General features: G+C 38.9%; 217 protein-coding genes and 2 pseudogenes (2 of these 219 cut by a window edge). 98 read left to right on the top strand and 121 right to left on the bottom strand.

Annotation, left to right across the window (positions count from 1 at the left end; genetic code table 11):
- Both pdhA and tatC read right to left on the bottom strand, forming a co-directional pair.
- Nucleotides 1-892, bottom strand: the 5' portion of a protein-coding gene (gene pdhA, locus NG743_RS04650) for a pyruvate dehydrogenase (acetyl-transferring) E1 component subunit alpha (RefSeq protein WP_193964707.1). The gene continues 146 nt to the left of window position 1, outside the view; 892 of the gene's 1,038 nt are visible here — the first part of the coding sequence; its start codon is at nucleotides 890-892; the stop codon falls past the left edge of the window.
- Nucleotides 893-1,166: 274 nt separating this feature from the next.
- Nucleotides 1,167-1,949 carry a twin-arginine translocase subunit TatC gene (gene tatC / locus NG743_RS04645; RefSeq protein ID WP_027404648.1) on the bottom strand — a complete coding sequence of 261 codons (783 nt, stop codon included), beginning with the start codon at nucleotides 1,947-1,949 and terminating at the stop codon, nucleotides 1,167-1,169.
- A gap of 1,147 nt (nucleotides 1,950-3,096) precedes the next feature.
- Between tatC and NG743_RS04640 the strand changes: the two genes are divergently transcribed.
- The 6 genes from NG743_RS04640 (at nucleotide 3,097) to NG743_RS04615 (ending at nucleotide 11,877) form a co-directional block, all read left to right on the top strand.
- Nucleotides 3,097-3,300 carry a hypothetical protein gene (locus NG743_RS04640; protein ID WP_193964486.1) on the top strand — a complete coding sequence of 68 codons (204 nt, stop codon included), beginning with the start codon at nucleotides 3,097-3,099 and terminating at the stop codon, nucleotides 3,298-3,300.
- Between the two features lie 476 nt (nucleotides 3,301-3,776).
- Nucleotides 3,777-5,114: a P-loop NTPase fold protein gene (locus NG743_RS04635; RefSeq protein ID WP_027404650.1), complete on the top strand. Its 1,338-nt coding sequence runs from the start codon at nucleotides 3,777-3,779 to the stop codon at nucleotides 5,112-5,114.
- Nucleotides 5,084-10,171: a WD40 repeat domain-containing protein gene (locus NG743_RS04630; RefSeq protein ID WP_257121597.1), complete on the top strand. Its 5,088-nt coding sequence runs from the start codon at nucleotides 5,084-5,086 to the stop codon at nucleotides 10,169-10,171. Before NG743_RS04635 ends, NG743_RS04630 begins: the two co-directional genes overlap by 31 nt.
- A 62-nt stretch (nucleotides 10,172-10,233) precedes the next feature.
- Complete coding sequence (locus NG743_RS04625) at nucleotides 10,234-10,467, top strand: 2Fe-2S iron-sulfur cluster-binding protein (RefSeq protein ID WP_096668521.1); 234 nt, start codon at nucleotides 10,234-10,236, stop codon at nucleotides 10,465-10,467.
- 668 nt (nucleotides 10,468-11,135) lie between these two features.
- Nucleotides 11,136-11,483: a Tse2 family ADP-ribosyltransferase toxin gene (locus tag NG743_RS04620; protein WP_193962048.1), complete on the top strand. Its 348-nt coding sequence runs from the start codon at nucleotides 11,136-11,138 to the stop codon at nucleotides 11,481-11,483.
- Between the two features lie 34 nt (nucleotides 11,484-11,517).
- Nucleotides 11,518-11,877, top strand: coding sequence for a hypothetical protein (locus NG743_RS04615; protein WP_035083338.1), 360 nt, complete (start codon nucleotides 11,518-11,520; stop codon nucleotides 11,875-11,877).
- Nucleotides 11,878-12,059: 182 nt separating this feature from the next.
- On the opposite strand, the gene NG743_RS04610 is transcribed toward NG743_RS04615, so the two are convergent.
- Both NG743_RS04610 and NG743_RS04605 read right to left on the bottom strand, forming a co-directional pair.
- Nucleotides 12,060-14,129 carry a serine/threonine-protein kinase gene (locus NG743_RS04610; RefSeq protein ID WP_193962049.1) on the bottom strand — a complete coding sequence of 690 codons (2,070 nt, stop codon included), beginning with the start codon at nucleotides 14,127-14,129 and terminating at the stop codon, nucleotides 12,060-12,062.
- 115 nt (nucleotides 14,130-14,244) lie between these two features.
- Nucleotides 14,245-15,954: a serine/threonine-protein kinase gene (locus NG743_RS04605; RefSeq protein WP_027404653.1), complete on the bottom strand. Its 1,710-nt coding sequence runs from the start codon at nucleotides 15,952-15,954 to the stop codon at nucleotides 14,245-14,247.
- Nucleotides 15,955-16,527: 573 nt separating this feature from the next.
- Here NG743_RS04605 and NG743_RS04600 point away from each other — a divergent pair.
- Nucleotides 16,528-18,030: a phenylacetate--CoA ligase family protein gene (locus NG743_RS04600; protein WP_257121596.1), complete on the top strand. Its 1,503-nt coding sequence runs from the start codon at nucleotides 16,528-16,530 to the stop codon at nucleotides 18,028-18,030.
- A 332-nt stretch (nucleotides 18,031-18,362) separates the two neighbouring features.
- Here the strand turns inward: NG743_RS04600 and NG743_RS04595 are convergent, their stop codons facing one another.
- The 7 genes from NG743_RS04595 to hisIE form a co-directional block, all read right to left on the bottom strand.
- Nucleotides 18,363-19,295: a cobalamin-binding protein gene (locus tag NG743_RS04595; RefSeq protein WP_027404655.1), complete on the bottom strand. Its 933-nt coding sequence runs from the start codon at nucleotides 19,293-19,295 to the stop codon at nucleotides 18,363-18,365.
- A 252-nt stretch (nucleotides 19,296-19,547) separates the two neighbouring features.
- The gene (locus NG743_RS04590) at nucleotides 19,548-20,066 is read right to left on the bottom strand and encodes a hypothetical protein (RefSeq protein ID WP_257121595.1); all 519 of its coding nucleotides are present in this window, start codon (nucleotides 20,064-20,066) and stop codon (nucleotides 19,548-19,550) included.
- Complete coding sequence (locus tag NG743_RS04585) at nucleotides 20,056-20,265, bottom strand: hypothetical protein (protein WP_257121594.1); 210 nt, start codon at nucleotides 20,263-20,265, stop codon at nucleotides 20,056-20,058. Before NG743_RS04585 ends, NG743_RS04590 begins: the two co-directional genes overlap by 11 nt.
- A 135-nt stretch (nucleotides 20,266-20,400) precedes the next feature.
- A complete protein-coding gene (gene pruA, locus NG743_RS04580; protein WP_257121593.1) occupies nucleotides 20,401-23,379 on the bottom strand; it encodes an L-glutamate gamma-semialdehyde dehydrogenase in 2,979 nt (992 codons plus the stop codon).
- Between the two features lie 768 nt (nucleotides 23,380-24,147).
- Complete coding sequence (locus NG743_RS04575) at nucleotides 24,148-24,405, bottom strand: hypothetical protein (protein ID WP_257121592.1); 258 nt, start codon at nucleotides 24,403-24,405, stop codon at nucleotides 24,148-24,150.
- A gap of 90 nt (nucleotides 24,406-24,495) precedes the next feature.
- A complete protein-coding gene (locus tag NG743_RS04570; RefSeq protein WP_027404660.1) occupies nucleotides 24,496-24,798 on the bottom strand; it encodes a hypothetical protein in 303 nt (100 codons plus the stop codon).
- Between the two features lie 225 nt (nucleotides 24,799-25,023).
- The gene (gene hisIE, locus NG743_RS04565) at nucleotides 25,024-25,674 is read right to left on the bottom strand and encodes a bifunctional phosphoribosyl-AMP cyclohydrolase/phosphoribosyl-ATP diphosphatase HisIE (RefSeq protein WP_257121591.1); all 651 of its coding nucleotides are present in this window, start codon (nucleotides 25,672-25,674) and stop codon (nucleotides 25,024-25,026) included.
- Nucleotides 25,675-25,811: 137 nt separating this feature from the next.
- On the opposite strand from hisIE, the gene hemL reads away from it, so the two are divergent.
- The 5 genes from hemL (at nucleotide 25,812) to tilS (ending at nucleotide 33,524) form a co-directional block, all read left to right on the top strand.
- Nucleotides 25,812-27,110: a glutamate-1-semialdehyde 2,1-aminomutase gene (hemL, locus tag NG743_RS04560; protein ID WP_027404662.1), complete on the top strand. Its 1,299-nt coding sequence runs from the start codon at nucleotides 25,812-25,814 to the stop codon at nucleotides 27,108-27,110.
- Between the two features lie 504 nt (nucleotides 27,111-27,614).
- Nucleotides 27,615-29,222: a serine/threonine-protein kinase gene (locus NG743_RS04555; protein WP_027404663.1), complete on the top strand. Its 1,608-nt coding sequence runs from the start codon at nucleotides 27,615-27,617 to the stop codon at nucleotides 29,220-29,222.
- 648 nt (nucleotides 29,223-29,870) lie between these two features.
- A complete protein-coding gene (locus tag NG743_RS04550) occupies nucleotides 29,871-31,088 on the top strand; it encodes an ABC exporter membrane fusion protein (RefSeq protein WP_257121590.1) in 1,218 nt (405 codons plus the stop codon).
- A gap of 105 nt (nucleotides 31,089-31,193) precedes the next feature.
- Nucleotides 31,194-32,369, top strand: coding sequence for an ABC transporter permease DevC (gene devC, locus NG743_RS04545; RefSeq protein WP_257121589.1), 1,176 nt, complete (start codon nucleotides 31,194-31,196; stop codon nucleotides 32,367-32,369).
- Between the two features lie 180 nt (nucleotides 32,370-32,549).
- Nucleotides 32,550-33,524 carry a tRNA lysidine(34) synthetase TilS gene (gene tilS / locus NG743_RS04540; protein ID WP_027404666.1) on the top strand — a complete coding sequence of 325 codons (975 nt, stop codon included), beginning with the start codon at nucleotides 32,550-32,552 and terminating at the stop codon, nucleotides 33,522-33,524.
- Nucleotides 33,525-33,816: 292 nt separating this feature from the next.
- Here the strand turns inward: tilS and hmpF are convergent, their stop codons facing one another.
- Nucleotides 33,817-35,571, bottom strand: a complete 1,755-nt coding sequence (hmpF, locus tag NG743_RS04535) for a pilus motility taxis protein HmpF (protein ID WP_027404667.1) — start codon at nucleotides 35,569-35,571, stop codon at nucleotides 33,817-33,819.
- A gap of 902 nt (nucleotides 35,572-36,473) precedes the next feature.
- Here hmpF and NG743_RS04530 point away from each other — a divergent pair.
- The 5 genes from NG743_RS04530 (at nucleotide 36,474) to NG743_RS04510 (ending at nucleotide 46,636) form a co-directional block, all read left to right on the top strand.
- Nucleotides 36,474-37,697, top strand: a complete 1,224-nt coding sequence (locus NG743_RS04530; protein ID WP_027404668.1) for a response regulator — start codon at nucleotides 36,474-36,476, stop codon at nucleotides 37,695-37,697.
- Between the two features lie 178 nt (nucleotides 37,698-37,875).
- On the top strand, nucleotides 37,876-38,247 hold the full coding sequence (locus tag NG743_RS04525) for a response regulator transcription factor (RefSeq protein ID WP_027404669.1): 372 nt from the start codon (nucleotides 37,876-37,878) through the stop codon (nucleotides 38,245-38,247).
- Nucleotides 38,248-38,254: 7 nt separating this feature from the next.
- Nucleotides 38,255-38,788 (top strand): chemotaxis protein CheW, encoded by a 534-nt coding sequence (locus NG743_RS04520; RefSeq protein ID WP_027404670.1) that lies wholly within the window; start codon nucleotides 38,255-38,257, stop codon nucleotides 38,786-38,788.
- 31 nt (nucleotides 38,789-38,819) lie between these two features.
- Nucleotides 38,820-41,717 carry a methyl-accepting chemotaxis protein gene (locus tag NG743_RS04515; protein WP_027404671.1) on the top strand — a complete coding sequence of 966 codons (2,898 nt, stop codon included), beginning with the start codon at nucleotides 38,820-38,822 and terminating at the stop codon, nucleotides 41,715-41,717.
- 218 nt (nucleotides 41,718-41,935) lie between these two features.
- Nucleotides 41,936-46,636, top strand: a complete 4,701-nt coding sequence (locus NG743_RS04510; protein ID WP_193962973.1) for a hybrid sensor histidine kinase/response regulator — start codon at nucleotides 41,936-41,938, stop codon at nucleotides 46,634-46,636.
- Between the two features lie 371 nt (nucleotides 46,637-47,007).
- On the opposite strand, the gene hrmK is transcribed toward NG743_RS04510, so the two are convergent.
- Nucleotides 47,008-48,774 carry a hybrid histidine kinase/response regulator HrmK gene (gene hrmK / locus NG743_RS04505; protein ID WP_257122120.1) on the bottom strand — a complete coding sequence of 589 codons (1,767 nt, stop codon included), beginning with the start codon at nucleotides 48,772-48,774 and terminating at the stop codon, nucleotides 47,008-47,010.
- A gap of 534 nt (nucleotides 48,775-49,308) precedes the next feature.
- Here hrmK and NG743_RS04500 point away from each other — a divergent pair.
- Nucleotides 49,309-50,178 (top strand): branched-chain amino acid ABC transporter permease, encoded by an 870-nt coding sequence (locus tag NG743_RS04500; RefSeq protein WP_257121588.1) that lies wholly within the window; start codon nucleotides 49,309-49,311, stop codon nucleotides 50,176-50,178.
- Between the two features lie 21 nt (nucleotides 50,179-50,199).
- Here the strand turns inward: NG743_RS04500 and psaX are convergent, their stop codons facing one another.
- Together psaX and lipA are read right to left on the bottom strand one after the other, a co-directional pair.
- Nucleotides 50,200-50,319, bottom strand: coding sequence for a photosystem I protein PsaX (gene psaX / locus NG743_RS04495; protein WP_027404674.1), 120 nt, complete (start codon nucleotides 50,317-50,319; stop codon nucleotides 50,200-50,202).
- Between the two features lie 209 nt (nucleotides 50,320-50,528).
- A complete protein-coding gene (lipA, locus tag NG743_RS04490) occupies nucleotides 50,529-51,425 on the bottom strand; it encodes a lipoyl synthase (RefSeq protein WP_027404675.1) in 897 nt (298 codons plus the stop codon).
- Nucleotides 51,426-51,753: 328 nt separating this feature from the next.
- Between lipA and NG743_RS04485 the strand changes: the two genes are divergently transcribed.
- Nucleotides 51,754-52,326, top strand: a complete 573-nt coding sequence (locus NG743_RS04485; RefSeq protein WP_027404676.1) for a response regulator — start codon at nucleotides 51,754-51,756, stop codon at nucleotides 52,324-52,326.
- 339 nt (nucleotides 52,327-52,665) lie between these two features.
- On the opposite strand, the gene NG743_RS04480 is transcribed toward NG743_RS04485, so the two are convergent.
- From NG743_RS04480 to NG743_RS04450, 7 genes are all read right to left on the bottom strand, one after another.
- Nucleotides 52,666-54,228, bottom strand: coding sequence for an NAD(P)H-quinone oxidoreductase subunit N (locus NG743_RS04480; RefSeq protein WP_027404677.1), 1,563 nt, complete (start codon nucleotides 54,226-54,228; stop codon nucleotides 52,666-52,668).
- Between the two features lie 249 nt (nucleotides 54,229-54,477).
- Entirely contained in the window at nucleotides 54,478-55,104 is a 627-nt protein-coding gene (locus NG743_RS04475) for a Uma2 family endonuclease (RefSeq protein ID WP_027404678.1), read from the bottom strand.
- A 74-nt stretch (nucleotides 55,105-55,178) separates the two neighbouring features.
- On the bottom strand, nucleotides 55,179-55,532 hold the full coding sequence (locus NG743_RS04470) for an HVO_A0114 family putative DNA-binding protein (protein ID WP_027404679.1): 354 nt from the start codon (nucleotides 55,530-55,532) through the stop codon (nucleotides 55,179-55,181).
- A complete protein-coding gene (locus NG743_RS04465; RefSeq protein WP_257122119.1) occupies nucleotides 55,529-55,663 on the bottom strand; it encodes a toxin-antitoxin system TumE family protein in 135 nt (44 codons plus the stop codon). The genes NG743_RS04470 and NG743_RS04465 overlap by 4 nt, the downstream gene beginning before the upstream one ends.
- 120 nt (nucleotides 55,664-55,783) lie before the next feature.
- Nucleotides 55,784-57,358: a group II intron reverse transcriptase/maturase gene (locus NG743_RS04460; RefSeq protein ID WP_257120704.1), complete on the bottom strand. Its 1,575-nt coding sequence runs from the start codon at nucleotides 57,356-57,358 to the stop codon at nucleotides 55,784-55,786.
- Nucleotides 57,359-58,233: 875 nt separating this feature from the next.
- Nucleotides 58,234-58,659: a type II toxin-antitoxin system VapC family toxin gene (locus NG743_RS04455; protein ID WP_027404681.1), complete on the bottom strand. Its 426-nt coding sequence runs from the start codon at nucleotides 58,657-58,659 to the stop codon at nucleotides 58,234-58,236.
- A complete protein-coding gene (locus tag NG743_RS04450; RefSeq protein ID WP_027404682.1) occupies nucleotides 58,659-58,895 on the bottom strand; it encodes a hypothetical protein in 237 nt (78 codons plus the stop codon). Before NG743_RS04450 ends, NG743_RS04455 begins: the two co-directional genes overlap by 1 nt.
- 222 nt (nucleotides 58,896-59,117) lie before the next feature.
- Here NG743_RS04450 and NG743_RS04445 point away from each other — a divergent pair, with 222 nt between their 5' ends.
- Nucleotides 59,118-59,441, top strand: a complete 324-nt coding sequence (locus tag NG743_RS04445) for a hypothetical protein (RefSeq protein WP_027404683.1) — start codon at nucleotides 59,118-59,120, stop codon at nucleotides 59,439-59,441.
- On the top strand, nucleotides 59,419-59,844 hold the full coding sequence (locus NG743_RS04440) for a PIN domain-containing protein (protein WP_257121587.1): 426 nt from the start codon (nucleotides 59,419-59,421) through the stop codon (nucleotides 59,842-59,844). The genes NG743_RS04445 and NG743_RS04440 overlap by 23 nt, the downstream gene beginning before the upstream one ends.
- 222 nt (nucleotides 59,845-60,066) lie before the next feature.
- Here NG743_RS04440 and NG743_RS04435 read toward each other — a convergent pair whose 3' ends face one another.
- Nucleotides 60,067-60,486 carry a type II toxin-antitoxin system VapC family toxin gene (locus NG743_RS04435; RefSeq protein WP_257121586.1) on the bottom strand — a complete coding sequence of 140 codons (420 nt, stop codon included), beginning with the start codon at nucleotides 60,484-60,486 and terminating at the stop codon, nucleotides 60,067-60,069.
- Nucleotides 60,473-60,751, bottom strand: coding sequence for a ribbon-helix-helix domain-containing protein (locus NG743_RS04430; protein WP_228043994.1), 279 nt, complete (start codon nucleotides 60,749-60,751; stop codon nucleotides 60,473-60,475). Before NG743_RS04430 ends, NG743_RS04435 begins: the two co-directional genes overlap by 14 nt.
- Before the next feature lie 246 nt (nucleotides 60,752-60,997).
- Between NG743_RS04430 and NG743_RS04425 the strand changes: the two genes are divergently transcribed.
- The 4 genes from NG743_RS04425 (at nucleotide 60,998) to aroQ (ending at nucleotide 65,736) form a co-directional block, all read left to right on the top strand.
- On the top strand, nucleotides 60,998-61,639 hold the full coding sequence (locus NG743_RS04425) for a hypothetical protein (protein WP_027404687.1): 642 nt from the start codon (nucleotides 60,998-61,000) through the stop codon (nucleotides 61,637-61,639).
- Between the two features lie 468 nt (nucleotides 61,640-62,107).
- Nucleotides 62,108-64,738: a type I DNA topoisomerase gene (gene topA / locus NG743_RS04420; RefSeq protein WP_027404688.1), complete on the top strand. Its 2,631-nt coding sequence runs from the start codon at nucleotides 62,108-62,110 to the stop codon at nucleotides 64,736-64,738.
- A 388-nt stretch (nucleotides 64,739-65,126) separates the two neighbouring features.
- Nucleotides 65,127-65,267 carry a hypothetical protein gene (locus tag NG743_RS04415; RefSeq protein WP_027404689.1) on the top strand — a complete coding sequence of 47 codons (141 nt, stop codon included), beginning with the start codon at nucleotides 65,127-65,129 and terminating at the stop codon, nucleotides 65,265-65,267.
- A complete protein-coding gene (gene aroQ / locus NG743_RS04410; RefSeq protein WP_257121585.1) occupies nucleotides 65,242-65,736 on the top strand; it encodes a type II 3-dehydroquinate dehydratase in 495 nt (164 codons plus the stop codon). The genes NG743_RS04415 and aroQ overlap by 26 nt, the downstream gene beginning before the upstream one ends.
- Here the strand turns inward: aroQ and NG743_RS04405 are convergent.
- The gene (locus NG743_RS04405) at nucleotides 65,730-66,032 is read right to left on the bottom strand and encodes a hypothetical protein (RefSeq protein ID WP_257121584.1); all 303 of its coding nucleotides are present in this window, start codon (nucleotides 66,030-66,032) and stop codon (nucleotides 65,730-65,732) included. The genes aroQ and NG743_RS04405 overlap by 7 nt on opposite strands.
- Nucleotides 66,033-66,076: 44 nt before the next feature.
- Between NG743_RS04405 and NG743_RS04400 the strand changes: the two genes are divergently transcribed.
- From NG743_RS04400 to NG743_RS04380, 5 genes and pseudogenes are all read left to right on the top strand, one after another.
- The gene (locus tag NG743_RS04400; RefSeq protein ID WP_027404691.1) at nucleotides 66,077-66,973 is read left to right on the top strand and encodes an ADP-ribosylglycohydrolase family protein; all 897 of its coding nucleotides are present in this window, start codon (nucleotides 66,077-66,079) and stop codon (nucleotides 66,971-66,973) included.
- 168 nt (nucleotides 66,974-67,141) lie between these two features.
- Nucleotides 67,142-69,744, top strand: a pseudogene (locus NG743_RS04395) (HD family phosphohydrolase).
- A gap of 249 nt (nucleotides 69,745-69,993) precedes the next feature.
- The gene (locus NG743_RS04390; protein WP_027404693.1) at nucleotides 69,994-70,599 is read left to right on the top strand and encodes a vWA domain-containing protein; all 606 of its coding nucleotides are present in this window, start codon (nucleotides 69,994-69,996) and stop codon (nucleotides 70,597-70,599) included.
- Nucleotides 70,600-70,633: 34 nt separating this feature from the next.
- Nucleotides 70,634-71,239 carry a vWA domain-containing protein gene (locus NG743_RS04385; protein WP_027404694.1) on the top strand — a complete coding sequence of 202 codons (606 nt, stop codon included), beginning with the start codon at nucleotides 70,634-70,636 and terminating at the stop codon, nucleotides 71,237-71,239.
- Between the two features lie 252 nt (nucleotides 71,240-71,491).
- Complete coding sequence (locus NG743_RS04380) at nucleotides 71,492-72,025, top strand: salt stress protein, Slr1339 family (protein ID WP_306459826.1); 534 nt, start codon at nucleotides 71,492-71,494, stop codon at nucleotides 72,023-72,025.
- A gap of 281 nt (nucleotides 72,026-72,306) precedes the next feature.
- Here the strand turns inward: NG743_RS04380 and NG743_RS04375 are convergent, their stop codons facing one another.
- The 3 genes from NG743_RS04375 to NG743_RS04365 form a co-directional block, all read right to left on the bottom strand.
- Nucleotides 72,307-73,578, bottom strand: a complete 1,272-nt coding sequence (locus tag NG743_RS04375) for a glycoside hydrolase family 10-like protein (protein WP_027404696.1) — start codon at nucleotides 73,576-73,578, stop codon at nucleotides 72,307-72,309.
- Nucleotides 73,579-73,696: 118 nt separating this feature from the next.
- Nucleotides 73,697-76,114, bottom strand: coding sequence for an ATP-binding protein (locus tag NG743_RS04370; protein WP_257121583.1), 2,418 nt, complete (start codon nucleotides 76,112-76,114; stop codon nucleotides 73,697-73,699).
- A 403-nt stretch (nucleotides 76,115-76,517) separates the two neighbouring features.
- Nucleotides 76,518-77,012 (bottom strand): bifunctional nuclease family protein, encoded by a 495-nt coding sequence (locus tag NG743_RS04365; RefSeq protein WP_027404697.1) that lies wholly within the window; start codon nucleotides 77,010-77,012, stop codon nucleotides 76,518-76,520.
- Nucleotides 77,013-77,412: 400 nt separating this feature from the next.
- Between NG743_RS04365 and NG743_RS04360 the strand changes: the two genes are divergently transcribed.
- Entirely contained in the window at nucleotides 77,413-78,072 is a 660-nt protein-coding gene (locus tag NG743_RS04360) for a riboflavin synthase (RefSeq protein WP_193965036.1), read from the top strand.
- 246 nt (nucleotides 78,073-78,318) lie between these two features.
- Here NG743_RS04360 and NG743_RS04355 read toward each other — a convergent pair whose 3' ends face one another.
- Nucleotides 78,319-79,929: a M23 family metallopeptidase gene (locus tag NG743_RS04355; protein WP_257121582.1), complete on the bottom strand. Its 1,611-nt coding sequence runs from the start codon at nucleotides 79,927-79,929 to the stop codon at nucleotides 78,319-78,321.
- A 202-nt stretch (nucleotides 79,930-80,131) separates the two neighbouring features.
- Nucleotides 80,132-80,938, bottom strand: coding sequence for a biotin--[acetyl-CoA-carboxylase] ligase (locus NG743_RS04350; protein WP_257122118.1), 807 nt, complete (start codon nucleotides 80,936-80,938; stop codon nucleotides 80,132-80,134).
- A gap of 380 nt (nucleotides 80,939-81,318) precedes the next feature.
- On the opposite strand from NG743_RS04350, the gene pgeF reads away from it, so the two are divergent.
- Nucleotides 81,319-82,098, top strand: coding sequence for a peptidoglycan editing factor PgeF (pgeF, locus tag NG743_RS04345; protein WP_193964956.1), 780 nt, complete (start codon nucleotides 81,319-81,321; stop codon nucleotides 82,096-82,098).
- A gap of 55 nt (nucleotides 82,099-82,153) precedes the next feature.
- Here the strand turns inward: pgeF and NG743_RS04340 are convergent, their stop codons facing one another.
- Entirely contained in the window at nucleotides 82,154-82,732 is a 579-nt protein-coding gene (locus tag NG743_RS04340) for a Uma2 family endonuclease (protein ID WP_027404702.1), read from the bottom strand.
- Nucleotides 82,733-83,191: 459 nt separating this feature from the next.
- Here NG743_RS04340 and NG743_RS04335 point away from each other — a divergent pair, with 459 nt between their 5' ends.
- The 7 genes from NG743_RS04335 (at nucleotide 83,192) to gshB (ending at nucleotide 89,580) form a co-directional block, all read left to right on the top strand.
- The gene (locus tag NG743_RS04335) at nucleotides 83,192-83,437 is read left to right on the top strand and encodes a Calvin cycle protein CP12 (protein ID WP_027404703.1); all 246 of its coding nucleotides are present in this window, start codon (nucleotides 83,192-83,194) and stop codon (nucleotides 83,435-83,437) included.
- 467 nt (nucleotides 83,438-83,904) lie between these two features.
- Nucleotides 83,905-84,495: a DUF3177 family protein gene (locus NG743_RS04330; RefSeq protein ID WP_027404704.1), complete on the top strand. Its 591-nt coding sequence runs from the start codon at nucleotides 83,905-83,907 to the stop codon at nucleotides 84,493-84,495.
- Nucleotides 84,496-84,647: 152 nt separating this feature from the next.
- Nucleotides 84,648-84,947 (top strand): DUF7734 family protein, encoded by a 300-nt coding sequence (locus NG743_RS04325; RefSeq protein WP_027404705.1) that lies wholly within the window; start codon nucleotides 84,648-84,650, stop codon nucleotides 84,945-84,947.
- Nucleotides 84,948-85,003: 56 nt separating this feature from the next.
- On the top strand, nucleotides 85,004-86,119 hold the full coding sequence (gene cbiD, locus NG743_RS04320; protein WP_027404706.1) for a cobalt-precorrin-5B (C(1))-methyltransferase CbiD: 1,116 nt from the start codon (nucleotides 85,004-85,006) through the stop codon (nucleotides 86,117-86,119).
- Between the two features lie 292 nt (nucleotides 86,120-86,411).
- Nucleotides 86,412-88,034 carry a glutamine-hydrolyzing GMP synthase gene (gene guaA, locus NG743_RS04315; RefSeq protein WP_027404707.1) on the top strand — a complete coding sequence of 541 codons (1,623 nt, stop codon included), beginning with the start codon at nucleotides 86,412-86,414 and terminating at the stop codon, nucleotides 88,032-88,034.
- Nucleotides 88,035-88,156: 122 nt separating this feature from the next.
- On the top strand, nucleotides 88,157-88,417 hold the full coding sequence (gene grxC / locus NG743_RS04310) for a glutaredoxin 3 (protein ID WP_027404708.1): 261 nt from the start codon (nucleotides 88,157-88,159) through the stop codon (nucleotides 88,415-88,417).
- Between the two features lie 200 nt (nucleotides 88,418-88,617).
- Nucleotides 88,618-89,580, top strand: coding sequence for a glutathione synthase (gene gshB / locus NG743_RS04305; protein WP_027404709.1), 963 nt, complete (start codon nucleotides 88,618-88,620; stop codon nucleotides 89,578-89,580).
- A 306-nt stretch (nucleotides 89,581-89,886) separates the two neighbouring features.
- Here the strand turns inward: gshB and ftsZ are convergent, their stop codons facing one another.
- The 3 genes from ftsZ to NG743_RS04290 form a co-directional block, all read right to left on the bottom strand.
- Entirely contained in the window at nucleotides 89,887-91,185 is a 1,299-nt protein-coding gene (ftsZ, locus tag NG743_RS04300; RefSeq protein ID WP_027404710.1) for a cell division protein FtsZ, read from the bottom strand.
- Nucleotides 91,186-92,080: 895 nt separating this feature from the next.
- Entirely contained in the window at nucleotides 92,081-93,022 is a 942-nt protein-coding gene (locus NG743_RS04295; protein WP_027404711.1) for a cell division protein FtsQ/DivIB, read from the bottom strand.
- Nucleotides 93,023-93,067: 45 nt separating this feature from the next.
- On the bottom strand, nucleotides 93,068-93,430 hold the full coding sequence (locus tag NG743_RS04290) for a hypothetical protein (RefSeq protein WP_027404712.1): 363 nt from the start codon (nucleotides 93,428-93,430) through the stop codon (nucleotides 93,068-93,070).
- A gap of 714 nt (nucleotides 93,431-94,144) precedes the next feature.
- On the opposite strand from NG743_RS04290, the gene NG743_RS04285 reads away from it, so the two are divergent.
- From NG743_RS04285 to psaI, 6 genes are all read left to right on the top strand, one after another.
- On the top strand, nucleotides 94,145-94,975 hold the full coding sequence (locus tag NG743_RS04285) for a photosystem II manganese-stabilizing polypeptide (RefSeq protein WP_257121581.1): 831 nt from the start codon (nucleotides 94,145-94,147) through the stop codon (nucleotides 94,973-94,975).
- Nucleotides 94,976-96,576: 1,601 nt separating this feature from the next.
- Nucleotides 96,577-97,371 carry an RNA polymerase sigma factor SigF gene (locus tag NG743_RS04280; RefSeq protein WP_027404714.1) on the top strand — a complete coding sequence of 265 codons (795 nt, stop codon included), beginning with the start codon at nucleotides 96,577-96,579 and terminating at the stop codon, nucleotides 97,369-97,371.
- A gap of 136 nt (nucleotides 97,372-97,507) precedes the next feature.
- Nucleotides 97,508-98,380 carry a hypothetical protein gene (locus NG743_RS04275; RefSeq protein WP_027404715.1) on the top strand — a complete coding sequence of 291 codons (873 nt, stop codon included), beginning with the start codon at nucleotides 97,508-97,510 and terminating at the stop codon, nucleotides 98,378-98,380.
- 2 nt (nucleotides 98,381-98,382) lie between these two features.
- Nucleotides 98,383-98,625 (top strand): hypothetical protein, encoded by a 243-nt coding sequence (locus NG743_RS04270; RefSeq protein ID WP_027404716.1) that lies wholly within the window; start codon nucleotides 98,383-98,385, stop codon nucleotides 98,623-98,625.
- Nucleotides 98,626-98,711: 86 nt separating this feature from the next.
- On the top strand, nucleotides 98,712-101,045 hold the full coding sequence (locus NG743_RS04265; protein ID WP_257121580.1) for a hypothetical protein: 2,334 nt from the start codon (nucleotides 98,712-98,714) through the stop codon (nucleotides 101,043-101,045).
- Nucleotides 101,046-101,143: 98 nt separating this feature from the next.
- On the top strand, nucleotides 101,144-101,284 hold the full coding sequence (gene psaI / locus NG743_RS04260; RefSeq protein ID WP_071992853.1) for a photosystem I reaction center subunit VIII: 141 nt from the start codon (nucleotides 101,144-101,146) through the stop codon (nucleotides 101,282-101,284).
- Between the two features lie 338 nt (nucleotides 101,285-101,622).
- On the opposite strand, the gene NG743_RS04255 is transcribed toward psaI, so the two are convergent.
- Nucleotides 101,623-101,742: a photosystem II reaction center protein J gene (locus NG743_RS04255; RefSeq protein ID WP_015081481.1), complete on the bottom strand. Its 120-nt coding sequence runs from the start codon at nucleotides 101,740-101,742 to the stop codon at nucleotides 101,623-101,625.
- Nucleotides 101,743-101,765: 23 nt separating this feature from the next.
- Between NG743_RS04255 and NG743_RS04250 the strand changes: the two genes are divergently transcribed.
- Nucleotides 101,766-102,029, top strand: a complete 264-nt coding sequence (locus tag NG743_RS04250; protein WP_257121579.1) for a hypothetical protein — start codon at nucleotides 101,766-101,768, stop codon at nucleotides 102,027-102,029.
- A 26-nt stretch (nucleotides 102,030-102,055) separates the two neighbouring features.
- On the opposite strand, the gene psbL is transcribed toward NG743_RS04250, so the two are convergent.
- From psbL to NG743_RS04225, 5 genes are all read right to left on the bottom strand, one after another.
- Nucleotides 102,056-102,175 (bottom strand): photosystem II reaction center protein PsbL, encoded by a 120-nt coding sequence (gene psbL, locus NG743_RS04245; protein WP_015081482.1) that lies wholly within the window; start codon nucleotides 102,173-102,175, stop codon nucleotides 102,056-102,058.
- Between the two features lie 9 nt (nucleotides 102,176-102,184).
- The gene (gene psbF, locus NG743_RS04240) at nucleotides 102,185-102,322 is read right to left on the bottom strand and encodes a cytochrome b559 subunit beta (RefSeq protein WP_010997987.1); all 138 of its coding nucleotides are present in this window, start codon (nucleotides 102,320-102,322) and stop codon (nucleotides 102,185-102,187) included.
- 9 nt (nucleotides 102,323-102,331) lie between these two features.
- The gene (gene psbE / locus NG743_RS04235) at nucleotides 102,332-102,580 is read right to left on the bottom strand and encodes a cytochrome b559 subunit alpha (RefSeq protein WP_027404718.1); all 249 of its coding nucleotides are present in this window, start codon (nucleotides 102,578-102,580) and stop codon (nucleotides 102,332-102,334) included.
- Between the two features lie 111 nt (nucleotides 102,581-102,691).
- Complete coding sequence (locus NG743_RS04230; protein ID WP_027404719.1) at nucleotides 102,692-103,711, bottom strand: photosynthesis system II assembly factor Ycf48; 1,020 nt, start codon at nucleotides 103,709-103,711, stop codon at nucleotides 102,692-102,694.
- A gap of 124 nt (nucleotides 103,712-103,835) precedes the next feature.
- Nucleotides 103,836-104,180 carry a rubredoxin gene (locus tag NG743_RS04225; RefSeq protein WP_027404720.1) on the bottom strand — a complete coding sequence of 115 codons (345 nt, stop codon included), beginning with the start codon at nucleotides 104,178-104,180 and terminating at the stop codon, nucleotides 103,836-103,838.
- 262 nt (nucleotides 104,181-104,442) lie between these two features.
- Between NG743_RS04225 and NG743_RS04220 the strand changes: the two genes are divergently transcribed.
- From NG743_RS04220 to NG743_RS04210, 3 genes are read left to right on the top strand one after another with little or no spacing between them, the layout of a single operon-like run.
- Nucleotides 104,443-104,805, top strand: a complete 363-nt coding sequence (locus NG743_RS04220; RefSeq protein WP_027404721.1) for an NAD(P)H-quinone oxidoreductase subunit 3 — start codon at nucleotides 104,443-104,445, stop codon at nucleotides 104,803-104,805.
- Nucleotides 104,796-105,533: an NADH dehydrogenase subunit K gene (locus tag NG743_RS04215; protein ID WP_193962103.1), complete on the top strand. Its 738-nt coding sequence runs from the start codon at nucleotides 104,796-104,798 to the stop codon at nucleotides 105,531-105,533. Before NG743_RS04220 ends, NG743_RS04215 begins: the two co-directional genes overlap by 10 nt.
- Nucleotides 105,526-106,053, top strand: a complete 528-nt coding sequence (locus NG743_RS04210) for an NAD(P)H-quinone oxidoreductase subunit J (RefSeq protein WP_027404723.1) — start codon at nucleotides 105,526-105,528, stop codon at nucleotides 106,051-106,053. The genes NG743_RS04215 and NG743_RS04210 overlap by 8 nt, the downstream gene beginning before the upstream one ends.
- A gap of 378 nt (nucleotides 106,054-106,431) precedes the next feature.
- Here the strand turns inward: NG743_RS04210 and dxs are convergent, their stop codons facing one another.
- Entirely contained in the window at nucleotides 106,432-108,339 is a 1,908-nt protein-coding gene (gene dxs, locus NG743_RS04205) for a 1-deoxy-D-xylulose-5-phosphate synthase (RefSeq protein WP_027404724.1), read from the bottom strand.
- 800 nt (nucleotides 108,340-109,139) lie between these two features.
- Between dxs and NG743_RS04200 the strand changes: the two genes are divergently transcribed.
- The 8 genes from NG743_RS04200 (at nucleotide 109,140) to NG743_RS04165 (ending at nucleotide 115,144) form a co-directional block, all read left to right on the top strand.
- Nucleotides 109,140-109,913 carry a Tic22 family protein gene (locus NG743_RS04200; protein WP_027404725.1) on the top strand — a complete coding sequence of 258 codons (774 nt, stop codon included), beginning with the start codon at nucleotides 109,140-109,142 and terminating at the stop codon, nucleotides 109,911-109,913.
- A gap of 22 nt (nucleotides 109,914-109,935) precedes the next feature.
- A complete protein-coding gene (gene prmC, locus NG743_RS04195) occupies nucleotides 109,936-110,841 on the top strand; it encodes a peptide chain release factor N(5)-glutamine methyltransferase (RefSeq protein ID WP_257121578.1) in 906 nt (301 codons plus the stop codon).
- 947 nt (nucleotides 110,842-111,788) lie between these two features.
- A complete protein-coding gene (locus tag NG743_RS04190) occupies nucleotides 111,789-112,259 on the top strand; it encodes a protein kinase domain-containing protein (RefSeq protein WP_257121577.1) in 471 nt (156 codons plus the stop codon).
- 243 nt (nucleotides 112,260-112,502) lie between these two features.
- Entirely contained in the window at nucleotides 112,503-112,640 is a 138-nt protein-coding gene (locus NG743_RS04185; protein ID WP_257121575.1) for a hypothetical protein, read from the top strand.
- 50 nt (nucleotides 112,641-112,690) lie between these two features.
- Nucleotides 112,691-113,044, top strand: a complete 354-nt coding sequence (gene avd / locus NG743_RS04180; RefSeq protein ID WP_257121576.1) for a diversity-generating retroelement protein Avd — start codon at nucleotides 112,691-112,693, stop codon at nucleotides 113,042-113,044.
- 236 nt (nucleotides 113,045-113,280) lie between these two features.
- Entirely contained in the window at nucleotides 113,281-113,418 is a 138-nt protein-coding gene (locus NG743_RS04175) for a hypothetical protein (RefSeq protein WP_257121575.1), read from the top strand.
- Between the two features lie 50 nt (nucleotides 113,419-113,468).
- A complete protein-coding gene (avd, locus tag NG743_RS04170) occupies nucleotides 113,469-113,822 on the top strand; it encodes a diversity-generating retroelement protein Avd (RefSeq protein WP_257121574.1) in 354 nt (117 codons plus the stop codon).
- 236 nt (nucleotides 113,823-114,058) lie between these two features.
- On the top strand, nucleotides 114,059-115,144 hold the full coding sequence (locus NG743_RS04165) for a reverse transcriptase domain-containing protein (protein ID WP_257121573.1): 1,086 nt from the start codon (nucleotides 114,059-114,061) through the stop codon (nucleotides 115,142-115,144).
- 165 nt (nucleotides 115,145-115,309) lie between these two features.
- Here the strand turns inward: NG743_RS04165 and glyA are convergent, their stop codons facing one another.
- Nucleotides 115,310-116,593 carry a serine hydroxymethyltransferase gene (gene glyA / locus NG743_RS04160; protein ID WP_027404727.1) on the bottom strand — a complete coding sequence of 428 codons (1,284 nt, stop codon included), beginning with the start codon at nucleotides 116,591-116,593 and terminating at the stop codon, nucleotides 115,310-115,312.
- 886 nt (nucleotides 116,594-117,479) lie between these two features.
- Here glyA and NG743_RS04155 point away from each other — a divergent pair.
- Together NG743_RS04155 and NG743_RS04150 are read left to right on the top strand one after the other, a co-directional pair.
- Nucleotides 117,480-117,677, top strand: a complete 198-nt coding sequence (locus NG743_RS04155) for a hypothetical protein (protein ID WP_027404728.1) — start codon at nucleotides 117,480-117,482, stop codon at nucleotides 117,675-117,677.
- A 76-nt stretch (nucleotides 117,678-117,753) separates the two neighbouring features.
- Nucleotides 117,754-118,230 carry a Tic20 family protein gene (locus NG743_RS04150; RefSeq protein WP_027404729.1) on the top strand — a complete coding sequence of 159 codons (477 nt, stop codon included), beginning with the start codon at nucleotides 117,754-117,756 and terminating at the stop codon, nucleotides 118,228-118,230.
- Here the strand turns inward: NG743_RS04150 and NG743_RS04145 are convergent.
- Nucleotides 118,227-119,000 carry a fumarylacetoacetate hydrolase family protein gene (locus tag NG743_RS04145; protein WP_257121572.1) on the bottom strand — a complete coding sequence of 258 codons (774 nt, stop codon included), beginning with the start codon at nucleotides 118,998-119,000 and terminating at the stop codon, nucleotides 118,227-118,229. The two genes, NG743_RS04150 and NG743_RS04145, sit on opposite strands and share 4 nt — an antisense overlap.
- A 301-nt stretch (nucleotides 119,001-119,301) precedes the next feature.
- Here NG743_RS04145 and rpsF point away from each other — a divergent pair, with 301 nt between their 5' ends.
- Nucleotides 119,302-119,628 carry a 30S ribosomal protein S6 gene (gene rpsF / locus NG743_RS04140; RefSeq protein ID WP_027404731.1) on the top strand — a complete coding sequence of 109 codons (327 nt, stop codon included), beginning with the start codon at nucleotides 119,302-119,304 and terminating at the stop codon, nucleotides 119,626-119,628.
- Between the two features lie 590 nt (nucleotides 119,629-120,218).
- Nucleotides 120,219-120,779 (top strand): Npun_F5560 family protein, encoded by a 561-nt coding sequence (locus tag NG743_RS04135; RefSeq protein WP_257121571.1) that lies wholly within the window; start codon nucleotides 120,219-120,221, stop codon nucleotides 120,777-120,779.
- Nucleotides 120,780-121,304: 525 nt separating this feature from the next.
- Here NG743_RS04135 and NG743_RS04130 read toward each other — a convergent pair.
- Nucleotides 121,305-123,917, bottom strand: a pseudogene (locus tag NG743_RS04130) (DNA polymerase III subunit alpha); the annotation flags it as partial.
- A 1-nt stretch (nucleotide 123,918) separates the two neighbouring features.
- Nucleotides 123,919-124,086: a hypothetical protein gene (locus NG743_RS04125; RefSeq protein WP_160170660.1), complete on the bottom strand. Its 168-nt coding sequence runs from the start codon at nucleotides 124,084-124,086 to the stop codon at nucleotides 123,919-123,921.
- A 53-nt stretch (nucleotides 124,087-124,139) separates the two neighbouring features.
- Here NG743_RS04125 and NG743_RS04120 point away from each other — a divergent pair, with 53 nt between their 5' ends.
- Together NG743_RS04120 and psbA (NG743_RS04115) are read left to right on the top strand one after the other, a co-directional pair.
- Nucleotides 124,140-124,910, top strand: a complete 771-nt coding sequence (locus NG743_RS04120) for a TspO/MBR family protein (RefSeq protein WP_257121569.1) — start codon at nucleotides 124,140-124,142, stop codon at nucleotides 124,908-124,910.
- Between the two features lie 686 nt (nucleotides 124,911-125,596).
- Nucleotides 125,597-126,679 (top strand): photosystem II q(b) protein, encoded by a 1,083-nt coding sequence (gene psbA, locus NG743_RS04115; protein ID WP_027404089.1) that lies wholly within the window; start codon nucleotides 125,597-125,599, stop codon nucleotides 126,677-126,679.
- Between the two features lie 9 nt (nucleotides 126,680-126,688).
- Here psbA (NG743_RS04115) and NG743_RS04110 read toward each other — a convergent pair whose 3' ends face one another.
- On the bottom strand, nucleotides 126,689-126,946 hold the full coding sequence (locus tag NG743_RS04110; protein WP_035083346.1) for a DUF1308 domain-containing protein: 258 nt from the start codon (nucleotides 126,944-126,946) through the stop codon (nucleotides 126,689-126,691).
- Nucleotides 126,947-127,003: 57 nt separating this feature from the next.
- Here NG743_RS04110 and NG743_RS04105 point away from each other — a divergent pair, with 57 nt between their 5' ends.
- Complete coding sequence (locus NG743_RS04105) at nucleotides 127,004-127,234, top strand: hypothetical protein (RefSeq protein WP_257121568.1); 231 nt, start codon at nucleotides 127,004-127,006, stop codon at nucleotides 127,232-127,234.
- Nucleotides 127,235-127,340: 106 nt separating this feature from the next.
- Nucleotides 127,341-127,757 carry a type II toxin-antitoxin system VapC family toxin gene (locus NG743_RS04100; protein WP_257121567.1) on the top strand — a complete coding sequence of 139 codons (417 nt, stop codon included), beginning with the start codon at nucleotides 127,341-127,343 and terminating at the stop codon, nucleotides 127,755-127,757.
- Nucleotides 127,758-127,845: 88 nt separating this feature from the next.
- On the opposite strand, the gene NG743_RS04095 is transcribed toward NG743_RS04100, so the two are convergent.
- The 13 genes from NG743_RS04095 to NG743_RS26800 form a co-directional block, all read right to left on the bottom strand.
- Nucleotides 127,846-128,211, bottom strand: a complete 366-nt coding sequence (locus NG743_RS04095; RefSeq protein WP_257121566.1) for a clan AA aspartic protease — start codon at nucleotides 128,209-128,211, stop codon at nucleotides 127,846-127,848.
- Nucleotides 128,208-128,480: a hypothetical protein gene (locus tag NG743_RS04090; protein ID WP_015083190.1), complete on the bottom strand. Its 273-nt coding sequence runs from the start codon at nucleotides 128,478-128,480 to the stop codon at nucleotides 128,208-128,210. Before NG743_RS04090 ends, NG743_RS04095 begins: the two co-directional genes overlap by 4 nt.
- Nucleotides 128,481-128,533: 53 nt before the next feature.
- Nucleotides 128,534-128,827, bottom strand: coding sequence for a DUF3349 domain-containing protein (locus NG743_RS04085; protein WP_027404735.1), 294 nt, complete (start codon nucleotides 128,825-128,827; stop codon nucleotides 128,534-128,536).
- Between the two features lie 2 nt (nucleotides 128,828-128,829).
- Entirely contained in the window at nucleotides 128,830-129,186 is a 357-nt protein-coding gene (locus NG743_RS04080) for a hypothetical protein (protein ID WP_236630654.1), read from the bottom strand.
- A 5-nt stretch (nucleotides 129,187-129,191) separates the two neighbouring features.
- Nucleotides 129,192-129,416, bottom strand: a complete 225-nt coding sequence (locus NG743_RS04075; protein ID WP_027404736.1) for a DUF6887 family protein — start codon at nucleotides 129,414-129,416, stop codon at nucleotides 129,192-129,194.
- Nucleotides 129,413-129,553 carry a DUF6888 family protein gene (locus tag NG743_RS26810; protein ID WP_371316489.1) on the bottom strand — a complete coding sequence of 47 codons (141 nt, stop codon included), beginning with the start codon at nucleotides 129,551-129,553 and terminating at the stop codon, nucleotides 129,413-129,415. Before NG743_RS26810 ends, NG743_RS04075 begins: the two co-directional genes overlap by 4 nt.
- 141 nt (nucleotides 129,554-129,694) lie before the next feature.
- Nucleotides 129,695-129,964 carry a hypothetical protein gene (locus NG743_RS04070; RefSeq protein WP_027404737.1) on the bottom strand — a complete coding sequence of 90 codons (270 nt, stop codon included), beginning with the start codon at nucleotides 129,962-129,964 and terminating at the stop codon, nucleotides 129,695-129,697.
- Nucleotides 129,912-130,028 (bottom strand): DUF6972 family protein, encoded by a 117-nt coding sequence (locus NG743_RS26805; RefSeq protein WP_371316526.1) that lies wholly within the window; start codon nucleotides 130,026-130,028, stop codon nucleotides 129,912-129,914. The genes NG743_RS04070 and NG743_RS26805 overlap by 53 nt, the downstream gene beginning before the upstream one ends.
- A 214-nt stretch (nucleotides 130,029-130,242) precedes the next feature.
- Complete coding sequence (locus NG743_RS04065; protein ID WP_257121565.1) at nucleotides 130,243-131,850, bottom strand: ArnT family glycosyltransferase; 1,608 nt, start codon at nucleotides 131,848-131,850, stop codon at nucleotides 130,243-130,245.
- Between the two features lie 233 nt (nucleotides 131,851-132,083).
- Complete coding sequence (locus NG743_RS04060; RefSeq protein WP_257121564.1) at nucleotides 132,084-132,305, bottom strand: hypothetical protein; 222 nt, start codon at nucleotides 132,303-132,305, stop codon at nucleotides 132,084-132,086.
- Nucleotides 132,306-132,381: 76 nt separating this feature from the next.
- A complete protein-coding gene (locus NG743_RS04055; protein WP_257121563.1) occupies nucleotides 132,382-132,774 on the bottom strand; it encodes a hypothetical protein in 393 nt (130 codons plus the stop codon).
- Nucleotides 132,767-133,324, bottom strand: a complete 558-nt coding sequence (locus NG743_RS04050; protein WP_027404741.1) for a Panacea domain-containing protein — start codon at nucleotides 133,322-133,324, stop codon at nucleotides 132,767-132,769. Before NG743_RS04050 ends, NG743_RS04055 begins: the two co-directional genes overlap by 8 nt.
- Nucleotides 133,325-133,490: 166 nt before the next feature.
- The gene (locus tag NG743_RS26800) at nucleotides 133,491-133,607 is read right to left on the bottom strand and encodes a DUF6972 family protein (protein ID WP_420885123.1); all 117 of its coding nucleotides are present in this window, start codon (nucleotides 133,605-133,607) and stop codon (nucleotides 133,491-133,493) included.
- A 64-nt stretch (nucleotides 133,608-133,671) separates the two neighbouring features.
- Here NG743_RS26800 and NG743_RS04045 point away from each other — a divergent pair, with 64 nt between their 5' ends.
- Nucleotides 133,672-133,839 (top strand): hypothetical protein, encoded by a 168-nt coding sequence (locus tag NG743_RS04045; RefSeq protein ID WP_160170661.1) that lies wholly within the window; start codon nucleotides 133,672-133,674, stop codon nucleotides 133,837-133,839.
- Here NG743_RS04045 and NG743_RS04040 read toward each other — a convergent pair whose 3' ends face one another.
- From NG743_RS04040 to NG743_RS04010, 7 genes are all read right to left on the bottom strand, one after another.
- Nucleotides 133,840-134,022, bottom strand: coding sequence for a hypothetical protein (locus NG743_RS04040; RefSeq protein WP_027404742.1), 183 nt, complete (start codon nucleotides 134,020-134,022; stop codon nucleotides 133,840-133,842).
- 162 nt (nucleotides 134,023-134,184) lie between these two features.
- The gene (locus tag NG743_RS04035; RefSeq protein WP_096670769.1) at nucleotides 134,185-134,502 is read right to left on the bottom strand and encodes a hypothetical protein; all 318 of its coding nucleotides are present in this window, start codon (nucleotides 134,500-134,502) and stop codon (nucleotides 134,185-134,187) included.
- 84 nt (nucleotides 134,503-134,586) lie between these two features.
- Nucleotides 134,587-134,793 (bottom strand): DUF6887 family protein, encoded by a 207-nt coding sequence (locus NG743_RS04030; RefSeq protein ID WP_027404744.1) that lies wholly within the window; start codon nucleotides 134,791-134,793, stop codon nucleotides 134,587-134,589.
- Nucleotides 134,790-135,002, bottom strand: coding sequence for a DUF6888 family protein (locus NG743_RS26795; RefSeq protein ID WP_027404745.1), 213 nt, complete (start codon nucleotides 135,000-135,002; stop codon nucleotides 134,790-134,792). Before NG743_RS26795 ends, NG743_RS04030 begins: the two co-directional genes overlap by 4 nt.
- Nucleotides 135,003-135,186: 184 nt before the next feature.
- On the bottom strand, nucleotides 135,187-137,658 hold the full coding sequence (locus tag NG743_RS04020; RefSeq protein WP_257122117.1) for an ATP-dependent Clp protease ATP-binding subunit: 2,472 nt from the start codon (nucleotides 137,656-137,658) through the stop codon (nucleotides 135,187-135,189).
- A gap of 527 nt (nucleotides 137,659-138,185) precedes the next feature.
- On the bottom strand, nucleotides 138,186-139,136 hold the full coding sequence (locus NG743_RS04015; protein WP_257121562.1) for a heme o synthase: 951 nt from the start codon (nucleotides 139,134-139,136) through the stop codon (nucleotides 138,186-138,188).
- A 150-nt stretch (nucleotides 139,137-139,286) separates the two neighbouring features.
- Nucleotides 139,287-140,255: a COX15/CtaA family protein gene (locus NG743_RS04010; RefSeq protein WP_257121561.1), complete on the bottom strand. Its 969-nt coding sequence runs from the start codon at nucleotides 140,253-140,255 to the stop codon at nucleotides 139,287-139,289.
- Between the two features lie 493 nt (nucleotides 140,256-140,748).
- On the opposite strand from NG743_RS04010, the gene NG743_RS04005 reads away from it, so the two are divergent.
- The 3 genes from NG743_RS04005 (at nucleotide 140,749) to NG743_RS03995 (ending at nucleotide 144,292) form a co-directional block, all read left to right on the top strand.
- Complete coding sequence (locus tag NG743_RS04005; RefSeq protein WP_257121560.1) at nucleotides 140,749-141,693, top strand: cytochrome c oxidase subunit II; 945 nt, start codon at nucleotides 140,749-140,751, stop codon at nucleotides 141,691-141,693.
- A 213-nt stretch (nucleotides 141,694-141,906) separates the two neighbouring features.
- Nucleotides 141,907-143,580 carry a cytochrome c oxidase subunit I gene (gene ctaD / locus NG743_RS04000; protein ID WP_027404750.1) on the top strand — a complete coding sequence of 558 codons (1,674 nt, stop codon included), beginning with the start codon at nucleotides 141,907-141,909 and terminating at the stop codon, nucleotides 143,578-143,580.
- Between the two features lie 97 nt (nucleotides 143,581-143,677).
- Nucleotides 143,678-144,292: a cytochrome c oxidase subunit 3 gene (locus tag NG743_RS03995; protein ID WP_027404751.1), complete on the top strand. Its 615-nt coding sequence runs from the start codon at nucleotides 143,678-143,680 to the stop codon at nucleotides 144,290-144,292.
- A gap of 208 nt (nucleotides 144,293-144,500) precedes the next feature.
- Here NG743_RS03995 and NG743_RS03990 read toward each other — a convergent pair whose 3' ends face one another.
- The 8 genes from NG743_RS03990 to NG743_RS03955 form a co-directional block, all read right to left on the bottom strand.
- Entirely contained in the window at nucleotides 144,501-146,027 is a 1,527-nt protein-coding gene (locus tag NG743_RS03990) for a polysaccharide biosynthesis C-terminal domain-containing protein (protein ID WP_257121559.1), read from the bottom strand.
- Between the two features lie 576 nt (nucleotides 146,028-146,603).
- Nucleotides 146,604-147,455: an FkbM family methyltransferase gene (locus tag NG743_RS03985; protein ID WP_257121558.1), complete on the bottom strand. Its 852-nt coding sequence runs from the start codon at nucleotides 147,453-147,455 to the stop codon at nucleotides 146,604-146,606.
- Between the two features lie 106 nt (nucleotides 147,456-147,561).
- Nucleotides 147,562-148,695 (bottom strand): glycosyltransferase family 4 protein, encoded by a 1,134-nt coding sequence (locus NG743_RS03980; protein ID WP_257121557.1) that lies wholly within the window; start codon nucleotides 148,693-148,695, stop codon nucleotides 147,562-147,564.
- A 231-nt stretch (nucleotides 148,696-148,926) separates the two neighbouring features.
- Complete coding sequence (locus NG743_RS03975) at nucleotides 148,927-150,009, bottom strand: glycosyltransferase family protein (RefSeq protein WP_257121556.1); 1,083 nt, start codon at nucleotides 150,007-150,009, stop codon at nucleotides 148,927-148,929.
- Between the two features lie 389 nt (nucleotides 150,010-150,398).
- Nucleotides 150,399-151,568: a glycosyltransferase family 4 protein gene (locus NG743_RS03970; protein WP_027404755.1), complete on the bottom strand. Its 1,170-nt coding sequence runs from the start codon at nucleotides 151,566-151,568 to the stop codon at nucleotides 150,399-150,401.
- Nucleotides 151,569-151,581: 13 nt separating this feature from the next.
- On the bottom strand, nucleotides 151,582-151,755 hold the full coding sequence (locus NG743_RS03965; protein ID WP_257121555.1) for a hypothetical protein: 174 nt from the start codon (nucleotides 151,753-151,755) through the stop codon (nucleotides 151,582-151,584).
- Nucleotides 151,756-151,936: 181 nt separating this feature from the next.
- Nucleotides 151,937-152,089 carry a hypothetical protein gene (locus tag NG743_RS03960; protein ID WP_228043801.1) on the bottom strand — a complete coding sequence of 51 codons (153 nt, stop codon included), beginning with the start codon at nucleotides 152,087-152,089 and terminating at the stop codon, nucleotides 151,937-151,939.
- Complete coding sequence (locus tag NG743_RS03955) at nucleotides 152,071-152,241, bottom strand: glycosyltransferase family protein (RefSeq protein ID WP_228043800.1); 171 nt, start codon at nucleotides 152,239-152,241, stop codon at nucleotides 152,071-152,073. Before NG743_RS03955 ends, NG743_RS03960 begins: the two co-directional genes overlap by 19 nt.
- Before the next feature lie 101 nt (nucleotides 152,242-152,342).
- On the opposite strand from NG743_RS03955, the gene NG743_RS03950 reads away from it, so the two are divergent.
- Nucleotides 152,343-152,981, top strand: a complete 639-nt coding sequence (locus NG743_RS03950; RefSeq protein WP_027404757.1) for an acyltransferase — start codon at nucleotides 152,343-152,345, stop codon at nucleotides 152,979-152,981.
- A gap of 67 nt (nucleotides 152,982-153,048) precedes the next feature.
- Here the strand turns inward: NG743_RS03950 and NG743_RS03945 are convergent, their stop codons facing one another.
- The 7 genes from NG743_RS03945 to NG743_RS03915 all read right to left on the bottom strand — a co-directional run bounded on the left by NG743_RS03945 (nucleotide 153,049) and on the right by NG743_RS03915 (nucleotide 160,185).
- A complete protein-coding gene (locus tag NG743_RS03945; RefSeq protein ID WP_257121554.1) occupies nucleotides 153,049-153,669 on the bottom strand; it encodes a hypothetical protein in 621 nt (206 codons plus the stop codon).
- A gap of 74 nt (nucleotides 153,670-153,743) precedes the next feature.
- Nucleotides 153,744-154,868, bottom strand: coding sequence for a glycosyltransferase family 4 protein (locus tag NG743_RS03940; protein WP_257121553.1), 1,125 nt, complete (start codon nucleotides 154,866-154,868; stop codon nucleotides 153,744-153,746).
- Nucleotides 154,869-154,873: 5 nt separating this feature from the next.
- Entirely contained in the window at nucleotides 154,874-156,232 is a 1,359-nt protein-coding gene (locus NG743_RS03935; protein ID WP_035083362.1) for a hypothetical protein, read from the bottom strand.
- Between the two features lie 26 nt (nucleotides 156,233-156,258).
- On the bottom strand, nucleotides 156,259-157,167 hold the full coding sequence (locus NG743_RS03930; protein WP_193962855.1) for an FkbM family methyltransferase: 909 nt from the start codon (nucleotides 157,165-157,167) through the stop codon (nucleotides 156,259-156,261).
- Between the two features lie 11 nt (nucleotides 157,168-157,178).
- The gene (locus NG743_RS03925; RefSeq protein ID WP_027404761.1) at nucleotides 157,179-157,856 is read right to left on the bottom strand and encodes a class I SAM-dependent methyltransferase; all 678 of its coding nucleotides are present in this window, start codon (nucleotides 157,854-157,856) and stop codon (nucleotides 157,179-157,181) included.
- Nucleotides 157,853-158,977, bottom strand: a complete 1,125-nt coding sequence (locus NG743_RS03920) for a glycosyltransferase (RefSeq protein ID WP_257121552.1) — start codon at nucleotides 158,975-158,977, stop codon at nucleotides 157,853-157,855. The genes NG743_RS03925 and NG743_RS03920 overlap by 4 nt, the downstream gene beginning before the upstream one ends.
- The gene (locus tag NG743_RS03915; RefSeq protein WP_257121551.1) at nucleotides 158,974-160,185 is read right to left on the bottom strand and encodes a glycosyltransferase; all 1,212 of its coding nucleotides are present in this window, start codon (nucleotides 160,183-160,185) and stop codon (nucleotides 158,974-158,976) included. Before NG743_RS03915 ends, NG743_RS03920 begins: the two co-directional genes overlap by 4 nt.
- A gap of 513 nt (nucleotides 160,186-160,698) precedes the next feature.
- Here NG743_RS03915 and NG743_RS03910 point away from each other — a divergent pair.
- Nucleotides 160,699-162,789, top strand: a complete 2,091-nt coding sequence (locus tag NG743_RS03910; protein WP_027404764.1) for a GumC family protein — start codon at nucleotides 160,699-160,701, stop codon at nucleotides 162,787-162,789.
- 106 nt (nucleotides 162,790-162,895) lie between these two features.
- Here NG743_RS03910 and NG743_RS03905 read toward each other — a convergent pair whose 3' ends face one another.
- From NG743_RS03905 to NG743_RS03890, 4 genes are all read right to left on the bottom strand, one after another.
- Complete coding sequence (locus NG743_RS03905) at nucleotides 162,896-163,282, bottom strand: four helix bundle protein (RefSeq protein WP_257121550.1); 387 nt, start codon at nucleotides 163,280-163,282, stop codon at nucleotides 162,896-162,898.
- Nucleotides 163,283-163,350: 68 nt separating this feature from the next.
- Entirely contained in the window at nucleotides 163,351-164,559 is a 1,209-nt protein-coding gene (locus tag NG743_RS03900) for a glycosyltransferase family 4 protein (protein ID WP_257121549.1), read from the bottom strand.
- On the bottom strand, nucleotides 164,556-165,695 hold the full coding sequence (locus tag NG743_RS03895) for a glycosyltransferase (RefSeq protein ID WP_027404767.1): 1,140 nt from the start codon (nucleotides 165,693-165,695) through the stop codon (nucleotides 164,556-164,558). The genes NG743_RS03900 and NG743_RS03895 overlap by 4 nt, the downstream gene beginning before the upstream one ends.
- A 550-nt stretch (nucleotides 165,696-166,245) precedes the next feature.
- The gene (locus tag NG743_RS03890) at nucleotides 166,246-167,385 is read right to left on the bottom strand and encodes a glycosyltransferase family 4 protein (protein ID WP_027404768.1); all 1,140 of its coding nucleotides are present in this window, start codon (nucleotides 167,383-167,385) and stop codon (nucleotides 166,246-166,248) included.
- A gap of 151 nt (nucleotides 167,386-167,536) precedes the next feature.
- Between NG743_RS03890 and NG743_RS03885 the strand changes: the two genes are divergently transcribed.
- The 3 genes from NG743_RS03885 (at nucleotide 167,537) to NG743_RS03875 (ending at nucleotide 171,490) form a co-directional block, all read left to right on the top strand.
- Nucleotides 167,537-168,019: a hypothetical protein gene (locus tag NG743_RS03885; RefSeq protein ID WP_257121548.1), complete on the top strand. Its 483-nt coding sequence runs from the start codon at nucleotides 167,537-167,539 to the stop codon at nucleotides 168,017-168,019.
- Nucleotides 168,020-168,071: 52 nt separating this feature from the next.
- Nucleotides 168,072-168,635, top strand: coding sequence for a hypothetical protein (locus NG743_RS03880; RefSeq protein ID WP_257121547.1), 564 nt, complete (start codon nucleotides 168,072-168,074; stop codon nucleotides 168,633-168,635).
- 503 nt (nucleotides 168,636-169,138) lie between these two features.
- Entirely contained in the window at nucleotides 169,139-171,490 is a 2,352-nt protein-coding gene (locus tag NG743_RS03875; protein WP_257121546.1) for a hypothetical protein, read from the top strand.
- A 17-nt stretch (nucleotides 171,491-171,507) separates the two neighbouring features.
- On the opposite strand, the gene NG743_RS03870 is transcribed toward NG743_RS03875, so the two are convergent.
- A complete protein-coding gene (locus tag NG743_RS03870) occupies nucleotides 171,508-171,711 on the bottom strand; it encodes a hypothetical protein (protein ID WP_080683959.1) in 204 nt (67 codons plus the stop codon).
- A 325-nt stretch (nucleotides 171,712-172,036) separates the two neighbouring features.
- On the opposite strand from NG743_RS03870, the gene thrC reads away from it, so the two are divergent.
- Nucleotides 172,037-173,131, top strand: a complete 1,095-nt coding sequence (gene thrC / locus NG743_RS03865; protein ID WP_027404772.1) for a threonine synthase — start codon at nucleotides 172,037-172,039, stop codon at nucleotides 173,129-173,131.
- Nucleotides 173,132-173,388: 257 nt separating this feature from the next.
- On the opposite strand, the gene NG743_RS03860 is transcribed toward thrC, so the two are convergent.
- Together NG743_RS03860 and pedR are read right to left on the bottom strand one after the other, a co-directional pair.
- The gene (locus NG743_RS03860) at nucleotides 173,389-173,835 is read right to left on the bottom strand and encodes a DUF6636 domain-containing protein (RefSeq protein WP_027404773.1); all 447 of its coding nucleotides are present in this window, start codon (nucleotides 173,833-173,835) and stop codon (nucleotides 173,389-173,391) included.
- Between the two features lie 177 nt (nucleotides 173,836-174,012).
- Nucleotides 174,013-174,300: a photosynthetic electron transport-dependent transcriptional regulator PedR gene (gene pedR / locus NG743_RS03855; RefSeq protein ID WP_027404774.1), complete on the bottom strand. Its 288-nt coding sequence runs from the start codon at nucleotides 174,298-174,300 to the stop codon at nucleotides 174,013-174,015.
- Nucleotides 174,301-174,559: 259 nt separating this feature from the next.
- Here pedR and NG743_RS03850 point away from each other — a divergent pair, with 259 nt between their 5' ends.
- On the top strand, nucleotides 174,560-175,537 hold the full coding sequence (locus NG743_RS03850; protein WP_027404775.1) for a carbohydrate kinase family protein: 978 nt from the start codon (nucleotides 174,560-174,562) through the stop codon (nucleotides 175,535-175,537).
- Nucleotides 175,538-175,722: 185 nt separating this feature from the next.
- Here the strand turns inward: NG743_RS03850 and NG743_RS03845 are convergent, their stop codons facing one another.
- Nucleotides 175,723-176,076 carry a type II toxin-antitoxin system HicB family antitoxin gene (locus NG743_RS03845; protein WP_027404776.1) on the bottom strand — a complete coding sequence of 118 codons (354 nt, stop codon included), beginning with the start codon at nucleotides 176,074-176,076 and terminating at the stop codon, nucleotides 175,723-175,725.
- A gap of 225 nt (nucleotides 176,077-176,301) precedes the next feature.
- Nucleotides 176,302-177,027 (bottom strand): DNA/RNA nuclease SfsA, encoded by a 726-nt coding sequence (gene sfsA, locus NG743_RS03840; protein WP_027404777.1) that lies wholly within the window; start codon nucleotides 177,025-177,027, stop codon nucleotides 176,302-176,304.
- Nucleotides 177,028-177,426: 399 nt separating this feature from the next.
- Here sfsA and NG743_RS03835 point away from each other — a divergent pair, with 399 nt between their 5' ends.
- The 4 genes from NG743_RS03835 (at nucleotide 177,427) to miaB (ending at nucleotide 184,511) form a co-directional block, all read left to right on the top strand.
- Nucleotides 177,427-178,098, top strand: a complete 672-nt coding sequence (locus tag NG743_RS03835) for a 2OG-Fe dioxygenase family protein (RefSeq protein WP_193962519.1) — start codon at nucleotides 177,427-177,429, stop codon at nucleotides 178,096-178,098.
- A 472-nt stretch (nucleotides 178,099-178,570) separates the two neighbouring features.
- Nucleotides 178,571-179,836 (top strand): tetratricopeptide repeat protein, encoded by a 1,266-nt coding sequence (locus tag NG743_RS03830; protein WP_193962518.1) that lies wholly within the window; start codon nucleotides 178,571-178,573, stop codon nucleotides 179,834-179,836.
- Between the two features lie 291 nt (nucleotides 179,837-180,127).
- Nucleotides 180,128-182,854 carry an AMP-binding protein gene (locus NG743_RS03825; RefSeq protein ID WP_257121545.1) on the top strand — a complete coding sequence of 909 codons (2,727 nt, stop codon included), beginning with the start codon at nucleotides 180,128-180,130 and terminating at the stop codon, nucleotides 182,852-182,854.
- 295 nt (nucleotides 182,855-183,149) lie between these two features.
- Nucleotides 183,150-184,511, top strand: a complete 1,362-nt coding sequence (gene miaB / locus NG743_RS03820; RefSeq protein ID WP_027404781.1) for a tRNA (N6-isopentenyl adenosine(37)-C2)-methylthiotransferase MiaB — start codon at nucleotides 183,150-183,152, stop codon at nucleotides 184,509-184,511.
- 396 nt (nucleotides 184,512-184,907) lie between these two features.
- Here miaB and hemJ read toward each other — a convergent pair whose 3' ends face one another.
- From hemJ to rph, 6 genes are all read right to left on the bottom strand, one after another.
- Complete coding sequence (hemJ, locus tag NG743_RS03815) at nucleotides 184,908-185,495, bottom strand: protoporphyrinogen oxidase HemJ (RefSeq protein ID WP_027404782.1); 588 nt, start codon at nucleotides 185,493-185,495, stop codon at nucleotides 184,908-184,910.
- Nucleotides 185,496-185,616: 121 nt separating this feature from the next.
- Entirely contained in the window at nucleotides 185,617-186,750 is a 1,134-nt protein-coding gene (locus NG743_RS03810; protein WP_027404783.1) for a hypothetical protein, read from the bottom strand.
- Nucleotides 186,731-187,627, bottom strand: coding sequence for an adenine-specific DNA-methyltransferase (gene yhdJ / locus NG743_RS03805; RefSeq protein WP_236630656.1), 897 nt, complete (start codon nucleotides 187,625-187,627; stop codon nucleotides 186,731-186,733). The genes NG743_RS03810 and yhdJ overlap by 20 nt, the downstream gene beginning before the upstream one ends.
- Before the next feature lie 303 nt (nucleotides 187,628-187,930).
- Nucleotides 187,931-188,782 (bottom strand): alpha/beta fold hydrolase, encoded by an 852-nt coding sequence (locus tag NG743_RS03800; RefSeq protein ID WP_257121544.1) that lies wholly within the window; start codon nucleotides 188,780-188,782, stop codon nucleotides 187,931-187,933.
- A gap of 116 nt (nucleotides 188,783-188,898) precedes the next feature.
- Nucleotides 188,899-189,684: an MlaE family lipid ABC transporter permease subunit gene (locus tag NG743_RS03795; RefSeq protein WP_234413243.1), complete on the bottom strand. Its 786-nt coding sequence runs from the start codon at nucleotides 189,682-189,684 to the stop codon at nucleotides 188,899-188,901.
- A gap of 34 nt (nucleotides 189,685-189,718) precedes the next feature.
- Entirely contained in the window at nucleotides 189,719-190,462 is a 744-nt protein-coding gene (gene rph, locus NG743_RS03790; protein ID WP_027404787.1) for a ribonuclease PH, read from the bottom strand.
- A gap of 292 nt (nucleotides 190,463-190,754) precedes the next feature.
- Here rph and NG743_RS03785 point away from each other — a divergent pair, with 292 nt between their 5' ends.
- Nucleotides 190,755-191,291, top strand: coding sequence for a P-loop NTPase family protein (locus NG743_RS03785; protein WP_027404788.1), 537 nt, complete (start codon nucleotides 190,755-190,757; stop codon nucleotides 191,289-191,291).
- A gap of 74 nt (nucleotides 191,292-191,365) precedes the next feature.
- Complete coding sequence (gene dcd, locus NG743_RS03780) at nucleotides 191,366-191,935, top strand: dCTP deaminase (RefSeq protein WP_035083368.1); 570 nt, start codon at nucleotides 191,366-191,368, stop codon at nucleotides 191,933-191,935.
- Between the two features lie 494 nt (nucleotides 191,936-192,429).
- On the opposite strand, the gene NG743_RS03775 is transcribed toward dcd, so the two are convergent.
- From NG743_RS03775 to NG743_RS03765, 3 genes are all read right to left on the bottom strand, one after another.
- Nucleotides 192,430-192,768, bottom strand: coding sequence for a hypothetical protein (locus NG743_RS03775; protein WP_257121543.1), 339 nt, complete (start codon nucleotides 192,766-192,768; stop codon nucleotides 192,430-192,432).
- Nucleotides 192,769-192,843: 75 nt separating this feature from the next.
- On the bottom strand, nucleotides 192,844-193,164 hold the full coding sequence (locus tag NG743_RS03770) for a DUF5615 family PIN-like protein (RefSeq protein ID WP_193963503.1): 321 nt from the start codon (nucleotides 193,162-193,164) through the stop codon (nucleotides 192,844-192,846).
- Nucleotides 193,165-193,166: 2 nt separating this feature from the next.
- Nucleotides 193,167-193,382: a DUF433 domain-containing protein gene (locus tag NG743_RS03765; protein WP_027404792.1), complete on the bottom strand. Its 216-nt coding sequence runs from the start codon at nucleotides 193,380-193,382 to the stop codon at nucleotides 193,167-193,169.
- Between the two features lie 422 nt (nucleotides 193,383-193,804).
- On the opposite strand from NG743_RS03765, the gene NG743_RS03760 reads away from it, so the two are divergent.
- On the top strand, nucleotides 193,805-194,131 hold the full coding sequence (locus tag NG743_RS03760; RefSeq protein WP_257121542.1) for a DUF29 domain-containing protein: 327 nt from the start codon (nucleotides 193,805-193,807) through the stop codon (nucleotides 194,129-194,131).
- Here NG743_RS03760 and NG743_RS03755 read toward each other — a convergent pair.
- Complete coding sequence (locus tag NG743_RS03755; RefSeq protein ID WP_257121318.1) at nucleotides 194,070-195,545, bottom strand: RNA-guided endonuclease InsQ/TnpB family protein; 1,476 nt, start codon at nucleotides 195,543-195,545, stop codon at nucleotides 194,070-194,072. The genes NG743_RS03760 and NG743_RS03755 overlap by 62 nt on opposite strands.
- Nucleotides 195,546-195,676: 131 nt before the next feature.
- On the opposite strand from NG743_RS03755, the gene NG743_RS03750 reads away from it, so the two are divergent.
- From NG743_RS03750 to NG743_RS03735, 4 genes are all read left to right on the top strand, one after another.
- The gene (locus tag NG743_RS03750; protein WP_027400631.1) at nucleotides 195,677-195,799 is read left to right on the top strand and encodes a histone H1; all 123 of its coding nucleotides are present in this window, start codon (nucleotides 195,677-195,679) and stop codon (nucleotides 195,797-195,799) included.
- A gap of 42 nt (nucleotides 195,800-195,841) precedes the next feature.
- Entirely contained in the window at nucleotides 195,842-196,141 is a 300-nt protein-coding gene (locus NG743_RS03745) for a DUF29 domain-containing protein (protein ID WP_257121541.1), read from the top strand.
- 163 nt (nucleotides 196,142-196,304) lie between these two features.
- Nucleotides 196,305-198,995: a tetratricopeptide repeat protein gene (locus NG743_RS03740; protein ID WP_257121540.1), complete on the top strand. Its 2,691-nt coding sequence runs from the start codon at nucleotides 196,305-196,307 to the stop codon at nucleotides 198,993-198,995.
- Between the two features lie 98 nt (nucleotides 198,996-199,093).
- Nucleotides 199,094-200,191, top strand: a complete 1,098-nt coding sequence (locus tag NG743_RS03735) for an RNA-binding domain-containing protein (RefSeq protein ID WP_257121539.1) — start codon at nucleotides 199,094-199,096, stop codon at nucleotides 200,189-200,191.
- A 617-nt stretch (nucleotides 200,192-200,808) separates the two neighbouring features.
- Here the strand turns inward: NG743_RS03735 and NG743_RS03730 are convergent.
- Nucleotides 200,809-202,404, bottom strand: a complete 1,596-nt coding sequence (locus NG743_RS03730; protein ID WP_257122116.1) for an IS1634 family transposase — start codon at nucleotides 202,402-202,404, stop codon at nucleotides 200,809-200,811.
- A 411-nt stretch (nucleotides 202,405-202,815) separates the two neighbouring features.
- On the opposite strand from NG743_RS03730, the gene NG743_RS03725 reads away from it, so the two are divergent.
- Complete coding sequence (locus NG743_RS03725; RefSeq protein WP_027404798.1) at nucleotides 202,816-203,103, top strand: type II toxin-antitoxin system HigB family toxin; 288 nt, start codon at nucleotides 202,816-202,818, stop codon at nucleotides 203,101-203,103.
- Nucleotides 203,091-203,501 (top strand): helix-turn-helix domain-containing protein, encoded by a 411-nt coding sequence (locus NG743_RS03720; RefSeq protein ID WP_257121538.1) that lies wholly within the window; start codon nucleotides 203,091-203,093, stop codon nucleotides 203,499-203,501. The genes NG743_RS03725 and NG743_RS03720 overlap by 13 nt, the downstream gene beginning before the upstream one ends.
- Before the next feature lie 48 nt (nucleotides 203,502-203,549).
- Here the strand turns inward: NG743_RS03720 and NG743_RS03715 are convergent, their stop codons facing one another.
- From NG743_RS03715 to psbA (NG743_RS03675), 9 genes are all read right to left on the bottom strand, one after another.
- A complete protein-coding gene (locus tag NG743_RS03715; RefSeq protein WP_039202187.1) occupies nucleotides 203,550-203,825 on the bottom strand; it encodes a hypothetical protein in 276 nt (91 codons plus the stop codon).
- A complete protein-coding gene (locus NG743_RS03710) occupies nucleotides 203,803-203,946 on the bottom strand; it encodes a BrnT family toxin (protein ID WP_257121537.1) in 144 nt (47 codons plus the stop codon). Before NG743_RS03710 ends, NG743_RS03715 begins: the two co-directional genes overlap by 23 nt.
- Nucleotides 203,947-203,993: 47 nt before the next feature.
- A complete protein-coding gene (locus tag NG743_RS03705; RefSeq protein ID WP_257121536.1) occupies nucleotides 203,994-204,212 on the bottom strand; it encodes a BrnT family toxin in 219 nt (72 codons plus the stop codon).
- Between the two features lie 123 nt (nucleotides 204,213-204,335).
- Complete coding sequence (locus NG743_RS03700) at nucleotides 204,336-204,749, bottom strand: type II toxin-antitoxin system VapC family toxin (RefSeq protein ID WP_039202185.1); 414 nt, start codon at nucleotides 204,747-204,749, stop codon at nucleotides 204,336-204,338.
- Complete coding sequence (locus tag NG743_RS03695) at nucleotides 204,746-205,003, bottom strand: hypothetical protein (RefSeq protein ID WP_168465924.1); 258 nt, start codon at nucleotides 205,001-205,003, stop codon at nucleotides 204,746-204,748. The genes NG743_RS03700 and NG743_RS03695 overlap by 4 nt, the downstream gene beginning before the upstream one ends.
- Nucleotides 205,004-205,042: 39 nt before the next feature.
- Complete coding sequence (locus NG743_RS03690) at nucleotides 205,043-206,248, bottom strand: aspartate aminotransferase (protein WP_193964074.1); 1,206 nt, start codon at nucleotides 206,246-206,248, stop codon at nucleotides 205,043-205,045.
- Nucleotides 206,245-207,423 (bottom strand): iron-containing alcohol dehydrogenase family protein, encoded by a 1,179-nt coding sequence (locus NG743_RS03685; protein WP_193964076.1) that lies wholly within the window; start codon nucleotides 207,421-207,423, stop codon nucleotides 206,245-206,247. The genes NG743_RS03690 and NG743_RS03685 overlap by 4 nt, the downstream gene beginning before the upstream one ends.
- 303 nt (nucleotides 207,424-207,726) lie before the next feature.
- The gene (locus NG743_RS03680) at nucleotides 207,727-208,251 is read right to left on the bottom strand and encodes a Ycf51 family protein (protein WP_257121535.1); all 525 of its coding nucleotides are present in this window, start codon (nucleotides 208,249-208,251) and stop codon (nucleotides 207,727-207,729) included.
- Nucleotides 208,252-208,375: 124 nt separating this feature from the next.
- On the bottom strand, nucleotides 208,376-209,458 hold the full coding sequence (psbA, locus tag NG743_RS03675) for a photosystem II q(b) protein (protein ID WP_027404089.1): 1,083 nt from the start codon (nucleotides 209,456-209,458) through the stop codon (nucleotides 208,376-208,378).
- Between the two features lie 276 nt (nucleotides 209,459-209,734).
- Here psbA (NG743_RS03675) and cofG point away from each other — a divergent pair, with 276 nt between their 5' ends.
- The 5 genes from cofG (at nucleotide 209,735) to NG743_RS03650 (ending at nucleotide 213,629) form a co-directional block, all read left to right on the top strand.
- The gene (gene cofG, locus NG743_RS03670) at nucleotides 209,735-210,703 is read left to right on the top strand and encodes a 7,8-didemethyl-8-hydroxy-5-deazariboflavin synthase subunit CofG (RefSeq protein WP_257121534.1); all 969 of its coding nucleotides are present in this window, start codon (nucleotides 209,735-209,737) and stop codon (nucleotides 210,701-210,703) included.
- Nucleotides 210,704-210,791: 88 nt separating this feature from the next.
- Nucleotides 210,792-211,640: a hormogonium polysaccharide biosynthesis protein HpsJ gene (hpsJ-B, locus tag NG743_RS03665; protein WP_027404808.1), complete on the top strand. Its 849-nt coding sequence runs from the start codon at nucleotides 210,792-210,794 to the stop codon at nucleotides 211,638-211,640.
- 359 nt (nucleotides 211,641-211,999) lie between these two features.
- Complete coding sequence (locus NG743_RS03660; RefSeq protein ID WP_027404809.1) at nucleotides 212,000-212,503, top strand: hypothetical protein; 504 nt, start codon at nucleotides 212,000-212,002, stop codon at nucleotides 212,501-212,503.
- A gap of 137 nt (nucleotides 212,504-212,640) precedes the next feature.
- Nucleotides 212,641-213,057: an MAPEG family protein gene (locus NG743_RS03655; protein WP_027404810.1), complete on the top strand. Its 417-nt coding sequence runs from the start codon at nucleotides 212,641-212,643 to the stop codon at nucleotides 213,055-213,057.
- A gap of 80 nt (nucleotides 213,058-213,137) precedes the next feature.
- Nucleotides 213,138-213,629: a YajQ family cyclic di-GMP-binding protein gene (locus tag NG743_RS03650; RefSeq protein ID WP_027404811.1), complete on the top strand. Its 492-nt coding sequence runs from the start codon at nucleotides 213,138-213,140 to the stop codon at nucleotides 213,627-213,629.
- A gap of 53 nt (nucleotides 213,630-213,682) precedes the next feature.
- On the opposite strand, the gene NG743_RS03645 is transcribed toward NG743_RS03650, so the two are convergent.
- Entirely contained in the window at nucleotides 213,683-214,240 is a 558-nt protein-coding gene (locus tag NG743_RS03645; protein ID WP_027404812.1) for a glutathione S-transferase family protein, read from the bottom strand.
- 19 nt (nucleotides 214,241-214,259) lie between these two features.
- A complete protein-coding gene (locus tag NG743_RS03640; protein ID WP_027404813.1) occupies nucleotides 214,260-214,724 on the bottom strand; it encodes a hypothetical protein in 465 nt (154 codons plus the stop codon).
- Between the two features lie 277 nt (nucleotides 214,725-215,001).
- Here NG743_RS03640 and NG743_RS03635 point away from each other — a divergent pair, with 277 nt between their 5' ends.
- Nucleotides 215,002-215,712 (top strand): tetratricopeptide repeat protein, encoded by a 711-nt coding sequence (locus NG743_RS03635; RefSeq protein ID WP_027404814.1) that lies wholly within the window; start codon nucleotides 215,002-215,004, stop codon nucleotides 215,710-215,712.
- A gap of 43 nt (nucleotides 215,713-215,755) precedes the next feature.
- Here the strand turns inward: NG743_RS03635 and NG743_RS03630 are convergent, their stop codons facing one another.
- Nucleotides 215,756-216,166, bottom strand: coding sequence for a slr1601 family putative cell division protein (locus NG743_RS03630; RefSeq protein WP_027404815.1), 411 nt, complete (start codon nucleotides 216,164-216,166; stop codon nucleotides 215,756-215,758).
- Between the two features lie 249 nt (nucleotides 216,167-216,415).
- Nucleotides 216,416-216,511: a photosystem I reaction center subunit XII gene (gene psaM, locus NG743_RS03625; RefSeq protein WP_027404816.1), complete on the bottom strand. Its 96-nt coding sequence runs from the start codon at nucleotides 216,509-216,511 to the stop codon at nucleotides 216,416-216,418.
- Nucleotides 216,512-216,776: 265 nt separating this feature from the next.
- On the opposite strand from psaM, the gene NG743_RS03620 reads away from it, so the two are divergent.
- The gene (locus tag NG743_RS03620; RefSeq protein WP_257121533.1) at nucleotides 216,777-218,048 is read left to right on the top strand and encodes an FGGY-family carbohydrate kinase; all 1,272 of its coding nucleotides are present in this window, start codon (nucleotides 216,777-216,779) and stop codon (nucleotides 218,046-218,048) included.
- A 130-nt stretch (nucleotides 218,049-218,178) separates the two neighbouring features.
- Here NG743_RS03620 and NG743_RS03615 read toward each other — a convergent pair whose 3' ends face one another.
- Nucleotides 218,179-219,546, bottom strand: a complete 1,368-nt coding sequence (locus tag NG743_RS03615; RefSeq protein ID WP_257121532.1) for a hypothetical protein — start codon at nucleotides 219,544-219,546, stop codon at nucleotides 218,179-218,181.
- 177 nt (nucleotides 219,547-219,723) lie between these two features.
- On the opposite strand from NG743_RS03615, the gene NG743_RS03610 reads away from it, so the two are divergent.
- Nucleotides 219,724-221,232, top strand: coding sequence for a UbiD family decarboxylase (locus NG743_RS03610; RefSeq protein WP_027404819.1), 1,509 nt, complete (start codon nucleotides 219,724-219,726; stop codon nucleotides 221,230-221,232).
- Nucleotides 221,233-221,366: 134 nt separating this feature from the next.
- Nucleotides 221,367-221,843, top strand: coding sequence for a DUF1499 domain-containing protein (locus tag NG743_RS03605; RefSeq protein WP_027404820.1), 477 nt, complete (start codon nucleotides 221,367-221,369; stop codon nucleotides 221,841-221,843).
- Nucleotides 221,844-223,712: 1,869 nt separating this feature from the next.
- Here the strand turns inward: NG743_RS03605 and NG743_RS03600 are convergent.
- The 6 genes from NG743_RS03600 to NG743_RS03575 all read right to left on the bottom strand — a co-directional run.
- Nucleotides 223,713-224,093: a GIY-YIG nuclease family protein gene (locus NG743_RS03600; protein WP_257121531.1), complete on the bottom strand. Its 381-nt coding sequence runs from the start codon at nucleotides 224,091-224,093 to the stop codon at nucleotides 223,713-223,715.
- A 35-nt stretch (nucleotides 224,094-224,128) separates the two neighbouring features.
- Nucleotides 224,129-224,287, bottom strand: coding sequence for a hypothetical protein (locus NG743_RS03595; protein WP_160170665.1), 159 nt, complete (start codon nucleotides 224,285-224,287; stop codon nucleotides 224,129-224,131).
- A gap of 1,964 nt (nucleotides 224,288-226,251) precedes the next feature.
- Nucleotides 226,252-226,911, bottom strand: coding sequence for a rhomboid family intramembrane serine protease (locus NG743_RS03590; RefSeq protein ID WP_193962056.1), 660 nt, complete (start codon nucleotides 226,909-226,911; stop codon nucleotides 226,252-226,254).
- Nucleotides 226,912-227,104: 193 nt separating this feature from the next.
- A complete protein-coding gene (gene tftA, locus NG743_RS03585; protein WP_027404823.1) occupies nucleotides 227,105-228,451 on the bottom strand; it encodes a hormogonium tapered terminus morphoprotein TftA in 1,347 nt (448 codons plus the stop codon).
- 40 nt (nucleotides 228,452-228,491) lie between these two features.
- A complete protein-coding gene (locus tag NG743_RS03580) occupies nucleotides 228,492-229,430 on the bottom strand; it encodes a serine hydrolase (RefSeq protein WP_193962057.1) in 939 nt (312 codons plus the stop codon).
- 597 nt (nucleotides 229,431-230,027) lie between these two features.
- Nucleotides 230,028-230,686 carry the 3' portion of a DNA cytosine methyltransferase gene (locus tag NG743_RS03575; protein WP_257121530.1) on the bottom strand. It continues 643 nt past the right edge of the window, so only the last 659 of its 1,302 coding nucleotides appear in the window; its start codon lies off the right edge, out of view; it ends in the stop codon at nucleotides 230,028-230,030.

The raw sequence follows: 230,686 nt of genomic DNA, 5'->3' as shown, positions 1-230,686 counted from the left end.
CTAGCAAATAACCAGCTAACTTTTTAATGGGGTCACGAGCAAACCAAAATTCTTTTTCTTCCTTGCTGCGGAGTTCGTCTGGGTCAGCGAGAGAGTGACCCCGGAAGCGATAGGTCATGGCTTCGATTAAAGTTGGACCTTCACCAGCGCGGGCGCGAGCTACGGCTTCTTGAGCCACTTGACGCACGGCTAAAGCATCCATGCCGTCTACTTCCACACCCACCATGTTAAACACACTGGCTTTTTTGTAAATTTCTGGTTGGGAAGTTGCCCGTTCGTGAGCCATACCGATCGCCCACTTATTATTTTCTACCACAAAAAGAATCGGCAATTTCCATAAAGCTGCCATATTCAATGTTTCAAAAAATTGACCATTGTTAGCAGCACCGTCACCAAAGAAGCAAGCGGTTACTTGGTCGGCGGCTTTGTCTCCCAGGACTTCCCGACGGTATTTAGATTGGAAAGCTGCCCCAGCAGCCACAGGAATACCTTCGGCTACGAAAGCATAACCACCTAGTAAACGATGTTCCGCAGAAAACATATGCATTGAACCACCGCGCCCTTTACTGCAACCTGTGGCTTTACCAAATAATTCTGCCATGACTTCGCGGGCGGGGACTCCGGCGCTTAAAGCATGAACGTGGTCACGGTAGGTGCTGGAAACGAAGTCTTCTCCGGGGCGCATAGCACCTTTAATAATGCCGCTACAAACTGCTTCTTGTCCGTTGTACAGGTGGACAAATCCAAACATTTTTCCTCTGTAGTACATTTCGGCGCATTTATCTTCAAATAAACGACCTAATGTCATGTCTTCATATAAGCCCAATCCTTCTTCTTTGGTGATTTGGACTGTGGCAGTATTAAATGTGGGTAATGTGCGCTCTTGAGCCATGCTGGTGAAGTATTCCTATTGTAAAAGTTAAAGTTAAGTTTGTCTTTGTTTACGTTAGCTATAAATTAGCCGGCGTTGACAAAATTAATTTATCAAAACCTATTTTATATGGTAACAATCAGGATAACTGGCTTTCTGCATAGCGATTAACAATTAATGTAATTTCATCAAGTAAATGAAGCCGCATGAAATAAGATTTTAAGAATAATTAAACGCAGATAAACGCAGATAAACACAGATATGATAATTCTGTGCAGTAACTGACAACTGACAACTACTTACCTGTGAGTTTGACTAGTCCAATTCCACCAAAGTATAGTCCCAAAACTGCACCTGCTAAAAGACTTTGGGTGAGAGGGTCGGTGGAAGGTGTGAGTATTGCTCCTAAAACTACTGCTGCCATAATTACATAACGCCAGCCTTTTAACATGATTTTTGAGGAGACAATTCCCAAGGTAGCCAGCAAGACTTGAATGACGGGAACTTGAAATGCTAGTCCTGTGGTAAATAACAATAACAGCACAAAGTCAAAATATTTGTCAATTGACCACAATTGCTCTACAACATCAGCACCATAGTTAATAAAGAATTGCAATGCGGCTGGGATGAGTGCAATATAGGCAAAGACTAAGCCGCATACAAATAATATGCTTGAACCTAGCACTACGGGAATGACTAACCGCCGTTCGCGTACGGTGAGGCCAGGAAGTACAAATTGAATGATTTGATAAAGAATGAAGGGTGTGGTCAGGATTAAACCACCATAGGCGGCAACTTTCATGGAGACAAAGAAAAATTCTCCGGGGGCTAATTGCAGAAATTTTACGCCGTGAGCGGGAATTTCTAGTAGCTGGACTAGGGGTTTAACTACGATAAAACAACCGATAATACCCACTGCCACTACTATGAGGGAATAGAAAATTCTTTGTCGCAACTCTTCCAGATGGTCGAAAATGGACATTTCCACTTCACCTGGTAATTCATCTAGGGGGCTGATAGATGGTTCTGGGTCTGAGTTAGGGGATTTGATTGTATCTACGTCTTGTGAAGAGGTCATGAGTAAGAGGAGTGGGAATCGTTTGTTAGGCAATCTTTGTTCACTATTCTATAAGGAATAGGTCTGAAAACTCTTGAAGTTGTCAATAGACATCTCCAAAAAAGATGGTAGAGACGTTCCATGTAACGTCTCTACAAGGGTTTCAGGTCACGCATATTTAATTTCTGGAGATGTCTAATGAGTCAGGAAAATTAACTTTAAGCAAAAGCTCAATTTATTCCCTTGCGGAGTATAACTTTTTCTAAATTCTCCTGATAGCGCAGCCTGGCGTTAGCCATACTCCTGAATGGGCGCAGTCCCTGCGCCCCTACCTCCTGATAGCGTGGCGTTAGCCATACTCCTAGTAGTTCGTCAAATTTATTTTGACGGGTAATGATCGGAAAAAACTTCTGTTCTTCCCCGCTCCCCCTGCTTGCCTTCACAGACAACTTATTCAGCAAACTTATTTATTTTTGGTAATATTTATATCTTTGATTTTATTTTTATATTTGTAATTATTTTTACTTAAAAGTATTAATTAATACAATACTTCTTTTTTGACACTGTTAATTTACTAATACTTAATTTGTTAAGTATTAATTTAAAACTCAGTATGAGTTGGTGAATATTAATTAGCTATATCCCCTGTGATGAGTCATTTTTTCATGATTACGAAAAAATAATCTCTGGTGGTGATTAGATGCAATTGTGTTTTAGATTACGTCGTTTATTTGATGACGCATAATATCTATTTTTGTTTCTGGTCAAAAAAAGATTTTTTTCTCCGGGTTTTTCTCAGAGAATTTGTACAGATAGAAAGAACGTTATCTTGTGGTTAAATTAACTCTGCCAGGGGGTAAGAGTTAATTTAGCAGTCATAAATCTAAATTTGGATTTGTGAATCAATGAAAACAATAACTTGTTTGTTCATTCTGAGATAAATCAAGGATGTAATTGGGTAATGTCCAATATTAGTCTAGATTAGTCTTTGCAATAAATAAATGAGATAAGTTAATGCGCTTTGAGTTGGCATTGTTTGTAGTGTCTTGTTTGATGCTATGGGCAGATTTTTTATGGCAATTTTGAAAACCATTAACTAATTCACAAGTTTTCATTCACGAAGATGATGTTGCTGATTACGCAATAGCATTCTGAGTTGAGTTTTGATATGAAAAAAACAATTGGTTTAGGACTAATGGTGTTGTCTGTCTATCTGTACAATTCCAGTGCTTGTTTTGCAGGGAATAAGCTGTCCATTGACAATGCAGGGGTAAGAATCGGAAATTATTCTCAATCACAGTTAGTGGTAGGTATGTCTGCTAGGGATGAAGAATCAGGTGACTGTATTCGTAGGGGTAGATGCAGAGATTAATATGCTTTGGTAATAATTACAGTTGAAGCTACGTAATTAGTGTTTGACTAGATTTGTCAGAACATCAAGTTTTTTATCAACTTTCAATATTTTGCCTATTTTGGGTTGCTTCAGTAGAGGGAGTGATTCAATCGTTGTGGCGGTTATCAATTGGATGCAATACAATTAAGTAATTCAGGGCGGGGGTTCCCTTTTTGCTTATTTTCATTCCGGCACTTGCTTGTCTTATGAGGTACGGATGACGGGTATCTTTTCCGCTATCTATACCTTATAACACTGAAAACTTCTGCACGTAATTAATGTAAATTTTAATGCAAGTAAATTGCTTTGGGGACTGGGTAGGGTGAGGCTGTGAAGAAAAAGATCAAATTAGTTGTATTTACATACTAAGTTGTTGCGGATATGTCTAGTTTTCCGCTGTAAAAGAGATTGTGACAGATGATGTTGTGACAATTACAGCGTGAATTGGATTTTTTATGATTTTTAATTTAGAAAGATTTTATCAGGCTTGTAATCCTTCCCGTCCCTTGATGATTGAGAATGTAGACGACCGGATGTATTATATTGATTTTACTTCAGTCCGGGGTGGGAAGATCATTGAAGCTCTGCTGCGGACTATTACTAAGATATCTCCAAATACGCCAACCTGTCAGTTATTTACAGGACATTTGGGCTGTGGAAAATCTACGGAATTATTAAAACTCAAGGCTGAGTTGGAAGCGCAGGATTTTCATGTGGTCTATTTTGAGTCTACTCATGTTTTAGAAATGGTAGATATAGATATTACAGATATTCTGTTAGCGATCGCTGGTTTGGTGAGTAAAAACTTGGAAGCGATGAAGCTGCGTGTCCAACCTAGTTACTTTACTAAGTTGTTTGGGGAGTTGGTAGATTTTCTGCAAACTCCTTTAGACTTGGGAGTAGAAGCCGAATTATCGGTAGGAATTGCCAAAATTACGGCAAAAACCAAAGAAAGTCCCCAGTTACGCAGACGCTTAAGAGACTATCTAGAACCACGCACAGAGAATATCTTACAATCAATTAATGAAGAACTGTTAGACCGAGCTAATTTGGAGCTAAAAGCCAGGGGGAAGAAGGGATTGGTGGTGATTGTGGATAACTTGGATAGGGTGGCGGTTCGTCCTCTACCTTCTGGGCGATCGCTCCCCGAATACTTATTCATTGATCGAGGAGAACAGTTAAGAAGATTACATTGTCACATGGTCTATACAATTCCCTTAGCCCTGACATTTTCCAATGAAAGCGCCCAACTACAACACCGTTTAGGAGGTGGAGTCGCACCGAAAGTATTACCGATGATTCCCGTGCGTCAACGTTGTGGAGAAATTAATACCGAAGGACTGGGATTGATGCGCCAAATGGTCTTAGCCAGAGCCTTTCCTGATATGTTACCAGGCGATCGCTTAAATTTAGTTACTCAATTATTTGATAACTTAGAAACTCTGGATCGTTTATGTCTGATTAGTGGTGGTCATGTCCGCGACTTATTAGGATTACTATTTGATTGTTTGCGAGAACAAGATCCGCCTTTTGATCGCCAATGTGTAGAATTAGTAATTCAAAGACAACGAGATTACCGGGCTAATGCCATTGATATGGAAGAAAGTGAATTAATCTTGCAGGTACTTCAAGATCAACGAGTTAGAGGCAATGTAGAGTACGATATTTTATTACGCAGTTTATTCATATTTGAATATCGTGATCACCAAGGAGTTTGGTTTGCAGTTAACCCAGTTTTAGCAGAAATGGAAAAGTTTAGATTATGGTTAAAAGACAGCAAGCAGAGAATATAATCGCCGCTAACCAAAAGTCTTTACGTAGTTTGGAAAGAGCAATTACCTTTTCTAAAAATCAGTTTTCAGTTATTTTACTGTGCTGTAACTACGAATTCCTGCGAGATATGATCCAGCAGCAACTAGCAATTAATGGTTGGGGAAATGAGCGCATTCAAAGTATTACTTTAGACAAAAAAACTACAAGTTTATATACAGCAATTCAATCACAACTTACCATTGATCAACCTGCTGGATTAATGATTATGGGGTTTGAATCAATCTATGAAATAGATGATCTCTTGCGTTCCATTAATCAAGTCCGAGACGAATTTCGTAAGTGTTATCAAACCCCCATAATTTTTTGGGTAAATGATCAAGTTTTACAAAAAATCATGCGGTTAGCTCCCGATTTTGCGAGTTGGGCAGCTACACCAATTAGATTTGAAATGACTTCTATTGGATTACTAGAATTTCTCCACGAAGAAACTGACGATTTATTTACAAGAGTCTTACAAAGTAATTATGCTCAAGTTCATCCTGTCACCTTAGAACAAGTATGGATTAGTAGTGACCAACTCCATTATGCAATTAAAGAATTGTATGATAGGGGGATTGGAATCGAGGCAGAATTAAATGCTAGGTTAGAATTTATTTTTGGCATAGATGATTATGTCAATAATCGGATTGATTCTGCCTTAAATAACTTTCAGAAAAGTTTGTGTTTTTGGCATCATCAAGAAGATTTAGAACCGACAGAATATGCAACTGATATAATAGCAGGATTATCTAATTCATCTTGTGCCGATCTTTTAAAACAGTCAATTCTATTATTTTATATTGGATTATGTTACTGTCGTCTTGCCGAACAAAACCCCAAATCAAGAGAAACATATTGGCAATCAGCCAAAACATATTTTCAGCAATCCTTACAAATATTTGAAATTGCTGGACGGATAGATTTAGTTTCAGAATCTATTGAACAATTATTAGAAGTCCTATATAGTTTAAAATCATGGACAGCATTAGAATTTGTCGCTAAAAAATCCCTAGAACTACATCAAATATATGGAAGGAAAATTCAATTAGCTTATGATTATGGTTTTTTAGCGCAGGTAGCCGTACATAATTCAAACTGGACACAAGCTAGTATTTTAGCGCATATATCACTACTACAATTAGAAACAGAAAAAAATCGCCCAGAATCAAATAATTATTTATTTCCTCTGATATTAGAGCAAATTTATTTATTAACTTTAGCCAAAGCCCTCAATCATCTAGGAAAAATAACGGTAGCAGAAGAATATATAAATACAGCATCTCAACAACTACCATCAGCTTTAGAGAACAGTGAACATCAATATGATCCCCATCGTTACATTCGCTTATTACATAATTTAAGATTATTATACTTTCAAATAGGACACTATCTTCAAGCCTATATTATTAAACAAAAACTCCATTCTGTAGAACAACAATATGGTTTTGTCTCCTTTATTGGGGCTGGAAGGTTACAACCTCAAAGACAAGTCACCAACCCCAGTTTAGTATCTACATTTGGTAGTAATAGTATAGCCTTAGAAATTGCCGCTTCTGGTAGAAACTCTGATGTTAATCGCTTAATTGGTAAAATTAGTCGTGCAGACCAAAAATTAATAGTTATTCATGGACAGTCAGGTGTTGGTAAAAGTTCTATCGTTACGGCTGGCTTAGTTCCCGCACTACAAAACCGCGCTATTGGTGATCAAATTGCTGTACCAGTTGTCCTCCAAGTTTATAGAGATTGGTTAGGAGAATTAGGAAAATCCTTTACCAAAGCTATGTTAGAAATGGGGAAACAATCAGCCATTGAAACAGAATCTCGATCTAAGTTTTGTCCTCTGATAACTGCTAATGACATTTTACAACAATTACGAAAAAATGCAGATAATCACTTAATTACAGTTTTAATTTTTGATCAATTTGAAGAATTTTTCTTTGGTTATACAGATTTTCACGAAAAACAAGCATTTGATCAATTTATTAGTAATTGTTTAGGTATATCTTTTGTGAAAGTTATTTTAACTTTGCGCGAAGATTATTTACATCGCCTTCTAGATTTTAGATGTCTCTCATCAATTGATGTAATTAACAATAATATTCTTGATAAAAATATTCGTTATCAACTGAATAATTTTTCTCCTGAAAATACCAGAAAAATCATTCAAAAATTAACTGAACGTTCACATTATTACTCCCAACTCAAATTAGAACCAGATTTGATTGATGCTTTAGTTGCGGATTTATCTTCAGAAATGGGTGAAGTTCGTCCGATAGAATTGCAATTGGTAGGCGCACAATTACAAGATAAATATATTACTACGCTTGCACAGTATGAACCCTATCGTCCCAATAAGTTAATTCAAACATATATTCAAGAATTAATTAAAGAATGTGGGAAAGAAAACGAACGAGCTGCTCTTCTAGTTTTATACTTATTAACCGATGATAATAACAAAAGACCCTTTAAAACCCGTGCAGAATTAACATTAGAACTTTCAGAGTTGGAAGACCCTAGTAAATTAGAGTTAATTTTAGATATTTTAATTCGCTCTGGGTTAGTTGTGATATTTCCTAATGTTCCTGAACGCTATCAATTAATTCATGATTATTTAGTTAGCTTAATCCGTCATTTACAACGCCAAGAATCTGGATTACAAATACAAATTAATACATTACGGGATAAAGTTAGAAATAGTTATCAAGAAATTGAACGTCTGAAAAATGAATTAAGAAAAAATCAAACCGATTTTAATTTAGAACATATCCACAATCACCAAGGAGATAATTTACTGTCAGAATTACGAGAATTACGCAAGCGAGAAGAAGAAAGTCAAACAGAAATTCAACATCTGCGAACAGAATTAAAAGAAAAAGAGTTGATTACAAAATTAGCCGATAGCCAGGAAAAACAACGTTTAAGTGCAATTAGATTAAATATCGCCCTAAAAGTAGCCTTAACAGCTTCTATTATTGCTATATTTGGCTTAACTACTTCTGTGATTACGTCCACAGATAGTGAAATGAAAACTCTAAGTGCGTCCAGTGAGGCTTTATTTGCTTCTGAAAAAGGTATTGATGCTCTTAAAGAAAGTTTAAAAGCAGGAAGAAAATTAAAAAAGACTCTATGGAGAAATACTTCTACTCAAGAAAGGGTATTAACTGCACTATATCAAGCGGTTTACGGAGTCAAAGAACGTAACCGCCTAGAAGGTCATTTATCGGGGGTGAGAATGGTGGCCTTTAGTACTGATAAATCTTTAATAGCTTCAGCTAGTGCAGATACCACAATTAATCTTTGGAGTCCTCATGGAATTTTAGTGAGGACTTTATCAGGACATGATGATGTGGTAAATAGTCTATCTTGGTCCCCTGATAGTCAAATATTAGCTTCTGCTAGTCAAGACAAAACAATTAAACTGTGGAATCGAACAGGTAAACTCCTAAAAACCTTACTCGATCATACATCTGTAGTGAATAGTGTGAGTTTTCATCCTTATGAAAAAATTATCGCATCTGCTAGTACAGATCAGACTATCAAACTTTGGAGTCAAGAAGGTAAGCTACTCAAAACTTTAGTAGGTCATAAAGATGCTGTTTTAGCTGTAGCTTGGTCTGGTGATGGTAAAATCCTGGCTTCTAGTAGTGCTGATAAAACAATAAAATTGTGGAGTCGAGAAGGTCGGTTACTCAAAACTTTGTCGGGGTATAAAGATGCTGTTGTCGCTATAGATTGGTCTCCTAATAGTGAAATTCTTGCTTCTGCTAGTATGGATAAAAAAATTAAATTATGGAGTCGAGAAGGTCAATTACTCAAAACTTTTTCTGGACACAGCAGCGGTGTTATTAGTGTTGATTTTAGTAAGGATGGACATACTCTGGCATCTGCGAGTATGGATGAAACAATTAAAATTTGGAGTCTTGATGGTAATTTACTCGGAACTCTGCGAGGACATAATAGTTGGGTAAATAGTGTCAGTTTTAGCCCTGACGGACTAACTCTAGCATCTGCTGGTAGGGATAAAACTATTATTTTATGGCGTTGGGATAGTCTGACCTTGCATCATCCCCAAACTAATGATGATTGGGTGACAAGTATTAGTTTTAGTCCTGATAGTAATGCTATTGTTGGTGGTTGTCTGGATAAAACAATAAAAATCTGGAATCAAAATGGTAAATTACTAAAAATATTCACGGGTCACGATGATCAAGTTTGGGGTGTAGCGTGGTCGCCTGATGGTAAAATTATCGCCTCTGCTAGTAAGGATCAAACAATTAAATTATGGAGTCGAGATGGGACTTTACTCAAAACTTTAAATGGTCATAATGATACTGTTTTAGCTGTGGCGTGGTCGCCTGATAGTAAAATCATCGCCTCTGCTAGTAAGGATCAAACAATTAGATTATGGGGTCGAGATGGGACTTTACTCAAAACTTTAAATGGTCATACTGATGCTGTTAATTGGGTGAGTTTTAGTCCTAATGGTAAATTTTTAGCTTCTGCTAGTGATGATAAATCAGTAAAAATATGGGCAAGGAATGGGGAAGTTATCAAAAATTTAACTGGTCATACTCGCAGGGTAAATGGTGTAGCCTGGTCGCCTGATGGTAAATTATTAGCTTCAGTTAGCCTTGATAGTACGGTGAAAATTTGGGGTGAGAACGGTATTTTACAAAAAACTCTGATGGGGTATGGTGATGCTTTTATTGGTGTTAAGTTTAGTCCAGATAGTCAAACTCTAGCAGTAAGCAGTGATAATAAACTCAGGTTGTGGAACCGAGAAGGTGTTTTATTGATGATATTACAAGGTGATTCTGAAGAGTTGAGTAGTGTTAGTTTTAGTCCAGATGGTCAAATATTGGCTGCTGGTAGTGATAAAGATAATGTAATTTTACGCAAGTTGTCAGATATTAAATTAGAAAGTTTATTGAAACGCAATTGCCATATTTTAAAAGATTATTTACTGTATAATCCAAATATGACTAGAAAAGATGGCTATAAAGAGCAAAGTTACCGCAGTTTGTGTGAAGATGATTAGAAAAATAATTCTTAATTACTCTTTTTTAGCTGTTATTTAAGCAATAAAAACCTGTTATAACTATGCAAATTAATTTTTTACCAGATGATATTACTGTCAATGCTGAAGTAGGAGAACCGTTGTTAGATGTAGCGGAACGGGCTGGGGTGTCAATTCCTACGGGTTGTCTGATGGGGACTTGTCACGCTTGTACTGTAGAGTTAGATGATGGGGAAGTTATTCGGGCTTGTATTACCGCAGTTCCACCGGGAAAGGAGAAGTTGACGGTGCATCTTTTTAGTGATCCAACTTGGTAATTATGTTTTGTTTCGCGCAAAGATGCTAAGAAGCAAAGGCGCAAGGAAGAAACAAGCCTGTATATAAGCAGAATAGGTATATAGTATGTCTAGCAATGGTTTCTTGTCAAGGATTATGCTATTTATACTAAACACGGGTGAGATTTAAACTTTTGCCAAATGACAAAGAACCCAGATGTGTAGGGGTTTAGCAAGAGCTTCATTGGTTTCAACTTAGGCTACAGATGGCTTATTTGTTGGCTTCCACACCCACCCAGAAATGAATTTCCGGGCTAATAGCGAAAGTAAACTAAAGTTTACTCAAAAATTTCTGGGTTATTTAGTCATCAAAAGACAACTTCTGCTATTAGACTGGGAATTCATTCCCAGGCGGGCTATGGGTTTTACGTTAATGCTATTAGGGACTTCCAAGAAATAAATTATCCTGATTAACGAACCACAGAGGCGCAGAGGACACAGAGGAATAAGGGTTTGAGAGATTTTTGCGTTAGGTGGTTGAGTATTTTTTTATTTGGAAGTCCCTTAAACTGGGAATTCATTCCCAGGCGGGCTATGGGTTTTACGTTAAGTTGACACCAATGAAGCTCTTGCTTTACCCCTACGTTTAGAATCAAACAATCAAGCCGTTTTGAGTATAATACACAAATTAAAGACTGAAATCCTACTTAATGAACAACACACCAATTATTCTTTATAGACAAGGAAATGCCAATTCCCCCAGAATGGATAATGTTCGCCCTGATAAAGATATTGCTTGCTATGATCAGGATGGGGGAGTATGGGTTATGACTACTTTAGCAGATGGGGAATCAACAGGGGGAATATCAACATTTGCTAATCCAGGTTATGGTAAAAATTGGTGGCAATTACAAGCAGGAACAAAAATACCAGAACAGCTAGAATTAGTTAATGACTATGATAATCACTGGCTGTGGAAACCCATTCAAGATATGCCATTGGAGGATTATAAAAAAGAATTACAACAGATAGGTACGTATTTCTCTAAAGTTAATTAATAATAGTTACAGTCATCATTGGAAGGAATTAGCTATGGATTTATCATTTAAAGATATCAAGTTCATGATCGAAGCTGTTGATAATTTGATGGTAAAATACCAAGAAAGAATCAATCAAATTGAAGACTTGGATGAATATGAAGATGAAGTTTCTGATCTAGGAAATGATATAATGTTTTTATCATCTCTTCGCAAAAAAATAGATGATAGTTTAAACGATAGTGTTAGTCCGCAAGTAAATACTTCTATTTTCAGACCACTTTCTATTGGGGGGAGAAAATACAGTAAAGAGGAAATCCTAAAAGCCGACTCAAAGCAGTTAGAAGCAATAATAAAGGCATCAACTAATCACCCCACCGCACATATAAAGTCTGGGTTTGATGAGGATAAATAGCTTCACTCTTTCTTGGTAAGCCATACTCTTAGACCTCACAGATACAGCACTTCCCCATGTTATGAGGTACAAGAACCCCACCCCCAACCCCCTCCCCGCAAGCGATGAGGGGGTTATGATATACGTCATATAATTGGAAACGGCTGTAATTTTTATGGCTTACGCCACTCTATCCTTAAGTCCTAATTACTTTCAGGTGTGGGTGTTTCTGTGGGAGTTGGTTCTTCTGTTGGTTCTTCTGTTGGTTCGGGTTCTGGGGGGTTTTCTGCGGTTAGGGTGAGTTGATAATCTACGGATTCTGAGGCTGTGGAAACAACAACAAATTCATAAAATCCTTTTTCTGGTAATGTTGCAGATATCGTCCGTGTTTGAGAGTCTTGTAGTAATGGGGTTTTCCCAGAGGGGGAATAAATTGAGAGTAAAACTTTGGAATTTGCTTCTAGTTTCACTTCCATATTTTGATCTTTGGCTAGTCCAACAATAAAAACTTTACCTTTTCCTGGTTGGAGAGTTCCACTCACTGTTTTACCTGTAGTGCCTTCAGGAAAGACTATTGTTTCCAATATGCTTTTGTCAAGAATGGTGTTAAGTTGATCATTGACAAATGCGTACCAAACTTGTCCAATGGGTTGGTTAATAAAACTTTTACTCTTTTGTTCGGGAAATTCACTGAAAAAAGCGGCATCACCTAAATCATATAAAGACCGACTACCAACGTTGATTTGATTAACTTGGGCTTTCCAGATTGCGCGTTCATCCCCAGTATAATTTCCCAGTTGACGGCGGGAGTCAGAAGTGATTTCTGTTAGCTTTTCTAGGACTTCGGCGGCGGTTTGATCCCATTCGGCTCGTAAATTTTCATCTTCTGGATTATCACTCAGAATACGCCCCTTTAAATTGGGGTATTTTTCGCGGAAAAGTTGGTTTACTAGCTTAACATAAAATTTATAATTTATATCTAATTCTTCACGGCGATCGCTCAATTTTTGTTTGCGTTGTCTTTCTTCCGGTGAAAAAGTTACTTCTGTTTTTGCTGTTTCGGTGGAATGGGGACTGGGTAAAATTATCGGGTTATTTCCCTGTAAATTGTTGGTAGGGGTTTTAAGTTTTTGCCAATATAAATAACTCCCAATAGTCAGGAAAAAAACGAGAATCAAAACATTTTTTCCTGTCCAAATACCTGGTTGGGGAGGAGTGGGAATCATCACTGGTTCAGGAACGGGGATTTTCGGGGGAGAAATAGCAACTGTAGCAGATGTGGGGGGTTGAGTTTGGGGATAGCTAACAGATTGAGGGTTGAGGACTTGGAGAAGTTGACGGGCTGTTTGATAGCGATCGCTGGCAATTGGTGATAACATTTTGTCTATGATTTGTCCAAGTGCGGAACTGAGGCTGATTTCCCGTCGCCATTGCCAACTAAAATTATAAGTATCAATTAATTCTTGGGGTTGTTTACCTGTCAGTAAAACTAACGTTGTGACGGCTAAAGCATATAAGTCACTATGGGTAGACACCATACCAGTTTGCATTTGTTCTGGGGGTGCAAATCCTATTTTTCCTAACAAAGTGCCATTTGTGGGAGATGCTATTCCCCCTGTTTGGTAATATTGAGAGGCGACGGTAGCGGCTACTTGTTTAACACCTCCAAAATCAATTAATACTGGTAATTTATCACTACTCCGAAGCATTAAATTATCAGGAGAAATATCACGATGAATAACCCCCAGGGCGTGAATATATTCTAATACTGGTAAAATTTGCTGTAATAATTGGCGGATTTCTATTTCTCTAAATTTTAAACCCTGTTTTTGCCGACTATTTAATAAGGAATTATAAGTTTCACCATCTATATAATCTTGGACTAGAAAAAGACTTTCTTTCCCTTGGAAGTTGATGCGTAATAGTTCCCGAAATCGGGGAATTTGAGGATGTTGTAATTTGTAAAGTACACTTGCTTCTCGCTGAAAAAGTTCTTCGGCTTTTTGGACAATGTAGGGAGTTTGTACCTGGGGAGAAAATTCTTTTAAAACACAAGCTTCTCGAAAGCGGTTAAGGTCTTCTGCTAAGTAGGTTTTGCCAAATCCTCCTTGACCAATTTGCCGAATAATAACATAGCGATCGCCTAAAGTTTGTCCCGCTTGAATACCTTGATTTCTAGATGTCGGTACGCTGCCAATTCTGTCTCCACATTGGAGACAAAACCTACTACCCGACGGATTTTTATGCCCTTGAGAACAGTATATATTAGTCATTGGTCATTGGTCATTAGTCAGTTGTCAGTTGTCAGTTGTCAGTTGTCAGTTGTCAGTTGTCAGTTCTGACAAATTACCCATTACCCATTACCCATTACCCATTACCCATTACCCATTACTTATTTTCTACTTTATCAGATGCGATCGCATACCAGATTTGCAGAAAAGTTTTTTGATTTAGTTTCCCGCGTTCCTGACCAGGAAACAACGGGTCAAAGGTCTGATATGTATCTGCGCGTAAATCCTGAAAAGATTTATAATTACCTAATTTTCCGGCTTTGGCTAACTGTTCCCAGCGTTGGGAATCCTGTTGACTATAACTACCTATTTTCTTTCTAGCAGGTTCACTTAAATTAGCCTTTTCTAGATTATTTAATAACTTATTAGCGATCGCATTCCATTGTAATCTCAAAGCTGCGTCTTCGGGGTTTTGAGTTAACTTGCGGTTGTTTAATTCTGGTTTTTCGGCATAAAAAACTTCATTAACGGTGTTAGTAAAAAATGCCGGAGAAATTTCTAACTGTTGTAGACGAATAAACACCTGTTGAATAGTGCGATTAGTTTGATTTTTTTCATCCTCAGGATTATTCTTAGATGGGATTTTGGGAAGTTCAACTTGCGGAACTTTAATTGAGGTTATTCCCTTAACTGCAAAATTTCCTAAAGCAAACATACCCGCACCTGTTGACAACATTACCGTAGTCATAATAAAGCTGACCATAAAAGGACGCAACCATTTTGGCATGGGTATTTTCTGAACAAACAAACTTGTCTGATTGTGGACACCACCATGAATACTGCGAACCTGCTTTATTCCTGGTGCTACCACCTGTGTTTTCAACTTAGTAATATAGGGATTGGGATTATTGTTAGAAGTTTGCATAATCTGTGGTGTAGATGAGGTAGATGGTAAAGGTAAATCTTTAATAACTTGTTCGGCTTTTTGATAGCGATCGCTCGGCTTATATGCCAACATCTTTTTTAAGACAGTCTCTAATTTGGGACTAACCTTAATTTCCTTACCCCAAAGCCAAACCCCATTAAAGCTATCATAAAGTAAATGTGGTTCTTTCCCCGTCATTAATACCAAAGCCGTCACCGCTAACGCATAAAAGTCACTGTTCTTATAAACTTTTCCCTGAAGTAACTGTTCCTCTGGTGCGTATCCCTTCTTACCTAACAAAGTCGCATTTACAGCCAATTGTGTCCGCCAAAAACCCTGAGAAGCTGGTAACTGTTTAACCCCTCCAAAATCAATCAATACGGGCAAATTATCACTTTGGCGCAAAATCAAATTATCCGGGGAAATATCGCGGTGAACTATATCTAAAGAATGAATATAAGTTAGCACAGGCAGAACATTATGTAGTAAATTAATTACCTCCTCCTCACTAAAAGACTGTCCTTGACCCCGACGCTGTTCAAATAATTGGTCATAATTATCACCCTCAATATAATCTTGCACCAAAAAGAAAAAATCCTTAGTCCCAATTTTGGCGGAAAAAGAAGCATGAAACCGGGGAATTTGGGGATGTTGGATTTTTTTGAGGACACTTGCTTCCCGTTCAAACAGTTCCTTAGCCTTTTGTAACTCCTGGGGTTTAACAACATTGGGGGCAAATTCCTTTAAAACGCAAGTTTTTCGAGATTTTTGCCGATCAATCGCTAAATAACTGCGGCCAAAACCACCTTGTCCCAATATCCGCGCAATTTCATAACGATTATCAATAACTTGTCCCACCGTCAAAGGTAATGCTTCACCGCATTGAGTACAAAAACGATGACCGCCATTATTTATGTGTTGTTGACTGCAATATATTTGCATGATCCGGGAAGATAAATGGAGAGTTATCAATGGCTACAAAAGCAACGAGGTAATTTACGTTCCCGTAGTATCTGACAGCCAAAATTTTTATTTTATCTCTTGTAGGGTGCGTCAGACCCGATAATTTGGTAAGTAGCGAGACAGAATTAATTACACAATGTCATTGCGTTAGCGTTGCGTGGCGTTAGCCATATGGAACGAAGTGAAATGAAGCAATCGCAAGGGTTGTGATTGCTTCCCTTCCCTCGCAATGACTGTAAATATTTTTGTCCAATTACTTAAAAAACAGATTTCCTCTATCTGACGCACCCTACTCAATCAGTTATTCCCAAAGCCGAAAACGACGCAATTTCGTTTGTTGATATGGACGTTGCTGATTAAGAGTATGATTTTGTTTCACGCAGAGGCGCTCCAGTCGCAGAGAGTAAGAGGTTGAAATAATTGATTTTTCAATTTCATACCCTAATTCAGCAACGCCTTGACATGATGGTAAGTTTGTACAGTAGGTAAATCCCATAGGTTACTAAAAAGTTGCATTTATAGATAGAATTTTGAGAAAGAACAACCAGCTTTATGAAACCACAAATATCAACACCAAGGGCAATCTTAGGATTAGAAGATTTTATCTCAACTCCCTTAACAGACAAACTAAAACAGCACCTGAATATTGATAGCCAAGAAATAGCTTTGAGATTATTTCAAGATGTAGCTGCTAGTGTACCCGCTTATCAGGCATTTTTAGCAGAACGAGGCATAAATCCTCAAAATATTCAAACATTAGCAGATTTCCAAAACTTACCAAAAATTAATAAAGAAAATTATATTTCCCGTTATTCTTTGCCCCAATTGTGTAATAATGGAAAAGTAGGAAGCTGTGATATGATAGCCGCTTCCTCTGGCTCAACGGGTAAACCTACATTTTGGCCACGTTTCATCACCGACGAACTACAAATAGCCACCCGCTTTGAACAAATTTTTCACGATAGTTTTCACGCTGATACTAAACCCAGTTTAGCAGTAATTTGTTTTACCTTGGGAACTTGGGTGGGTGGAATGTTTACCACTAATTGCTGTCGTCATTTAGCCGCTAAAGGTTATCCAATTACCGTTATTACCCCAGGGAATAATAAAACAGAAATTTTGCGAATTGTCCAAGAATTAGGTAGTATTTTCGAGCAAGTTGTCTTATTAGGATATCCACCATTTCTCAAAGATGTGATTGATACGGGTATTGCCAATGGAATGCAGTGGGGACAATATCACATTAAATTAGTCATGGCAGGGGAAGTATTCAGTGAAGAATGGCGCAATTTAGTCGGAGAAAGAATAGGTTCGGAAAATCTCTATGATGATTTTGCTTCCATGTATGGAACAGCAGACGCGGGAGTTTTAGGGAATGAAACCCCTTTAAGTATTTGTATTCGGCGGTTTTTAGCAGCCACACCTGCCGCAGCTAAAGCATTATTTGGAGAATCCCGATTACCTACTTTAGTTCAATATGATCCTTGCAGTCGTTTTTTTGAAGTAGAAGATGGAAATTTATTATTTTCTGGGAATAATGGTGTGCCTTTAATTAGATATAGCATTTTTGATCAAGGTGGCTTAATTACCTACACAGAAATGCTAGAATTCTTAGCAGAATGGGGTTTTAATCCTATTACAGAATTAGAAAATCATCGCGGAATTCATCAATTACCTTTTGTCTATGTTTTTGGACGTTCTAACTTTACAGTTTCCTATTTTGGCGCAAATATTTATCCAGAAAATGTCACAGTCGGACTAGAACAACCAATCATTAGAGAATGGGTAACGGGTAAGTTTGTTATCCAGGTAAAAGAAGATGCCGATAAAAATCGCTTTTTATCTGTAGTAGTAGAATTAGCACCAGGAATTGAAAATCAAGAGGAAAAAAGATTATCTATTACTGCGGCTATTCTTGCCCAATTATTGCGTTTAAATAGTGAATTTGCGAATTATGTCCCTCTACAATATCAAACTCCTGTAGTAGAATTAAAACCCATTGGTGATACTGAATATTTTCCTATAGGTGTCAAACACAGATACAGCAGAAGTTAGTGTCAACTTAATGCTTGGCGAATGGAAAGATGCCTCCGGCTCCCGTCAGGGATACACTGCTAAGTAGTGAGACAGAATTAATTACACAATGTCATTGCCTTAGCACAGCGTGGCGTTAGCCATATAGAACGAAGTGAAATGAAGCAATTCCAAGGGTTGTGATTGCTTCCCTTCGCTCGCAATGACTGTAAATATTTTTGTCCAATTACTTATACAAACAAAGTCCGCCTGCGCGGACTAACGAAAAAATCAAGGATTTGAAACCCATGTAGGTTTTGCTTGTGTAGGCGCGGTTTCTAACCGCCCGTTTAACTTACCCCTGATGGCAATAATTACAAAATTTGCCAAGCACTACCCTTATAACCATAGTCAAAAATATCTGGGTGCAATATTTCTGCTAAAATTTCCACAGAATCTACTAATCGCGGACCAGGACGGTTAAAGTAAGCGTTACCGTCGGTAATAAATACTCTTCCTGTTTGAGCAGCGTGGAGTTTTTTCCATTCTGGACGTTGAGTTAATAATTCTGCTTCTTGCTGAGTTCGTTGCAAATCAAAGCCACAGGGCATGAAAATAATCACATCTGGATTACTATCTACTAATGTTTCCCATTTGACATGAGCAGCAGGTTTACCAGTGATGCTAAATAATGGTCTTCCTCCTGCTAAGTTAATTAATTCAGGAACCCAATTTGCAGCAGCCATCAAAGGATCAGTCCATTCAATGCACACGACTTTAGGCAGTTCGGCGGTGGAAAGTCCTTGTAGTCTACGCTTGCAAATTCTAACACGGGCTTCTAGATTCTCCAGTATTTCTACTGAATCTACACCAAATGCGTGGCTAACCCGTTCAATATCACCCCAAATATCCTGTAATGTGTTGGGTTGTAGAGAAATAATTTGTGGTGAACTGTGGGTAAGTTGGGCAACTGCCTTTTCTACCTCTGGTAAACTGACGGCGCAGACATCACATTGATCTTGAGTGATAATATGGGTAGGGTGCAGTTTCTCTAAAACATCCACTTTGATTTTGTAAATACCCAAAGCAGATTGTAATAGATTGTCGGCTTCTTTGTGAATAGAATGGCTATTAGCGTCACCATTCAAACGGGCTTGGGTACAAACTGGAAGATTGACGATTTCGGGAGGATAGTCACACTCATGCGATCGCCCTACCATAGCATCAAACAAGCCCAGTTTGGCCACAATTTCCGTAGCACTAGGAACTAAAGAAATAATTCTTATATCGTTACTTGTATCAATCATAGTCTCACCCCCCTGGGAATAGGAGTCAGGAGTCAAAAATAGAGAATGGTGTTAAGTTGTTTTTAACAGATATTTCTATCTTCATTTTTGCATATTTTTAGAGAGATGGTATCTATCTTAAGGATGTTACTATTTGGATTTTGCGCTAATACGAAAACAAAAGTGTTTGTTCTAAGCAGGATACGCAGTTATACATATTAATTAGTAGTTATAATTTGAAACGGAAATTGTATCTGAATCTAAATATCCAGACTAATAAGGTTCATGAATTGATTTACATTCCCAAAACATTCCCGGACCAACGGTTAAAATTTGCTCATTTGGCATCATTAATTCCCAATAAGCAAGTCCAGAATCATCTTCTAAATCTGGTTTTAAAATTAGTTCGTAACCACCCTCAAATGATAAAGTGAGTTTCATATCATGACTATTAGCAGGAATAATAAAATTAGTCAGTTTTTTGTTTTCCAAATACTGTAAAAACGTTTTAGCATATTTGGCAGCATCTTTATTATTTACGAACATAGATGAATGACCGAAAAGATTATCTCCTAGCATTAAATACCAAGGTGTTGCCCTAGTGCTAAGTTGCCAGCTTCCTTTACGTAAATGTGTTAATTTAGGATGATCATAGGCAGTCATTTTACCAAAATCTAACAGTAACTCATCACCATAACTAAATGTAATTTGATGGCAAGTTTCGCCAATAATTGGTTGAATAATTTGATTCAGATTTAGTATTGAATTAGCAAGAGATGTTTTAGGAGTCATAATTAATATCCTCTAAAAATTCTTTAGCTTTCTGACGAAGTTCTGGATAAGTAAAATCACCTCTATCGTTTAAAGTTCCTCCGTAACCATTTCTTTTTTCTTCCTCCAGAAATAAACCAAAAGTTTTCCTTAATGTCGGTGACATACGAAATTCTCTCGCAATTGCATCAATTTGTTTAATATCATCTTTTTTACCCATAAATATAGAGAAACCCTGATCTTACATTTTAACATCAAAATATCATAATTTGTCAGAATCAGGATTTCCAGGATTAACAGGATAAAAAGATCCCCGACTTCTTTGAGAAGTCGGGGATCTTTGTGTGTTATCAAGTTAGTCTGCACCCTCAATTGGGGCAAAACCTTGACGCTGGATGTTTTCTGTGATGTGGCGCGGTTCTAGGAATTGCAAGAGGTAGTCTGGTCCTCCTGCTTTTGAACCAACTCCAGAAAGTTTGAAACCGCCGAAAGGTTGACGGGAAACGATCGCTCCAGTAATATTTCGGTTAATGTATAAATTCCCCACTTCAAATTCCGCTTGTGCTTGTTCAATGTGGGAAGGTGTGCGAGAATAAAGACCACCGGTTAAAGCGTAGTTTGTGCCGTTAGCAACATCTATTGCTTCTTGAAAATCTTTCACCCGAATTACTGCTAAGACAGGTCCAAATATTTCCTGCTGGGCGATAACTCCATCTGCGGGTACTTCCGAAAAAATCACCGGACCGATAAAATAACCTTGGCTGGGTGCGGGTAATTCTAAGGCGACTTTTGCTTCTTGTTTACCTTTTTGAATATAATCCAAAATGCGATCGCGCGAAATAGCATCAATCACCGGACCAACTTGGGTACTGGGTAATTCCGTTTCTCCAATATTCAAAGATTTAGTTGCTTCTACCAACCTTTCCACAAAAGCATCATAAATAGGTTCAAGCACAATCACCCGTGAACAAGCAGAACATTTTTGTCCACTATAACCAAAAGCCGATTGGACAACGCCGACAACAGCCTGGTCTAAATCAGCACTTTCATCTACAATAATGCCATTCTTGCCACCCATCTCCGCAATTACTTTCTTGAGGTGCTTTTGACCAGGTTTGAGAATTGCAGCTTCTGCGTAAATTCTACAACCTACTTCCTGAGAACCAGTAAAAGCAATCACATGAGTATCAGGATGATTAACCAAATAAGCGCCTACCTGCGAACCCTTACCAGGAACGTATTGAAAAACACCTTTAGGGATTCCAGCTTCTATGAGTATTTCCGTCAACTTTGCAGTAATCACAGAAGAAGTTTCTGCCGGTTTGAGTAAAGTACAATTTCCTGAAACCAAAGCCGCAACAGTCATACCGCAAGCAATAGCCAAAGGAAAATTCCAGGGAGAAATCACAACAGCGATACCTTTCGGCTGGTAAATATAACGATTGGTTTCCCCAACCACATCATAAATTACACCCTTATCCAACCGTTCCATTTCCGCAGCATAATAAAGACAAAAATCAATAGCTTCCGAAACCTCCGCGTCAGCTTCCTTAACAGGTTTTCCCACCTCCAAAACTATCCAAGCCGAAAGTTCAGCGCGTCGTTCCTCCATTAACTCCCCAGCCTTCCGCAAAATATCCGCGCGTTGCTTAACCGGAGTTTTCTTCCAAGCCGGAAAAGCAGCCTTAGCAAACTTCATTGCTTCCTCAGCCTGTTCAACACTCAGCAAACCCACCTTACCAACAACCTGACTAAAATTAGAAGGATTAAGAGAATCAACAAAAGTTGCAGTATTCACATATTCCCCATTTAGCAAAGGTAAATAAGTTTTTCCCAACTGCTGACGCACATTTGCAAAAGCCAAACTCGACCTCCGCCTTCTCTCCTCCCCCGCAAAATCAGTATCCGCAACACCAAAAAAACCTCCTTCCTCCTCTTGGCGACTCTGCGCCTCTGCGTGAGACATAATTGGGGCTGCTAACAACTCCTCAACCGGACGATTTTCCAGATTTTGCCGTAAAAACGAACTATTCGCCGTATTTTCCAACAACCGCCGAATCAAATAAGCCATTCCTGGTAACAAGTCACCGTAGGGACAATAAACCCGCACGCGATAACCTTTATCTACCAAAGCCTTAGCGATTTTATCACCCATGCCGTACAGAACTTGCATTTCAAAACGACGACGGGGAACATTGAGATTTTCCGCAATTGCTATGGCGCGAGATTGCGATCGCACATTATGACTACCTATGGCAGAATAGACATACTGATGATTTTCTAGCAATAGCTGAGTTATCGCCTCAAAATTGGCATCGGTAGCGACTTTATCATTATAAACCGGTTGTGGCCAGTGTTTTTGAGCCGATTTGATGGTTTCTTGATCCCAATACGCACCTTTAACTAGACGAATGGTGAGAGGATAACCCCGTTGTTTTAACCAAGCAATAATATCTCTAGCGTCTTGTTCACTATCCCGCAGATATGCTTGTATTGTCATCCCAATATCGGTACGTTGACGAAATTCCTCTTCTAGTAATAGCTTTTTGAGAATATTGAACGTGATATCTTTATAGGCGTATTGTTCCATATCAAAATGGACTGCTGCACCTAGCTCTTGAGCGCGACGAAGTAAAGTCCGAATATGATTGCTGACTCGTGCTTCACTACCTTGGGCATCCAAAGGATCAAATTGGGAATAAAACGCCGTTAATTTCACAGAAACCTGGACTTTGGGGATATTTTCGCCGTCAGCTTCATCAATAGCCGGAATTTTCCCCCAATTTTTGGATGCTTCCACCAAATGCTGCATCAATTCTAGGTATCTTTCTAAATAAGATTGCGCTTCTAATTCAGTAATTACCGCTTCACCGAGGAGGTCAATGGTGAAAGCCATTTTGTCTTTTCGCAGTCTCTCAACGGTTTTGATGACTTGCTTGATATTTTCCCCGGAAATATATTTATGTGCTAAAGTTTCTACCGCAGTTCCCACTGTTGTCGCGGCTACCTGTGCGGGCATAGAATCAGGGTTAGCAAAGTTTAAGATTCCTTTCAAAGCTGCGGGTAATTCTACGGAATCATCTCCCAAATATTCTTGCAAATGGGAGGCAATTTCTGATTTACTATGTAAAGCGGGCAAGGTATCTATGAACCGAAATAATTGTACTCGTAAACCTGGATTACTCATAGCCCAATCGAGCAATTTATCATCCCAACGCATTTGATCCCGTAAAGCAGCCAAAAATGAGCGATTTTCCTGGGTAGCAGCTAGAACCTGTTTAGCGATTTCTTGGGTTTTCGCTTCGTAAGTGTTGTTTTCTACTTGTAATACCATAAATTTTTTAGTTGTCAGTTGTTTCCAAACGAAATTTTTCTGGAGTAATGTTGAATGATTGCGTAATAACAAACTATGGTGTTACTTGTAACTTAGTAAACACCATTTTGTAAACCTTCCTAGTAATTTTGAATGTGATTTTATTGAATATTTGGAAAAATTGGACTTTAGCAACTTTGGGGATAGGGATAGTTTGTTTGACAGGTGGTACAAAAAAGCCGACAAATGCACAATAAGAAAGATGGCGGAAAGAAGTAAGCGCTGCTGCAAGCAATTCGCAATGCGGAAATTCTAGCAGATAAAACTAAGAAAAACCCACAGCAGCAATGGAATTTAGTTATTCATTGTGAAACAGCAGATCATAAATCAGATACCTTGAGTTGGTCGGAGTTGCTTAAATTAGCTACAACTAATGTTAATACAATTATATTTAGGGCTTGCTGAATAAGTTGTCTGCGAGGGTAGGGAACTCTTAACTTTTAACTGGGAACAGTTTTAACTGTCTGGATATCCTCATGACTAAACAGCTTGTTTCATAGGGGATAGAGCGTGAAAGCCACGTTGAAAAAAGAGGTGCTTATTGCCATCATTGAGGTGACAGGTTTAACTGGTACTTTAGGACTCAATAACTTTACAACTACCTTGGTGTAGCTTCTGGTATCCTTTAGGCAAACCACGTTGTAGAGACGTTTCATGAAAAATCTCTACATCAGCATTAAACCATCCTGTAATTGATGAGATATGTAAGGGTAAAGCAGTGCTAAACCCCTAGTATATATCTAAGTTCAGGAGTATGGCTAACGCCACGCTATCAGGGGGTATGGGCGCAGGCCATTCAGGAGTATGGCTAACGCCACGCAACAACCGCACCATAAAAGTACCTGTACCTGTAAAGGGGTCTAAAATATGAACACCTTCATCAGTTAAACCCACACCAAACTCTTGTTTTAAAGCAAAATCAGCACTTTTAATAATAAAATCTACCACTTCCACAGGAGTATAAACAATACCCAATCTTTCTACCAACCTGGGAAAAGCCGCACGGAAAAATTTATCATATAATTCAATAATTATCCGCTGTTTTCCTTCCGCATTATCAATACCACTAGCACGTTCTCACACACTGTGATAAAACTTTTCTAAAGTCTTCACTTCCCTCTGCAAAGATTGACTTTCTAACACATCTAACATTCTTTGCATCGTGTGAGAAACAGGATTATATTTAGTAAATTCGTAACCTTCAAACAAAGCATCAAAAACAGGTTTAGTAATTAAATGTTGGGATAACATTTCAATAGCTTCATCTTGAGTTACATTAGGATTAATATTTTGATGTAATCCTGTGATAAACTCATCAAATACTTTTTTCGCTTCCGATTGTAAGGGTGAATGGCCATTCGCCCCTACCGCTAAATTCATCTAAGATTGTATTAATGGTTATTTTTAGGTTTTCTATTTTGTCTGAATCAGGATTAAAGGATTTTTAGGATTGTGATTTGTGGATTGTTGGTGAATTTTGTAATTCATTTTTTGTCTGAATCAGGATTTTCAGATTTCATTCTATCCAACCTACAATTTTAATTATCATCCTGTACATCCTGTAATCCTGGTTATCCTGATTCTGACAGTTATTAATAAATGAGCCTATTTCCTTCTTTCTTGTAACTTGCGATAAACTGCTTTTAAATCAACCTGATGATGAGCCAAAGCTACAAGAGTATGATAGAATAAATCAGCAACTTCGCCAGCGATCGCATCAGCATCATCATCTTTACAAGCCATAACTACCTCGGCGCTTTCCTCACCAATCTTTTTCAAAATCTTATTATCACCACCAGCCAATAACTTACAGGTATAAGAATCTTCATTGGGGCGATCGCGGCGATCGCAGATTACTGCAAACAACTGTGATAAACTATCCCCAGGTGGTGCTGTCACCGTGCCATCAACTTGATGAAAACAACTGCGTTCCCCCGTATGACAAGCAATATCACCCAATTGCTCTACCCCTATCAAAAGAGCATCACTATCACAGTCATAACGAATAGTTTGTACCTTTTGAATATGTCCAGAAGTCGCGCCCTTATGCCAAAATTCCTGTCGAGAACGACTCCAAAACCAAGTTTCCCCAGTATCCAAAGTCTTTTGTAACGATTCCTGATTCATCCAAGCCATCATCAGCACCGTACCATCTAAATAATCTTGGACAATTGTCGGCACTAAACCCTTGTCATCGTAGCGAATTTTATCCACAGGGATAGCAGATTGGAAAGATAGCAGTTGGGAAGAAGACATACCAGTTAATTTACAATAATTATTTGACTCAAGATACCATTTTCAGCTAATCCCATACCAGAGAAATTCACAAGTAACTTTTCACCCTATTCTAAGATAGAAGCTCAATTTTAATCACCACCTCATAGGAGATACCCTTGGTCAATACCTCAATTAAAACCACAAAATCACAAGAAATCTTTGCTGCTGCTCAAAACCTTATGCCCGGAGGAGTCAGTTCTCCTGTTCGCGCTTTTAAATCCGTCGGGGGACAACCCATCGTATTTGATCATGTCAATGGCGCTTATATTTGGGACGTAGACGGCAACAAATACATTGACTATGTTGGCACTTGGGGACCAGCCATTTGTGGTCATGCTCATCCAGAAGTAATATCCGCACTACACACAGCCCTAGATAAAGGCACAAGTTTTGGCGCTCCCTGCGTCCTCGAAAACGTTTTAGCCGAAATGGTCATTGATGCTGTTCCTAGCGTCGAAATGGTCAGATTCGTCAACTCTGGAACAGAAGCTTGTATGGCGGTATTACGCCTAATGCGAGCCTTTACAAATCGAGAAAAAGTTATCAAATTTGAAGGCTGCTATCACGGACACGCAGATATGTTCCTGGTTAAAGCCGGTTCTGGTGTCGCTACCCTGGGTTTACCCGACTCACCAGGAGTACCCAAATCCGTCACCGCCAGCACCTTAACCGCGCCTTTCAATGATTTGGAAGCCGTAAAAGCTCTATTTGAACAAAACCCCCAGGAAATCGCCGGTGTGATTCTTGAACCCGTAGTTGGTAACGCGGGCTTTATTACCCCTGATGCTGGTTTTCTGGAAGGACTACGGGAACTTACCCAAGAGCATGGTGCATTACTGGTATTTGATGAAGTGATGACAGGCTTCCGCATTGCCTACGGTGGCGCACAAGCCAAATTTGGTGTTATCCCCGACTTAACCACAATGGGTAAAGTCATTGGTGGTGGTTTACCAGTCGGTGCTTACGGTGGTCGTCGTGAGATTATGTCTATGATTGCCCCCGCAGGACCAGTTTATCAAGCTGGGACTCTTTCTGGTAATCCTTTAGCCATGACAGCGGGAATTAAAACCCTGGAACTCCTCGGTAAAACCGGTACTTATGAGTATTTAGAAAAAATTACTAAACAGTTAACTGATGGATTGCTAAAAATCTGCTCAGATACAGGTCATGCTGCCTGTGGTGGTCATATTAGTGCCATGTTTGGGCTATTCTTCACCGCAGGTCCTGTACATAACTATGAAGATGCCAAAAAGGCGGATACAGGTAAATTTGGTCGTTTCCATCGCGGAATGTTAGAGCATGGTATTTATCTAGCCCCATCTCAATTTGAGGCTGGTTTTACTTCTTTAGCACATACTTCCGAAGATATTGAACAGACATTAGCTGCTGCTAAAGAGGTGCTGTCTAGTCTGTAAATGGGTAATGGGTAATGGGTAATAAATTCCTTGCTTCCTGTTGCCTATTACCTGCCTAAGAGGAGGTTTTAAAAGTTTTTAATGTATAAACTAACCCCTTTCCAAACCTCTCCAGTATTAAATGTTATTCCTTTTGTTATTCCTTTTCCCTCTCCTCTTAGGAGAGGGTTAGGGAGGGGTGCGGGGAGAGGCTTTGAAACCCCCCTTCCAACTAAAAAAAGTTTTTTCCTTTTCCCTCTCCTTTTAGGAGAGGGCTAGGGAGAGGTAGGGAAGGGGGGTTAGGTTTCTAGGGATTATCGGTTTCATCTAATACTTTTCAAACAACCTCTAAGCCTATTAATTCATAAATCAAATCTGATTGCTATAGAATTGTCCACAGGGCTTTAGGGAATCAAAAAATAAATTCCCGCTTCAATAACCTGGCGTAAATTTGAATTTGCTCTCCATAATGTAATAAGAGCATCATTATTCCCCTGAAGCTGTTACGCAGCGAGTTTACATTGCATGAGCTATTGCGTAAATCCCACCTGTTCCCATCCTATAAATTCAGCATCTAGTCTAATATGTCAGGCTTGTGGCTCGAAATTACTGTTGCGCGATCGCTTTTGCGTAGTTAAACCCATCGGTAAAGGTGGTTTTGGAGCAACATTTTTAGCAGTAGAGCAAAATCTACCTGGCAAACCACCTTGTGTAATTAAACAATTACGTCCAGCAAGTACAACTCCGTACATATTAAAAATGGCACGGGAGTTATTCTCCAGAGAAGCAGAAACTCTCGGTAAAATCGGTAATCATCCCCAAATACCCAGACTACTGGACTATTTTGAAGATAACAATCAATTTTACTTAGTGCAAGAATATGTGAGCGGTTTGACTCTCCAACAAGAAGTGACAAAAAATGGAGTTTATAGTGAAACCGCAGTCAGACAATTTTTAAGTGAAATCATGCCCCTGCTCCAATATATCCACGAGCAACAGGTAATTCATCGTGATATTAAGCCAGCTAACTTAATTCGTCGTTCTCAAGATGCCAGATTCGTACTAATTGATTTTGGCGCTGTCAAAAATAAAGTTAGCCAAGTCATAACCAATGAATCCGAACAATCAGCCTTAACAGCCTACGCAATTGGTACTGCTGGTTTTGCACCTCCCGAACAAATGGCTATGCGTCCAGTTTATGCCAGTGATATCTATGCAGTAGGAGTAACTTGTGTTTATTTATTAACTGGGAAAATTCCTAAAGACTTAGAATACAATCCCACCACAGGGGAAATGATGTGGGAACATCTGGTACAAGCCAGTGACCATTTTATTAAGGTCTTGAGAAAAATGTTGGACGTATCCGTCCGCAATCGCTATCAAGCCGCACAAGACGTACTTACAGCTTTAGACATGGAGCCATATTTAGATAGTTTAGCCCAAGGCTTACTCTCTAAACCCTCTGGGCCTACTCAGAATCATTCCTCAAATGCTGGGAATGATTCTATTAGTTATGCTCGTGGTAACAATGATAATGTTGCGAAATTAGCGGCATCTATTCGAGCCAGAAAAGATAAGACACCAGCACCAGCAGACACAGAATGGAAACAGGGACGCAATCAGGGACGCAATCAGGGTAGAGAATTGGCATCTAAATCAGCCGCTAGAGGTGTGAATAACGCTGATGATCCATTCTCTGTGCGGAAATTAGATTCCCCAGGTCTTCTAGCAGCTTATGAAAAAGGAAGACGGGATTTTGCGGGCTATAATTTTATCCGGTTGAGTGTATCTAGTGCTAACTTATCAGGAAGTAATTTCCATGCTGCTCAATTTCAGAAACCTAATTTTCAAGCAGCTAATCTTCACAATACTGACTTTGGGAGGGCAAGTTTACAACAAGCAAATTTCAAAGATGCGGATTTAAGCAAGGCTTATTTTAGTAATGCTAATTTAGAAGGTGCAGACCTTAGAGGTGCAAACCTAAGTCAAGCTTATCTAACTCAAGCTAATCTGCGGGGAGCTAATTTGTCCGGCGCTAATCTCACTGGCGCTAAGGTGACTGATGAACAATTGGCTGTAGCTAAAATGAATTGGTTAACGGTACGTCCGAATGGTAAACGCGGTTTATTTTAACTAAATGATCTAAATTCAAAGCCAAACAGCAAGCCAGTTTTACTCCTGACTCCTGCTGTATAAGTATCCATATTTCTATCTCATTTTGTCTAAAATAAGTACGTAAGCAAAATTAATTATATAAAAAATTTGGATTTAATGTAGGGGTAGCGCCCCCGTGCCTACCCCCGTATTTCGTGCAATCACAGGGGGTTGGACACCTACAAAATTGATTGGTTTAGGAATTTTAAAATGTTCAATTAATTTTGTACACGTATATCAGTAATTGGACAAAAATATTTACAGTCATTGCGAGGGAAGGGAAGCAATCACAACCATTGGAATTGCTTCATTTCACTTCGTTCCATATGGCTAACGCCACGCTACGCTAACGCAATGACATTGTGTAATTAATTCTGTCTCACTACATATACTAATTTTACGAAAACTGTCATCTGTTAACCATCTGACTTTCTATTCTGGGATATTATCTCTAAATGTTCGTTTCTGTCAAAGATTTAGAATTGATTTGTCATTTATAATCCAATAAATTGACTAAATTACCTCGTTGAGTATAGGAACTACATTTTAAGATTTTCTAGGATTTCGTTTTCTACCAGATATTTTTCATTAACTAATTTTGAAACAGCACTGAAAAGGTATGCAGTTGTGCAAAACCACAAGCTAAAAGGTTCATTATCTTCTCAGTTTACTCTCCGATTAGCGATAGCGAAGCGCTCCGCAGGAATCGCTATTGCCATGCTGGCATCTTTATCTATGGCTAGTATTAGTGTTTTTATTGTCCTCAAATTTCGGGATATAGATAATCAAAAACCAGCCAATCCTGTGGTAGCCGTACCAGAGATAAAAACCGTCACAGCACTGGGTAGAATTGAACCAGAAGGGGAAGTGATTAAATTATCAGCAGCGATATCTGGAGAAGGAAGTCGAGTTGAGAAGATATTAGTCAAAGAGGGGGATATGGTAAAAACAGGACAGGTAATTGCTATTTTAGATAATAGCGATCGCTTACAGGCAGAATTAACTGAAGCCAAAGCAGAAGTAAACATAATTAAAGCTAAAATTGCCCAAATTCAAGCAGGTGCTAAACCTGGAGAAATTACCGCCCAAAAAGCCATCATTGACAGATTAGCAGCCGAAAGTCAAGGTGATATTGATACTCAAAAAGCAACTTTAGAAAAATTGCAATCTGAATTACTCAATGCTGAAGCCGAAAATCACCGTTATCAAGAATTATATACAGCAGGGGCAATTTCCGCATCTCAAAGAGATAGTAAAAACTTGAATGTGGAAACTGCTAAAAAAAGTCTTCAAGCCGCACAGTCACAGTTAAAAAAGCTACAATTAAGTAGTCAACAAAAAATCAAAGAAGCTTCCGCAACCCTAAATCAAATTTCTGAAGTTAGGAAGGTAGATGTACAAGCAGCAATAGCCGAATTAAATCGAGCAGATGCAGTAGTAAAAAAAGCCACTATCAATCTTCAAAAAGCCTATGTCAAATCTCCTCAAAATGGACAAGTATTTGAAATCTACACTCACCCAGGAGAATTAATTTCTAATAATGGCATTGCTGACATTGGTAAAACCAGTCAGATGTATGTAGTTGCTGAAGTTTACGAAAGTGATATTACAAAAATTATTCAAGGAAAACAGGCGCGGATAGTTAGCGATACTTTTTCTCAAGAATTACAAGGAAAAGTAGAACAAATCGGCTTACAAGTAAGAAAGCAAAACCTCACCAATACAGATCCTTCCAGCAATATTGATAACAGAATAATAAAAGTCCACATCCGACTAAACAAAGCTTCTGGCCACCAAGCAGCTAAATTTACCAATATGCAAGTTAAAGCAATTATTAGTCTTTAGTGATTGATGATTGGTAATTACTTAACATGATTCTTTCTTATTTCTTTCTTATTTCTTACTTCCTTCTTCTTTCTCCTGACTCCTGACTCCTGACTCCTCCTTCCTATGATTAGTATTTTTCAAAAATTGTGCCGACGAACTCCTTTGGGTTGGTTACAACTTACCCATGAAAAAAGCCGTTTATTGGTAGCAGTATCTGGTATTGCCTTTGCCGATGTTCTTATGTTTATGCAGTCAGGGTTTCAAACTGCTTTATATGATAGTAATACTAGATTACATCGGAGTTTACAAGCTGATATTATTCTCATTAGTCCCCAAGCCCGTAGCTTACAAAGTATGTCTATTTTTTCTCGTAGACGACTTTATCAAGCAATGGATGTACCAGGGGTAAAATCGGCTGAAGCTATGTATTGTAACCATATTATTTGGAAAAATCCCCAAACACGATTAGAAACAGGAGTATTAATTATTGGCATCAATCCAGATCAACCAGCTTTTGATTTACCAGAAATTAATCAACAATTACCAAAAATTAAATTACCAAATACAGTCTTATTTGATCGGGCAGCCAGAGGAGAATATCAACAAGCAATTAAGCAAATTCAACAAGGTAAAACTGTCACAACTGAAATTAATGGTAATACAATTACTATTGGTGGCTTATTTAAACTTGGTGCTTCTTTTGCGGCAGATGGTAGCTTAATTACCAGTGCCAATAACTTTTCCCAAATCTTTGCCAGACAGCCTACAAGTAGCGTGAATATCGGTTTAGTTAAAATCAAACCAGGTTATAAAACCGATCAAGTTATTGCCCAATTAAAAGCTTATTTAAAAGATGATGTCAAGGTTCTTACTCATCAAGAATTTATTGAATTTGAAAATAATTTTTGGAGTAGTAATTCTCCCATTGGGTTTATTTTCAACCTCGGTGTATCAATGGGATTTGTCGTAGGAATAATTATTGTTTACCAAGTTCTTTCCACCGATGTTAATGCCCACTTACGAGAATATGCAACTTTCAAAGCCATAGGATATCGTCATAATTATTTACTAACTATAGTTTTTGAAGAAGCTTTAATTTTAGCCGCTTTGGGATTTTTTCCAGGGGTAGCCGTATCTTTAGGACTTTACCAACTAACCCGAACAGCAACAAATTTGCCCATGTATATGACAATAATTCGTGGTATACAAGTCCTACTTTTAACTATAATTATGTGTGCTATTTCTGGGGCGATCGCTACTAGCAAACTCCAATCTGCTGATCCTGCGGATATGTTTTAATTCGATTTAAATAAAACAACATCTTTGAGTTGTATTATTCTATCCCAGTTACGTAATTGCGACAATTTACTATGTCTTAAGAGTCATAAAGAATAATTGATGTTAAATTACTGTAGAATAGTTGCAAAATCACAGGTTCGATAGAACTAAATTTCAGGTGATGAAATATTAAAAACTCTCATGACATGGACTCCCCTCCACGCCCAAATACATCGTACTATCCACACCCGTAATCTGTTTTCACGCAACAACAGGCTATTAGTTGCAGTATCCGGTGGACAAGATTCTCTATGTTTAATTAAATTACTATTAGACTTACAACCCAAATGGGAATGGAACATAGCCATAGCCCATTGTGATCATTGTTGGCGCGAAGACTCCCAAGCCAACGCCCGCCACGTCGCCAATTTAGCAAAAACTTGGCACACACCCTTCTATTTAGAAACAGCTAATCAACCCGTCAAAAGTGAAGCCACAGCCAGAAATTGGCGATATCAAGCCTTAACAAAAATTGCCCAATGTTATAACTATCAATATATTATTACCGGACATACTGCCAGCGATCGCGCCGAAACCTTACTATACAATTTAATTCGTGGTACTGGCACAGACGGTTTGCAAGCATTAACTTGGCAACGCCCACTCACCGAAAATATTATCCTAATCCGTCCACTCCTAGAAATCACCCGTTCCCAAACAGAACAGTTCTGCCAAAAATTTCATCTGCCAATATGGGAAGACTCCACCAATCAAAACCTCAAGCATCCCCGTAACCGCATTCGTCAACAACTAATTCCATATCTCAGAGAAAATTTCAATCCCCAAGTAGAAGCAAACCTAGCCCAAACAGCAGAACTACTTCAAGCAGACGTAGAATTTCTCGAACAAACAGCCCTTCAGTGGCGGCTAGAAGCCTCAGCAGATGGTGATCAAGACAATTTACAAATAAACAGGCGAATATTACAAAAAGCACCCCTAGCAGTCCAACGTCGAGTCATGCGTCAGATCCTCCAAGAAATACTTCCCCATGCACCCAACTTTGAACACATTGACAAACTCACAGCCCTAATCACAGCCCCCAATCGCTCCCAAACAGATCCTTTCCCCGGTGGTTTGACAGCCATAGTCCAAGGTGACTGGATTACCCTCAATTAATCATCATAAGTAATTGGACAAAAATATTTACAGTCATTGCGAGGGAAGGGAAGCAATCACAACCCTTGGAATTGCTTGATTTCACTTCGTTCCATATGGCTAACGCCACGCTGCGCTAACGCAATGACATTGTGTAATTAATTCTGTCTCACTACTTACTATACAAACAAAGTCCATCCAGGTGGACTAACAAAAAATTAAGCTGTTCCAACCCACGAAGGTGGGTTTTGCCCGTGTAGCCGCGACTTCCAGTCGCCAAGACAAGTAATAAATTAGACTTTTCAAACACCCTCTAAGAAACCAACACCTCTGGTAGATTTATAAAACTCTCAATCACCTGACGCAGATCAAAAACAACCTGAAGCTGAGAATCACCAAATGCTTGCACTTGAGTTAAAGATTCACAAATCTTTTTTAACTGCTCCTGTAACCTATCAAGCTCATCCTGAATAGGTTGCAAAGCTTCCTGATAAAGATTCACTCTCCCCCAACATTCAGCAGTTGCAGTCCGTAAGTTCAGTAATTGCTCCTGAATAGAATCAACTTCCTGACGCTTTACTTCTACCTCCTGAGTTTGATGATCAATAGCCCCTTGATCTGCTGCAATAGTAGCAAGCATCAAAGCTATATCACTTTCTAGCTTCTCAATTTCCGCAGATTTTCGCTGTTTCTCGGCTGCAAATTGGGAAACCAGTAATTCTAAATCACTAGATTCCCCCTTAATCTCCACCGAAATCCCTTGTCTTTGCCACAATACCACTTGATTCCGCTGGAGAGTTTTTTGTTGTCCAATCAAATTGCGTCTTTGTCCCACCAAACTCTCGTTCAGCATCTGATAAAGATCCTGTTCATCCGCTAATTCTAACTCTAAATTTACTAGTTCTTCCCCAGTGGCATGAACAATTTTTTGTTGAAGTTCTTCTATAAGTTCTTGCTTGTATTCAAGCTCCTGCTCCTGTTCCTGCACAAAATTAGAATCCCTATCTAACTTCTCCTGCCAATCTTGCACCATTTTCTCCAATTCTTTCAGAGGCATTTGTTGCAAAGCCGTCACATCAACTTCCGGTTTAGCTACCTCAGCAACAGTCTTAGTCGCCAAAAGATGCAGCTTTTGGTAAAATTCCTCCTCAGTTTCTAAATACTGTTTGAGTATGGAAGTTAATTCCTGTTTACTATTAACTATTGTTATTTGTGATTGTAACTGGGTGATTTCTTGTGCTAGAGAACCCTGTGCCTGTTGCAATTCATTTTGGCGATCGCCCAAAGTTTGCACCAGTTCCTCTCCCTCACTTTGCTGCTGATTAGCCGTATGACGTTGGATATCCAACTTTTGCCAATGCAAGTTCAAAACATCCTGCTGCTTATTGGCAAATTCAAAAGCGCAATTAAGACTTTCCTTTACTATATTAATAGGAGCAGATGTAACAGATAAACGATTAAGCAAATCACTTAGCTTTTGACCACGCTCATTATCTACAGATTGAGACTGCTGAAGATTTAATCTGATCTCCTCTAAACAGCGTTGCTCAACGCGCAGATGTTCCCAAGCACCTTCTAAATCCTGGCGATTACGTTCAACTTCTGCCTGTAACCGCTCAATTTCCGTCCGAGATGTATTAATTAAGTGTTGCTGCGTATCTATCCGCTTAGAATCATCCTCCAGTTTTTGTACCTCGTCCCACCGGGATTCCATTTCTATTTCCCGACGATTCAGTTCCTGAATTTGTAGCTTCAGCGACTGTTTCCACTGGTCAATTTCCTCCTCCTTAAATTTAAACTTTTCCACCTGTCGGGAAAAATTTTGCAAAATATTCACCAATGGACGACCAGCATCTTGAATCCGCTGTACTTGACGATTTGGACTCAAATCCACCAGTACCAATGCACCATCATTCAATTTACTTGCTTCATCAGTAACAATCATTTCGTCCGGGACTGGACTCCAATTTTGATCAGCACGTTGACAAGCGATCAATTTTAGTTCGCTTTTGCCACCGCCACTAAGTAAGCCACCTTTCTGTTTTTGTACTTCTGCTAAATACAGCACACCGTCAATCCTTTTGATGTACTTTGTGTCCGTGTTCTAGGATATACCGTAGATGATTCTGTCAACTTGGTTTTGTTCAACATTAGTCTAGCAGCACAAGGAAGATAAAACTATTTTCTTAGATGTCATATATATTAATACCTGCTGATACTTAATTAAAATTATTCTTATTAACCCCCCGATTATAAGTAGGTTAGCATTGAATATCGTCGTTATGGCAAGGCAAGAGGCAAAAGGGTTTGGGCGATTTTACTTTTCTTTACACAGATTGGTTTTATTGTGTTCACCTACTTATATTCTCAACCAATAGTCTGAGAGGTTGTTTGAAAAGTATTAGATGAAACCGATAATCTCCAGAAACCTAACCCCCCTTCCCTACCTAACTCTCTCCTCAGAGGCTATCACACACAAGTTAGATTACCCCCCTCAATCCCCCCAAAGCATCGGGGAGGGTTAGGGTGGGGTAATTTGAGGAATAATGGTGATTCGATAACTTGTGTGTACACCGTAGCCGTCTGGCTTTTGACCTAATTTTTGTCCCTCATTTGAGTGGATACCGATATATTACAACATTGAACTATGGGAGACATCATGAGAACATATAGAACTCCTATTTGATCTTAGGACTTACCCATTACCCACCCTCAATTAGTTTTAGTAAGTATTGTTACTTTATACTACTTAATATTATTCAGAGATCATGGACAGTCAAAATCAGAAAGCAAAGAGTAAGCTGTAAGAGAAGCCTATCAAGAAATTTATGAGACTCAGAAATTTTATTTATTAATTTAGACTGAGTGTAATCTATAGAAATAAACATTGTGCTGTTGCGAGGTATGAACCAGCTACTCAAAATCCCTCAAGTAATAACACTGGAACATCAAGGAGTGCTTTGTAGCTAAATGCAGGGAAACTTAAATGAGATTGATATTTGCAGTATTCTCCAACTAATTGAGTTAGGGCAACGGACTGGACAATTATGGGTAGAAGCCCGCACATCATATCCAAGTCACCAACTCAGTGGAGAAGAAACCTTCAAAAATCGGCAAGGAGGAGAAAATACACCACAATCATGGTTTGTATTTTTTCTCAACGGTCAAATCGTCTATTGCCAAGCAGATGACAGTAGCTTATCGCGGATTGACGATTACCTGCGCTATTACCGAGTCGAACAGCCGCTTGAATCTAAACAACTGGCATCTCTAGCAGTCACTAATTCTCCAGAATATGCTTATATTTGGGCGCTTTTGGAGCAAAATATAATCACTCCGAAAATTGCTCGGACAATCATTTATGGCTTAGTCCAAGAAACTTTATTTGATCTGTTGAGCTTGCACCAAGGCAGTTTCATCTTTGAATTAGGGACAGCAATAGTACCACAATTAACCACCTTAGAAATTGCTCCATTAGTTGCCAAAATCACCAAACAAGTGCAAGAATGGAAGCAATTATACCCACATATTCAATCTACAGAACAATTACCCATTTTAGCCGATATGGCTAAATTAAGTGCCTCCTTACCAGAAGATACAGTCAAAAAATTACATAAATGGGCTGATGGAAAAACTTCTCTACGCCAACTAGCTCGTTATCTCAACCGTGATATTTTAACTTTAGCAAAAGCTATATATCCTTATGTGCAAGAAGGTTGGCTACAACTAGTATATTCAGACACATACAAACTGAGTAAAGAAAAACAAAACCTAGAAACAAAAAAACATAAAGGGCGGGTAGTATGTATTGAAGATACATTAGTGATTTGTGAGACGATAGAGTCTATTCTAAAATTGCAAGGTTATGAAGTGATTTCCATCACTCATCCCTTACAAGCTTTGAGTCTCCTCTTTCAACTCCAGCCAGATCTAATTCTCTGCGATATTGCCATGCCAGTATTAGATGGTTACGAGATTTGTGCCATGCTACGGCACTCCACATTATTTCGGTCTGTGCCAATTATTATGCTGACTAGCAAAGACGGATTTATTGATCGCGTTCGTGCCAGCATGGTAGGGGCAACTGATTATCTGACTAAGCCCTTTACAGATCAAGAATTACTCATGCTGGTAAAACAATATCTCAACTTAGATCATTGTCCAAGTATGCAAATAGGAGATAAGACTTGTTGATTGAGGACAAGATAGGGTAGAAGATGTGATCACAGGCATAAAATTTAGTTGTTTAACTCTCTTCCATACAAAGTAAAGTGGAGAAATAATAGACTTAATTTATACAGTTAATCTTTGCCATCACCGCAAATTATTTTCCTCGACGGGAAATCTAAATCAGGAGGCTAAATAGACATTTATGAGTACAATTCTCATTGTTGAAGACAGTATTGCCCAGAGGGAGATGATTACAGACCTACTGAAAGCTAGTGGCTTAAAAGTTACTCATGCCAGCGATGGTGCAGAAGCTTTAGAAGCAATTCAAACCACACCTCCCGATTTGGTGGTTTTGGATATTGTCATGCCCCGCATGAACGGCTATGAACTCTGCCGACGATTAAAATCTGATCCTAAAACCCAAAATGTTCCTGTTGTCATGTGTTCTTCTAAAGGTGAAGAATTTGATCGCTATTGGGGAATGAAACAAGGGGCAGATGCTTATATAGCAAAACCTTTCCAACCAACTGAATTGGTAGGAACAGTTAAACAACTCCTGCGAGGACAAGGATGAAAATAATATGGTTAGTAAACCAGATTTTTTAAGTGGTACAGGGCAAGATCAATTTCGTCCCGAATTACAACTAGAAAGTCCTGAAGGTGAGTTGCATTTGCGGTTTTATCTGCCCTCACGTCAGGAGTTTGCCCTGCAAGCCACGGGAATTCGGGAAGTAATTGAACTTAGTCCTGATCAGATTACACCAATTCCTAACACATCGCCCTTACTATTAGGTACGCTAAACTTACGGGGGCGCTTGATTTGGGTGGCTGATTTGGGTCAATTTCTGGGGGAAACAACGCCATTAAACACGGATTGCTCAGAAATTCCAGTCATTGCCATTGAAGATCAGGATACGATAGTAGGCTTAGGGGTAGAAGAAATTTGTGGGATGGACTGGCTTGACGTACAGTATCTAATGCCACAAAATAACGTACCAGATGCGATGGCTCCGTTTCTGCGTGGAGAATGGTTATTTGATACAGAAAAAGAAAAAAAATATTTGCGACTACTGGATCAAATAGCAATTTTGCGAAGTGCGCGGTGGGCAGGGTGAAATTAGTCGGAATTCAATTGGGAGGGAGGAAATGGAAGCACGTATAAATTCTCAAGACATAACTTATGATAGAGCTAGAACAGCCTATGAGCAGCAAGATTATGAATTAGCTGCGATAGTGATTAATCAGTTGATGCAGAATTCACCAGATGACCCTGATGCACATTTGCTAAAGGGACACATCTACTATATGTTGCAAGAATATGATGTAGCTAGGAGTGAGTATCAAATAGTATTGCGTCTAACAGATGATCAAGAAAGTGTTAGTCTTGTTCATAATTGTCTAGCAACTATAGATGAGTTTACACAGTCCTTTGGTGATGATGAATCTCTGTCTCAGGGGACAACTGAAGTATCTTTAGATTCAGGAGTTATGGGGAATTGGCATGGTAGCAACCTGGAAATGAACTCCTTTGAAGAATACGAATCACCCCTAGATATTCAAGAACATAATCCGTTTAGTGATCCAGATAGTCTAGAATTTGATAGCGATTCATTGGATACTGCCACAACTGATAATCCCTTTGGCTTATCTAGTGAATATCTCGCGGATAATCCGATATCAGATCAATTAGAATTATCACCTTTTTGGCAAGAAGGAATTTCTGCCGATCATAATCATGGGGATATTAATAACAATCTAGCTAATGGCAGTTCAGTCATGAGTAATGGTGAGGAGAGCTATTCACCTTTTGCAGAAACTAAATTATCGGTTGATGATGATTCTGAAAATCAGACTGAGCTATTCATGGGGGAAGATGAAGATATAGATAAATTGATGGATGATAATTCTCCAGACTTAACCACTAGTGTAAAAAATACATATTTGGAGATTAATGAACAGGCTGTCAACAACGATAATAATATAGGAAATAATTGGCAAAATAGCCAGGAAGAGGACTTTTCTCTCAGTAGCCAAGATAGTTTACTGCATAATATATCTGGGGAATCTGCACCTAGATCACAGACCCAACTCAATCAGCAATCAGGATCATTTATCACCGATTCTGTGCCACCACAACGGCAGTTTAATTTCAACTCCTCATCAGGAAAAAATAATTTTGATGATGATAGCTTTGATTTAGATGCGTTTGAATCGGCTTTTGGGTCAGAGGCTGAAGTAGATTCGGGGAGTGAAACCTTTGTTTCCACTCAAGATACAAGTAATATCTCTAGTGGAAATATTCGCAAGAACAATATAGATTTTCTCAACGACTTTGATGAATTTGATGATCTCGGTGATATCCCCGGATTTGAACTCACGGAAGATGATAGTTTTGATGATAGGCGAATGCTGTCAGAATCCCTGGATACTCAGGGAAATTCCCAATCTCAATTTGTGAATAACTCATTCGCTAATGAAAGAGGGGATACCTATCAGGATCTCAGTCATCGTGATGAAGAACTATTCACAATTACAGGCGCTCAGGAAGCAGTTCGGATATTTACCCAATCAGACGTTGCGAGGACAGAACCAATTGTCACCTCAGAACAAGGGCTATTTGGACCTTTTGAAAATGCTTCCTTAGACCATAAACAATGGTGGATAGCTGGCAGCGTCGGTTTGGTATCAATGTTGGGTGTAGCTCTGGTTAGTGCTTTGGCAATTTCCATTTCACCGGCTCAACAACGGGAATCCGTGAGAAATACAGGGTTGTTAATGGCTTTGGCGGCGGGAGCTACAGGTGCAGCTACTGCCGGGTTTATGGGGAATCTCACGCTTAAACAAATTCGCCGGACTACGAAGGACTTACAAGCTCAGTTTGATTCTGTGCGTCAAGGTAATTTGAATGTGGAAGCTACTGTTTATTCACAAGATGAATTAGGCTACTTGGCTACTGGCTTTAATGATATGGCTAGGGTAATTTTCACAACTACCAATGAGGCGCAACGTAAAGCCATTGAAATGGAAGAAGCAAAGGAAAACCTTCAACGTCAGGTAATTCGCCTTCTGGATGACGTAGAAGGAGCAGCTAGGGGAGATTTGACGGTTCAAGCTGAAGTCACAGCCGACGTACTGGGAGCGGTAGCTGATGCCTTTAACCTGACAATTCAAAACCTGCGGGATATTGTCCAACAGGTGAAAGTGGCGGCACGGGATGTAACTCAAGGTTCAACTAATTCAGAAACCTTTGCGAGAGCTTTATCTGGGGATGCTTTGCGACAGGCAGAAGAGTTGGCTGTGACGTTGAATTCTGTACAGGTAATGACATATTCCATTCAACGGGTAGCAGAGGCAGCCAGGGAAGCGGAAACTGTAGCCCGTGATGCTAGTAAAATTGCTCAGAAAGGGGGCGAAGCGGTAGAAAATACGGTGGCAGGGATTTTGGAAATTCGGGAAACTGTGGCAGAAACTACTCGCAAAGTGAAACGTTTGGCGGAATCTTCCCAGGAAATTAACTCTATTGTTGCCATAGTTTCACAGATTGCTTCTCGAACTAATTTATTGGCTCTTAATGCCAGTATTGAAGCGGCGAGAGCAGGAGAAGCGGGTCGAGGATTCGCTATTGTCGCTGATGAAGTGCGACAGTTGGCTGATCGATCTGCGAAGTCTTTAAAAGAAATTGAGCAAATCGTGATGCAAATTCAGAGTGAAACTAGCTCAGTGATGACAGCTATGGAGGAAGGGACACAACAGGTAATTCATCAGACTAAATTAGCAGAAGAAGCCAAGCGATCGCTAGATAATATCATCCAGGTAGCCGATCACATTGATATTTTGGTACGATCAATTACCAGTGATACCGTAGAACAAACGGAAACCTCCCGTGCTGTCGCCCAAGTCATGCAATCTGTGGAATTAACGGCGCAAGAAACCTCTCAAGAAGCACAGCGAGTTTCTGGAGCTTTGCAACACTTAGTGGGAGTATCCCGCGATTTAATTGCCTCCGTGGAACGCTTCCGAGTGGAAACTATCGAATCTAGGTAAGAGGCAAAAGTCAAAAGGCAAAAGGAACAATTAATGTCTACCTCTGTGCCTAGTACAACACGGTGTAAATAAACCAACCATTCTAAATCGTTAAAAAGCCTATACTGTCTTCGTTTTGACTTTTGACTTTTGCCCTGCGGTACTAGTCTGTTAACTTTTTTGTTTACCATGCGCCTTTTCTTGCACCTTTTACCTGTAGTAAGCCGATTTAATTAACTATGCAGCCGGAACAACAACAACGGATTTTAGGTTACTTTCTCGAAGAAGCCAGAGAACACCTAAACACTATTGAACAAGGACTACTGAATCTTCAAGGGACACTGGAAGATTCAGAAATGATTAATGAAGTCTTCCGTGCAGCCCACTCTATCAAAGGTGGTGCAGCTATGTTAGGTCTGAGTAGTATTCAGCACACATCCCACCGTCTTGAGGATTGTTTCAAAATTCTTAAAGAACATCCTATTCAAGTAGATCAAAGATTAGAGTCTTTGCTATTGGACATCTGTGATACATTAAAAGCCTTGATAGACAATCTTGGCAATCCCTTTGGGTTATCAGAGGAAAAAGCTCAAGCTTTGATGTCAAAAACTGAACCAGTCATGCAATGGCTGAATGAGCATATAGAACTACTGCTAAAACAGGGTAATAATCAAGTATTAAGTCCTAGTAGCGCATCTCCTACCCGGTTGCACATAGAGCCACCTGTTTCCCCACAGATACAAAATTCACGGATACCAAATAAACAAAATCAGGATTGGAGAGAGTTTCAAGCACAGGTGTTACAAGTTCTGCGGGAAATGTTGCAACAGTTTAAAAAAACTAACCTAGAGACTTCCCGTAACAATTTACAAGAATGCTGTCATCAATTAGTAAAAATTGGTAGAGAATTAAATTTATCAAATTGGTGTAATCTGTGTGAATCAGCAGCCCTGGCTATATCCAATCCCGATAATAGTTATTTAACTTTAGCCAAAATAATTATTACTGAAATTAAGCAAGCGCAAGAATTAGTTCTCCAACATAAAGATGGGGAAATTACTATTAGTCAACAATTAGAAAATCTGTTTCCTCTTGCACAACTGGAGTTATTAGAATTTGCAGAAACGGAAATTGGGGAAACTTTATTTACAGATACGAAAGAAATAAATTTAGAACCCAACATCAATGGATTTACCGAACCAGCTTTGTTTGATCATCAATCAACTGTGTCCGAAAGCACTGAGAACTCTCCAGAAATAGGAATCTCTGAGTTAAACACTCTGGCTGATTTATTTGAAGGTGATACCCCCGATTTAGAAAATAATTGGCAACAAGAAGAAATATTAGAAGATATCACCAACTATCAGTTACCAATTACCAACAGTGAAGTTGAAGAGAATAATCACAATTTAGCTGATTTACTCTTCTTTGAAGATGACAATATACATAAGATAACTGCAAATAATCATGAGGATTTAAGTCTCTTATTTGATGATAGTTTATTAGAATCAGGGGATATAGCGGAAACAGTTAGTTATCAACCGATAGAATCTAGTAATCTGTTGTCAAATCATACAGATTTGCAATTTCCATCAGATGATGTGTTGCTAGAATTAATCTCAATTTCTAGACAATCACGGCAGCCTAATTCTGAAAATGAGACAAATAGTAGTAATAATTTAGAAGAATTATTGACCTTCATAGCCGATGATGAATTAATATTTACAGATGAAACAACTGAATCAGAAAATACTGCGATAGCAGAAATAGCTACAGAACCTCAAATCAATTTTGATAATTCCTTTTTATCGGCAAATACAGATACCAATTTTCCAGTAGAAGTTATTCCTACCAATGTAAAAACATCAAAAATAAAACCATCGGCACCAGAAAGTTTATCTTTAGATAATTTATTTACAGCGGTAAAACCCCAGCCACCACTAGTCAATGAAATTGATGATTTATTCAGTCCACCAGAAATAACAACTAATCTTGCTAATTCAGTAGATGATCCAGATAACTTCTGGGATGATCTAGGCATAAGTGACTCAGAAAACACCTCTGTAATTAGTCAAGATATAGCTAAAGAACTAGAGGAGAGTTTATTTAGTGCATCTGTTGAAATTGGCACAAAATATCAGCAATTAACGACAAATAATCATCTAGATAAAAAAGGGTTTAATCCAACTTCCCAAGAAGAATATTTTGATTTATTCTTCACATCAGATAGCGATACTGGGGCGCAAGCCATAGATAATTTATTTGGTGATTTTATAGATGTCAACTCTAACAATGTTTCCCAATCTAGAGAATTATTTCTACCAGAAATTAATAGTTTTTCTCAACCTCCAGAAGTAACAGCAGATCAAGAAATTTTTGAGCCTGTTAAAGATGGCAATGATGACGGTTTGATTTTGTTTAAAGAGGAAATAACGTCTTCTAAAGCCGGCACTGATCTAGATTTTACCTCTAATTTTGCAGATTTCGACTTAGAATTAGACTCAATTTTGCTAACAGCAATAACTACAGATAGTGCCGTAGTGGATGAAACTTACTCAGAATTAGAGTTAGAAAATCCATTACAATCATCTTCAATAGATGATTTTGCGGCAATAGAAGCATTATTGGATGAACCTGTAGAAGATATAGTAGAAGCATCTTCAATAGATGATTTTACGGCGATAGAAGCACTTTTATCCACAGCATTAGGAGACTTTACTAATCAGGAGTCAGAATCTATCTCAGGGGAAGATTTAGCAGCATTAGAAGCATTGTTGGATGAGGTGGGAGACAAAGAAGCACAGATAATTATTGGACAGACACCAGTAATTGTTCAACCTGTAGTCACAAACTCTCAAAATACTTTTTCTTCCTTGGGATTAGAAGATGAATTTAGTGAATTAGAGGATTTATTAGAACAGGCTGATAAAACAATATCTGGTTCGTCTGCCCCATCAGGAAAAACTTCTACTAGCAAAATTCCCATCCCCCGTCCGACAACTCGACGAATGATAAGAGAAGAAAGTATGAAAATTCCAGTTAAGCAACTGGATGATATGAGTAACTTAGTCGGGGAGTTGGTGGTAAATCGTAATACATTAGAGCAGGATCATGAGCGTCTGCGACAGTCTCTAGATAGTCTTTTGGTTCAGGTACAGCATCTATCAGATGTGGGAGTGAGGATGCAGGAATACTACGAGCGATCGCTCTTAGAAGCCTCTCTCCTATCCAGTCGCCGTTCTCGAGAACATGATCGACCACCATCAGGCAATTCCCATAATCGCGGGTTTAGCGAAATTGAAATGGATCGGTTTACGCCCTTCCATATCCTGGCGCAAGAAATGATTGAGTTCATCGTGCGAGTCCGGGAGTCAGCCAGTGATATTGACTTTGTTACCGAAGAAACAGAACAGGTAGCAAGACAGTTACGCCAAGCAACTAGTCAACTACAAGAAGGATTGACAAAAGCCCGAATGGTTCCATTTAGCCAAGCTGTTGATCGGTTACGGCGAGGGGTGCGGGATAATGCCATTAGATATGGCAAACAAGTAGAATTAGTCACAGAAGGAGTGGATACCTTAGTTGACAAGATGATTTTGGATCGTCTCACAGATCCATTGACTCATATGGTCAATAATGCGATCTCTCACGGCATTGAAACCCCAAAAGTTCGGGAAGCCGCAGGTAAATCACCCGTAGGTATCATTAATATTCGCGCCCTACAACAAGGAAACCAAACGATTATTTCTGTCAGTGATGACGGTGCAGGTATTGATCATCAAAAAGTTAAAAACAAAGCCGTTAAAAAAGGTATCCTCACCCCCGAACAGGCAAAAACCATGTCTCGGATTGACACTTACGAACTTTTATTCCTCCCCAGCTTTAGTACCGCCGATGAAGTAGACGATATCAAAGGTAGGGGTGTGGGCATGAACGTCGTCCACAACGATATCAGCGAAATTCGCGGTACTGTTGGTACTGACTCTACACTAGGTCAAGGAACGACCTTTACCATTCGTCTACCCGTAACCCTAAGTATTTGTAAAGCCCTATTCTGCATCTGCGATCGCACCAGAATCGCTTTTCCAATGGATGGTGTGGAAGATACCCTAAATATTCCCAGCAAAAACATTCAGCAAGATGCTGACGGAGAATCATTTATCGTCTGGAGAGAGATTATTCTACCCTTCAAGCCTTTAAAAGATATCTTAGTTTTTAACCGTCAACTTAGTCGTGGCAACATCTATGGGACTAAAAAAAATGATGACATGATTTCTGTCATCGTTATCCGTTCAGGCAATACAATGATCGCTTTACAAGTTGATCAAGTCCTCAGTGAACAAGAAATTGTAATTAAGCAATTTGAAGGACCAGCACCTAAACCAAGTGGCGTAGCTGGTGCTACAGTTCTTGGTGACGGTATGATCATGCCCATTGCTGACGTACTAGAAATCATCGACATCTTCCAAGGCAAGATGTCTAAAAATATCGGTGGCAATTGGCAGCAAACAAATTCACCATCAGTAAACACCATCTCCGCTGACAAAGTAGAAACAACAGTATTAATCGTTGATGACTCCATCACAGTTCGAGAACTTCTATCTCTTACCTTTAGCAAAGCTGGTTATCGGGTAGAACAAGCCCGTGATGGGCAAGAGGCATGGGATAAACTTCGTTCCGGTTTATATTGCGATATCGTTTTCTGTGACATTGAAATGCCTCGTTGTGATGGATTAGAATTGCTGTCTCGAATGCAGAAAGATGGTTCTTTTGGCAACTTACCTATCGCCATGCTTACCTCTCGTGGTGCAGATAAACATAGACAAATGGCACTACAACTTGGTGCTAGTGGCTACTTTACTAAACCCTATTTAGAAGAAGCACTTTTAGAAGCAGCTTCGCGGATGCTAAAAGGAGAAAAAGTCGTAGTTACAGCTTAATGAAGAATACTAGGACAACACGACGTAAATAAACCAACCATTCTAAATCGGTAAAAATCCTATAGCATAGTAGGTTAGCATTGAAAATCGTCGTTATGGCAAGGCAAGAGGCAAGAGTGAAGAGAGTTTAGGCAATTTTACTTTTCCTTACACAGATTGGTTGTATTGTGTTCACCTACTTAGTATTAGTAGTTCGTCAAATTTATTTTGACGGGTAATGATCGAAAAAAACTTCTGTTCTCCCCAACCCCCCCCACCTCTCCAACCCCCCCACCTCTCCAACCCCCCCACCTCCCCTACCTCCCTTCTCCCGTCATTTTCGGGTTGACAGTAGGGGCAATCCCCCCGTGCTTGCCCAGAATCGTAGGGTTTTATTTTTGACTCTTAGTAGATTTTTTTACGCAGGGACAATACTTAGCCACCAGACTGGCTAAAAGTTTTAAATCTATCGGCTTAGAAATATACTCATTGACACCAGCCGCAAGACAACTTTCGAGATCGCCCTTCATTGCCATAGCCGTTTGAGCAATAATCGGTATATGCTGATATTTGGGGTTTTCCCGTAATTGCTGCACCAAATTTAAACCATTAGCATCAGGTAAACTCACATCCATCAAAATCACTGCTGGTTCTACTTCTTCGATACTATTCCACATTTTTGCCCCATTCTTCACCCAGTTCACCTGATATCCTAATCTTTTTAAATAAATTTCCATTAATTCCCCATTGGGTAAATCATCTTCCACCAGCAAAATTACAGGCGATGGAGTCAGATCATCATCACAAGGATGACTAACCACTTCTAAATCATATTCTGCTGTTGTTTCTATAGCTGCTAAAACTTCTCCCGTTGGTTTAAGAGGAAGTAAAATACTAAAACGAGAACCTTGATCAACCACAGATTCTAACTCTAAATAACCACCATGAATTTCTGCCAATTTTTGAGTCACTACCAACCCCAAACCCGTACCTTCATTACGATCGACGGCGGGATTAACCACTTGACTATAGGGTTGAAATAGTCGAGATTGATCTTCAAAAGAAATACCTATACCAGTATCCCAAACCGTAAACCGCAAAAATTCATCCTCACTAGAAACCTGTAAGCCAACACTACCTTTCATCGTAAATTTGATAGCATTGAAAAGTAAATTCAATAACATTTGTTTAAGTCGCAAAGGATCAGCTATGAGATTTTTAATATCTGGTTTAATTTCTAAATGCAGTGTTAGATTTTTATGAGTAGCTTTCTCTTTTACCAAAGCCAAAACATTCCGACACAAAATATAAATATCAACTACTTCCCATTGTACTTCTAGTTGGTTGGCTTCAATTTTCGAGAGATCCAAAATATCATCAATTAATCCCAATAAATGCTTACCACTAGATTGAATAATCCGTAAATACTCTTGATGACGGACTTTCTCAGGTTCATAACCCTGTGCTAATAGCAAATGGGTAAAACCAATAATTGAACTTAGGGGAGTGCGGATTTCATGACTAGTATTTGCCAAAAACTGATTTTTAAGTTGATTAGTACGCTTTAGTTCTTTATTTAAACTAGCTAAATCCTGATAATACTTCTGCGAAGATTTTATTTGTAAAAGTTGTGTTAAAGCTGTGCGACAATTTTCCACAGTTTTTGTGATTAATTGTAACTTCAGAGGGTAAAAAGTATCCTCCAGTAATTTACAGTCGGGTAAAAAATTGCTGGTGCTGATGATTAACCACGCTTTGATTCCTTGAGTATCCTCAAATAAATACCAAGCACTTTGGTATTTTTGAGTTTCCATTTCCTGTACATCTTGCAGATTGATAGATTTATGCAGTCTCAAAGACAGCTTTTTTTCAACTTGGGGTATTAGCTCGAAATTGGGAATTAATGATGGTAAATAGGAAATATAAGCGATTCGACCCACTATTTGCTGTGGTTCAAACAGAGCAATACCTACAATATACTGAGCAGACGCAATTAAACTATCACTTAATGCTTTATGAAGTTCATTGACAACGATTTGCAAAATTTCTGCTTCTGTGGCTATTCCTAATGCAGTCGTAGTAGCCACAGAAATCAGATAATCCTGAAGACGAATTTGCAACTGATTTAAGCTGCTTTCCAGCCACAACTGATACCGCATCTGTTCAATTGTTCTCAACCGGGAGTTTCCGTCTAACTGATTTTCCGTAAGCTTTAAATTCAAAAACTAGCATCTCTTTACCTCCAGTCTTGTACTACCATTCATCTAAACCTCCAGGAGACCCCCACCAAAACTGTACTCAGTTTGATGATGGGAGGAATGGAGGGTTAACTGTGAAACGTCCCTTGAGTAATTTTGTGCGCCCATAAAACTGAAGGCGGTTAAAACCGTCGTCAGTGAGCGTGCCAAACTGCTGGTGTCGCTTATATCTCAGGTCTGAAGAACCTGTTACGTTTACCGGATAATCCTGTAAGCTTGAGAATTGCTGCATGGTCAACTAGACCGCTAAAAAACACCCTGCCACAAATAAAAATGTAACCAGTATTTATGTATATTAACCTGCAAGTGCTTTTTTAGATAACCCATAAACGGCATTTATGAATGTGACGGAGATCCTAAAGATGATTGGATACAATCATTTACAGCAATAACAACTTCAAAAATTCACAATAATTTCACCATAATTTCATATTTATGGATATTACACAATTTGCTCAATTAATTATCAACGGTATCGCTGTTGGTAGCATTATCGCCTTAGCAGCAGTAGGACTGACCTTAACCTATGGGATTTTGCGGTTGTCTAATTTTGCCCACGGTGATTTTCTCACATTAGGAGCTTATTTGACTCTCATGGTCAATGCTATGGGTCTAAATATTTGGTTGTCAATGATTGTGGCTACCGTGGGAACTGTGGGAGGAATGTTACTAGCAGAAAAATTGCTATGGTCAAAAATGCGGTCTATCCGTGCTAGTTCGACAACACTGATTATTATCTCTATCGGTCTAGCTTTATTTCTCCGCAATGGGATTATTTTTCTCTGGGGAGGTAAAAACCAAAATTATAATTTGCCCGTGATTCCGGCTTTAGAATTTGGGACTTTAAAAGTACCGCAAAATCAATTATTGGTAATGGGATTAGCTATTTTGGCGATTTTATCGCTACACTACTTGCTACAAAATACGAAAATTGGTAAGGCAATGCGGGCAGTAGCTGATGATTTAGATTTAGCTAGAGTATCTGGTATTAATGTTGATAGGGTAATTTTGTGGACTTGGGTAATTGCTGGGACATTCACTTCTTTAGGTGGGAGTATGTACGGGCTAATTACAGCAGTGCGTCCAAATATGGGTTGGTTTTTAATTTTACCTTTGTTTGCTTCAGTGATTTTGGGAGGAATTGGCAATCCTTATGGAGCGATCGCCGCCGCCTTTATTATTGGTATTGCCCAAGAAGTTAGCACCCCCTGGCTAGGTTCACAGTACAAGCAAGGTATAGCTCTACTAATCATGATTGTGGTGCTGCTTATTCGTCCCAAAGGTTTATTTAAAGGCACGATTTAAACAGCACCGATCTAGTTCTAACTATTCAATGATGTGGAAGTAGTAAGCTGCTACCAAAAAGTTAATAGCCAAAAGTAACAACGCCCAGCCAGTACGGAAAGCGTAGGAAGGTTTAGCAGCAGGTTTGCCTTTAGCAGTCATAAGCGGTTCTCCTAATTTAGTGACTTTTTAAGAAATAGCAAACTCACGCGCCAATTTTGCAAATTCTTTAAAAATATTTTTGTAAAGTTGGTTAGTTGTCAGTTGTCCGTTGTCCGTTGTCCGTTGTCCGTTGTCATCAGTAAAATTCCTCTCCCCTACTCCCCCTACTCCCCCTACTCCCCCTACTCCCCCTACTCCCCCTACTCCCCCTACTCCCCCCCAGCGTGATAGGAACTACGAACCAGGGGACCGGAACGGACGTGATTAAATCCCATTTCCTTGGCTATATTGCCCAGTTCTGTAAATTCCGCTGGAGTCCAATATTTTTTAACAGGTAGATGGTCTAAAGAAGGACGCATATATTGACCAATGGTAAGGCGATCGCATTCTACAGATCGCAAATCCGCCATTGTCTCAATTAATTCCTCCATAGTTTCCCCATGTCCCACCATCACACCTGACTTCGTAGAAATCTGATCATTCAACTCCTTAACCGTCGCTAATACAGCCAACGAACGGTCATATTTTGCCCCTCGGCGCACAGTTGGAGTCAACCTACGGACTGTTTCGACATTATGGTTAAAACAAGCCGGTTGAGCCTGAATAATCATCGCCAAACTGTGACGTTGGACTGCCACACCCCCACCACCCCAAAAATCCGATGTCAGCACCTCAATTTGAGTATCGGGATTCATCTGGCGAATAGTCTCCATTGTCCTCACAAAATGACCAGCCCCCCCATCAGCCAAGTCATCACGGGCGACAGAAGTTAATACCACATACCGCAACCCTAAAAGCCGTACTGATTCTGCCACCTTTTGGGGTTCTTCCTCATCCAACCCCATTGGCGCATGACCCTTATCTACCTGACAAAAAGCACAAGCGCGGGTACAAGTTGGACCCATTAATAAAAAAGTCGCCGTTTTTTGGGCGTAGCATTCACCCCGATTCGGACAACGCCCTTCTTCACAAATTGTGTGAATTTGTCGCTGCTTAATGATACGTTGGACAGTAGAGATTTCACTGGCTTTGCCAATGGGGCGACGCAACCAGCTAGGCATAGTCATAATTTCTGACTTGATATCAACTTGTTGTGGAGAATTCATATAACGATTTGTTAATTAGGCAAAAAGTAAGAGCGCGTAATGACTATTTACATAGAGGTACTGTAATTTCAGGTATACCCCAAACTGAGAAGTTAGATTCATAAATCTTTCACTACACAGGATATTAGTTGTGTGTAGTCTACACAACTATAGATACAAATTGATCAGAATATCAGTGGAAGTTTCCTACAACTCCTGTGATTTTGGAAATTTATGTCAGAAAATACTCTCCCCCAATCTACATAAATTTTGGATATAGTGAGAGAATTCTTAAAAGCACTCGGCAGCCAGCCATCTAAACATAAAATTTTTAGTAGAGTAATCAGTTGTGGCAAGTAACAAAATTTTAGTTATTGACGACACTACCGTTGTCAGGGTAAAAGTACGAGAAATGTTACCACCAGGTAATTTTGAGGTGATAGAAGCCAAGGATGGGTTAGAAGGATACAACCTCATCCTCAAGGAAAAAGTCAGCTTGATCATGCTAGATTTTTTGTTGCCAAAAATGAGTGGTTGGGAGGTTTTCCAGAAAATCCAGGCTCAACCAGAATTGCGGAAAATTCCTTTGGTAATCATGTCGGGACGGAAGGAAGAGGTAACGGAAAAATTTGTAGAGCCATTTGAATATTTTGAATTTTTAGGCAAACCTTTTGATCAAAAGCAACTCATTGGTGCTATCAAGTCAGCAATGCTGAAGTCGAAAAAGGAACGTCCAGACTTAAATATACCCCCAGTGAATCCTGCAAATAAACAACCTGTCCCGGTTGCTGCAAATGCCGTAGATTCATCTGCTGAGATCAAATTACTAAATGATAAAATTATCAAGATGCAAGGAGAAATTGATAACTTGAAGAAACAGCTTAATCAAGTTGTGACTTTCATTAAACAGAAAATTAAGTAATTTTCTGTTTGGTAATACCAGATTAAAATGAAACTACATAGAATAAGATTTCAAAAATTATTAACCGCAGATGTACGCAGATAAACGCAGCTAAAGACACCAGAATTAATAGACATCTCCAGAAAAGAATGTAGAGCCGAGAATCCCTACATGAGGAACGTCTCTACAAGGGTTCTAGGATACGCATATTGAATTTCTGGAGATGTCCAATGAATTTCATAATTCTGTGAAGCCTCACATAAGTTTGGTATTGTTGCTGTTTAACAACAAAAATGGGTAATTGAATATTGAAGACTAGCTTCATTACCAATTACCCATTACCACTTATTTAGGAATAAGTTAAAAGTCCTGTGACTCCTTGTTTGTAATAGCACTAACTTGTGTACTGGCAACTTTTGCTGCTTGCAACATGGGAGTGTTAGTAACAGAATTGTTAGCTAAAGTAAACAAGGGATTGGATAAGATTCCAGAAATGGTAGTAGCTATTAAAGTTACTATCAAACCCACTTGTAAAGGTCTCAGCCCTGGTAAATCCCAACGCACTTGGGGATAATTCTTCACCACGTCGGACATTTCTTGGGGTTCTTTGACTACCATCATCTTAACTACGCGAATGTAGTAATAGATGGAAACCACACTGGTAACTAAACCGAGTAAAACTAACCAATAAAGACCAGCTTGCCAACCTGCCCAAAATAAGTAAATCTTCCCGAAAAATCCGGCTAGTGGGGGAATACCACCCAACGATAAGAGAGAGATACTCAAACCCAGTGTTAAAAGTGGATCTTTTTGATACAAACCAGAGTATTCAGAAATTTGATCTGTTCCTGTTCTCAGAGAGAACAATACCACACAGGTAAAGCCGCACAGGTTCATAAACAGGTATACCAGTAGATAGAAAATCATACTGGAATAGCCGGCATCAGTTCCCGCAATTAAGCCAATCATCACAAATCCAGCTTGGGCAATAGATGAGTAAGCTAACATCCGTTTCATGCTAGTTTGGGCTAGGGCGACAACGTTACCCAATACCATACTTAGCACCGCAAGGGCAGTGAAAACAAATCTCCATTCGTCTGCCACGATAGGGAAAACGGTAGTTAAGAGACGGATAGCCAGGGCAAATCCTGCGGCTTTAGAACCAACGGATAAGAAGGCGATAACTGGAGTTGGTGCGCCTTCATAAACATCCGGTGTCCATTGGTGGAAGGGTGCAGCGGAGATTTTGAAACCAATACCCGCAATTACGAAAACCAGAGCAATTACTAAACCTAGTGATTGACCAACATTTGCTGTAGCGATACCTTGAGCGATCGCACTTAGTTCCGTTTGTCCACCGGATAACCCATACAACAGCGAGACACCATACAAAAATACCGCTGTACTGGAAGCACCAATTAACAGGTATTTCAACGCTGCTTCATTGGAACGGGGGTCACGTTTTGTATAACCTGTCAACAAATAAGAGGAAATACTCAGGGCTTCTAAGGAGATAAAAATCATCACCAACTCATTAGCGCCGGATAAAAACATTCCTCCCAAAGTCGCAGTCATCAAAATGGCAATAAATTCGGCTAAAGGCGTACCACTTTGTTCAACATAACGAATTGACATTAATATTGTTGACATTGCTGACAGGGCGATAATCCCCCGAAAGACAATACTCAGATCATCGCCGTTAAAACTACCAGTAAAGGCAATGGGGTTAGTCGTGTCCCATTGGAAGTATAGAGCAATAATCGCGGCTGTTAAACCAGCGATCGCTAGATATGCAATCCAACGCGCAGATGTCCGTCCCAAAATCAAATCAACAATCAAAACCCCCAAGAGGGTAATCATGACGATTCCCTCTGGTAAAATCGTTCCAGCATTTAACTGGGATGCAAAATTAGCAAAATCCATGAGATATATAGGTTTTAGCGATTAAACATTAGGGCTAACACAAGTTTATTCTATCTGTACTTCTTGACTAAAATTGCATTGATCTTTCTATCTTTAACAGTTGAAAATTTATATATTTGATTTTAGCTATCCGCAAATGTACCGCAATAACTCAAAATAAACAGTCGAGTACATAACTGAACTGTTCAGAGTGGGGCGATTTTCGGGAAAGAGTTAATAATGTAGAGAGTGAACATGGCTTAAAGCACTTTATCTGCCAGCCTTTAAAACTTGTTCGGCTGTCAGTTTTAAATTTGGGAATGTCGGCGAAGTAATGGGTTGATTGCCTCGAATCTGCTGAATTTCATACTCTCCTTGGACTAACGTACAAATGGAAAGGGTAGGTTGTTTCGGTTTCCCAATATGTCGAGTCCCACCTAGACCCGCATAATCCGCAATCCAATATTCAGGAATACCTAAAATTGCGTAGTCTTCGACTTTACGCGCATAATCGTTTTGCCAGTTGCTACTAACTACTTCCATCACAAATTTAATCGAACTGCCCAGCGTGATGATTGATTGGTCATGCCAAAGTAGTTCTTTTGTAAGTTCATTGCGGTCAACAACCATAACATCAGGTCTAAATGCTGTCATACCCAAGTTAGAAGGACGTAACAATCCTCGCTGAAGGACAAACCAATTTAAACCTATGGCATCAATTTGGGTGCAGATTTTTGTGGTGGTAAAAGCTGAAACTTCTTCATGGTAGCCTGTTGGTTCCAAATCAAACACCTCTCCATCAATCAATTCGTAGCGGTTACTGTCACCATAACGGACGATAAAATCGCCAAAACTTAGTAACTGCTGTTGTATTGGTCTTTCGGTTGCAATGGTCATAGGTCAACTTAGCCCCATCAATATCATCACTCTAGCATTTTCGCTAAATTCATCCTTCGCCGTTTTTCAAATTCTCACACTGCTTTCGTTAGTGGCATGAATATTTCAACGGATTCAAATGGTACAGATATTTTGTCTTCTTCTGTCCGTTCAATTAATCCCAGTTCTTCCAGGCGATTTACGTCTGTGTGTACGTTTGAATAGTTTCTTTCGGCTGTTTTTGCCAGCGCGTAAATACTGCATGGCTCTATTTTGCTTAAAGTATCAAGCAAATCAAGTCGAGCAGGCGTTAGCTCGCTAAAAAGTGATTTTGCAGATTCAAATGAAAGTCTAAAATTTACTGGCTTTCCAATTTCGGAGTCTTTAATTTGTTGACGAGCGGCTCGGATTGCAGAACCACCCTTGGCTACTTCAATAATTGCTTTCATGATTCACTCCAGGTTTCAATGTCTTTTTCAAAATCGTCAAGCAATTTATCAATGCTTGTGAAGTTGTAATCTATTTCGTGTGAGTTTATATGTTTATGATCTCCTTTTCCGCGTTCGTTGTCATATCTAATTCTACATTTTCCATTCTGCCCGTAAAATAATCTGGTTAGAGTCGAGGGGGAATATTATTTCCCGCCCCTCTCTGTTAAATCTGGGCGTGCGACTTTCACCGCACCCAGCTTCCGACGTTCTTAGCTTTCGCTTTTGCTCATGTGTATGTAATCGTGGCAGCTTTCATGAATGGCTAGAAGATTATTAGTTTTCCAGTTCGTATGACTTCCATCTACATGGTGTAGATGTACCTTTTCGTCACTAAGCATTTTTAATCCACAATGACCACATTTATGGTCTTGCCGTTTGATGGCTTTAGAGGTATGACTGTCATAGAGCTTGCTGTTACGTTCGCTCCAATAACTCAAATCTCCGTCGTAGGGTGATTTCTCACCTTTAACGCTGATATGTTTGTTTTCGGAGTAAGGAACTGCTGGGAATGCCTTTTTTATTAGCTCTTGGCTAGTATGGCGATTCTGTTTAGTTTCCTTGTTGAATACCTTGAATGCTCTGTGATTGATGTGCCATAAGGAAAACTTCGACCCATCCATCTTGCAGAAGCGGTGGTAATTCCTCCAGCCTCTAACTACCGGAGCTAATTTCTCAGCCTTTGTGGTAGCACCATAGTTCGAGTTGTTGACGATGAATTTTACTTTCTTGCGAAAAGCTTTAAAGTTGTCCACTGAAGGGACACATCTAAATTTTCCGTTTTTCTGGACTTTGAAGTTCCAGCCGAGGAAATCAAAACCATCCGTCGCGGCGGTTAGCTTTGTCTTTTTCTCACTGACTTTCATTCCCCGCTCTGCTAAGAACTGACTGATTTTGTCGAGTATTTCTGTGGCATCGTCTTGAGGTCTGAGTATTATTACCATGTCATCCGCATAACGGATTGTTGGTTCGGTAATATCTTTCCTGGGGGTTTTGTCAGTGATTCTTTGATTAGATGTCCTATGATATCTATGAATACTTTCAATCCCATTTAAGGCGATGTTAGCTAATAATGGACTTACTACACCACCTTGAGGTGTTCCTTGTTCGGGAAACTCTGGATTAACTCCGGCTTTGAGACATCGGAATATTCCCTGTCTTATACTCTTGGGAGCGATGAGTCTATCCATGATGGCGGTGTGGTTTATCCTATCGAAGCATTTTTCGATATCGAGTTCTATAACTCGTTTGTCTATTCCATTGGCGATGGAGCGTAGATTGTTGAACAGGGTTTTTTGTGCGTCATGCGCTGAACGCCCCGTTCTAAATCCATAGCTGTGAGCGTGGAAGGTTGCTTCGTGTGCTGGTTCTAATGCGTATTTGACAAGGCATTGATAAGCCCTATCTGCAATAGTGGGGACTTTGAGAATCCGGGTTTTTCCGTCCTTTTTTGGGATGGGTATTTCACGCAATCCCTGGTGTTTCCAGTCGTTGCATTCGGTTCTGAGTTTTTCACTCAGTTGAAACCTTTGCTCGAATGTGAGCGCGGTCTTACCGTCAACTCCCGCTGTTTTTTTCCCAGCATTTAGCTGTGTTACTTGACGAATAGCCAGTAATCTTGCTGCGGTTGATTTCAGAATCAGTTTTTGTAGGGACTTAGCTTTGCGCTTGTCGCCAACTTGAACCGCTTTGTACACTCGTTTTTGTAGGCGGAATAGGTTACGGCGAAATTTCTTCCAAGGTAACGTCTTCCAGGATTCACTAGAGTTATCTCTGTGTCTAATCATGCTCTGCTCCAATTTGTGTATTCTGAACACCTTGCGAAAATTACTTCGCATCCTACCCGAATTGAAGGAGTTCTGCTGCTCGTCCAGCCTACTTAGGGTTCGACCGCCCTTAGACCCTCAATCCGTTTTTATTCGTTCCCTCGGTTGATTGTTCGTTCCGTTAGGTGTAGCCACTTCAACCGCTGGATTCCCTGGACTCTTGCCGTTATTCAAATAAGATGCGGCGGGAATTTAATCTCCAGTGGAGTCAGGTTTAGTTGTTGTGTCCTGCTCTAAAGTAGGTCGTTTTTCTAGGCTCTGTTTCACCATAGGAACTCCCCGTTAGCGCCAGTGTCACCCCACAACAGATGTCTGATTGCGCCCTGTTCCCAGCTTCACCCTCCAGATACCGAGTCTGGTCAGTGTGGGCAGATAGGGAGTCATACCTGAGTCTGGTAGATGGGACTTTCACCCATATCAGACCGAGAGTTCAACCTTCTCTATTACTAGATTGGATTGGTGAGGTTATTTACGGACTGGATACCGTGATTCACTCACAACGAATCGCACTATTTGTATTTATGTGTACTTGGTGGTGTTGGTTCTGGTAGTTCCCATATAACAACCTCGACGATTGATCCGTCGTCATTAACTTCTTTTGCTTTGGCGATTAGAGTGGCCTTCATATATTGCATTGTAGCAATATATTTAACTTCTGTCGAGTAGCAATATTATGATCCGAACGGCACAGTTGAGCGATCGCCCTAAATTTTTTTTAAAATAGTAACAGTAGAATGTATTAGCGTAGCGCATAATAAATAATAATTACAAACTAATCATAATTACAAGCAAAAAGGCGCGTTAAGTAATGCACTTTACAATATCTGGAATCATATTTAAGTATCTAATAGAGGCATAAGCAAAGGAATTGGGCGATCGCGGTTCTTTCTGTAAACGAGAAAATCGCTATCAAGCGTAAAAATCAGACTACTAGGGTATAGCTCCGACATTCGGACTAATTCCGCATCTGCTAAAGAAACTGGTACTGATTGATAGCGACTTAATAATGTCATTACTGTCACCAACTCCGCATCCAAATCAAACTGAATAATGATCTGTTTCTGAGCTAACAATTGCAGCAAAATTTCTCGCTCCCTCTTTACTCGTTGTAACAAAAACCAACTTTCTGAAATCACCGCTTCACAAGTTAGTAATGGGGGAGCAATTTCCTTTAATTGTTCTGTTACCCAAGTATGGTGGACATCATTGCGGTCAATTAAAGCCAGTAAAATCCCTGTGTCAACAATTACCTGATAGTGCATCACTGGCCATAGCCCTGCATATAATCAGGATTTGTTGAAAGATCGCCTGGTCCCTCCCCTGCCCCAATCGAATCTTGAGCTACCTCAAAAAACGAGAGGGAATTTGTTTCTAGAGACGTAGTGATTGCGTCCTGACGTTTTTTCCAAAGAGACTCTACAAAAGTTAACACCTGATACTGATCTTCCGTCGGTAATACCTCTACCGTTTGTAAAATTTGTTTAGATAAGGCAGACATACTAGTTATTCCTACAAAATACACGACCTTATAATTATGAAAAATATAACATTAACTTCTCCATAATAAAAGGCGAACTGCTTGCAGCAGCACTTCGAGATCGCCCTATAGGGAATGCGACAGCGAACCGCGACCTAGTAATCGCTATTCCTGTGAGTCGTGAGTTCGGGTGATCGCATAACATAGAATAGAATTATAACTGACTTCAAAACAGCAAACTATATGCTAGAAGCAAATGTACATGAGAACCAAGAGCTTTCTGGGCTAATCCAACAAGCGAACTCTAAGCGAGAAGCGATCGCCTTAGTTCAAGAAGGGCAACAAAAAGCAGTGCTGTTAAGTTTAGAAATGTTTCAACATTTGATAGGAATTAGCGATCGCCGAGAACAGCTATCAAACGATGGATTTGCAACTATGTCGCGGCAACTTTTTACCAAATCTGGATATGACTCAACTGACAAAATTATGGAACTCATTCAGGATGTAAAACAAGAAATATCCACAGAGAGAGCGCAGAGGCTAAATGACGGTGAAATCAAGTTCTAGTTTACCCAAATCGGTATTTCTTGACACAAATATCTACATTCTGGGAGCGCTTGATTTAAACAGCGATGAGCAAACTAGAGTTATCTTCTCTCAAGAACTTATCGATCAAATCTTACGAGTTGGTAAACGCTTGCAAAACAAAGACTGGTCAAGTGGTCTGTTAACAAGACTTTGGCAGCAATTGAAAGTAGATTTCATATTTGTAGAAGACCAAGATATTCAAGCGATAGCTGATGCTGGCATAATTCCCCGTGAAGATGCAGGTGTTTACCTGACTGCCAAGCAAGGAAAAGCAAAATGTTTTGTATCCAGAAATTACAAACTAATTCGCGCACTTGTCGAGCAAACTGAAGAATTTGAATGTTTCACTCCAAGCGAATTCTTACAAAAATATGCCCCATAAGCTAGTAGTCTGTCAATCCAAAAATGACGGGTAAAGGCAAGTAGGGGGAGAAGAGGGGTAGGGGGAGTAGGGGAGGGAAAACAGAAGTTTTTCCTATTATTACCCGTCAAAATAAATTTGACGAACTACTAGATAAACTGATTTGTTTGAGCGATCGCCTCAATTATCTATCTTCTAAAGGCTTTGCGGTATTGCGATCGCTATTACTGTGAGTCGTGATTTTTAGTTAATAGACATCAAATTCTCAAAAGGATGATGATTTTTCCAGCGGTAAGTATTAAAGTCCCGAAAATCAACAGATAGAATCCGCCCATGCCCCAAATGTTCGGCAAGAATAATCAATGAAGCGTCCGCTAAATCCATTGGCAGAGAACTATATTGATTCATCAATTCACTGATTCTTTTCCCATCTTGAACCTTGAGATCAAAAACCTCAAAAGCACCAATTTCTAAGCTATGAATAAACGTCTGTTGAGCATTTGTGCCTGTACGTTTCAAGAGAATATGACAAGCTTCCGTAATCACGCACCATGTTGTAATCAGAGGCTCATTAATCGTATCTAGAACTTCTTGAGCGAGAACATGATAATCATCACGGCGATTGATTAGTGCTATCCAAAAGCCAGAATCAACGATTACCATATTTTTCGTTAAGACTTTCAGTGAGATATTGCTTGTAATTAACCGACAAATCAGAGTCCCCTTCAGCACAACCAATCAGCCCTGATTCTCTAAGAAGTTGCAAAGGTTTTACAGGGGATTCTTGATGTAATTTTTCATAATAAAGATCGATCGCCACTTTCATAATGTCAGACACACCTTGATTTGTCCGCTGGCGAATGTAATTAAACTTACTAGCGCGATCGCTATCGAGCCTTGCATTAACTCTCATATTTTTGCTTGTCATAACTCTGTATGACAATACTATAGCTCAAAAAATTCAAAGTTAAGTAGTTCTCAAATAGTTTCCTCATAAGGCGATTGCTATTCCTGTGAGTCGTGATTTCTAGGCGATACCTGCGGCGAGGGCAGCGATAGCGAAGCGCGACCTAGGAATCGCTCTTTTCCCCATATATATCGTATATTAGGTATTAGAACCCAGATCAAATTCCTAAACTTCCAAAATTCATGTAATTACTACAAGGATTTAACTGTGATTACAAATGCTAGTAGCCTTACACTTAGCAATCTCCGTCAAACCTTTGGCTTGAGACTCGACACTAGCGATCGCTTTTTTGATGAATGGTTAAATAATGCGCCGACACTAACCGAAGCGGAACTACAAGGACTAGATCGCCTCACTCGCAACTATACCTATCTCAGTCAAGAAGAAGCGCCCCTTGAAGAAATTGTTAAGCTTGTCGTGGTGTCGCCATTGCTAGATTTGGCTGGTTTCTATCAATCTCCTTTTTTGGTAAAAGCAGAAGTAAGTACCAGTATCGAAGTTGCTGATGAAGCTAATACTATGGCGGTTCAAGGCAGAATTGATATTTTGGTAATCCAAGATAGTTTTTGGATTTTGGTAATCGAATCAAAACCTGCAAGGCTGGACGTTACCGCAGGAATTCCCCAAGCACTTACTTATTTGTTGAGCGCTCCTAATTTGCAGTCAAGTTGCTATGGAATGGTGACAAATGGCAGAGAAGTATTGTTTTTGAAATGCAATCGCCGCCAAGATGTCCCTCAATATACGCGATCGCATACTTATCGGTTACTTGAAAATACAGCAGAACGTATTCAAGTTTTACAGGGGCTTAAACAAATTGGGGCTTATATTGGCAATTCAAGAAGTTAGGCGATGGCTCAAATAATATCATCAGGTATTAAGACGCTCATAATCAAGTTTACAGGTGTAATTTATATAATTTTAGCACTTCTTCATGTATAAGTTAATTTTGAGACAAGCCCTATAAAAAATGGCAAATGAGGAAAATTAAGCTAATTTAAAATTATTTATTTCCCCAATCCTTAACCACTGTGAGTCTTGTACCATTAAATTCCAGGGATATTTTACAAAGTATAGTCGTCAAATATGTACTAGATAAGTTAAAGATGGAAATAAATAACAAATTGACTCTCAAAGCTTGCTTCCAGCATTCTCATGTCTAATTCACCGCAACTGAAGTTGATAAAATTCCCCCCTGTTGGGTAGTTTGTGTAAGGATACAATCACTGCTTAGGCGTGGTATTTCATCTTGACATTTCGCAAAAATTAACCCAACTTAACTATTTAGCTGCATAGCTATTATTTTTTTTAATTTCCATGTCAACTCTCGTTATTGTCGAATCTCCCACAAAAGCTCGTACCATTCGCAACTACCTACCAAAAGACTATGTGGTAGAAGCTTCAATGGGTCATGTTCGTGACCTTCCCCAGTCGGCTAGTGAAATTCCCGCAGCCGTGAAAGGGGAAAAATGGGCGCAGCTTGGGGTCAATGTAGAAGCCGACTTTGAACCGATTTATGTCGTTCCCAAAGACAAAAAGAAAATTGTCACTCAGCTTAAAGAAGCCCTCAAAGGTGTAACTGAACTAATTTTAGCAACAGACGAAGACCGGGAAGGTGAAAGCATTAGTTGGCATTTATACCAATTACTCAAGCCAAAAGTCCCAACAAAGCGCATGGTATTTCATGAAATTACCAAGGAAGCCATTCAAAAAGCTTTGAAAGACTGCCGTAATATTGATGAGCAGGTAGTTCGCGCCCAAGAAACCCGAAGAATTTTAGATCGGTTAGTAGGATATACCCTATCACCGCTACTGTGGAAAAAAATTGCCTGGGGGTTATCCGCTGGACGAGTGCAATCTGTAGCAGTACGTCTATTAGTAATTAAAGAACGCCAGCGTCGGGCTTTCCATGAAGGCACATACTGGGATTTAAAAGCCAGTTTAGAACAAGAAAAAAGTCCATTTAGCGCAGTCCTGGTGACTCTAGGCGGCACGAAAGTTGCCACAGGCAGCGATTTTGACTCAACAACGGGCAGAATTACCACAGGTCGCAATGTAATTTTACTTAATGAAGAGCAAGCGGAAACTCTAAAAACCCGTCTAGAAGGGAAAATCTGGACAGTGACGGATATGGAAGAACGTCCTGTCACCCGCAAACCAGCGCCACCGTTCACTACTTCCACACTGCAACAAGAATCTAACCGCAAGTTGCGCTTATCGGCACGGGATACGATGCGAGTGGCTCAAAATTTGTATGAGCAGGGGTATATTACCTATATGCGGACAGATTCGGTACATTTATCCGACCAAGCGATTACCGCTGCCCGTGCTTGTGTGGAGCAAAAATATGGAAAACAATACCTTAGTCCCCAACCTAGACAATACACGACCAAATCTAAAGGCGCACAAGAAGCTCATGAAGCCATTCGTCCCGCTGGTAGTAGTTTTCGCATACCACAAGACACAGGGTTAGCTGGACGAGAATTTGCTCTTTATGATTTGATTTGGAAGCGTACAGTCGCCTCACAAATGGCTGACTCTCGCCAGACTCAAGTTACTGTGCAAATCCAAGTGGAAGATGCTGGTTTTCGTTCCTCTGGTAAGCGGATAGATTTTCCCGGCTACCTCCGCGCTTATGTGGAAGGTTCGGATGATCCTGAAGCCGCTTTAGAAGACCAAGAAGTAATTTTACCTGCTCTGAAAGTTGGTGATCATCCTCAATGTAAAGAATTGGACGCGGTAGGACATGAAACCCAACCTCCTGCCCGTTATACTGAAGCAACTTTGGTGAAAACCTTGGAAAGTGAAGGCATTGGTCGTCCTAGTACCTACGCCAGCATTATTGGCACAATCATTGATAAAGATTATGCTCAGTTGCTGAATAATGCTCTAATTCCTACTTTCACGGCTTTTGCTGTGACTGATTTACTGGAAAAACATTTTCCAGATATTGTTGACCCTAGTTTTACTTCTAAAATGGAGCAAACCTTGGATGAAATTTCCACGGGTGAAGCTCAATGGCTACCCTACTTAAAGAAATTCTATCTTGGTGAACAAGGTTTAGAAACTTTGGTAAGGGAAAGGGAAACAGAAATTGATGCCAGCAAGGCTAGAACTGTAGAACTAGAAAATTTAGATGCTAAAGTCCGTATTGGTAAATATGGACCTTACATTGAAGTTACCAATGGTGAGGAAGTAATTACCGCTTCTATTCCTAAGAACCTGACTCCGGCTGACCTTGACCCTAAACAGGTGGAAATTCTCCTCAAACAAAAAATTGTCGGACCTGACCAAGTTGGTCGTCACCCAGAAACCGGAGAACCTATTTATATCAAGATTGGTACTTATGGACCTTATGTACAGCTAGGCGATAAGACTGAGGAAAATCCTAAACCCAAACAAGCTTCTTTCCCCAAGGGTGTGACACCAGAAACACTCACTTTGGATATAGCTGTTGGTTTATTATCTCTTCCCCGCGCTTTGGGGACTCACCCAGAAACTGGTGGCAAAGTCCAAACTAGTTTAGGAAGATTTGGACCCTATGTTGTCCATGACCAAGGAAAGGAGGGAAAAGATTATCGTTCTCTCAAATCTACTGATAATGTCTTGACAATTTCTTTGAATCGTGCTTTGGAATTATTGGCAGAGCCGAAAAAGGGTCGGGCTGCTGCTAAGAGTAAGTCCAAGGAAGCTTTACGGGAGTTGGGTACGCATCCAGAAGATGATTCACCAGTTAATATCTATGATGGTCCTTATGGTCCTTACATTAAACACGGGAAAACTAATGCCAGTATTCCCGAAGGTGAATCAGTGGAAAATATAACTTTGTCTACAGCTATTGAATTACTTTCAGCTAAAGCATCTACAAAATCTACACGGAAAACCACTAAATCTACTACTACTAAGTCAACAAAGACTAGAGCGAAAAAGACAGACGCGGCGAGTTAGGGTAGGGGTAGGGAGTGGGGGAGTGGGGGGAGTGGGGGAGTGGGGGGAGTGGAGGGAGTGGGGGAGTGGGGGAGAGATTTCTTACTTCTGAACTCCTGAATGGGCGCAGTCCCTGCGCCCCTACCTCCTGATAGCGCAGCGTGGCCTTAGCGATACTCCTGAAATCGTGACTTCTGACTCCTAAATTCAAATCACTAATTACCCATTAGTAATTATGAATGTGATAATGTAATAAGTAAGGGAAAACACAAAATTAAAATTTCATAGTAGGAAACACCATACTTGTGGAAATGTGTCAACCCTGCCAAGGCTAGAAGTGCGATAATACGCCAGTTTCTGCGACCCGGTTAAATAAAATTGAGGTACTATCTCAGGAGCGGTCAGTTTAATGGATTATATAGAAAAGGTGCTGGAAAAGCTGAAAGAATTAGCGCGGAAGTTAATTGATAGTCTGCTAGGTCCAGAGGCTGAACCGGAACCGGAACTGATTCCGATTCCTGTACATGAACGTTCTATGCGCCGTCGCTAAAGTTTTTAAGGTGTGGGAGTTGAATTTGCCAGCTTTAAGTATTCTTGTGCTGCATGGACCAAACCTAAATTTGCTGGGACTTAGAGAACCGGGAATTTATGGTTCGTTGACTTTGGCAGAAATTAATCGCTTGTTAGAGTCCAAAGCAATGGAACTGCAAGCAGATATTTTGTTCATGCAGTCAAATCATGAAGGGGTTTTAGTAGATGCTATTCACGGAGCATTAGGAAAGCATCAGGGGATTGTGATTAACGCTGGGGCTTACACTCATACTAGTGTGGCTTTGCGGGATGCGATCGCTGCTGTTAATTTACCTACTGTTGAAGTACATCTGAGTAATATTTATCGTCGGGAAGATTTCCGTCATCATTCTTATATCGCACCAGTGGTAATTGGCCAAATCAGTGGCTTTGGCGCTCAAAGTTATTTGTTAGGTCTGGAAGCACTGGTGTATTATTTAAATCAGTAATAGGTGACAGGTGACAGGTGACAGGTGACAGGTGACAGGTGACAGGTGACAGGTGACAGGTGACAGGTGACAGGTGACAGGTGACAGGTGACAGGTGACAGGTGACAGGTGACAGGTGACAGGTGACAGGTGACAGGTGACAGGTGACAGGTGACAGGTGACAGGTGACAGGTGACAGGTGACAGGTGACAGGTGACAGGTGACAGGTGACAGGTGACAGGTGACAGGTGACAGAGAAGAGGGAAGAGGGAAGAGGGAAGAGGGAAGAGGGAAGAGAGAGTTATTTCAATTACCAATTACCAATTACCAATTACCAATTACCAATTACCAGTCAAAAATTATGCGTTATTCTCTTGTAAGTCGGGTTAAGGGTGCTTTTCTGGGGGCATTTTTAGGAGAGAGTTTATCTAACCCGAATGGTTTTAATTTGGGTAGGATTGCGGTTTTGGGGACGGAAAGTTTAATCAGTTTGGGTAAGTTGGATGTAGAGGACTGGTTAAAGCGTCAAGAAGCGGCAGATATTAAATTAGAAAAAAATATTAATTCTTGGGGACAAATGATTCTCGCTATATTGCCGGTGGTGGTGTTTTTTCACGAAAATCCTGTAAAAATGCGAGAAAATATTTTAGCAGTGCAAAAAATATGCAAGTGGCAAGATGAGCCGATTGTCAGAGATGCTAGTTTAATCATAGGATATGCGATCGCTCAATCCCTGAATGAAAAACTTAATCCCCGCACATTAATTTCGGAAACAGTGAGTTTTTTAGATAAAACATCAACTTTCTTACCACAACAATTAATAAAAGTCAATGATTTATTAAAAAAGGGTGCAGGACTAGAAACAGCAACCAGGGAATTAAACAGTACAGAACAATTAACTAGTAATATTGGTTTAGCTTTTTACTGCTTTCTAAGTACCTTAGAAGACTTTTCTCTCACCACATTAAGAGCTAATCAAAATCACGATTTTGCCAATTACGATATTACAGGTGCAATTGCTGGAGGATTATCAGGTGCATATAACAGTACGGTTGGTATACCTGTAAGTTGGCAAATTTCCCCCTCTGTCACCAATTCTCCTGCATGGGGACTTCACAGTTTTAACCAGATGTTAAAATTAGCCGATATAATGATGGCGGTATGGGCTGGGGTATATGATTTTAGTGATCATTTTGGCGAATGTGTAGATACAGGATATACTATCTTTGCTGCTCCTCATATTATTCGTAGACGTTGAAATAATTTTTGCGAAACACTGAATTAATTGGGCAGTAAATTTGGAGACTGTTGTATTTAACCCTGAAGGGAGTCAAATACGAACCTCTACCTCTTATTAAGTTATTACACAGCTTGGGTAGTGTGCCGGAGGCATCAGCCATACTTGGGGTATTTCGCGGCAGGAAAGATGAAAACGCAGCAATTTTTGCAGTCCTTGAGTCAGCAATTAAAGCAATGGCAGCGACAGTATAAAGTGCTATTCCGTAAAGGAAAGCATCAACATAAGCTGCATAGAAATTTTTTCAAAAATCTACTTCTATATTTATCAGCAAATAGCCATCAAGGAAAACAAGGTAAACGGGGACAAACACAAACATCAACTACTAAATTGGTGAGAAAAACTGGTGGTGTTGATAAAGTTATTTTCAGATGGGTACACCAGAAACGCTCCTCAATAATTTTGGTGTTCGCAGTATTATCATTGACAAGTGTGGTGGGTCATGATTTATATAACCAACCAAGAATGAAAGTTGATAATATTGCCTGGCAAACATTTATTGCTCCCTACACGGATAATATTGAAAATCGAGAAGAGACAGAACAGAAACGCAAAGATGCTATAGATAGGTCTGTGCCAGTTTTGATGCTTGATAACCAGATCAATGATAAAATTAATGACCATTTAGAAGAAATTTTAGATGCAGGTAATCAACTGCGAGGAATAGTTGGTATTTTTCCGTTTTCTAATACTTCAGTTTTATCAATTCCTACTCAACGTTATTTGAGGAATTTTCCTGAATCAGAATGGCAAAAACTGAAAGTGATTTTAGAAAATAATAGAAAACAAAATTCCAAATTTTTGTTAGTACCGCAAAATTCAATAAATGGCAAAAAGTCGTTTAATTCATCAAGTGTTCCGGTGGTATCGTTGTCTAGTTATGGAAATCATAGTGACGAAGCGTCGTTTATTCAAGCGTTGTCAGAACTGGATGCTTATCAATTTACTGCTTTAAAATCTGATTTCTCAGCACTAATTACCCAAATAGCGCAAGTTAGGCAAGGATATAATCAAGCCCTAGATAAAGTATCACAACTAAAAAATGAACAGATCCAAAAAATTTATACAGAATCTGTTATTTTAGACTTAACTGATAATGATTGGTTAAAAACACAAGCTGGAATTCGTAAAATTGCCGAACGAATTCTTGCTCAAGGTATATCAGCGGGGTTACCCAAATCTATTTTGAATAATGCAGTTAGTTTACAAGTGGAATTATCTGTACCTATGGAAGCTGAATCATTAACAAAAAATATATTTTTAGCGGTATTACAACCAAATATTAAACAAGATGAAGCCCAAACTAAACAACAAGATCAACTGGTAGCTAATAAAATACCGTCTGTGATGGTACAGATTAGAAAAGGAGAGGTAATTGTTAGCAAAGGAGAACAAATTACAATTGGTAAATTTCAGATATTACAACATTATCGCATGATTGGCAGACAGGTGAATTGGCTGGGTTTAACAGTTGTAGCAATGGTTGTGACTGGAGGAATTCAGGTTTTTGTATGGTTGGAAAGAAAAAGTCATAATTATTTACGACAACGCGATCGCTTATTAGTTCTCCTGCTGACTCTGAGTGTTCCTGGAGTATTGGCAATCAGTTTGCCCTATACTACTTGGAGTGCAATTGGTTTATTATTAGGCAGTTTTTATGGACCAACTGTAGGCATAACGGTGGTGGGGTTATTGTCGCTGATACTACCAATTACCACAGATACAAATATTCTAGTATTGTTGGCTGGGGCTGGGGGGGGATGTTAAGTAGTTATATAGCCCATAGATTGCGATCGCGTGAAGAATTAGCATTATTAGGAGTTGTCACTGCTCTCACCCAAGGTGGTGTATTCTTATTATTAAAAATCCTCACTGGTGGGGTTTTTGGTTCGGGTTGGTATATCTTCCAAGAAGCTGGTTTATTTGCTGTATCTGGCTTGTCTTGGAGTGTGGTGGCTTTGGGTTTAAGTCCTTATCTGGAGACACTATTTGATGTAATTACTCCCATCCGCTTGGCGGAATTAGCTAACCCTAATCGCCCATTATTAAAGCGTCTGGCTACAGAAGCCCCAGGAACTTTTCAACATACTTTGTTAGTAGCTACTTTGGCTGAAGCTGCGGCTAAACAATTGGGTTGTAATGTAGAATTAGTCAGGGCGGGAACTCTATATCATGATATTGGCAAAATGCACGATCCTTTGGGATTTATTGAAAATCAAATCGGCAGTCCCAATAAACATGAAACAGAAATTAAAGATCCTTGGAAAAGTGCTGAGTTAATTAAAAAGCACGTGACTGAAGGGTTAGTCATGGCGAAGAAACACAGTTTACCAACGGCAATTCAGGCTTTTATTCCCGAACATCAAGGCACAATGGCGATCGCCTATTTCTATCACCAAGCCCAACAAATAGCCCAAGAAAACCCATACATCATCGTAGATAAAGCCGATTTTTGTTATGATGGTCCCATCCCTCAATCACGGGAAACAGGCATCGTCATGTTAGCAGATTCTTGTGAAGCCGCATTACGCAGTCTCAAAGATGCTACTCCAGAAAAAGCCTTGAATATGCTGAATAATATCCTCAAAGCCAAATGGCAAGATGAACAATTAATAGATTCGGGCTTGACAAGAGAAGAAATGCCAAAAATCGCCCAAATATTTGTGGATGTTTGGCAACAATTTCATCACAAACGGATTGCTTATCCTAAAGCAAAAGTTGGTAATTCGTAATTAAGATGAAGCTGTATAGAATCAGACTTTAAAAATACTTAACCGCAGATAAACGCAGATAAACGCAGATAAGGACTGATGAATTATGTGCTGTATTCATGCTTAATGGTTAAAATAGAGATACAGCAGTTTCCAATTATATGACATACATCATAGCCCCCTCATCGCTTGCGGGCAGGGGGTTGGGGGTGGGGTTCTTGTACCTCATAACATGGGGAAGTGCTGTAGAAAAATCACAATAGGAAGATTATGATGAGCGATCGTGACTATACCTTAATTATTGACAAAAGTGGTAGTATGTCCACACCCGACCAAGTGGGCGGGAGAACTAGATGGCAGATAGCCCAAGAATCTACCATTGCTTTAGCCAGAAAGTGCGAAGAATTTGATCCAGACGGCATTACAGTTTACGTTTTTTCCGGCAGATTCAAACGTTATGACAACGTAACTGCTGCCAAAGTAGCCCAGATATTTCAGGAAAATGATCCAGCAGGGACAACCAACTTAGGAAGTGTACTTCAAGATGCCTTGAATAACTACTTTCAACGCAAAGCTGCTGGTACTACCAAACCTAATGGAGAAACCATTTTAGTCATTACCGACGGTGAACCAGATGATCGCAAAGCTGTATTTGAAATTATCATCAGTGCGACTCGACAAATGGAAAAAGATGAAGAATTAGGAATTTCCATGATTCAAGTTGGTTCAGATCCTCAAGCTACTAAATTTCTTAAAGCCTTAGATGATCAATTACAAAGTGTTGGTGCTAAATTCGATATTTGTGATACCGTAACTTTAGATGATTTAGAAGACATGAGTTTGGCTGACGTTTTAATGAACGCCATCACTGATTAATTAACAAAATTCCTCAAATCTGGAGAGTTTAGTCATGCTAGAAAACCGTGATTACACCTTAATTATTGATAAAAGCGGTAGCATGGCTACCCCAGATCAAAAAGGTGGGAGAAGTAGATGGGTAACAGCACAAGAATCTACTTTGGCATTAGCCAGTAAATGTGAACAATTTGATCCAGATGGCATTACTATTTATTTGTTTTCTGGAAAATTCAAACGTTATGAAAATGTCACATCTGCCAAAGTAACACAAATTTTCACAGAAAATGATCCTTCTGGAACAACAGATTTAGCTGGGGTTTTGAAACACGCTACTGATGATTATCTGCAACGCAAAGCCTCCGGTACAACTAAACCCAATGGAGAAATAATTTTAGTAGTTACTGACGGTGAACCAGATGATCGTAAAGCCGTCATGAAGGTAATTATTGAAGTTTCTCGCCGTTTGGATAGAGATGAAGAATTAGCTATTTCTTTTATCCAAGTCGGGAATGATCCTCAAGCTACTCGCTTTCTGAAAATATTGGATGATGATTTGCAAAGTGCAGGTGCTAAGTTTGATATTTGCGACACCGTGACAATGGATGATATGGAAGATATGAGTTTATCAGAAGTTTTGCTTAATGCCATTACTGACTAACACCGCTAGGCGGAAGTCAAAAGGCAAAATTAATATACAGTAGGCTTTTTGGCGATTGAAAATGGTTGATTTAGGGAATACAAAAAAATAAATTACCCAATTTTGTGGGATGGGCATCCTGCCCGTCCTTGATGGTTAGCGGGCTTCTCACTGAATTAAAAATTAAAAAAGTAGATCCGCCACTTTTCACATCAATTCATAATTTGATAAAAAAAGAAGTCGGAGATCTTATCTGTTTTAGGAATTATAAATATGGATTCCATTGACAAGCTATTAGCTGAACTCAAAACTGAATATACAGAACCAAAAACCACACCACCACAAAATAATTTAACCCCAGTTAAATTGATTTCACCGACAATAAAATCAGATATATTCATAGATAATTTGTTATCAGAAGTACAAGCTGATTTGGCGGAAAATAAAACTGAATATATCCAATCCAACCCGACAAAACCACAAAATAGGTTATCTCCTATTCAATTTGTTCATTCACCTGATCCTAAATCAGATGTATTTGTCAACAACTTATTAGCAGATGTACAAGCTGATATTTTGGCAAAAGATGCGGCGATCGCACTGCGAAAACAAGAAGAATTAGCACAGGAGAAAATTCGTCAAGAAAAACTTCAAGTTAAACAAAAAGCAGCTTTACAAAAATCTGCTGAACAATGGTTAGATCAATTAGATCCATTGTCATCAGAAGGAATATGGTTTGAAAAATTTGCTGAAGGTTATCCTAATAAATTATTAGCCGCAATTGATTATTTACAAACTAATTCCTAAATCTCTATCTTAACCCTAATTTTTAATCAAAAATTCAGCGTAACGCACCATTATTAAGGATTTGGTGTGTTCAGTATTTCCTGCTTTCTCCCTCCTGACTCCTAGCCCGTTGAAACTTTAACTGGTAATAAAACAGAGAAAAATTAAAAAATCAGAAAAATCAGTTAAGAGACTTCCAATTAAAAAAATATCCCAAAATTTCTTGTGGTGCAGGAATCTTGCCTGCCAATAATACAAGGACGGGCAAGATGCCCATCCCACAAGATTGGATCATCTTTTTTCTAAAATGGTATTTGGTCAGTAACAGTGAGGTTCGTTTCTCCTGGCGTTGATTCTACTTTTACTTCCCATCCTCTTGATTCTACAGCAGTTCGGGATGCAGGATATGGAAATAAACTTTTAAATCCAGCTAAACGTTCTTTTAATGCTTCTGGTGCAGTATTCCAAAGACTTTCATAATAGAAAAAAGCTACACCTAGTCCCCGTTGTTGGGCGGCCCGGACTTGAGATTGAATCTGTTGCATTGATACGGGTTTAGTTCTTAAACCTGCCATAACACCGATTCCCGCAGGAATTTTTTGTTTTACTTCTTCCATTTCTGGACGGGAAAGCTTGCCAATAAAATGATCTAAACTTTCCTTATAAACTTGCACAATTAACTCATCTACTATGTCTAATCGTACCCAGTTCAACCAATCTTGGAGTTGAAATTTATAGGCATGATTATAGTAATTAGGTGAGACGGAGAAAATCATTTTTGGTTTGATCTGTTTAACTGTTTGATTCAGTCTCACCATAAATTCTGTAATTTTATTTGCCCGCCAATTTACCCATTCTGGGTTTTGAGGATCACTTGGTGGCGTTTTTTTGGTTTCTTGTTGATATAAGGCAACTGTATATTTATCGTAGCCAAATCCCGAAGGTAAACTTGTATGGTCATCAAACTGAATACCATCAAGATTATATTTTTGAGTAAGTTCTACTAGAAGATCACTAATAAACTGTTGAACTTGGGGATGAAATGGATTTAACCATGAAACCTCTCCGCCAGCACTAATAGATGTTTGAGTTCCATCTTTTTTGCGTGTTAACCATTCTGGTTTATTCATGGCTAATTCTGAACTGGGAGGAGTCATAAACCCAAATTCAAACCAAGGAATTACTAGTAAATTTTGCCGATGGGCTTTATCAATTAAGTCGGCAAGAATATCATGTCCATCTAAGCCTTGAAATACAAATGGTTGGATTTCTAGACGTTTGGCGACTTCACTAGGATACATGACATAACCAGAGTTCCAAACTACGGGATAGATAGTGTTAAAATTGAGTTGTTGCAGTCGTGTGACTGCTTCCTGAACTTTAGTCCTATCTTTAAGAATATCAAGATCATTATTTGTCATCCATACACCGCGAATTTCCTGACGTGATGTTTGGGCTGTTACAGGTGTGAAGGTGTTTCCCCATAAAACTATGAGTAAGGAAATTAAAAACAAAGGCAGAAATAACTTTTTAAGTATTTCCCGAAAACCAAATGGATAAAAATTGAATCTCATTTTAATTTGAAACTATGGCAATGATATAATGGAAGTCGGGAGTTAAAAATATTTTATTGGTTGACAATGAATTATATCTCAATCTGGTTCAGTTAAACATAAAGTTTCTGGTTTATTGCTATGAATCAGGATGCAGAAGATTGCGTCTAACCAGACTGGCGACAACTGTAGCTAATTCTACTGGTTCAATGGGTTTGGGCAAATGTAATTGAAATCCTGCTTGTATGGCTTGCATCCTGTCCTCTACCCTAGCATAAGCTGTCAATGCGGCTGCGGGAATATCTCTGCCCTTTTCAGGGGATAAAGATCGCACTTTACGAATTAATGAATAACCATTTTCCCCTGGCATCCCAATATCACTAATCAAAACATCCGGTGTCCACAGGGTAAGCATTTCCAAAGCTTCTTGGGCTGATGATACTGCTGTAACTTCCGCTTGGCATTCTTGTAGAACTGTAGCAATAAATTCACGGCTATCAACTTCGTCATCTACAACTAATACTTTTACGCCGTTTAGTATGGGGAAAGATATGGGAGAAGTTAAAAAAATGGAGTCGGATTTTGCTGCTTTTTGCCGATACTTTTGGGTTTCTGCACTGTAACTTTCTTCTATCAGTGGTAATTTGACTGTAAATGTTGATCCTTGATTTTCCCCTAAACTTTCTACATGAACAGTACCACCATGCAGTTCTGTTAAATGGCGCACAAGTGATAATCCTAATCCGAGTCCACCATAGGATCTGGTGCTGGAACTATCAGCTTGACGAAAACGATCAAAGACATGGGGGAGAAAATCAGCAGTAATGCCGATTCCATTGTCAATTACTTGAATTTGAGCATATTTTCTGGGTTGATCATGATCATTTGACAAATTTGCGGTGCTAATAGTCGCTTTATTCAGCCTAATTTCGACGTTACCGCCTTGAGGTGTGAACTTGATGGCATTGGTTAACAAATTCCAGATTACCTGTTGCAAGCGATCGCTATCGCCGGATACCATCACAGCAGAGGTTGAATCTGGCAATTCTCCATCATGGGGATCAAAGTGCAAATTAATTTCCTTTGCTTGGGCTGCAAGGGAGACAGTTTCCATAGCTGACTTAATAATAGGAACTAAATTGCAACTTCGAGGATTAAAGGTTAACTTACCTCTAATGATGCGGGATATATCCAACAAATCATTAATTAACTGATTTTGGATTTTCGCATTGCGTTCAATGGTTTCTAGTCCTTGGGCTACCTGCTCTTCTGTAAATTTGCGAGTTCTGAGCAAATGAGACCAACCGACTATAGCATTGAGAGGCGATCGCAATTCGTGGGACAAAACCGCCAGAAACTCATCCTTCATCTGGTTAGCTTTCTGTAAATGCTCAGTTTGTGTTTGTAAAGAAGTGATCAAATTAGTTCGATCTTTTTCTGCTTGTTTCCGCTCTGTAATATCCAAAAATGCTCCGATAGCTCCTCTCGGTTTCCCATCTTCATCAAATAACGGGACGATATATTCCAGCAAATTCGCAACTGTACCATCATCATGGACAACATCAACCTCAAAATCTGAAATTTCCACACCATGAGCCGCAGAATATTGCATGGGTAGTTCTTTTGCAGTCAGTTCTTTACCCTCCTGGAAAAGTTTAAATTTTGTCGGTCTTTCTGATACAGGAGCGGTAAAGGAGGCATTTTCACCAGACTGCATCCTCAGTGACTTGGCAAAAGCTGGATTCATTGTAATAGTTTGGCATTCTCGATCTTTCGCTATGCCAATACCAATCGGAATCATATCGAACAAACTTTGTAACTCATTGACTCGTCGGCGTAATTTCCGGTTAAGGTTGAGAATTTTTTTCTTACTTTTATGAAGTTCCCTGAGTGTGGTTTCCTGTTCACTTAAATCCAGGATAAAAGCTGTTGACCTCTCCCGTTTTTCCCCCTTGAGAGCAAAACCAACTAACACAGGAATACGACTACCATCTTTGCGAATATATTCCTTTTTATATGGTGTACAAACACCGTCTGCACTAGACTGAGCTTGTGCGATCGCTTGTGCATCTAAATATAAAAATTCCGGTGCTGTCAAATGTTGCCAATTTAAATTACCAGCGAGTAAATCTTCCCTTGTATAACCAGTAATTCTCAAATATTCGTCGTTTACCTCGTGGATGCCACCATAAATATCACCAAAAACAATACCAATAATATTAGCATTGACAAAAGTTTGCAGATTCTCATCCTTAATTTTCAATGCCTCTTCAGCAAGACAATTTTTACAACTGAGGCGATCAATTACTATAGCACTTTGCCAAATTAAAATAATCAAAACTATAATTGTAACAAACTCAAGTAGGGAAATAGCAAAAGCATAATTATATAACTTCGCTAATTCACCATTAAGTATTAACCAACCCACCACAAAAATGACAATTAGTGCTGGTAATAACAACCACCGAGCTATCACACCACTATAACCATCATTAGTTATTACCCGCATTAACCACTGTCGAGAACTCGCCCACAGAATCCCCATCGTCAGCACCATAAATTTTCAATAAGTTGACCGTAATATTATTCTATGTTTTTAATATTACCTTGTGTTGGAGAAATTTTTAATTTCACCATCAGCACAAGAACGCACGCCATAGTAGAAAATAATTGTGATAAAAAAATCTATCTAAGGAAATATTTTATAATTTGTGTTTGTATGATAATTAACCCCGTGTTGTTAAAAAAATGTAGGTTGGGTTGACCCAGGGAAACCCAACAAAATTCTGAATCAAGTTGAGTCAAGATTCCTCCTGACTCCTAACCTTAGTCTAGTAGTTCGTCAAATTTATTTTGACGGGTAATGATCGGAAAAAACTTCTGTTCTTCCCTCCCCCACCTCCCCCACCTCCCCCACCTCCCTGCTTACCTTCACCCGTCATTTTCGGGTTGACAGACTACTAGTCGCCATTCCCAAACCGCTTGATTAGATCTTCAGGACGGAGATTAGAAATAAATTCGCGGAAAGCTTCCTGTTCAGCCTCATCAGCATCACGATCTACGGGAATAGAAGCATCAGCTACTACCTCTTCCATAACCCAGATCGGAGTATTTGTACGGATAGCTATAGCGATCGCATCACTCGGACGAGCATCAATTTCTTTTTTGACATCCCCTTGTTGAAGAATCAACGCCGCATAAAAAGTATCTTTCTGCAAGGTATGAATAATAACTTTATCTAAAGTCATATTCCATGTTTCTAACATATTCACAATCAAATCGTGGGTTAAAGGTCGAGGCGGCTTTTGATTTTCCATTGCCCCCATAATTGCTCTTGCCTGTTCTTGACCTATATAAATAGGCAAAGCGCGACGATCTGAACCATCCTTCAAAAGTACAATTGGGCTGCGGGTGATCGCATCTAATGCTATACCAGCGACTTTCATTTCTATCATTGGTTCAGCCTCTAAAGTTCTTTAATCGCTTGGAAATATGTAACAGATAATACACTCTTCATCAAATTAAAAATTAAGAATTAAAAATTAAAAAAAGCAGACTAAACCAGCTTTTTAGGAATTTTTAATGGTTATTTGACTGTTACTGTGGTGTACTAACAATTAGGTATAAATAAACTAATTTCACACCATCTTAACAACTAATTTATTTACCCTTCATATTTTATCCTTCTTTAATCCTCCGATTCAAGTATGCCTGGGGATTGATGTTAATATGTTAATATTCATTTACCGGAATTGGGAAAAAAATTCAAACGGGAAAGGTTTACATTTTTTCCGAGAATTATTAGTTAATTTCCGCCAAAATTAGGGAATAAATAAAATTAGTTTTGGAAAAGCTGTGTTTACAGGATTAATTCAAGGTTTGGGAACGATAAAACCCGTAATGGGAGATCTGTGGCAGATTAGTTATCTGAATCACTCAAAGATGATCATTCAGGACTTAGCCTATGGTGATAGTGTAGCGGTAGATGGCGTATGTCTAACAGTTGAAGAAATCTTAAAAGATGGGTTTATTGCCACCGCTTCGCCGGAAACCCTCCGCCGCACTACATTGGGTAAAGAAGAAACTCAACAAAGATCCGTCAACTTAGAACCGTCCCTGCGGGTAGGTGGTAAAGTCGGGGGTCATTTCGTCATGGGTCATGTAGATGGAATTGGTCAGTTAATCACATCTGAACAAACAGCTAGTTCTTGGGAAATGACCTTTATTGCCCCAGAAGCGATCGCTCGTTATATAGTTCCTAAAGGTAGCATTGCTATCAATGGTATCAGCCTCACCATCGCTGCATACAAATCAGAATCATCTCAATTTACAGTCGCCGTCATTCCCCTGACCTACAGCGAAACCAATCTCAGTCATTTAGTAGCAGGGAGTTGGGTAAATTTAGAAGGAGACATCCTGGGTAAATACGTAGAAAAATTCCTAACTCCCGGAAATAATCACCATCAACAAGAGGAAATTACAACCGCATTCCTAGCAGAAAACGGATATTTGTAGAAGTCAGGAAGTAGGGGCGCAGGGCCTGCGCCCATTCACGAGTATGGCTAACGCCACCCTGCGCTATCAGAAGAATGAAGAATGAAGAATGAAGAATGAAGAATGAGATTTCTCCCCCACTCCCCCTACTCCCCTACTCCCCCCACTCCCCCTACTCCCCTACTCCCCCCACTCCCCCACTCCCCCACTCCCCCACTCCCCCACTCCCCCACTCCCCCACTCCCCCACTCCCCCACTCCCGCCCAATTACCGAGCCTGGGCTGTTTTCACCCCTGCTGTAGCTTGTGCCAACTGGCTGAGACCACCTTGTAATTGCACGCCTGGGTCAACAGCCACCCATCCATCTTGGGTGAGGTGACGGATTTCAAAGTGTAGGTGGGGTCCTGTAGAATTACCAGTGCTACCAACTAGACCAATTACAGTTCCCGGTTCTACCCATTGTCCAGGTTGAACAAAGATTTCCGACATATGCCCGTAGAGACTTTGTTGAGCAGAACCGTGATTAATGATTACAGCTAAACCATAACCACCTAACGAGTTAGCTGATTCTACCTGACCTTTAGCCGCTGCTAAAATTGGTGTTCCTGTGGGCGCACCTAAATCTGTCCCAGCGTGAAAACGGTGATCGCCCGTGATAGGATGAACACGCCAGCCAAATAAAGATGTAATTGGTGCAGCCACCGACAGCGGGAAAACTATTCCCGAACCGCCACCAGCCCCACGATAAGCCAGTGTATTAGTATAAGGAACTGACGGCAAAACTGATGCCAAAGAGAAGTCATAAGACACCATACTAGGACGAGGAGCAACATTACCCTCTATCATTGGCGCAGGTAAACTACCTACCTGGGGAGCAATAGGGGTAGAACTAACCTTGGTCGTGGTAAATTCCCTAGGACTAGGAATAAAGTTATTAGCATGATAGGCAGCCTTTGTATGACTGCTGGTATTACTTCTGGAAATCCGCCAATTATTTTGATTTTGAGGTTGACTGATTTTGCTAACACTACTAGCCACAGCCTCAGTCACATTCTCACTTTGATTACTGTTGGCAGTTATAGTCTTCCAGCTTACTTGTTTTTGCCTAGAGACGTTTACTACTTTCGCCACTTCACTTTTCTTCAGCCAAGTTGGTGATGATTCTTGAGACTTAGCCACAGCAGGAGTTTGTGGAGGTTTAGCGCAAGTGGTAGACACCGTTGCCCCACAACCGCTAGAACGTTCTGTTACTATTACAGAACTAGGCGGTGCATAGTTACTTTCGCCTACATTCTTGTACTCATTCGTATCAATATAAGCGTTGTTGTAATCCTTGGGTTTATTCTCTGTATCCTTAGCAGTGTCTTGAGAATTATTAGCTTGTTGAGGGAGTTCTGGCAGTTTTTTAATGACAGAATCAACTTCACTCACACTAGCAGTAGGTTGAGTATTTTCTCCCTTGGGTTTAGAAATTCTCACACTAGCAGTAGGTTGAGTATTTTCTCCCTTGGGTTTAGAAATTCTCACACTAGCAGTAGGTTGAGTATCTTCTTCTTCTCCCTTGGTAACATCTTTGCTATTTAGCCTCTTTTTTAGATTAACTCGGCGGACAGAAAAATCTGGTTGTGGCTTCGCTATTTCAGGAATACCAGCTTCTTTCTGAACTGGATTTGTGACTGCTGTTGGTTGAGAATTCTCAATAGTAGGAACAATATTATCTATTGAGGAAGTGTCAGACTGAGCAGTTACAAACCCGCCACTAAGAAGACTGAAGCTACTTAATAAACAGATACCTTGTGCTGGCAATCTAGAAGCAAAGCGTTTACTTGTACCGCCGTAGTAAAAGTTTTTATGGGCAGATTTATGGTGCTGCGTCATTTTTTCTCTTTTGTTGTGTGTAATAAAGGTTAAATAATCAATATTCGTCATTCGTCAGTGGTCAGTGGTGAATAAGAAGTTACAAACGAACAACAGACAAAATCCAATCCTCATACCTTGTCTGAATTAAGATGTCCAAGATTAAAGGATTTACAGGATTAAAACGGAAAACTACTCACCAATGACCCATTACCAGCCTTAATTAAGTTTGACGATAACCCAAGCTAATTGTACCCGGTTGGACAGAAATTTCTGGTGTTAAAGCTGCTTTTGCATCATCAGTTGTCATTTTTAAACGCAGATTACCTTCTTGAGTCACGCCAACTACTTTACCTAAAAAATTATTGACATAAACCTGATCACCCATATTTATAAGTAAATCAAGGTAGTGAGACAAAAGTATGTTTATTCCTTCTGTCTGTAGACACTCTATACCGGACTTAATTCCTATTAAAACCTGTGAGGTGAGGATTTCTAGGTGATCAATCATCTGACAATTCTGGGAATTTTGCCATAATTGCAGATTGATTCCAGTTTCTGGGACTTGATTTGCCCAATTAATCCCCACACCAATCATAGCTTGAGTGATTTGTCCTTGATTGACCTTGGTTTCAGTTAAAATGCCGCCTAACTTGCGACCATCTAATACTAAATCATTTGGCCATTTTATGCCCACAGGTATACCACATTTTCTTAATTGTGCTGTAATTCCCCAAGCACTAGCCAAGGTAAGTTGATAACTGCTGGTAGCTGCCAAATTAGGAGCTATTGCCATTGAAAGATATAAACCACCCTTAGGAGACTGCCATTCTCGACCCCATTGCCCTCTGCCGGCGGTTTGCTGGGTGGCAATAACTACAGAGCCGGGTTTTTCTCCTTGGTCAATTAGTTGCCACAGGGTTTGATTTGTGGAGGATAAGGTGTTAAAAATATGTAGAGAAAATGGTAAATCTTGATGCTTATATTTTGCTTTTAAGCTATCTACCAAAAGTTGCTGATTAAATTCCACCACAGTTCACCATTGCTTTAAGAGACTTCCAAATAAAAAAATATCCCGTCGTTATGAAGGCAGGGGAGTAGGGAGTAGGGGGAGTAGGGGGAGTAGGGGGAGTTGGGGGAGTAGGGGGAGTAGGGGGAGTAGGGGGAGTAGGGGGAGTTGGGGGAGTTGGGGGAGTAGGGGGAGTAGGGGGAGTTGGGGGAGTAGGGGGAGTAGGGGGAGTAGGGGGAGTAGGGGAGAAATTTCTTCCTCCTGAACTCCTGATAGCGCAGCGTGGCGTTAGCCATACTCCTGAATGGGCGCAGGCCCTGCGCCCCTACCTCCTGAACTCCTGAACTTCTGCTATAGAATTGATTGAAGGTTATTAATTGTCTATTGAGGTTTGGTTAAAGATGCACACTTGGCAATGGCACAATTGGGAAGGTCTACCTTACTTAACTTGTAATCTTCTAGAACCCTGGTCTCATGGTTTCTTTACCCAACAGTTTTGGCCACGCTTACCTCATGAGCTAACTCCGGTTCTACAACCGGATGCTTTAGCTTATCGCTTGAAACAGGTACATGGCAATACTGTTTTAACTCCCCAGGAAGTTGATGATCATGTCAATACCAGTGATGATGATTTGGCGTTGGCAGATGGTTTAATTAGTCATCAACCTTTACAAGCTGTGTGGGTGGCTTCTGCTGATTGTACACCTGTGTTGATTGGCGATGTCAAAACCGGACAGGTGGCGGCTCTACACGCTGGCTGGCGGGGTACAGCGGCGAAAATTGTGCCTGAAGCTATTGCAAGAATGCGATCGCATGGTAGTAATTTAATAGATTTGCGAGTAGCAATGGGTCCAGCTATTGCTGGGGAAGTTTACCAAGTCTCTGTGGAAGTGGCTGCGGAAATTGGCAGTACCGTTGTACCAGATGGTCAACCAGAAAAAGTTGTTTCTGCTTTACACAATTTACCTAATTCACCTTTGCTTCGAGATCCAGAACCGGGAAAGGTGCGTTTAGACGTGCGCCAGGTAAATGCTTTACAATTGGAACAATTAGGATTTAGTGTAGAACAAGTGGCGATCGCCCCCTATTGTACTTTCCAAACTCCAGAACATTTTTTCTCTTATCGGCGAGAAAAAGAGAAAAAGGTGCAATGGTCAGGAATCGTGAGTGCAGGTAAATAATAGCATTATATTACCATGACTTACCAAGATGATCCGGTTGTTGAAATTCAACAACCTATCCCCAAATGATTTCCATATTTAAAATAAATTCTGGCAAAATATCTTCACCTAATAATTCTTGGGGAAATTCTAATATCTCTACTGGTTTACCAAGACGATAAATTTCCACTTGGCGCATTTTTCGATTAATTAACCAACCTAATTTAACTCCATTATTGATATATTCCTGCATTTTTGCTTGCGTTTCCTGCAAACTATCACTAGGTGACATTAATTCTAAAACAAAATCTGGGGCAATTGGTGAAAACTTTTCTTGTTCTGCTGGTGTGAGTGTATCCCATCTTTCTTTTTTAATCCAAGCAACATCAGGAGAACGATTTGCACCATTGGGAAGTTTAAAACAGGTGGAAGAGTCGAAACAAACCCCTAGTTTATATTTACGATTCCAAAACACAAAATCTGCGGCAATTTCCACATTGCGTTTTCCTGTTGCTCCTCCTGTTGGTGACATAATCAATATTTCTCCTTTGGCATTGCGTTCAAATTTGACTTCAGGATTTTCTCGACAGAGTTGATAAAATTGCTGATCACTTAATTGGATAATAGGGTTTAAGTTGACGGTGATAGCTGTCATAATTATTAGCTATGTTACTGGTGTTTGTCTTTTCTTTGAAAATCTCTATATTTAGAGGTATACCATACTGTTCTTCTGGTAATTTAATATAAATTATTTTGCTGGATTTGATAACCTTTATTTTTTTAGGTAGAATGGTTGTAATTAATTGTATTCAAATAGATTATCTAAGATTGCAATCAAGCATATTAAATATTAATTATATATGGGATGCTTATAAGCGAGATTCAAAGTCTGTATTCAAAATGAAAATCTGGTAAGTTATAGGTGTAACAGCTTATGATATTCATGGGATAATACTCTAGATATATCTCGCTCAATAAGCAAAAAGCCTATTGGGGAGATACTACCCACCAGAATTATCGCCAAAAGTGTAAAACTAGTAATCTCAGAGACAGAAAACTAAAATTTTCAAACTTTTTCTATACTAGTATAAACAAAACATAAAGAGACAAAATCATGACCAATATTCAAGAAAAAACCAGTAACGATATCCAAGAGAAAATCCAAGAAGAAGTGGAACAAGCTCGCACTGTGTGTGATATCTCAGGTAGCAACTCTGCTGAATGTGCTGCGGCGTGGGATGCTGTAGAAGAACTGCAAGCAGAGGCTTCTCATAAACGTCAAATTAAACCCAAAAACTCTTTAGAGAAATACTGCGATGCTAATCCAGAAGCAGACGAGTGCCGTCTGTACGAAGATTAAAATCAGGAGGTAAATATGAATACTATTGCCAATTTTCCTCAATATGTCTGAAACCCAATAAAATCGTGACGATATCAATAGGGTTTCAGGGTTTGGCAATAGTAAGTAGTTGGACAGAATTAATTACACAATGTCATTGCGTTAGCGTAGCGTGGCGTTAGCCATATGGAACGAAGTGAAATGAAGCAATTCCAATGGTTGTGATTGCTTCCCTTCCCTCGCAATGACTGTAAATATTTTTGTCCAATTACTTAGTTATACCTGTTTTATTGAGTAATAATTTTTTGGGATATCAATGGCTTTAAGCACGATTAATCAATGAATCTGAACCAAACGGGGAATAAACTCCCCGTTTTTCCTGTTGGAACAAAGTCCAGTCACTAAACAAACTTATTTGTTGAATGGCTAACGCCACGTTACGCTATCAAATATCTATTCACAAATTTTTCTATTTTTTTATTGACTTTATGACACAAATATGGTTTCGACCTTATGTTTGGATGGACTACCGATTGGCGTTATTATTTACGCTGATTATTCCCTTAATTCTTCTGGTTTGGACATTTGTACAAAAAGCAGAAGGAATGCAGCGCTTATTAATGATTTACTGGCGAGTAGCTAGTTTATTAGCTATTAGTATGTACTTGATGATTGGTGGTTTCGGAGTTAGTTTCATCTCCGCTCTAATGGCGCAGGTTCTCATTCCTATGGCGCTATGGTTTTGGGTAGACATCAATGATGAAATTGACTATTATCCCAATAGTCCATTAAAACTGATTTTTACTTCTTGGCGTTGGGCAACAACGGTTTATTGTAGTTTAGGCGCAATAGCTCTTTTACCTTTTCTGGGGTGCGCTTTTTCAGGAACTGCTCTCCAAACTCCTTACTGTAGCGTTTGGTTAGAAGCACCATTACTATTTAAAGACTATTTTCACCATAATAGCAAACCTGCTTTTCTCGGATTTTTGGGGATAGTTACTTTAGCAATTTACGTAGTTTATTTAAGTTATTTTGTCGCGGTTAAACTTGGCAAATATGGACGTTCATCTGCACATTAAGCAAAATTATCCGCGGCCATCATTTTCTATCTGCGATTAATTCTTTCCTGCTGTACCTCACTTAGATAGAAATCGCTATAATCCCGACCAAATTATCCCAAATAATAAATCATCTTAATCAAACTAATCACAAAAATCATAGTCTCGACTGCATGAATAACTCTATTAGTAAAAGACTGGAACAATATACCGTTAAAAAATCCCAAGAAGTTCTCATTATTAATGTAGAAATTGATGGTGAACCAGATCAAATTGCTGTGTTTAAAGGCTTTTCTAGTTCTTTGATGCGTCCAACTGCTTATGATCCAGATGTCCCGGTGTTACCAGATACGGCTACAATTATCACAATTGACCGCATAGCAAGTCCCTATAATCCTGACTCACCCCATTATTTTCAACAAGATATTTCTTGGGAAGATATGCAGGTTTTATTATCAAAAATGGGAATTTAGATGAAGAGTGGGTAAGATTTTTTTGAATTTTGAATTGTTAATTTTAAATTGTCACTATGTCCAGTTCTGGATACACTTTACCTGTTTTTGCTTGTGCTGCTGCTGTTGCGGCTTTGCATTGGTTACGCCATCATCAATCTTTGCAGATTACTACTATAGACTTAATTGAACCTGCTGAAATTGCTGAAATACCCATTGAACAAGTGGCGGGAATATCGGAAAATCAGGCTTTGGCGATTACTCGCAGTGATCCTGGTGATAATCTAGATTTAACGAAGAATACACCAATTTGGGCTGTGGTGGCATGGTATGAGGGAGATGGAGAAACGGTAATTATTGAGGGTGGTGAGGGAATTGGGAAGCAACTTAATGGTGAGGGGAAAGCGGCAATTTATGGTTATGCTCAGAGATTATTAACGGAAAATTTGCAGCGATTATTAGCACCGACGGAAAAAATTAAGGTAACAATTATTTTACCAGAAGGGCGATCGCTCGCAATTCGGACTTCTAACTCTGCTTTCGGAGTTGTGGAAGGACTATCCTTGCTAGGAACAACAGGGATTTCTCAACCTTTAAGTACACCAGATCAATTAGCAGTTTTCCGCGCTGATTTAGCAGCAAAAGCCAGTCAATTTCCCACTTTAGTCTTTTGTATTGGCGAAAATGGCTTAGATCTAGCCCAAAAACTCGGTATCAACCCCGCACAAATGGTAAAAACGGCCAACTGGTTGGGACCGATGTTAGTCGCGGCTGATGTTTTAGGTGTAAAAGAAATTTTATTATTTGGTTATCACGGTAAATTGATGAAACTAGCGGGGGGAATCTTTCACACTCATCATCATTTAGCTGATGGTCGGCGGGAAATTTTCACAGCCCATTGTGCCATGCTAGGATTAGGGTCTTTAGATATTCAAACCATTTTTCATAGTCCTACAGCAGAAGCCGCATTAAAACATCTGAGAAGTCTAGATAGTAATACCGGGAGTAATTGGGTAAATCAGGTTTATAACTCCATTGCGGAAACAATTGATACCCGCACCCAAGCATATATGGATAGCCACAATGAACAAGGTAAAACCATTATAGCTTGTGGTTCTGTGCTTTTCGACCGCGATCGCCAAATCTTGGTAAAAAGCAAAACTGGTTGTATGTTACTGGCAAAATTGTGCTAACTTAATATAAATTATCGTAAGTAAGTAGGTTAGCATTGAAAATCGTCGTTATGGCAAGGCAAGAGGCAATCATGCAAGAGTGAAGAGGGTTTGGGCGATTTTACTTTTCTTTACACAGATTGGTTTTATTGTGTTCACCTACTTATCACAAATAAATATTTTTAACTATGATTTGCATGATTAATTTTAACTATGATTAATTTGATTTAGATGATTAATTAATCTGCTATCACCATTAATCACAAAAATCACAGTCCAGACTTCTTATCCCTAACAACACACCCTCCATAGCATGAATACAGCGGTGACTCTACCAACCGAAACAATACCCCAAACACAGGAAAATTTTGGGAATCTTAAAGGTCAAATAATTGTCATTTTAGACTTTGGCTCTCAATATTCTGAATTAATTGCCCGTCGTATCCGCGAAACACAAGTATATTCAGAAGTTATTTCCTATCGCACCACAGCAGAACAGTTAGAAAAAATCAACCCCAAAGGGATCATCCTTTCCGGTGGTCCAAATTCCGTATATAGCGACTACGCCCCCCATTGTGACCCAGAAATCTGGAAATTGGGAATACCCATTCTTGGTGTTTGCTATGGAATGCAACTTATGGTTAATCAACTGGGTGGAGAAGTAATCACAGCCGAACGGGGTGAATACGGTAAAGCATCTTTATATATAGATGATCCTACAGACTTATTAACTAATGTCGAAGAGGGTACAACCATGTGGATGAGTCATGGAGATTCAGTCATAACCATGCCTCCCGGCTTTGAGTTACTGGCACATACTAAGAATACTCCTTGTGCAGCGATCGCTCACCATAACAAAAAACTCTATGGAGTCCAATTTCACCCCGAAGTCGTCCATTCTCAAGGTGGTATAGCCTTAATTCGCAACTTTGTTTACCATATCTGTGACTGTGAACCAACTTGGACAACAGCCGCTTTTGTCGAAGAATCAATTCAGGAAATTCGCGCCAAGGTAGGAGAAAAACGAGTATTGTTAGCCTTATCTGGCGGGGTAGATTCTTCTACCCTGGCTTTTCTCCTGTATAAAGCCATTGGTGAGCAGCTAACCTGTGTATTTATTGATCAGGGTTTTATGCGAAAATTAGAACCCGAAAGGTTAGTGAAGTTATTTAAAGAACAATTTCATATTCCCGTAGAATATGTCAATGCCCGCGAACGATTTATCTCTGCTATCGCTGGAGTAACAGATCCCGAAGAAAAGCGTCGCCGCATTGGACATGAGTTTATCAGTGTTTTTGAGGAAACATCAAAAAATCTTGGTCATTTTGATTACTTGGCTCAAGGCACACTTTATCCAGATGTAATAGAATCTGCTGATACTAATGTTGATCCAAAAAGTGGTGAACGGGTAGCAGTGAAAATTAAAAGTCATCACAATGTAGGTGGTTTACCAAAAGACTTGAGGTTTAAACTCGTAGAACCACTGCGGAAACTATTTAAAGATGAAGTCCGCAAAGTTGGGCGTTCTGTTGGGTTACCAGAAGAAATTGTCCAACGTCAACCATTCCCCGGACCCGGTTTAGCCATTCGCATTTTAGGTGAAGTTACTTCCGAGCGCTTGAATATTTTGCGAGATGCTGATTTAATTGTTCGTCAAGAAATTAATCAACGCGGTTTATATAATGAGGTTTGGCAAGCTTTTGCGGTTCTATTACCCATTCGCAGCGTTGGTGTTATGGGTGACAAGCGCACCTATGCCTATCCCATTGTTTTACGGATTGTCACCAGCGAAGATGGTATGACGGCAGATTGGGCGCGGATTCCCTACGATGTGCTAGAAGCAATTTCTACCCGCATCGTGAATGAAGTCAAAGGTGTTAACCGTGTGGTTTATGACATTACCTCCAAACCACCTGGAACTATTGAGTGGGAATAGGGAATTGGTCATTGGTCATTGGTCATTGGGAAGAATGTTTAACCCATTACCCATTACCCATTACCCATTACCTATTAACTTAGGTCTAAAATTAAGAAGTATTACGTTTAGTTGAGAATATTATGGCTGCGAAAGTAGAAATTTACACTTGGACTACTTGCCCGTTTTGTATGCGTGCTAAAAGTCTACTTAAAAGTAAAAGTGTTGATTTTATCGAATACAACATTGATGGAGACGAAATAGCAAGAAATAAAATGTCAGAAAGAGCCAATGGAAAACGCTCCTTACCACAAATTTTTATTAATGATGTTCACATTGGTGGTTGTGACGATATTCACGCTTTAGAACGCCAAGGTAAGTTAGATGAGATGCTAGGTTCGTAACAATTCCTCACTCAGGCGCATTAATCCCACACTCCTAAGAGTGAGATGTGGGACTTCTGCTGTTTGTGTTAAATCATATTGTGGATCAGATCCCCGACTTCTAAAATTAATTTAATCGTGTCTGAGAAAAAGGTAGCAAAGAAGTCGGGGATTTTTAAGAGGATATTTAATAAAACTCGTAGATAAAAGAGGTATAAAGAGTGAAACTAGCTTTTATTATTGATCCCATCCATCGGCTTGATCCATGTCATGATACTAGTGTTGCTTTGATGGAAGCAGGGCAAATTCTAGGACACGAAATTTGGATAACACAAGCAAATTTGCTAAGTGTTATTGATGGTAAAGCTTGGGCTGTCTTGCAGCAGGTAGAACTTGTTCCTGTCGAGTTACTAGAGGGGCGTTGGTTAGCTGTTAATCCTTGGTTTAAATTAAACCCTAGTGTCTTTACTCCTTTAGAAACGATGGATGCCGTATTTATGCGGACAGATCCACCTGTCAATGATGCTTATCTTTATGCTACTTATATTCTGGATTATATTGACCAAAACAAAACTTTAGTGCTAAATAATCCGGCGGGAATTCGTGATGCTAATGAGAAAATGTATGCTCTCCAGTTTAGGGAATGTATTCCCGAAACGATTGTCAGCGCTAATAAACAGGTAATTCGCCAGTTTGTGGAAGCCAAAGAAGCAACAATTCTCAAACCACTGGGAAATAAAGCTGGAGAGGGAATTTTATTTTTACAATCAGGCGATCGCAATTTTAATTCCATTGTTGAACTTAGCACCCTCCAAGGTCAAGTTCCTGTTATGGTACAAAATTATTTACCCCAAGCCAAGGAGGGAGATAAACGGATTATCTTACTCAATGGTGAACCCATAGGGGCGCTAAATCGCCTTTCTAGTGGTAGTGATTTTCGGAATAACATGGCAACAGGTGGCACAGTTGCTCAAACCACCATTACCCCAAGAGAACAGGAAATTTGCAGCCATTTAGCCGCAAAACTCCGGCAAGATGGCTTAATTTTCGTGGGTATTGACGTAATTGGTGGCTACCTAACGGAAGTCAATGTCACAAGTCCCACAGGCATCCGGGAAATTGACCGTCTTGATGGTACTCACCTTGCTCATCAGGTGATTCGATGGGTAGAAGCTAATAAATAGGCAGGGGAGTTGGGGGAGTTGGGGGAGTTGGGGGAGTTGGGGGAGTTGGGGGAGTTGGGGGAGTTGGGGGAGTTGGGGGAGTTGGGGGAGTTGGGGGAGTTGGGGGAGTTGGGGGAGTTGGGGGAGTTGGGGAGAAATTTCTTCCTTCTTCCTTCTTCCTTCTTCCTTCTTTCTTCTTTCTTCTTTCTCCTGAACTCCTAATAGCGCAGCGTGGCGTTAGCCATACTCCTGAACTTCTAACAACTTGTATACACCAGCCTCAACTGAGACTGTAAATTTAATCTAAAATCTCATATCCACTATCATTTAATTTTTTGGTGGTGTTCGTCGTCTTTGCAGAAAATCGGGGATATCCAAGGAAGGTTTTTCTTTTGGTTGTTCTACAACTGGACTGGGGTTATTGACAGGTTGTTGTAGTGGTGAGGGTCTTCTAGTAGTTGTGGAAGTGGGTGTGACAACTCTAGGGGTAACTACGGTTTGTGCTGATGGAGGTTGGATGTCACCTGTAAATCCAGTTGCAATTACAGTAATTCTGACTTCTCCTTGCAGTCTGTCATCAATTACCGCTCCAAAAATAATATTGGCATTAGGATCAACGACTTCATAGATTGTTTCTGCCGCAGCATTAACTTCATGAAGGGTCAGATCGCTACCACCAGTAATATTAAAGACAACTCCCCTGGCTCCTTCAATAGAACATTCTAGCAAAGGTGAAGAAATTGCGGCGATCGCTGCTTCTCTAGCTCTAGACTTGCCCGAACTCACACCAATTCCCATCAAAGCCGATCCCGCATCAGCCATTACAGCCCGCACATCAGCAAAGTCAACGTTGACCAATCCAGGAATGGTAATAATATCAGAAATTCCTTGCACACCTTGACGCAATACATCATCAGCATAGCGAAAAGCTTCTTGCACGGGAGTTTGTTCAGGAATGACTTCCAATAACTTATTATTGGGAATAATAATTAAGGTATCTACCCGACTTTTCAAGCCTTCAATCCCTTGTTCTGCTTGGCTAGTGCGTCTGCGTCCCTCAAAGATAAATGGACGAGTCACCACACCAACAGTAAGAGCGCCCATTTCCTTGGCTATTTCTGCCACAATTGGGGCTGCACCTGTACCTGTCCCACCACCCATACCAGCAGTAATGAATACTAAATCCGCGCCTTCTAAAGCAGTAGCAATTTCATCACGAGATTCTTCCGCCGCCTTTTGACCAATCGCCGGATTTCCTCCCGCACCCAGTCCTCTAGTTAATTTTTGTCCAATTTGCAAGCGACTAGGAGCGCCCGCTAAAGTCAAAGCTTGAGCATCAGTGTTAATTGACCAAAACTCAACACCGGACACATCAGACTCAATCATGCGGTTGACAGCATTACCACCACCACCACCGACACCTATCACCTTAATATTAGCAACACGGCCTGGCACAATTTCACCAATACCGCTATTTTCAGGAGAAATTCTCTTGCTATCCTTAACTTGGGCAAAATTCAGCCCAGAGTTACTAAAGGGATTATTTGAGTTCACAGCCTGGGAGAACCCTAGTTGTCCTGGAGTTTGAGAGTTATTAGTCAGCCCTTGGTTATTATCAAGTGTCATTGGATTTGTGAAAGGTATATAAACGACTTTTTTCGGTGTAATTCACCTACGAGTCAACCAATTGCCAAAATTTGTCTTGGCAGTGGATTTTATTTTTTTTGCTATTTCCCAGCCTATATGATGGCAGGTTAAAATGTGATAATTTGTCCATGAAAGAGGTATAAAACCTCAGTTGTAGGCTCAGATATTCAGACTATTGCCGGCTAACCCTTTTACTTATGGATTGTTGATTAGCTTTACAGTTTATGATCTGGCAACTGCCAAGATAGTTAAGACATCAATTGATTATGAAACTCTGTTGATTACAGGATTTTACTCAGTGATTCCTAACTTATGTGACTCCTTCCATATCAACCCCTGATTTTGCTGACTCCCCCCTATTCTTAAAAAGTATAGTTCCAAAAAGTATAGACATTCATTGATCTCATCCTTTTTATCAGCAACAGATTAATTCAACAATAGCGTTAGCTAAACTTCTCCGTAGCCCCCACCATAACAAAACAACCCTATCTATGGATTTTAAGCTGTTGGAACTGCTTGACAGCAGATATTCAACTGGTTATTAACTGTTTGATAGAGTTTAATGCTAGTACCGCAGGGCGTTCGTTGAGCAAGCTTTTTGGCAATTGAGAATGGTTCATTGACTTAACCGACAGTGTACTAGTAATAATTTTTAATAACCTCCCCACGTTTTTTGATGAATGTTTTTTAGTTACTAACTTTACAACCTCTGGCATGATTTTGTAACTAATGGCTAAAGAATCCCATATCTATATGTGTAATATATACCTAATTTACAAAAATATGAAATTAGCAACTGAAGTTACTAGTTTAGATGATTTGTCTGTTGAGCTAGGCACAGGCAGAAGGAGGCAGAAAGCAAAAATGTTGATTGTCAACGGATTGGTGTTTTGTTCAGTAAGTCTGATTTCTTGATCACTAAGCCTGATTTTTTTTGATTCATTTGTACTAATGGAATAGCAGGATTTTTGAGATCAATGTAATCTATCTTACTAGGATTAACTTCATTTGGTAAACGGCGCATTTGGACAAGTGCTTGAATTTGTTCAGTTAATCTATTGCTAGGGCTACCTAAATGCACATTTCCTAATTCAGTTTTCAAAATTAAATTCGTAGGATCTTGAAAATTAATTTCTGTCACTTGGAGAGAACTGCTACTGATAGCTTCATAAAGTTGCTTCCAGAATGGCTGGTATTGGGCGATCGCCCCAATTACTATGAGTCGAGGTAATTTGGACTTGGGGCTAATGGAGATATAGCCTGATAAAGGCATCCATACGCCACTAGCATCCAACAAACCCAGTTCATTTTGTTTCTTAGCCGTACTGCTATTTTGTAAACAAGACTTAACCTCAGTAGACTTGCCCGTGAAAGCCGGATTTAGCACACAACTAGTTACCGTTTGATCTTCAGTTATTTGAGCTATCGCCACTGGTATTCGTTCCTGGATTTCAATAATTAAACCAGGAGGTAATAAACGGCGGCTAACCGTAGCTTGGGCAATGTTCGGTTGTTTTCTTAAAGAATCAGCAATTAGGGCAGGTTGAACTCGCCATAAAGACTGAGGAGACGACAACCCCAACAATGAATAAATATCCTTTTGCGTCAAAACTTGACCACCAGATTTAATCACTATTTGCCCCGAATCCTTTAACACCCACATCGGTTGGATTGCCCCCCAGAATAAAACCGCAGCAAATCCAGTTACAGCCAGTGTCCGCCAAATAGCCTGAAGAATTTTGAGTTGTCGCTGCCGGCGTAATTTTTGGCGGCGTTGAGCTAAATTTGTCCGAGAAACTGATAATATCCCAGCCATGCAACCCTCTTATGAATATCAATCCAATCTACAAGATAAATTGAACTATTCTAACGAGTCATCAACTTTGAAAACATCATGAGTATATTTGGGAAGATTATCCTCATCACTAACTTCCTCCGACAAATTTACTAACAAAGCTTGTACTCGCATTCGCGCAATATAAGGCCAACCCCCCTCAGACTCAATATCTCGAAGCAGCGAGTATAATCTTTGGCGATTAGTCGGCAAATTTTCCTGAAATACTCCATCCCGAATTTCTTTGTGCAACTTTTCTAAATGACGTAACAAACCTAATAATGCAATCACATCTCCTTCACAGTTCTGAGCTACATCTTTAACCGCACCGGAAATCGCCTGTAGCTGGCAGGACAAATCCCCAGATGCATAATTTTGATCATGGTTCATGGAACGGGTTACTCCATAAAACTAATACGATACTGGAAAAGTCCCTAAATTGATCAACAAAAGAGTCATACAGCAGAATTACTGGAGTTTCAGAGTCAGGAGTAAAACCGTCTTGGTGTCTGGCTTTACCTCATTGATCTGCTATTTGCTGTATATAGCGGTCAGTAAGTTGGCGTTAAAAATTATTGGCCGAACTCACGGACAAGAGAACAAATTTTGGGCAACTTTACTTTTCGTTACATACTTTTGTGAGAAGCCGCTCCGCGTCTACGGCTTTTTGCCGTTCACCTACTTATGCAGTGAAATGAGAGACAAAAATTAGGTCAAAAGCCATCCAGCACTCCCGACTACTAAAAGAGCGTAGGGACTGCACCCTGAACTCCTGAATATATAAGTTTCTAACTATTCTCAGGTAAGGAGAATCCTTGATGCTAAGGTAGAGAAGGCTTTTTCATGATTTGTGCTGGACAACAGCCAAATTTAACCACTAGAGCGCTTTGATTTTGAGTTAAAAAAAATCGTATGATCTGGCTAATTTCCCTATCCAAACACTCTTGTTGTATGTCCTGAAAACACATACATCATCCAAAATGGATGTGGTTCGCTGCTTAGTCTATGGTTTAAATTCCCGACTCAGGAACGCAATGCGTCCAAGTACGTTTACTAAAGCAGTTTGACAACTTAAATATTAACTTTTTGAGATTGAGGTTAACCATGAGGTATCGCGCTTTAATTGTTGCTTTCTTGGCTCTATGCTTAGGGCTAATCACCGCTTGCAGTGATGAACCTTCCACTAGCGTCCGTGATGTACTCACTTACGAACAAATTCGTGGCACTGGCTTGGCTAACAAATGCCCCCAACTAGCAGAAACTAGTCGTGGTTCAATTGCTATTGATCCCAGCTTGAAGTATAGCATCAAAGAACTTTGTTTAGAACCAACCAGTTTCTTTGTTAAGGAAGAACCTGCCAACAAACGTCAAAAAGCAGAATTTGTACCTGGTAAAATTATGACTAGATATACTTCTACCATTGACCAAGTACAAGGTCAGCTAATCAGTAATGCAGACAAGAGCTTAACCTTTAAGGAGGAAGATGGTCTGGACTTCCAAGCTATCACCGTTAAACTTCCTGGTGGTGAACTAGTACCCTTCTTATTTACCATCAAAAACTTAGTTGCACAAACACAACCTAATTTAACTAGCATCAATACGTCCACTGACTTTGAAGGAACTTTTAAAGTACCTTCCTATCGTGGCGCTGCTTTCTTAGACCCTAAAGGTCGTGGCGTGGTCAGTGGCTATGATAACGCTGTAGCTTTACCAGCCGGATCTGATAATGAAGAATTGACCCGTACTAATGTTAAACGTGCAGAAATTCTCCCAGGTAAAATTTCCTTACAAGTAGCCAAAGTAGACAATACTTCTGGTGAAATAGCTGGAACTTTTGAAAGTGAACAACCTTCTGATACAGATTTAGGTGCAGGTGAACCTAAAGAAGTGAAGATTCGTGGTTTGTTCTACGCACGTATTGAACCCCTTTCCTAAATATTGATACAACATCATAGGAGCGTATACTGTATAAATATTTTAGCAATTTAGTAACTTAATATACCTCTATGATGTTGAAAATGAATTCAGGAGTCACAAGAATTGATTTGTGATAATTACCCCAGCCAAGATGTACTCAGCTATCAATGTGCATCTTGGTTTTTTTATACTCAAAACGGCTTAATAATTTGATTCTGTGGGTAGGGGTAAAGCAAAAGCTTAATGGTGTCAATTTAAGCCCTGGCGAATGGAAAGATGCCTCCGGCACCCGTCAGGGATACACGGCTACACAAACAAAGTCCGCCTGCGCGGACTAAGGAAAAATCAAGGATTGAAACCCACGCAGGTGGGTTTTGCCTGTGTAGACGCGGTTTCTAACCACCTGTTTTACGTTAAGTTGACACCTATGAAGCTCTTGCTTTACCCCTACAAATCTAGGTTTTTCGTAATTTTGTAAAAGTCCATGTCTCAACGGTGTTTAGTAAGTAATTGGACAAAAATATTTACAGTCATTGCGAGGGAAGGGAAGCAATCACAACCCTTGGAATTGCTTGATTTCACTTCGTTCCATATGGCTAACGCCACGCCGCGCTAACGCAATGACATTGTGTAACTAATTCTGTCTCACTACTTATCCCAAGACATATAACCAAATCTTATGATTAATTAGTTAAATTAAGTACAATCCCGGTTTAATATTAAATGGCTAATTGTATATTTTAAATTTATGACAATTATCTAATAAATTACGAAACCTACTTAGATTAGTTAAGTAGAAAAACTGTAATGATATTACTATTACTGATCGTACTTTTTAACATATTTACGGCAATTTCTTAGAGGTAAAACTTGCACTTGACATACGAGCGGGAGTCAAGAGTTAAAAGTCTCTTGCTGTATAAGGACTGCTGAAAAAACGTCAAACGTAAATGAATCAAAGGTTTGAGGTTGATAAAAAGGAAAATAGGTGTAAGGTTTTTGAGGGGGTAGTACCAAAAGGAGCATTTTACCTCTAATAAACTTAAAAGTTTGGGGATGACAGATATCTGAAACTGTCCTCGTGGCGTAGCACCTGTTACCTCCCTTCACTAGAAGACTTATTCCGCAAACCCTATATAGCCTTTACTCGATGCTCTCTATCTCATTCCAGTACATACCCTGATACGTAACATAGGGTGGCTTCAATTCTGTATCTCTACATCTAGCCGAATATAAGTAGGTGAACCGAAAAATTTAAAGGTATGTGAAGAAAAGTAAAATCGCCCAAAACTCTCTTCCTGTTCCCTGTTCCCTGTTCCCTTGCCCCAACGACAATTTTTAATGCCAACCTACTTAGTTCTTATTTTTACGGCAGTTTCTCCGAGAAAGGAGAACACGGGCAACGTTTCAAAAGAAAGAAAAAAACTGCGATCGCCGCTAGTAGTCTGTCAACCCGAAAATGACGGGTGAAGGCAAGCAGGGGGAGAAGAGAGGCACCGGGGGCAGGGGAGGGAAGAACAGAAGTTTTTTCCGATCATTACCCGTCAAAATAAATTTGACGAACTACTAGTTTAAAAGCAACTATATACCCAATTTACTTGTTTAAAAATCAAACTGCTATGACTAATACAACTACAAACGAAACAAATAATAATGAACTCAAACATAAAATTTCACAGTTGTTGGGGGAGTATCAACAATCCCGTTCTGAAAGAGTCCGCAATCAGCTAGTACAACTCAATTTAGGACTAGTCAGAAAGGAAGCGTATTATTGGATTAATCAGTGCGATGAGAGCTATGAGGATCTTATTCAAGTAGGCTGTATAGGCTTAATTAAAGCAATTGAGAAATTTGAACTTACTAAGGGCAATGCTTTTAGTTCCTATGCGATGCCCTATATTCGGGGTGAAATTCAACACTATCTGCGAGATAAAGGTGTAACTGTAAGAATACCCAGACGGTGGTTAGCACTACAACAACAAGCTGTTGGGCTTTCTCGTTCTCTCCGTGAACAATATAATCGCCAACCTACTGATAGGGAATTAGCTGTGGCATTGCAAATTTCTCTGAGTGAATGGCAAGAAATTAAATTAGCATGGATTAATCGCGCCCCTTTAAGTTTGGATGTACCTATACAAGATGGGGAAGAAGGTTCTACTTGTTTGGGTGAGTTAGTTCCAGATACTAAATATCGCAGTTTTCAACTAGCTCAAGAAGACCAAATTCGTTTACAACAAGCTCTGATTAAGTTAGAAAAACGGACTCGTGAGGTTGTTGAGTGTGTGTTCTTGTACGATTTAACTCAAAAACAAGTAGCAGCACACTTAGATATTAGTGTTGTCACAGTTTCTCGCCAAGTCAAGAAAGGCTTAGACTTGTTGAAAAAGATTATGCTTGGTGCGGCAGAAGATTAGTTATGGAATGGGATTCCGAAATACCAAAATTTAGGTTATAAAGAAGACAGAATTAAGCCTGTGGTCTAAAATAAGGGCTGATCAGCAACATTATATTCCTATAAACAAACTTTCCTATAGTTTTCAAGAACAGCTAATGAGTAAAAATTCCCATATTGCTGCCGCAGCTATTTTAACAACCTTGGTACTTACTGGATGTACTGTAGGTGAACCACCAACAGCTACTAATCCTGCCAGTCCTCAATCAAATCTTAGTCTTCAAGCAACTACTCCGAAGCCGGCACAGCTACCGTCTTTGACTCAACCTTTTAATAATCCTCTTGTATCTAGTAAACTACCCGTGAGTCCTGGTTCAGTTGACAGTTTGATTCAACCAACAAATGGTACGGAGCGTTTGTTGGTGGTACAGAGAGGAAGAACTGATCCTTTTGGGCAAATTGTAGAGTCAATAGGTGTGACAACAACTAAGCTCCCTGGGGAGAAAATTGCTGTTCCTAAATTACCCCCTTTACCTACAGCAACTCAGCCGAAACCAATAAAAACAATAGCAACTAAACCCGTAATTTTGTTACCGAAGAAGCCATTACAGATCGCCCGAAAACCCTTGATCAGACCAGTTTTACCTACGGTTTTGGCTGGATCTGTACCGTCTCCTAAACTGAAGACGATATTACCACCAGCACCACAACCAGAAACGGCTAAAGGTGTGATTGTGACTGGTGTAATTTTAATTGGTAAAGTACCTCAAGCAATTGTACAAGTACCGGATGAGCCAAATAGTAGATATGTACAACCAGGACAAAGACTGGTGAATGGGGTGTTGGTAAAACGGATTGAAATGGGCAAAGGCTCTAATCCGACTGTGATTTTGGAACAGTACGGTGTGGAAGTTGCTAAACAAGTAGGGGAACAACCAGTTAAAGTATCTAAACCAGCTACTACAGCTTCTGTGGGTAATCCTATTTCGATGGTGAAGCCGATGGGAAATCTTGTGGGGGTGGCTTCATAGCTATGAATTTACAAGAGCAAATAACATTTGCTGGTTTACCTTTGGCTGTATATCGGGAAGTGGCGGCGCATCTTCGTCAGGTGGTAGGTGTGGAAGTGGGACTAATTTCCCAAACATCTGTGGAGTTTGATTACAACCAAAGTCAAGTTTCTGGCTTATGGGTTTCATGGACACCAACTGCTGATGCGGAAAGTCGGGAAAAGTTTAAGCAGATAGTGGCTTATTATCAAAATCGCTATAAGTAGGTTAAGAAAAGATAGCTAGGTTAAACTGACAAGCAGGTTAATGCAAAATATTTATTGGCTGCTCTTCGGTTTAGGCGTTATTTATAATGGAAAACTGGCAATTTCTGATACAGAAACAGGGGGATCATACTTGGCGCACGTTGGAGTCGTCAAATTTGGAGATTTGGGCAGGTAATTACCGAGTTTTGGCTCGTTCTGGTCTAAATAATACGGATGTTGATGTGCGAGTTACCCATATATCTACTGAAGAGGTTCCGCCGAAGCGGAGACTTCTGAAGCGATCGCGCCGGACTAATAGTGAAGGACTGATGGCTGTAATTCCTTTTACCCACTTTAAACCAGGGATTTGGGAATTACGCTGCTCTGGGGATATTATGTCAGATATGCTGGGTCAGTCCTGGCAACGTACCCTCATTATTCAGGTATCACCCCTAGAAACTAGCCCTACACTGCCTCCTCAACTGGTTGAGGAAGGTGATCTGGCTGTGGCGACTGATGCTGATACTGAAGTCAGTATTGTGATGAATCACGGTACTCCCGTCTGGTTTAAGGGGGAAACAACTGAGCAGATTTTACAAAACTTATTAGATTTAGCTTTACCTGAAGATGAACCCTTACTAGATGAGGAGACTATTGAAAATGCGCCGATTTTACCACCACCTCTACTACTGAATCTGAGTTTAGATCAAGATACTTATATTGTTCGTTGGGGGGACAATTTTACGATTCATGGTGATGTGGAAGTAAATGAAATAGAGAATCTGGAAGATGAAGGATTTTCTCTGGGGGGACTTTACCAACTCCGGCTAGAAATTGCATTGCGATCGCCCTTAGAATCAAAAGTTATCAACCGGATTCAGCAGCCATTAACAAATCAAGTCTTACCTTTTGGTTTTAGCAGTTTGATTAATATTCCCCTCAACTGTGAATCTAAGTTACTTTTAGCAGATATTAATTTATATGGTGCATTAACTGATGTTGGTGAGATCATTCTTTTGGCTAATCATACCTTCACGATTACAGCCAATGTCACTGAATTACTAGCACGACAAACTTTCCCATCCCATTCCAGTTACGCTTTACCAGAAATAAATTCACCGATTAAGCCTAAGCCCTCTATCAAGATTCGATTAGAACTTTTTAATGTGGCTAAAACGCCAAATTTAGCCCAGTTTCACATTTTAAAGCCCTCTCCAAACCAACCTTTGCCACCCCAGATTAAACCTCTGGTATCCTTGAAAGTTTTTTCACCACAATTACCAAATTTACCTCAAAATCCCACACCTGAGATTACTACTGATTCGCCACCAAACTCTCTGGCAAAAACCCTGGCTATTCATCCAATTGATTTGAAAAAGTTGGTAATTAAACCAGTCCATGCTACTTTACCTTACTTGAAACGGTTGCAGGTTAAGCGGACTCCAGGGGAAACAGTCACTGATCAGTTAGATGTTGTTGAGAAAGAATTAGCACCTCTGAATAAATCTCCAATTTTACCGACTTTAGGAACTTCATCAGTAAAAATATTGAAATCACCAATTGATGAGTCTATCCTGGAGGACACATCCTATGCGGAATTAATCGCGGGAATTGTGGCGGAGGGGAACTGCTTACAGCAGGAGTTTGCGATCGCAGATGAGGAATTGAATGTGGTTGATTCTCAGGAAAATTACTTAATTCCCCAGGATGAGGAATTGAATGTGGTTGATTCTCAGGAGGATTCCTCTCTCTTACAACAATGGGTGGACAGTCAAGGATACTTGTTAATTGAAGCTGGTTCTGAAGAATCCTTAGACAAGGATGCTGATGAGGAAATAGCAACTCAGGTAGATTCTCTTGCTGACAATCTTCTTTTAGAACTTAATGAACCGGAAATAGTCACTATCACCAGTCCAATCACAACCCAGCCGGGATGGTTGTCTCAAGAAATAGTTATAGATAATCTGGTGGTGACAGAGGATGGGGATAACTTGGGTGATGAAGTGATAGAGGATCATAATTATTCTCTTGTCTCGGAGGATAAAGCTACACCGGAGAAATCTGGCGTGATCATGGAGTCTTTACCAACTCCCCAATTGTCTTTACCAGAGGGTGAACTTGTTGCGGGTACATCTGTAATGGTGCGTGTAACAATACCCGAAGTTTCATCTGCGTTAGCTATTAAGTTATGGGTGGAAGATTACCAAACTCGGAGTCTCCTGGATGGACCACATATTCTATCAGATTTACGTTCTAATGCTTGGGGAGAAGAAGAAACGGCAATTTACCTCAAAGTTCCTTTTGGCTGCTTAGAAATTCGCTTATCGGCGATCGCTCTTGATCAGACTACTCAGCAAGAAAGTGACAAATTCACCATTGTTAAGTCAGTAATTCCCCCTAATTTACCAACCATAGAACTGGATGAAATGTTGGGAATGTAAAAAGCTGTGTTAAAAATCTTGATAATTTGGCAAATTAGGGAGGGTTTTGCAGTAAGCTCAATTTGAATTGTAGTAAGACTTTACAGGACTCTAATTCTATGTCAAGTTCATTTTTGCCTACTATTTTGGCTTATTCCTCCTTTTTACCCTCTATCCTCGTTCCCCTAACTGGCTTGGTTTTACCAGCAGTTATTTTCGCATTTTTGTTTTCATACATTGAAAGCGAAGATATTGCTTAATTAGAGTATGGGTAATTGGTTAACGTGAGTTCGACACGGAGAGGGGTTGGGGTTCACCGAATTCACGTTCGGTTACTTGATTTTTTCGCCAATTACTTATTTACAAACAAAACCGCCTAAATCGTTGATTTAGGCGGTTTTTATAGCGATTTTTGCAGAATAAGTTCAGAAATGATAATCAAGCAAAAATCCAGTTTTTTGTATTTTTAATTGCTATCTTCTTCCAGAATAGTAGTTACCAGGTAGGTGAGGACAGAAATTGGTGAAAAAAGTCATAACACAAAAGACTTTCAAACTGCCTGTTCCCTATTCCCTATTCTCTGTTCCCTGCTATGGGATTACATTGAAGAACCAATTCCTGAGTAAGATCCATAAAAGAAAATACCTACAACAGTTATTACACCTAATCCTGCGATCGTAGCGACGACCCACAGAGGAATTCTTCCACTTCCAGACACAGTTTTTTCCTCACTTACAAAAATTGTCAATTGTCAGTCGTCAGTTGTCAGTTGTCGGTTGTCAGTCGTCAGTCGTCAGTTGTCGGTTGTCAGTTGTCGGTTGTCAGTTGTCAGTTGTCAGTTGTCGGTTGTCGGTTGTCAGTTGTCGGTTGTCGGTTGTCAGTTGTCAGTTGTCAGTTGAGAATATTCTTTCTGTAACCTATTACCAATTACCAATTACCAATTACCTATTACCTATTACCTATTACCAATTACCAATTACCTATTACCAATTACCTATTACCTAACTAGCAACTGACGTTAAAAAGTCCAGTTAGTTAAAGAAGTAACTGGAAAATAGAATTCCCAGAACGAAGACTAATAGTAGTCCAAGATAGAGAGAGGTACGGTTTAATTCAACCGGTTGTTGATTGGGATTAGGCGTTCTTTCCATGATTAACTCCTAGCGTTGGATAAACTGCATTGAGGCGATCGCGCCCAAAAAGAATACAGTAGGGACAGCTAAGGTATGCACCGCGATCCATCTGACTGTAAAAATGGGATAGGTAACTGGTTGATTGATGTTATTACCGCTAGTCATGATCTCAAATTACTTTCCAATAAATGTTTCTACTTGTTTTTTTGCGTCAAAACGATCACTTACAATTGGCACTTCTTGACGGACTTGAGTAAAATACTCATTAGGACGAGGTGTACCAAACACATCATAAGCCAGACCAGTGCTGACAAATAACCAACCAGCGACAAACAATGCGGGAATGGTGATGCTGTGAATTACCCAGTAACGAATACTGGTAACGATGTCAGCAAACGGACGTTCTCCAGTGGTACCTGCCATTTATTTCACTCCCTTATCAAAAACTATTATTGAGTTTATTATCCTACAAAGTTTAGACAGAGTTACAACTTACAACTTTCTTCTGGCGAATACATCCATAGTTGGGTGTAATTAAGCCGCTGGGGCTGTTGTTGCCTCTGGTTTGGGGTTATATTTGAGTAAAACACCGCGATCGCCAATGATAAAGCCTTGATCAGGGCTAAAAAATACAATTTTGTAAAGATTAGCTGCAACTGTTTCTACATCACGGTCTTTTTCCCAAGTTTTACCACCATCAGTGCTGCGGAGTAAATTACCGCTACCACCACCGACCCAAATTTCTTCAGGTGTCCGATAAGCTAAATCCAGTAAACCCCAACTTGTAGATAACTCTGGATATTCCCCCTCTAACCACTCTTCAGGTTTTGTCGGATCACTAAACTGCACCTGACCACCCCGTGCTAACAACCACATTTGTCCATCGTTAGTAAAACCCATATTTTCCAAACGACGGGAACTATTGCGGTTGTGGGGTTGCCAAGCATCTTGACCAGGTTCCCAAGTGGAGTAAAAACTCCCTTTCGCAGAAACAGCGATATACTTACCATCGGGCGATCGCTCTAGGTTTCTCACCACGCCAACTGCGGCTTCCAAATTAGCTTTCCAGTTTTGACCACCATCTATCGTTTGATAAATTGCCCCAACATCAGTAGCCATTTCCGCCTTATTTTCAGCTAGTGCTGTAATGGCAATTGGATTACCAGGTAACTTTTCGCTTAAAGAAATCCGTGACCAAGACTTACCCTCATCAGTAGTGTGGAGTAGCAGAGAAGGTTCTCCGGCAATCCAACCTTCCTGACCAGAGAAACTCACCGAGTTAAACCGATATCGAGGATCATCCAACTCTAATTTTAGCGGTTGCCAAGTCTCACCACCATCATTAGTTTCCAAGAGAGTGGCATTACCACCCACCAAATAACCATGTTGAGAGTTACCAGTAAAGCCAATATCTAACAACTTTGCATCCGTGGGAACATTAATCACTTGCCAGGGATTGTAGCTAAGAGAAGAAACACTACTACACCCAATACAAGCGATAACTACTATTAATGCGGCAACAAACTTTTGCCACTTTTTTACAATTGAGTGCATCAGTATTACTGAGGTTTTCCTAAATTTGGTAGATTTTTGTCGAATTCCCTACAAAGAGAAGTTCTTCCTGTTCCCCGTTCCCCGTTCCCTGTTCCCTGTTGCTCGTAAATAAAGATAGCTGTTTTTACTGTAGTCCGTAAAGGCTAATGAAAAACAAGAATCCCAGAGCCAAAGCCCCAAAAATCAAAATGTTCTTTTGAGTTGGTGTCAGCTTATTACCACCTAAACCGTAACCCAAATTCTCCTTGAAACCAGAGGCAGTACCCGCCGGTCCAATATTCGCAAAAGCAGTTTTCTTGGCTATGCAAACTGGACAACGCCAATTTGTCGGTAGTTCCGCAAAAAGTGTTCCTGGGGGAACATCACTTTTATCGTCTCCCTTCTCAGGTTCATAAACATAGCCGCAAGAGCGACACTCATAGCGGTCTAACACTGGAGTTTCCATAGCTTGTTCAGCTTGTTCACTCATGGCTTTTAGTCTCGCTTTAGGGGAATTGTTAAATATACGTTACAAATTATGACATAATTGTTGGACTTTTCTATCACTAATCAAAAGGATTCAAATACAAGGATCTACTCTGTTGCCCAGATTTCAGAAAACCCTAAAAGATATAATGTAAAAGAACATTATCCATATATTTCACTGAACACTTGTCAGTTGCCACCTATCAAGCCATAAAACTGATAACTGATAGCTTATTACCTTACACCATTAGCGGTAGAAAAACATTGTGTTTGTTCTTAGCGGTTACGAGTACCTTCTAGGCTTTTTCATCCTGTGTAGCCTAGTACCAGTCCTAGCACTGTCAGCCTCAAAAATTCTTAGACCCAGTGGGAACAGTCTAGAAAGACGCACTACCTACGAATGCGGACTAGAACCTACTGGCGGAGCTTGGATTCAGTTCAACATTCGCTACTATATGTTTGCTCTAGTCTTCGTTGTTTTTGACGTAGAAACAGTATTTTTGTATCCTTGGGCAGTTGCATTTAACCGTTTGGGTTTATTGGCATTTATCGAAGCCCTAGTCTTTATTTCGATTCTTATCATCGCCTTAGTTTACGCATGGCGGAAAGGAGCTTTGGAATGGTCTTAAATTCTCATATCATCACCCAGGACACAGAAAAAATCATCAACCCCATTCAACGTCCTACAGTCACCCACGAACTGTCAGAAAACGTGATTTTAACCACCGTTGATGACCTTTACAACTGGGCGCGGCTTTCTAGCTTGTGGCCTTTACTATTTGGTACAGCTTGTTGCTTCATTGAATTTGCGGCATTAATCGGCTCTCGCTTCGACTTTGACCGTTTTGGGTTAATTCCCCGTTGCAGCCCCCGACAAGCCGATTTAATCATCACTGCCGGGACAATTACCATGAAGATGGCTCCCCAATTGGTGCGTCTTTATGAACAAATGCCCGAACCCAAGTATGTGATTGCTATGGGTGCTTGTACAATCACTGGGGGAATGTTTAGCGTTGACTCCCCGACAGCAGTGCGCGGAGTTGATAAGCTAATTCCTGTAGATGTGTATTTGCCTGGCTGTCCGCCCCGTCCAGAAGCGATTATTGACGCAATTATTAAACTGCGGAAGAAAATTGCCAACGAGTCCATGCAGGAACGGGATAACATCAAGCAAGTCCACCGTTACTACAGTACAACTCATAATATGAAACCAGTTCCCGACATATTAACGGGTAAGTATATGCAGTCAGATACTCGCTTTAACCCGCCCAAGGAACTAACCGAAGCAATTGGTATGGCTGTACCCCCAGGACTGTTGACAGCAAAGACACAGAAGGAGGAACAAGCACGTGGCTGAAGAAGAATCGAAACCAGTTCCCGTAGCGGAATCAGCTTTAATTCAACCCGGTAAAGTTTCCCAATGGTTAGCGGAAAATGGCTTTTTCCATGAGTTTGTAGAACTTGACGCTAACGGAGTAGAAATAATTAAAGTCCCTGCAAATTTTCTACTTCCCATCTCTACAGCTTTGTACGCCTATGGGTTTAATTATCTGCAATTTCAGGGCGGTATTGACTTAGGTGCAGGAGAAGAATTGGTAAGTGTTTATCATTTACTCAAAGTTAGTGATAATGCTGACCGTCCTGAAGAAATCAGGGTGAAAGTGTTTTTACCCAGAGAAAATCCCTCTGTACCTTCAGTTTACTGGATTTGGAAAACAGCAGACTGGCAAGAACGGGAAACCTATGATATGTATGGCATCATCTATGAAGGTCATCCTAACTTGAAACGGATTTTGATGCCAGAAGATTGGGTAGGTTGGCCCTTACGAAAGGATTACATCTCACCTGATTTTTACGAGTTACAAAACGCTTATTAAGTATTGCTGGAATTGAATTTTCAGTAGTAACAATTAACCCCTTTCCAGTCGTGGAGAGGGGTTTGAATTGTCAGCATTTATTTATGTAGGGTTTGCTGGTAGCGTAGTGTTAGCCATATAAAACTAAAACCGTTTTTAGTATAAAGTTCCCTGTTCCCAAATCAGGATACCCAAGATAAAAGGATAAACAGGATAAGGAAATCCATATAAAATAATTGGCGTTGTTAAATTGAGGTATAAACATCAAAAATTCCATTTTTCAAACTCTTACTCTTTGCGCCTTTGCGTGAGACGAATTTATACTTTTATCTACCAACGCCAAATAATTAAATCTTGAAAATCCTCAAATCCTGAAAATCCTGATTCAGAGCATAAAAACTATTTCACACCAGCTAATTCCTTCTTAAAAAAAGCTTGTAAAACAGTTTCCGCAATTTGAGGACTACTCAAACCCAATGCTGCAAAAGATTGATCCGGCGTAGCATGATCTACCAAAATATCAGGGACACCAATCCGCTTCACAGGGACAACAATATCAGCATCAAGTAAAGCCTCAGCCACAGCAGAACCAAAACCACCCATTAAACAACCTTCCTCCAAAGTCACAACCCGACCAATTTGTTTAGCCAAAGGTAAAATCAACTCAGTATCCAAAGGCTTAACAAAACGAGCATTAATTACAGTTGCTTCAATCCCATGTTCGCTGAGAATTTCCGCCGCTTGCATTGCTGGGTAAACCATCGTACCATAGCCAACAATCAACACATCATCCCCTTGACGAAGAATTTCCCCCTTCCCGATTTCCAAGGATTCCCAGCCTTCCTCCATTAAGGGGACACCGTGACCATTGCCACGAGGGAACCGCATAGCAATAGGTCCATCTGTGTAATTAATCCCAGTTACAACCATCCGTTGTAATTCCGCCTCATCCTTGGGAGCCATGACCACAATATTCGGGATACAACGCAGATAAGCAATATCATACATCCCTTGGTGAGTCGGACCATCAGCCCCAACAATCCCCGCCCGATCTAAACAGAAGAATACAGGTAGATTTTGAATGCAAACATCGTGAATAATTTGGTCAAAGGCACGTTGCAAGAAAGTGGAATAAATAGCAGCCACAGGACGCATACCTTCACAGGCTAAACCAGCAGCCAAAGTAATGGCGTGTTGTTCAGCAATACCCACATCAATATACTGATTAGGTAATTTAGCTTGTAGTTTATCTAAGCCTGTACCAGTAGCCATTGCGGCTGTGATACCGACAATTTTAGGATTTTGTTCCGCCAGTGTTACTAAAGTATGAGAAAAGACCTTAGCGTAAGCAGGAGGTTTAGGTTTACTAGAAGGAATCGCTTTACCAGTAGCCAAATTAAAGGGAGTTTGAGCGTGGTAGCCGACTTGATCTTTTTCTGCTAGTTCATAGCCTTTACCCTTAGTTGTGACTACATGAACCAAAACCGGGCCAGTAATTTGGTGTGCTTGTTGGAATGTGGCAATTAATTCCTCTAAATTATGCCCATCAACTGGACCCATGTAAGTAAAGCCCAATTCTTCAAAAACAGCGCCGACCTTGGGAACTGCTAACCGCTTCATCCCTTCCTTGATGCGCTCAAGTTCGGGAGACAGGGAATCACCCACAAAAGGCAGATGTTTTAACTGTTCTTCAATTCCATCGGAGAGAAATTGCACCGGCGCACTCAGACGCATTTTATTCAGATAACGAGGAATCGCCCCCACGTTAGGAGAAATGGACATCTCATTGTCATTGAGAACCACCAGGAGATTAGTTTTCGGGAGGTGTCCAGCGTGGTTAATGGCTTCTAGCGCCATACCCCCTGTTAAGGCCCCATCACCAATTACAGCAACAGTTTTAAATTTTTCCCCTTTTAAGTCGCGGGCTAAAGCCATCCCTAAAGCAGCGGAAATACTGGTAGAAGCGTGTCCTGCGCCAAAATGATCAAATTTGTTCTCGCAGCGTTTGAGATAACCTGCAACGCCATCTTTTTGACGGAGAGTATCGAAATTACTGTAGCGTCCGGTAATTAATTTGTGGGGATAAGCTTGATGTCCCACATCCCATGTGACTTTATCCCGATCTAAATCTAGGGTTTGGTAAAGTCCTAGTGTTAATTCGACAACGCCCAAACCAGGACCCAAATGCCCTCCAAAGGCTGCTACGGTTTGTAGGTGCTTCTCACGAATTTGACGGGCAATTTGTTGCAACTGCCGAATTGACAACCCATGCAACTGGTTAGGATGGGTAATTTCACTCAAGTGCATATTATCGGCTTTTCCTTTCTAGGTCTTCTTTTGGCATGATCTTATTTTCCCACTTCCGGTGGCTTCTAAAATCTGACTGTCGTTAATTGTTGTTGTTTAACTATAACTTTTGTACGTTTTTCAGGTTCATAGATAAATTTTGGCTTCATTCTTGGATGAGAATAGTATCAATGTTAAATCTTGATTTTAACTGTATATTAATCTGGTAACTGGCATAAATTAAGTAATTGGACAAAAATATTTACAGTCATTGCGAGGGAGGGGAAGCAATCACAACCCTGGGAATTGCTTCATTTCACTTCGTTGCATATGACTAACGCCACGCTGCGCTAACGCAATGACATTGTGTAATTAATTCTGTCTCACTACTTGTAACCTCCCAAAACCGCCAAACACCTAATCAACTGCTTTTTGGTGGTTTTTGGAACGTTAGATGTAATCAGAGCGTCATTAAATACAGGATGGAATGGGAAAACATCAGGATCTTCTTTCTTCCTAGAGAAGACATATAATAGGGTTTTCAGGCTTTTGGGTGGGGTAATGGAAATGAATAGCCAAGCAAAAATAAAAATAAAATAACTTTAATGTGTATATTCAGTTTCTAGAGGTGATAATATCATCACCGCCAAAAGGTTTGACAAAATCCTATTTTGAGAATTGATAGTTGATACCAAATAGCTACCATAAGTTTTTTGTAAAATAAATGGTCTGCTATATGACTAAAACTAGTTATTGGTATATAAATCTGACAATTTGTCTAATTACTGGCATTCATGAAATTATTGAAGTGAGGAGTGAGCATGAAATTATTAGTACGTTGGGGCTTGACATTGGGTTTGGCTGGTAGTGTGATGTTTGGCGGAATATTAGGAATCAATAACCTGCAAGCCTTAGCTCTACCACAGGAGCAAGTGGTAAAAACTTTACAAGAAGTACCCGTTTTTACACTAACTAATGCCCAAGGAGAATTTGTAGTTATCTCTAGGAAAAATCAATCAAAGACTATTTCCCAGGTAGGCTTTTTTCTGAGCAAGAAAGATGCTCAGATTTTTCTAGAACAGCGACTAAAAAAAGAAAATCCTCAGTTAGCAAGCACTATTAGAATCACACCTCTTTCTTTAGCAGAATACTATAAATTAGTTGTAGAAAATAATAAGAAGAAAGACTCTAATGTAGTTTTTAGCTTAGTTCCTAGTAAACAACAAGTGGATCAAGCAATAATTATGCTGAATACCAGTGGTAAAACAGACAAAAAATTTGATGGTATTCCTTTGTTTGTGCCAAAATTTAAGCAAGACAATAGCTATTTAACAATTCCCAAAGGACAAGCAGGAAAGGAGCGATTAATTCCCTTCTATTTTGAAAAAGAACAAGCAGTGGCTCTTTTAGAAGCATTTAAAAAGGCTAAACCACAGGAAGCAGCTAATACAGAAATTCAAGTATTAGATTTGTATAGAGTGATTGACACACTCAGTAGCAGTAATGATCCCAGCACTAATAAAATTTTCTTGTTTCCTTCACGGGAATCAATAGAATTTATTCGTTCCATAGTTCCCGCTCAACCCAAAAAATAGAAAATCATTTTTACCTCCTGATATGTTAAAGCCAAATTATAAGGTTTCTGGATTAGAACTTTGGCAGTGGCGAACAACCGCAATTCAATCGGCTATAGCTGCGGATATATCCCCAATGGAGGTAGATTGGCTATTATTAACAATAGCTAATTTAGACCGCTTGGCACTGCGTTTAGAGTCTTTCAAAACATGGCAGGAAATTCCCATACAATTGTCTTTAACAGAATTAGAGCAATTGTGGCAAAGGCGATTAGATGACCGTTTACCGGTGCAGTATATTGCGGGAATGACGGCTTGGCGAAAGTTTCAACTCACGGTATCCAATGCGGTCTTAATTCCTAGACCAGAAACAGAGATATTGATTGATTTGGCTGTGGCTGCTGCTAATGGTGGAATGAAAGCTGGACATTGGGCTGATTTGGGGACGGGTAGTGGGGCGATATCCATCGGTTTAGCTGAAGTCTTTACAGATGCGATGATTCATGCTGTAGACATTAGTCCCGCTGCTTTAGCCGTAGCTCAAACCAATGCTGAAAATTTGGGTTTTCGGGAACGGATTCAATTTTATCAGGGTTCTTGGTGGCAACCTCTAGAATCTCTCAAGGGTCAGTTTAGCGGTATGGTATCCAATCCACCCTATATCCCTAGTCATACTGTCTTAACTTTACAGCCAGAAGTGGTTAAACATGAACCTCATTTAGCTTTAGATGGTGGTGCAGATGGTTTAGACTATATCCGTCATTTAATTAATGTTTCCCCTGATTATTTGCGTCCTGGAGGGCTGTGGTTAATTGAAATGATGGCAGGACAGGCGGAAATGGTGCGGGAATTATTGGTAAGTAACGGGAATTATGGCAATATTTCTATTCATGCTGATTTAGCGGGAATTGAACGTTTTGCGGTGGCTTGTAAGCAAAATATTGTCTGAATCAGGTGGTTATCGAGCGAAGTCGAGATGATATCCAGGATTTCGGGATTTTCAGGATTGTTGTTGGAGACTTTTGGGAATGGGAAGGATTTTGATTTGAATAATATTGTCTGAATCAGGATATCCAGGATTTGAGGATTTTCAGGATTGTTGTTGGAGACTTTTGGGAATGGGAAGGATTTTGATTTGAATATTTAATAAGCAATATTGTCTGAATCAGGATTTTCAGGATTTCGGGATTTTCAGGATTGTGGTTGGAGACTTTTGGGAATGGGAAGGATTTTGATTTGAATAATATTGTCTGAATCAGGATTTTCAGGATTTGAGGATTTTCAGGATTGTTGTTGGAGACTTTTGGGAATGGGAAGGATTTTGATTTGAATAATATTGTCTGAATCAGGATTTTCAGGATTTGAGGATTTTCAGGATTGTTGTTGGAGACTTTTGGGAATGGGAAGGATTTTGATTTGAATAATATTGTCTGAATCAGGATTTTCAGGATTTGAGGATTTTCAGGATTGTTGTTGGAGACTTTTGGGAATGGGAAGGATTTTGATTTGAATAATATTGTCTGAATCAGGATTTTCAGGATTTGAGGATTTTCAGGATTGTTGTTGGAGACTTTTGGGAATGGGAAGGATTTTGATTTGAATAATATTGTCTGAATCAGGATTTTCAGGATTTGAGGATTTTCAGGATTGTTGTTGGAGACTTTTGGGAATGGGAAAGATTTTGATTTGAATAGTCAGCAATAACAAAAATATCGTCGAAATTACCATTTAGATAGAATAAATGTTCTCAAAAATCTAAATTCCAAAGAACATAACATCAAACAAAATTATCCTGAAAATCCTTAAATCGGTGGATATCATGATATGGCTTGCGCTATGCTACGCTATCAGACAGTAGTATGCTATAATCATTACTAGATATACCCAGCAGCTACCATGAGTCAATGTCTCAATCCTCAATGTAATTACGAAAATCCCCAAGGTACTAGCTTTTGTCAAAACTGTGGCGGTAAAATAGTCCTACGAGATCGCTATCGTCCGATTGAATTCCTGGGAGAAGGTGGTTTTGGCAAGACTTTTCGAGCAATAGATGAAGAAAGATTAAACACCCCCTGCGTCATTAAACAGTTTTTACCCCAACAAGCCGGAAGCGCAGCCTTACAAAAAGCTACAGAACTATTTCAACAAGAAGCCGTCAGGCTGCAAGACTTGGGAAAACATTCCCAAATACCAGACTTACTCGCATTTTTTTCTCAAGATGGTTTACTTTATTTAGTCCAAGAATTTATAGATGGTCAAAATCTTTTGCAAGAATTTCAAACTCAAGGTAAATTAAACGAATCCCAAATTATAATTATCGTCACAGAATTATTGCCAGTTATCCAATTTATTCATGACGTTAAATAACTTATAAGATTGTAGGTTGGGTGAAGGGATAGTGCAAGCTAAGGAAGTTTTGTAAATGTTGGGTTTCCTAACGCCAACCTAACCTACATGGATTATTATACTGCAAACGGTTCATTGCTTAAACAAATATGAAACCCCTCTCCAAACCTCTCCCCGCAACGGGGAGAGGCTTTGAACTTGTTATTTGTATTAGAAAAAAGTCCAATTTTTAGCCATTTTGAGTATATATAGAAGAATTTAGATATGAAAAGATATGGTAATCTTTGGGAAGAAATTACAGATTTTAGTAACTTACTTCTAGCAGCAAAACAAGCACAAAAAGCAAAGCGATTTAAACCTGATGTTATCGAGTTTAATCATAACCTAGAATTGGTAGGGTAAAACCGAAGACTTGCTCGATTCTAAACTACATCAAAAATAGCATATAAAAAATGGGTGATTTACCTATAATTCAGAAAACTTACGATTTAATTAACTGGTATGTACCGATTATTAATCGTTTACCACGAAATCATAAGTTTATGCTAGGTAACAGAATCACTACTGTTCTTTATGACATTTTAGATGAATTGCTGATTGCTCGTTATCGTTCTCCAAAACTCACAGAATTAAGATCTTCTAATATTAAACTAGAAATTCTCAGATATCAAACCAGATTACTTTTTGATTTTCATCTAATTTCCACCGACCGTTACGAATATATCCAAAAATTAATTAACGAAATTGGTTTAGATTTAGGTGGTTGGATAAAACAACAGGAAAATTTGACGTTAAATAACTTATAAGATTGTAGGTTGGGTGAAGGGATAGCGCAAGCCAACGAAGTTTTGTAAATGTTTGGTTTCCTAATGTCAACCTAACCTACATGGATTATTATACTGCAAACGGTTCATTGCTTAAACAAATATGAAACCCCTCTCCAAACCTCTCCCCGCAACGGGGAGAGGCTTTGAACTTGTTATTTGTATTAGAAAAAAGTCCAATTTTTAGCCATTTTGAGTATATATAGAAGAATTTAGATATGAAAAGATATGGTAATCTTTGGGAAGAAATTACAGATTTTAGTAACTTACTTCTAGCAGCAAAACAAGCACAAAAAGCAAAGCGATTTAAACCTGATGTTATCGAGTTTAATCATAACCTAGAATTGGTAGGGTAAAACCGAAGACTTGCTCGATTCTAAACTACATCAAAAATAGCATATAAAAAATGGGTGATTTACCTATAATTCAGAAAACTTACGATTTAATTAAATGGTATGTACCGATTATTAATCGTTTACCACGAAATCATAAGTTTATGCTAGGTAACAGAATCACTACTGTTCTTTATGACATTTTAGATGAATTGCTGATTGCTCGTTATCGTTCTCCAAAACTCACAGAATTAAGATCTTCTAATATTAAACTAGAAATTCTCAGATATCAAACCAGATTACTTTTTGATTTTCATCTAATTTCCACCGACCGTTACGAATATATCCAAAAATTAATTAACGAAATTGGTTTAGATTTAGGTGGTTGGATAAAACAACAGGAAAATTTGACGTTAAATAACTTATAAGATTGTAGGTTGGGCGAAGGGATAGTGCAAGCTAAGGAAGTTTTGTAAATGTTGGGTTTCCTAACGCCAACCTAACCTACATGGATTATTATACTGCAAACGGTTCATTGCTTAAACAAATATGAAACCCCTCTCCAAACCTCTCCCCGCAACGGGGAGAGGCTTTGAACTTGTTATTTGTATTAGAAAAAAGTCCAATTTTTAGCCATTTTGAGTATATATAGAAGAATTTAGATATGAAAAGATATGGTAATCTTTGGGAAGAAATTACAGATTTTAGTAACTTACTTCTAGCAGCAAAACAAGCACAAAAAGCAAAGCGATTTAAACCTGATGTTATCGAGTTTAATCATAACCTAGAAAGAGAATTATTTAATTTACAAGCAGAACTCAAATTAAAAACCTATACTCCTGGAGAATATACAACATTTGAAATTTTTGAACCCAAGCCTCGCTTAATTTCTGCTGCACCTTATCGTGATAGGGTAGTACATCATGCTCTTTGTCGTGTTGTTACTCCTATTTTTGAAAGTACATTTATTCATGATTCTTACGCTAACCGAGTTGGTTATGGTTCACACCGAGCTTTGCGTCGCTTTACAAAATTTGCTCGTTCTAGTAAATATATCTTTCAATCTTATATTCGTAAATACTTCCCGAGTATAGATCATCAAATCTTAAAATCTCTAATTCACCGCAAAATTAAATGTGCTGATACCCTCTGGTTACTTGATAAAATCATAGACCATAGTAATGAACAAGAGTTGGTAGTGCATTATTTTCCCGGAGATGACTTATTATCACCTTTAGGAAGAAGACGTGGTTTACCTATTGGTAATTTGACAAGTCAATTTATGGCAAATGTCTACTTAAACGGTTTTGACCATTTTATCAAAGATCAACTTAAATGTAAAAAGTATATTCGCTACGTTGATGATTTTGCTTTATTTGGTGATGATAAAATCTTTTTAGCTAATGCCAGAATTTCTATTGAAGGATATTTAGCCAGTCTAAGATTAAAAATTCACCCAATTAAAAGCCAATTATTTGAGACTAAACACGGAGCAAATTTTGTCGGTTTTCGTGTGTTACCTAAGCAAATTAAAGTCCGTAGTAATAGCTTACGTCAAAGCGTTAAAAGAATTAAGAAAACTATCTCACAACATCAACGAGGGATTCTGGACAAAGAAACAATCAGACAAGTTTTGCAAAGCTGGGTTGCTCATTTACAGCATGGTGACACATGGAGATTAAGAAAAAATATTCGTTCTACTGTTTTCCACCATCTTGAAGATCAGATGCTAAAAATCCTTAAATCTTGAAAATCCTAATGCTGACGAATGAACGGCCTATATATATGGGCGCACACTTTTCAACTCTTAACATAATCATAGTCGAAACTCAGAATTTTGTCAAGCACCAATTTATAATAAAAACTGGGTTACAGAGGGTGGACAATGGCCACCCTCCACTTAATCCAAGGTTGCTTAAACTAGGGCTGGTACAGGAATTTCTAGGTGGGGATATAATGGGAAGCGATCGCACAATGCGGCCACTCTCATTAAACAATCTTTAGTTACTGTATCTGAATCTGGGGAAAGTAGGCGATCGCTAATAATATTCGCAACTTCCGTAAATTCTGCCACACCGAAACCTCTAGTTGTCATCGCTGGAGAACCCAATCTTAAACCACTAGTAACAAAAGGTGATTCAGTATCAAAGGGAACTGTATTCTTATTCGCGGTGATATTCACAGTGCTAACCAGTTGATCTCCTTTCTTCCCAGTCATGCCAACAGAACGTAAATCTACTAACATCAAGTGATTATCAGTGCCATCAGACACTAATTTAAAGCCTCTGTTTTGTAATTGAGTAGCCATCGACCGAGCATTTGCAATCACCCGCCCAGAATAGTCTGTAAACTCAGGTTTAAGAGCTTCACCAAAAGCCACAGCCTTACCAGCAATGACGTGTTCTAGTGGTCCACCTTGAGTTCCGGGGAAAACTGATTTATCCAGCTTTTTACCCAAGTCGGCATCACGGGTCAAAATCAAGCCGCCGCGAGGACCACGTAAGGTTTTATGAGTTGTAGTTGTGACGACATCACAATAAGGCAGAGGATTGGGATGATGACCAGTAGCCACTAAACCAGCAATGTGAGCAATATCTGCAAGTAAATAAGCGCCAACTTCATCAGCAATACTGCGGAACTTTTCAAAGTCAATAATCCGAGGATAGGCTGAATAACCACAAATCAACAGTTTAGGACGTTCTTTGATCGCTAAATCACGGATTTGGTCATAGTCTAGTTGTTCGGTTTCTTTACTTACGCCATAATGACGGACTTGAAACCATTTACCAGAAACATTCACTGGTGAACCGTGAGTCAGGTGTCCTCCATGAGATAAGTCCATACCCATAATTGTGTCTCCTGGTTGCAGCAGGGTCAGGAAGACGGCAAAATTAGCTTGGGCGCCGGAATGGGGTTGAACATTGGCATGAGCCGCACCAAATAGCTGTTTAGCTCGGTCAATGGCTATTTGTTCAATTTTGTCAACAAACTCGCAACCGCCATAATAGCGTTTACCGGGTAAGCCTTCGGCGTATTTATTGGTTAATACTGAACCTTGGGCAGCTAATACGGCGGCGGAGGTAAAGTTTTCACTGGCAATTAATTCCAGGTGATCACGTTGACGCTGTAATTCTTGGTTAATTAGTTCATTAATGGCAGGATCGGAGCTTTTTAGCAGGTCTGAGTTAGTTTTTGTCATTTTTTATGATGCTGATAAAGTTGATGAAAATTGAAATTGGGGTTAAACCTATTACCAAAGTTGTAAATTAGGCAATTTGTTTATTATAAGAATTTAGACGGAAAACCTTTGGAGACTTCCAAGAAATAAATTATTCTAAGAAACGAACCACAGAGGCACAGAGTACACAGAGAGAGAATTTCTGCATCAGTTTTGGGACATTTTTTTATTTGGAAGTCTCTTGAGAACGGGGAAAGTAATTATCTAAGAATTGTTGACTTTAATCAACGTGGTAGCCTGAAGTTATGTATTATTTTGTACTTAAACTCACAAAATTACCAGAGATACAAGATACAATAAAACTAGGTTTAATGAACAACTTTTTGTTATTAACTCAAGTTGCTAAGTAATTGGACAAAAATATTTACAGTCATTGCGAGGGAAGGGAAGCAATCACAACCCTTGGAATTGCTTCATTTCACTTTGTTCCATATGGCTAACGCCACGCAACGCTAACGCAATGACATTGTGTAATTAATTCTGTCTCACTACTTGGTTATCTCGTTGAGGCTGGTAATGGGTAATTGGTAATAGGTAATTGGTAAAAAAAGCTCTGGTTTCATCCTGTTCATCCTTTAATCCTGGACATCCTGATTCTGACAATTTACCTAACTAGCGACTTACATTAAGTAGGTGAACACAATAAAACCAAACTGTGTAAAGAGACGTAAAATCCCTGAAAACTTCTTTACTCTTGCCTCTTGCCTCTTGCCTATTGCCTCTTGCCTATTGCCTATTGCCTATTGCCTATTGCCTCTTGCCTTGCTATAACGACAATTTTCAACGCCAACCTACTTATTACCAACATTTTTTGAGATTGCCCTATTTGAAAACCGGAGGGGTTGAGATGTTAGTCATTTTCATGGACAATCAAATCCTTAGCTCTGAAAAGGTCTGTAATTCTTGTTTACTAGCAAATGGTAGTGGACAACCTCGCTGGGGTGGAGGTAAACTGCGCTGTGGTCAAGCAATTAATAAGTTTACAGAACAACAGCCAGATCAATATGAGTGCGTGATGGGCTTTCTCGTCGCCAATATAAAATAGATTTACCAGCAAGGTCAAGCATCTGCGTTATCCTAAGCTCAATAGCTGTTGAAATTTAGCCACAGGAGAACACAAAATGTCTTGGCGCGGGTCTACAACTTTCCCTGAGCGAATTTTCGCTTGTTTACCTTATTTGCTGCCTTTAATTGAGGTGTTTGCTTTTGGTCAGTTTTTAATGAATGATTTTCCCCTTTTAAAACTGATATTTTTACCTCTGTTCCCACTGTTAAAAATTTACTATGATGTCCGCTTTGCGGGAATGATTATTTTCTTTGCTTTGTGGTTGTTGGTAGTCAGAAACGAGAAAATTCATCATTTTATTCGTTTTAACACGATGCAAGCCATCATTTTAGATATTGTGATCTTTTTATGTAGCATCTTGACTGATATTGTGAAATTAGTTCCTGGTAGTGGATTTGCTATGCAAACACTGTTTACAACTATTTTTATGGGAATATTAGCAGCCGTTGTTTATTCCGTTGCTCAGTCTTTAATGGGGAAGTATGCGGAAATTCCCGCGATTTCCGATGCAGTACATATGCAGGTACCCTAACGCCCCACAACTGTGTTTTCTAGGCGACCAATTCCTTCGATTTCCACACGGATGCGATCGCCTATTTGCAAAGCCCCTACCCCCATCGGTGTACCAGTTAATACTATATCCCCAGGTAATAAAGTCATCACTTGACTGATATAAGACACCAAAAAATCCGGAGAAAATACCATTTGATCAATACAATTAGACTGAACTGGGTGGGGATGATCATTCAGAAACGTCTGTAATCTCGCACCTGGGTTCAATTCTCGGACAATCCAAGGACCCAAAGGACAAAAAGTGTCAAAACCTTTGGCTCTAGTCCATTGGGGGTCTTTTTTCTGTAAATCCCTGGCTGTGACATCATTGGCAATGGTATAACCCCAAATTTTACTTTGGGCTTGGGCTGGGGTACAATCACAGGTGCGATCGCCAATCACCAAAGCCAATTCTCCTTCATAGTCTACCCGTTGAGACTGATAAGGGTACTTAATTTCTTTTTCCGACGCAATTACAGACGTAGGCGGTTTCAAAAAAATTAGCGGTTCAGCAGGTACAGGAGTCCCCATTTCCGCTGCATGATCAGCATAATTCTTGCCTACACCCACAATTTTTGAAGGCGCACAGGGGGCTAGAATCGTGTAAGAATTGGATGGCAGGATTAAATCCGTAGGTTGACCATCCAACCAAGGTGGAGCATCTAGCACCTCCACATTCTGAGTAAGCTGGAGCAACCCATAGTGAATTTTCCCTTCTTGACTTTGAACTCGCACATATCGCTGCGCCATAAGTTTGACAAATATCCTTAAATATGCTTTCTTTCAGCAGAATGTGGTTAATGATTGCCATTGAAAACTTGTAAAATTATAAGATAAATATGGAAGACCTGATGAATTTAATTGACAAACTATACAAACTATCAACCAGTGGACAAATCCTGCTAAAAATTGTGTTAGTGTAGAATAGCTAAAAAATTGTCAAAATTCCTTGTTGCTTGAGATGTTGATCAATAAAATTATCGCTCACAGCAATGTTTGTGTGAATTAACACCTCTTCAGCCATTTTGTCCAAAAGGTAAATTTAAAAAACATGACCACAGTTTACGAAACCATGTACATCCTGCGTCCTGACTTGGGAGATGAACAGGTAGTACAACAAATTGCTAAATACGAAAACCTCATTCGTGAACACGGCGCTGAGAATATTGAAATTCAAAACCGTGGTAAACGTCGTCTAGCTTATGAAATTCAAAGACATCGTGATGGCGTTTATATTCAACTTAACTACACAGGTCCTGGAACAGTAATTGCTATCATGGAACGGGCGATGCGATTGAGCGAAGAAGTAATTCGTTATATGACCGTCAAGCAGGAAGTTCACCAAGAAAAACCAGCAGAAGAAGTTGTAGCAGCTTAATAACCGCGTTTTCTCAAGTGATTAGTTAGGATTTCAGCAGTATGGCTTGTGTCATGCTGCACCATCAAGAAATCAGGAGTCAGGAGTCAGGAGTCAGGAGTCAGCAAGCCTTAATTAATAATTCTATAAATATTTTAGATACAAGCAACTACTTATATACTAAACACGGGTGAGATATAAACTTTTGCAAAATGACAAAGAACCTAGATGTGTAGGAGTTTAGCACTGCTGATATGTGTCAACTTAATCTCAAATCCCTACCACATCTCGTTCCTAGTCTCTGACTAGGAATGCAGTTAATGAGGCTCTGCCTCTAATATTATTGAAGGCAGAGCCTTCTAGAATTCATTCCCAGTCAGAGACTGGGAATGAGGTAACTTGAGTTCTTTGCGGGATAGAGGTTTTACGTTAAGTTGACACCAATGAAGCTCTTGCTAAACCCCTACTTTAGAATCAAACAATCAAGTCGTTTTGAGATAGTACAGAAATCGCTAAATTATTTTAATCAAATTGCTCAGTATGTGATACAATCGGCGCAAGTCAAAAATCAAGTATAACTGTATATATATTAAGTAAGAGCTTTAAGTGCCGTGAGCCAATCTGATATACCAAGCATCCAAGAACTGTCTACGGAAATATCCCAGTTGCGCCAAGACTTGCAACTGCGTGATCAATTAGTTCAACAGTTATCACAGGAACTATTTCGGCTAGTCAAGGGGAATACTAACTTTACAGTACCAAAATCTGAATCAGAGATAGATTCCAGTCAATTGCAAGCTTTAAGAGATCAAATCCAAGCTGTAGAACAACAGGTAACTTTCTACCAAGAACAAATTACGAATCGTGATACAGAGATATATCAATTACGCCAGTCTGTGCAGGAACTAACTGATCGTAGTCGAATGTTAGAGCAAGTAGTACAAGAATTGCCCCAAATTTACCGTCGTAAGTTTGAGGAACGCATGACACCAGTACGAGACAAGGTAACAATCCTACAACGAGAAAATCGCCAATTGCAAGCCGAATTGCAAAGTGTGAGTTACCGTTTAGCGCTCAAAAACCGCTACGCAAATCATGGTGGTATTGATTTACCGACTTTTCCTCGTTCAGAAGCGACAGCCGATAGTATACCTGCTCCCCAGAATGCGTGACATATTCCTACACTGCACTCCAGAAGTCAGTGTAGGCTTGACATAGTAAAAAGCGGACTCAGGTAATTTTAAATTTAAAACCTATTAGTAATACAATTTAGAGAACTCCACAAAAAGAAATGCCCAATGTCATTCTGTTCGTGCAGAGTGCCAGAGGCATTAGGAAACAAAGTGTAGTTGCTTACTCTTAGGGCAGGGAGACCCCGCCCCTACTGACAACTACTGCGTCTCTTTGGCTATATCTGATAAGTAGTGAGACAGAATTAATTACACAATGTCATTGCGTTAGCGCAGCGTGGCGTTAGCCATATATAACGAAGTGAAATGAAGCAATTCCAATGGTTGTGATTGCTTCCCTTCCCTCGCAATGACTGTAAATATTTTTGTCCAATTACTTATTAGATATTACTCATTATCCCCAATATCTCGCTTAATTGGAAGTTTTCACTTATAGTGACCGCCAAAGCTCTTACCTCTGCGACTCTGCGCCTCTGCGTGAAATAAATTCATATTTTCATGCACACCCACTTGTAACAAATCCAACCCTTGAGAAAAAATCTCATCAATTGGTAACATTTGCCCTTCTTCAGTCATGAATTTATGATCTTTTGTAGCGCGAATAATTGCGCCATTTTCTAATAAATATTCATAAACTTCCTGTTGTCCGCGATTATGCCATTGGGCAATTGACTGAGTATAAAGTATCCCATTACTATCAACAGTATAAACTTTACATTCAATTTGTTTTTCGACAATTTCCCCAATTTGTAAAAAACCATATTCAACAGTTAAAATTTCTGTGTCGTAACTTAAACAATATTCGGCAAACTTCAACATATCCCCAAATAAATGTTCAGAGACTTGGGGTACTACACCGTTTTTTGCAGAACCATCAATAAAATTTTGCTTTTGTTTCTCCATTTCTGATACTTTCTTTTTACCCATAGCGCGACGAAGTAAATCAGCTTGTCCTAAACTATAACCAGCCATATCTTGAGCAATTTTCATAATTTGCTCTTGATAAACCATGATTCCGTAGGTTTCATTTAAGATTGGTTCTAAAATTTGAGTATCATATTCAATTTCTTCTCGTCCATGTTTACGATTAATAAATTTAGGAATTAATCCGGCATCTAATGGACCTGGACGATACAATGCTAAAATAGAAGAAATATCTTCAATGTTTGAAGGTTTCAAATCTCGGACTATTTGTTTCATTCCTGAAGATTCTAATTGAAATATTCCTTCTAAATCACCAGCTTCTAATAGTGAATAAGCTTTAGCAACATCTTTTGGTAAGTTAGTATGATCACCTTTGGCTAATATTTTTTGTGCTTTTCTTTCTTGTCCGGTAATTTCATCAGGATCGATTTTATATCCTTTACTTTGTTCAATTAAATCAATTGTTTTTTGAATTAGGGTTAGATTCCGCAAACCCAAAAAGTCCATTTTTAATAATCCCAATGATTCTAAATCTTCCATGAAATATTGGGTAATTACAGAACCGTCATTATTACGTTGTAGGGGAACAAGTTCATCTAATGGTTCTGCGGAGATAACTACGCCAGCAGCATGAACACCGAAGGTTTTGTTAGTTCCTTCAATTCGCATAGCCATATCAATCCAGCGCCGGACAGTGGGATCATTATCATATTTGGCTTTAAATTCTGGTTCGGGTGTTTCATCTGAAATCATCACTTTTAGTTTAGTAGGTTTACCCCGGACTACAGGAATCATTTTTGCCATTTTGTCAGAATCCCCATAAGGAATATCTAATACTCTAGCGACATCTTTTAAAACTGCTTTGGATGTGAGACGGTTAAAAGTAATAATTTGAGCAACTCTATCAACACCATATTTATTAGTTACATAATCAATGACTTGATCTCGTTTATCAATGCAGAAATCTGTATCAATATCCGGCATTGATTTCCGTTCAGGATTGAGAAATCTTTCAAATAGTAAGCCATGATGTACGGGATCAATATTCGTAATTTTCATGGCATAAGCTACTAATGAACCAGCCGCAGAACCCCGTCCTGGACCAACGGGAATATTATTATCTCGCGCAAATTTGATGTAGTCCCACACTACTAAAAAGTAGGTAGAAAATCCCATTTGTTGAATCATTTTTAATTCATATTCCAATCTTTCTTTATAGACTTGATCTACTTCGTGGCGAGATTTACGATTTAATCTTTCTAAAAGTCCCAGCCATGCAACTTCTTCTGCATAAGTATCTGCTGTATGTCCTGAAGGGATTGTGGGTGTGGGAATTTGGGGATCACCCATGATGTGATAAGGTTCAACTTTATCGGCAATTTCTTCCGTTGTGGCGATCGCTTCAGCAATGATATCATCGGATAAATGGTCACGGAATAGCTGGTGCATTTCTTCTGATGATTTGAGGTATTCTGTGCCGCTATATCGCATTCTTTTATCTTCGCTAATGAGTTTACCTGTTTGAATACATAACAAGGCATCGTGGGATTCTACATCAAAGCAGGAGATAAAATGGGAGTCGTTGGTGGCGATGAATTTAATTCCTAATTCTCTGGCAATTTTGACTATTTCTACATTAACAATTCGGTCTTCTTGAGAACCATGATCTTGAATTTCTAAATAAAAATCTTCCCCAAATACATCTTTATACCATTTGGCAACTTTTCTGGCTGCATCTGGACGATTACTCATGATTGCTTGGGGAATTTCTCCACCTAAACAAGCACTGGTAACTATTAAACCTTCATGATATTGTTTGAGTAAGTTTTTGTTAATACAAGGACGGGAAAAAATGCCTTTACCTTGAACACCTTGAAGGTGGGAAATTGTGGTTAATTTAACTAAGTTTTTATAACCTTTGGTATTTTTAGCTAATACGACTTGATGATATTTGGGACGGCGTTCTTGTTTGTCAATTTCACCGTTTAAAATGTACATTTCGTTGCCAATTATTGGTTTAACGTTCTTGTTGCGGCAGATTTTAATCAGTTCAACTGCGCCATACATGACACCATGATCTGTGAGGGCGATCGCTTTCATTCCTAATGCGATCGCTCTATCTACTAATTCTGGTAGTTGACTAGCACCATCAAGCAAGCTGTAATCACTATGAATATGTAAAGGAACAAATGACATATTAGTATTTGGTAGAGTAAGAGAATTTTAGATTAACAATGATATCAAGTAGTTGAGTTAATGATAACCCAATCGCGCATCTTTTACCAAAAGCTACATCATTCCCAATAATGGAGGCTTGATATCCTGATAAAAGTACACCGCTATTAGCTGCTAAATTTGCATACATATCATATAATAACTTATTATGACCAACTACAAACTACTCGCTATCTTTTAATTATGAATCAATCCAATAATGGTGGCATACTTGAACAGGTTGTCAATATAGTAATGGGTGTAAAAACTGGGAATCAAGAACAGTCTCTAAATACATCAGCAGTGGATACACAAGAACTAGATATCAAGGCAGTTCTAGTTTATAAATTAGGAACTATCCTACAAATAGGAGTGATGATTCTTGTATTGCTGGGAATGGAAAAATTGGTAACATTGATTGATAATAATTCTTTTTTTCCTAGTTGGTTTAGCACTTTAGTTACCGCATTATTTTTTGCTTTATTAAGTATCCGTTCCCGGATATTCTCCCTTTTAGATAATACTCGTTCTCGGACAACGTATGATCAAGTAGTTAGACCAAAATGGTCTCCTCCACCTTTAGCATTTCCCATAGTTTGGATGATAATTGCAGTTTTGCGGGTAATTTCTTCGGTGTTAATTTGGCAGGAAATGAATCACCAATTTTTGATATTGCCGTTAATTCTGTTTGTTATCCATCTAGCTTTAGGAGATACTTGGAATACGATTTTTACCGTAGAACGGAGATTAGGTGCTGCTGTTCCTATGGTGATTTTAGGTCCTTGGTTATCAGCTATAGTGGTGACAGCAATTTATTGGCAAACTGTTCCTTTAGCGGGAATGATTTTATCTTTTTCTTGTGTATGGCTAACTGTTGCTGCTGTGTTGGTATTGAGAATTTGGCAGTTAAATGGATCTGAGCCTTTGTATCCTTTAAAATTAGCTGTTGTGGAGAAATATACTCAAAACGGCTAGAAGCTGGACTTTTTTATCATACAAAGAACAGGGTTCAAAGCCTCTCCTTTGCACCTCTCCCTAATCCTCTCCTCTTAGGAGGAGGGAAAAGGAATAACATTTAATACTGGAGAGGTTTACCAGAGGGGTTTCATATTTGGTTAAACTATGAACCGTTTGCAGTATAAATAGGGTTTGCTGATAGCGTAGCGTGGCGTAAGCCATAAAAGTTGTCCGTGAAGCCAGGGAACAGTTTTAGCTATATGGATATCCTCAATTTTCCAAATCCGACAAGGAAAAATGCACCTATTTGGAGAAACCATCAACCAAAACCTGGCAATTTTTTGTGACAAGAATCCGCGAAACCTTTATTAATAAACGGTTTTAGCTTTATATGGCTAACGCCACGCTGCGCTATCAGCAAGCCCTAAATAGTCACAATTATAGTAAGCTATGCGATGGCTACGCTCGTCAGAGGTTCCTCCACCTACCTATTTAACAAGAAAATTAAAAGTTGTTATAAAAAATATTAACAGTAGAAAGCCTTGCCATATCTAGGTTATAGCCATAAAGACGACCCAGGTTTCTAGATTTATCAAAAAATATTACGAAAACCCCTTTACAAATCGAAATATAAGGCTTACTATAAAGGCATGAGGTAGAAACACCTACCAGAACATACATAACTCAAACGCAATTATAAACACATGACAACCACCTTACAACAGCGCGAAAGTGCTAACGTATGGAGCCGCTTCTGCGAGTGGATCACAAGCACCGACAACCGTTTATACATCGGCTGGTTCGGCGTAATCATGATCCCTACCCTCCTCTCTGCGATCGCTTGCTTCGTAATTGCATTCATCGCAGCACCTCCAGTTGACATTGATGGTATCCGCGAACCAGTTGCAGGTTCTTTACTCTACGGAAACAACATCATTTCCGGCGCAGTAGTTCCTTCCTCCAACGCTATCGGTTTACACTTCTACCCAATTTGGGAAGCTGCTTCCTTAGACGAGTGGTTGTACAACGGCGGTCCTTACCAGTTGGTAGTATTCCACTTCTTGATCGGCGTATTCTGCTACCTCGGTCGTGAATGGGAACTTTCTTACCGCTTAGGTATGCGTCCTTGGATTTGCCTAGCCTTCTCTGCACCTGTAGCAGCAGCAACCGCAGTATTCTTGATCTACCCAATCGGTCAAGGTTCATTCTCTGACGGTATGCCTTTAGGTATCTCTGGAACATTCAACTTCATGATCGTGTTCCAAGCAGAACACAACATCTTGATGCACCCCTTCCATATGTTAGGTGTAGCTGGTGTCTTCGGTGGTTCTTTGTTCTCCGCAATGCACGGTTCTTTGGTGACTTCTTCATTAGTTAAAGAAACAACCGAAAACGAATCGCAAAACTACGGTTACAAATTCGGACAAGAAGAAGAAACCTATAACATCGTAGCTGCTCACGGTTACTTTGGTCGCTTGATATTCCAATACGCTTCCTTCAACAACAGCCGTCAACTACACTTCTTACTCGCTGCATGGCCTGTAATTGGTATTTGGTTCACAGCTTTGGGTATCAGCACCATGGCATTCAACTTGAACGGCTTCAACTTCAACCAATCAATCATGGATTCTCAAGGTCGCGTAGTCGCTACTTGGGCTGACGTAATCAACCGCGCTAACTTAGGTATGGAAGTAATGCACGAGCGTAACGCTCACAACTTCCCCCTAGACTTGGCTGCTGCTGATGTTGCTCCTGTTGCTTTAAGCGCTCCTGCAATCAACGGTTAATCGGTTTAGTTAAATAGAAAACGCTCTCCAATTATGGGGAGCGTTTTTTTGTTTTGGGAACATACGAGAAGAAACGGCTCTCACAGCTTTTGCATCTGCTGTGGTGGTGACAATATTTAGTTGATCACCTGTACCTAATATAATAATATCGTTTATTCCTAATTTTCGTGTTGGTTGCACATTTAAGGCTCTAGATGATGGATTATCGGGGATTATAGTTACTCTTTGCAAAAGGCGATATCTTCGAGATGCTATGTGATCCCACATCTTCACCATCAGTTAAATTGATATATAATCAAAATGAATAATTTTTGATATCTGCTCATGACATTACAAGAATTGCAAAAACAAGTATTACAGTTACCAATGAGCGATCGCTGGCAATTGGTACAAACTGTATTAGAATCAATACAACAAGAAACTATATCACCATCAAAGAAGGGTAATTTATCTCGACTGCGTGGTATTGCTAAGAGTGTAAATATCTCAAATAATGAGAATATTAATGGAGATTATGTCACTTATCTAACTGAAAAATACGGCGTTGCTGATTAAGAGTATGATTTTATTTCACGCAGAGGCGCAGAGTCACAGAGAGTAAGAGTTTCATTTTTTTGATTTTTCAATTTCATACCTCGGTTCAGCAACGCCAAAAATACAAATGAAGCGAGTTTTTATTGATACGAATGTGGTTTTAGATTTTTTACTAGAAAGAGAACCTTTTGTAGAAGATGCAGTCAAGCTATTTGCAAAAATTGATGCAAGTGAGATTATAGGGTTTATTGCTGCTACTACAATTACTAATATTTATTATATTATTCGTAAAGCAGCAGGTGTAAAAGTTGCTCAAGATGCAATTTCTCAAATTCTCATAGATTTACATATTTGTACAGTTGATAAAAATATTTTAGAAACAGCAGTAGCTTTAAATTTTCAAGATTTTGAGGATGCTGTGCAGTATGCTTGTGCTATGAAATCAATGGTAGATGTGATTGTAACTCGTGATGTGTCTGGATTTTTAGGTTCAGAAATTCTAGTGATTTTACCTGGGGAGTTAAATAATATTTTTCAAGACTAAAAGCGATTCCTGCGGAACGCTTCGCTATCGCCTTTGGTACTGAGTTCCGCACAATTGCACATCTCCACCATCATCTAACTAAGAGCGATTATAATTCTTGAATTGTTACTAAACCACCTTCTGTAAATTGGATAGATAATTCATAACCATCAAGTAAACCAGTTCCTAATAATGGTAGCTTTCCTGTAGCTAATACATTAACTACTCTTTCCTCACCATTCCAAATAATAGTAGCCTGATGTACTGGTAAAAGCACACGGCTATTATCTGCTAAATTTGCGTACATATCATAAACAAAAGGGAATCCCAAAAGATTCACGGCTGCGGGAGGTAAGGAAAGAAATTCTGTAAAACCTGTATCAATCACAAATTCAATTGTAAAATCTGGTTGTTCTGGCAATCGAAATATGACATTAACAGTTGCACGTCCATTTTTGATAATGCCAGTTATCATGGATAATCACGCTCCATTTCTCCACTAAATGATGCAGCCACTTTGTAACCAATGCGAATACCAAAAAGTCGAGCAAATCTGTTTTTATTCCGTAAATAATGCGCTGATTCTATGCCTGTTTTATCAATAGCATATTCACCTGTTTCTATATCAATAATTATCATTTTACCGATGTTTTCTGCTGTTTCTACTTGTTGACGAATGCCATTTTCATATAATTCTTTGGCACGTTTTGCGACTTCTTCGCTGCTGAGGAGAATGGCTTGCATTTTGTTTCATCCTTTTTCGTGATTAGTTTATTATAATTGATTAGTAGTACAGTTTATTCTTCTTCAAGCCACTGTTCATAACCACACACAAGTAATTTTTCCTTTAAATTAGCAATAGCTTCAGATGTGGGTACATCAATTGACTGTATCCGATATACATCATTGAGGACAAGACTATAATCTTTACCGCTATAATAAGCTACAACTTCAGCTAAATTTCTATCTGACATTTCTTCACTGAGTAATGCTAAAAGCGGTAAATAAGATTGTGATTCTATTCCCTTGGGGAAAGCATTTGGAATTAATTTATATGTACTTTGTAGATGTGGTGAAATAGTGATTTGCATGATTAATTACCAGTCAAAGGAAAAGGTGGATGAATGTCTCCCGTTTGTAATTCTTGCCATTCTTTATCTTGCTGGTAATGCTCTAACATTAAATCAGATTGTGACGCTAAAATCTTTTTTCGTTCCTCTATAGGTAACTTTATAAGTTCACGACGGCTGAGAAACTGTTGTTTGAATTCATCAATATTTGCGGAAAATGTAAGTTCACCATTTTCTTCTTCTCGCTTCGGTGCTTGCAAATTTTGATAAATTTCCTCGCGGCGTTCTTCTCTTAAATATTGCTGCAATAACAATTGAATTTGTAACTTTTCTTCAATTGAAAACCCTTTTATTGCTTCTAACACATCAGTAAAAATCATAATAGTTATTCTTCACTTTCAATTAATCTTTTACCATTACTAAGACGCTGCAAAAACTCAGGAAAATTCATCAAATCATCAACAGATTCTGATGGTGGCATTTCCACCCAATTTGCCTCAGCATTTAATTTATCTACATAAATGTAGAATGCCTCTTGATCATCTCGATGAGATAAAACATAAGCACGTAATTGCTTTGTACTCATACCTTGGAAGTTAGGCTGACTCATACCACATACCTCCATTTACCATTAGGATATATTTCTATCATATTCTCTTCACCCGCGAGAATAAATACATTACCTGTACGTTTATCAACTCGAACCAAGTTTATGGGTAAATATAGTTTAGTTAACCAACAACACAAAATAAATAACTGCGTTTTCTGCTCAGATGTAGGAATGACCCGTACTCCTCAATAAAACTCATTATAACGAATATATCACTCCTTCTCCTCTTTGCATCTTTGCGCCTCTGCGCCTCTGCGTGAAACAAAAAATATACTAACTCACACTAATTCCGCAGCTAAAAGCCTACCTTCAACTGGTTCATACTCATCTTCTAGTAACCATAACTTAGCTGCTTCATAATTATTACTAGAAAATACAACCTTCTCACCTTGTTTTGGATCATAAATTTGACAATTTCCTTCACTGTCGCAAAGCAATAACAGAATATAGGTCGGTGATAACATCGGATCTATCCATACTTCTGTAAATTCCCAGTTATTCTTCACTATATCTGGTGCGGGGTATGACGTGGTATTGGTTGTCTGCATTTATTTTTATCTCCCCATAGTAAAGTGGAATATTACTACCATCTGGACTAATTCTATATTCTATAACCTGAAACTTGTTTTTTCACTGACCTTATCTCAGCGATTCCTGCGGAGCGCTTCGCTATCGCCTTTGGTACTGCGCTTCGCACAATTGCATCTCTCCACCATAGTCTAACTAAGAGCGATTCCTGCGGGGTGCTTTGCGATCGCACATCTCCCACTATAGTAATCGCACTAACCCCACTGAAAGTGATATTTACAAAGGTAAGTGAGTGAATTTATTTTCTTTCAATTACTTGAATCAATTTCCAATCTCTAAAAGTACCAATTTGACGTTCATTAATTAATAATCCTACTTCCGCTTCAGGACTAACCCAAGCATAATTGTTAATAGGAACATCTGCAACTTTTTGAAATCTTTTTCCCCAGTGAGTCGTTTCAAAAGTAAGTAGTAATAGTGCTTTATCACCACCTGTTGTCATAGTTTCTGTTTTTTCTACCACAAAATTGATAGTATTTTCGTTGATTACAGAAGCAATTTCTGGTTGCTGTACAAACAATTTTACATCAGGACTGTAATTACTTAATAAACCATGACTACCAGCTACAGCTATAGCCAACCACGCAGGTACTAACCAACCAGCTAACCAATAATTAGTGGTTAAAAATTTATGGTCAAAACGATGACGAGCCAGCCAAATTATCGGTAAACTTAACCAACCCAATCCTAACACTAACCCTATTGATGAATAACTTTTAATATCTGCACCATCACTAACACTAATTTGCAAAATTCCTGTATTGAGAATAATAGCCGCAAGAAAAACAACAGCACCTAAACTGCCAAATACATAACTTAAATTCCGAGGTAAGAAAAAATACTTTGTCTTCTGAAAATGCTGATTATAAATTTCACCTAACCAATCTAATGCTATGGCTGCTAGAATAGCCATCCAAGGACAAATTATCAAAGTATAATGAGGTAAACGAGTAGAAATTATGCTAATTTCTAAAAAAATAATTACAGGACAAACAACTAATATCAAAATATTCTTAATCAAAGAACGACGACAGACTAAAAATACACCCAAAATGCTAAATAAAGGCCAAGGAAATGATTTAATAGGCAGATTCCATAAATAGTAAAAAGGGGAATGTCCATTACGTTGTTCCGTTGCTAGTTTTGTTACGAAACCAAAAAATTGTTCAAAAACTATTACTCCATAACGCTGATAGCTTAACAAAAACCATGTAATTACAGGTACAAAACCGATGAGAAAACCGAGATATAAGAGATAATTATTAAAATGCTGATGTTGGCGATTTTGATAAATTAAATAAGGGAGTAAAGCGATAAATGGTACAAAAATTAATTGACCCTTAATTAAAAATCCTAATCCAATACTTAACCCTGTACCTAAAATCCAATAACGACCATATCTAGAATTTAATCCCGCTTTCAATAAACAGAAAATACCGAAAAGTGCAATACAAATAGTAATAATATCTGGAGCAACTAATCTACTGACTTGTAACCACAAAAAAGATCCAGCTAAAATTGCCGAACTTAACCAAGCTATGCGTTTATTTAATAACATTGCTGCTATTTCATAAACCAGAAAAATGCTAATAATAGAAGCTATTTGGGAAGGTAATCGAGATGTAACTTCACTAATACCAAATATTGTATAAATAGATGCTAAAATCCAATAGAATCCAGGTGTTTTTTCGTAAGCAAGTTCTGACCAAGATTGGGGAGTTAACCAATCTCCAGACTCTAGCATCCATCGAGAGCGTACCGCGTAGGTAGTTTCATCGTGAGCAATAAAACTATCTTGCCCATGATTAAATAATAGTAATGGTACTACCCAAATAATTAGTCCCAAAAAATACCATGTTTTTGACAGATTAAGTAATCTTCTCACTGTGAACTTTAGCTCCTGTTGTCACACTATTTGTTCACAGTGTAGGACATTTAAGTGTGTGTTTTTTACCTATAAGTTATTTATATCCAATAATAAATACGTATAACTAGAGATTTATATAAAGTTGTTTACCTCTTCTCTTTGCGCCTCTTCTCTTTGCGCTTTTTCTCCTGACCGTCTACCATTAGAGATATTTAAGAGAGATTGCGCGAAACAAAAAGTATACTAACTAATACCAATTCTTCAGCCAAAAGTCTACCTTGAACGGGTTCATACTCATCTTCCAATAACCATAACTGAGCAGTTTCATAACTATTACTAGAAAATACAACCGTATCACCCTGTTTTGGATCATAAACTTGACAATTTCCCTCACTATCACAAAGTAATACCAGAATATATGGAGGCGATAACATCCGATCTATCTATACTTCTGCAAATTACCAATTATTCGTGATTTTCAAGTAAACCTTTCCCATGACTAAGTTTAATTTAACCAATTCCTAAGAAATTCTTCAATGCAGTTTTATATTTATTCTTCAACTTCTTAGAAATCAATCCTCCCTGTTGAATTTGTGATACAATATCAGCAGATAAACAATCCTTGGGAATAGGACTACCAGAAGTTATACAAATAGCAAGATCATTTGCATCCATTTCACGAGCAAAATAGTAAGCTATAACTGATTCCTTTTTAATAAAACTTGGTACACTCGGATCTGGTGCTAAAACACAAACTCCTTCAGAGTTATTTTTCTTGTCTGTTAAATTAACAAATAAATATTTATTATCAGAAGTTTTTGCAATTGCGACGTAAAAATGCTGTCCATTAGGAGGTGTATCAATTAAAAATACATCTCCTATGTTTATAGAAATACTAGACACTTAGCACCTCATCTAAATATGCTTCCCTCAGTGCTATTTGTCTAATTTCCTCAATTTCTTCCTGACTTTTACCAATATTTTTCAGAATATCTTCTACTAAAATGGGAATAGCAGAACCATGAGGATCTTTCCACTCTGGTAAATCATGAGTCCATTCAGCAACATGAAATGGATCAAGATGTCCAAAGGTTTGATATACCTCTTGAAGAATATCCTCTTCTTCTTCGCATAGTTCATCATTTCCTGGATCTTTGACTAAGTAAACAAAGTTCTTGTCACCAGGAGAAATGTACTCAGACCACAGAGGTAGAGCATCATCAACAGGCTTACCTTTAATTAGATCATAAACACCACTAAGAACAGGACCATATTTCATTGATACATAGTTATCCCCTGTTATGGGTTGTTCTATTCTTTCTAATGCAATACGATCAGCTATATAGAGCATTTTTAGCAAGCCTAAATACTTGATAGGCTTACCATGCAGCTTCATAAGAATAGCTGCTGCTTCTACAGCTTTTTCTGGGTGAAACCGAAACTGGATAGGCATAATTATCCTTGAGAAGCAGTGTAGTACGTCTATATTATAAATCTTGATCTGAAAACGCGAAAATTTATTATACAAATCTCAGACTATATCATTACTCAGTTTATTTCGGTATAGAATGTATGGAGGTGATAACATCGGGTCTATCCATACTTCTGTAAATTCCCAGTTATTCTTCACTTGGTCTGGTGCGGGGTATGACGTGGTATTGGTTGTCTGCATTGATTTTTATCTCCCCATAGTAAAGTGGAATACTACTACCATCTGGACTAATTCTATAACCTATTGGTTCAGTTAATACTCTACTGCTTTTTAACTCTTAAACTTGTTTTTTCACTGACCTGATCTCAGTGATTCCTGCGGAGCGCTTCGCTATCGCTTGTGGTACTGAGTTCCGCACAATTGCACATCTCCAGTATAGTTTACTTAAGAGCGATCGCACTTCTTCCACTATTAACCAACAAAGAGCGATCACACCACCTTCACCGTTAACTAGGAGCGATCGCATTATTTCTTGATTATGTAAAATATTTGGCTTGTTTTAAATATTCATCTAAAAACTTATCAACTGGAGATTTTAATTTATCTATATGACGATAAGCAAAGAAGCGTAACACCAATTCTACATCTTCCATTTTTTGATAAGATTCATTTTCCAGTAATTTTTTTTCTCCTTCACTTTCTAAAGGAAAATTCCACATTTTACGAAAATATTCATTTTGAGAAAGTTTTATACATAAGTTTCACCTGAAATTAAATGACTATTTGCAATCATAGTAATTATTCCTTATATTATTAATTATCAAGTTTCAGAGTAGTTGATTCTATCATTTTACAGATTACCATTAATCATTACCAGTATATCATATTCTGTCACAAGCACCTGTTTCATTAATTCTGAAAGTCACTAACCAACCTGTAGGATATTTTTCCCGCGCTTTTTTTTCAGCAATACTGTCATCAACATCAATAAAATAATCAGCACTATTGGGTTCAATTACCATAAACCAATTGTAATGATCATTTATTAATTCAGGACGAACTCGATTAAAAACAACACGCGCTTTTTCTCCACGCGCATTTCTTTCTGCTTCCCTTCTAGCTAATTCTTCCGGTGGTATTGTAAATTCTGGAAAAATTCTACCTTGTTGACGACGACGAACAGATTTTGTATTAGTCATTATTTTCCCTACCTCATTTCTGTAAATTCCCAGTTATTCTTCACGTTCAATTGATCTTTTACCATTACTAAACCTCTGCAAAAATTATGCAATTGATTCAGTTCCATCTTTGATTATGGCCTGTTGAATTTGTTTTTCCCAATTTTCATCATTGGGGTTAATAGTAATCATCCGTCCTTCAGATTTGGAACGATCTACATAAGCATGAAAAGCTGCAATATCTTCTCTATGAGTGAGAATATAATGACGTAATTCTTTTAGAGTCATTGCTTGATAATTAACTAATGTCATCGTTCATCCTCCGATGGTTTATAGTCTCCGCTTGGTTTAATCTCAAACTCTAAATCTTCTCCAGCAAGTACATATAAATTACCTGTACGTTCATCTAATCTGACAAGTTCTATACTTTTGCATATCCATCCAGGTTCAATAACATTAGTTAGTCGGTAACAAATTCTGTATAGCGCTTGAGTTTGTTCGTTCGTGGGTTTTCTTTCCACTGTACCTCATTTACCTATTATAGTGGTCAGCAATAATAATGCTACCTGATACCGATACACAAAAATAGCTCATTTTAAAACCTTCTCCTCTTTGCTCCTTAGCGCCTCTGCGTGAGAAAAAAACCAAAAAAACGGTAGAGAACCGAAATCCTCCACCGTTCAATTAACAATTACAAAAACCTAACTAAGACTCAACACCAGGGGTTGATAACTCCCGTGTTTGTTGAGAACTAACTTGGACAATGCCATTTTCATCAACGTCAACAAGAGCAGTATCGCCGTCTTTGATGCGTCCAGACAGAATTTCTTCCGCCAAACTATCTTCCAACAAGCGCATAATTGCCCGACGTAATGGCCTTGCACCGTAGCTAGGACTGTAACCCTCAGTGATCAAGCGATCCTTGAAGCGGTCTGTGACTTCTAAGACAATGCCTTTTTCCGTCAACCTACCAAACACTTCCTTGAGCATGATTTCGGCAATCTGGGTAACTTCGAGCTTGTTCAATTGACGGAAGACGATAATTTCATCTAACCGGTTCAGGAACTCAGGACGGAAGTAATTCTTCAGTTCCTCATTCACCAAAGAACGAATCCGGTTGTATTGAGATTCGTTAGCATCTTCAGCAAAATCGAAACCTATACCGCTACCACCTTTTTCAATGACTTTAGAACCGATGTTGGAAGTCAAAATCAGCAAGGTGTTCTTAAAGTCCACCGTACGACCTTTCGCGTCAGTTAAACGCCCATCTTCCAAAATTTGCAGGAGCATATTGAAAACATCGGGGTGGGCTTTTTCGATTTCATCGAATAACACCACAGTGTAAGGACGACGACGGACAGCTTCTGTTAACTGACCACCTTCGTTGTAACCGACATAACCTGGAGGTGAACCGATCAATTTACTGACGGTGTGGCGCTCCATGTATTCGGACATATCTAAGCGAATCATGGCTTCTTCCGAACCGAAGAAGTAGGAAGCCAAGGATTTCGCCAATTCAGTTTTACCTACCCCAGTTGGACCGGAGAAGACAAAACTAGCGATCGGCCGATTCGGATTTTTTAACCCGACGCGAGCGCGACGGATGGCTCTGGAAACAGCCTTCACAGCGTCTTCTTGACCGATGAGGCGCTGATGTAAGGTGTCCTCCATGTGCAGCAACTTCTCGGACTCAGATTCGGTAAGTTTGTTCACCGGTACACCTGTCCAGGAAGCGACAATGTGAGCAATGTCTTCTTCTGTAACTACAGGTTCAACACCGTCACCACTAGCGCCGTTACTCTTGGTTTGAGCAATGGTGCGGATTTCGGCTTTGATTTCCATTTCCCGATCGCGCAATTCTCCCGCCCGATCAAAGTCCTGGGAACGGACTGCATCATCTTTTTCTTTTAAGATTTGCCGTAGTTCCTTGTCTAATTCCTTGGCTGCTGGGGGCAGTTGGGAGTTAATCAAGCGCACCCGTGAACCCGCTTCATCCATCAAGTCAATGGCTTTATCTGGCAAAAAGCGATCGCTAATATAACGATCAGACAATTTCGCCGCCGCCACCAAGGCTTCATCGGATATCTTCAGCTTGTGGTGTGCTTCATAGCGATCGCGCAAACCATATAAAATTTCTATTGTTTCATCAACAGAAGGTTCACCCACCATTACAGGCTGGAAGCGTCTTTCCAACGCTGCATCCCGTTCAATGTGCTTGCGGTACTCATCCAAAGTAGTCGCACCGATACATTGCAACTCACCCCGCGCCAAAGCTGGCTTGAGGATATTCGCTGCATCAATCGCCCCTTCGGCTGCACCTGCACCAATTAAGGTGTGAACTTCGTCAATTACCAGGATGACATTACCCGCAGAGCGGATTTCATCCATAATTTTTTTGAGACGTTCTTCAAATTCACCGCGATATTTAGTTCCTGCTACGAGCAAACCAATATCGAGTGTCACCACACGCTTATCTTCCAAGATATCGGGGATATCCTTACTAGCGATACGTGAAGCTAAACCTTCTGCGATCGCGGTTTTACCAACACCAGGTTCACCAATCAACACGGGATTGTTTTTCGTCCGGCGACCCAAAATTTGGATAACCCGCTCAATTTCCTTGGCGCGTCCCACCACAGGATCAAGCTTGTTATCTATAGCCATTTGGGTCAGATTCGATCCAAACTCATCGAGAGTTGGGGTTTTAGTGCGACCAGAGGGGCCACCCGGCGTAACTTCCGCCGTTTCTCCCAACATCCGAATCACTTGGGTTCTCACCTTGGTCAAATCTACACCGAGGTTTTCTAGCACCCTGGCTGCGACACCTTCCCCTTCGCGGATCAGTCCCAACAGCAGATGCTCGGTACCAATGTAGTTATGCCCCAATTGGCGTGCTTCTTCCAAGGATAGTTCTAAAACCCGTTTTGCTCGTGGCGTAAACGGAATTTCTACGGCGACAAAGCCAGAACCCCGTCCTATGATTTTTTCAACTTCAATGCGAGCATCTTTGAGATTAACCCCCATTGATTTCAGCACCTTGGCGGCTACTCCTGTGCCTTCACCAATCAAACCCAAGAGGATCTGCTCAGTTCCGACAAAGTTGTGACCTAAACGGCGGGCCTCTTCTTGGGCCAGCATGATTACCTTAATGGCTTTTTCTGTGAAGCGTTCAAACATGGCATTTTTCCCATCACCTGCGTCGTGCCGGTATGCTGATTTTAGCACAAGCTAAAATTTTGGATATCTATATCAACAATAGTAGATATCCAATGACGATGACACAGGTTGATCGGTTAATGTGTATCTATTAATTACTTTTTCTGGGGTTTGTGTACTGAGGAGAGTGATATTACCAGCATTTCAGAGACTAAATCCAAACAATAGACTATTGATGTGGCGATTTTTGTTATTAGTCCCAAACAAACCTAGATATCATAAAGTGTGTGGCAATGTCAAATCAATTGACTTAATGATAAGTTTTTTGTATAGATAGAAGTTTTAATAAAATATATTTTGATATAAAATCAGGACAAAAAATCTATCTTATCTTCATAAATATGGTTGACAGTAGAGCTAATTTTTTTAAGTTTTGTTGTAAATTGTCAAAGCGGTAGTTATGTCAAAAATTATTTGTGAAAATTATGTCATGAATTAATAGATCCCCGACTTCTCGAAGAAGTCGGGGATCTATATCCTGAGCATGACTACAAGCGCATTTGATGAAGCACTGTACTCACTAAATGATGAGTAATGGGTAAACTATCTACCACCATTGCCAAACACAACAGCATCATGTAGGAAATGGAATACAAAAATAACTCGCGGGCGATGGTTTTATCTTGGGGATTTTGCAACAACCGCCAAGATTTATGGACAAATACTCCCCCTAAAGTCAAGGCAATAACAGCATAGACAATGCCACTGGCGTGTAAGGGATAAAACAGTAAAATAGTCGCTGTGACAGTAATTACCGTATAAAACCAAATTTGCCTTACGGTGGCTTCATTGCCTGCAACTACAGGTAACATGGGGATGCCTACCTTGGCGTAATCATCACGAATCATGAGCGCCAAAGCCCAGAAATGGGGGGGTGTCCACAAAAAGACAATGGCAAAAATTAGCCAAGCCGCCCAGCTTAAAGTATCTGTTACTGCTGCCCAACCTACTAGAGCGGGAATTGCCCCTGCTGCACCACCAATGACGATATTTTGGGTGCTATGACGTTTGAGCCAGTGAGTATAGACTAAAACATAAAAGATGATGCCAGAGAAGGCTAAAAATGCTGCTAGAAGATTGGCAAAAACTGTGAGAAGAGTAAAAGAAAGTACAGCTAGGGCGATCGCAAAAATTAAAGCATCCCGGGGTTGTATCTTCCCAGACGGCATAGGACGGTGGCGCGTGCGTTCCATATCATAATCTATATCTCGATCATAGATACAGTTAATAGTTTGGGCGCTGGCTGCTGCTAAAGTCCCACCAATCATCGTGATAATTAACAACCAGGGATCTACCTCACCTTTGGCGGCTATCCACATACTCCCAGCAGTAGTAATTAACAGCAGGGGAATAATCCGGGGTTTGGTTAGCTGGTAGTAACTTTGAACGACTTGGAGAAATGTGTCGTGTTGACGACGAGAGACATTAGTCTCAATCATGTTGGGTCTTTTTCCTTATTTTTCAAGAACTGGTCAGCAAACCGCTGGCTGTGAGGACAGAGAAATGAGATTTTATGGATTTACGCCATGAGTTACAGCAGGAGTCACCGAGTCACGAGTAAAACTGGTTTTGAATTTAGATTCTGTACTTCATTGATCTGCAATCTGCTGTAAGTTTGGTGACTGAGGAAGTAAACCATCCCGTAATGATAAGACTGTAAATACTACCAAAGTCCCCAGTAAAGTCGCACCGATAGCTTGGTGAGAAACAGTGAGAGGTTCAACTTGTAAATGTAGGCGGAAGGTAGCCACACCCAAGAGGAGTTGTAAAATCAACAAACCACCAGCCATATTTGCCAGTTTTCGCAAAGTCGGGTGCAGTGCTGGTGTCCGCCAAGAAATGAAAACAACTGCTAAAGTAGCTATAGTTGGCGGTACTAAGCCAAAAATATGGCTGTACATGACATCACAAAGTTGATAGCGAGGCGCTGCTGCAAGCAGTTCTCCTGCCAAACATTGGTGTAAAGCCCAACGCGAACCTACTAAAGCACCCAGTAAACTTTGCAAGTAGACACAAACAGCAGCAGTTAAACCCACCCAGGGCAACTTTCCTACTGTTCCCGTGCCTTGATAGGGGATCAAACTTGTACCGATAATTAACAAAGTGGTGAAAAATAGTAGTGCTGTTCCTAAATGGGCGGTAACGATATCAAACCGCAATAATTCAGTTACAGTCAGTCCTCCCAAAATCCCCTGGAAGACGATTAAAAACAGGGCAAATGTGGATGCCCAAGGTAGCCACTTGGGTAAATATTGACGATGCCACCAGGATAAACCACAAAGGGCGATCGCACTAAAGCCAATTAAAGCTGCATCAAGGCGATGAAACCACTCCAAAAACACTTGGAGATTCATTTGTTTAGCTGGAACTAATTCCCCATAGCACAAAGGCCAGTCAGGGCAAGCAAGTCCAGCATTCATGACGCGGGTAGCACTGCCTATAGCCATCAAAATCAAGGTGGCTACGCATATTTTCCACACCAAGCGACGAATCATCTCCTGGGGCTGTTGTGCTACTATTGCCGCTTTATTTTGTTGTTCTAGGACAAATTCGTTCATTAACAATACCTTCGGACCGCTTGTGCTGGAAATTGAGAATTTTCTATTTTGATTTAGTGCCAACTCATATTCACCCTAACGTATAGGTCAGAATATGGAAATCAGCCTTCCCCTATACTTTGGATCACTTTAGCTAGTTTTCGCTGTAAGATTTCGTGCTGTTTTGCAGATGGAAATAATTAACCAATGGGAATTAATGGAAATTTCTGAAAATTTTTGCCTAATTGTCATCTAACCTGGGCAAGACAACTTATCTCCCTTTTACTCAAAATTGTGTTCTTAATCGAAAAAATTAATAAAGATTTCAGACCAGCGGACACTATATCTGATTCCCTGCACTACCTTAGTAAGTAGAGTTACTCTAAAAAATGAAGTAACTTACAAATAAAAATGCCTTTACCATTTTTTGCTTTGTTGGGTTGTGCTGTCGCTTAACCCAACCTACGAATCGAAGGTATTAAGATAAAATAGTCAATTAATCACCAAATCAGCCGTGAAAATTCCAAATGCAATCTGGACATTACTCATTGGCATTGTCCTCACACTTGCCAGTCTCTGGTACGGTCAAAATCACGGTCTGTTACCTGTAGCGGCCTCCGACGAAGCCCCTTTGGTAGATGGTCTATTCAACACCATGATGACTGTTTCTACAGGCATATTTTTGATTGTTGAAGGTGTTTTAATTTACGCTGTTATTAGATATCGTCGTCGGGCTGGAGACAATGAAGATGGACCAGCCATTGAAGGTAATGTACCTCTAGAGATACTGTGGACAGCGATCCCCGCAATTATCGTTGTCGGTATTTCTCTCTACAGTTTTGATGTGTATAACAACATGGGCGGATTTGATCCCCATTCGGCTCATGCTGCCCCGATGATGGAAGATGCCATGAATATGCCGGGAACGGCAATGGCTGCGACTGTACAAGTATCACAGTTAAAGACAAATTCTGATGAAGTTAAAAACCCGCCAGAATTAACCATTAACGTCACTGGAATCCAATATGCTTGGTTATTCAACTATCCAGACACGGACGTAACAACGGGTGAACTGCATTTACCCATTGGCAAAACTGTGGAAATCAACATGACAGCTAACGATGTCATCCACGCTTTTTGGATTCCTGAATTTCGGGTGAAACAAGATGCTATTCCTGGTAGACAAACCCATTTGCGATTTACACCCAGAAAAGCGGGCGATTATGACCTAATTTGCGCTGAATTGTGTGGTCCATATCACGGAGTGATGAAAAGCCAAGTAGTTGTGGAGACACAGGAAGCTTTTGATAGTTGGATGCAAGAACAGCTAATTGCTGGTAAAGATATCCCTAATCAAGCGATAGCTGTGAATTCTATGTCCATGACTGCCGATGAATTTCTCTCTCCTTACATCAAGGATATGGGCATTCACTCAGAAATTCTGCATCAAATTAAGTAGTTTACAAATTACTTGAGTTGCAGCAGTTACAAAAAGAGATTTTGAACCTTTAAGTTATACATTCATGCAGGAGGCAGGGGGCAAGGGGCAGGGAGCAGGGAGCAGGGGGCAGGGGGCAGGGGGATAAAATTCTTTCTGACTCCTGAACTCCTAAACTCCTTTCTTCTCTTCCTTCTGACTCCTGACTCCTGACTCCTGACTCCTTTTTAAAATATGATACAAGCACAGTTAGAAGAAATTGCTAATGTCCCTAACCATGCTGAAGAACATGGGGAAAGGCATTGGCGAGACTTTTTCGGTTTTAGTACAGACCATAAGGTGATTGGGATTCAATATCTGGTAACATCCTTTGTTTTTTACTGCATTGGCGGCGTAATGGCTGATTTAGTGAGGACAGAATTACGGACTCCAGAGGTAGATTTTGTCACGCCAGAGGTCTACAACAGCTTGTTCACCCTCCACGCCACAATCATGATTTTCTTGTGGATTGTGCCAACAGGAGCAGGATTTGCTAACTATTTGATCCCATTGATGATTGGGGCAAGAGATATGGCATTTCCGCGCCTGAATGCGGTAGCTTTTTGGATGGTTCCCCCAGCAGGTGTATTACTAGTTGCTAGTTTGGCTGTAGGTGATGCCCCGGATGCTGGTTGGACTTCTTACCCACCTCTGAGTTTGGTAACAGGCCAGGTGGGTGAGGGGATTTGGATTATGAGTGTGTTGCTATTGGGAACTTCTTCGATTTTGGGGGCGATTAATTTTCTCGTCACCCTTTGGAAGATGCGTGTTCCTAGTATGGGCATCTTTCAAATGCCCTTGTTTTGTTGGGCGATGATTGCAACTTCGGCTTTGGTGTTGGTATCTACACCAGTATTAGCTGCGGCTTTGATTTTGCTGGGTTTTGATTTGCTGGCAGGAACAACATTTTTTAACCCGACTGGTGGGGGAGATCCTGTTGTTTACCAGCATATGTTCTGGTTCTATTCTCATCCGGCGGTTTACATTATGATTTTGCCTTTCTTTGGGGCAATTTCGGAAATTCTGCCAATTCATGCCCGCAAACCGATTTTTGGCTATAAAGCGATCGCTTTTTCATCTCTAGCTATCAGCTTTTTAGGGTTAATCGTCTGGGCGCACCATATGTTTACCAGCGGTGTTCCCGGTTGGTTGCGGATGTTTTTCATGATCACTACCATGATCATCGCTGTCCCCACCGGGATTAAAATTTTCGGTTGGTTAGCTACTATTTGGGGTGGTAAAATCCGCCTCAACAGTCCCATGTTGTTTGCTATCGGCTTTTTAGCAACTTTTGTGATTGGTGGCATTAGCGGGGTAATGTTGGCAGCAGTTCCTTTTGATATTCACGTTCACGATACTTACTTTGTGGTGGCACATCTCCACTATGTTTTGTTTGGTGGGAGTGTCTTAGGAATTTTTGCGGCTATTTACCACTGGTTCCCAAAAATGACGGGACGGAAACTAAACGAATTTTGGGGTCAGGTGCATTTTGCCCTCACCATGATTGGTTTAAATATGACTTTCTTACCCATGCACAAACTGGGATTAATGGGTATGAACCGCCGCATTGCGGAATATGATCCTAAGTTCACGACTTTGAATCAAATCTGTACCTACGGATCTTATATATTGGCGGTTTCGACGTTACCATTTATCATCAATGCGGTTTGGTGTTGGTTCTATGGGGAAAAAGCGGGCAATAATCCTTGGCAAGCGCTGACTTTGGAATGGATGACTTCTTCTCCTCCTAGTATTGAGAATTTTGAAACTCTTCCTGTTTTGACTACTGGTCCATACGATTATGGGGTGAGTGAGGAACGGGTGGAAACTGAACCTGTGTTAACTCCCCAAACTGAATCAGCACTTTAAAAGATAAGGGGGAAAGGTAAGGGGAAAAAGGAAATAAAAAACCTTTCACCCATTACCAATTACCCGTTACCAATTACCTATTACCAATTACCAATTTATGCAAGGTCAAATTATTGACACGGCAAAAACTGAATTAAGTCACCATGCGGAAGTTTCTCATCATGAGGAACATCCAGATCATCGTTTAACTGGTCTATTTATGTTTTTGGTGGCTGAGGGCATGATTTTTATGGGTTTGTTTGGTGCATACCTAACTTACCGTTCAACTATTCCTGTCTGGCCACCGACAGGAACTCCAGATTTAGAATTGTTGTTACCAACTGTAAATACTTCTATTTTGATAGCTAGTAGTTTTGTGATGCACAATGCTGATACGGCTATTAAAAAGAATGATACGAAAGGAATGCGGCTTTGGTTGGCAATTACCGCAGCTATGGGGGCGATTTTTCTGGCAGGTCAGGTTTATGAATATACTCATTTGGAGTTTGGTCTGACTACCAATTTATTCGCTAGTACGTTTTATGTTTTGACTGGCTTTCACGGCTTGCACGTTACCATCGGTGTTTTAGCGATTTTAGCAGTTTTGTGGCGATCGCGTACTCCCGGACACTACAGCAATGAAAACCGCTTCGGCATTGAAGCAGCGGAAATTTACTGGCACTTTGTAGACGTAATTTGGATTATTTTGTTCGGATTACTCTATTTACTCTAGGTATTTATTACTTAGTTGTTCACTCCACTCGAATAACCTACAGTCCCCCTCTTTGGGGGTTTTTTTGTTTGTATTGGTTATTATTTATGGTATAAGTATATAAGTGGGTTGGGTTAAGCAATAGTGAAGCGCTCCGTAGGAATCGCGCATCGTGGTAATCAAGGCTTGTCAACAACCAGAAACATTTTGAGCAGCAGCACAACGCCAACTAGAAAAACTGGGTTATTGACAATAGCATTTTCAAGCGATCGCTCCACTGTTTGCGCTCATACTCGTTAAATAGCAGTAACCAAGCTATAAGGAGGTAAATAATAGCAGCCAAACTCATTTCTGTACATAGGCCTATCCATCCCCAAGGTGTATGACTTTTGGCAATGTACCAAACTGCTAAACCATAAGGTATGCCCACTACTAGGGGTTGAGCAACGGCTAAAAACAGTTGTTTTACAGATGTACCAAAAACTTCCCGCATTAATAGGGGTAACTGCCATAAACTAACGGTTGTCAAGGCAATAAAAGTACCTAATAATGGTCCAATAATGCCAAAAAAGTGAGTACAGAGAATGCTGGCTAGAAAATTAATTCCAGCGGAAAGTGCAGTAGGGCGAACTAATTTAGGTTGGTTGCCAGTACCACTAAAACACCACCCCCAAAGCGATAAAAGCCCTAGTAATAATCCGTTATAAGCAGCTAGTAAAGTGACACCATCACCTGCAAAGCGATTTTCTCCCACCCATAATCTAATAAAAAAATGATTATAAGCTGCGATCGCTACCATCAAAGTTACTCCCATTACAGCTACTAATCGCGTTAGTTCAATCAGCCGAGCATTGAACTTTTCTGTTTCTCCTTTAGCATATAGATCAGCAAGAGCCGCCCAAGTAGCATTTCCAATCCCTTGTATTTGTATTTGTGCTATTACCAGCAAACGTTGAGTCACAAAAAACGGTACAACTGTAGCGGGACTCAGACTATAGGAAATAATAATATTATCTGTAAATAAACCTAAACGACCTGAAAGATTGAGGATGAATGTAGACCAGTTTAGTCGCCAAAGTTCTTTCTCTATGGGAATTTGGGATTGGCGATCGCCCACAGCTAAAAACACATCTGGATAGCGTCGTAAGCCATCCCAGGACATCAAAACTTGAAAACAAATACCACCAATCAATACAGCTAGATATTGTCCAGTAATACCAAATCCTCGCCATGCCAGTAATAGGGACAAACCTGTAATAATCAGGCTTTGGAACATGAGAAAAAAATTGGCAAAATAGCTGCGTTGACTCGCATCTGCTAACAAACGGAAGGGGGCTAATGGTAATAAAAATATACCGACAAATGCCAACCAATAACCTGTTTGCAGTTCATTAACTAAAGAATCTGCAACTGGTACAAGCTGAGTAATAAAAAAGCCTAATCCGATTCCTGCCAGTACCATTGCTATCATGATTTGTAGATAGGCTCGGATGCCTGTAGCTAGTGTGAGGCGGATTTGTCCAGATTCCCCAATACCTACGGCTTTGGCTAACAGTGCCATCAAGGAGCCACCAATACCCAATTCTAGGAGATTGAGATAGTTTCCCCAATCACTAGCAGCGCGAAATGCTCCATAGCGTTCATCACCTAGCCAATGTAGTAGTAGAGGTGTACTAATTACACTTATGCCCAGCATAATTACTTGTAACATAAGTCCAGAGGCATAGTTAACTACTGAGCGTCCAGTTCGTTGCATTTTGCTTGTATTAAATCAATTAAGAAGAGTGACAGAAAAGCTTGATCTAAAAACTTAGATAAATAATCCGGGGTAAATCCTTCTATGACAAGCCTCAAATGGCGTAAAATCGTTCCCGAACAGGTAGTCCGCCCCCATTTATTGAGCGGATACGATAATTGATTGCTCAATTCTCAGTTTATCAGTCCTGTCTTTCCCAGATAAAGGTTTAGGAGACTTCCAAATAAAAAAATGTCCCAAAACTGACGCAAAAAGTCTCTCTCTGTGTTCTCTGTGCCTCTGTGGTTCGTTTATTGGGATAATTTATTTCTTGGAAGTCCCTAGATGCAACTAGGTAAGCCAATTAATACAATAGGGAACAGGAACAGGAAACAAGGTTAGAAGTCTCTTCCTACAAGATTTTATTCTTGAGTTTTGTACCCTTCGGTTGAAGCTCACGGAAGCCTCATTCACATGAAATCTGCTGTATATAAGGCTCTATAAATTAAACTAAATATCATAAAAATTATTTTTTACCTCTTCTAGCCCAACGAAGCACAGCTTTATAATCCCAGTTTTCTTTGATGAAGTTATGATTTACAGATCGATGGATAAAGACAATATTTTTTGGTTGATTTGAGAAACATCGCTTAATTCCTGAAAACAACCATTATCAATTAAATACCCATTGTAACCAAATTTATTAGTTAGCAATACCCAAATCTCTTCAGGATTATATCCTAGTTTCTGCAAAGCAATACGATTAATTTCTGCTAAAATAATTGGGTAATCTCGCTCAATCATACCTTTCATACCTAACAAAGCGCAAAATTCTGCACCTTCAATATCCATTTTTATTAAATCAACTTTTTTTATTGATTTACTAGCCACATATTCATCTAAACTAATTGATATTGATTCAACTTCTTCAGTAAAAGAATCATTTATACCCATAGTATAAGAACCAATATTATCACTCATTTGTTTGTCTAAACTGAGTTTAATCCTCTTGGACTCATTCCATAAAGCAGCTTGATTAAGATATATATTGGAAATCTTATTATTTACTACATTGTTATTTAAAATAGCAAATGTTTTTGGTACTGGCTCAAAACTATGAACACTGCCATTAGCACCTACTAAATTGGAAGCCAGTAAGCTATATTGTCCCACATTTGCCCCAGCATCAATTACTGTCATACCTGGCTTAAGCATTTTAGTAAATAAATAAGATTCTATTGGCTCATACACACCTAAAAAATAAATTTGGCTTTGAACGTGATCTTTTAAATTGCAAGATATAAAACAGCCATTTGGCAAAATACCTGTTACGTAAAAAGGGGTTTTTAACATCAAAGAAAAGTTTTCAATAGTCTGGTAGTGCCAGCCTGGAGCAATACCAATTTTACCCCATGTATCTAAAATTTTCATTCCCACATATTCAAGCATATATTTGTTCCTATTTATGTACAAAATGTTAATTAGATTGGCAATTCTCTGCATATTTATATTATTATCCAAATTCTTCCACTTAATTGGAAACTGGATTTTAATGCTAAATATTTTTTGCTATTTCTTTATATATCTCTTCAGTTTGTCGAGACGTGATTTGCCAATTAAATTCCAAACTGCGTTTTTTAGCTTTATTTACTAAATCATGATAATTAGATTTATCCCTTTCTATATGCTGTAACAAATTAGCTAATTCTGTAGTTTCAGAAATAGAAAAAGTTTCACCCCCATCACCTAAAATCTCTGGTAAGCAAGTGCTTCTCGCTGCCAAAACTGGACAACCAACGGCCATCGCTTCACATAATTGTAACCCAAAACCCTCATATTCACTGGGATACACAAAACAAATAGCCTCAGCATAAAGCCCTGGTAAGTCCTCATCATCCACCCACCCTAATAACTGCAAACGATTAGCAATTCCTAATGATTCTCCTAATTCTAAAAGTGGATCACGTTGTTCATCTTTACCACCAGCAAGTACCAATTCTACACCATCTAAGTTAGCTTCTGCAAAAGCCTTGAGCAAAAAGGGAATATTTTTGCGTTTTTCCCAACCACCAATATAGAAAATATAGGGAAGTTCTAACTTGTATTTACTTCTGATCTGTAAACGTTGAGATGGTATAACTTCCTGATGAAAATTAGCATCAGCAGCTTCATAAATCACTGTAATCTTATTTTCAGGAACTTGTAAATATTTAACAATATCTTGTTTTGAATATTCACTAACCGTAATAATATAATCTGCTCTATGTCTCGCTACCCAATGATAAAATCTGGTTTGAAGATTAGCTAGATTTAATTTTTGATACCAAGGTATATTCTGGGAATAATAAATTTGATCTATGGCATCATGTAAAGTCAATATACGAGGACAGGGACTAAACCAAGGTAAACCAAAATTCAGGGGACCATGTAAAATATCTACTTGATCTTGTTCACATTGTTTTGGTAACCAATATTGCTCCCATAAAATATAGCGCATAGGGGGAGAAATACGGACTTGATAACTATCTTTTGGTAATTTTGCCAAATGGCTTTCATGTAATGGACGATCAGAGTATAAAAAAAGTTCTATACCTAATGAGGACAATTCTACCAAAAGATTGATAGTATAGCGATTCCAGCCTCTGAGGGTGGGAGAATTTAAGAGTCGGGCGTTAAAAGCAATTTTCATAATAAAACTGGTTTAAATAATGGATTGATATTTCCAAATTTTATTAGCCATTGATGCAACCATGGTAAAATTAAGTAGTGAGACAGAATTAGTTACACAATGTCATTGCAAATGGAACGAAGTGAAATGAAGCAATCGCAAGGGTTGTGATTGCTTCCCTTCCCTCGCAATGACTGTAAATATTTTTGTCCAATTACTTACCAGATTACCAGGTAAATACTCTAGTAATATCTAGCTATTCATCATAGCTTTTTCAAAAATATCCATAATTTGATTTGCAAAAGATACTGAATTTCTACCATTCATGACTAAATTTTTAGCCCTTTGCCCCATTGCAAAGGCTTCATCTTCATTATCTTCAAAAAACTGGATTGCCTCTTTCCAACCATTAATATCTCCTGGTTCAACCCACTTACCAATTCCTTCTGCTTCAATATCTAAATCAATTAAAGGATGCTTCGTCATAATTACTGGTTTACCCAGACCTAACGCATCCATTAAGCTAGTCAAACCACACAATGTTGTAGTTGTTGATAAAGGTATTGCTAATACTTGTGCATTTGCATAAATTTCTAGTAACTTATCATATTTCATGTAATCTTTCGTGGATTGAATGATTATTTCAACATTTTGACCAAAGTTAGCTAAATTATTAGAAGATAGACCTTCTAAGCAGATAATTTTTGTCTGAATATTTGTTTGAGATGCTGCTATACCTAAAGTATTAAAGTCTCTACCAGTCATACCAGCAGCAATTACTCCTTGACCTTTGACTGGAATAGATGGATAAAAATCAATATCTGGACCCCAACAAACAGGAAAAGACTTGTTTTCTTCACTTGATATTTTATTAATATCATGGGCAACTTTTTGACTTAAACTAGGAAAAGCGTCAGTCCCTGCAACCAATAACTTGATTAATGGTTGACGAAATTTAGCAAGGTTACCTCTATTTAATGGATGATGTGCTAAACAAACTATCGGAATTTTAAGTAAGCCTAAAGCTCTAAAGTAATTAAGAATATGTGTTTGTGTTTGGCAGGGAGCATAAATTAAATCAGCATCATTTAGGCTTTTTAGTGATGACCATTGCTGATCTAAATCGCCAATTGGGATAAAACCTTTATTTTTTATATAAAATTTTTGAGCATTAACAAGTAATTTACATTTCTCAAAAGGAATTATTTCAACTTGAAAATCTCTTTTATGAAAGTAATTTATGCCATAGAGAAGATGATCAGGTTTTTGTTTATTTTGAACATATAAAGTTTCATCGTGTAAAGAATAATTATTTAAAACTATAATTTTATTCATATTTTTAATCCTACTAATTTACATCACATCAATTAATTAAAAATCTAATCAATTATTATCTCTGGACACTCCCTACCCTATAGAATGACGGAGATTATTGCTTCAATGAGCAACATTACCCTGTAGAAAAGATATTAAGTAGTGAGACAGAATTGATTACACAATGTTATTGCGTTAGCGCAACGTAGCGTTAGTCATATGGGACGAAGTGAAATGAAGCAATTCCAAGGGTTGTGATTGCTTCCCTTCGCTCGCAATGACTGTAAGGAATGTGAATTAAATAAAGTGCAAAAGTAGGGTGTGTTAGCGACAGCGTAACGCACCATTCCACATTAAATCAGAATTGCAGGTTATTAAATTTGCGTTCCTAAATATTTTTGTCCAATTACTTACCGCGATTTTTGATAAATTCGTTCAATCTGATCTACAGTTACCTGTGGACTACAATAAATTTCCAATAGTTCCCTAGCTTTTACCCTCCTTTCTTGTCGTATATTTGGATTATTTAATAATTTCACAGTTCGGTCAATCAAACCTTGATCATCCTCACAAATCCCAGCGTGAATTCCATCTACCGCCGGCATACCTTCCACACCATCAGTATTTGTTACTACAGGTGTACCTAAAGCAAAAGCCTCCATCACTTTCACTTTCATGCCACTTCCAGAAATAGGTGTATATAGCATAACATCCATATTAGCAAAATAGGGTAAAGTATCTGGTACATCTTGATAGATTTCCAAATCTTCTATATCCGTAAATTCTGCTAGTGCATCTTGAGCAGAACGTCCCACAATTTGCAATTTAGCATTAGGAACACGACATTTTATTTCTGGCCATAGTTTAGTCAGGAGTCTCACAGCCGCAGAATAGGATGGTGTCCAATTAAAGCTACCAATTAGCCCGACTATTGGTTGAGGATTAACTTGCTTTTGTTCCGCAAATGGATAAAGTGAAAAATCTATTCCCAATGGAACTGTATAAATCTGAGCTTGGGGATTAATTGTTTGAATATGTTTGCTAAGACGTTCTGATAAGGTAATTATTTTTGGGAAAGCCTTCAATAATTTCTGTTCCGCCCGATGGGTGAAGAATTTCCTAAAGAGTATTTCTAGAGATTTGTTATTCTCAAAAGTTCCATCTAAGGAATATAGGTAGTGGATATTGATTAGAGACCGTTCCTTATATTCAAGTCCTAGCCAACCACTCCAAAGCTGTTCAAGATGTAAAATATCGTAAGGTTTAGCAAGTTCAGTAGCTAAATCTTGACGTAATTGTTGACTAAATATATATGAATAAGGTTGCTGAATAGTTTTTATTTTATCTATTAATCCCTTTTTTTGCTGAGGAATAAGATAGCAACGTAAGTCATACTCCGGGGGAGGAAAAAGATTTTGAACTTTAGATATATCTTGCAATTCCCGACAAGTTACAAAAGCAGTCACATAATGACTTCTGCTAACCAGTTCTTTCAATAACACATAATACCATCTAGCATCCGCATTACCATAAGGTAACGGTGGTGAATTTATTACTAAAATAATTCGTAAGGATTTCATCTTTTAAAAAATGTTACTCCATCTTATCTAAGATACTTTTTACTATATAATCCCAAGTATAATCCCGTAATTCCTCACTAATAGAAAATACTAACTTATTGTAATATTGTTTATCCTTCCGCCATTTTTGCAGTTTTGCTGCCAAATCATCAGCATCATCAGAATTAGGAAGTAACAAATCTTGCAACTCGGATGGATAAGTAATTGGACAAAAATATTTACAGTCATTGCGAGCGAAGGGAAGCAATCACAACCCTTGGAATTGCTTCATTTCACTTTGTTCCCTATGGCTAACGCCACGCTGTGCTAACGCAATGACATTGTGTAATTAATTCTGTCTCACTACTTATCGTTCGTCCACTCCAGCATCAGCACTGACTATTGCTGGTAAACCACAACACTTCATGCACCCCCAAATCATAAGCCTCATAACGAGTCGGAGCGACCAAGCAATCAGCAGCCCGTAACAAATTCGGCACATCAGCACGAAAACCGAGAAAATTTATGTACGGTTTTTCCATAACGGTAGTTCTGCACCAACACCAATTACTACTAAATTAGCATTCCAATCGGAGGATTTACATAACTGTTGCCATGCTGTAAACAGTGTATCAAATCCTTTCAGTTGATCGCCTAAAGCACCAATAAATGTTACAATTCTTTTATAAGGCAACCTAACTATTGACGAAGTATAGCCTATTCTGTGGGGATCGCTGGATAAAAGATTTGGAGATAGATCCGGTACGATTCTAAATATTTGAGGGATTCGGAATAATGCGTAAGATATTGTTGTTTCTGGCGGTTATGCTGCCGCATCTATTAAAGCTTTTTATTTACAGACAAGTAATGGGCTGGGAAATCGGTAAACAGGTGAAGATTGGTTTTAGCTATATTGATTGTGATCAAGTTTTTATGGGTGATAATATACGGATTAGACATTTCAATATTATTCGTGGACTGAAGCATTTTCAAGTCGGAAGTAATTCCTATATCGCCAATTTCAATGAATTTTTCGGCAACAATAGCTCAGATGAAAAATGGAAAAATGACCTGACTTTAGGGGAAGGAGTTCTGGTTATGAGTCACCATTTTATAGATGTTGCTGGGACTGTAACGATTGGTAGCCACACGACGATTGCAGGGCGAAATACACAGGTTTGGAGTCATAGTTTAACCTATCCTCAGGATATTCCTGCTCTTGTGCCAATGGATGTTTCTATTGGCAAAGAAGCTTATATCGGAGCAAGATCAACATTGATTGGTTGTAGTATTCCCGATAGAGCGGTAATTGGTGCAGGAAGTGTGGTCAACAAAAGTTTCGCTGCCGAAAGCTGTCGTCTGTTAATTGCGGGAAACCCCGCCACAATTAAAAAGCGATACGACAATTCAATTATAATTGATAGGCAAGAATAAAGTTTACAAGGACTGTATCTACGAGAATAAATTTGTTGGAGCCAATTAAGTTTTTTCTCGTGCGTTTCTAAATATTTGAGTAGAGAAATGATGTTATTGGCAAGAGCATAATCGCTAAAATCAAATTAACTTGATTAATATAATACTCTTGAGAATCAATTGAAACAATATTCTCTTTTAAAATTATAAACTTCCAGACTGTTCCCGTAGAAACAACGCCATAAATTTCAGGTAGAACTTGTCCTTCTTGCTGATTAAATATTTGAGCCGCCACCATTTCTGCTATACACTGACCTAAACCTCCTTTAATATTTTCATTTTTAGCTTCCACAATTGTTAACACTGGAACACGAATAAAATACTGCTCTTTCGAGCAACTAATAATATAGTCACAATAGCCCGACAAACCTTTTTCTTGATCAACATTAAACTCAGTGCCAGAAAACAAACTAATTCGATAATTGGCTTGACGACGTAATTCTGCTAGAATGGGCGCTATTAAAAATTCAGAACGAGCCTTTTCTGTATTGATCGCAGTTGCTAGAGGTAAATATTCTTGAATAGTTTGTTGTAAATAATCCGAAGGCATTACGCTTTCAGTATTTGAAAATAAATTGCGATCCTCCTCAATAACTAAGTTAAAAGCAGTTTGCACTTTACTGAGTGTCGTAAATTCACTATAAGACATAATTTAGTATCCTATAAACTCGGTAAGCTATATCTCCCTATTAAATACTAACATTGTTCAGAAATCTTACAGTATTACATCGCTGCCAAGATGTTTTTTGCCATATCATCCCAAGTGTAATTTCTTAATTCCTGACTAAGAGACAATACTAACTTATTGTAATATTGTTTGTCCTGCTGCCATTTTTGCAGTCTTGCTACTAAATCTATCACATTATCAGGATTAGGAAGTAACAAATCTTGCAACTGTGGAGAATAGCGTTCCGCAACACCAGCATCAGCACTAACTATTGCTGGTAAACCACAACACAAAGCTTCATGTACTCCTAAACCATAAGCCTCATAACGAGTCGGAGCAACCAAACAATCAGCAGCCCGTAGCAAATTCGGGACATCGTGACGAAAGCCGAGAAAATGAATGTTAGAAATGCCAGCATCAGCAGCACGACTTTTCCATAACGGTAGTTCCGCACCAACTCCCACTACCACCAAATCAGCATCCCAATTAGAAGATTTACATAACTCTTGCCAAGCTGTAAATAGAGTATCAAATCCTTTCCGGCGATCGCCTAAAGCACCAATAAATACTACAATGTTCTTATCTGGCGACCATCCTAACTGTTGACGCAGTATAGCCCGTTCCGTTGGTATCGCTGGATAAAAGATTTGGGTATCTATACCATAATAAACTACGTGCAGTTTTTGTTCAGGAATCGCCAACTTCTCCATTAAATCTCGTTTAGTGCGGTTTGAATTCACAATAATTACCCGTGCAGATGTCAATGCCTTTTTTTCATCATCTAAAAACATCCGATGGGAAATCTTCCCCTTTAATTGACGCAATAAATTCACTTGAGAGTCAGATTCATAAGCTGCATGAACATAATGTACCCAGTTAACATCTCCCCATTGACAATTACCTCCATTGACTATAACTCTAGCATTCTCCCGCATCAGACGCTGTGCTTGTAAACGTCCTATCCAATTCAGTAAGGGGCTACTCAATAAATCAGAATTAGCTAATTTTGGCACAGGATGAAATTGAACATGAGGGTAAGCCAATAATTCATCTGCTACTCGATAGCCTACTAGATATACTTTTTCTCCTTGTTTTGCCAAATAGTTCGCCAAAGCAAAATTAGCTCTATCCATGCCACCAGTTTTGACAAAATCCGCTACTACGAGTAAATAAAATTTCATAACTACTAGGTTGTTGAAAGATTGTCATTTTTAGTATTGTTAGCAACTACAAATAGTGCGCCATTCAATAACCATAATTCCATACCCCCTTGACTATTAAATATGGGATAATTAAAGGTAATGGCTATAGCACCAAGATTGTAAGCAAAAACCAATCCACCCCACAGCGCAAAGTCACCTAATTTACGATTAATAGCAATTTTCCAAGCAGTAATGCCAGCCAAATAAAGAGCAGCAACATAAGCAAGTATCAGTGGTACACCTCCATCTAATAGCCACCCTGTCCACTGGATTTCTACCCAAATAGGTTGGGACTCCAGATAGGTGTTATCACCAAAATAGTTATTCATCATTCCCCAACGCCCTAAACCAGCCCCCAAAGGATATTTAGGTAGTAAGTTGTTAATAGTATCCTGCAAAAAATGTCCCCTATTTTCCTGGTATACTTGGTGAGCAGAACCAGCAAATAAGCTAGTTATCCGGTTGAGGGTAGACTGACCTCCAATTGCTACTGCCCAGGAAAACGTTGCTATAAACAAAGCTGTCACACTGGAAACCATCATTGTCAAACGGGCAATTTGGGCTGTCCTGATTAAGACTAACGCTAAGAAAACCATAGATATGGCAGATAAGGCCAAAATAGAGCGCACTTGGGATAAATAAATGCAAAACAATCCAATACCACCACTAGCTATGCCAGTAAGTCGTAAAATTGGATTTTTGTATTTGATGGCAATAACAACACCAAACAGTAAAGCATAAAAACCAGCATTTGCTGCCCCTCCAGGTGAGTCAGTCAACCCCATTGGCCTATACACTTGTATGCCATTAGTTAAAGTAATTAACAAGTTATCTCCACCATAGATACTATTCTGAATAACTGTGGAAAGAGATGGCTGAAATTTGCCAGGAAAATAGACTTGCAACACACCAAAACATGAACTAAGAGTGTGAATTCCCCACATCAAAAACATTAAACTATTGAACCCAACCTGTGTAATTTTTAAACCTCTCACCCAAAATAAAGGACTGAGAATAGCAAGATACATAGCACATTGAGCCAGCCCAGCCGTTATAGAATTAATTTGGGGATGTAAACTCAACTCTAACACCAAGATGGCCATGACTATCAATGCTGGGTTAGTGGCAGGATGTTTGTTTCCTTCTGGCTTCAACCTTACTAATAAAAATAGACTCAGTGCAAAGGAAGCGCCCCGTATGGGTACACGAAGAAGACCGACTTGGGGAATCAATAGTAATAGTTGAAGAGTAAACTGTAGGAGGATGAAGCTGTGCGCCCATGTCCAGTTGAGTTTCTTCCAGATAGAAGAATTTGATAAGTTATGTTCTGTTTGGCTAATCACTCAATTTACCTAAATAATTTAATTTGTTATTTATTTTTTATTAATACTTGCCATCCAGGTTTCTGAAAATAACTAATTACTCGCTCAGGATTTTTCGTAGCTAGAAAACTTGTAGGCTGCCAATTAGTCCGTGCAAGTTCAGAGTTAGGAGGTAAGATAACAGGTTTTGCAAAATTACGGTGAATCCTAAAAACCCTATATCCCATTGATTCAAACAATGTAGTAATAGGTGTAGGATATTCATTATGCTCTTCAAAAACACAGTCTCGTATTCTTTGTTGTTGTAGTAATTTTTTTGCTCCTTTTAGTACCTGTAGTTCATGACCTTCGACATCAAGTTTCATGACTCCTATTTGTTCTGTTTCTGGAAACAAACTATCCAAAGAGCATGATTCTAAAATTATAGATTTATCTGTAACTTCATCAGTAGTAACAACAGAAGCTAAACCTCGATTAGTCGTAAAAGAATCAGGAATCTGAAGTTGTACTTTTCCTTCCTGTTCAGAAATAGCAACATTTTTAATACAAAACTGGACATTTCTTTTTAACTGCTCTTGCCATTGATTAACATTATGTTTTAATTCTGAAAATATTTCTGGATGAGCTTCAAATGCCCAAACACAACCGCCAGAAATAGAACTAACACGAGCAGCTAAAACTGATGTCATATAGCCAATATTTGCACCAACATCTATTACTAATTCACCTGGTTTAGTTAACCGCCAGAGTGTTTCTGTAACCGCTAAATCAACTATTCCTAGTGTGGTCAAAATTTTTCCATGTTCTTCCTGTGGACGCACTCTAATTTGCATACCCCAAGGAAGTCTCTTATCCACAAATTCAGCGGCTGATGTTGGTCTAAAAGGGAGTATCCTTTGTAAAGCAATTTTTGGTTGATAGAAGTATTCTGGTTTGAAAATTTTGTCTAAAATCATAAGATAGTCCCTTATTTGAGTTTCTGACCCACACAAAGAATATTGTCACTAAATGCCCGACCCCGAAAACCTAAACTTTTCGGCCAGTGCCAAGGTGTAAAAGGTATCCGTCCACAATAACTATAATCTATGTTAATATTAGTCAAACCGCACTCTGTAAATATTCTAATTAAGTCAATTTCCAATAATGCAGTTATATGGGCGGGATAAAGACCAGGTGCTTCTTGAAAGGCGTTAAACTGATTTTTGAGAATTAACGTTAACTTGCTCAACAGGCTTAAATTATTAGGTGTAGTCACAATTACCAATCCACCTGGTTTAGTTAACCTAACCAATTCTCGCATCAAAGCTCGTGGATTTTCTAAGTGTTCAATAACCTCCACTGCACAGACTACATCAGCCACTTGTTCTGGTAAAGGTACTTTGCCAATATCTAAATCAAAAGGAATAAATTCTATCTGTGTCGGTAAATCATCATAGCGAACAGCATCTACACCAAGATAACGGTTAAAGCCATTATTTACCAATGAATAGAGTTTGCCCTGACCACAACCCACATCTACCAATACACCACCTTGAGAATGTCTTTGTGCTATTATTCTCGCTACCATTTGATAGATATGGTCGCCACTAGCACCAAGGCTTTGTTTAGCCCTATTTTCAACATTGCCGACATCAGACACACTCATGCTGCAACCTCCTGTTTGACAACTTGAGAAAGTAACCTGTAAAGCTGATTTAATTGCCTTTGGGGATTACACAGATACTCAGCCCTGGACTTACCACCAGATGCTAAAGTTGCTCTTTCACTAGGATTGGCAATCAATCCACCTAAAACATCGCTTAAGGCATTAATATCATTAGGAGCAACCAAGCGCCCACAGGAATCATCAACAATTTCCATTGCTCCTCCCATAGCTGTTGTCACCACTGGTAAACCTGCATAAAGGGCTTCTATAAAAGCAATCCCGAAAGGTTCAGAACCACTATTGGACTGACAATGAATATCCGCAGATGCTAACAAGTATGGTACATCAGCACGTTGTCCCAAAAAGCGAACCTGTTCACTAATACCCAGTTTTTTTACTTGAGTTTCCAATTCTTGAAGATATTCTGCTTCATGGGGACGTTGCACTCCCCCAGCTATCCAACATACCCACCCTGGTACTTCCCGCAATTGTTCTAAAGCCGAGATTAACAGACTTTGACCTTTCCAGCGTTCCAAACGAGATACTTGGATAATAACTACGGTATCATCAGGGGTATTGAGTTGAGTTCTGACAGATTGGCGAATTGAAGCATGATTAACAATATTTGCTGGAGCTACAGGCAGATAAACAGTTTCACAGTGAGTTCGATAAAGTTTTGTTACAGTCCCTTGGGTGTAACGACTATTAGCAATCACTAAATCTGGAACAACTAACTTTGCTAACTGTTCTAAAACTTGGTTGCCATTCACTGTATCATGACACCAAAAAATCAGGGGTATGTGATTAGCCTTGACAACTGAGCCAAAAATTCCTTGTACCCAGCAAGCATGACAAATCACCACATCAAATTGTTCTTGTTTGAGAATTTGCTGGAGTTGATTTCTTGCTTTCCATACAGTCCAAGGATAACTAATTTTAACGTTTCCTAATTGATGTACTTTCGCTCCTAAATTTTGTAGTTCGTCAGCTAATCTACCTTGAAAACACAAAGCAAACTGAGGCTGCATTTCCTGACATAAATCTTGGTATTTGGCTAAAGTCACCAATAGAGTTTCAATCCCCCCAAAGAGATTGCCTGAGTAAATATGGAGGATTTTCATAGTAAATTCACGGGTGATTGTAATGTAGTGTAATTCAATTCTGAACTCAAAATTTTGTCATATATATTCAAACTACGTTCACCCATAGAAATATGATTAAAATATTCAGCCCGGTCTTGACTAGCTTTAACGAGTCTATCACGTAATCCTGGCTGACGCAGGAGACGATTGGCCGCTTCAGCTAAAGCTTTCGAGTTATTAATGGGTACTGTTAAACCTTCCTGTTCATGACGACTAACCCAAGGGACTCCACTACAAGGAATATTGGCATTAATCACCGGACAACCACTAGCCATTGCTTCTACCTGAACTAAGCCAAATCCCTCGCTGCGGACATTAGAAGGAAACCAAAGAGCGGTAGCAGCATGATAAGCTCCTACAAGTTGATCTTCACTGACGTGACCTAACCAAACAATACGGTTTTCCACTCCTAATTTTCGAGCTAATGCTCTTAACTTTGATTCTAAAGATCCAACTCCAATAACAACAAGCTTTCCCTGTACTCTTGGGAGAGCCTGAATAGCTATATGCAAGGCTTTGTAATAGACCAGTCTACCCACAGCCAGCCAGATTGTATCTCCATATTTTTCGCGGAGGTTGCGACTATAAGCCAGTGCCTCTTGATTCGGTTCTCTATAGATTTCAATATCTAAACCTAGTGGGATCACGTTTAATTTATGAGAATAAAATCGCAGAAATTTTGAGCCTTGAATATACTGAAAACTGGTAGTTAATATTTGTGAACTTTGACTATAAATGATATGTTCAAAGGGACGCAAGGCATATTTTAGGATTTTTTGTTTAATGACATCACTATGGTGGGTAATTACTAAAGGTATTTTCCTATTCAACATGGTTAAAGCCATGAGCATAGTTGGATTAGGTGTATGGAGATGAAAAATAGTATTTGGTTTGTTAACAAATTTATTAATTTCTTGGCACATTCCTGAACAAATATCAAATCTAGCTACTGATAAAAGCCGACCAAGCCGGGTAATGTGAACATTTCTATCCATTTCATAACCAGTTCTGGTTTTAGTCGCTAAATGTCCTTGTTCATCAAATCCATTGACACAAATTACATGAACTTCTGCACCCACAGCAGCTTGAGTTCTGGCTAGAGTTTGAATATGAGTTTCCATACCCCCTCTATCTGGAGGATAATATTTAGACAAATGAACAATACGGATATTATTAGTTTTTCGCATTTTGCTAACTCTTAAGTAAATTTATAGGGAAATTGTCAGAAATGACTAACGCCACGCTACGCTATCAGGATGTCTCCAAAATAAAATATACTTACAGGCACACCAGTGTCAGCACTACTAACAAGTAATGGCAGAATTCAAGATAGAGATTTAAATTTCATGTTTGTTCCTTCTGATTGATGTATCTAAGTAATTGGACAAAAATATTTACAGTCATTGCGAGCGAAGGGAAGCAATCACAACCCTTGCGATTGCTTCATTTCACTTCGTTCCATTTGCAATGACATTGTGTAATTAATTCTGTTCCATTACTTATTTACAGAGGCTGCGAAAAAATCATACTACCAATTTGGCATTAAATCAATGTATTTAGAGACTTTAGAAAGAAAAATCTTTTTTGTGCTGGTAATTATATTTACACAATTCAATCCTGAAATAGACTTAGAGTCATCAACAATAAGAAAATAAATATGGTATTGTATAATAACTAAAGTTTGACTACCCTATAAATATATGGAAGAATACTTACGATATTGGATTATCCTCAAGCGTCGGTGGTTGCCTGTCTCCATAGTTTTCTTGACTCTTTTAGGCTTGAGTATTTTTAAAAGCGTATTAGAAACACCTATTTATCAAGCATCTGGTCAGTTAGTCCTCAAAAAGAATTCCACCTCTTCACTGACAGGAGTAGGTAGCCAATTAGGGCAACTGGAAAGTTCAGTGACTGGTAGACCACTGGGAACAGAGATAGCTGTATTACGTTCCCTGCCTATAGCTGAAAAAACAATTAGTAGTCTCAAACTCAACTTAAACCCGCTAACTCTTATAAAAGACATACAGATCAAGAATATAGAGAATACTGATATTTTAGAAATAAGTTATGCAACTACAAATCCTCGACAGGCCACTCAGATTGTTAACTCATTAATGAAAGTTTATATAGAGAATGATATTAACGCTAACCGCTTGCAAACCAAATCTGCGAGGCAATTCATCGCTGAACAACTACCAAAAGGAAAGCTTGTACTAAACCTGGCGGAAAGGAGAATGTTAAATTTTAAACAAGAGAATAGAGTGTTAGACTTGAGGGCAGAAGCGGCATCAAGTGCTAGTATTCTCGCAGATTTAGATAAACAGGTAGTAGTAACGAAATCAGCATTATCCGTGCAAACTGCAAAAATGGCATCAATTAGGCGGTTGTTTGGGATAAATTCACAGGAAGCTGTAATTGCTGGTTTTGTGGGTGAGTCACCGAATGTTACCCAAGTATTGCAACAGTTACAACAGACACAACAAAAATTGGCAATACTAAGGTTGACCTTAAATGATACCCACCCCACGGTAATTAATCTCCAGGAACAGGAAGTTGTTCTTAAACAAGAACTCCAGGGACGGATCAAAAGCAGTTTTGTTGGTAACGTGGGGCGTTTAAATCAAATAAAAAATGCCGAGGATATAGTTCCATTAGGTGGATCTAGTTTGCAACAACGTATTCTTGCAGATTATGCTGATGCTGAAACAGAACTTCTGAGCTTAGAAGTGCAGTTGAAGGCTCTAGCCGAAGCAATTCAATATTATAGACAAAGGGCTAATGTGTTGCCACAACTTGAATTACAACAACGCCAGATAGAAAGAGAAATAAGTGCTACTGAGTCTAGCTATCAAAATCTCCTGGCTAAATATCAGGAACTGCAAGTAGCCGAAAATATGCAGGTTAGTAATGCTAGGGTAATTACGCCGGCGATAATTCCCGTCGTACCAATTAAGAGCCGTCAGTATACTAATTTACTCCAAGGATTGATTGGTGGGGTTTTACTGGGTGCGGCTACAGCTTTTATGCTGGAAAAAATGGATAACACCATCAAGACAACTAAATCTGCTCAAGAATTGTTAAATTATACCCTCCTAGCCTATATTCCGTCATTTAGTAATGGTAGCGAAATTCCCGATATCATTGTCAGCAACCAATCTGACTCTCCCATGAGTGAGGCTTTTCGGATGTTGGAAACCAATTTGAGATTTTTTAATTCTCAACAACGAATCAAAGTTGTTGTCGTATCAAGTTCCGTACCGAAAGAGGGTAAGTCCACAATTTCCGCCAATTTAGCTTTTGCCATGTCACAATTAGGACATAAGGTATTACTAATAGATGCAGATTTGCGGAAACCTAATCAAAATAAAATTTGGAAAGTTGCTAATGAGATTGGTTTAAGTAATGTTATTAAAGGCCAGTCAAATTTAGATAGTGCCTTAATAGAAATTACACCTGACTTACATCTGATCACTGCGGGTAAAGAAACTAAGAACCCCTCGAAAATAATCGGTTCTAGTCAAATGCCTAAGTTGATAGACCAGCTTGCCCAGGAATATGATTTTGTGGTGATTGATACACCGCCTTTGACTGTTTCTGCTGATGCTACCATTTTAGGTAAATTGGCGACTGGAATTTTGTTTGTTGTCAGACCAGGAGTAGCTGATACTGATAGTGTTTCTATTGCTAAAAATGTGTTAGATCAGGCTAATCAAAATGTTTTAGGTGTAGTTATGAATGGCATTAGTGCTAGACAGCAATATTATGACTATGCTGGAAGTGAGGTTGGTTAGGCAGGGAGTAGGGGGCAGGGAGTAGGGGGCAGGGGGCAGGGGGCAGGGGGCAGGGGGCAGGGGGCAGGGGGCAGGGGGCAGGGAGCAGGGAGCAGGGGATTAGAAATTAGCGTTTTATGAGCCAAGGAGATGGATTGTTGATTATAGTCACTAAGATGCCTAAAACTTGGTTGTAAATTCCATAAAGTTCTCTGCCTGTATCAACATCTAAATAACCACATTTCACAGCAAATTTTAGCCAAGTTTGGGTTTCTGCTGCTTCAGCTTCACTGTCATTCAATTTAGCTATAAAAGCTGCTTCATAACGACGTTTTCTCCAAGCCTCAGCTAAATTAGCACATACAGAACGGGATGATCTACGAATCTGGTCAGTTAAAGAATAACGTTCTTCAACAGGAAATTTCTTAGATAATTCAAAGATTTTCATGGCGACATCAAATGCCATTTTATATGCTTCTAGGTCTTCATGACTTTTGATTGGTTCTTTTTCCATTCCCCTCCTCCCTTGCTGTCTTTGATGATGATCCCCCTGCCCCCTGCCCCCTGCCCCTGCCATCTTTCTCAACGAGTGAATTTAATTTTGTCTGACCACTTAACCTGCTGATAAATTGTGATAATTTGTTCACCATAACGTTGGTGACTAAAATTATTTGTAGCTGTTTTCCTCGCATTTGCTGACAGAAATTGGCGCTTTTCAGGATTTTCAAGTAAATCTATAATTGCTGCTGCTAGGGCTTTTGGTTCTCCTGGTGGTACACCAACTGCATCATAATTATGAGTGAATAACTCAGCCGCACCACCAGCTTGAGATACTATCACTGGTTTACCACAAGCCATTGCTTCTACTATTGCTAAACCAAAGGGTTCTGGTTGGGTACTGGCATGAATGACGATATCCAAATCACGATAGACTTGAGCAATATCTTGCTGAAAACCGAGAAAATCAACTTTGTCTGCAATCTCTAAATGTGCGGCTTTGTCTTTTAATTCCTGTTCAGAAAATTGAGAACCGCGAGTTTTATAAATTGCTCCACCAACTATACAAAAACGCACATTTAAATTAGGGTAGGTTTTGATAATTTCTGATGCTGCTGCTAAGAAAATATCATGACCTTTCCAACGGGCAAAAGTTGCAACTAATCCTATTTTTAAGAAGGTATGGTGGGGTGAAGGTATGGGAGAGAAATAATTAATATCAACGGCATTGTAAATTATTTCTATTGGTAATTTAGGTAGGGTAGTTTTCGCATCTTTAGCTACAGCTTCAGAAATAGCAATTCCTAGTTTAGCCCCATAGCTGACCTGTTTTAAAACCCGTGCCATGAATGGACGTGAACTATAAAAATCATGGATATGCCAAATAATTGGTATATCCTTGATTCCAGCCAATGCTATGAGTAAATGAGTTTTAATCCCGTTGGAGTGAATTAAGTCTGGTTGGAGTTGTTGGAGCGATCGCTGAAATTCTCGCAAATATTGGCCAATGTTTGGTAAAATTTTGACTAGTCTGAATAATAATATTAATCCCATTACAGCCCGATTACTACCTTTAAAAGCACTGTCACCCAGTTGGTTCAATTCTTCTGGTAATTTGACTAATTTTACTTGTACACCCAATTTTTCTGCTTCTTCTATCAATGGTCCATCAGTTCCAACAATGAGGAACAGTTGGATATTTGGCTTTGTATTCAAAAGTGCAGCTATGATAGTTAATAAAACTCTCTCTGCACCACCAATTACTCCTACAGGGTTGACAAATACAATTTTCATATATTTTCAATACCCACTAATTTTAAATAAGATTTGCCAATAATTTGAGCATGATTAGACCAAGAATATTTCTGTGCTTGAGTTAGACGCGAATTAATAGTAGGAGTGCAATTTGGATTTGCTAACACTTGTTCTATTGTTTGCACCCAAGCTGATATATCTGTAATTGGACAATACATAACAACTTCTCCACCTACTTCCCGCAATACAGGAATATCACTAGCAATTACTATACCTCCACAAGCTAAAGCTTCAATCACAGGTAATCCAAAACCCTCGGCTTCACTGGTTAATAACACGGCTGATGCTTGTTGGTAAAGAGTAGCAATAGTTGGACGTGGCAAATTTTGAAGATGAATAATTGCATCACCTATATTTAACTGCGTAATTTGCTGTTGTTGGTTTGGTGTCCACTCACCGCTCACTTTAACAAGTTGTAAATCTGGATGAATACTGCGGACTCGTGCAAATACTTCTAATAAAATATCCATCCGTTTGCGAGGAATACAGCTACCAACGTGAAGTAGAAAAGGCTGTTTAGGTATCTGCGGTGATAATATATCCGATTCAGAATTTATACTAAACTCTGAGGCGATACCATAGGGAGCATGGACTAAGCGCGATGGTTCTACCAGTTGGTAATGCTCAATTTGTTTTCTGACTTCTGCGGTAGAATAAAATACCAGGCTGCATGATTGCAAACCGTGTAAAATTCTCCGAGACATGGCTTGATACCAGCCTGGACGAGGCTCTTTTTCTGGTTCTAGAAGAGAGCGAAAGGCATCAAGATCGTGACAATATACTCCCGTCCGTTCTGGTGGTAAAACATGGGCTAAATGGGCGTAGGAGTGGTCAGAAATGTGATAAAAATCAAACTCTTTCACCCTGTTTTTGAGATACTGGGGATAGTCCCAAAAGCGGTTAAGTAAGCGATCTGCATTATAAGCAAGTTGCTTTTTACCGAGTCGAGGAATTTGTTGAAACCGGCTGTTAAATTTTGGCAGCACCTCTATAGATTGAATAGATGTGGTATATTCAGCTTGCAGGTTGTTGATTAGCATCTGAGCGCATAAATCCATACTATGCCAGCTTTCTTCCACGTAATCGCAGATAATGGCAAGACGCATTTGAGACATATTGTTAATTTTAATTTTCTTGAGTGCTTCAGAAGTTAGGGACTTCCAATTAAAAAAATCCCCAAAAGTTTCTTGTGGTGCGGGCATCTTGCCCGCTAATTACCAAGGACAGGCAGGATGCCCATCCCACAAAATTGGGTAATTTATTTTTTGGTGATCCCTTAGTAAACTAAACTAAGTAGGTTAGCGTTGAAAATTGTCGTTATGGCAAGGCAAGAGTGAAGAGGGTTTGGGCGATTTTACGCTTCTTTACACAGTTTGGTTTTATTGTGTTCACCTACTTATCTTAGTTGTTTAATTCGGATATTAATATTTGAAAAGATTTTATTTGGAATGTATTTAATTTTACCTTTACAGGGTGTAAACTACAAAAAATGTTTCGCAAACAAGATTCAAAATAAATGTTGTTAATATCACTAAAAAGTCTTTTATTCTGGTTAAAACAACCTAAATTGATGGTTTATCGCAATTCCTCAAGATTGGTCAATTGTTGATAAATTTACTAATGGGATAAAAACAGCGATAATTTGCCAAAAACCGGTACCCAAATTCAATTCTTCAAAAGTTCTGTGAAAAATTCTAAATGTTGTTTAGCAACGGAAGGCCAAGTGTACAATTTATGCGCTCTTTCTAAACCCTTCTGTCCTAGTTCTTGACGTTGAGATGGACTATTAAGCAAATCAGAAACAGCTTTAACCCAACCAAGTTGATCTTTTTCACCAACTACCAAACCTGCATCATCAATGACATAAGGAATTTCACCGCTGTCACTACCAATAACAGGAATACCACAAGCAAAAGCCTCAATTAGCATCCTTCCAAATTGTTCTTCCCAGTTAGACACAGTTTGACTGGGAGCGACAAGCATATCCATGGCATTGATGTATTGGGAAACTTTATTATGTTTAATGTCTGTACAAATTCTTACTTTGTTAGGATAACGCTCCGACCAAGTTCTTAATGATGATTCCATAACTCCACCACCCACAAATAAAGCTCGCCAAGGAGTTTCCAAGCTATCTAAAACCTTCATGAGTAAGTCTAATCCTTTTTCGGGAACAAAGCGACCTAAATAGCCAATAATAGGTGTTCCTTCTTCTTCCCACTCAAGAAGACGAAGAATTTGATGTTTTGCATCAACAGATGGGTAGAAATGATTGATATCCACACCAGGGGTAATAACTCGCATAGGACGTGAATAGCCTTGACGAGATATTAAAGTTTCGGCAACCCTTTCTCCAAAGGCAATCCATCCTGTAGAATGACTCATGGCATATTGCTCAATCCAGTTAAATGGAGGTGGGTATTGCTTAGACTTATTTTGAAATGTTGAGTAAACTAATGGAGTTTTTTCTGTCTTCCACCAAGCAACCTGTCCACCGGCAAATATGTAAGGCTCTTCCCAACAATGCACTAAATCCCAGTTTTGCTGCATAATTTCCCGCAGTCGCCAACCATAGGTCATGATGTGAATTTTGCTATTATATACAGGTACTGCTTCAAGCCGACAGATTTCATTAAGATCAGTTTCTAGGGATATAGGTCGTAGATCTCCGTACATAAAGGCAGGAGCAACGGCTGTTACTTCCCATTCGCCTTGTCCTAGACGGGCTATTTCATTGACTAATCGCCGATTCAGACTGACTACATAGGAGTGACCAATAGAGAGAAGTTTTCGAGTTTTAGGCATATATATTAACTTTTACACTTAGGTGAAGAAATTGACGGTATTTTTTATTTGAATATCATTATCAGTATCGAAACACTAGGATAATTGATTTTCATAATTTTATCCTGGTAAATAGTATAAATTTGATGTAAAAATTAACATTACCAAACTTATGGAAATTACGGCTATTGTTCCTCGTTTACCCCCTGCCGTTGATGGAGTAGGAGATTATGGGTTAAAGTTAGCTCAACAAATGTGTCAGGATTTTGGCGTAATTACAAATTTTGTGATTGGTGATCCTAATTGGTCTGGAGAAACTATTTTAGATGGGTTTACAGTTGGGCAAATTCAGCAACAATCTAGCCAGAATTTGTTAAATTTACTCAGTGCAGAAAAATCAAGGACAACAGTGTTACTGCATTATGTGGGCTATGGTTATGCCAGGAGAGGCTGTCCGATTTGGTTAGTAGAAGCTTTAGAAAGGTGGCGAAAAGAGGGAAATAAACGCCGTTTGGTGACAATGTTTCATGAAATCTATGCTTTTGGTCCAATTTGGAATAGCCAGTTTTGGACATCGCCACTCCAAAGAAACTTAGCGACTCGGTTGATTAAATTGAGCGATTCGCTGTATCACCAGCAAAGAAGGATATGCTGATATTATCCGAAAATTTAGTCAAGGAAAACATTCGGATATTCCCACTTTACCAGTGTTTTCTAATGTCGGTGAACCAAAAAATCTCACCCCTTTGTCAGAACGACAGCGGCGTTTGGTAATATTTGGTGGTACTCTCCCACGTTCTCGTGTTTATCAGCAATCTCTATTAGCGTTACAGAGGACCTGTCAAGAATTGGAAATTGAGGAAATTTTGGACATTGGTTCTCCTCTCAAGTTTGAAGTTCAGCCTATTAATGGAATTCCTGTTACCTGTTTGGGAATTAAATCTAGTCAAGAAATTAGTAATATATTATCTAGTTCCTTAGTTGGTTTTTTCAATTATCATACTGACTATTTAAGCAAATCAGGAATTTTTGCTGCCTATTGTTCTCACAAATTGTTACCTATCGGTGTATGGTATAAAGGTAAAGATGCAGATGGGTTACAAGCTGGGAAACATTATTGGTTAGCAGACAGAAATGATCACACACTGAATTTATTAGAGGGACAGGTAGTTGCAGATAATGCTTTCACCTGGTATCAACAACATCAATTATCTGTCCAAGCCAGTATTTTTGCAAGTTATTTACCCATAAACCGTTTATGCAGTGAGTGACTCTGTAAGCATTCAGCTATCACTCTTCTGCCATTCTCGCCAAATAAAAACCTGAAACCCTTATTTATCAATGCTTTTGGTGATTTATTAAGCTTTCAAAATATTCGCCATATTTTGTTAGTAATAAACGGTTCAAACCTTTAGGAATGTGGATTTGAAAATTAGGAAATTATTTTTTTGATTCCCAGTTTAACAGAAGAGAGAATAAGTAGTGAGACAGAATTAATTACACAATGTCATTGCATAATCTTTACGTAGCGTTAGCCATATGGAACGAAGTGAAATGAAGCAATTCCAAGGGTTGTGATTGCTTCCCTTCCCTCGCAATGACTGTAAATATTTTTGTCCAATTACTTAAAAGGTTAATTAATGCGTTTGTACTGGGATTGATTTTCGAGAAAATTAACGGTTATAAAGATGGTTCTTCCTTCACTCCCGGTTTTATTACGTATCTCATTAAAATAGTTAGTTCACTTACGCCGTGATGTACTAGTAATCATCAGATGATCAATAAACCCCGCAAACGCATACCAAAAGCTGCTGGACTGAATCAGCCTCCTCAAAGTGTAACAAATAAGAATGTTAAAAAACTACCCAAACGTTATCAACGGCGTAGTTGGTTATCGTCTACGTTGGCGCTGAGTCTGTTGTTAAGCAGTGCTGGTATAATTATTGGTGTTGGTTGGATGAGTGTGCTATTTATTTTAAATCCTGCCCAGGTTAGCTGGGTGAATGATTTTTTACCAAAATGGGCAAAAATATCTACAGGTAAAGGAGAATTACCGGAAACAGTTACAGCTATTGAACTCGGTTTAAGTCAAAAACAACGTCTATCTGGCGAAATCATGCCTTTAGATGGCAAGTCAGAGGAATCTTTTTTATTACCAATTTTCCAAAAACGCCAGCATTGTCAGTCTAATTGTCAAGAATTGGTAGAACTGAGGATCTATAAACTTTCCCAGGATTTGGAATATAAATTTCAGTCAAAAAAATACTACCATTTAATTACTAAATTACCTGTTATTGGTCTATCGAAAGGTTTTATAGAATCCTCTTCAGGTGTGGTTATTTCTGAATCAGACAATCAAGAAACAAAAATATATTTACCTCTAACTAAGGTGAAAGCTTTTACAGATCCTCACCTGTTTCCAGGATTTTGGTTTTATTTGCGGGGTGAATACAAAAATAACGATAATAATATTACCTATGGTCAAGTTGTCTATTACAATCCTACTCTCAAAAGCTTACAAAAAATGTTATCTTGGAAAACCCGCAATGGGCAGTTACCTAAGTGGCAACAGATAACGGGTAATGATTCAAAAGATTTAATTATTGATCAAACGGTAAATATAGAACCAAATTTGCAAGTTTATCAAGTTAAACCGAGTCAGTTAGTGGCTAATTCTATTTATCTGGAAGCAATTAATTTCCAAAAACCTGCCGTTAATGAATTTGCTTTTCAACAGTCTCTGTTATTAGCCAGAAATGGACTTTGGACTCCTGCTTTTACATGGTTGAAATCTTTAGAAAAACAGCGTAAACAGCCTTTTTCAGCGGCAGCACGGGCGCAAATAGATGTCATCCGCTTACATTCGGAATTTACAAGAATGCAGGCTGAGAAAAATTGGGCAAGTCCTCACCAACAAGTTACAGCAGATATTATTGATGGTCGTTGGGAAAAGGCTTTGCAGGTATTGGAAAATTCACCTGATAATGGTCAAGAAATTACTAATTTATTACAAACTGATAAGGGGAGAATTTGGAATCGGGCTGCGGTAGCGTTGCGACTTAATCCTAATCGTCGCGCGGTTTTAGCTTGGGTAGCGTTAATTTTTAAGGTGCAACGGGGGGAAGAAAGAGCTAATGCTTGGTTGCAAGCACAACCGAATATTAATGCGGAAACACTTAACTATATTCAAGGTATTTTAACTCAAGTTGATGATGATAAAATTAATGCCTATAAAAGTCGAATTATTGGCACTGTAAAACAAGTTAGTCGCATTAATGAGGGGGATTGGTTGCCAATATCTCTGCAAACTGATTTGAAAATTACTAATAATCAAGTTTGGTATCAGGTGGAAGTTAGTGCCTTTCATGATGGTATGAGTTGGTTAAGTTATCCGTTTGCTAATTTTGACCAACTGCAAAATCAACCTCGAAAATTTTGGCGCAAACTTCTGGGGATTAGTTCTGACCCCAGTATGCAGGTTATTGTCTGGAAACCTAATGGAGAACAGGAGGTCACTAAAACTACTATTCAGGCTGTACAAGTGAGGGGACAGAGTTTACGGTTGTTAATGTTGGGTTCTGCCTTGCCTGAACGCAAGGTTAATTCTTTCCAGCCTCGACCTTTAGCTCTGACTGTGGATGCGTTAACATGGGTAGAACCGTCTCCGGTAACTGTGAAGGACTTATATCAACAACAACCTAAGTTAGTGGAGTCCATGCTGCCAGTTCTATGGCAAAAATTACAACAGTCGGGTGATTTAACTGCTGGTGTGATTCCTGATTTTCAGGAAATGCGCGAGAAAATGGCTGATTGGCCAGTTCAATTAGCTGATTTGACGAATGATCAACATCAGGAGATTGTGCTAACTATTTCTGATCCTGCTATAGCCTCTTTAAATCACTTCGATGGTAATACTTCAAAACCGACAGATAATCAAAAACGTCCCCGCACTCTCATCTTTTCGGCAGATAGTAATGTCATTTATAGCGATTTTGCCCGTGCAAACCAGCAAACGCTAATAGCGATCGCTCAACTTACCGATGATCAATCTCTAGCGTTACTGGTAGAAAATAGGCAGGGATATAGTTTGGAACGTTGGTCACAAACTAATCAGCGATTTGAGTAGTTACCACAGGTGGTAACTTATGCTTCGTCGCTAGGAGCTTCGATTTGTTCGCTTTTGAGATTTTGCAATTGCTCTAAAAGGGAATCTACCTCTGCTTGTAAGTTAATAAACTTAACTTGCTGATCGCCTTGATAGTAGGCCTTCGTTAACTTCTCGACTAAGTTAGCGTGGGATTCACATTCGGAAACACTGGATGACATAGTAGACATAGTTGTTGGCATTAGAAATTTAACTCACACCATTTAGGAATAGTATAATATACTTATCTTAATCCTTGTTAAGATATTATATAGTTTTTATCATACCCTCTAAGTAGGTCACAAATGTAGTGACAGAAGACTCGGATAATTATAACAGTGTTCCCCAAATACAGCACTTCTGGGTATTATGAGGTACAAGAACCCCATACCCTCATAGCTGGCGATGAGGGGGCTAAGATGTAAATCATATAATTGGAAATCGCTGTAAAATATAGACTTGAAAAGTGGGATACTTATCCAAAAGCATTCCCAATCGTAAATCCTTAATTAAGAAATTTTTAATCCTGTGACTTTGAGCCTGTCTGCTGCTAAATCTCATTGCCAACCGTGGCCAGGGCTGATAGAAGCCTATCGTCAATACTTGCCTGTCAGTGAAAAAACCCCTGTGGTGACTTTGCTGGAAGGTAACACACCTTTGATTCCCGCGCCAGCGATCGCCGAACGTATTGGCAGACAGGTGAAGGTGTATGTTAAATATGATGGACTTAATCCCACAGGTAGCTTCAAAGACCGGGGGATGACAATGGCAATTTCTAAAGCAGCAGAAGCAGGTGCTAAGGCTGTGATTTGTGCCAGCACTGGTAATACTTCCGCCGCTGCCGCTGCCTATGCTAGACGGGGAGGAATGAAACCTTTTGTGCTGATTCCCGATGGCTATGTGGCTTTAGGTAAGTTGGCACAGGCGCTACTTTATGGCGCAGAGGTGTTAGCTATTAAAGGCAATTTTGACCGCGCTCTGGAAATTGTCCGGGAAGTGGCAGATAGTTATCCCATTACTTTGGTAAATTCTGTCAACCCCTACCGCTTAGAAGGACAAAAAACCGGAGCTTTTGAGGTTGTTGATGCTTTGGGTGATGCTCCCGATTGGTTATGTATTCCGGTGGGCAATGCGGGAAATATCACAGCATATTGGATGGGTTTTTGTCAATATCATCAAGATGGTAAATGCGATCGCCTACCGAAAATGATGGGTTTTCAAGCCGCTGGGGCTGCACCTTTGGTGAATGGTCAACGGGTGGAACATCCTGAAACCATAGCCACGGCCATTAGAATTGGGAATCCCGCCAGTTGGGATAAAGCCATTGCAGCGCAAACGGCCAGTCAAGGAAGATTCCGGTCTGTGACTGATGAGGAAATTCTCGACGCTTACCGACTTTTAGCATCATCGGAAGGGATTTTCTGTGAACCGGCTAGTGCGGCTTCTGTGGCTGGTTTGTTACAAGTAAAAGACGAAGTTCCTAGTGGTGCAACGGTTGTTTGTGTCTTAACTGGTAATGGGTTAAAAGATCCAGATACGGCTATTAAACACAGTCATGCTCAATTCAAACAGGGCATTGATGCTGATATTAAGGCTGTGGCGGCGGCGATGGGATTTGAATAGGTAGCCAGTCCTATATAAAGGGTGATTGTAGGCGATCGCCCTTTCCTCTATTTTAACCCCTTTATACTCAAAACGGCTTGATTGTTTGATTCTAAACGTAGGGGTAAAGTAAGAGCTTCATCGGTGTCAACTTAAGCTCAAATCCCTACCACATCTCGTTCCTAGTCTCTGACTAGGAATGCAGTTGATGAGGCTCTGCCTCTAATATTATTGAAGGCAGAGCCTTCTAGAATTCATTCCCTGGCTGGCTGGCTTAACTAAGATTGAGAAAGTCCGAAGACACGCCATTTTTCCCGACTGAGAAAAAAGCCAATGCCATTTTGATTAGTACAAGTTAAACCAGTTTTTTGGGAAACACACTTAAAACCGCCATTGTTCCAAGTCTGTCCATAAGCTAAAACAGTTTTATTCTTATCAGCGACAGTATCACTAATACACAAAATTTCTGGTCTAGCATCAGCAGGTAACAAAAAACCCCTTCCCCAATCAAACCCGCAATATCCAGGATAAGGTTGAGGCGGTTTGGGTTTCAGTGAAGAATTGATTTCACATCTTAAACTGTTGATTTCTCCTGGCATTAGCTCACAAAACATATTACCACTAGGGGATTGAAAACCCTTTGGTGCAGCAATACTGACCTGTGGCAATATTGTCACCATGCTGGTAATAACAAAGATGATTGGTTTGAGCAATTGTTTGTACATAATGTGATATTACCTGCAACGATCATTAAAAGCATATTTGTGGGATAATTGATTTACGCCTTTAGATACCTGTGCTTTAACCTTGCTTTTTTAATATGCAAAGTAGTACACAACAGCGTAAATCAACTACTCCACTCTCAATCAGTAATCTATAAAATAGCAAAAAAGCTAGATTAATCAGCTTCTTGACTCAGAGATACTTTCATCATTCCGGAGAGAAAGAGGACAGCAATTAACATCATTCAAACAAACTTTACCCCATTGTAAAGCCCAACGTACCAAAGCCACACGGTTATCAGTTTTCGTCTTGGTGAGAATGTTGCTAATGTGGTTATCGACTGTGCGTTTACTAATTTCCAGTTTGACTGCAATTTCTTGGTTAGTTAAGCCGGTAGCCACTAAGTCTATAATTTGCAGTTCTCTGTCTGACAGACTAACACGGGTCCCAGACTCACTAGTAGCCATGACTTATTATTCCTCCCTTGGTATATGTACTCAAATCTTACTCCTCATTCTAGAAGATTCTTTCCGAGGTAGATAGTTTTAAATGTTGCTAATAATACTAATGTCAAGATTTTCTTTTAATTTTAGGTTTGTAGTCCTACTTGTTACAAATAATAGGTATTAATTTTAACTAGGATCAATAAAAAAGCTTTATTCAAGTGCATACTGCGATAGTGTCAAACTAGATTTAGATTATGCCCCATCGAAAATCAAAAATGAAATGAGTAATCCCTCTATTTTATGTCTTGGTGAAGTCTTACTTGACTGTTTAGCTGATCAATTGGGACTTAAGCTAGAAGAAGTGAAATCATGGACTCCCTATCCTGGAGGTGCGCCGGCGAATGTAGCTTGTGCTTTGGTAAAGTTGGGAACTTCAGCCGGTTTTATCGGTGCTGTGGGTGAGGACGAAGCCGGGAGTACACTGATAAAATTATTAGAAGATGTTGGTGTAGATACAACTGGTGTGCAACGTCATTCTACAGCACCAACGAGACAAGTATATGTGGTTAGGGATTTGGCAGGCGATCGCACTTTTGCTGGTTTTGGTAAATATGATACCTCAGAATTTGCTGATACCCGCCTAGAAGCAGCAAAGTTACCAACTGCGCTCTTTAATGAAGCTGACTTTTTGGTGGTGGGAACTTTAGAACTAGCCTATCCTGAAAGTGAAAAAGCGGTTTTGCGAGCTTTGGAGTTAGCAGAACAATATGACCTCAAAATCATTCTCGATGTCAATTGGCGACCAGTATTTTGGCAAGATGAAAATACAGCTAAAACCAAAATCCTGTCATTGCTAAAGCGATTTGATTTTCTCAAATTAACCAAAGAAGAAGCACAATGGTTATTTAACACTACAGACCCAGGGGCAATTACTTATAGGCTCGATTCTTTGGAAGGGGTTTTGGTGACAGACGGTGAACATGGTTGTGCCTATTGTTTAGGGGAAAATGAAGGTAAAATGCCGGCGTTTTCCATGTCTGTCGTAGATACAACTGGTGCTGGAGATAGTTTCTTGGCTGGGTTTATCCATCAATTGCAACAAGTGGGGATTCACAGCCTCAAAGATGCAGATACAGCCAAAAGGATTGTCACCTATGCCAGTGCTGTGGGAGCATTAACCACTATTAAACCAGGTGCGATCGCTTCCCAACCAACTGCGGCAGAAGTTGATGCTTTTCTCGCTTCCCATCAACTTTAACCAATAGCATATTTTACGGGAATATCAGTGACTATACTAAACACGGTTGGGACATGGACTTTTACGAAATTACGAAAAACCTCGATTTGTAGGGGTTTAGCACTGCTAAACCCTTACCCACAGATCAAATGTATAAGCCTGTGTTGAGTATATTAGCTGATATTCCTGATACCATTTGGCATTTTTCAAGCATTTTCCAGCGATTCCCCCTTCAGATAACGTTCCAGTGCATCCGTTACCAGCTTATTGAGATTCACCCCCCGCTGTTGAGCAAATAACACCGCTTGGCGATGAAGTTGGCTACCTACACGCACATTAAAACTCCCCTTAAACGGCTTCTCTGGTTCAATCCCTCTTTCTTCACATAGAGCCAAATAATCATCAATTGCTTCCTCAAAACTAGCCCTCAGACTAGTTACATCTTCCCCCTCAAAACTAATTAAACTGCGAAGATATTCCACCTGTCCATAGAGGATTTTATCTGCATCGCTATAGTGAATAGAGCCAAAATAATCCTTATATTGCATCATGTCATTCATAGCAATTCTTCCCTTTGGAGAATCTCGATAATCTGTTCAATTTGATAAGTAGGTGGGCGGAGGAAAATCAAAATATATTTCGTTTTTTGAAATGGCTAAAAATCAACGACAATAACCCATCGAGGTGAATTTACATATCGTTACACATTTTGGTTATTTCACGTCCACCTACTTATCCTTTGAGAATATTTTAGTGACATTAATATCATCTCATCAACGTTTCTGTTAAATTTTCAGTTTTGCTAAACCTAAATAACGAATACCTTCAGGAGATATATCAAAGCGACATGGTAAAACTTCTAAACCCAGTTTAATCGCTTCTCGCAACAACTGACCATATACGGGATCTGTTGTATCTCCAGGTGCAAACTCTACACAATCACCTCGATTAATAAAATACAGCATTACCGACCGACTGGCGGGTAAAACTTCCATTAATTCCCGTAAATGCTTTTGTCCTCTGGTGGTTTCTGTATCGGGAAATAAGGCTAAAGTTCCCTGACACCAAGTTGTATTTTTTACTTCTAAATAAATTGGGCGTTCTTCAGCGCTACCCGTCAAATAAAAATCTATCCGACTTTTGCGATCTTTTCCATAAACAACTTCACCTTTCACCTGTTCATATTCACCCAACTCTGGAAATAAACGTTTTTCTAAAGCTAATTTAATTACCCGATTCGGTAAAGCCGTATTTACACCCACCCAAACTGTTTGATTATCATTAACTTGAATTAACTCTAATGTATAAGCTAACTTACGGTTAGGATTATCGCTTTTAGAAATTTGCACAGCACTACCAATGGTAGAAACTCCCGTCATTGGCCCCGTATTTGGACAATGTGCTGTTACTACCTCTCCAGAATCTAGTTGAACGTCAGCAAAAAACCGCTTGTAGCGTTTGAGTAAAATACCAGGATAGAGTGTGGGGTAGTTATAGAGCCAATCAATCATTAGTCATAAATAGGTAGAGCATTGATTTATAGTAACTCAATGAAAATACCATGAACAGATCCCCGACTTCTTTTGTTTATTGTGTCCGCAAACCATAAATTGATGTCAGAAGTCGGGGATATTATCACTTTACCTAAATTCTTATCGAAAAAGTCTAATTTGCATCATAAATGAGTAACTTTTGTAGTCAAATTTACAATATTTTTAGAGAAATTAAATATAATGTAGTAATCCTATTTGAGTTATGAACTAGTTTTTTTAACGAACCACAGAGGATACAGAGGACACAGAGGTGGGGAAATAAGAGATGTTCACATTTCATTTAGGATTGCTATAGATATTACAGCTTACCATTTAGATAAATATGGTAGCATTTACCAATGCAAGGAAAAATATCCTATGCAAAAAGTCTCACTCTATACAGAATTAGAATATGCTTTTCTGTTCACTCTGAGAAAAGTAAACTCGATTAATACATCAGGTTTTCGACCATTTTTTGAGAATTTACCAATTGACCCCTATGTTAAGGGTGAATACCGTTCCCGCAGGTTATCCAGATTTAAAGTTTCTGGAGATAAATTGGTTAAATTGCCTCATGGATATCTATTACAAAGTAGAGAATATAATCCTTTATTGGGAGGAGTAAAAAGGGAGTTTGCAGAATTAGATGATGCACTAATAGAATTAGATATTTTCAAGAAACTGGTTTTGGCATTTTGTGATTCTTGTAAACTGTATTCGCCGGCAGAAGTTGATGTTCATCAAATTAGAACTACCTGTTCACCAACTAATTTAGGAAATCCTGCACCTGAAGGCATTCACAAAGATGGTGGTGATTTTATTGGCATTTTTTCCGCAGGAAGAGATAATATTCAAGGTGGAGAAACCCATTTATATGCTGCTAAAAAAGAAAAGCCAGTTTTTAACAAAGTTTTGCAACCTGGAGAAATAATTTTGGTGAATGAAGATCAATTTTTTCATTTTACTACGCCGATAAAACCCCAAGTTCTCGGATTGGGAAGTAGGGATGTATTTGTGATTAATTATCCTAGTATCATGTCTGACTTTTAATCACAAAACCTGTAGGGGCGCAGGGTCTGCGCCCTAAATTGTATTGCATCCAACTAATAACCCTCAAATGAGGTATAATAAGACCCATATTCCGCACTTCACAATGTAGTATCCATCTTTTCAAGAATTATTCCTAACAAGGGTTAAATTGTTCAATATTAATATTTAAAATGATGGATAAAATATGTGTTTTATTAAACGATAAAAAATAAAATTATGGAAATATTCGCGTATTATAAAATGAAGTGCGGAAAGCGGGATAAGAAATAATTAAACGCAGATGGACGCAGATAAACGCAGATAATTTTGTACTTCATCAGACTAAGAAAGATGAAATGACATTTTGTTACCAATCAATAATATAGCGTTTTTTAATTCAGTGAGGTACAAGAACCCCACCCCCAACCCCCTCCCCGCAAGCGAGGAGGGGGCTATGATATACTTGATATAATTAGGAATTGCTATAAATAATATGAATGAAAAATTTTATAACCGGGGATTAGAAAAGGCTAAACATCAAGATTATGCTGGTGCGATAGGAGAATTTACCGCTGCTATCCAACAAGATCCTGGGTTTAGTCAAGCATATATTCAACGGGGTTTAGCATATTATGATTCAGGGGCAATTCTGCAAGCTGTTTATGATTATACTGAAGCTATAAAGCTGGATGAATATAGTCGAGAAGCTTTCTATTTTCGAGCTTTAGCTAGATTGGCATTAAAAAATCTTCCTGGTGCTTTGGAGGATGTAGAAAGGGCAATTAAGGTGGATGCTGATGATGCTGCTGCTTATGATTTACGGGGGATTGTCCGACGTAAACAGGGACATATTCAAGATGCTATTTTTAATTTCAAGAAAGCAGCCGAATTATATCTAGAACAAAAAGATAAGGAAAAATGTCAAAGTTGTTTGCAAAAAATTAAACAATTACAACCACCTCAAAAACCAGAACAACAAATAAATAAGTCTGTAACTGTATCTATTACCTCTACCAATCAATATTTTCAGCAATTATTAACAAAGGCAGAACAGGGAGAAACTAGAGAAGCTATTGCTGATTTAAACTGGGTATTAAAAGTTGATCCTAAAGATGCTCAAGCCTATTGCTGTCGCGGCGTAGTTCAGTGTAAACTTGGTAATTATCGAGAAGCAATTACTGACTTTAATCAAGCACTAAAACTGGATTTTCAAGATGCCATTGTTTATCGTAACCGAGGAAAAGCCCGTTGCCAAATTGGTGATTATCAGGGTGCATTATCGGATTTAAACCAAGCTTTAAAAATGCAGCCTGAAGATCCTTTAGTTTATGTTGCTAGAGGTAATATTTATCGAGAAATGGGTAATTGTTTGAATGCAATTCAAGATTATAGTCAAGCACTGCACATAAATCATGATTACGCTCCAGCTTACTATAATCGTGGTCTTGCCTATACATTGTTGGAAGAAATACAAAATGCTGTAGCCGATTATCAAAAAGCAGCGAGTATTTATTGTGAACAAGAAGACTGGGAAAATTATCAACAGGTATTAAATAGGTTACAAAAAATTCAAACATCCCAGCCCGTAATTAATAATCAAAAATATGAAGTTTTACGTCAGCGACTGTTGCGGTTAGTGGGGGGACAATGGGAAATCGCCAAAGGCTTGATTCAACAACAAGAATATCATTATCCGGGAATGTCAGATGATTGGTATTTACAAAGAGTCATTGATCAATTAGAGCGCGATCGCAATTAGAAAATATACTACCCAAATACCCAATTTATCTAATAATTTGGGTATGTACAGTTTATGATTATACATTAATTTGGATAATTTGTATACAATTTTTATTTTAAAAACAAAGTATAGATAAAGATTTTATGAAAGATTCTCCTTAAGTATGGCAGGTTATTATAATTTGTCGTACCATTTATTTTTATCAATGCACATCATTGGTTAAGTCAAGGGCAATAAATAAATTAAAAAGAGATAATTTTCTACCTCAACCCTGATTTTCACCAAAAATTCAATAAAGTTTATATAGCCATGAATAATATTTACTCCACAATTCCGAATACCTTATTCCAGAAAAAAATTATTTGCAATCGTTTAATTCCCTCGCCAAAAGGCTTTATAGACTTTCCCAAATTTGAGATTGAACAGTCTATACCTAGCCGATTTGAAAAACAAGTTGATAAATATCCAGATCATATTGCTATCAAAACCCAGAATCAAACTCTCACTTATGCACAGCTAAATAAAAATGCTAATCGGTTAGCCAATCAAATTCTTGAACAACGAGGAAATCAATTAGAAGTAATTGTATTACTACTGGAAAAAGGTGCAGATTTCATTACAAGTATGTTGGGAGTATTGAAAACAGGTAAAATCTTTGTTCCTTTAGATCCCACATTTCCTATTGATAGACTAGCTTATATTATTAAAGATGCTCAAGCTGTTGCATTTATTACCAATAATCTCAATTTGGATTTGGCAAGAAAACTCGCTGGAGGTACTATTAACAATTGTCATTTATTTAATCTAGACAATATTGATAACCATAATTCTTGCCAAAATCCCACTATCAAAATATCACCAGAAGCACCAGCTTATCTAATTTATACTAGTGGCTCAACTGGTCAACCCAAGGGAGTTGTACAGAATCATCGTAATGCTTTGCATTACTGCATGAATGACACAAAAACTTTATTAATTAACCATCAAGACCGGGTAGTTTTTCTCTATTCTTGTAGTGCTTTAGGTGGAATATTATGTATTTTTTACACTTTACTTAATGGTGCAAGTCTCTATTCATTCAATGTCAAAGAACAGGGATTAACTAATTTAGTTAATTGGTTAATTACATCAGAAATTACAATTTATCATTCATTTACAACTCTATTTCGGCATTTTGTAGATACTCTCACTGGTACAGAACAGTTTCCTAAAATTCGCCTAGTTAAATTAGGTGGTGAAGCTACCTTAATTAGAGATGTCGAAAATTATAAAAAATACTTTTCTTCAGATTGTCTTTTATATGCCAGTTTAGGCGCGACAGAAGCAGGAACTTTCCGTAATTTCATCGTTGATAAAGATACGAAGATTGAAAATAGCATCGTACCTATTGGTTATGCGGTTGAAGATATGGAAGTTGTGCTATTAGATGAAGCAGGAGTAGAAGTTAAAAACGGCAATATTGGAGAAATTGCCCTCAAAAGTGAATATTTAGCTTTAGGTTATTGGCAAAAATCAGAATTAACGCAAGCTGTATTTTTACCCGATATTCAAAATAGCCAAAAAAGAATTTATCGCACAGGTGATTTAGGCTGTATTCAAGCAGATGGTTGTTTAATTCATAAAGGAAGAAAAGACTTTCAGGTAAAAATCCGAGGCTTCCGCATTGAAGTTGCAGAAATTGAAATGGAATTGCTGAAAATTAGCAATATTAAAGAAGCTGTAGTTATAGCTAGTGAAGATAGTCCAGAAGATAAACGTCTCATAGCTTATATTGTTCCTCAACAAAAACCAGCACCTACTACTAAAGAAATTCGGCAATATTTACAGAATAAATTACCTGAATATATGCTTCCTAGTGCCTTTGTGTTTTTAGATGCCTTGCCATTAACACCTAATGGTAAATTAGATAGAAAGGGATTCATAGCATTCAATTTAATTAAGCCAGAATTGACAGAAAGTTTTGTTAATGCCCATGATGATATAGAAAGTCAGTTAATAAAACTGTGGGAAAATTTGTTAGGTGTTGAACCTATTGGTGTTCAAGATGATTTTTTTGAATTGGGGGGAAATTCTTTATTAGCAGTTCGATTATTTGCGGATATAGAACGTAAATTTGCCAAGAAACTGCCTTTGGCGGCTTTGTTTCCCACAGCGACAATAGCAGCGATATCTCAAATTATCCACCAAGAACCAGGGTTAGAAAATACCCCCAAAGTTAATTATTCATCTTTAGTAGAAATTCAACCCCAAGGTACAAAACCACCTTTATTTATGATTCATCCCTTGGGGGGAGAAATATTATGTTATCGGGATTTAGCAATACATTTAGGGTCAGACCAACCTGTTTATGGACTGCGACCCCAGGGAATAGATGGAAAACAGCCTCTTTTGCTGCGGGTGGAAGATATGGCTGCAAAGTATCTGCGAGAAATGCAGACTATTCAACCTCAAGGACCCTATTTTGTAGGGGGATATTCCTTTGGGGGTATCGTCGCCTATGAAATAGCCCAACAAATTCGCAGTCAAGGTCAAGAAGTCGCTCTTTTAGCGATGTTAGATACCTGTCGTCCTGGTTATGAACGACGGTTATCATTTAAGAGGCGAATTTTGCTGCATATCAATAATATCTTTCGACGTGGACATAAATATATTGCTCATAAAGCTAAGGGTTGGTACAAACAATTTCATTACAATACTAAACAAGTTTGCAATCATTACTTTCCGACTGGTTCTCATGTCATTCTCCCTGAAGATAAAAAGTATTTAGAAATATCCAATGCTCATAAACAAGCTTTGAATACCTATGTATTTCGACCTTATGTGGGGAAATTAACTCTTTTCCGCACAAGAGATGAAAATCGAACTGAGGCTATAGGTTTAGAATATGATTCCCATTTTGGTTGGGGTGAGATAGTTATGGGTGATTTAGATATTAAGTATATTCCTGGTTCTCATCTTTCTCTTCTCAATGAACCGAATGTGAGAGTATTGGCGAAACAAGTTAAAATTTGTCTAGAGGATGTTCAAAAAGTCTAATTTATTATAGTCCTGGCGACTGGAAAGATGCCTCCGGCTCCCGTTAGGGATACGCAGCTACACAGACGAAACCCACCTGCGTGGGTTTAAAAATTCTGATTTTTTGTGCGAAGGTGTTTGAAAACTTTTTCGTGGGGTACACAACACTTGGTGCTTTCGTCGAAATATTGGGACACACATTTGCATTGTCCACCACAAACCGCACACTCCTGAAAATGTTCCCCAAATAAGATAGGATTGCTATATAGAATAGAAAACAGACTTGATATACATTACTAACTAAGCGTAATTTCCAATGACCACTAACCGCCATTACCACATTATCACCTTCGGTTGCCAAATGAATAAGGCAGACTCTGAACGCATGGCTGGTATTTTAGAAGACATGGGCTTTGAATGGTCAGATGACCCAAACCAAGCAGATGTAATTCTTTACAATACCTGCACCATTCGGGATAATGCGGAACAAAAAGTATATTCTTATTTAGGTAGACAAGCCAAACGGAAGCAAGAACAACCTGATTTAACTTTGATTGTTGCTGGTTGTGTTGCCCAACAGGAAGGTGAAGCTTTGCTGCGTCGTGTGCCAGAATTGGATTTGGTGATGGGACCCCAACACGCTAACCGTCTTAAAGATTTGCTAGAGTCGGTTTTTGCTGGTAATCAAGTTGTCGCTACGGAAGAAGTGCATATTTTTGAAGATATCACCCAGCCGCGTCGTGATAGTCAGGTAACTGCTTGGGTAAATATTATTTATGGTTGTAACGAACGTTGTACTTATTGCGTTGTCCCTAATGTGCGCGGTGTGGAACAGTCCCGGACACCAGAAGCGGTTCGGGCGGAAATCGAACAGTTAGCAAAACAAGGATATAAAGAAATTACTCTCCTGGGTCAAAATATTGATGCTTACGGACGGGATTTACCTGGTTCTACCGCCGAAGGTCGTCACCTGCACACATTGACAGATTTACTTTATTATGTCCATGATGTACCGGGTATTGAACGCATAAGGTTTGCTACTAGTCATCCACGTTATTTTACGGAAAGATTAATTAAAGCCTGTGCAGATTTGCCCAAAGTCTGCGAACATTTTCACATTCCTTTTCAATCTGGGGATAATGAGCTTTTAAAAGCTATGTCACGGGGCTATACTCAGGAAAAATATCGCCGGATTATTGATACTATTAGAGGGTATATGCCGGATGCGTCAATTAGTGCTGATGCGATTGTGGGTTTTCCTGGTGAGACAGAAACACAGTTTGAAAATACTTTGCAATTGGTGGCAGATATCGGGTTTGATTTAGTGAATACTGCGGCTTATTCACCTCGTCCTGGTACACCTGCGGCTTTGTGGGATCATCAACTGAGTGAGGAAGTTAAAAGCGATCGCTTGCAAAGATTGAACCATTTAGTTAATATCAAAGCAGCAGAGCGATCGCAACGTTACTTTGGTCGGATTGAAGAAGTATTAGTAGAAGCTCAAAATACCAAAGACACAAACCAGGTTATGGGAAGAACTGGAGGAAATCGGCTCACATTCTTTACTGGTGATATTAATCGCCTCAAAGGGCAAATAGTCAAGGTGAAAATTACTGAAGTTCGCGCTTTTAGTTTAACAGGAGAAGCAGTAGAAGTTCGTCAACCAGTTACAGTTTAAGAGGATGTTTGAAAAGTTTTTAATGTATAAACAAACCCCTCTCCAAACCTCTACCCGAAGCGGAGAGAGGCTTTGAAACCCCCCTTCCCACCCAGAAATGAATTTCCGGGCTAATAGCGAAAGTATAGCGGTATGCACTTGCATGAGATACATCATAGCCCCCTCATCGCTTGCGGGGAGGGGGTTGGGGGTGGGGTTCTTGTATCTCACTCAATCGAGAACCGCTATAAACTAAAGTTTACTCAAAAATTTCCGGGTTATTTAGTCATCTTCAGATGACTTCTGCTATTAGACTGGGAATATGGCTAACGCCACGCTACGCTATCATTCCCAGGCGGGCTACAGGTTTTACGTTAAGTTGACACCAATGAGATTTTGCTTTACCCCTACCGATAGTTAAAAAGCTTTTACTCCTGACTCCTCTTTTAATTGTCCTGTCAGTTTTTCCTGATTGCGTCTGCGGATTTTGGCGTAGAGTTGAATACTCACAGCCATGAAAATCACCAAACCAAAAATTAACCAAGCGGTGAGGTCTGTAGGTAAGTTATTCTTAAATGTCGCCAACATCACAATTACGACTAATAAAAGCGTCGGTGCTTCGTTTAAGGCGCGTAAACTTTGACCAGTCCATTTACATTCATCCGCTGCTAACTGCTTCATCAATTTAGCGCAGTAAATATGATAGCCAATTAAAACCGCTACAAATCCTAATTTGTAATGTAGCCAGGGTTCTTTTAACAGTTCCATGTTGGTAGATAAAATACCAATAGCCATTGCTACCGTCACAAACAGTCCCGGAGTGGTGATAATGTCGTAAAGACGCTTTTCCATGATTTGATACTGGTTCTTCAGTATCGTTCTTGCTGGTTCTGGTTCAAGGTTAGCTTCAACATGATAGATAAACAACCGCACTAGGTAAAATAACCCCGCAAACCAAACCACAAAGCCGACAATATGAAATGCTTTAAACCAAGAATACGCCATGAATTTTAACCTACCTTTATCAATTTACAAATGATTGCATCTACTCTCATTATCAGGTTAAGATGATTTCGCAGCAAGGATGTGGATAGGTTAAGAAGTGTGAACCGTATATTTGGCATCATCATACTTCATCCCCAGCAGCTTCTTCTTCCATATTAAACTCAACTCGACTTTGTAAAACTATTTCTTCAATTACTTGAATACCTCTTTTAAATTCTAAAACTTTATTAAAACGAAGTATTAGTTCTGGAATATTTATCACTTCCTCTATACATTCCATATACTTTTTAATAATAGCTTTGATTTGATATCTTGTCTTTGCTTGTTCCTCAATCTTATTGAGTAAATATTCGACTTCTTCCTCAGTTTTGATTACAAAAGTAACTGGATATTTTTGTACCTTATCAATATCTAAAAAATATTTTCCCGTATCTAAGGTTTCTGTAACTTGAAAAAACCTTCCCAGAGGCTTCATGACAAAATCTATCCCACCATCATTTGCATTTGTGCGTCCAGTTTTATACAAAATTAAATGATCAATATTTAATTCATCTTGCGACCAACCCCAATATATTTTTTGTTCTGCATAATAATGTTTTAAAATCGCATAACTAACAATCTCAAATACTCTAGCATCTATATTTGGTTTTAATAAACTTCTAATGAATTCAATTGCTGCTTCAGATGAATGATTTTGAATTTCTATCATTTTTTGACAATAAATCACAAATTCATTGAATGAATTCATTCTTGCTTGAATATAAGCATCAATAATATCTTTGATGGATTCAGAAATATTAATTACTTGCTCACCAATTTGAATTTTTAAAAGATTTTCATTAATCCAATATCTATTTGTTGTTGAATCTCTTATTATTGGTAAATAATCTGAGGTGTGAAAATATTTTTTAAATTCTTCATTTAAACGATGATTCAGAGCATGATTTTGAAGTTTGTTTCCAAAAGGTAACTCTCTTTGCCGCATTAATAAATTTATATATTGTGCGCCTTCATAATCTTCATAGCCATTCTTAAGATGAAATTCCTTTTGTAAATAATCTTCAATCAAAACATATATAGCATAATGATTAGCAAAGCTGGATCTTGATTTTGAACCACGATTTGCAGCTTTAGCTTTAATATTAATATACTGTAATAATTGACTATTCCTTAAAATAATATCTCCATCTATAGGAAAGTATTTATTAAGAATATTAATTATTGTTTGCGTAAAATCATGCTGTAGTATTTTCATCAAAGATACTCCCTTGGATAAAATCTAAATCTACTTTTTTTCCATTTTTATTTTTGATATTATGGTTTTTCTGTGGTGGCAATAGTTTTTCTCCTTGATATTCTTCCATTTCTAAAACCCTTCTCAAGCCAATTTTTAGATATTCTTCTTGCAGTTCAATACTGATAGATTTCCTACCTAAACGTTTAGCTACAGCAGCAGTTGTAAAAGTTCCAGCAAAGGGATCAAGGATTAAACTTCCTTTATGACTACTTGCTAAAATGATTCTTTCTAGTAATGACTCTGGTTTTTGTGAAGGATGATTTTCGTATTCTTCCATGCGATATCTCACACGGGGAAAATACCAAGCATTACCAGGTACTTTTTCTGTATTATAGGGGGTAGGAACTGATTTTCTGTAATCAATTAATTTCCGTTGTGCGCCTGTTTTTGCTTCAACTTTAATATCATCTGCATTAAAAATATAATTGTTTTTATCTTTGACACAATGAAGAATAGGTTCATACATTGAACCGAAGTATTTTGTAGCTTGAACCCCAGAACTATCATAATGCCACATTATCCGACTGAGAATAGTTAATTTTTGTCTCAAATAAATATCAAAATAAGGCATTGCTTGGGTGCTTGTCATCACATAAATTGTACCATTTGGTTTAAGAATGCGAATACATTCATTAAGCCATTGATATGACCAATTTATATATTCTGTTTCTGATTCCCATTTATCATGGAAGTTACTAAATTTCTTACCTATATTATAAGGAGGATCAATAAAAATTAAATCTACTGATTCGGTAGGAATATGATTTAATAAAATGTTAACCGCATCACCGTAAAAAATGGTGTGTTGTTGATTTTTATGTTGTTCAATCATCATTTTAAATAAGTAAGCAAAATTTTGATTGTGCCGATTAAAAACTCAGACAATAAGAGGTTGTTTGAAAACTCATGATTTCTGTATCAAATGTTTTACCCCTCCCTAACCCTCCCCTTTACAAGGGGAGGGAACTGGATTTTTATTGTTTTTCCCCTTGTAAAGGGGAAAGGGGGGTAAAATGTGATGAAAATTACGGGATACCATTTTTAAAACATCCTCTAATATATTGACTTTACTATCCTTCTTCTTAAAAATACTTAAACAAAAGAAGAATAGCAGAGAACAAGAAATACTGGTTGATATTTAATTCGATTGGGAACGACGGAAAAATGGGAGCAAATCTTGTAAAATCACTTCATGATAATGTTCTTGGGCATAATGTCCCACATTATTAAGTTTGATTATTTCCCCATTGGGTACAGATTTTACAAAAGTTTCCGCCATATCTACAGATAACCAAGGATCAATCATTCCCCATTGAACTAAAATAGGTTGTTGCCATTCTTTAAACCCATTTTCTATTTCTAGCATGGCTTTTTCTAGTTGGAAATTGCGAATTGTTGCTAGGAGACTTCTTCCAGGGGCAGAACTTTTCAAAAAGGGTTTTCTATAAACATCTAAATCTTCATCTTCAATGCGGTAACGACTTCCACCTTCTAGGGTTCTATCAACTAATAAAGGATCTTGGGTAATCATATCACCCGCAAAGGGTAAACCCATTTGTTTGATTTTCCAAGGTAATTTTGCTGATGTAGAAATGGGGGTATTTAAAATAGCAATATTAGCAACTTTTTCAGGATGATGGAGGGCGTATTGTAAGCCAACTGAACCTAAAAAACCTTGGACAACTAGGGAAAACTTTTCTAATTCTAAAGCTTGAATAAATCCTTCTAAAGCTGTGATAAATGCGTCGGGAGTATAAGCAAAATCCTGTTTTTCTGGTGTACCGGAAAATCCACAACCAATCCAGTCAGGTGCGATCGCTCTATTTCCCTGTGCTGCTAAACTAGGTATAATATTTCTCCAACTATAACTTTGAGCAACTATCCCATGTAAAAATAACACAGGGATTAAATCAGTTCTCCCAATCGGTTCAGCTTCTCGATAAAACCATTCTAGAGAATCTACCGTAATTTTATGTTCTTGAATTGACACGCTATTTTCCTATTGACGACGGCAACAACACCATACAAATGCTAATATCATCATCCTACAAATAGGTGATAGGTGAACAAATCCCAAAACTACTTATGTCTTTAGACCGGGGAGTGTCAAAGCAAGGGTTTCTCAAACAGTAGCAACGCCAACACAAAATCCATAATAAAAATCGCCACCCAAGTAGTTACCACAGCAGTTGTAGCTGATTCTCCCACTTCCTTTGCGCCTCCTTGAGTTGTCAGTCCCCAACTACAACCATTAACCGATACTATAGCCCCAAAAATCCACCCCTTCAGTAAAATAATTAAAATATCTGATGGTAATAAAAAATTTCTCACTGATTCTAAAAATGTTTCAGGACTAACCTGATAAAACTGCATAGCCGCAAAAGCACCACCCATAACACCTGTAACTACAGCAAAAATCATCATTACAGGCATCATTAAACAGCAAGCAATGACTCTGGGTAAGACAAGATAATCAACAGGGTCTGTTCTGAGCATATATAAAGCGTCAATTTGCTCTGTCACCCGCATTGCTCCTAATTCCGCTGCAAAAGCTGAACCAACTTGTCCGGCGATAATACTAGCAGTTAAAATTGGTGCTAGTTCTCGACAAAATGCTAAAGCAAATGCACCGCCAACGGTATCTACAGCCCCGAATCGGACCAATTCTCTAGCGGTTTGAATCGTGAAAATCATCCCCGCAAAACCGTTGACTAATAATACCGGAGGGAGGGAAGCTGGTCCTGTTGTCACTGTATGTTCTAATATCTTGCGATAGTAGGTTTTTCCGCGCAGGAAATGCAGTAAAATTTGACCGAACAACAGGAATACTGACAAATAGCGAATTATCCAAGATTGTTCTAAATTTCTTTTTGGTTGCAAGTTTACGGCCACTAATTAAATTTTTTTACTAGGGAATTATGAAAATTTAAGTTGCTACAAATAGAGTATTCCAATCACTAATAGCATTTCTTTGAGCAGTTAATAATTCCTGTATACCTCGTTCAGAAAAATCTAGCATTTGATTTAACTGCTGACGACTAAAACTTCCCGATTCTGCTGTTCCCTGAACTTCAATAATGTCCATTTGATGATTCATAACTACGTTAAAATCCACATCTGCGGCTACATCTTCAACATAGTTAAGATCCAAAAATGGTTCACCCTGCAACAAGCCTACAGAAACTGCTGCTATTTGTCCACATAAAGGCGATCGCTCAAGAACCCCCTGCTGCAATAATTGAGAAATAGCATGAGCCAAAGCCACAAAACCCCCAGTAATTGCCATTGTCCTCGTTCCTGCGTCAGCTTGCAGCACATCTGTATCCACAGTCAGGGTTCGCTCTCCCAACACCTCAAAATCCAACGCAGCCCTTAAACTCCGCCCAATTAAACGTTGAATTTCCTGGGTTCTGCCCGACAATTTCATCAATTCCCGTTCCTGGCGTTTTTGGGTAGCAGAAGGCAACATTCTATATTCAGCCGTTAACCAACCCTTCCCACTACCAGTCAAAAATTTAGGCACTCCTTCAGCCACACTAACCGTACACAGAACCTGAGTATCACCAGATTTCGCTAAAACAGAACCAGGTGCAAACCGAGTGAAATTAGGATAAAAACTATGGGGACGGAGTTCACCAGGGGTTCTGCCGTCAGGACGTTGCCAAGTCATTGAAATTGCCTCAAAATTTTTGCCTACAGCCTTTAGATTACCCCAGGATGACAAAGGAATCAGGCTGCTTTAAGTAGGTTGGCGTTGAAAATTGTCGTTATAGCAAGGCGGCAAGAGGCAAGAGTAAAGAAGTTTTCAGCGATTTTACGTTTCTTTACACAGTTTGGTTTTATTGTGTTCATCTACTTACTGATAAATACTGCTGTATGATAGCTATATGTTTTACTATCAGCAAAGATTTACCTTTAAATGTAAGTCATTAAATTTATAGTGAGTTTTTAAACTTTGCCTTATGGTTGCTCAATTAGAAACCCCAGGTCTAAATTCAACCTTCAGCGTACCATATTCCGTAGAAGGACTGATACAAGTTTTTACTAATTCCCAGCGTAGCTTTTTTACCAGCGTGATGGCACAAGCACTGAGAATTGCTGGACAAGGTACACCAGTATTAATAGTCCAATTCCTCAAAGGTGGGATTCGCCAAGGACATGAACGACCTACCCAAATGGGACAACATTTAGATTGGATTCGCTGTGATTTGCCCCGTTATATTAATACTTCAGATTTGGACGCAGCGGAAATTCAAGCTTTGCAACAACTTTGGCAACATACCCAAAAGGTAGTTAATGAAGGTAAGTATTCTTTACTGGTATTAGATGAGTTGAGTTTAGCGATTAATTTCGGTTTAATTCCAGAAACTGAGGTTTTAGAGTTTCTTTCTCACCGTCCTCCTCATGTTGATATTATCCTCACAGGTTCTCAAATGCCCCAGTCTCTTTTAGATGTAGCAGACCAAATTACAGAAATTCGTCGCAGTCATCAACCTTAAGTATTAAGATGTCGTAATAACTTGGTTGAATTATCTGTGAACTTGTGATTAAAAACGACATCTGGATTACTGAAATGGCTCAAAAAGGCATGATTTCGCCTTTTGAATCGAGTTTAATTCGTAAATTGCAACCTGATTCATCTCAGCTTCCGCAACCTGTAATTAGTTACGGACTTTCTTCTTACGGCTATGATATCCGGCTTTCTGGCTCTGAATTTCGCATTTTTCGCCACATTCCCGGTACTGTTATTGATCCTAAAAACTTTAATCCCCAAAATCTAGAGTCTACCCAGTTACATACAGATGAAAGTGGTAGCTATTTTATCTTACCTGCTCATTCTTATGGTTTAGGTGTGGCTCTGGAAAAGCTGGAAGTTCCAGCCAATATTACAGTAATTTGCATTGGTAAATCTACTTATGCAAGATGTGGTATAATAGCTAATCTAACACCTGCTGAAGCGGCATGGAGAGGACATCTTACTTTAGAATTTTCTAATTCTTCCAGCGCTGACTGTCGTATTTATGCTAATGAAGGTGTGGTGCAATTGCTATTTTTAGAGGGTGAACCCTGTGCTGTTAGTTATGAAACTCGCAGAGGTAAATATCAAGATCAGTTAGAGATTGTTACAATAGCTAGAGTTTAAATTTGAAACACAAATCATTTTCCTGTTCCCAGTCCAAAATAGATATATTGGTAATTTTGAGTATCTATATTTGATTTTATAGGTAAGCGATCGCCTAATAATATTAAGATGGTGTTTGAAAAGTCATGATTGCTGTATCAAATATTTTACCCCTCCCTAACCCTCCCCTTGTAAAGGCTACGGTGTACACACAAGTTATCGAATCACCATTATTCCTCAATTCTCCCCGATGCTTTGAGGAGGGAACTAATTTTTTCGGTTTCCCTCCAAAGCATCGGGGGGATTAAGGGGGGTAATTTAACTTGTGTGTACACGATAGCCTTATAAAGGGGAGGGAACTGGATTTTTATTGTTTACCCCCTTTACAAGCGCAAAGGGGGGTAAGAATGTGATAAAAATTACGGGATACCACTTTTCAAACATCCTCTAAGTTTAGTTAAGCGGATGATAAATCCCTGACTTCCTCATCATAGAAGAAATCAGGGAAGGTAATATTATTGATTTTGCTGTAATTCTGCATCAATTAAGTTTTGCAATTCCGCCAATGAATTAACACTAATACTTGATAACAGGAGATTTTCTAGAATCGTCATATCATCAATTTTCTTGAGAGAATCACTCATCAATTCTGGAACAGAATCAAATCTATTAGCGAGAATTTTGATAATATTGTTTCGGCAGGTTTTTCTAACACCTTTGATTTCACCTTTTGCTTCACCTCGTTCTTCTGCCATTTCTTCAATAGTGCTTAGGAAAGGCATATTTAACTCCTTTTCATGTTGTTCTAGTTTATCGTTGAACTCTGTTTGTAATGGAGGTGGTAAGGTCATCATTTTATCAATGAACTTGACTTTTTAATTGTCTGAATCAGGATGTCCAGGATTTGAGGATTTACAGGATGAGGATTTTTAGATGATAGAAATTTCTTGATAATCACCAAATTCAGTTGTATTGATAATAGAGCAAATTTTATCAAGTTGTGTCCTAATTTTTGGACATGAAGTCGACAGTAAAACCACAATTGCAATTTGGCGATCGCTCAAATTCTGTTGATAACGCAAATTCTGATCTGTTGTTATGAGTATTTGATATCCTTGAGATTCAGCAGCTTTTAATAAATCTCCATTTGATAAATTAGACCATCCTTCTTCATAAGCTGTTTTTACAGAATGGTCTGTTAAATATTTTCGTAGTGGCACAGGAGTTCCCTGATCAAAAAGAATTTTCATATCTAAGCAGCTAATTTTTCAAGCTCATAATTAAGTACAGCTTCAACTTGTGATCTTTGCACAGGTGGAAACCATTCCAAAAATTCATCTACTGTTGCACCATCACGTAAATTTTCAAATAATGCAGCAACGGGAACTCTTGTTCCTCGAAATACCCATGCACCACTTACTTTATCAGGTTGTCTTTCTATAGCATCTAAAGTTTCCCATCCCTTCATGACTGATTCCTCCTTGGTAAATGGAAAAGTTACACTTGGAATAATTATAAACTAGCAATTGTCTGAATCAGGATGTCCAGGATTTGAGGATTTTCAGGATGTAATTGTTAAGTATTCCCTCGGTAAATTAGATTAGATTCTAGTCGGTTTGAACCGACTTTGGCTTTGAGACAGGGAATTTATTCCCTGGATTTCAGGTGATGATTTTCAGGATGTAATTGTCTGAATCAGGATTAACAGGATTTGAGGATTAACAGGATTTGATTTATCACTATATGCTACACTCAGTGAATATGCTTGGAATAGGCAAAATGTTAAAAGAGTTTAAATTGTGTTGATTTTGCTAGTTTACAGGTTGATTGTCTAACATTACAAATGATTTCACTTAAAATGGAATTAGGACATTTACAGGATTTACAGCAATGACACGGACACCAATTGCAGTATCTTTGTATGAGCAAGACTATTTACTCTGGATTGAAGATATTGTCCACAAATTACGGAATAGAGATATAGAAGGACTAGATATTGATAATTTGATAGAGGAGATAGAGGACTTGGGTCGCTCAGATAAACGTGAACTTGAAAATCGGTTAGCAGAACTTTTAGAACATATTCTCAAGAGGAATTATGTGCATATCCCTGATTGTTATCTTGACACTCCCCGGTCTAAAGACACGGGGATTCTTAATCGAATAATTGCAAACACAACTGCTCGAATAATATCCGCTTTTCAGGTATTACCTTAGATGTACGGTTCCCCGCCTGATGCCGTTTGCCATTTCTGGCGGCATCGTTGCATAAAAGGGCGTTACTTTCTCCCAGTCCAGGAGTAGGCACTAACGATTGGTGCGTCGGCTTTTTACGTCTGTTGCTGACGAATTTCAAATTAGCTCTTCGTAAAATTGTCCGAGAAGCCTGAGTATCAGCATGGTCAATATGACCACAGTTTTCACAAATGAACTTTTCGCCATCTCTATTAGCTTTACTAATATGATGACAAGCCGAACATTCTTGAGAAGTAAATTTAGAATTAACGGATAATACTGGCTTACCAGACTTCAATGCCAGCCAAGCAATCTTAGAAAATAATTCGCCCCAACTGGCATCAGAAATAGAGCGATTTAATCCACGTTTTGCAGATTGACCATTAGCCATAAATCGTCCTTGCTGCCTTTTGGGTTTGCAGCGGGACTTCATAGCCTTAACATTTAGATCCTCTTGGACAATTGCCTCAGCGGTGTTAACAACTTTATTGGCTGCTTTCCATTGATGATCATTTCGCTTATCTGCAATTTTTTTATGTAGCTTGGCAACTATTTTCCCAGCTTTTTTGCGATTATTAGAACCCTTGATTTTGCGGTTAACTCGGCGCTGTCTGATTCTTAATTGACGGCGGACTTTTTTATTAGTTGCAAATTGAGGATTTTCAATAAACGAACCATCCGACAAAGAAATTAATTTATTAATTCCTACATCAATACCTACTGCTGATTTGACGGTTTCAATTTCTGTAACTTCAGGTAGGGATTCAGGTAACTCGAGTAATACACTCATGTACCAGCCGTCAGCTTCTTTAATCACTGTCACCGTTCTAATATCAGCATCTATTGGAATAGTACGACTATCAAAATAGCGCATAGTCCCCAGTCCAGGAAAGTAGGCATGGGAATAGCATCGGGGCTGATTAGATTCACGATTAACAGTTAATTTTACTTGTCCTGGCTTGAATTGAAATGTTTTAAAGTTGGCTGCTTTACGAAACGCAGGGAAACCCCTTTTGTGTTGAAAAAATCCGTTATAAGCAATATCTAATTTAGCTAAATTGCCTTGTAAAACATCTGAATTAATTCGGCTATACCATTCAGACTCAGAACGTAGTTCAGTTGTTCTCTTGCCTTGAATATCAGTCGCACTACCCCAGGTTAAACCATGCTTCTTACTATTTTTTGTTAACCCAGAGGACATTACACCATGCTTAACGACGGGGCAGGTCAAAGGGCAATAAGAGCCATATTCAATACGAGTATCTAAGTCTGAAAATGCACCATATTGGTAAATTACTGACTCGTCTGATTTCTGGTTATTAGTTTCAAATCCGCGCTGACGTTCTGCCAAACAATAATTTCTGTGTTTCCGTAAAGTAACAAGCCACTCAGACATTAAGGCTTGTTGCCCAATATTCGGTTGTAGCTTGAATCTCCAGCGTATTTGCACAGGTTTATTTTGTTGATGTGATTGACGATATAACTATTATATGGCAGTATTACAGTAATGTCAACCCAATATTGTATATGAAGAAAAAACCTCTAGCGGTGTACCTAGATGAAACTGAAAGAAAGAAACTTGAGGATATCGCCCAAGGTTGGGGAATGAGTCTTTCGTCAGCCTTAAAAAGATTAGTTAGAGAGAAATAAAATGTTGAAAAGATTTAATGACCCGCATCATGATCGAGAATATTGGAAGCGGTTAAAACCGCACGGGTAGGCTTTCCCCCGCGCTCTAAAGAGACGCGGCTCCCAGCCTTCCCGCGATCCCCTGGTGGGTGGGTAGAATCAATCATTAAACAAAGGATTGGAATCAGAAAGTTACTCAAAAATTCACCTAGTCTCAAGCCTTATTTTAGCCAAGTATTTGATGAAGCTTATGCAGATGCTTTGAAAATTGTCCGCAATGGTTATCCACAGTGTGAATTTCCTGATACGTGTCCGTTTAGTTGTGATATTGAAGCAATGTTAAATGTTGATTTTTGGGAATAATTGTCTGAATCAGGATATCCAGGATTTGAGGATTTACAGGATGTGATTGTCAAATGTTCCCTCAGTAAATTAAACTAGATCCTAGTCTGTTCTAACCGACTTCCGCTTTGAGACAGGGAATTTATTCCTTGGATTCCTTTAAATTTAAAAAATAAACCATGCCATGATGAATAGTGATGATATCCAATCTTTAATTAGCAAGGCTGACGATTTACTGAGGAATCGGGACAGTAAACAAGCTATTGTCATTATTCAACAAGTTTTAGAAATTGAACCAGATAATATTGAAGCTTTGAAAATTTATGCTCAGTCTCTAGTAAAACTTAATAAAGTAGAAGAAGCATTAACAATTTTTGAAAAAGCTCTGCAACTTGCACCAAATAATGTTAGTATTTTGAGAAATTATGGAAGTGCTTTATTGCAGGTTGCTTATTATGATCAATCATTAAATATTCTTGATAAGGCTTTACAGATTGAACCAAATAATGTAAAAGTATTAAGTACATATATTAAGGCTTTATTAAAAATAAAGTTTTATGACAAAATTTTTGTAATTTTTGAGCGATGTTTACAACTTGAAACTAATAACATAATAACCTTAAATAGCTATGGACAAGCATTAGCAGAATTTGGAAATTATGAAAAAGCGTTTGAGATTTTTGAGCAGTCTTTACGAATTGAACATAATAATACAATAACTTTAAGTAACTATGGAAAAGCATTAGCAGAATTTGGAAATTATGAAAAAGCGTTTGAGGTTTTTGAGCATTCTTTAAAAATCAAGCCTAATGATTTAATAGCATTGAATAGCTATGGAAAAGCATTAGCAGAATTTGGAAATTATGAAAAAGCGTTTGAGGTTTTTGAGCGTTCTTTAAAAATCAAGCCCAATGATTTAATAGCATTGAATAGCTATGGAAAAGCATTAGCAGAATCAGGAAATTATGAAAAAGCGTTTGAGATTTTTGACCAGTCTTTACAAATTGAACCTAATAATATAATAACTTTAACTAGCTATGGAAAAGCGTTAGCAGATACCAGAAATCATGAAAAAGCTTGTGAGATTCTTGAACGATTTTTACAAATTAAACCTAACAATCTAACAACCTTAATTAACTATGGTCAAGCATTGACAAAATCGGGGAATCATGAAAAAGCTTGTGAGATTTTTGAACGATTTTTACAAATTGAACCTAACAATATAATAACCTTGACTAACTATGGTCAAGCATTGACAAAATCGGGGAATTATGAAAAAGCTTATGAGATTTTTGAGCAGTCTTTACAACTTCAACCTAATGATATAAAAACTTTAACTAGCTATGGTCAAACATTGACAGAATCGGGGAATTATGAAAAAGCTTGTGAGATTTTTGAGCAATCTTTACAACTTCAATCTGATGATATTATTACTATAGATCGATATTGTAATACTCTAACTAAATATGGAAAAGTATTATTAGATGCTAAAGAATTTAAAAAAGCTTGTGAAATTTTTGGCCGATTTTTACAAATAAAATCTAATAATTATATATCTTTTATATACGCTAGATGTCTAGAACAGTTGGGTAAATACACAGATGCCATATCTCAACTTCAAACGATAGATTATGATAGCCTACAGCAATATCATGTAAATGTTATTCATATCAGCTTAGGAAGACTTTACTATGGTATTAAATTGCAAGAACAGGGAAATAAATATTTTAACTTAGCAATTGCTAACTCAGATGATATAGAAAAATCATTATTATCTAGTGCTAGAAGTATCTTCGCTCATAATCCTTATAATGAAACTGCTGTTAAGATGTTACAACAAATTGCTGAGGAATCACCACGCTATTCTCAAGCACTGGAGATGTTGACGCTTAATTTAAGTGAAGAAGAATATTTTAAAATGGTCAAATCTGATTACCAAAGTGGTGTGAATGACACCGAAATACTAAATCGAGCGATTTATCATAAAATTGCTAATGAAATTAGCATTCTCAAAGGGATTGCTTACCGGATTTTGCGTTTTTCTCAAACAGAATATCCCCTGCTTACAGGTATTATTAATGATATTGAGGATGTACTTGAAGAAGTTAACCGTCGTCGAGGATTAGAAAAATCCCAAATTGCCACTATTTCTAATGATCAATATGAGCAAATTCTAGCAATTATTTCCAAAACTGCTCATGATATTTCTGATTTTGTTAATAATCAGTTAGCAATTATTGAGTCTAAAACTAGACGTGCTATGAGAAAACTTGCTGTTGATGATCCTCACTACAAGCAATTTGAGAAACTATTAACACAACTAGAATTTACTCAAATTGCTCTTAATGATCTCAAGGCCATTAATGAAGGTATCAAAATTAAAAATCATCATTTTAAAATCAAAAAACTATTTGAAAAATGGGAAGCTAACCCTCATATTGATAATGCTTCTATTACTCTGGATGTTGAAAATGGTGATTCAGAGTTTAATGGTGATGAAGAAAAGATCAAAAGTATTTTAAATGAATTAGTAGAAAATTCTCTCAAACACAATGATAAAAAACTAGATTTAAACATCTCCATATCCACACAGGATATTATCAATCCTCCGGGAATTCGTGGTGCTACTATTCCAGGTGAGCAAAAATATCTATTAATTGAGTTTAATGATAATGGTCAAGGAATTCCCCCAGATAAAAAAGATTGGATATTTCAACCTCTAAAAACTACAGCTAATGAAGGTTATGGTAGTGGGTTGGGACTATTTATCATCCGCAAAACATTAACACAGATGAACGGATATATCCAAGAAACTGGATGTAAAGGAGCTAAATTTAAAATCTATATTCCTTATACAAAAAGCGAAAATAGTTAATTTTGTTAAATTTGATATAAGTCACACTATCAGGCTATACTAGGAATATAGTATAATTTACTTTGTGTCGTTTTTAAATCTCTGAAAGTTATAGAATTATGCAGACTGAAAATATTCATTTGCTATTGGTGGAAGATAATTCTGGCTACCTCACTCAACTTATAGAGTGGTTAAATGATTATGGTTATCGTCAGATTCAGACTGCTTCTAGTGTAGTTGAAGCAACGGAAAAGTTATGTGATCCTTTTGATGTCATAATTGCTGATATGCGAATGGAGCAAGATAACAGTGGATTTGTGATTTTGGAAGAGGTAAAAGCACGTAATCTTTCATCAGTGGTGATTATCCTCACTGCTAATGATAATGTGATAGATTGTCGGAATGCTTTTAAATTGCAAGCATGGGACTATATTTCTAAAACCATGCGGGGTAATGTTTTTGATGCTCTCCACGATTCTATCCAAGAAGCTATTACTTATTTTAATCGCTGGGGTAATGTCCACAATGAACAGTGGATAATTGAAAATCTGGAAATTTTAGAAAAAGACTATTGGGGTAAATATATTGCAGTCATTAATAAAACTGTAATTGAAACAGCAGATAATGAAGATACCCTCGACAAATTACTTGAGGAACGAAAATTAAGACGGTTTTTAACTACTATTAGAAAAATAGGTAATTTACAACCAATTGCTGAACTTATAAAATTACCGGAAAGTCCGAAACTAGAATACAAAAGCACTTTGCAATGGGATGTTAGACAAAATCGTAAAAATGAGGATTTAAAATTTAGTGTCCTTAAAACTATTGCTGCTTTTCTCAATTCTGAAGGAGGAACTTTAATTATTGGAGTTGAAGATGATGGTAATATTTTTGGATTAGAGCAAGATTTAGCTATTCTTTCTAAACGTTCTTTAGATCAATTTGAGCAGACAATTGTACACCTGATTTGTACGTACATTAGTGCTAATTTTATGTCATTAGTTACAATTCGATTTGAGACAATAGATAGTAAAATAGTTTGTGCAGTTGATGTCAGAAAGTCAGATGAAATCGTGTTAATGAAAGGTAAAGATAAAAAATTAGAACTAGAACTCTACATTCGCGCTGGTAACACTTCTAAGCCTCTTATTGATACTCCAGAAATAGTAGAGTTTTGTTTAAAACGGAGTAAACCGTCAGGAGAAAGTTATTAGACCAGGCTATAAACTCGATTCGTGGTATAGTAGAAATAGAATAAGCTAAGAGCGATCGCTCTTTAGAAACAACAGTACAAGTATTAGGTATAGGTTTTGGTGGTGGTGCGATAGTTTCTGGTGTAATCACCTCAAACATTGAAAAAATAAACCATCCTATTGCTTTTATCTCTCCACAAAATCCACCCCATCCTTTTTACGCATCTTTGATTTTAAGTATTATTGCCACATTAGGATTTATCATTCTGGGTGTGTTGATTACAAAACGCAAATAGTGTTTAAACCCACATTCCGCACCCCAACTGTCACAGGAGTGGAATTACATAGGCAAGAAATAAAATTGAGAATAAAAAATAACATATTATCGAGAAAATACATTGGCAAAAAAGAAAAACACCAAAAATGGCATCAAAACCCATTGTCAATAAGGAGCAACAAGAATGAACACCACCCAGAGGGAGAAAAAGATAAATAAATGAAGATATTCAAGATACAGATTATAAGTTAGACTAATAAATTGAAGTAAAAAACGAAATTATAGACATAGTAAAATAGAGCAATAAATCAAACAGATTAGCTCCTAAATCTGATATTAATTAAATTAATGGAGAGAAGAATTAAGTGGCTAATTGATAGTAATGAAAACAATCATCTGGTAAAAGATTCAGAATAAAATCCCTATCTTGAGTCCAATTAGAGACGTGTTGTTCGTTGTTATATTCAACTAAATGAATACACTGAAAGCATTGAAAAATCCAGCGTAAAGTAGGACGGTCAGTTGCTTTACCTAATTGATTTTTAATTGTTGATTTAGAATCTTTCAGAGCATTTCTAATTTGACGTTGAGCCAAAGTATAAACCAGTAGACATAAACCCATAATCATTCCCAGAGACTCTATTCTCTCAGGACTTTTGAGAAAAATACTGTCTGCAAAAAATAATGGGTCTTTAAGAAAACCGAACCCCCGCTCACAAGACTGTTGAGCTTTATATTCACTCAGCATGGAATCATTGCTAAGTTCATTTGAATCTAAAACATTCGTAGCAATAATAAAACGTCCTGCACTCAGCAATTCTGTATTAATTTTACTTTCATTTTCGGAAACTGTAGCTGATATTTGGTAAGATATTTCTTCTGAAGAATCTTTTGTCTTAAATTTGATTTGAGTAACCAAAATTTCGTTAATTTGATGATATTTGAATTGTTTTGATAATTTTGATAATGCCTTGATAGCATCAGCCTCACAAGCAAATCTCTCTTGTGATAACTTTTTCAAATCTTTCACAGCTTTTGATTCTGCTTTGGTAATTTTTTGTCTGAGCTTACGCAGGTCTGATTCTCTTCTTTCTTGACTTTGCACTACTAACCATCTTTGTTCTATCCCTGCATAATTTTCGGTTTTTGATGCTAATTTATATCCTGGTATTGTACTATCAATAAATTCTGATTCTGGTAATGTTGATATTAATGATTTTGCTGCTTTTATGCTTAATGGTACTCGACATAACCAACGTAATTCTGACATCATTTTCAGGTTTGATTCTGTATATAAAGCAGCGTCAGCAACGATGAGACTATTAACTTCTAATTGTTTTTGATATTCTACTGCTATTTGACCAAAGCATGATGAATCTGTTTGGTTTCCTGATGCTAGTTTTAAAAATATTGGTATGTCTCCATCTCCTGAACATATCATTTCTATGATGAATTGTTTTAAATCTGGTCTATGGTCACGGGAATAACCGTAGGTGATGGTTATCTCTTTTGGTGATTTTACTGCTAATTCTTCTAATTCTTGGTTATTTCCTACTTTTTGATTCTCAAATATTACTTCTGGTAAACTTGTATTATATTGCCCATGCACGTGTATTGATGATGAGTCTAAATGCGAGGTTGACAGTGATACTCCAAATTTTTGTGCTGCTTTTAAGGCTATGATAAAAAATAGTGTATCCAATCCTTTGATAAATAGTTTATCCATAACTCTCCCCAGTTTATCGTCGTTGAGATATTCTGGTTTTACTCCTGCTCCTATTAGATGTTCACAGGCGATTGTTTCAAAATATTGGGGAAACATATATAAGGGTTTCGATACAAATCCTAACCCGTTTATTATCATGGCTTTTACTACTTGACCTGCACTTACTTTCTCGTCTTTTTCAACTCCTATTAATTCATTTATTATTTCTACTATTCCGATTGAATCTATCATCCCTGCTACTATCCCTAGATGATCTATGTTTTGAATTTCTATTTCTTGGGGTTTTAATTTCACAACAGATTCCTCTACTTGTTCTATTGTGATTCTCTCATTTCTTGCTTTTGTGAACAATTAATTTTTTAATCATATCGAATTTTCTCTTTCTTTCAGTCCCGTTACGAAGTTCCACTTTCTCACTCCATGCCCAGCTTAATGCTACTTACTATCATTAAGCCTCTTACCCTTCGAATGATTTTTAGTTATTATGTACTACTCGCTAGGCTTTTTTGATATGTGACAGTTCAGGGTGCGGAATGTGGGTTTAAATATATGCTGGTAATTCACCAAGTGTCGCTAGAATAATTGTAAAAGCTACGATCATATAATAATCAAATTTGCTATAATAGCTTTATAAATCCAGTAATGCACATTATTTCTCGTAAAGTCCTGCGTCAATTTTGGGAAAAATATCCTGATAGTGAAACTGCGTTAAGTCGTTGGTTGAAACTTATTAATTCCAGCACTTTTGAAAACTTTGATGAATTACATTCTGTTTTTCCTAGTGCTGATATCGTAGGTGATTTAATAGTGTTTAATATTGGGGGTAATAAATATCGCTTGATTACTTCTATTCACTTTAATCGCCAAAAAGTTTACATTCGTTATATCTTAACTCATTCAGAATACGACAAAAATCTATGGAAAAACTAACCACTCTTCCCCCAGATATTAATACCCACTGGAATGCTATTTCTCCTTTACTAACAATTCGTAATGAAAAAGAATATGAACAAGCAATTTCAAGATTAAATGATTTACTTGATGAAATTGGTACTAATGAAGAACATCCTCTTTATCATTTATTGGATACCTTGGGAACGATAATTGAGGCTTATGAAATAGAACATTACCCTATTCCTAATTGTCACGGAAATGATGTATTAGCGTATTTAATGGAAGAACACAAACTGACTTTATCAGATTTACCTGAAATTGGTTCATCCGAAACCATAAAAGTTATCTTAAACAAAGAAAAAGCATTAACTTTAAATCAAATTCAACAATTAGCAGAACGGTTTCAGGTAAACATTAAAGTCTTTTTAACTTAGTATCCAAGCTATCAGTAATAAATAGATTGAAATTGGTGTAGCTATTTACTATTTTTGAGGAATTAATTTAATTAAACTCCTTAAAGTAGAATTAACAGATTCTGAATTAGGAAAATATTGTTTCACATCAGGATCAAGGATAATTATATCATTTTGTTTAGGGAAATGTTCTACTGTTGTTGTCCCATCTTCATGATGAATAGTAACACTATATCCTTCTTGATATCGTTGAGAATATTTACCCCGAATAGGGTTTTTTAGTTGACTTAAATCATATTCTTCTTTTAAGTCATCTTCTAATTCATATTGTATTTTCTCGTTCATAATATCTCCTTTCTTTAGGTGTAACTAATCTTGCACTAATTAAACGGATTTTATCATCACGATCTGTATGAGAAACAAACAAATATCTACCTTGATTGGATAATCCTAAGTAGGTGAACACAATAAAACCAATCTATGTAAAGAAAAGTAAAATAGCCCAAACCCTCTTCACTCTTGCATGAGTGCCTCTTGCCTTGCCATAAGGACGATTTTCAATGCTAACCTACTTATTATAATATAGCGATTCTCTCCTAATGAATGTTCAGGATCGTCAAAGTTGATAGATAAAGGATCATTAAATATTGAAGCTGCTTCCTCAAAAGAAACACCATGTTTTTTCTGATTTAATTTACCTTTATCTTCATCCCATTCAAATTTTAGTTCCAACTCAATTTTGACCTCTTATAGAGAATAATGGACTAATTAAGGCATGATTACGCAGAAACAGAAACTTCCGATTGATAGCGAATACCCGCTTCCTTGAATCTTTGTAAAGCTTCACCCAAGCGATTATGGTTGAATGACAAAAATCTCTTCATTACGGTTTTTACGATAAATGTTAAAATCGCTATCTAGAGTCATAATTGCACTATTAGGTATTTGTTCAGACATTCTTACCAAACAAGCATCAGCAAAGGACATTGGTACAGATTCATAACGATTCATTAAATGTCTGATATTACTTGCTTCTCCTTGCAAATCGAAAGAGATCGTGATTACATTACCTTCAATTAATTCAATAATTCCCTGTTGAATATGAGGCAAATCACGAAACAGAAAACAAGCTTCTGAAATCACAGCATCACAGGTAAATACAGGTAAATCAACCTGTCTCCATTGAGTTACAGCCCATTGATGAAAGCGATCAGATTTCCTGAAATAAGCAACCAAAACACCAGTATCAAGAATTATCTGCTGATTCATTTCTGCCCATATTCTTCCATGTATTTCTTATTAAAAGAAAGATCGTCTACCCCACCTTCAATAACTCCTTCCCATTTTCTCAATAGATCATGAGGAGAAGCTTCAGGCTTTTTGACATTTGAGTTTTCAGAATCTTGATTAACTTGATGATTACCCAATTCAAATGCCAGAAACTCAATAAAACGGAGAACTTGCTGCTGTTGATCTATGGGTAACTGCTGCATGGTAGTTACTACTTTTTCCAGAATCGTCATAACCTTAATTCTTTTGAGATTGTGTATTCACCTTAATTATCACGCAGAAACAGAAACTTGCGACTGATAGCAAATACCCGCTTCCTTGAATCTTTGTAAAGCTTCACCCAAGCGATCGCAATCTGCAATTAAACTAATTCTCACATAGCCTTCACCACCCACACCAAAGGCATTACCAGGAGTCAAAACCACCCCAGTTTGCTGTAAAACATTCAAAGCAAAATCTGTAGAATTCATTCCCACCGGACATTTTATCCACAAATACATAGTTGCTTCCGTTTTGGGAATATTCCACCCCAATTTACCCAAACCATCAATTAAAAAGTCTCGCCGAGTGCGGTAACGTTGTTGAACTTCATGTAAATAAGAATCCGGGAGACTAAGGGCAGTTTCCGCTGCTGTTTGCAAAGCCGAAAAAATGCCATAATCTAAATTGGTTTTGAGTGTCCGCAAACCTTGGATTACGTGACGATTTCCCACGACAAAACCAACGCGCCAACCTGCCATATTATAGGTTTTAGATAAAGTGTGAAACTCTACACCTATATCCTTGGCACCAGGAATTTCTAACAAGCTAGTGGGTTGATAACCATCAAAAGCTAATTCTGCATAACATAAATCATGGACTAAAAGGATTTCATACTTCCGTGCAAAAGCCACAATTTCCTCAAAGAACTCGCGGGGGGCGGTGGCTGCGGTAGGATTACTAGGATAATTGAAATAGAGAATTTTAGCCTTTCTAGCCACTTCCTCAGGAATAGCCGCTAAATCAATTAACCAGTTATTTTCTTCCTTGAGAATTAAATTATGGATAACTCCCCCAGCAATAATCGGTCCACGAAAATGCACAGGGTAAGATGGTGAAGGTACTAATACAGTATCACCAGGATTAATGTAGGCGATCGCTAAATGTCCCAAACCTTCCTTAGAACCAAGTAAAGGTAAAGCCTCACTATCAGGATCAAGCGTCACACCATAACGGCGATTATACCATTGAGTAATCGCCTTACGGAAACTTGCAGTCCCTTCAAATGGGGGATAACCGTGATTAGCGGGATTTTGCAAAGCTGCCATAGCCGCTTCTATCACAGGTTGGGGAGTAGGTCCATCAGGATTCCCCATACCCAAATCAATTAAATCTAGCCCTTGTTCTCTAGCCTTAGCCTTTAATTCATCCAAACGAGCAAATACATAAGGCGGCAATTTTTGTATCCGTTCTGCGGGAGACATCCAACTCAAACTCATTCCTTCACCTCGTCACTTATTCCCCTGGTGGAAACACGATTAACATCTATTGGTGCAGTGGTAGAGACCATTGCAGCCATCAATTGTTCCAACGCTACATTAAATGGTAAACGGTGGATATCCGAATTAGGTTCTAAACTAATTTCTGCTGCTGTTTGTAACTCACCCAGAGTGATATTACTTAGTCCCAAATCTGCTAATTTTTGGGGTAGTCCAATCTCTGCATAGAACTTCAACAATTGTTGTCTTGCTGACGCTGCTAATTGATTTCCTTGGATCATTTCTTCTAACCGCAATTGTACCAGGATACCATAAGCGACCTTTTCCCCGTGAATGCTCCCATGTCCAGAAATATGAGTTAAGCCATTATGAACTGCATGGGCAGCGACTGTGCGACATTGCGCCCCACCGAGTCCCCCAATTACTCCAGCGAGAAGTACAGTTGCGTCTACAACTTCTTGCCAAATTTTGCTACCGGGGGACTGTAGGGCTGCGGCGGACTTTTGTAATAAAATATCTCGTAAAACTCGCGCTTGTTGGACTGCGGCAATAATTAAAGTTTGTTGTAAATGTCCACTACTCACTGAGGCTTCATACCATTTAGCGATCGCATCCCCAATTCCTGCTATTAATGTTCTTTGAGGTGCAGTCTGAACCAAATTATAATCCAAAATCAGCAAATCAGGACAGCGAGATAAAGCCACATCATATAAAAACGCCCCCGTTTCTGAATAGACATTAGAAAGGGCAGTCCAAGCCGCACAGGTAGACCCAGAAGTGGGAATTGTCACAACTGGTAATGTCAATTGGTGGGCGACTAATTTAGCCGTATCTAGGGCTTTACCACCACCAATCCCGATAATCATATCAGCCTTATGTTCCTTGGCGGCTTTGCGTAAAGCCTTCAAACTAGCTTCACAACAATCAGCACCATAGGAAACTGACAAAGGATGTAATTCTGGAGATTGGAAAAGAGGTTGTAAACTCTCTTGACTCAGATTAAGAGTTTGCTTGCCGGCAATAATTAACGGACGACTCCCCAAATTAGCGACTTCACCCGCAACGGTTGATAAAACCCCCGCACCGCGAATTACTTTCCCAGGGGAAACAGAAAGGCTGAAAAATGAACTAGTGGTTTGAGTGGACAAAGTTTCAGTAGAATGTTGATTAGGCATGATCGTTATTTTGCCAAAACTATTGATATTTCTTAATCAATACCTTGTCCAAATTAGAAAAAGCCTTGATTTGTAGGTTGGGTTGTGGAACGTGAACGTATCCCTGCGGGACACTGCGTGAACGCGGAGCAATTAGCATGAAACCCAACTTACAGAAAATGGACAAGGTATTGTTAATCAAATTTTAAAATAATATTTATTGTATGATGGATGACCAAAAAATGTGCAAATAGAAAATCAGGATGTAGGGGCGCAGGGCCTGCGCCCTGTCAGATTTTCCTATTCCCTCTTAACTATCGTCACCTATGAAGCTGTAGGTTGTGGTAAGGAAGCAAACTTGTCTAAATAAACTTCTACCGCCATTTCTGGGTCTTCACGACTGACCAAAGTGCGATTTACTTGACCCAAGTACAGCGGTACAGATAACCCTATTTCTGGGTGGATAATAGTGCGAGCGCGGACTATCATTTCTTTACTACCACCAGTACCTAAGCGACCATAGGAATAAAGGTTACTAGCTGCTTGACGTAAAGTGGCTTCTAATTCTGTGGGCGTGATTTGTGGTCTGATTGCAATTACTGTTTGGTTAGAACCATTGTCATAAACTAGGGTGTACTTGACAGCACCAGGAATAATTGTGCGACTCAGGGGAACAAGGGAAAGTGAAAATAACCCCCCTGTCAGTACCAGCATAAAGCCAGTTGCACCCACCAATCGAAAGCGAAAGCCCCATTTGAGTATGAAAGCCAAGATTGTCAGGACTGCAAATACTATTGTCGCAATACCTGACCATTGGGTATATTGGAGAAAATTAGCGGTACTAGGCATAAGGTTTTAATTACGGACAATTACCATCTTACCTATGAGCAACACCAGATTTTTATGCAAAGCAAAACGCCCCCCATTTCTGGAGGGCGATTGTTTAATTAAGCTATTAACAAAGCTCTAATTATTAACCGTTGATTGCAGGAGCGCTTAAAGCAACAGGAGCAACATCAGCAGCAGCCAAGTCTAGGGGGAAGTTGTGAGCGTTGCGCTCGTGCATTACTTCCATACCTAAGTTAGCGCGGTTGATTACGTCAGCCCAAGTAGCGACTACGCGACCTTGAGAATCCATGATGGATTGGTTGAAGTTGAAACCGTTCAAGTTGAACGCCATGGTGCTGATACCCAAAGCTGTGAACCAAATACCAATTACAGGCCATGCAGCTAGTAAGAAGTGTAGTTGACGGCTGTTGTTGAAGGAAGCGTATTGGAAAATCAAGCGACCAAAGTAACCGTGAGCAGCTACGATGTTATAGGTCTCTTCTTCTTGACCGAATTTGTAACCGTAGTTTTGTGATTCGTTTTCGGTTGTTTCTTTAACTAAGGAAGAAGTAACCAAAGAACCGTGCATTGCGGAGAACAAAGAACCGCCGAAGACACCAGCTACACCTAGCATATGGAAGGGGTGCATCAAGATGTTGTGTTCAGCTTGGAACACGATCATGAAGTTGAATGTTCCAGAGATACCTAAAGGCATACCGTCAGAGAATGAACCTTGACCGATTGGGTAGATCAAGAATACTGCGGTTGCTGCTGCTACAGGTGCAGAGAAGGCTAGGCAAATCCAAGGACGCATACCTAAGCGGTAAGAAAGTTCCCATTCACGACCGAGGTAGCAGAATACGCCGATCAAAAAGTGGAATACTACCAACTGGTAAGGACCGCCGTTATACAACCACTCGTCTAAGGAAGCAGCTTCCCAAATTGGGTAGAAGTGTAAACCGATAGCGTTGGAGGAAGGAACTACTGCGCCGGAAATGATGTTGTTTCCGTAGAGTAAAGAACCTGCAACTGGTTCGCGGATACCGTCAATGTCAACTGGAGGAGCGGCGATGAATGCAATTACGAAGCAAGCGATCGCAGATAGGAGGGTGGGGATCATGATTACGCCGAACCAGCCGATGTATAAACGGTTGTCGGTGCTTGTGATCCACTCACAGAAGCGGCTCCATACGTTAGCACTTTCGCGCTGTTGTAAGGTGGTTGTCATGTGTTTATAATTGCGTTTGAGTTATGTATGTTTTGGTAGGTGTTTCTACCTTATGTCTTTATATTAAGCCCTATATTTCGATTTGTAAAGGGGTTTTCGTAATATTTTTTGATAAATCTAGAAACCTGGATCATTAATAAGCTTGTATCCTAGATGGAGTGAGGATTTCAGCTATTAATTATTTTCGTAAAAATTTCTAATTTTCTTGTAACTTAACTTCTAATTGATTGATAAACCCCTACATTTTTGGGCGCAGACCCTGCGCCCCTACCGTATATGCCTGTATTTCGTCAAAATATTGTCACCTATAGTCCCGCCTATACTATCGTTCCTACTTATGAATGCTTTAATCGCTGTACATACTGCAATTTCCGCACAGAACCGGGTAAAAGTCCTTGGTTGACTCTTGGGGCTGCCAAAGAGATTTTTTTACAACTTAAAAATCAAAATGTCTGTGAAATCCTGATTTTGAGTGGGGAGGTCCATCCCCATTCAGCCAGACGGGAAGCTTGGTTTGAACGAATTTATGATTTGTGTGCATTAGCATTGGAAATGGGATTTTTACCCCATACCAACGTTGGTCCACTAAGTTGGGCAGAAATGCAAAAACTAAAAACTGTGAATGTGTCAATGGGGTTAATGTTGGAGCAGTTAACACCACAACTATTAAATACAGTCCATCGTCATGCACCGAGTAAATTGCCCCAAGTGCGATCGCAACAATTACAATGGGCAGGGGAGCTAAAAATCCCCTTCACCACAGGATTACTTTTGGGAATAGGAGAAACAGAAGCAGATTGGTGGGAGACTTTAACCGCTATTTCCGAATCTCATGCACATTACCATCATATTCAAGAGGTAATTCTTCAACCCCACAGCCCTGGAACTGTGCAAACCTTTGACGCACCACCATTTGACCCCCATCAATTACCGACAGTTATCGCTAAAGCGCGGGAAATTTTACCAGCAGACGTGACAATTCAGATTCCCCCCAATTTAGTTGAAGATGAAAATTGGTTACTTGCTTGTATAGCCGCTGGAGCGAGGGATTTAGGAGGAATAAGTCCCAAGGATGAAGTTAATCCTGATTATCCCCATTTACAGGAACAGGAACTTAGAAATATTTTAGAGTCTAGAGGCTGGGAGTTAGTACCACGTTTACCACTGTATCCCCAGTTTGACGACTGGTTGGGTGCAGGGTTACGACAGCAGGTACAAGAATGGCGAGAAAGATTTAATCTCTAGCCCTGTTCATGAAAAAATAGCGACACAGTACGATAAAAGTAACATTAAATATGCTAATTAATCTAATGTATTTACACTGTAAACAAATATGACTACTAGTATATCCTCTAGGACATCCTTCTTGCTCCAGTTAATAGGTATCATCTGCATATTGTTTTTTTCTCTAGACCTTCTATTTTTATTATTCCCTTTACAACTTACAGATAAACTCTGGCAAATTAACCTGTGCAGAAGTCTTGTAGATCAGGGTATTGTACCATTGCTTGGTCTAGGAGGGATTCTAACTGCATACTGGGTTGATAGATCTAGTGAAAGTAGTCGTTCCTCGTCCTCTGGTCTAAAATTGCCAATTTTTATCCTATCTAGTTTGTTAGGACTAATATTTTTGCTGATTTTTCCCCTACATCTCAGTAACGTCAATCAAGTAAAGGAAGAGGGGTTAGCACGGATTGAGAAAGAAGCGGAACAGTCAGAAAACCAAGTTAAAAGTCAATTAGCACAACTCCAAAATCAACTTGGAAATGATCAGGTAAAAGCATCTGTAGAGAAACAACGCGCTGCATTAAAAGAGCAACTCAGAACCCAGCTAAATGAACTGGTCAAGGATGAACAAAAGTATAATCAGGCACTTAGTGACAACCAATTACCAGAGGCACAGAAGGATTTACTGAAGCAGTATAAAACAAATCTTAACTCTCTTGATAATTTCATCGCCCAGCAAACAGACCCTGAACAACTAGCAAAGCAGAGAATTAGCCAAATTCAGACTCAAGCACAACAACAGTTGCAAAAAACCCAAGAAGATGCCTGGAAGGAATTGCGAACTGGTATTAATAGTTTATTGTTGTCAATTGGTTACATCGTCATCGGGTGGAGAGGATTAAGAGGTATGGGTGTTTCCAAAAGTAGTTCTAGTAGTCTGTCAACCAGAAAATGACGGGTGAAGGCAAGTAGGGGAGGTAGGGGAGGTAGGGGAGGTAGGGGAGGTAGGGGAGGTAGGGAGGTAGGGGAGGTAGGGGAGGTAGGGGAGGTAGGGGGTAGGGGAGGTAGGGAAGAAGGGAAGTTTTTTCCATTACCCGTCAAAATAAATTTGACGAACTACTAGAGGGGGCAAATGAGTCTATTTTCTTCTCGTGAGCCTGTCACCTGTCACCTGTCACCTGTCACCTGTCAACTGTCAACTGTCAACTGTCAACTGTCAACTGTCAACTGTAGCAAAATGTAACTCTGGTTAGTTTGCCATCTACACACTGTTTGGTAGAATGTCTAGGTTGTTTAATCTCATGATCTTCATCTTTGAGCCAGTCAATAGATACTATCAACCTCGATACATTAGCCCAAGAACTAGCAACTATCCAGCAAACAGGTTCCAAGCGGATTGCCTTGCTAGGTTCTCGTCATGTGCCAATTACCCACCAGAATTTGATTGAAATGATGACTTATGCTCTGATTTTATCAGGCAACCGGGTCATTACTTCTGGTGCTACAGGCACAAACTCTGCGGCCATCCGGGGCGCAACTAAGGCTGATCCCAACTTACTCACGGTAATTTTACCCCAGAGCTTGGAACGTCAACCCCAGGAATCGCGCCAGCAATTAGAACAGGTGATGCACCTGGTGGAAAACCCCAGTAATGATAGCTTGTCTCTAGCTGAAGCGAGTTACTTATGTAATAAAGAAATCATTTCTCGTTGTCAACAACTAATCTGCTTTGCATTTCATGATAGTCGCACTCTGCTACAAACCTGTAGTGATGCAGAAGACCAGCGAAAAGTGGTAACACTCTTCTACTTTGACTAGAGTGAACTGCTGTTTTTGCAAAGCCAATGGTAGAGATGGGAAATTACTGGTTAAAGGGTAATGAGTTAACTAAATTACCCCTTATCCATTGATAAAAATAATCAAGACCACGCCAAGTACCTTATTAAATTAGTTGAATGTCCCTATCTTTGTTACCAGTACCTGCTATTTTTTTATACTCTATTGTCGTCGCGGCTATTCTCATTTATGTACCCTATTTATTAGTAGCTTTTGCTAGAGTGCAGATAGGATATGATCTTTCTGCTCCCCGCGCCATGTTTGATAAGTTGCCACCCTATGCCCAACGGGCAACATGGGCCCATAAAAACTCCTTTGAAGGGTTTATGGTTTTTGCCGCAGCAGCGTCAATGGCGTATGTGACTGGGGTAAGTTCAATTGAAGCAGTAACCGCAGCGATCGCTTTTAATATTGCTCGATTGCTATACTCTATTTTCTATATTACGAATATACCCCTGTTGCGATCGCTCATGTTTGGTATTGCTTCTTTTAGTTCAGGAACTTTGTTTTACCTCAGTCTCATGCAAATCAAATAATTACGCAAAAGGGAAGGGGGATTTTCAACTTTGCCTCTTCCCTGTTACCAATTACCAATTACCAATTACCAATTTTATTTATGGCTACTTCTTTTTCCTTTGATATCGTCAGCGACTTTGATAGACAAGAATTAGTTAATACCATTGATCAAGTCACAAGAGACGTTAAAAGCCGTTACGATCTTAAAGATACTCAAACCACAATTGAATTAGGTGAGGAAAAAATCACCATTGGCACTGACAGCGACTTTACCTTAGAATCTGTCCATACTATCCTGCGAGAAAAAGCCGCCAAGCGTAACCTTTCCCAGAAAATTTTTGAATTTGGCAAAATCGAATCTGCCAGCGGCAACCGTGTCCGTCAAGAAATCACTCTCAAAAAAGGCATCAGTCAAGAAATTGCCAAACAAATTTCTAAATTGATTCGAGACGAAATTAAAAAGGTGCAATCTTCGATTCAAGGTGATGCTGTCCGAGTAACAGCTAAATCAAAAGATGATTTACAACTGGTGATTCAACGTCTTAAACAAGAAGATTTCCCAGTTGCCTTGCAATTTACCAATTATCGGTAGCAGGGGGCAGGGAGAAAGAATTATTCTCATTACCAATTACCAATTACTCCAAATTACTTACTTCCCCCGATGCTTTTTTGAAAAGCGGGACGTTCGGACATTGACTGAATATAGTTCACAATTACTGGGTAATCACTCAAATCTAATTTCAGCATAATAGGGATATAGGAGAGGATTGATCCCACAGCCACATCAGCAACGGTAAAATCATTACCCAGCAAGAAAGGTTGTTTTGTCAAAATTTCATTTAAAGGAGTCAATAATCGTGGCATTTCTCGTTCACGATTGGCTTCTATAAAAATACCTGTTCCTAGACTAGAGTTGGCAAATAATACCCACTGGGTAAATATGGCTTTTTCTTCTAATGAATAAGCGGTTTTAGCGTATTTTTCCGCTAAATAAAGCAAAATTGCGCCTGATTCCCAAAGCTGAAAATCACCATCAACAATCGCCGGAACTTTACCCATAGGGTTAATTTTGAGGAACTCAGGCTGGAGATGTTCCCCTGCTTTCATATCTAACAGTACGAATTCATAAGGAACTTCCAGTTCCTCTAAGTACCACTGGATAATCCCAGCCCGACTGCGAGCGCCGCCGTAAAGTTTCAACATAGTCATAAGGATATTGATATTAAAGAACTTTGTGAGTGTGAGAGTGTTGTTTTACGTTGTCGTCTTTGGTGACAACTCTAGCCGCATTTAGGACTCGTTTGCGCTCTGTCGAATAATTCAAATCGGTTTTAGTAATTCCCAAGGGAATCAATGTTTGGGCTACTTCACGGCGCTTATAGGTACGAGCCGCAGAAAATAACCGTAATGGAAACTCATCTCCAAATTGCGCTGACTCTGGAAACCCTGCTGGCAAAAGTAGTTTATCACCCTCTAATACAGATCCCAAAGTTGTTGCATAAATCAATCTGTAAGAGGTAGGAATTTGTTTACATATAGCTTCTAAAGCTGCGGAAGGAATGGGTTCTATCACTTCAATTTGATGCACTTCCCCGTCTTCTTTATAAAAGCACGTAGCTAAACCAAGAACAATATAGTCCTCAGTATTAAGGTCGGTTGCATCAGCATAAGAAATTGTTGTTGTCATAAGAAATGTCTCTTCTAAAATTGGGAAATAGGGGTTTGTCAGTTGTCCGTTGTCAGTTGTCAGTTGTCCGTTGTCAGTCCATCATCAAAATTTACACTTCAATTCTTTAGAATCTTACTGATTCGGGAATTGAACTTGGGTATGAAGTATACATTATTAGACTTATGGCTCATCTGTTGCTGGATGTAAAATCCACGTTCTTCAACAATCCTAGAGGCATTAAGACACAAAGACTGTAATTTTATTTGACAAATCAAGTAAATCAAATAGGCAACGTATGAATAAGCACTCTTTTTTAAATTCTGGTATTCAGAACAATCAAGTATGTCTTTCTGATCAAAACAATTCTTGTCATCAATCTGAGCGATTACAGGATGGTAATGAATCAATGTTAGAAGAACGTTATTTACGCTCTTGTGCTTTGAAGTTAGCACAACAAGGGGATTATACCAAAGCGATCGCTCTGTTAAGTCACCTGATTGACCATCATCCCGAAAATGCTGTTGATTACAATAATCGGGGACTAATTTATTTTCAAAGTGGTGACAGTCAAAAAGCCATCTCCGATTATAACAAAGCCTTGGATCTAAATTCTAAATTAGCTAGTGCTTACAATAATCGGGCTAATTATTACGCTGCTTGTGGTCAATTAACGGACGCATTAGTTGATTATGAACAAGCATTGGATCTCAATCCCCATCATGTTCGGGCTTGGATTAATCGTAGTATTACTTTACGCGATTTGGGAAACTATGCTGAAGCTATTGAAAACTTGGAAATTGCGATGCTATTTGGTCAACTTAAAGGCAATATTTGGGCGGAACGGGGACGGACTTATCATCTCTGGGGTGATTGGAATTGTGCGGTTGCCGATTATCGTCGCGCATTGGCAGACTTACCATCTTTAAATCATCAAGATGTTTCTGGTTATCGCTTGTGTTTACAAGTCGAAACCTGGTTAAATGAGTTGCTGTTTTTTGAAGACTAATTTTAGCAGTAGATGACTTAATTGACAATTATCAGGGGGAGTATCAAGGTGCTGAATTAGATTGTTCTATTACAGTCTGATCTTGATTCATCAATATAACTGGACGCTGATTAGGGTCAAAGCGAAATGATTTTTGTTGCATAATACTTTTAGCTTCACCAGGATCAAAGTTGCGGCTAAATTCTGCATGCAAATTTTGCACACGCCCTTCCATAACTTTTACTTCGGTACGAACTGTTCGTAACTTATCCTGTTGTGACCAATAGTAAGGCAATAATTGTACCAAAGCAGATGCCGCTGCTGCACTAATAAGTATATTGACTGCTACTTTAGCTGTAGTTTCCAGTGCCATTACTTGATAAGCACGTTGGCGTAAGTGCCGTTTAGGTCTTGGTACAGTTCGTTTGTTTTCTACGGGCTGTAAAGGAGGTTTAGATGGTTGAAACGCATTCATGGTGCTAACAAGAGGCTTGCATAATTTACGGTAATAACCATCAAAAGCAAACAGGTGCTAATTGCGGCTTAATTTAGCTGCTATATTACTTCATTTTTGGGAAATTTATACAAGTATGAAAATGAATAAAATATTACCTAGTAAGGTAAGGTGCAATTTTCCAAATCCCCATAGCTGAAAACTACAGGAATTTAGAAATCACACTCACGGATACTAGGCTTGATCACCTGTAACAGAGTTACATTGGTGTTATTTGTATAGTTCTGTAGCCAAACGCCAAGCTAGAATTCCTGGAATGAGTGCTACAACCAAGGCAATGTAAACTTGAGTATCTGAGATAGGCATGATGGAAATCCTCCTAAGTTGAACTAGATTTTCAAGACTTCGTTTACTACTTTTCCCTGTTTTACCAACATTAGGAAACATCTTGTTACAAGATGCAACAAAAACTGGGGATTTGTCAGTTGTTCGTTGTCATTGGGAAGAAATATTCCCCAACTCCCCCAACTCCCCCTACTTCCCCAACTCCCCCAACTCCCCCAACTCCCCCAACTCCCCCAACTCCCCCAACTCCCCCAACTCCCCCAACTCCCCCAACTCCCCTGAATTTATGACTTTATCCCTGGGTATTGATTTTGGCACTTCTGGCGCACGGGGTGTGGTAATTGATGAAGAAGGTCGCGTTTTGTCGGAAATGCGTCATTATTGGCTGGTTGAGACTATTAACTGGGTAAAATGTTGGCGAGAGGCTTTATGGAGTCTATTAGGGCAAATTCCGGAGGCTTTAAGGGGGGAGATCGGGGCGATCGCTATTAATGGGACTTCTTCTACTATTTTGCTGACTGATGGGGCTGGAGAGCCTATAGACGCGCCGCTGTTGTACAATGATGGTCGGGGTGCGACAGCTTTAGAACGGTTGAGTTGGTTTGCTCCGGCTAATCACACTGTGTTAAGTGCTACATCTAGTCTAGCGAAACTCCTCTGGATGCAAGCATTACCTGATTTTACAAAAGCCAGATATTTATTACATCAAGCCGATTGGCTGGGGTTTCTTTTGCATGGAAAGTTAGGTATTAGCGATTACCACAACGCTTTGAAGCTGGGTTATGATGTAGAAAAATTGCAATATCCAGAATGGTTGGAACAATTAGAAATTCCTCTCCAGTTACCACAAGTGTTAACACCGGGAACTGCTATTGGTGAATTACTTCCCAGGATTGCGGCTGATTTTGGCTTTAAAGGCGATTGTTTGGTGGTTGCTGGCACAACAGATAGTATTGCGGCTTTTCTAGCCAGTGGAGCTAAATTTCCGGGGGAAGCGGTAACTTCCCTGGGGTCAACTTTAGTCCTAAAACTTTTAAGTCGTCAAAGAATTGAAGATGCGCGATATGGAATTTATAGCCATCGTTTAGGTGATTTATGGCTAACAGGAGGTGCTTCTAATACAGGAGGTGCTGTTTTAAAGCATTTTTTCAGCAATGTTGAGTTAGTGAGGTTAAGCGCAGAAATTAATCCAACTCAACCCAGTGAGTTAGATTATTACCCATTATTGAAACCAGGCGATCGCTTTCCCATTAATGATCCCCAATTATTACCCAGACTAGAACCGCGTCCCGATCAAAATAAAGAATTTCTACATGGTTTATTAGAAAGTATGGCGAGAATAGAAACTAGAGGATATGAACTATTGCAAAATCTAGGTGCAGATTCTTTAACCCATATTTATACTGCTGGTGGTGGTGCGACTAATTCCACTTGGACAGCTATTCGTCAACGTTATTTAAAAGTACCAGTTGTTTCATCAATTCATAGGGAAGCAGCTTATGGAACAGCACTTTTAGCAATGGGAAAAGTACAGATTTATGGTGTAGCATTGCTATAGAAATTACCGTTCCTGTGAGGTACAAGAAGAAAGAATTAACCGCAGATGGAAGAGAATGAACGCAGATAAACGCAGATAAATTTGTACCCTGTTAGACGTGGAAACGCTATCAACCCCTACGACTACAGAACTAACTCACAGCTAATGAATTTTTACTGTAATATTCTGTTTGCGGATAAATGCTAATAATGGTATTTCCAACTTCAAAAAATGTTCCTGACTGTTCATTTTTAGAAAATTGCAACTGTGGGTATTTAGCCGCTAATTCATTAGCAGTTAATGCTGTAGCAGGGATTTTATTTGGTAAGAGTCCTGTTGAACCAATATAAAACACCATAGGAGAAATCTTTTCTTGGTAAATCTGCTCAACATAAGCTACTAACTTTTTATAAGCTGTCGTCATAGCTGCAATTAACTCTTCTCTATTGATAGATTTATGAGCGTGTTGGGTATATAATAATAACGCCAAATTATGCTCACCAACTTTACCAAGAATTTTTCCTACTTTTCCATTGATATTGATTCCCAGAAAGTCATCAAAAATGGGTTTCATCAAATCATCAACTTTAGTTAGTTTCATTCTGGCAGAAATAGCTTTTTGTCGAAAAGCGATATTTTGATTTAGAACCATTTCCAAAGTTGGTTTCAGGAAAATCTCTCCAGTTTTTTGGTCGTAAACTTCATATCTCCGCCCTAAAAACTGGTTAGCAGCATATAATTTACTCAAGTTGAGAATATCCTGATTACCAAACTCAATTTTATGACTAATATGAGAATCAATTGGATCTGAATATTCCTGAGTGGTAGGAAAATTCAGATAGAGATTTTTGGATAAATAATGTTGTTTTAATTCCTCTACTTGGTTACTCACAAATAATTCTGATTGATGACGTAAGCAAGCAGATAGAATGCTCGTAATCACCTTAATTTCTGCTAATTGCGTAAATAACCCATCAATATTGCCAAAATTGATATTAACAGGAACTAATGGTAAATTATCTAATTGGATTTGATATTCACGATCAAATTCAAACTCATCAGCAGTAATTACACCTTTAGATTGCAATAAATCAAATACTTTCTTGTTGCTGATTTTAATATTTAAAGCCGAAATATGAACTTTACCATCTTTGACAATGGTATAATTATTGAAATTATGCAAATCATGAGCCAGTAACCCTGCAATCTCAATAATAGGGGTATAATCTTCAGCCTTTACCAGTTTAACTTTCCGCTTCACCAACATATTAATAGTAGCAGTATTGCGATTTATAGCGAATACACCCATTTGCACAAAATCACCAGCATAAACATCTTCAGTTTGTAAACTAGGAGTTATTAAATCACCATTAATATCTCTAACACCCTTCACCCGTTTAATACGAGTTCGCTGGTAATCTTCCTTTAACTTATATAAATTCAAAATGATATGTTGACGATATTCAGATAAAATTTGGATGAGTTCTAACAGAGAAATTTGGTGATTTAACTTCGACATAAAACCCCCTAACTTTTATCAATTAAAAACCGGATTTCCCTCTCTGCGCCTCCGCGTCTCTGCGTGAGAAAAATCCCTCTTTCCCTCAATATAGTATATTTGTACTAAAAAGTCAACTTATCCAAATCAAGACTAAAATAAGAATAGCTTTACACTTCTTAATAATTAAAAAAAACAATGGCGCGAGATTTACGGGGATTCATTAAAATTCTAGAACAAAGAGGACAATTAAAGCGAATTTCAGCTTTGGTTGACCCAGATATGGAAATTGCGGAGATTTCCAACCGAATGCTGCGAAAAGGTGGTCCAGGCTTACTATTCGAGAATGTCAAAGGTGCATCTTTTCCCGTCGCAGTTAACTTAATGGGGACTGTGGAAAGGATATGCTGGGCGATGAACATGGAAAAACCAGAGGAGTTGGAAACCCTGGGAAAGAAGCTAAGTATGCTTCAGCAACCCAAACCACCGAAAAAGATTTCCCAAGCTATAGATTTTGGTAAAGTGCTGTTTGACGTGGTGAAAGCTAAACCGGGAAGGGACTTTTTTCCGCCTTGTCAACAGGTGGTAGTTGCTGGAAATGATTTAGATTTAAATAAGTTGCCTTTAATACGTCCTTATCCGGGAGATGCTGGCAAGATTATTACGCTAGGATTGGTAATTACTAAGGATTGTGAGACAGGAATCCCCAATGTAGGCGTATATCGTTTACAGTTACAGTCTAATAATACTATGACTGTACATTGGCTATCGGTGCGGGGTGGTGCGAGACATTTACGCAAAGCCGCAGAACGTGGTAAAAAGTTAGAGGTAGCGATCGCTCTGGGTGTAGATCCTTTAATCATTATGGCAGCAGCCACACCCATTCCTGTAGATTTATCAGAATGGTTATTTGCTGGATTGTATGGCGGTTCGGGAGTCAACTTAGCCAGGTGTAAAACTGTAGATTTGGAAGTTCCCGCAGATTCCGAATTTGTTTTAGAAGGGACAATTACACCGGGGGAAGTTTTACCGGATGGACCCTTTGGCGACCACATGGGATATTATGGCGGTGTGGAGGATTCGCCTTTGGTGCGGTTTCAGTGTATGACACACCGCAAAAACCCCATTTATCTTACCACATTTAGCGGGTTGCCACCAAAAGAAGAAGCCATGATGGCGATCGCTCTTAACCGGATTTACACCCCTATTTTACGGCAACAAGTATCAGAAATAGTTGATTTCTTCCTGCCAATGGAAGCGTTAAGTTACAAAGCCGCAATTATTTCCATAGATAAAGCTTATCCTGGACAAGCACGGCGAGCAGCTTTAGCCTTTTGGAGTGCGTTACCACAATTCACTTACACGAAATTTGTGATTGTCGTTGATAAAGATATCAATGTTCGTGATCCCCGTCAAGTTGTTTGGGCGATCAGTTCCAAAGTTGATCCTACCAGAGACGTATTTATATTACCAAATACTCCCTTTGATACTTTAGATTTTGCTAGTGAAAAATTAGGTTTAGGTGGGAGAATGGGTATAGATGCCACCACAAAAATTCCTCCAGAAACAGAACATGAATGGGGTGAACCATTAAAATCAGATCCCAATGTTGCGGAAATGGTAGAAAGACGCTGGCAAGAATATGGTTTAGCAGATTTACAATTAGGAGAAGTTGATCCTAATTTATTTGGTTACGATATGAAGTAATACCCACACTGTCCCTTCTCTATCAGAAGGGGAGTGTGATTTTAAGATGGAAAACTTGAAAAACCTAATTTGATGATAATGTGTAGAAAGCTGATAATATACAAAGAATCACAGAATATAACAGTTAACTGATTATGTCTAATTTAACAACAATCTCTCAACTACGAAAGATTATTTTCTCGATATTCCTAACGTTGATCCTGAGTTTTATAATTCCTGCAACTGCTTCAGCTTCAAGCTTAGGAATTGAGTCAGCTAGTCTTAGTCCTTGTCCAGTTTCTCCTAATTGTGTTGTCAGTCAAAATGCTGATGCTAAACACGCTATTGAGCCGATTACCTATCATATAGAACGAGATAAAGCCAGAGAAACTTTACTAAAAGTCCTCACTGTTGTTCCCCGCACCACGATCATATCACAAACAGATAATTATATTCATGCAATTTCTAAAAGTCGCATTTTCAAGTTTGTTGATGATGTGGAGTTTTACTTTCCTGGCGATAAGTCAGTTATTCATATCCGTTCTGCATCTCGTGTAGGAGATTCTGATTTTGGTGTCAACCGCAGACGCTTAGAACAAATTCGGTTAGCTTTACGGGATTTGAATATTTAATGTCAGTGAAGACGAGATTGCTTCACTCCACTTTGTTACATTCGCAATGACAGAGGAAAGTTTTTGAATTTGTCATTGCGACCGAAGAGAAGCAGATGAGATTGCTTCACTCCACTTTGTTACATTCGCAATGACATAGGAGAGTTTTTGAATTTGTCATTGCGACCGAAGGGAAGCAATCGCAAAATCTCTTAGTGAAGACGAGATTGCTTCACTCCACTTTGTTACATTCGCAATGACATAGGAGAGTTTTTGAATTTGTCATTGCGACCGAAGGGAAGCAATCGCAAAATCTCTCGGTGAAGACGAGATTGCTTCACTCCACTTCGTTACATTCGCAATGACATAGGAGAGTTTTTGAATTTGTCATTGCGATCGCAGGGAAGCAATCGCAAAATCTCTCGGTGAAGACGAGATTGCTTCACTCCACTTCGTTACATTCGCAATGACAGAGGAAAGTTTTTGAATTTGTCATTGCGACCGAAGAGAAGCAATCGCAAAATCTCTCGGTGAAGATGAGATTGCTTCACTCCACTTCGTTACATTCACAATGACAGAGGAAAGTTTTTGAATTTGTCATTGCGACCGAAGAGAAGCAATCGCAAAATCTCTCGGTGAAGATGAGATTGCTTCACTCCACTTCGTTACATTCGCAATGACATAGGAAAGTTTTTGAATTTGTCATTGCGATCGCAGGGAAGCAGATGAGATTGCTTCACTCCACTTTGTTACATTCGCAATGACATAGGAGAGTTTTTGAATTTGTCATTGCGATCGCAGGGAAGCAGATGAGATTGCTTCACTCCACTTTGTTACATTCGCAATGACATAGGAAAGTTTTTGAATTTGTCATTGCGACCGAAGGGAAGCAATCGCAAAATCTCTCGGTGAAGACGAGATTGCTTCACTCCACTTCGTTACATTCGCAATGACATAGGAAAGTTTTTGAATTTGTCATTGCGATCGCAGGGAAGCAGATGAGATTGCTTCACTCCACTTCGTTACATTCGCAATGACAGAGGAAAGTTTTTGAATTTGTCATTGCGATCGCAGGGAAGCAGATGAGATTGCTTCACTCCACTTTGTTACATTCGCAATGACATAGGAAAGTTTTTGAATTTGTCATTGCGACCGAAGGGAAGCAATCGCAAAATCTCTCGGTGAAGACGAGATTGCTTCACTCCACTTCGTTACATTCGCAATGACATAGGAAAGTTTTTGAATTTGTCATTGCGATCGCAGGGAAGCAGATGAGATTGCTTCACTCCACTTCGTTACATTCGCAATGACAGAGGAAAGTTTTTGAATTTGTCATTGCGATCGCAGGGAAGCAGATGAGATTGCTTCACTCCACTTTGTTACATTCGCAATGACATAGGAAAGTTTTTGAATTTGTCATTGCGACCGAAGGGAAGCAATCGCAAAATCTCTCGGTGAAGACGAGATTGCTTCACTCCACTTCGTTACATTCGCAATGACATAGGAAAGTTTTTGAATTTGTCATTGCGATCGCAGGGAAGCAGATGAGATTGCTTCACTCCACTTCGTTACATTCGCAATGACAGAGGAAAGTTTTTGAATTTGTCATTGCGATCGCAGGGAAGCAGATGAGATTGCTTCACTCCACTTTGTTACATTCGCAATGACATAGGAAAGTTTTTGAATTTGTCATTGCGACCGAAGGGAAGCAATCGCAAAATCTCTCGGTGAAGACGAGATTGCTTCACTCCACTTCGTTACATTCGCAATGACATAGGAAAGTTTTTGAATTTGTCATTGCGACCGAAGGGAAGCAATCGCAAAATCTCTCGGTGAAGACGAGATTGCTTCACTCCACTTCGTTACATTCGCAATGACATACAATTATTGTTACAATAAACCTTCATACAAGTCCCCCCATTCTTGGTTAATGCTATTAATCAAATCAATCTTCTTTTGTCTAGAACCAGCTTTAATTTGTTTTTCTCTAGCAATAGCACTGGTAGCATCTATAAAAATTTCGTAATAAACTAATTTAGTAACATTATATTTTTTCGTAAATCCTTCTATTAATTTTTCTTTGTGTTCATAAACTCTTCTTATTAGGTCATTCGTTACACCTGTGTAAAGCACTTTATTATGGTTATTTGTCATGATATAAATGTAAAACTGCTTATTCATTGGTATAAATAAATTTAAGGTTTCATCCCAGTAGGGTTCAATGGTTAGGGTGAGATTGACTAAGAGTTTTCTAAAAAATAAATAATCCAAAATCAGTGATTGCTTCGCTACACACAGAAATTGGTTTATTCATTAGTGGTGATTTGACTCCATAGTTGGGGTTGATAAATTATAGACTCTTGATTAAAAGGGTGAATTAAGTTGATAATATAACCATTCACCTGAGTTTCTAGTCTTTGTAACATTAATCGTCCGGCTTGAACGGCTACATCTAAAATAAACATCAAATCATACCTTTGTCATTAAAAACCAAATCAAAAAACCGCATAAACAGTCATTCATATAAATAGTCGGGTAAAATTAATTATATTATATGTCATTCCAAATGGAGCAAAGCGGAATGAAGCGATTGCCAGATTTATAAGTTACCAAGAGATTGCTTCCTTTCACTCGCAATGACAACTCATGGAGCTATCGCCAAAGTCCTTGTCATTGCGAATGGAGCAAAGCGGAATGAAGCAATCGCCAGGTTTATAAGTCATCAAGAGATTGCTTCCTTTCACTCGCAATGACAACTCATGGAGCGATCGCCAAAGTCCTTGTCATTGCGAATGGAGCAAAGCGGAATGAAGCAATCGCCAGGTTTATAAGTTATTAAGAGATTGCTTCCTTTCACTCGCAATGACAACTCATGGAGCGATCGCCAAAGTCCTTGTCATTGCGAATGGAGCAAAGCGGAATGAAGCAATCGCCAGGTTTATAAGTTATTAAGAGATTGCTTCCTTTCACTCGCAATGACAAATCATGGAGCGATCGCCAAAGTCCTTGTCATTGCGAATGGAGCAAAGCGGAATGAAGCAATCGCCAGGTTTATAAGTCATCAAGAGATTGCTTCCTTTCACTCGCAATGACAACTTATGGAGCGATCGCCAGAGTTCCTGTCATTGCGAATGAAGCAAAGCGGAATGAAGCAATCGCCAGGTTTATAAGTTATTAAGAGATTGCTTCCTTTCACTCGCAATGACAAATCATGGAGCGATCGCCAAAGTCCTTGTCATTGCGAATGGAGCAAAGCGGAATGAAGCAATTGCCAGGTTTGTAAGTTATCAAGAGATTGCTTCCTTTCACTCGCAATGACAAATCATGGAGCGATCGCCAAAGTCCTTGTCATTGCGAATGAAGCAAAGCGGAATGAAGCAATCGCCAGGTTTATAAGTTATTAAGAGATTGCTTCCTTTCACTCGCAATGACAACTCATGGAGCGATCGCCAAAGTCCTTGTCATTGCGAATGGAGCAAAGGGGAATGAAGCAATCGCCAGATTTATAAGTTATTAAGAGATTGCTTCCTTTCACTCGCAATGACAACTCATGGAGCGATCGCCAAAGTCCTTGTCATTGCGAATGGAGCAAAGCGGAATGAAGCAATCGCCAGGTTTATAAGTTATTAAGAGATTGCTTCCTTTCACTCGCAATGACAACTCATGGAGCGATCGCCAAAGTCCTTGTCATTGCGAATGGAGCAAAGCGGAATGAAGCAATTGCCAGGTTTGTAAGTTATCAAGAGATTGCTTCCTTTCACTCGCAATGACAAATCATGGAGCGATCGCCAAAGTCCTTGTCATTGCGAATGAAGCAAAGCGGAATGAAGCAATCGCCAGGTTTATAAGTTATTAAGAGATTGCTTCCTTTCACTCGCAATGACAACTCATGGAGCGATCGCCAAAGTCCTTGTCATTGCGAATGGAGCAAAGGGGAATGAAGCAATCGCCAGGTTTATAAGTTATTAAGAGATTGCTTCCTTTCACTCGCAATGACAAATCATGGAGCGATCGCCAAAGTCCTTGTCATTGCGAATGGAGCAAAGCGGAATGAAGCAATCGCCAGGTTTGTAAGTTACCAAGAGATTGCTTCCTTTCACTCGCAATGACAACTCATGGAGCGATCGCCAGAGTTCCTGTCATTGCGAATGAAGCAAAGCGGAATGAAGCAATCGCCAGGTTTATAAGTTATTAAGAGATTGCTTCCTTTCACTCGCAATGACAAATCATGGAGCGATCGCCAAAGTCCTTGTCATTGCGAATGGAGCAAAGCGGAATGAAGCAATCGCCAGGTTTATAAGTCATCAAGAGATTGCTTCCTTTCACTCGCAATGACAACTCATGGAGCGATCGCTAAAGTCCTTGTCATTGCGAATGAAGCAAAGCGGAATGTGGGTTTATTACCAATTAATTACCAATTACCAATTCTCTATTCTCTATTTCCCAGGGCAAAAATACTCCCCACAATAAAACCCCCAAGGTGCGCCCAATAAGCGACTCCTCCCGTTTCTACACTCATTTTAGCTGCTGTCTGGAGACTGGCAAAACCAGCGATAAGATTTTGTATAAAGAAAATACCAATAATTACTAATGCGGGGATATTAATTGTGGTGATGAAAAAACCCAAAAAAACTAAAGTGGTGATTCTTGCTTGAGGAAACCAGATTAAGTATGCACCTAGAACTCCAGAAATTGCCCCACTTGCACCCAAGGAAGGGATAGTGGAGTACATACCAATAAACCATTGACATAAAGCAGCTATAGCGCCACAGGTTAAATAAAATAATAAATATTTAAAATGCCCTAAACGGTCTTCAATATTGTTACCAAATACCCACAGATAGATCATATTGGATATTAAGTGCCACCAACCTCCATGCAAAAATTGTGAGGTAAATAAGGTTGTCCACTCTCCACTCCAGTTGATGGTTAATTCTTGCGGTATGACTGCATACAATTGAAAAAACTGTTCTAGTTGCAGATTTGACAAACTGATTTCGTGGAGAAAAACTAGAACATTCATGCCAATTAAACCATAGGTAAAATATGGCGTAATTCGGGTCGGGTTTTCATCGTAGAGGGGAAACACAAATATTGTTCCTAATCATCATTAATATCACTATAACAGGATTAAGAGAAAAGTTTCCGGCGACGGTCAGTCGCTACTACACAAACAAAGTCCACCTGCGTAGACTTAAGGAAAAATTAAGATTTGAAACCCATGAAGATGGGTTTTGTTTGGTTAGCTGCGACTGACCGTCGCTTTTTAAACTTTTCTATAATTACAAAAGATTTGCTGACTCATAGAGTCTTCTGATAATAGCTGTAATTTTGATTCCGTAGTCTAAATCCGCAGACCAGCGCCCTGATAATTGATTAACTGAGGGAGCAACACCTCTGGTAACAAAACGAAATCGCGGATCTACTTCTGGCTGGACTAAGGGTTCTAAACTGGCATAGGCTTTTAAATGTTGAATATGCGCTCTGACACCAATTCTGGCGCTGGGAAATGATGCTCCTTCAGCACCACCACCAACTGCACCTAAACCGGCAAAGTTATTTTGTTGGGGTTTGATGTCAGTCCCAAACCGTAAAAATCCAGTTTCTAGACACATTTGACAAAAAGCAATGTCATGATTTATGCCTTCAATAGTTGCTTCTTCTCGATATAGTTTGGGAAGGTCAGGAAATTGGGTAATGGCACTTTCATTATTGATTTTTAGAAATGATTGTAATTGTATTTCTGATGTGTTGCCAGTGGAGATAAGTTGTTCAATTTGTCCGGGACAAACTGTTGAAATTGAGCGTAATTTGACTGTGCGTGAGGCACTATCCCAATCAATAGAAATATGAGATTCTCGAAGTTCTATGGCTTTGATATAAACTATTTGCCGATAGGTAATCCGGCGTAAATTAGTTAATTTTGAAATATCAATCCGTAACCGATCTACTAAATCAATGGGGATGTAAGCATTACCATTAATTAATAGTCCTTGTTCTGAGTAATTCTGTCCATTGATATTGATGTTAATGCTGGGATAATTTTCGGTTTTTGGTTGCTGAGGATCATTTGCTTGACTCCAAGTAGTTAGTCCTTCGGCAATTCCGATCGCAAAATCACGACGACGACTTTGTAATAAAGCCCGATCTTCGGGACTGCTGAGGAAACCGACTTGTAGTAGTATGGCAGCGATCGCTGTTTGACGACAAAATTGCAAGTTACCCAAGCCACTATCTGTATCTGGTTTGACTCCGCGATTGGGTAATTGGGGGACACGGCGCAAAAGTGCCGTTAATAACATTTCTGCATTTTGTTTGCGCTGATCGTTTTTGGCAATATAAAATGCACTTGCTCCGCGCACAGATGGGCTATTAGCTGCATTGGCTTGAATTTCTAATGCCACATCTTTGGAATTAGCACGAGCATTAATCCAAGCGATGGTTTGAGCCGCACTTAAATCGTCAGGAACAGCTAAAACTTCTAAATTCCGGGTTCGCAGTTCTATCACCACCAAATCCCGCAAAAGAATCATTTCCTTTGCTTCCGTTGTGCCACCAGCGATCGCACCGGGGTCATTTTTGCCCGCTTCTGTGCCACCATGTGCCGCAGAAATAAAAATCCGTCCCATTTTTCCCTATTTCCGTTGTTAAGTCCCAGTAATTGCAATTCTATAAATTAGCGATCGCTTCTGCAATTCTTCTAGACACAAAAGGTAAGATTTCCCGACTCTTAGCTTGCTCTTTCCCTTCCGTAAACACCACCAACAGATAAGGACGCTGATCTGGTAATTCAATATAAGCCGCATCATGACGGACTGTACTTGTCCAACCTGCTTTTGACCAGATTTGACTATTTTGAGGTAATCCACCCCCTAAGAAGCCTGTAATTTGGTTCTCTTCGCCATCTTGGCTTAACTCTTCTGGCTTAATACTACGTTTGAGTAAATTCATCATAGATTGCGATCGCTCACTAGAAACCGTCACCCCACCCACGATACTATGTAATAATCTCGCAGTCGCATCCGTCGTCAGCATATTCCGATTTTCAAACATCTCCCCGTAAAAAGCTCTTTCCCGTCCATAGGGACCATCACCCCAAGTTTTTTGACAGACATTAATCGTCTTCATTTCCTCCCACCCCAAAGACTGGTAATAACGATTAATAATATTGCGTTGATATTTCCAAGTTTCAAAAGGTCCAAGACTTAACTGGGGACCAGAACTAGTCCCACTGATGATATCAACAATTAAACTAGTCGCATCGTTGCTAGAATCAACTATCATATCCTTCAAAGCCCGGTCTAATTCTGCCGAAGCCTGACTCATTCCTTTCTCTAGCCATTCTTGCACCACTACCAAATAAAATAACTTCACCACACTTGCAGGATAAATTCGTTCTCCCCCCCGATAGCTAAAACCCCGCACCGGATGTTCCCAAAAAGCGTTAGGAGTCAGCGCACCACCTGTATTCACCGGTGCGGGAGGATCATATACCACCCAAGTCAAAGCAATTTGATGAGCTGCTAAAGTTGGAAACTCTGCCCAAGTTGCCTCTAAAATTTGATTACCGATATTTTCTAGTTGTTGGTCTTGATTAAAAAAAATCATTTGTAAATAATTTCCTTATGGTATTGGGAGTTTAGGTTCTGGAATCAATCCTATCATTATCTGTATAATTACTGAGGTAATAATTATGATTAGCCTAATTTCAGGTAATTTATCATGGCATTTGATTTAACAAGATTTTATAAGCAATACCCTGAAACCCTATTGATATCGTAACGATTTTATTAGGTTTGGGACTTATATTTGGAAAATTGGCATAGGTATTGATAAGAGGATGTTTTAAAAGTGGTATCCCGTAATTTTCATCATCTTGTTACCCCTCTTTCCCCTTGTAAAGGGGGTAACAATAAAAATCCAGTTCTCTCCCCTTATAAAGGCTACGGTGTACACGCAAGTTATCGAATCACCATTATTCCTCAAATTACCCCACCCTACGCTATCAGGAGGTAGGGGCGCAGGGACTGCGCCCAGTCGGGAGTATGGCTATAAATAAGTGATATTGATACAATTTGCTGTATTATACTGAAAACGGATGATTGCTGGAATTTTACTTCGGCAAAAATCTTTTTATATCAATACTTTTAGCGATTTTAATAGTAAGGCTGCGACCCGTTTTTAGTATAGCTAAATTCTAAAAATTCATTTTTTTCTGGTTCTCGGTTCTATAACATCAGGGTTCACTCCAAAGTATTTCGCTGCTGCTGACATATCAAGCGTTAATAAACTAATATCCCCTAAATCTTTAATACTTTGAGGTATGGTTTTTGTCACTTTTGCACTATCAGAAGATTTGATATCTAAAAATTTAATAATTTCCTCTGCGACTGCTTGTGCTAAAAGCGGGGGAACAGAATTACCAATTTGTCTAAAACCATGCCATTTTGTCGGATGAAATCGAAACCAGTCAGGATAGGAATGTAACCGCGCAGCTTCCCTGACAGTAATACATCTGGGGATAAAAGGATGTATGGGACGAGGTGAAGTAAATGCACCTTTATTACTAGGTGTTCCGGCTCTTAAGGTATTACATAAACCATCAGGATCAAGTTTATGAAAACGACTAATTGATTCGATTTTACCATGTGGTGTGGATGCAAATCTATCCATAGATTCGGTCGAATGCTTACTTCTTAAACTTGATGTTAGTAAAGTAGGATCATATTGACGTTTATAGGAATAGTTGTTTTTTGCAGTTGGAAGATTACGCAGGTTTTTAGCATAGTTACTAGGTTTAGTAAACTCTGTAAATATCCAATCTTGTTGATATAGTTCTGGATATTTTTCTATGACTGGTAAAT

This window comes from Dolichospermum heterosporum TAC447 (assembly GCF_024584745.1).
Taxonomy (GTDB): domain Bacteria; phylum Cyanobacteriota; class Cyanobacteriia; order Cyanobacteriales; family Nostocaceae; genus Dolichospermum; species Dolichospermum heterosporum.
Note: the sequence above shows the minus strand (reverse complement) of the source record. Positions and strands in the feature narration are given on the sequence as shown.

What these genes read in the sequence shown, in the direction of transcription:
- NG743_RS03860 (WP_027404773.1), bottom strand. Translation starts at nt 173,835, where the DNA reads ATGTACAAACAATTGCTCAAACCAATCATCTTTGTTATTACCAGCATG.
- NG743_RS03615 (WP_257121532.1), bottom strand. Translation starts at nt 219,546, where the DNA reads ATGTCGAAGTTAAATCACCAAATTTCTCTGTTAGAACTCATCCAAATT.
- rph (WP_027404787.1), bottom strand. Translation starts at nt 190,462, where the DNA reads ATGACTTGGCAACGTCCTGACGGCAGAACCCCTGGTGAACTCCGTCCC.
- NG743_RS03915 (WP_257121551.1), bottom strand. Translation starts at nt 160,185, where the DNA reads ATGCGAAAAACTAATAATATCCGTATTGTTCATTTGTCTAAATATTAT.
- NG743_RS03900 (WP_257121549.1), bottom strand. Translation starts at nt 164,559, where the DNA reads ATGAAAATTGTATTTGTCAACCCTGTAGGAGTAATTGGTGGTGCAGAG.
- NG743_RS03930 (WP_193962855.1), bottom strand. Translation starts at nt 157,167, where the DNA reads ATGATTTTAGACAAAATTTTCAAACCAGAATACTTCTATCAACCAAAA.
- guaA (WP_027404707.1), top strand. Translation starts at nt 86,412, where the DNA reads ATGAATACAGCGGTGACTCTACCAACCGAAACAATACCCCAAACACAG.
- NG743_RS03875 (WP_257121546.1), top strand. Translation starts at nt 169,139, where the DNA reads ATGATCAATAAACCCCGCAAACGCATACCAAAAGCTGCTGGACTGAAT.
- NG743_RS04510 (WP_193962973.1), top strand. Translation starts at nt 41,936, where the DNA reads ATGCAGCCGGAACAACAACAACGGATTTTAGGTTACTTTCTCGAAGAA.
- NG743_RS04095 (WP_257121566.1), bottom strand. Translation starts at nt 128,211, where the DNA reads ATGATAACTGGCATTATCAAAAATGGACGTGCAACTGTTAATGTCATA.
- sfsA (WP_027404777.1), bottom strand. Translation starts at nt 177,027, where the DNA reads ATGATTGATTGGCTCTATAACTACCCCACACTCTATCCTGGTATTTTA.
- NG743_RS04215 (WP_193962103.1), top strand. Translation starts at nt 104,796, where the DNA reads ATGGTCTTAAATTCTCATATCATCACCCAGGACACAGAAAAAATCATC.
- NG743_RS03775 (WP_257121543.1), bottom strand. Translation starts at nt 192,768, where the DNA reads ATGATGACCTTACCACCTCCATTACAAACAGAGTTCAACGATAAACTA.
- NG743_RS04105 (WP_257121568.1), top strand. Translation starts at nt 127,004, where the DNA reads ATGACATTACAAGAATTGCAAAAACAAGTATTACAGTTACCAATGAGC.
- NG743_RS03735 (WP_257121539.1), top strand. Translation starts at nt 199,094, where the DNA reads ATGCAGACTGAAAATATTCATTTGCTATTGGTGGAAGATAATTCTGGC.
- NG743_RS04400 (WP_027404691.1), top strand. Translation starts at nt 66,077, where the DNA reads ATGCGTTATTCTCTTGTAAGTCGGGTTAAGGGTGCTTTTCTGGGGGCA.
- NG743_RS03605 (WP_027404820.1), top strand. Translation starts at nt 221,367, where the DNA reads ATGTCTAATTTAACAACAATCTCTCAACTACGAAAGATTATTTTCTCG.
- NG743_RS04515 (WP_027404671.1), top strand. Translation starts at nt 38,820, where the DNA reads ATGGAAGCACGTATAAATTCTCAAGACATAACTTATGATAGAGCTAGA.
- NG743_RS04370 (WP_257121583.1), bottom strand. Translation starts at nt 76,114, where the DNA reads ATGGTGCTGACGATGGGGATTCTGTGGGCGAGTTCTCGACAGTGGTTA.
- NG743_RS03620 (WP_257121533.1), top strand. Translation starts at nt 216,777, where the DNA reads ATGACTTTATCCCTGGGTATTGATTTTGGCACTTCTGGCGCACGGGGT.
- NG743_RS04225 (WP_027404720.1), bottom strand. Translation starts at nt 104,180, where the DNA reads ATGAGTGAACAAGCTGAACAAGCTATGGAAACTCCAGTGTTAGACCGC.
- NG743_RS04190 (WP_257121577.1), top strand. Translation starts at nt 111,789, where the DNA reads ATGAGTCAATGTCTCAATCCTCAATGTAATTACGAAAATCCCCAAGGT.
- hisIE (WP_257121591.1), bottom strand. Translation starts at nt 25,674, where the DNA reads ATGTCTTCTTCCCAACTGCTATCTTTCCAATCTGCTATCCCTGTGGAT.
- NG743_RS03970 (WP_027404755.1), bottom strand. Translation starts at nt 151,568, where the DNA reads ATGAAATCCTTACGAATTATTTTAGTAATAAATTCACCACCGTTACCT.
- NG743_RS03760 (WP_257121542.1), top strand. Translation starts at nt 193,805, where the DNA reads ATGACACGGACACCAATTGCAGTATCTTTGTATGAGCAAGACTATTTA.
- devC (WP_257121589.1), top strand. Translation starts at nt 31,194, where the DNA reads ATGATTAGTATTTTTCAAAAATTGTGCCGACGAACTCCTTTGGGTTGG.
- tftA (WP_027404823.1), bottom strand. Translation starts at nt 228,451, where the DNA reads ATGGGACGGATTTTTATTTCTGCGGCACATGGTGGCACAGAAGCGGGC.
- NG743_RS04145 (WP_257121572.1), bottom strand. Translation starts at nt 119,000, where the DNA reads ATGGCGCAGCGATATGTGCGAGTTCAAAGTCAAGAAGGGAAAATTCAC.
- avd (WP_257121576.1), top strand. Translation starts at nt 112,691, where the DNA reads ATGGGTGATTTACCTATAATTCAGAAAACTTACGATTTAATTAACTGG.
- dxs (WP_027404724.1), bottom strand. Translation starts at nt 108,339, where the DNA reads ATGCACTTGAGTGAAATTACCCATCCTAACCAGTTGCATGGGTTGTCA.
- cofG (WP_257121534.1), top strand. Translation starts at nt 209,735, where the DNA reads ATGCCTGTATTTCGTCAAAATATTGTCACCTATAGTCCCGCCTATACT.
- NG743_RS04295 (WP_027404711.1), bottom strand. Translation starts at nt 93,022, where the DNA reads ATGGCTGGGATATTATCAGTTTCTCGGACAAATTTAGCTCAACGCCGC.
- NG743_RS03850 (WP_027404775.1), top strand. Translation starts at nt 174,560, where the DNA reads ATGAGTAATCCCTCTATTTTATGTCTTGGTGAAGTCTTACTTGACTGT.
- NG743_RS03785 (WP_027404788.1), top strand. Translation starts at nt 190,755, where the DNA reads ATGGTTGCTCAATTAGAAACCCCAGGTCTAAATTCAACCTTCAGCGTA.
- NG743_RS03640 (WP_027404813.1), bottom strand. Translation starts at nt 214,724, where the DNA reads ATGACAACAACAATTTCTTATGCTGATGCAACCGACCTTAATACTGAG.
- hrmK (WP_257122120.1), bottom strand. Translation starts at nt 48,774, where the DNA reads ATGCGGTATCAGTTGTGGCTGGAAAGCAGCTTAAATCAGTTGCAAATT.
- NG743_RS03730 (WP_257122116.1), bottom strand. Translation starts at nt 202,404, where the DNA reads ATGATAGATTCAATCGGAATAGTAGAAATAATAAATGAATTAATAGGA.
- NG743_RS04605 (WP_027404653.1), bottom strand. Translation starts at nt 15,954, where the DNA reads ATGCAAATATATTGCAGTCAACAACACATAAATAATGGCGGTCATCGT.
- NG743_RS04435 (WP_257121586.1), bottom strand. Translation starts at nt 60,486, where the DNA reads ATGGTAATCGTTGATTCTGGCTTTTGGATAGCACTAATCAATCGCCGT.
- NG743_RS04020 (WP_257122117.1), bottom strand. Translation starts at nt 137,658, where the DNA reads ATGTTTGAACGCTTCACAGAAAAAGCCATTAAGGTAATCATGCTGGCC.
- NG743_RS03715 (WP_039202187.1), bottom strand. Translation starts at nt 203,825, where the DNA reads ATGAACGAGAAAATACAATATGAATTAGAAGATGACTTAAAAGAAGAA.
- dcd (WP_035083368.1), top strand. Translation starts at nt 191,366, where the DNA reads ATGGCTCAAAAAGGCATGATTTCGCCTTTTGAATCGAGTTTAATTCGT.
- NG743_RS04500 (WP_257121588.1), top strand. Translation starts at nt 49,309, where the DNA reads ATGGATATTACACAATTTGCTCAATTAATTATCAACGGTATCGCTGTT.
- NG743_RS03985 (WP_257121558.1), bottom strand. Translation starts at nt 147,455, where the DNA reads ATGCTTGAATATGTGGGAATGAAAATTTTAGATACATGGGGTAAAATT.
- NG743_RS04635 (WP_027404650.1), top strand. Translation starts at nt 3,777, where the DNA reads ATGATTTTTAATTTAGAAAGATTTTATCAGGCTTGTAATCCTTCCCGT.
- NG743_RS04440 (WP_257121587.1), top strand. Translation starts at nt 59,419, where the DNA reads ATGACGGTGAAATCAAGTTCTAGTTTACCCAAATCGGTATTTCTTGAC.
- NG743_RS04090 (WP_015083190.1), bottom strand. Translation starts at nt 128,480, where the DNA reads ATGCAAGCCATTCTCCTCAGCAGCGAAGAAGTCGCAAAACGTGCCAAA.
- NG743_RS03720 (WP_257121538.1), top strand. Translation starts at nt 203,091, where the DNA reads ATGGAAAAACTAACCACTCTTCCCCCAGATATTAATACCCACTGGAAT.
- grxC (WP_027404708.1), top strand. Translation starts at nt 88,157, where the DNA reads ATGGCTGCGAAAGTAGAAATTTACACTTGGACTACTTGCCCGTTTTGT.
- NG743_RS04080 (WP_236630654.1), bottom strand. Translation starts at nt 129,186, where the DNA reads ATGATTTTTACTGATGTGTTAGAAGCAATAAAAGGGTTTTCAATTGAA.
- NG743_RS03685 (WP_193964076.1), bottom strand. Translation starts at nt 207,423, where the DNA reads ATGCCTAATCAACATTCTACTGAAACTTTGTCCACTCAAACCACTAGT.
- pedR (WP_027404774.1), bottom strand. Translation starts at nt 174,300, where the DNA reads ATGGCTACTAGTGAGTCTGGGACCCGTGTTAGTCTGTCAGACAGAGAA.
- NG743_RS04035 (WP_096670769.1), bottom strand. Translation starts at nt 134,502, where the DNA reads ATGACTAATACAAAATCTGTTCGTCGTCGTCAACAAGGTAGAATTTTT.
- NG743_RS03895 (WP_027404767.1), bottom strand. Translation starts at nt 165,695, where the DNA reads ATGTCTCAAATGCGTCTTGCCATTATCTGCGATTACGTGGAAGAAAGC.
- NG743_RS03835 (WP_193962519.1), top strand. Translation starts at nt 177,427, where the DNA reads ATGCAAAAAGTCTCACTCTATACAGAATTAGAATATGCTTTTCTGTTC.
- NG743_RS04285 (WP_257121581.1), top strand. Translation starts at nt 94,145, where the DNA reads ATGAGGTATCGCGCTTTAATTGTTGCTTTCTTGGCTCTATGCTTAGGG.
- NG743_RS03750 (WP_027400631.1), top strand. Translation starts at nt 195,677, where the DNA reads ATGAAGAAAAAACCTCTAGCGGTGTACCTAGATGAAACTGAAAGAAAG.
- psbF (WP_010997987.1), bottom strand. Translation starts at nt 102,322, where the DNA reads ATGACTAGCGGTAATAACATCAATCAACCAGTTACCTATCCCATTTTT.
- NG743_RS03885 (WP_257121548.1), top strand. Translation starts at nt 167,537, where the DNA reads ATGGAAATTACGGCTATTGTTCCTCGTTTACCCCCTGCCGTTGATGGA.
- aroQ (WP_257121585.1), top strand. Translation starts at nt 65,242, where the DNA reads ATGAACGTTCTATGCGCCGTCGCTAAAGTTTTTAAGGTGTGGGAGTTG.
- NG743_RS03870 (WP_080683959.1), bottom strand. Translation starts at nt 171,711, where the DNA reads ATGCCAACAACTATGTCTACTATGTCATCCAGTGTTTCCGAATGTGAA.
- NG743_RS03990 (WP_257121559.1), bottom strand. Translation starts at nt 146,027, where the DNA reads ATGCAACGAACTGGACGCTCAGTAGTTAACTATGCCTCTGGACTTATG.
- NG743_RS03610 (WP_027404819.1), top strand. Translation starts at nt 219,724, where the DNA reads ATGGCGCGAGATTTACGGGGATTCATTAAAATTCTAGAACAAAGAGGA.
- glyA (WP_027404727.1), bottom strand. Translation starts at nt 116,593, where the DNA reads ATGACAAAAACTAACTCAGACCTGCTAAAAAGCTCCGATCCTGCCATT.
- NG743_RS03830 (WP_193962518.1), top strand. Translation starts at nt 178,571, where the DNA reads ATGAATGAAAAATTTTATAACCGGGGATTAGAAAAGGCTAAACATCAA.
- NG743_RS03940 (WP_257121553.1), bottom strand. Translation starts at nt 154,868, where the DNA reads ATGAAATTTTATTTACTCGTAGTAGCGGATTTTGTCAAAACTGGTGGC.
- NG743_RS03755 (WP_257121318.1), bottom strand. Translation starts at nt 195,545, where the DNA reads ATGTCTGAGTGGCTTGTTACTTTACGGAAACACAGAAATTATTGTTTG.
- NG743_RS04555 (WP_027404663.1), top strand. Translation starts at nt 27,615, where the DNA reads ATGAGCTATTGCGTAAATCCCACCTGTTCCCATCCTATAAATTCAGCA.
- NG743_RS04030 (WP_027404744.1), bottom strand. Translation starts at nt 134,793, where the DNA reads ATGACATTAGTTAATTATCAAGCAATGACTCTAAAAGAATTACGTCAT.
- prmC (WP_257121578.1), top strand. Translation starts at nt 109,936, where the DNA reads ATGTTAAAGCCAAATTATAAGGTTTCTGGATTAGAACTTTGGCAGTGG.
- NG743_RS04595 (WP_027404655.1), bottom strand. Translation starts at nt 19,295, where the DNA reads ATGATTGATACAAGTAACGATATAAGAATTATTTCTTTAGTTCCTAGT.
- NG743_RS03725 (WP_027404798.1), top strand. Translation starts at nt 202,816, where the DNA reads ATGCACATTATTTCTCGTAAAGTCCTGCGTCAATTTTGGGAAAAATAT.
- NG743_RS04100 (WP_257121567.1), top strand. Translation starts at nt 127,341, where the DNA reads ATGAAGCGAGTTTTTATTGATACGAATGTGGTTTTAGATTTTTTACTA.
- psaI (WP_071992853.1), top strand. Translation starts at nt 101,144, where the DNA reads ATGTCAAGTTCATTTTTGCCTACTATTTTGGCTTATTCCTCCTTTTTA.
- NG743_RS04075 (WP_027404736.1), bottom strand. Translation starts at nt 129,416, where the DNA reads ATGAGTCAGCCTAACTTCCAAGGTATGAGTACAAAGCAATTACGTGCT.
- NG743_RS04430 (WP_228043994.1), bottom strand. Translation starts at nt 60,751, where the DNA reads ATGACAAGCAAAAATATGAGAGTTAATGCAAGGCTCGATAGCGATCGC.
- ftsZ (WP_027404710.1), bottom strand. Translation starts at nt 91,185, where the DNA reads ATGACACTTGATAATAACCAAGGGCTGACTAATAACTCTCAAACTCCA.
- NG743_RS04270 (WP_027404716.1), top strand. Translation starts at nt 98,383, where the DNA reads ATGAATTTACAAGAGCAAATAACATTTGCTGGTTTACCTTTGGCTGTA.
- NG743_RS04415 (WP_027404689.1), top strand. Translation starts at nt 65,127, where the DNA reads ATGGATTATATAGAAAAGGTGCTGGAAAAGCTGAAAGAATTAGCGCGG.
- NG743_RS04590 (WP_257121595.1), bottom strand. Translation starts at nt 20,066, where the DNA reads ATGACTCCTAAAACATCTCTTGCTAATTCAATACTAAATCTGAATCAA.
- NG743_RS04120 (WP_257121569.1), top strand. Translation starts at nt 124,140, where the DNA reads ATGAATCAATCCAATAATGGTGGCATACTTGAACAGGTTGTCAATATA.
- NG743_RS04390 (WP_027404693.1), top strand. Translation starts at nt 69,994, where the DNA reads ATGATGAGCGATCGTGACTATACCTTAATTATTGACAAAAGTGGTAGT.
- NG743_RS04630 (WP_257121597.1), top strand. Translation starts at nt 5,084, where the DNA reads ATGGTTAAAAGACAGCAAGCAGAGAATATAATCGCCGCTAACCAAAAG.
- NG743_RS03770 (WP_193963503.1), bottom strand. Translation starts at nt 193,164, where the DNA reads ATGAAAATTCTTTTTGATCAGGGAACTCCTGTGCCACTACGAAAATAT.
- NG743_RS04150 (WP_027404729.1), top strand. Translation starts at nt 117,754, where the DNA reads ATGTCTTGGCGCGGGTCTACAACTTTCCCTGAGCGAATTTTCGCTTGT.
- NG743_RS04330 (WP_027404704.1), top strand. Translation starts at nt 83,905, where the DNA reads ATGACACAAATATGGTTTCGACCTTATGTTTGGATGGACTACCGATTG.
- NG743_RS04625 (WP_096668521.1), top strand. Translation starts at nt 10,234, where the DNA reads ATGCAAATTAATTTTTTACCAGATGATATTACTGTCAATGCTGAAGTA.
- NG743_RS04520 (WP_027404670.1), top strand. Translation starts at nt 38,255, where the DNA reads ATGGTTAGTAAACCAGATTTTTTAAGTGGTACAGGGCAAGATCAATTT.
- NG743_RS03825 (WP_257121545.1), top strand. Translation starts at nt 180,128, where the DNA reads ATGAATAATATTTACTCCACAATTCCGAATACCTTATTCCAGAAAAAA.
- yhdJ (WP_236630656.1), bottom strand. Translation starts at nt 187,627, where the DNA reads ATGATGATTGAACAACATAAAAATCAACAACACACCATTTTTTACGGT.
- NG743_RS03580 (WP_193962057.1), bottom strand. Translation starts at nt 229,430, where the DNA reads ATGATTTTTTTTAATCAAGACCAACAACTAGAAAATATCGGTAATCAA.
- NG743_RS04355 (WP_257121582.1), bottom strand. Translation starts at nt 79,929, where the DNA reads ATGACGCAGCACCATAAATCTGCCCATAAAAACTTTTACTACGGCGGT.
- NG743_RS04125 (WP_160170660.1), bottom strand. Translation starts at nt 124,086, where the DNA reads ATGTATGCAAATTTAGCAGCTAATAGCGGTGTACTTTTATCAGGATAT.
- lipA (WP_027404675.1), bottom strand. Translation starts at nt 51,425, where the DNA reads ATGAATTCTCCACAACAAGTTGATATCAAGTCAGAAATTATGACTATG.
- NG743_RS04155 (WP_027404728.1), top strand. Translation starts at nt 117,480, where the DNA reads ATGTTAGTCATTTTCATGGACAATCAAATCCTTAGCTCTGAAAAGGTC.
- pgeF (WP_193964956.1), top strand. Translation starts at nt 81,319, where the DNA reads ATGCACACTTGGCAATGGCACAATTGGGAAGGTCTACCTTACTTAACT.
- NG743_RS03995 (WP_027404751.1), top strand. Translation starts at nt 143,678, where the DNA reads ATGCAAGGTCAAATTATTGACACGGCAAAAACTGAATTAAGTCACCAT.
- NG743_RS04455 (WP_027404681.1), bottom strand. Translation starts at nt 58,659, where the DNA reads ATGCACTATCAGGTAATTGTTGACACAGGGATTTTACTGGCTTTAATT.
- psbE (WP_027404718.1), bottom strand. Translation starts at nt 102,580, where the DNA reads ATGGCAGGTACCACTGGAGAACGTCCGTTTGCTGACATCGTTACCAGT.
- NG743_RS03810 (WP_027404783.1), bottom strand. Translation starts at nt 186,750, where the DNA reads ATGAAAATACTACAGCATGATTTTACGCAAACAATAATTAATATTCTT.
- NG743_RS04200 (WP_027404725.1), top strand. Translation starts at nt 109,140, where the DNA reads ATGAAATTATTAGTACGTTGGGGCTTGACATTGGGTTTGGCTGGTAGT.
- NG743_RS04265 (WP_257121580.1), top strand. Translation starts at nt 98,712, where the DNA reads ATGGAAAACTGGCAATTTCTGATACAGAAACAGGGGGATCATACTTGG.
- NG743_RS04230 (WP_027404719.1), bottom strand. Translation starts at nt 103,711, where the DNA reads ATGCACTCAATTGTAAAAAAGTGGCAAAAGTTTGTTGCCGCATTAATA.
- psbA (WP_027404089.1), top strand. Translation starts at nt 125,597, where the DNA reads ATGACAACCACCTTACAACAGCGCGAAAGTGCTAACGTATGGAGCCGC.
- hpsJ-B (WP_027404808.1), top strand. Translation starts at nt 210,792, where the DNA reads ATGACTACTAGTATATCCTCTAGGACATCCTTCTTGCTCCAGTTAATA.
- NG743_RS04325 (WP_027404705.1), top strand. Translation starts at nt 84,648, where the DNA reads ATGAATAACTCTATTAGTAAAAGACTGGAACAATATACCGTTAAAAAA.
- NG743_RS03960 (WP_228043801.1), bottom strand. Translation starts at nt 152,089, where the DNA reads ATGGAAAAACCGTACATAAATTTTCTCGGTTTTCGTGCTGATGTGCCG.
- NG743_RS04070 (WP_027404737.1), bottom strand. Translation starts at nt 129,964, where the DNA reads ATGCAGACAACCAATACCACGTCATACCCCGCACCAGATATAGTGAAG.
- NG743_RS03695 (WP_168465924.1), bottom strand. Translation starts at nt 205,003, where the DNA reads ATGACGATTCTGGAAAAAGTAGTAACTACCATGCAGCAGTTACCCATA.
- NG743_RS03650 (WP_027404811.1), top strand. Translation starts at nt 213,138, where the DNA reads ATGGCTACTTCTTTTTCCTTTGATATCGTCAGCGACTTTGATAGACAA.
- NG743_RS03630 (WP_027404815.1), bottom strand. Translation starts at nt 216,166, where the DNA reads ATGAATGCGTTTCAACCATCTAAACCTCCTTTACAGCCCGTAGAAAAC.
- NG743_RS04015 (WP_257121562.1), bottom strand. Translation starts at nt 139,136, where the DNA reads ATGATTGAGACTAATGTCTCTCGTCGTCAACACGACACATTTCTCCAA.
- NG743_RS04570 (WP_027404660.1), bottom strand. Translation starts at nt 24,798, where the DNA reads ATGAATTTAGCGGTAGGGGCGAATGGCCATTCACCCTTACAATCGGAA.
- pruA (WP_257121593.1), bottom strand. Translation starts at nt 23,379, where the DNA reads ATGGTATTACAAGTAGAAAACAACACTTACGAAGCGAAAACCCAAGAA.
- NG743_RS04340 (WP_027404702.1), bottom strand. Translation starts at nt 82,732, where the DNA reads ATGACAGCTATCACCGTCAACTTAAACCCTATTATCCAATTAAGTGAT.
- NG743_RS03950 (WP_027404757.1), top strand. Translation starts at nt 152,343, where the DNA reads ATGCGTAAGATATTGTTGTTTCTGGCGGTTATGCTGCCGCATCTATTA.
- NG743_RS03910 (WP_027404764.1), top strand. Translation starts at nt 160,699, where the DNA reads ATGGAAGAATACTTACGATATTGGATTATCCTCAAGCGTCGGTGGTTG.
- NG743_RS04530 (WP_027404668.1), top strand. Translation starts at nt 36,474, where the DNA reads ATGCAGGGAAACTTAAATGAGATTGATATTTGCAGTATTCTCCAACTA.
- NG743_RS04290 (WP_027404712.1), bottom strand. Translation starts at nt 93,430, where the DNA reads ATGAACCATGATCAAAATTATGCATCTGGGGATTTGTCCTGCCAGCTA.
- psbA (WP_027404089.1), bottom strand. Translation starts at nt 209,458, where the DNA reads ATGACAACCACCTTACAACAGCGCGAAAGTGCTAACGTATGGAGCCGC.
- NG743_RS03975 (WP_257121556.1), bottom strand. Translation starts at nt 150,009, where the DNA reads ATGAATAAAATTATAGTTTTAAATAATTATTCTTTACACGATGAAACT.
- NG743_RS03635 (WP_027404814.1), top strand. Translation starts at nt 215,002, where the DNA reads ATGAATAAGCACTCTTTTTTAAATTCTGGTATTCAGAACAATCAAGTA.
- NG743_RS03980 (WP_257121557.1), bottom strand. Translation starts at nt 148,695, where the DNA reads ATGAAAATTGCTTTTAACGCCCGACTCTTAAATTCTCCCACCCTCAGA.
- psaM (WP_027404816.1), bottom strand. Translation starts at nt 216,511, where the DNA reads ATGCCTATCTCAGATACTCAAGTTTACATTGCCTTGGTTGTAGCACTC.
- NG743_RS04460 (WP_257120704.1), bottom strand. Translation starts at nt 57,358, where the DNA reads ATGATTAGACACAGAGATAACTCTAGTGAATCCTGGAAGACGTTACCT.
- NG743_RS04600 (WP_257121596.1), top strand. Translation starts at nt 16,528, where the DNA reads ATGAAACCACAAATATCAACACCAAGGGCAATCTTAGGATTAGAAGAT.
- NG743_RS03920 (WP_257121552.1), bottom strand. Translation starts at nt 158,977, where the DNA reads ATGAAAATCCTCCATATTTACTCAGGCAATCTCTTTGGGGGGATTGAA.
- NG743_RS04060 (WP_257121564.1), bottom strand. Translation starts at nt 132,305, where the DNA reads ATGTTATCGCCTCCATATATTCTGGTATTACTTTGTGATAGTGAGGGA.
- NG743_RS04110 (WP_035083346.1), bottom strand. Translation starts at nt 126,946, where the DNA reads ATGTGGGATCACATAGCATCTCGAAGATATCGCCTTTTGCAAAGAGTA.
- NG743_RS03740 (WP_257121540.1), top strand. Translation starts at nt 196,305, where the DNA reads ATGATGAATAGTGATGATATCCAATCTTTAATTAGCAAGGCTGACGAT.
- NG743_RS04040 (WP_027404742.1), bottom strand. Translation starts at nt 134,022, where the DNA reads ATGTGGAATTTTCCTTTAGAAAGTGAAGGAGAAAAAAAATTACTGGAA.
- NG743_RS03690 (WP_193964074.1), bottom strand. Translation starts at nt 206,248, where the DNA reads ATGAGTTTGAGTTGGATGTCTCCCGCAGAACGGATACAAAAATTGCCG.
- NG743_RS04480 (WP_027404677.1), bottom strand. Translation starts at nt 54,228, where the DNA reads ATGGATTTTGCTAATTTTGCATCCCAGTTAAATGCTGGAACGATTTTA.
- NG743_RS03845 (WP_027404776.1), bottom strand. Translation starts at nt 176,076, where the DNA reads ATGAATGACATGATGCAATATAAGGATTATTTTGGCTCTATTCACTAT.
- miaB (WP_027404781.1), top strand. Translation starts at nt 183,150, where the DNA reads ATGACCACTAACCGCCATTACCACATTATCACCTTCGGTTGCCAAATG.
- NG743_RS03645 (WP_027404812.1), bottom strand. Translation starts at nt 214,240, where the DNA reads ATGTTGAAACTTTACGGCGGCGCTCGCAGTCGGGCTGGGATTATCCAG.
- NG743_RS04450 (WP_027404682.1), bottom strand. Translation starts at nt 58,895, where the DNA reads ATGTCTGCCTTATCTAAACAAATTTTACAAACGGTAGAGGTATTACCG.
- topA (WP_027404688.1), top strand. Translation starts at nt 62,108, where the DNA reads ATGTCAACTCTCGTTATTGTCGAATCTCCCACAAAAGCTCGTACCATT.
- NG743_RS04175 (WP_257121575.1), top strand. Translation starts at nt 113,281, where the DNA reads ATGAAAAGATATGGTAATCTTTGGGAAGAAATTACAGATTTTAGTAAC.
- NG743_RS04010 (WP_257121561.1), bottom strand. Translation starts at nt 140,255, where the DNA reads ATGAACGAATTTGTCCTAGAACAACAAAATAAAGCGGCAATAGTAGCA.
- NG743_RS03680 (WP_257121535.1), bottom strand. Translation starts at nt 208,251, where the DNA reads ATGCCTAGTACCGCTAATTTTCTCCAATATACCCAATGGTCAGGTATT.
- ctaD (WP_027404750.1), top strand. Translation starts at nt 141,907, where the DNA reads ATGATACAAGCACAGTTAGAAGAAATTGCTAATGTCCCTAACCATGCT.
- tatC (WP_027404648.1), bottom strand. Translation starts at nt 1,949, where the DNA reads ATGACCTCTTCACAAGACGTAGATACAATCAAATCCCCTAACTCAGAC.
- tilS (WP_027404666.1), top strand. Translation starts at nt 32,550, where the DNA reads ATGACATGGACTCCCCTCCACGCCCAAATACATCGTACTATCCACACC.
- psbL (WP_015081482.1), bottom strand. Translation starts at nt 102,175, where the DNA reads ATGGAAAGAACGCCTAATCCCAATCAACAACCGGTTGAATTAAACCGT.
- NG743_RS04640 (WP_193964486.1), top strand. Translation starts at nt 3,097, where the DNA reads ATGAAAAAAACAATTGGTTTAGGACTAATGGTGTTGTCTGTCTATCTG.
- NG743_RS04385 (WP_027404694.1), top strand. Translation starts at nt 70,634, where the DNA reads ATGCTAGAAAACCGTGATTACACCTTAATTATTGATAAAAGCGGTAGC.
- NG743_RS04615 (WP_035083338.1), top strand. Translation starts at nt 11,518, where the DNA reads ATGGATTTATCATTTAAAGATATCAAGTTCATGATCGAAGCTGTTGAT.
- NG743_RS04085 (WP_027404735.1), bottom strand. Translation starts at nt 128,827, where the DNA reads ATGCAAATCACTATTTCACCACATCTACAAAGTACATATAAATTAATT.
- NG743_RS03700 (WP_039202185.1), bottom strand. Translation starts at nt 204,749, where the DNA reads ATGAATCAGCAGATAATTCTTGATACTGGTGTTTTGGTTGCTTATTTC.
- NG743_RS04610 (WP_193962049.1), bottom strand. Translation starts at nt 14,129, where the DNA reads ATGACTAATATATACTGTTCTCAAGGGCATAAAAATCCGTCGGGTAGT.
- NG743_RS03655 (WP_027404810.1), top strand. Translation starts at nt 212,641, where the DNA reads ATGTCCCTATCTTTGTTACCAGTACCTGCTATTTTTTTATACTCTATT.
- NG743_RS04280 (WP_027404714.1), top strand. Translation starts at nt 96,577, where the DNA reads ATGACTAATACAACTACAAACGAAACAAATAATAATGAACTCAAACAT.
- avd (WP_257121574.1), top strand. Translation starts at nt 113,469, where the DNA reads ATGGGTGATTTACCTATAATTCAGAAAACTTACGATTTAATTAAATGG.
- NG743_RS04275 (WP_027404715.1), top strand. Translation starts at nt 97,508, where the DNA reads ATGAGTAAAAATTCCCATATTGCTGCCGCAGCTATTTTAACAACCTTG.
- NG743_RS04365 (WP_027404697.1), bottom strand. Translation starts at nt 77,012, where the DNA reads ATGATAGAAATGAAAGTCGCTGGTATAGCATTAGATGCGATCACCCGC.
- NG743_RS04335 (WP_027404703.1), top strand. Translation starts at nt 83,192, where the DNA reads ATGACCAATATTCAAGAAAAAACCAGTAACGATATCCAAGAGAAAATC.
- NG743_RS04445 (WP_027404683.1), top strand. Translation starts at nt 59,118, where the DNA reads ATGCTAGAAGCAAATGTACATGAGAACCAAGAGCTTTCTGGGCTAATC.
- NG743_RS04525 (WP_027404669.1), top strand. Translation starts at nt 37,876, where the DNA reads ATGAGTACAATTCTCATTGTTGAAGACAGTATTGCCCAGAGGGAGATG.
- NG743_RS03945 (WP_257121554.1), bottom strand. Translation starts at nt 153,669, where the DNA reads ATGTCTTATAGTGAATTTACGACACTCAGTAAAGTGCAAACTGCTTTT.
- NG743_RS04475 (WP_027404678.1), bottom strand. Translation starts at nt 55,104, where the DNA reads ATGACCATTGCAACCGAAAGACCAATACAACAGCAGTTACTAAGTTTT.
- NG743_RS04185 (WP_257121575.1), top strand. Translation starts at nt 112,503, where the DNA reads ATGAAAAGATATGGTAATCTTTGGGAAGAAATTACAGATTTTAGTAAC.
- NG743_RS03765 (WP_027404792.1), bottom strand. Translation starts at nt 193,382, where the DNA reads ATGAAGGGATGGGAAACTTTAGATGCTATAGAAAGACAACCTGATAAA.
- NG743_RS04380 (WP_306459826.1), top strand. Translation starts at nt 71,492, where the DNA reads ATGGATTCCATTGACAAGCTATTAGCTGAACTCAAAACTGAATATACA.
- NG743_RS04585 (WP_257121594.1), bottom strand. Translation starts at nt 20,265, where the DNA reads ATGGGTAAAAAAGATGATATTAAACAAATTGATGCAATTGCGAGAGAA.
- NG743_RS03905 (WP_257121550.1), bottom strand. Translation starts at nt 163,282, where the DNA reads ATGGAAAAAGAACCAATCAAAAGTCATGAAGACCTAGAAGCATATAAA.
- psaX (WP_027404674.1), bottom strand. Translation starts at nt 50,319, where the DNA reads ATGACTGCTAAAGGCAAACCTGCTGCTAAACCTTCCTACGCTTTCCGT.
- NG743_RS04375 (WP_027404696.1), bottom strand. Translation starts at nt 73,578, where the DNA reads ATGAGATTCAATTTTTATCCATTTGGTTTTCGGGAAATACTTAAAAAG.
- NG743_RS04165 (WP_257121573.1), top strand. Translation starts at nt 114,059, where the DNA reads ATGAAAAGATATGGTAATCTTTGGGAAGAAATTACAGATTTTAGTAAC.
- NG743_RS04050 (WP_027404741.1), bottom strand. Translation starts at nt 133,324, where the DNA reads ATGCCTATCCAGTTTCGGTTTCACCCAGAAAAAGCTGTAGAAGCAGCA.
- NG743_RS04620 (WP_193962048.1), top strand. Translation starts at nt 11,136, where the DNA reads ATGAACAACACACCAATTATTCTTTATAGACAAGGAAATGCCAATTCC.
- rpsF (WP_027404731.1), top strand. Translation starts at nt 119,302, where the DNA reads ATGACCACAGTTTACGAAACCATGTACATCCTGCGTCCTGACTTGGGA.
- NG743_RS03890 (WP_027404768.1), bottom strand. Translation starts at nt 167,385, where the DNA reads ATGCCTAAAACTCGAAAACTTCTCTCTATTGGTCACTCCTATGTAGTC.
- NG743_RS03595 (WP_160170665.1), bottom strand. Translation starts at nt 224,287, where the DNA reads ATGTTTATTTTAGATGTAGCCGTTCAAGCCGGACGATTAATGTTACAA.
- NG743_RS04470 (WP_027404679.1), bottom strand. Translation starts at nt 55,532, where the DNA reads ATGAAAGCAATTATTGAAGTAGCCAAGGGTGGTTCTGCAATCCGAGCC.
- cbiD (WP_027404706.1), top strand. Translation starts at nt 85,004, where the DNA reads ATGTCCAGTTCTGGATACACTTTACCTGTTTTTGCTTGTGCTGCTGCT.
- hemJ (WP_027404782.1), bottom strand. Translation starts at nt 185,495, where the DNA reads ATGGCGTATTCTTGGTTTAAAGCATTTCATATTGTCGGCTTTGTGGTT.
- NG743_RS03925 (WP_027404761.1), bottom strand. Translation starts at nt 157,856, where the DNA reads ATGAGTGTGTCTGATGTCGGCAATGTTGAAAATAGGGCTAAACAAAGC.